Here is a 227518-nt window from a genome sequence, read left to right as displayed (position 1 = left end):
CGCCAAAGGCGCAAGTCTGACCAGCTGGTCCTTCGGACCCTCGCTTAACCTACCGATCTTCGACGGCGGCACGCTGCGCGCCAATGTCGATATCGAAAAATCCGACGCGAAGACCCAGTATCTCGCCTGGAAGGCGGCAGTGCTGAACGGCGTCGAGGAGGTCGAAAACGCTCTGTCGGCCGTTCGCCGCGACACGCAGACGTTGGAGCCGCTGCGCCGGCAGGTGCAGACGGCGCAGGAATCGCTGGCGCTTTCGACCACGAGCTACAAGGACGGCGCCTCGTCGCTACTCGATATCCTGGAGGCGCAGCGTTCGGTCTCCGATGCCGAGGCAAGCCTTGCCGGCACCGTGCAGCAGGTCGCCAAGGACTACGTCGACCTCTACGTCGCTATCGGCGCCGGTTACCTGGAGCCGCAGCAGGTCGCCACCAAACCAGCCGCAAAGTCGGGCTGATCGGCAGAGGCTATTGTCCGGCGCTCTTCAAAAGGCGGAGCGCGAGCTTGAGATGCGGCAGGTCAAGCATGCGCCCGTCAAGCTGGATGACGCCGGCGTCGGGCCTGGCGGCAAAGGCGGCCGCAACTTTCTCTGCCCAGGCGATTTCGGACGCATCCGGCGTGAAGGCGTGGTTGATCGTCTCGATCTGGCTCGGATGGATGGCCATCATGCCGGAAAAACCGTCGCGCCGGCCGCGGCCGGCATAGGCCCTCAAACCGTTGTGATCGCGGAAATCGGGATAGACGGTTTCGATCGCCGGAACGGCGGCGGCTTGCGCTGCAAATAGCATGAGCGAGCGGGCAAGCTCGTAAGGCGGCGTATAACGGCCGTCGGTCCTCCGCGCGGTCGTAGCCCCCATGGCGGCCGGCAGATCCTCGGCCCCCCAGGTCAGCCCGCAGAGGCTGGCCGAAACCTCCCGATAGCTGCCGATCTCGAAGATGGCGGACGGCGTTTCCGTCGCGATCGGCAGGATGGGAATAGCCGATGCGAGGGAGTTTGCGAGCTTCAGCACGGAAGCGGCCCCCTCGGCCTTCGGCAGCATGAGAGCGAAAGGTTGGAGGCCGGTCAGGGCGGCAAGGTCGTCTTCGAATTCAGGCGAGGCGAGGGGATTGATGCGGATCAGGAGAGCGGTTTCGCCGGAATGGTGCAGGGCGAATTCGTGCACGCTCTCGCGTGCCCTCGGCTTATTCGCAAGCGAAACCGAATCCTCCAGATCGAGAATGACGGCATCGGTGCCCGAGGCGAGGGCTTTTTCGAAGCGTTCCGGCCGGTCGCCGGGCACGAAGAGCAGCGAGCGCAGCCTCATGACGGCTTCACCTTCAGCATCGCCGTGCGCAGGCACTGACAGACGATCTCATCGCGCTGGTTGAGGGTGATGTGCCGGAAGGTGACGATGCCGGCGTCGGAGCGGGAGTTGGAGCGGCGCAGCTCCGTCACCTCGGTTTCCACCCGCAACGTATCGCCGATGAAGACCGGTTTCGGCATCGTCACCTTGTCGTAGCCGAGATTGGCGACGAGCGTGCCGAGCGTGGAGTCGCCGACCGAAAGGCCGACGGTGAGCGCAAAGGTGAAGGTGCCGTTGACGACGATCCGGCCGAATTCGGTGCCGGCCGCATATTCGGCATCGAGATGCAGCGGCTGCGGATTGTGGGAGAGCGTCGTAAACAGCAGGTTGTCGGTCTCGGTGACCGTGCGGCGGATGTCGTGGGCGATGCGGTCGCCGATTGCCCATTCGTCGAAATAGCGGCCGGCCATCACTCCTCTCCCTTCATGACGGTGACGACCAGCTGGTTTTCCGAGACCCTGGCGCCGGGGGAAACCTGCAGTTTGCCGACGATGCCGTCGAAGGGCGCCCGCAGCGTATGCTCCATCTTCATCGCTTCGACCGTCAACAGACGGTCCCCCTTGGCGACCGGATCGCCTTCGGCGATATCCACCGAAATGACAAGGCCCGGCATGGGTGAAAGAATGGCGCCGTCGCCCACGCCGTGATTTGCCTCGACCTCCCCCGCATGGGGCAGGCCGATCGACCAGGCATTGCCCGCATCGAAAAGCACCGTCGCCTCGTTCATCTCGACAGCATTCGCCTCGAGGTCGGCGCGGGCACGGCCCCAATGGAGATGACCGTCAATGCGCACGCGCACGCGGCCGTCGTTTGGCCCGGCGATGCGGAAGCCGGTCAGCGTGGACCAGGGGTCGCCATCCATGTCCTTCGAAAGTGCCGTGGCCGCTTTGTCGATGACGGTTTCATCGGGCTCGCTGGCGACGAGGTTTTCGCCGTGGCGGTCGAGGAAGCCGGTATCGATCCGCGCGGCGCGAAAATCCGGATCATTGGCGATGCGGGCGATGAGGCCGGCATTGGATCTGACCGGCCAGACCTCGATGCCGGCACAGGCGGCGGCGAGCTTCGAAAGGGCGGCCTCACGGTTCGGCCCATGCGCGATGATCTTGGCGATCATCGGATCGTAAAAGGCGGTGATCTCATCGCCCTCAACGACGCCGCTGTCGACGCGGGTCGTCATCGGCAGTTTGAGATGGTCGAGCTGGCCGATCGAGGGCAGATATCCAGCGGCGGGGTTTTCGGCATAGAGCCGGGCTTCGAAGGCCCAGCCCTTCATTGTGATCTCTTCCTGGCTTTTCGGCAGCGGCTCGCCGCTTGCGACCGTCAGCTGCCAGAGGACCAGATCTTCGCCCGTGATTGCCTCGGTGACCGGATGTTCCACCTGCAGGCGCGTGTTCATCTCCATGAACCAGATTCGGTCGGGATCGAGGCCCGAGGAGGCATCGGCGATGAATTCGATCGTGCCGGCGCCGACATAGTTGACCGCTCTTGCGGCCTTTACCGCCGCCTCGCAGATCGCCGCCCGGGTGGCGGCATCGAGGCCGGGGGCAGGGGCCTCTTCGATGACTTTCTGGTGACGGCGCTGCAGCGAGCAATCGCGTTCGAAGAGGTGGACACAATTTCCAAGCTTGTCGGCGAATACCTGCACCTCGATATGGCGCGGATTGGCGATATAGCGCTCGATCAGAACGCGGTCGTCGCCGAAGGCGGAAGCCGCTTCACGCCCGCAGGAGGCGAGACCTTCGGCGAAATCCTGCGGCCGGTCGATGCGACGCATGCCCTTGCCGCCGCCGCCGGCGACGGCCTTGATCAGCACGGGGTAGCCGATGATATCGGCTTCGGCCGCGAGCCTTGCTTCGCTCTGGTCCGAGCCGAGGTAGCCGGGGGTGACGGGCACGCCCGCCGCCTGCATCAATTGCTTGGCGGCGTCCTTCAGTCCCATGGCGCGGATGGCGGCCGGCGGCGCGCCGACCCAGATAATGCCGGCCTCTTCAACCGCTTCGGCGAATTCGGCATTTTCCGACAGGAACCCGTAACCGGGATGGATGGCGGCAGCACCTGACTTTCGGGCGGCTTCCAGGATGCGCTCCTGTGAGAGATAACTCTCTCGGGCCGGCGGCGGGCCGATGGCGATCGCCTCGTCCGCTTCCCTGACAAAAGGCAGGCCGGCATCGGCCTCGGAATAGACGGCGATGGTGCGGATGCCGAGCATCTTTGCCGTGCGGATGATGCGGCGGGCGATCTCGCCCCGGTTGGCAATGAGGAGACTTTCCATCATACCGCGCCTCACATCCTGAACAGGCCGAAGCGCGGCCCTTTCGGGATCGGCGCATTCAGGCAGGCCGAAAAGGCGAGACCCAGCACATCGCGCGTCTGGCGCGGGTCGATGATGCCGTCGTCCCAGAGACGGGCCGTGGCAAAATAGGGATTGCCCTCCGCCTCGTAGCCGGCGCGGATCGGTGCCTTGAAGGCCTCCTCCTCGGCGGCCGACCAATCCTCACCGCGCGCCTCCATCGCGTCGCGGCGGATGGTGGCGAGCACCGAGGCCGCCTGTTCGCCGCCCATGACGCTGATGCGGCTGTTCGGCCAGGTAAAGAGGAAACGCGGGCGATAGGCGCGGCCGCACATGCCGTAATTGCCGGCCCCGAAGCTGCCGCCGATGATGACGGTGACTTTCGGCACGGTGGCGGTCGCAACGGCCGTCACCAGCTTCGCCCCATCCTTGGCGATGCCGCCGGCCTCATAGCGGCCGCCGACCATGAAGCCGGAGATGTTCTGCAGAAAGAGCAGCGGCACGCGGCGCTGGCAGGCGAGCTCGATGAAGTGGGCGCCCTTCAGCGCGCTTTCGGAAAACAGCACGCCGTTATTGGCGATGACGGCGACCGGCATGCCCCAGATGCGGGCGAAGCCGCAGACGAGCGTGGTGCCGTAGAGCGGCTTGAACTCATGCAGTTCCGAGCCGTCGACGATCCGGCCGATCACCTCGCGCACGTCATAGGGCGAGCGCACATCATCCGGAATGAGGCCGATGAGATCTTCGGGATCGAGTTTCGGCGGGCGCGGCGGCGTGACGTCGATATCGACGGATTTGACGCTGTTGAGGCTGGCTGCGATATCGCGAACCAGGAGCAGCGCATGTTCGTCGTTCTCCGCGACATGATCGACGACGCCGGAGCGGCGGCCATGGGTCTCGGCGCCGCCGAGTTCTTCGGCCGAGATGATTTCGCCTGTGGCGGCTTTCACCAACGGCGGGCCGGCCAGGAAGATCGTGCCCTGATTGCGCACGATGACCGTTTCGTCCGACATGGCCGGCACATAGGCGCCGCCGGCGGTGCAGCTTCCCATCACGCAGGCGATCTGCGGAATGCCTTCGGCCGACATTTGCGCCTGATTGTAGAAGATCGCGCCGAAATGGTCGCGGTCGGGAAAGACCTCCGCCTGATGCGGAAGATTGGCGCCGCCGCTATCGACAAGATAGAGGCAGGGCAGCCGGTTCTGCAGGGCGATCTCCTGCGCCCGCAGATGTTTCTTCACCGTCAGGGGGTAATAGGCGCCGCCCTTCACGGTCGCGTCATTGGCGACGATCATCACCTCACGGCCCGAAACGCGGCCGATGCCTGATATGATGCCGGCGCCCGGCGCCTCGTCGCCATACATGCCGTTGGCAGCCAGCGTGCCGATCTCCAGGAAGGGGCTGCCGGCATCGATGAGCAACTGGATGCGGTCGCGCGGCAGGAGTTTGCCCTTGCTTGTGTGGCGCTCGCGTGCCGATTGCGATCCGCCCTCACGCGCTTTCGCCGAACGGGCGTGGAGCTCGTCGATCAGGGTTCTGTTCTTGACGGCATTGGCCTTGAAGCTGTCGCTGTCGGGATCGATCGCAGTCGAAATCACCGTCATGACGCAATGAGCTCCCGGCCGATCAGGTAGCGGCGGATCTCGTTGGTGCCGGCGCCGATATCGTAGAGCTTGGCATCGCGCAGGAAGCGTTCGACCGGCCATTCCCTGGTATAACCGGCGCCGCCGAGCGCCTGGATCGCCTCCAGCGAAACCTTCACCGCATTCTCGCTGGCAAAGAGGATCGCGGCGGCGGCGTCGGTGCGTGTCGCCCGGCCGGCGTCGCAGGCCCGGGCGACGGAATAGACATAGGCGCGGGCCGAATTCAGCGCGACATACATGTCGGCGATCTTGGCCTGCATCAGCTGGAAATCGCCGATCGGTTTGCCGAACTGCTTGCGATCGCGCACATAGGGCAGCACGACATCGAGGCAGGCCTGCATGATGCCGAGTGGACCGCCGGCAAGCACGGCGCGCTCGTAGTCGAGGCCGGACATCAGGATCTTCACGCCTTCTCCCTCCCGGCCCATCAGCGCCTCGGCCGGCACCTCGCAATCCTGGAACACCAGTTCGGCCGTGTCGCTGCCGCGCATGCCGAGCTTGGAAAGTTTTTTCGAGACGCTGAAACCAGGCAGGCCTTTTTCGATGATGAGGGCGGAAATGCCTTTCGGACCAGCCGCCGGATCGGTCTTGGCATACACGACGAGCACGTCGGCATGCGGCGCATTGGTGATCCAGAACTTGGTGCCGTTCAGGATATAGCGGTCGCCCTTTTTCTCGGCCCGTAGGCGCATCGAGACGACATCGGAACCGGCGCCAGCCTCCGACATGGCGAGCGAGCCGACATGTTCGCCCGAGATCAGCTTCGGCAGATGGCGGTGTTTCTGTTCCGGCGAGGCCCAGCGGCGGATCTGGTTGACGCAGAGATTGGAATGGGCGCCGTAACTCAAGCCCACCGAGGCCGAGGCGCGGGAGACTTCCTCCATGCCGACAACGTGTTCGAGGTAGCCGAGACCGGCGCCGCCGAATTCTTCCTCGACCGTGATTCCATGCAGGCCGACCGCCCCCATCTGGGGCCAGAGCTGGCGCGGAAACGTGTTGCTTTCGTCGATCTCCGCGGCCAGCGGAGCGATATGATCGGCCGCAAACCGCGCCGTCGTTTCACGGATCGCGTCCGCGGTGTCGCCGAGCGAAAAATCAAACATGGCACTCCTCCCGCTGAAATATGTAGCGCGGGTTGCGGAAGGTTCAAAGTGTCCTTGATTGCAATGGCCCATCCAATTGCGAGAGAGCTTCCTCCCGGCGAAAGACCTCGGGGCTCTTGCCCATCCATTTCCGAAAGGCTCGGAAGAAGGCGCTCGGCTCGGAATAGCCGAGCTGCACGGCAATCTCACCGATGGACATCGAAGTGTTCAGCAGCAGTTCGACGGCGAGATCCCGGCGGATGTCGTCCTTGATGGCGGCATAGCTTTGTCCCTCGTCGTGCAGACGGTGGCGTAGCGTGGAGGGCGGCATTCGCATATCGGCGGCAAGCTCGGTAAAGCGCGACCAGGCAGCCGGCGTGGCCAGATTCAGGCGGCGGCGGACGGCGGCGGCGATACCGGCATCATAGCGATAGCGCACCAGAATATTGGCGGGCGCGCCGCGCAGGAACTGTTTGAGCGCCTGTTCGCTGCGCGCCACCGGCAGGTCGAGCAAGGCGCTGTCGAAGCCGAGCCGGCTGATGGTTTGCGAGAAACGCACTGGCGCGCCGAAGAAGAGCCGATAGTCGGCGCCTTGTTTGGGCTCCGCGCAGCGGAAATCGACGAGCCGGATCGGAATGCGCCGGCCGACCAGCCAGCAGGTGATGCCGTGCAGGATGATCCAATAGGTGCGATAGGCGAAGGCTGAACGCGGGCCGCCGGCATCCGTGAGCTCGACCTCGGCCAGGCCGTCGCGGATGACGAGCCGTCCCCTGGGATCGTCGAGCACGACATCGAGGAAACGCAGCGCTCGGCGCAGGGCGTGGCCTAGCGTTGGCGCATGCAGCACAGAGTGGCAGAGCAGCGTGAAGCTGCCGCCGCGCATCGGTCGGCCACCCATGCCGAAGAATTCGTCGTCGAGCTCGGCGGCGATTGCCAGCCAGAGCGCGCCATAGGTCTCGGCCGACACCGGTTGATCGACCAGCGGCGGCAGTCCCACACGCGCAAGAATAGGCTCTGTCGGCTTGTCCAGCCGCCGAAGGCTGTCAAGGGCCTCCTCGACAAAGGCCGGTGCAATCATGCGTCGCTCGATTTCGGCCATCGCGCCCTCTATGGCAAAACTGTCCGAAATAATGGAGCAGTTCTGTCATCGCTTGCAATAGGTCGACGGAATAGAATCCTGTCATTCGGCTGAGCCTGGAGGAGGCGTGGCCGGCAGGAGGAACAGGTCCATGCTGATCCGAGGTGCAAGTTTCATCGTGACCGGCGGCGGCTCCGGCCTCGGCGCGGCAACAGTGCGCATGCTTGTGGAGGCGGGCGGGCGGGTGACGATCGCCGATCTCAACGCGGAAGCCGGACAGGAAATCGTCCGGGAATTCGGAAGCGATGCCCGTTTCGTCAGGGCCGACGTGACCGATGGCGAGGAAGGGGCGGCGGCGGTTGCCGCTGCCATCGAAGCCTTCGGCGGCTTGCGCGGATTGGTGAATTGCGCAGGCGTCGCTCCGGCCGAAAAGGTGATCGGCCGCGACGGGCCGCACCGGCTGGAGAGTTTTGCCCGCACGGTGAGCATCAATCTCATTGGCACATTCAACATGATCCGGCTGGCAGCGGCGGCGATCCAGACTACCGAGCCGGATGCGGAAGGCGAACGTGGCGTCATCGTCAATACGGCCTCGGTTGCCGCCTTCGACGGCCAGATCGGCCAGGCAGCTTACGCCGCCTCCAAGGGCGGGGTGGCGGCCATGACCTTGCCGATCGCCCGCGAGCTTGCTCGTCACGGCATTCGCGTGGTGTCGATCGCACCCGGCATTTTCGAGACGCCGATGATGGCTGATATGCCGGCCGAGGTTCAGGCGGCGCTCGGTAAGAGCGTGCCCTTTCCACCGCGGCTCGGTCGGCCGGCGGAATTTGCCGGGCTGGTACGCCATATCTTGGAAAACAACATGCTGAACGGCGAGGTCATCCGCCTCGATGGCGCATTGCGGATGGGCGCGCGGTGAACGCTTCGCCCCAAGGAGGAAAGATGGTTTTGCAGGATCCCATCGTCATCACCGGTGCAGCGCGCACCCCGATCGGCAGCTTTCAGGGAGAGCTGAAAGAGGCGACAGCGCCGGAGCTCGGAGCGACGGCGATCCGCGCAGCGCTGCAGCGCAGCCGCATCGCGGCCGAGGCGATTGAGGAGGTCGTCTTCGGCTGCGTGCTGCCGGCGGGGCAGGGGCAGGCGCCGGCGCGCCAGGCGGCGATCCATGCCGGTCTGCCCTTCGCGACTGCGGCGAGCACCGTCAACAAGATGTGCGGCTCAGGCATGAAGGCGGTGATGATGGCGCATGACCTGATTGCCGCCGGCAGCGCCTCAGTGGCGATTGCAGGCGGCATGGAAAGCATGACGAATGCGCCCTATCTTCTTGACAAGGCCCGTGGCGGCTACAGGCTCGGCCATGGGCGTGTCGTGGATCACATGTTCCTCGACGGGCTGGAGGATGCTTATGACAAGGGGCGCTTGATGGGCAGCTTCGCGGAGGATTGCGCCGAGGCCTATCAGTTCACGCGCGAGGCGCAGGACAGCTACGCCATCGCCTCTCTGACGCGGGCGCAGAAGGCGATCGCGGACGGGTGTTTCGAAAGCGAGATCGTGCCGGTCACGGTGAAATCGGGCAAATCAGAGCAGGTGGCGAACCGCGACGAACAGCCGGGAAAGGCCAGGCTCGACAAGATCCCGTCGCTGAAACCGGCTTTCCGCGACGGCGGCACGGTGACCGCGGCGAATTCCAGCTCGATCTCCGATGGCGCGGCAGCCCTGGTACTTATGCGCCGCTCCGAGGCGGCGCGGCGCGGCCTGACGCCGCTCGCCACGATCCTCGGCCACGCCACGCATTCGCAGGCACCCAATCTTTTCGCCACCGCGCCGATCGGCGCGCTGCAGAAGCTCTCCGACCGGACCGGCCTGGCGCTTTCCGACGTCGATCTCTTCGAAATCAACGAGGCTTTCGCCGTCGTCGCCATGGCGGCGATGCGCGATCTCGACCTGCCGCATGAAAAGGTCAACGTGCATGGCGGCGCCTGCGCGCTCGGCCATCCGATCGGCGCATCGGGGGCTCGGATTTTGGTGACACTGCTTTCGGCGCTGCAGCGATACGGACTAAAGCGCGGCATGGCCGCGCTCTGCATCGGCGGCGGCGAGGCGACGGCTGTCGCCATCGAGCGGCACTAGCGGGGGGCGAGCAGATGATCCTTTCCGACCTCCAACAGCAGATCACAGATCTCGCCCGTGATTTTGCCCGCGACCGGCTGGCGCCGGGAGCCGCTAAACGCGACCGGGAGCATCTGTTCCCGCGCGAGGAACTGAAGGAGATGGGCGAACTCGGCCTGCTCGGCATGCTGGTGCCGGAGGCCTATGGCGGCTCGGATACGGGCGTCGTTGCCTATGCCGCGGCACTCGAGGAGATTGCCGCCGGCGATGGACCTTGTTCGACGATCATGAGCGTGCACAGCTCCGTCGGCTGCGTGCCGATCCTGAAATTCGGCACCGAGGAGCAGCGGCAGCGCTTCCTGCCGAAACTGGCAAGCGGCGAATGGATCGGCGGTTTTGCGCTGACCGAGCCGCAGGCCGGTTCCGACGCCTCCAACCTGAAGACCCGGGCGCGGCGTGACGGCGATCATTATGTGCTCGACGGTGCCAAGCAGTTCATTACCTCGGGAAAAAACGGCAATGTCATCATCGTCTTTGCCGTCACCGATCCCGATGCCGGCAAGAAGGGCATCACCGCCTTCGTCGTGCCGACGGAGACGCCGGGCTACGAGGTGATCCGCGTCGAGGAAAAGCTCGGTCTACATTCCACCGATACCTGTCAGATCGCCTTCAACGCCATGCGCATTCCTGCAGAATTGAGGCTCGGGGCGGAAGGCGAGGGCTATCGCATCGCGCTCGCCAATCTCGAGGGCGGGCGGATCGGCATTGCAGCGCAGGCGGTCGGCATGGCGCGGGCGGCCTTCGAGGCGGCGCGCGATTACGCTAGGGAACGCACGGCCTTCGGCAAGCCGATTTTCGAGCACCAGGCCGTCGCCTTCCGCCTTGCCGATATGGCGGTGCGGATCGAGGCGGCGCGCCAGCTGGTCTTTCACGCGGCCGCGTTGAGGGAGGCCGAAATGCCCTGCCTGTCGGAAGCCTCGATGGCGAAACTCTTTGCCTCGGAGATGGCCGAGCGCGTCTGCTCCGACGCAATCCAGATCCATGGAGGCTACGGCTACATGGCCGATTATCCGGTCGAGCGCATCTACCGTGATGTGCGCATCTGCCAGATCTATGAGGGAACGAGCGACGTGCAGCGCATGGTAATCGCCCGCAATCTATAAGAACCATACCGGCCTGTTTCCGGGGAGGGACGCACGGCCGGCAAAGGGAGGAAAGAAAAGATATGGTGGATTCCGCTCGTTTGAGCCTGCACGTCCCCGAACCCGCCGTCCGTCCGGGCGGCCAGCCCGATTTTTCCAACGTCAAGATCGCCAAGGCCGGCTCCGTGCCGCGGCCGGAGGTGGATGTCGCCTCGGAGGAAATCCGCGACCTCGCCTATTCGATCATCCGCGTGCTGAACCGCGACGGCGAGGCGGTCGGTCCCTGGGCGGGTTCGCTCTCCGACGAGGAATTGCTGACCGGGCTACGCAACATGATGAAGCTGCGCGCCTTCGACGCCCGCATGCTGATGGCGCAGCGCCAGGGCAAGACATCTTTCTATATGCAGCATCTCGGTGAAGAGGCCGTCAGCTGCGCCTTCCGCAAAGCGCTCAACAAGGGAGATATGAACTTCCCGACCTATCGCCAGGCGGGTCTGCTGATCGCCGATGATTATCCGATGGTCGAGATGATGAACCAGATCTACTCGAACGAGAGTGATCCGCTGCGCGGCCGGCAGCTGCCGATCATGTATTCTTCCAAGCAGCACGGCTTCTTCACCATCTCGGGCAATCTCGCCACCCAATATGTCCAGGCTGTCGGCTGGGCGATGGCCTCGGCGATCAAGAACGACAGCCGCATTGCCGCCGCCTGGATCGGTGACGGATCGACGGCGGAATCGGATTTCCACTCGGCGCTCGTCTTCGCCTCGACCTACAAGGCGCCCGTCATCCTCAACATCGTCAACAATCAATGGGCGATCTCCACCTTCCAGGGCATCGCCCGCGGCGGCTCCGGCACATTCGCTGCCCGCGGCCTTGGCTTCGGCATTCCGGCGCTGCGTGTCGACGGAAACGACTATCTCGCCGTCCATGCCGTCGCCCGCTGGGCGGCGGATCGCGCGCGGCGCAATCTCGGCCCGACGCTGATCGAATATGTGACCTACCGTGTCGGCGCGCATTCGACCTCCGACGATCCGAGCGCCTATCGGCCGAAGACGGAATCGGAGGCCTGGCCGCTCGGCGATCCGGTGCTGCGACTGAAGAAACATCTGATCGTCACGGGCGCATGGTCGGAAGAGCGACATGTGCAGGCCGAAGCCGAAATCATGGACGAGGTGATCGAGGCGCAGCGCCAAGCGGAGGCTCATGGTACGCTGCATGCCGGCGGCAGGCCTTCGGTGCGCGATATTTTCGAGGGCGTCTATGCCGAGATGCCGCCGCATATCCGCCGTCAGCGGCAGAAGGCGGGGTACTGACATGACCAGGATGACGATGATCGAGGCGGTGCGCAGCGCCATGGACGTCTCGATGGCGAAGGACGACAATGTCGTGGTTTTCGGCGAGGATGTCGGCTATTTCGGCGGCGTTTTCCGTTCCACGCAAGGGCTGCAGGCAAAATACGGCCGGACGCGCTGCTTCGACACGCCGATCAGCGAATCCGGCATCGTCGGCACGGCGATCGGCATGGCGGCCTATGGGCTGAAGCCCTGTGTCGAAATCCAGTTCGCCGATTACATGTATCCCGCCTATGACCAGCTGACGCAGGAAGCCGCGCGCATCCGCTACCGCTCCAACGGCGATTTCACCTGCCCGATCGTCGTGCGTATGCCGACAGGCGGTGGCATCTTCGGCGGCCAGACGCACAGCCAGAGCCCGGAAGCGCTCTTCACCCATGTCTGCGGGCTGAAAGTGATCGTGCCGTCGAACCCCTATGACGCTAAAGGCCTGCTGATCGCCGCGATTGAGGATCCGGATCCCGTCATGTTCCTGGAGCCGAAGCGGCTCTATAACGGCCCCTTCGACGGCCATCACGAGCGGCCGGTGACGCCTTGGTCGAAGCATGAGCTCGGGGAGGTGCCCGACGGCCACTACACCATCCCGATCGGCAAAGCCGAAGTACGGCGCGTGGGATCGGCGGTGACTGTAGTCGCCTACGGCACGATGGTGCATGTGGCACTTGCCGCCGCCGAAGATGCCGGCATCGACGCCGAGGTGATCGATCTTAGAAGCCTGCTGCCGCTCGATCTCGATACGATCGTCAAATCGGTTACCAAGACCGGGCGCTGCGTCGTCGTGCATGAGGCGACCCTGACGTCGGGCTTCGGCGCCGAAGTCGTGGCGCTGGTGCAGGAGCATTGCTTCTATCATCTCGAAGCGCCTGTTGTGCGCGTCGCCGGCTGGGACACGCCCTATCCGCATGCGCAGGAGTGGGATTATTTCCCCGGTCCCGGCCGGGTTGGGCGGGCGCTTGCCGAAGTCATGGAGGCCTGAGCCATGGGCGAATTCATCATCAAGATGCCGGATGTCGGGGAAGGGGTCGCCGAGGCCGAACTTGTGGAGTGGCACGTGAAGGCAGGAGATCCGGTCCGCGAAGACATGGTGATCGCCGCCGTCATGACCGACAAGGCCACAGTCGAAATTCCCTCACCCGTCAGCGGCACCGTCATCTGGCTCGCTGGTGAGATCGGAGACCGTATCGCGGTCAAGGCGCCGCTGGTGCGGATCGAGACAGCCGGCGAGGCCGACGAGGCTCAGCCGCAGGCGCGTGTTGCAGAAACGACGAAAGTCGAGATTGCGAAGCCTGCCCCTGCGGCGCCTGCCCCTGCGGCAGCGCCAGTGCCGGCGGCGGCGGAAAAGCCGCTTGCCGCGCCCTCCGTCCGGCTCTTCGCCAGGGAAGGCGGGGTCGATCTCCGGCAAGTGCAGGGCACGGGGCCTGCCGGTCGCATCCTGCGCGAGGATGTCGAGCAGTTTCTGTCTCAGGGAGCAGCGCCCGCAACGGTAAAGAATGGTCTCGCCAGAAAGACGGCGACCGAGGAGATCAAGCTGACCGGCCTGCGCCGCCGCATCGCCGAGAAGATGGTGCTGTCCACCTCGCGCATTCCCCACATCACCTATGTGGAGGAAGTCGACATGACCGCGCTCGAAGAATTGCGCGCCACCATGAACAGCGAACGCCGCGAAGCGCACCCGAAATTGACGGTCCTGCCCTTCCTGATGCGGGCGCTGGTCAAGGCGATTTCCGAGCAGCCCGAGGTCAACGCCACCTTCGACGACGATGCCGGCATCATCACGCGCCATGGCGCCGTGCATATCGGCATCGCCACCCAGACGCCCGCGGGTCTGACCGTGCCGGTGGTGCGGCACGCAGAAGCGCGCGGCATCTGGGATTGCGCCGCCGAAATGAACCGGCTGGCGGGGGCGGCGCGGACGGGGACCGCGACGCGCGACGAACTTTCCGGCTCGACCATCACCATCAGCTCTCTGGGCGCGCTCGGCGGCATCGTCTCGACGCCTGTTATCAATCATCCCGAAGTGGCGATCATCGGCGTCAACAAGATCGCCACGCGTCCGGTCTGGGACGGAACGCAATTCGTGCCGCGCAAGATGATGAACCTCTCCTCGAGCTTCGACCATCGCATTATCGACGGCTGGGATGCGGCGACCTTCGTGCAGCGCGTCCGTACGCTCCTCGAAACCCCGGCGCTCATTTTCATCGAAGGCTGATCCATGAAAGAGATTGTCTGCAAGCTCCTCGTTATCGGCGCCGGTCCAGGCGGTTATGTCTGCGCCATCCGCGCCGGGCAGCTCGGGGTCGATACGGTGATCGTCGAAGCCGGAAAGCCGGGAGGCACCTGCCTGACGGTCGGCTGCATTCCCTCCAAGGCGCTGATCCATGCCGCCGAGGAATTCGCCGCCACGCAAAGGATGCTTGCCGGCAAGAACCCGATGGGCATCCGTGTCGAAGGCGCCTCGATCGATCTTGGCAGGACGGTCGCTTGGAAGGACGGTATTGTCGGCCGGCTGACGAACGGGGTTTCGGGCCTCTTGCAGAAGGCGCGGGTCAAGATCGTCCACGGCCGGGCCCACTTCCGTGACGGCAAGACGGTGGAGGTCGAGACGGAAACCGGCCAGCAGATCATCCGCGCCGAGACCGTGGTGATCGCCACCGGCTCCGACCCGGTGGAGCTTTCCAACCTGCCATTCGGCGGCCGCGTCATTTCCTCGACGGAGGCGCTGTCGCTAACGGAGCTGCCGAAAAAGCTGGTCGTGGTCGGCGGCGGTTATATCGGCCTGGAGCTCGGAATGGCCTTCGCCAAGATGAGATCGGAAGTGACGGTCGTCGAGGCGACGCCGCAGGTGCTGCCGCTCTACGATGCCGAACTCGTGCGGCCTGTCATGCGCAAGCTTACCGAAAGCGACATCCGGGTGCTGATAGGCGCGAAGGCGATGGGCCTTGCCGACAACGGTGAGGCGTTGCTTGTCGAAACCTCCGATGGCCGGCGAGAAAGCCTGTCGGCCGACCGCATTCTCGTGACCGTCGGTCGCCGCCCGCGGACGGCGGGATCCGGTCTCGAGGAGCTCGATCTCGATCGCGCCGGTCCCTATCTCAGGATCGATGATCGCTGCCGCACCTCGATGCGCGGCATCTATGCGATCGGCGACGTGACCGGCGAACCGATGCTAGCCCATCGGGCTATGGCGCAAGGCGAGATGGTGGCGGAGATCATCGCCGGCAAGAAGCGTGCCTGGGACAAGCGCTGCATCCCCGCCATCTGCTTTACCGATCCCGAGATCGTCAGCGCCGGTCTCTCGCCGGCCGAAGCGCAAGCGCAAGGCTATGAAATCCGCACCGGCCAGTTTCCGTTCAGCGCCAACGGCCGGGCGATGACCATGGTATCGGAAGAGGGCTTCGTGCGCGTCGTCGCCCGCGCCGACACGAACCTCGTTCTCGGCATCCAGGCGGTGGGGGCAGGCGTCTCCGAGCTTTCGGCGGCTTTTGCGCTGGCGATCGAGATGGGCGCGCGCCTGGAAGACATCGCCGGCACGATCCACGCGCATCCGACCCGCAGCGAAGCGGTCATGGAGGCGGCGCTGAAAGCGTTGGGAAGCGCTCTGCATATCTGAGGCGAAGCCCGATCAGGATTCTGACGATCCTGGAAGCCGTCGCGGCTCCTCAGGGGACATCACCTTCACGTGCAGCATTTCTCGATACAACAGCCATAAGTTGGTAAAATAGCAACATCTACCATTCCCGGGGAAGAAGTGATCGCACCGAGTATTGTGCCTTGAAACGGAAAAATTGGGATATTAAATCAAAATTATAACGATAAATCGGCAGTTCGTCAGGAGGGAAACCTGATATATTCAATTATAAATCTTGCATAAGTTGAATTATGGAACTAACGAATCCCGCTCATTTGAGATCGGAGCATGCTTTCTTCGGCATCTTTGACACAGTTTGTCCCTGATACCGCCTTTCGCTGCAATGCGGGACGCAAGACCTCCGAGCGCCTTCAGCGGCATTCAAGCCGGGGCGATCGAGAGCCGGCGTCTCAGGCCGCTGCCGAATATATTTCGAGATTCCGCCTCAGGAGATCAAGCAGCGCGTCTCGTTCGGGATCACGGACTGCTTTCATCCAGGCGACAGCTAGCGGCAGTTTCGGCGTCGTCTGCCCTGCTCCCTCCTGCACCGGCAGAAAGCGAACGCCGGCAGAGGCGAGAGAGGATGTCCACCGCGGGACGATGGCGAGGCCGAGGCCGGCGGCGACCATGCTGACGATGGTTTGCTTTTCATCCGCGACCTGGGCGATATCAGGGTGCAGGCCGGCTGCGGCAAACAGGTTCATCGTCAAATCGTAGCTGTGGGGCCGGGATCGCCTGTCCGGTACGATCAGCGGCGCATTCGCCAGATCGAGGACAGAGACGTTCTTATGGTCAGCGAGTTCATGAGAGGCCGGGACTGCGACGACGGTCGTCTCGGAAAACAGATCCTCGACCGCAAGATGACGGCTCATTCCCGGACGCGGCCTGATAAAAGCCAGATCCAACCCGCCGGCCAGCAGTTTGGGCACGAGCCGAATGGATTTGCCCTCCATCAGCTGGATTTTGACATCGGGGGCGATGGCTCGAAAGTCGTGGATCAGTGTCGGAAGGAGGCCGGCGGCGGCGCTATCGATCGCGCCAATCCGAAGGATGCGGCTGCGCCGGTGATGCCTGGCACGAAATTTTTGACCAAGTTCATCGAGCCGGGCGAGAAGCGGCCTGACCTCCTCCAGCAGCGCTACTCCATCCTCGGTCAACGAGACGCTCCGGGTCGTGCGGCTCAGCAACTGACTTCCGACCGACTCTTCCAGCAGGCGCACATGGCGCCCGAGCGATCCCGGAAGCAACCCGATCCTTTGCGCCGCCCTTCCAAAATGAAGCTCCTCGGCGACGGCAACGAAGCACCTCAACTGCTCCAGCTCCACAGGCAGCCTCCTATTATATCCATAATTTATATAATTCTTTCATCGTTGAGTAAACCGAGAGCTCGGCACTAGGCTTAAGGTAGAACGCGTAGGCCGCGTCGGGTGGACTGGCGCGGAAGAGGTTGCCGGAGCAAATCAATGCGTGAATATTCTATCGCCGCTATTCCTGCGGACGGGATCGGGCCCGAAGTCATTGCCGCCGGGCGAACGGTGCTCGCAAGTCTGGAAAAACGTCTCGGCGATGTGAGATTTGCCATCGAACACTTCGACTGGGGCTCCGACTACTACAAAAGACATGGCGTAATGATGCCTTCCGACGGGCTTGAACGGCTGAAGAAATTCGACGCGATCTATTTCGGCGCCGTCGGCGCGCCGGATGTTCCCGATCATATCACCCTCTGGGGGCTCAGACTGCCGATCTGCCAGGGCTTTGATCAATATGCCAATGTGCGGCCGACCAAGATCCTTCCGGGCATTACTCCTCCGCTGTGCAACTGCGGCGTCGGCGATCTCGATTGGGTGATCGTCCGTGAGAATTCCGAAGGAGAATATTCCGGCCATGGCGGCCGCGCCCATCGCGGCATGCCAGAGGAAGTCGGAACAGAGGTTGCCATCTTCACCCGCGTCGGCGTCACCCGCATCATGCGTTACGCCTTTAAGCTGGCGCAGGCGCGGCCGCGCAAATTGCTGACGGTCGTGACGAAATCGAATGCCCAACGGCACGGCATGGTCATGTGGGACGAGATCGCCGCCGAGGTGGCCGCAGAATTCCCTGATGTCACCTGTGACAAGATGCTGGTCGACGCCATGACGGTGCGGATGACGCTGAAACCGCAGAGCCTCGACACGATCGTCGCGACCAACCTGCATGCCGACATCCTCTCCGACCTTGCCGGCGCGCTCGCCGGCAGCATCGGAGTCGCGCCCACCGCGAATATCGACCCGCAGCGCCGGTTTCCCTCGATGTTCGAACCGATCCATGGTTCGGCCTTCGACATTGCCGGCAAGGGCATCGCCAACCCCATCGCAACCTTCTGGACCGCCGCGCAGATGCTCGACCATCTCGGCGAGCAGGAGGCTTCGGCCCGTCTCATGCGCGCCTTCGAAGCGGTGACAGGCGCGGGTATCCTCACCCCCGACGTCGGCGGTACTGCCACGACCAAAGAGGTTACCGATGCGGTTTGCGACTCGATCCATTCCTCCAATGTTTAGAACAGGGCTGCGTGATGTCACGCACCATCGCCTCGCCGGCGGGCAGCATAAAATGCTGTCGCAGGCCAGGACGTATACTATTCGTCCCGCCAGGAGCCCAAGAAACGCGATCGACTCGCGCTTTCGATGTGGTAGTGTTGGCGGTGTAGCGGCATAATATGCTGCGGCGCTGGCAGGTTCGACAGGCGGAGTGAAGCGATGAAACTCGACCGGATCGATATAAAAATTCTGCATGAGTTGCAGAAGAATGGCCGCGTCACCAATGTCGAGCTCGCCGAGCTCGTCAACCTGTCGCCGAGCCCCTGTCTGATGCGGGTGAAGAAGCTGCAGTCTGAAGGTTATATCGAGGGTTATTCCGCGCAGATCAACGTCGCCAAACTCGGCCAGACGCTGACGGTGTTCACGGAGATCACCCTGAAAAACCACCGGCAGATCGATTTCGCCCGGTTTTTGACAACGGTCGAGAAGATCGACCAGGTGATCGAATGCCATCTGGTCTCCGGCGGCTATGACTATCTCTTGAAATTCGTGACGGCCGGGATCGGCGAATACCAGACGATCATGGAGCGACTCTCCGATATGGAGATCGGCATCGACAAGTATTTCAGCTTCGTCGTCCTGAAATCGCCCATCGTCAAATCGCACATGCCGTTGACGAGCCTGTTTCCGCTTTAGTTCGATCGTCGGCCCGGCCGCGGCGGCAACAAGGTGGGAATGCGCGTGGCATCGCCCTTGTTATAACGTTGCTATGAAACCGCAGCGGGCCGCGGTCAGCCCTTCAGGGTCGCGCGGATATCGGGGTCGGTCAGGGTGTCATCAAGCGTTTTGTGCGTGCGCTCGATGATGGCGTCGATATCGGCGTCGGTGCAGCAGAGCGGCGGCGCATAACCGAGCACGCCATTGGCGAAGGCACGGATGACCAGGCCGTTTTCCCAGGCGCGGTCGAAGACGCGGCGCGCCGGATCAGCGGTCGACGGCAACGGCGTCTTTTTTTCCTTGTCGACCACCAGTTCGATGGCGGCCAGCATGCCACGGCCGCGCACGTCGCCGACAAGCGGATGGTCCTTGAGGCTTTCAAGCCCCTGCATCAGCCGTGCCCCGGCTTTCCGGCCGTTCTCCAGGAGGCCGGTTTCGTAAAGGTTCAGCACTTCGAGACCGACGGCTGCGCTGACGGGATGGGCCGAATAGGTATAACCGTGGCCGACGGCTGCGCCTCCGGCGCCATCCGCGATGGCCTGGTAGACATGATCGGCCATGAAAACCGCGCCCATCGGCACATAGCCCGAGGTCAGACCCTTTGCGGTGGTGATGAAATCAGGAACGATTCCGTCGTCCTCGCATGCAAAGAGCGGGCCGGTGCGGCCGAAAGCGGTAATTACTTCGTCGGCGACAAAGAGGATTCCGAGCTCGCCGCAGAGCGCCCGCATCGCCTTCATCCAGCCCTTCGGCGGCACCAGTACACCGCCCGAACCCTGAATGGGTTCGGCATAAAAGGCGGCGACCCGTTCGGGGCCGATTTCTTCGACCTTGCGGCGCAGTGCCGCGAGCGAGGCGTTGATGATCGCCTGCGAATCCTCACCTACCGGGTTGCGGTAGGCGTAGTGCGAGGGGATTTTATGCTGCCAGTCGAAGGGAATGCCGAAGCCGGCGTGGAACAGAGGAAGCGCCGTCAGTCCTGCCCCGACAGTCGATGAACCGTGATAGCCTTGCTCAATGGAGATGAACTGGTCGCGCTGCGGCTGGCCGCGGGCGATCCAGTAATAGCGGATGAACCGGATCGTGCTGTCGACGGCATCGGATCCGCCCAAGGTGAAGTAAACATGATTGAGATCGCCCGGCGCCCGTTCGGCCAATGCCGCGGCAAGCCGGATCGCCGGTTCCGAACCGAGACCGAAATAAGTGGTGGCATAGGGCAGTTCGCGCATCTGCCGCGCCGCCGCCTCGACGATCGATTCATGACCGTAACCGGCATTGACGCACCACAGGCCGGCAAAGCCGTCGACCAACTGCTTGCCCGAAGCATCGGTCACCGTCGCCCCTTTTGCCGAAGCGAGCACACGCACACCGAGCTTTTCATGGTTGCGGTAGGAGGCGACGGGGTGGACGAGATGGGCGCGGTCGAGTTCGACAAGGGAATTGCTGTACATAATGCTCTCCGGATCAGCCGAGTGCCTGGTTGGCGAGGGCGAAGATGGTGGCGACGGAATCGACGGCTGGGATCGATGGCTTCATCATGGCGATGCCGCCGCCGACATGGGCGAAGCCTTGTTCGGCCAGCCAGCCGGACAGGCCGGCGGCAGTCGTGGTATCGACCCTGAGGAACGCGCCGGGGCGCCGTGCGATGAAATGCGTGACGAGCGCCTTGGCGTCATCCACGTTGCCCGCAATGACGGGGCCGATGACCTCGCCCCGGCCGAAGCTGCGAAGGACCGCAAAACCGCTGACGCTTCCATTGCGGCGGCGTACCACGGCGAGTTCACCGACCTTGGCGAGATATGCGATCAGATCGGCGCGATCGGCGCCGAAGGCCTGTCGATCGAGTTCGGTGATTGCCGAGAAATCGGTCATGGCGGCGGCTGACGTTGCCGTCGGCGCGGCGTGTTCTGCTGCGATGCCTTGATGCTGCAGAATGCGGCCGGTCTGGCGGAAGCCGAGCTTCTCGTAGAGTGGAAGGCCATCGGCGGTCGCTACAAGCCGGAGCGGGCGATCGCCGGCGAGCTCCATTGCGGCATGCATTAGCTTGCGGCCAAGGCCGCGGCCGCGCATGGCTTGATCGACGATGACCATGTTGATCGTGGCGCAGTCTTGCTTGTAGGGGGTGACGAGCACGGTGCCCACCACCCGGTCGCCCTCGATGGCGACGACGCCCTCGCTCAAGGCACGCGCCATCTCCCAGTCTTCAGGCCGATGGGGCCAGCCCGCCTGCCGCGACAGCGTGAGGGCGGCACCCAGGTGTTCGCTGCCGAACGCGGCAAAGTCGATCTGGCTTGTCTGCATGACACTTCCCTTATTCTCCTGAGTGGAAGTGTGAAGGAGTGCGGGTTGGCTAATCGTCTGAAGGCTGCGCCCTGAGCGGTATCTTATCGTTTTCCCTTTGTCGCCTGCCGCATCTTATGCTGGCATGTGGGCGCCACCGGGCGGATCGCGAGCAACATTCGCTGCACGTCGGCAAGCCGGGTGAGTGAGTGCGGCGAGCCGATCAAATCAACAAGCATCATAGAGGCCGACATAGCCATCCTCGCCGTCGTTCAGCCACCGCCAGCGAGCGGGGCACCTACTACCATCTGCCAAAGCCGCCTTTCGATACGCAATAATCTGCTTCGATCGCAGCTACATTCAGGCGAGCCGCGGGGTGGGCCGCGCCTATCATGACTGCGCCCCGGTCCACGCTCCAAAGGATATGTTCATGACCCTCATGCGCCCGAAATACATCACCTTCGACTGCTACGGCACGCTGACCAATTTCCAGATGGCGGAGGCGGCCCGCGACCTTTACGGCAATCAGCTCGACGAGCCGCGCATGGCCGAGTTCGTCCGCAACTTCGCCGCCTATCGCCTCGATGAGGTTCTGGGCGACTGGAAGCCCTATGCCGAGGTCGTTCACAATTCGATCGAGCGCAGCTGCAAACGCAACGGCATCAAGTTCAGGGACGAAGACGCCCGGATGGTCTATGAGCGCGTGCCGACCTGGGGTCCGCATGCGGATGTGCCGGCTGGCCTCGCGAAGGTCGCCAAAGAGATCCCGCTGGTGATCCTGTCGAATGCGATGAATTCGCAGATCATGTCGAATGTCGAAAAGCTCGGCGCTCCGTTCCATGCGGTTTACACGGCCGAACAGGCGCAAGCCTACAAGCCGCGCCTGCAGGCCTTTGAATATATGTTCGATATGCTCGGCTGCGCGCCCGAAGATGTCGTGCACTGCTCCTCGTCATTCCGCTATGACCATATGTCGGCCAACGATATCGGCATCAAGAACAAGGTGTGGGTCAACCGCCGCCATGAACCCGCCAACCCGTTCTATGGCTATGTCGAAATCCCCGACATTTCCGGCCTGCCGGGCGTTTTCGGTCTCTGAACCGTACGAGGAAAAGCGCGGGCGTTTCCGCCCGCGCTTCTTTTGAAGTCATCGGCTGTGCTTGCGGACTGACTGAAGCCGAAGGGTTGCCAACCCTCGTGTGTTGCGGTGGTTGTAAAAAAAAATGGCGCACCCCGCGTGCGCCACATTGCTGGTTCTCGTCCCGTAATCGCTTCAGGCTCAGCTCAGTCCGCCGATATGGAAGCTCTTCATCTCGAGATATTCTTCGATGCCCGCCTGCGCGCCCTCGCGCCCGAGGCCGGATTGCTTGACGCCGCCGAACGGGGCGACTTCGGTTGAGATCGCGCCGGTGTTGAGCCCGATCATGCCGAACTCGAGCGCTTCGCCGACACGCCAGGAGCGCTTGAGGTTTTCGGTGTAGAAATAGGCAGCCAGGCCGAAGGGCGTGCCGTTGGCGATTGCGATTGCCTCGTCTTCCGTCTCGAAGCGGAAGAGCGGAGCAACCGGGCCGAAAGTTTCTTCGCTGGCAAGCAGCATGTCGGTCGTCGCCCCGGTCAGCACCATCGGTGCGGCGTACTGCGAGCCCTCCGCCACGGAGCTTCCCTGTGCGGCGATCTTGGCGCCTTTGGAGAGAGCGTCTTCGACATGGCGGGTGATCTTGTCGATCGCCGCTGCATTGATCATCGGGCCGATAACGTTGCCGGGTTCCGTGCCGGGGCCGACCTTCATGGCGTTGACGCGAGCGCCGAGTTTTTCGGCGAAGGCATCATAGACACCGGCCTGAACCAGGATGCGGTTGGCGCAGACGCAGGTCTGGCCGCCGTTGCGGAACTTGGACAGGATTGCGCCCTCGACAGCGAGATCGAGATCGGCGTCGTCGAAAACGATGAACGGCGCGTTGCCGCCGAGTTCGAGGGAGAGCCGCTTGACGCTGTCGGCAGCGCCGCGCATCAGAAGCGAGCCGATCCGGGTCGAACCGGTGAAGGAGATCTTGCGCACCGTCGCGTTTGCCATGAACTCGTTGCCGATCTCCGTCGGCATGCCGGTGACGATATTGATCACACCTGCCGGAATGCCGGCGCGCTCGGCAAGGACACCCATGGCGAGCGCCGAATAGGGGGTGAATTCTGAAGGCTTGACGACAACCGTACAGCCGGCCGCCAGGGCGGGCGCCACCTTTCGGGTGATCATGGCGATCGGGAAATTCCAGGGTGTCACGATGGCGCAGACGCCGACCGCTTCCTTGAGCACGACGATGCGGCGATCCGGCGTCGGCGAGGGAATGGTATGGCCGCCGATGCGGCGAGCTTCTTCGGCAAACCATTTGACGAAGGAAGCACCGTAACGGATTTCGGCACGCGATTCATCGAGAGGCTTGCCCTGTTCAAGAGTGATGAGCAGCGCCAGATCCTCGAGATTTTCGATCATCAGGGCATACCAGCGCTCGAGCAGAACGGCGCGTTCGGCATTCGTTTTCTTCTTCCACGAGCTGAAGGCGGCATTAGCTGCGTCGATCGCCGCCCGGGTCTCGGCTGTGCCCATGTCGGGAACGGTGCCGAGATTGTCCTGAGTGGCGGGATTGACGACGTTTACCGTCTTGCCCGACGCCGCACGCGACCAGATCCCGTCGATCAGTCCGGCCTGCTGGAAAAGGTCGTTGTCGTTCAAATCGAGCATATCGTTTCCTCTCTGACCATTGGTCGCTGGCTGCAAAAGCCAGCGTCTGGAATGAATTCCGTCTTGGTCGTTATCGCCGGCCTCGACGTGTTCCCGACCAAAGCCTACCGAAACTGAACAAGCAGCATGCATCGACAGTGGGTGCCGGGGCGGTGGAAAATAATGTTTTGAGTGATGAGACAGTCATCTTCGGCTGATGAAGGGGACGCGTTTTTTCCGCCTGGGCGGTGCGCTTTCGACGGATACCAACACCCCCTCACGCCTTTCGGCGTCATGCTAAAGCGCGTCGCGATCTTTCAGCTTCGCTCCACGCGCTTTAGGTCTTTGTTTTTACGCATGTCGTTATCACAAAACCGCTGCACACTTTTGCGCGACTTGCTTTAGAAGTAGCCAAGGATGGATTTGACCTCGAGGTATTCCAGCATGCCCTCAATGCCGAATTCGCGTCCGTTTCCAGATTGCTTAAAGCCGCCAAAAGGCGCGTGTGGATCCCAGGCTGGATAGTTGAGATGCACTTGACCGCAGCGGATCCGTGACGCGACGTCCCTGACGACGTCTGTATTTTTACCCTGCACATGTGCACCCAGACCGTAGACGGTATGGTTGGCGATGGTGATGGCTTCTTCCACCGTGTCGTAAGGAATGAGGCAGAGAACCGGGCCGAAGATTTCCTCCTGGGCGATACGCATATCCGTGCGCACGTCCGAGAAAATTGTCGGTTTGACGTAGAAGCCGGCATTCAGACCGGCGGGACGACCCTCGCCGCCGGTGACGAGCGTCGCGCCTTCCGCAATTCCGACGCCGATCATGGTTTGGATCCGATCGAACTGGGCCCGGTTGGCGATCGCGCCATGGGTGCTGGCTTCTGAAAGGGGATCACCGACAACGATCTCATCTGCGGTTCTTTTGGCGATGGACTCGCTGTTGGAGAGCATCGCGCGCGGCACGATCATACGCGTCGGCGCGCTGCATGATTGGCCGAGATTGCGGAAGGCAGCCGCTACGCCCATGGCAACGGCGCGGTCAAGATCGGCGTCCGGCAGGATCAAGTTCGGCGACTTGCCGCCAAGCTCCTGCGCGACGCGCTTGACGGTCGGCGCGGCTGCCTGGGCCACAGCGATACCGGCACGGGTAGAGCCGGTAATCGAAATCATGTCGACATCCGGATGGGACGCGAGAGCCGAACCGACGCAGGAGCCGTCACCATTGACGAGGTTGAAGACGCCGTTGGGGAAGCCGGCTTCCTCAATCGTTTCTGCAAACAGCAGCGCGCCGAGAGGCGAAAGCTCGCTGGGCTTCAGCACGACGGTGCAGCCTGCGGCGAGCGCCGGCGAAACTTTGGCGGTGATCTGGTAGAGCGGCCAGTTCCAGGGCGTAATCAGTGCGCAGACTCCGATCGGTTCCTGGGCGACGGCGGTGTGGCCGCGCTGCTTGACGAAGGGGAAGGCTTCCAGGAGATCGCGGGCGACCTTCACATGGGCGATCGCCAGCGGCACCTGAGCGATGCGCGCATATCCGATCGCCGCGCCCATTTCGAGACTCAGGCACTGCGCGAACAGTTCGCTGCGCGCTTCGAGCAGCGTCCGCAGGCGATCGAGCAGACCCGCGCGGTATTCCGGCCTGGTCCGGCTCCAGGTGGCGAAGGCCCGCCGGGCGGCGGAAACCGCCGCGTCGACATCCTCGCCGTTGCCGAGCGCAAACTGGGTCACCGTCTCTTCCGTGGCAGGATTGACTACGACGCCCTTGGCGCTGCCTTTGGGTTCGAGCCATTGACCGTCGATGAAGAACTTGCCCAGACGACCGTTGCGGGACAGATGTTCGAGAGGTGTGATCATTGCAAAGTCCTTATGCGGCAACAGGCACGGAGGATCGGCAGGGAATCAGGGGTGGCCGTCCTGCGTTAGGCCATCGGAGCCCGCGCGGGGCGCGGCGCCAGAATCGGTCAGGGCAGCAGGTCCTTCATGCGGTAATAGGTGCCGACGATGGGCAGAAACCACGGGTTTCCGGTATGCATCGGGACGGCGGGCCACGCGAAGCCGTCGAGCGGATTGGCGTCCTTGCGCCCCATCGCCATATTGGCCAGCGCGCTGCCCATGAAGGTCGATAGCTGGGCGCCGTGGCCGGAATAGCCCATGCTGTAAATCACACCCTCGGCGCTGCCTGCGCGGGGATAACGATCCTGCGTGCAGCCGACGAGGCCGCCCCAGCAATAGTCGATCTCGACGTCTGCAAGCTGCGGAAACATGCCGAGCATCTGCTGGCGCAGAAGCTGCCCGGAGCTGACGTCGGTTTTCTGGTTCGATACCGCCGAAAATCTCGCCCGCCCCCCAAACAGCATGCGGTTGTCTGGCGTCAGGCGGAAGTAGTTGGCGATGTTGAGGGAGTTGGTGAAGTTGCGGTTGCCCGGAACTGTCGCCGCGACCTCCTGCGGGGTGAGCGGGCGTGTCGCAATGATGAAGGAAGCGATCGGCATCAGCCTCCGGCGGAAATAGTTAAAGACGCTTGGCGTATAGGCATCGGTCGCCAGGATGACCTGGCGGGCGGTCAGCGAGCCGGTCGGCGTGGTTAGCCGCCATCCATTCGGGACGGGCTCGCGGGCGGTCACCGGGTTGTGTTCCCAGATCGCCGCGCCATGGCGGTGGGCCGCCTGCGCCACGCCGTTGGCGTAGCGCCCCATGTGCATCATGGCGGATTTCGGATAGAGGATCCCGCCATGGAAGGCATCCGATACCACCTCGTTGCGGAGGTCCTCGCGCGTCAGCCATTCGGCTGACGGGTCGACCTCGCGGCGGATTTCTTCGGCCATTGCCTGCAGCTTGCCGACATGAGAGGGCTTCGAGGCAAGCTTGAGCTTGCCGCCCCTGCGGAAGTCGCAGGCGATCTTTTCCTCCTCGACGATGCGTTCGATCATGTCGATCGAGTCGTCATAGGCCCGCCACAAGCGGCGCGCCCGGTCTTCCCCGAGATGCTGCCTGGCGGCGCCGAAGCTTGCGAAATGGCCGCTGTTGAGGTGCCCGCCATTGCGGCCGGACGCACCATAGCCAACGTGTTCGGCTTCCAGCAGAGCGACCTTCACACCGGATTGCGCCAACGTGCGCGCGGCGTTGAGCCCGGTGAAACCGGCGCCGATCACCGCAACGTCGAAATCTCCCGAGACGGGGTCGGCGATGCCTGCGGCGAATGGGATCGAGGTATCATGCCAGTAGGACGCAAATTTCATTGGCGCATGCCTTTATGCTCGTCTGATCCAATGCAGGAAGTATAGGCCTGCTTGCGCTGGAGAGGTGCGGCGCAGGCGGCTTTGTTTCGCAACAATTGCCTGTGTTGGGGGCAGCAAACCAAAGGATATTCTGTTTAAGCGCCAACTCCGCAGCGCGCCCCTTGAAGCCACCGATTAGGATCTATGCAGAATTCGAGCCAGTGCCTGGCAGATTAGCCCTCGGCCCATAGGCAACAGCATCAGCCTATGAATATCTCACCAAAAATGGGAGTGACGTCATGACCGGTAAAACCATTCTCCTCTTCGAGGCGAAAAGCGGATCCGCCCCTGAAGGCAAACGAAAAGCCTTGGGACCAGACGACATATTCGCGGTCGGCCGCGATATCGTCTGGAGCGCCTCGGGCGGCGTTTTCGCCGGATCGGTCCATTGGAATGGAAAAGCCTCGATCGCCGGCTTTCCCCACACGGAATGCCTGGTCGTCGTGGCAGGCCGTCTTGTCCTGCATTCGGGCGGCTCGACGTTTCATCTCACGTCCGGCGACAGCGTGGTCATCGGCCAGGGCGAGGACATTACGGCGGAAGCGGAAAACGGCACGCAGTGGATCTTCTGCGCAACGACCGCGGCGACATCAAGCGCGCAGGGCGTCGTGGCGATCGACAGGGATGTGGCGCTTGCCCCCTCCCCGCCGCCTCCGGCGCAGTTCGTGGAAGGGGACACGCCTCAGTGCCGTCTCTTCAGGGCATTTTCCGACGAAGAGGCCGGCTTTCGGGCTGGTGTCTGGGCGACGACGCCGCACATCCGGATGTCGCGCTCTCATCCCGTCCATGAATTGATGTACATCCTGGAGGGGCAGGCTGATGTGACCGATGGCGACGGGACGCAAACATCGGTTGGCCCGGGAGACGCGATCTTCGTCGGCCGGGGGACGGTGAACCGTCTTTCAATTCAGGGCAACCTCAAGAAGATCTTTGCTATCGCCGAAGGCTAATGCGTGCGCGCTTTAGAGAGTTGGCGGTTCAGCCGCCTCGTGTTTTCAGCACGTGATTGCCGGATATAAGCGGCGTGCCGTTCTTCGGGCGCGCGCCGGCGGCTTCTCAGTCGTAAACGCAGACGTAGATCTTGCGCACGGTTTCGATGGTGCGCCAGACGCCGACAAAGCCAGGCTTCATCACGAAACTGTCGCCGGCGCGATACATCTTTGTCTCGCCGTCTTTTTCGTCGATCTCAATGACACCGGAAATGATGTGGCAGAATTCGTAGACCGTGCCCTTGATGGAATGGTGCTCGCCGGGGGTTGCTTCCCAGATTCCGGTGAGCACTTTTTCGCCTTTTGAGGCATCCTGTGCCCAGGTCTTGTAGGCCGGATTTCCTGAAATCAGCCGTTCCGCATCCGGTACGGCCTGCTTTGGAGTAAAGTTCGGATTTGTGTCGATGGTCTGCAGAAGCGACATGTCATTTTCCTCGTTTAATAACCACGTGTCCGATCGACCAGGCCGATCAGGGTTTCGCCGGCGCGGTGGCGCCGGATATTTTCGATGACCGAATGCGCCGCCGTTTCCGGCTGGGTGACGGAGGCGATGTGCGGCGTGATCGCCACTTTTGGATGGTGCCAGAGCGGATGGTCTGCGGGCAGCGGCTCGGGATCGGTGACGTCGAGCATTGCGGCGGCCAAGCGGCCGCTATCGAGCGCCTCGATCAGCGCCGTCTGGTCGAGCTGCGGTCCGCGGCCCACATGCAGCAGCCTGGCACCGGCCGGCAGCTGGGAGAAGAGCTCGGCATTGAGAATGCCGCGCGTCTCATCGGTCAGCGGCAGCAGGCAGACCAGAATGTCCGTCTCGGCCAGAAAATCGGCAAGTCCATCCGGGCCATGATGGCAGGTGACACCATCGATTTGCTTTTTGCTGCGGCTCCATCCGGCGAGCGGAAATTGGAACGGCTTCAAGCGCTCGATCGCCGCCTGCGCCAAAATGCCGAGGCCGAGGAAACCTATTCTGCGCGCGGTGGCCTGCGGGGCGGCCAGCGTCTGCCACGCAGACTGTTTCTGCAGGTCCCGGTAAGCGAGCATCTCCCGGTGGAGCGTCAGGACCCCAAGAGTGACGTATTCCTGCATCATCCGGATAATGCCATCCTCGACCATACGGACGAGCGCCACATGGTCCGGCAGGCTGTCCTGTTTGAGCTGATCGACGCCGGCGCCGATACAAAACAGCACTTCCAAATTGCGGTAACGCGCGATGTCGCCGGGGACCGTCCAGGTCAGGAGATAGCGCACCTTGTCCGGATCTACCGGTTGGCCCTGTCCGACGAATTCCAGATCCGGAAGCTCGCGGGCAAAAGCTTCCTTGAAAATCGCGCCGCGTGTGGCATCGGAGTTGAAGAGAAACGCCATGGAAATCGCCTTCTTTCAGCCTTCGGCAAGGGAGGCGCCGAGTTTCTCGATCATCGTCTGGCATGCGGCGAGCTCGCCGATCTCGATATACTCGTCGGGCCGGTGCGCACGGGCGATATCCCCCGGTCCGCAAATGATCGAATCGATGCCGGCTTGCTGATAGAGCCCGGCTTCCGTGCCGTAGCTGACCGCGGCCAGCGGCTTCTGCGCCGTCAATTCCGTCAGCAGCGCTGCGAGTTCGCTGCCTTCGGGGAGCGCAAGACCTGGGTAGGCGCTCAACTCATGCCAGCCGACCTCGAATCCCTGGTCTCTGAGGGCCGTGAGCCTGGCTTTTACCGGCTCGAGCAGCGATGACGGCGAGATACCCGGCACGGCGCGAACCTCGATATCGGCGGTGCAGCGATCCGGTATGATGTTGACCGACTGGCCGCCGGCAATGACACCGACCTGCAATGACGAGTAGGGTGGCGCGAAATCGTGGTGGAAAGGGCCGCTCGTCAGGGACCTGCCGTATTCGGCGACCTCTGTGATGAGATTGGCCATGGCATGAATGGCGTTTAATCCGAGATCAGGACGAGAGGAATGACCTGATCGCCCGATCACCTCCAGCCGGACCGCTGCCTTGCCCTTATGCCCCCGCACCGCCTGCATCCGGCTCGGTTCGCCGATGATTGCACCCAGCGGGGCGTTGCACAGCTTCGGCAGCGCCGCGATCAGATGCGGCACCCCGCGGCTGCCTGCCTCCTCGTCATAGGAGAAGGCAAAGTGGATTGGCCGCTGCAAATTCATGGCGGCAAGCTTCGGCAATGCGGCCAGTGCGCAGGCGAGAAAACCTTTCATATCGGTGGCGCCGCGTCCGTAAAGCCTGTCTCCCGCCGCGCGTAGCACGAAAGGATCCGAACTCCATTCCCGTTCACCGGCCGGCACGACATCCATGTGTCCGGACAGAATGTAACCTCGGCCTTCGCGTGGTCCGACGGTCGCGAAAAGGTTGTATCGGTCACCTTCCGGGCCGGGGTGGACCGTCACCTCGGCTCCCGCCTTCCGACAATAGTTGGCTATCCAGTCGGCAATCGCGCCGTTCGTCGTTCCGACGACGGAAGGGAACGCGATCAGCCTCGCAAGAATATCTATGACGTCCATGGGTGACCAAGTTGCCTTTGGAGTGGTCGAGATGCTAACTAGCCTAAGCAAAGGCAGGAGTTTTGCCTGCTGAGTGGGGCCTCGGTTCAGCTGAAGATTTCGAATTGTTGCGGCGAACAAGCCAATCCTGCCGGCCTTGGTGTGCGATATTGTGACTCGGTTGCAATCGGCGCAGGATCAAAGACGCTGTTCACTTCCAGTGGAGTCTGGTGATCTGGCGAACGGAACGGATACCCGAAATGCAAAAATCAGTGCGGCTGAAATCGTTCGAATTGATTGCGCAGGATATCAACAGTGTCGATGTCAGCCTGCTTCACGCATTGTCGATCGGCGTCGGCTGGCCGCACCGGCCGAAGGACTGGGATATCCTGCGGCGTGCGGGCCGCGGCATCGTTGCCGTCGATGGGATCGGACGCGTGTTCGGAAGCGCGATGTGGTTTCCGCATGGGGACGATTTCGCCACGATCGGGCTGGTGATCACATCGCCGCGCACGCAGGCGCAAGGGACCGGCCGATGGCTCATGGAGCAGGTGTTCGAGCAGTGCGGCGACCGCGATCTGAGCCTGAATTCAACCCATGCGGCTTACAGACTCTATGTTTCGCTCGGCTTCACCAAGGAAGCGATTGTCTATCAATACCAGGGAGATGTCGCGCCCAAGCTCCCTCCCCTGCCGGAGCTGAACGGGCAATTGAGCGAATTGTCAAATGACAATGTCGAGGAGATCAACGCTCTCGATACGCGCGCTTTCGGCACCGATCGCGGCAAATTGCTGGCTTTACTTGCCGAAGGTGCTTCCGTTTGCACACTCCGGCGGGGTGACGAAATCGTCGGCTATTCCATGTGCCGCGAGTTCGGACGCGGCCATGTGGTCGGCCCGATCGTGGCAAGCAATGATCAGGACGCGATCCATCTTACCGCCGTGCATCTCAAGGATCTGGCTGGCCGCTTCGCGCGCGTCGATACGCGGGAAAAAGGCCTCTTCGCCGAGTTCCTTCAACAAAGCCGGCTGGCCGTCTCGGAAACCGTGACGACCATGTCCAAGGGGCGGCGTTTCCTGAACAGGAAGAATGGGGAGCCGGCGGTTTACGGCCTGGCCGGCCATGCCGTCAGCTAGAGAATGACACTGACAAATGTTGCTCGATGTCCTGTCGATGACGGTGGCTGAGAAGCCGTCCGTGGCGTCGCATCGAACAGCCCTCGACAGTTGCTCTTCAATCACGTTTAAACGCTTCGCGCCCGGATTCCAAAGCGCGTCGCATCAAACTTGATCCATGCGCCGCGCTTTGGTCCTTTGTTTTATGCATGTCGTTACCCGGAACCGCTGCACATTCCGGACGACATGCATTGAGGATCGAAGCAAGATGCCAATTCATGAACTTGCCGCGCTCGGAGCGGCAACGTGCTGGGCCTTTACGGGTTTGATCGCGGCGGGTCCATCCGGCCATCTCGGCGCGCCGGCCTTCAACAGGGTCCGCCAGGTTTTCGTCACCGGTCTTTTGGCGCTTTATGTGATTTTTACCGGATCCTGGCGCCAACTGGACGAGGCAAGCGTCGGTCCGCTGCTCTTGTCCGGACTGATCGGCATCTTCATCGGCGATACGCTGCTCTTTGCCGCCCTGAACCGGCTTGGCCCGCGTCGTGCCGGCATCCTGTTCGCCCTCAACGCTCCGATTGCCTCACTGCTCGGCTGGCTGGTGCTGGGGGAGGTTCTATCGTTTTCCGCGGTGGTGGGGATTGCTTTGACGGCCGCAGGCGTTTTTCTCGCCATCGTGTTCGGCAAGAGCCGATCGCAGATCCATCAATGGGAGAGGATCAAGGGGCCACTGTGGATCGGCGTCCTGCTTGGGCTTGGCGCCGCAACCGGCCAGGCGGTCGGTTCCATCATCGCGCGACCGGTCATGGTCAGCGGTATCGATCCATTCGTCGCGTCCCTGCTGCGTGTCGCCATGGCGGCCCTTTGCCTCAGCATCCTGATCCAGTTGCCTGTCCAGTCGGTCAAGCCGAAGGGACCGCTCACCTTCAAGGTCGCGGCATTGACCGCCCTGACCGGGATCATCGCCCTCGGCATGGGCATGACACTCCTGCTCTTTGCGCTGGCTGGCGGCAAGGTCGGTATCGTTTCGACACTGTCGGCAACATCGCCCGCGATTATTCTACCGCTGTTGTGGCTGAAAACCGGCGAACGCCCGGCCGGCGGCGCCTGGGCCGGCGCCGCTCTTGTTGTCGTCGGGATGGCTTTGATCTTTCTTCGATGACCGATAGCGACAGTTCCGTCGCTCGTCACGATGCCGCCTGCAAATGCCGCCGGCGCCAGGCGGCCGGCGCCTCGCCGGTGCGTTTGCGGAAGAAGCGAGAGAAATAGGCGGGATCGTCGAAACCGATCTCGCCGGCAATATCTTCCACCGAGCGGACGGTGAACATCAGCAGGCGTTTGGCTTCCAACAGGCGCCGCTCCAGCAGCAATTCCTTGACGGATAATCTGAAGACTTCGCGGGCGGCCTTGTCCAGCAGATGCGGCGTGGTCGCAAGCAGATCGACATAGGCTCTCACCGGCCAATCCTTTCTGTAGTGAAGATCGACGAGACGGCGCAGCGCGAGGCCGAGTGAGACAGTCGCCGAGGTCGACGGCAGGGCGACCCGGCCGCCGATGCGGCCCATCAGCGACAGCACGACCGAAATCAGGCCGCAAAGCACCTGTTCGCCGTACGCACCTCGATCGCGATAATCCTCGGAGACCATGTCGAGCAGTGTTGCGAGCTTGGTCCATACCGGATCTGCAGGCTGGCCGGTCAGGAAGGTCGGCACGTCGAGATTGAGCGCGATCTGCGGCACGATCGCCTTCAGCATGTCGTCCGAGACCGATACGACGATCGCGTCGGACTGTTCGTCGACATCGAAACCATGCACCACGTTGCTCGGCACGAAGCTCACGGCGGGAGCGGAAAAATTCCAAGTTTCGTCTTCAATCCGATAGGTTCCGCCCCCTTGAAACCAATAGGTGATCTGTCCCATCAGCGGATGTTTGTGCGGCGAGACATGGCCGAAATGCAGGTTTTTTCGCTCCATCACCGTTTCGACGTGCAGGAATCCCACATCGAGCGAGCGGCTCGGCTCGCCATAGACGAAAAAATTCGGAACATCGTTTCGTGTCGCCATAGCGGAAAAAGTACCAGCGAATTCCCTTCTTTGTCCATGGTGTGCCCGCCGCTCCCGTTTTAGCTTCTATCAATATTCCAAGGGAGGAACCTGACATGCGAGCTGAAGACCACCGCGGCGACAAGACCCGTCCGTTCACCGGCGCCGAATATCTCGCCAGCCTGCGCGACGGACGCGAGGTCTATATCAACGGTGAGCGCATCGCCGACGTCACCAGCCATCCGTCGATGCGCAATTCCGCCCGTTCGATCGCGCGGATGTATGATGCGCTGCACGCAGAGAAGACCAAGGACCGCCTGACATCGCCGACCGATACCGGCAATGGCGGCTATACGCATAAATATTTCCGGGTGGCGAAATCCTCGGCCGAGCTCGTCGCCCAGCAAGGCGCCATCGCCGATTGGGCCCGCATGTCCTATGGCTGGATGGGCCGCACCGCCGACTACAAGGCGGCTCTGATGAACACGCTCGGCGCCAATGCCGACTGGTATGGGCCGTTCAAGGACAATGCGCTCGCCTGGCACAAACGCGCCCAGGAAGCAGCGCTGTTCATGAACCATGCGATCGTCAATCCGCCGATCGACCGGCACAAGCCGGCCGATGCCGTCAAGGATGTCTTCGTTCACATCACCAAGGAAACCGATGCCGGCATCTACGTCTCGGGCGCCAAGGTGGTGGCGACTTCCTCGGCGCTGACACATTACAACTTCCTCGCCCAGAGCTCGGCGACGGTGACGGAAGATCCCTCGCTCTCGGTCATGTTCATTGTGCCGATGAATGCGCCTGGCATCAAGATGTTCTGCCGCGTCTCCTACGAGCAGACCGCCAACACGGTCGGTCAGCCTTTCGACTATCCCTTGTCGTCGCGCTTTGACGAGAACGATGCGATCCTGGTGCTCGACAACGTCTTCGTGCCCTGGGAGGACGTGCTGGTGTTGCGCGATGCGGCCAAGATCCTGTCGTTTCACCCGGCTTCCGGCTTCATGCACGGCTACTGCTTCCAGGGCTGCACGCGCTTTGCCGTCAAGCTCGACTTTATGGCGGGGCTGCTCGCCAAGGCGCTGCGCGCCACCGGCGGCGACGCCTTCCGCGGCAATCAGGCCGCACTCGGCGAGGTCATCGCGCTGCGCCACATGTTCTGGTCCTTCTCCAACGCCATGGCCCACAATCCCCAGCCATGGGCAAATGGCGCCGTGCTGCCCAACATGGAGGCAGCCCTTTCCTACCGCACCTTCATGTCGGAGGCCTATCCGCGCGTAATCGAGACGGTGCGCAAGGTCGTCGCCTCGGGGCTGATCTATCTCCCCTCCTCCGCCAAGGATTTCGGCAATCCCGAGATCGACCGCTATCTCGCCCAATATGTGCGCGGCTCCAACGACATGGGCCATATCGAGCGCATCAAGATCATGAAACTGCTGTGGGATGCCACCGGCACCGAATTCGGCGGCCGCCACGCGCTTTACGAACTCAACTATGCCGGTGCGCCTGAGGAGGTCCGGCTGCAGGTGCTGAAGGGCGCCGAGCGCGGCGGGCGGCTGAGGGAGATGGAAGCGCTCGTTGACCAATGCATGAGCGATTACGACGAAACCGGCTGGACCGGCGACACCTGGCTGCCGCCGCTCAATCAGGCATCCGCCGTCCGCAACGCGGCCGAGTGAGGAGACGGCCATGGAGGAGCAAGTCTCGAAAACCGAGTTCCGCGACGCGATGGCCAGGGTCTGTGCCCCGGTCAACGTCATCACCACCAACGGACCCGCCGGGCGCGGCGGGTTCACCGCCACCGCCATGTGCAGCGTCACCGACGAACCGCCGACGCTGCTGGTCTGCATGAACGGTCGCTCGGCCCAATGCGGCGTCTTTCTCGAAAACCACCGCTTTTGCGTCAACGTACTCGCCGATGACCATCAGGAGCTCGCCGGCTATTTCGCCGGCCGCCAGGCGGATATGGCAGCACGCTATGCCGCGGCGGAATGGGTCGACATGCCGTCGGGAAGCCAGGCGCTGGCCGGCGCCATGGTTTCCTTCGACTGCCGGCTCACCGAGGCGCGCCTGGTCGGCACACATCATATCTTCATCGGCCAGGTGATCGGCATTCGTGCGCGGGCGGATGGCAATGCACTGCTATACTTCGACCGCAACTATATCAACGTGCCGACGCAGGTGGGCAGTTTCGGGGGATAGGCGGTCGGCTTCCCCATTGCCGACCACCGATGGGAAAGCCGACTTGTTGTCGCCCCAACGGCTCTGGCCAGTGGCCTGCCCCTTACCGATCCGGGCCGAGTCACTCGTCTCGACTCGTCCTTCGGACCCCCGTAAACAGAACGAGGGGTGCTAGGCGTGAGAGAGCAACGGAGAGGTTGCGGCTATCTCCCTTCGCCCCGCTAGCGGGGCGAAGGTGTCGGCAGGCGGATCAGCGGCTGACCGGCAGTTCGGTTGGCGCCGTTCCTCTCAGAGCTGGATCCACGCGGTTTTCAGATCGACATACTTATCCAGCGCATGCAGCGATTTGTCGTGGCCGTTGCCCGATTGCTTGACGCCGCCGAGCGGCACGCTGTTGTCGGCGCCGCCATAGGTGTTGACATGCACGACGCCGGCGCGGATGCCGCGGACCATCCGATGGGCGCGCGACAGGTTTGATGTCCAGGCAGCGGACGCCAGCCCATATTCCGTGGCGTTGGCGATCTGCAGAGCTTCGGCCTCCGTCTCGAACGGAATGATCGACAGGATCGGCCCGAAGACTTCCTCGCGGGCAAGCGTCATCGATGGCGTCACGTCGAAGACCGCCGGTCGCATGTAATAGCCGCCGGTCTCCTCCAGGATGCGGGTGCCGCCGGTGCGCAGCAAAGAGCCTTCCGACACCGCCTGGGCGACATGGCCGAGGTCTTTCCGCAGCTGGATCTCGCTTGAGATTGCGCCGGCCTCGGTGGAAAGCTGCAAGGGGTCGCCGACCCTCATGGAGGCGGCGATGCCGGCGACCTTTTCCGAAAATTCCTGATGGATCGATTTTTCCACCAGCAGGCGGGAACCCGCGACGCAGACCTGACCGGAATTGCGGAAGATGCCGTAGGCGGAAATCTTGGCGGCCTGATCGAGATCCGGCGCATCGGCAAAGACGATGTTCGGCGATTTGCCGCCCAGTTCCAGATAGACACGCTTCAGGTTGGAGCGCGCCGAATATTCCAGCAGCCGGCGGCCGATCGGGCCGGAGCCGGTAAAGGCGAGCACATCGATATCCATATGCAGTCCGAGCGCTTCGCCGCTGACGGCGCCGCGGCCGGTGACGACGTTGAGCACGCCATCGGGTAATCCCGCCTCGGTGCAAAGTTCGGCGAGCCGCAGCAGGGTCAGCGATGCGCCCTCGGCCGGTTTCAGCACCACCGAATTGCCGGCCGCAAGGGCCGGCGCAATCTTCCAGGCGCCGATCATCATCGGGAAATTCCACGGCACGATGGCGGCGACCACGCCCACCGGCTCGCGGTGAACGAGGCCGAGAATGTTGTCGGCTGTCGGGGCGATCTCGCCATAGACCTTGTCGATCGCCTCGGCATAGTAGCGGAAGGTGCCGGCGGCATTGCCCGGCTCGGCCTTCAGCGCCATGGAGATTTCGGTGCCGTTGTCGCGCACGCCGAGCACGGCGAGTTCAAGCGCGTTCTTCTCGATCAGTTCGGCGATCTTCAGCAGCACCTTCTTGCGCTCGGCAGGGGCTGCCCGCGACCAGCCGCCTTTTTCGAAGGCGCGCCGCGCGGCTTTGACCGCCTGATCGACGTCTTCGGCGCCGGCATCGGCGATCGTCGTTAGCTTGGTTCCGTCGATCGGGGAGATGACGTCCATCGCCGCTCCGCTGACGGCCAGGCGCCAGGCACCGTCGATAAACAGCGATTGGGGAGGAACGGGCTGCGTCCGCAACTGATCGATCTTGTCCTGCATCTCATGCTCTCACGAAAAAGGGTGGCGGAGATGATCCGCCACCGTTGATAGGGTTCGGTCAGGCTTCCTGCCCGGCGCCAAGCCGGGCAAAACCGACGGCATCCGCAGACTTCAGGCGCGCTGCGGCTAGCAATCCGACGATCCCGGCGATCAGCACGAGACCCGGCAGGAATACGCCGAGCGCGCCATTGGCGCCGGCGATGGCGCCAAAATTCGCCGAGATATAATAGACGAGCGCAAGCAAGATCAGGCCGGTGACGACAGGCAGCACCTTGACGGCCAGCACATTCCGCTCGAGCCCCGGGTTGCGGCTGAAAAAGGCGACGATCGCAAAGGCGGTGAAGGCCATCAGCAGGATGATCGCAAGCGTCGCCACATTGGTGAGCCACGAAAACAATGCGAGCACCGGATCCTGGCCCGTCATAGCAAAGAGCGCGACGACAAGAACCGCGATGACCGTCTGGATGATGGAGCCGACATGCGGGCTCTGGAAGACCGGATGCGTAACGCCGACCGACTTCGGCAGCAGACCCTCGCGGCCGGCGACATACATGTAGCGTGCAACGCCGTTGTGGAACGCAAGGACGCCGGCAAACAGACTGGTGATGAAGAGAACGCTCATCACGACGGTGATCCAGTGGCCGACATAGCGCTCGGCAAGGCCGAAGAGGAAAGTCGTGGGATCGGCGAGGCCCTGCAGTTCGGGCACGAGCTTGTCGGCGCCGGCGCCGTTCACCATTAGCCATGACGTCAGCATGTAGAAGAGGCCGATGATCAGAACCGAGATATAGGTGGCGCGCGGCACGGTCTTGTGCGGTTCGCGGGCTTCCTCGCTGTAGATGGTCGTTGCCTCGAAGCCGATGAAGGCGGCGAAGCAAAAGAGGATGCCGATCGCCGGCGTTCCGCTCCAGAAGGCGGTGGGCGTGAAGGGGGTGGCGGACAGGCCGCTGTCACCGCCCTTGGCCAGGATCGCAGCGTCAATGACGAGGACGACGAGATATTCGAGAATGACGAGAACCATCAACACCTTGGCCGAAAGATCGACTCGCCGGTAGCCGAAGACGGCGACAAAGGCGATGCCGATATAACTCCAGACCCACCAGGGAAGGTCGAGGCCGAGCTGCTCGGCGAAAAAGCCCCTGGTCGCTGCGCCGAAGAGGCCGAGGACGCCGACCTGCATGGCGTTGTATGCGAGGATCGCGATCAGCGCCGCCGCCCCGCCCATCAGGCCGCCGAGGCCTTGAGCCGTATAAGCGTAGAAGGCGCCGGCATTGCGGATATGGCGCGCCATGGCGACATAGCCGACGGCAAACAGCAACAGAATGCCGGTGACCAGCAGGAAGGTTAGCGGAATGCCCGCTCCGTTGCCGAGCATCATCGACAGCGGCACGCCGCCGGCAACCGCCGTCAGCGGTGCGGCGGCCGAAACCACCAGGAAGGTCACGGCGCCGACGCCGAGACTGTTTTTGCGCAGCTGGTTCTCTGCGGCGCTTTGCGAATTTTGCATATTCATCTGCCTTCGTTCCCCTTGTTTAAGGACATCCGATCATCGCTGCGATGCGCGCACGCGACCTCCACCAGAACCGGACTGACAAACGGTGTTTTTGGCTTTTGTTGATTTTGCCGCCGTCAGCGCTTATGGTTCATTATTTGAACCGCAGCTTCAAATATAGACTTGCAAACAATTCCGGGCTCTGTCAAGTTAATTCGCATGTTAAGTATCTTGGGTCGCTGCTATCGTGCCGCGGTACAGGGTTTGCGGGCTGATTTGACGGATGGCGTAAAGCCGGATGCAACAAGCCCGGGACATGAACCCTACTCCCCGAGAGGAAGAACGATGAGCACGATCGGAAAGGCGCTTTCATTGCTGGACACCCTGTCACGGCTGGGCAAGGAGGTGGGTCTGACCGACATCGCCCGCCTGTGTTCGCTCGACAAGGCGACGGCACGGCGCTTTCTGGTGGAACTGGAAAAACACGGTTTCGTCGAGCAGGACCCTGACAGCCGCCGCTATCGGATCGGTTCGGCGCCAGTTCGGCTCGCCCGCATCCGCGAGGCCCGCTATCCCTTCCTGCGGGTCGCTGTGCCCTTCATCAGGACACTTGCCGAATCCTCGGCGGAGACGGTGCATCTTTCCGAATTTTCAGGCGGCCGGCTGTCGACCATCCATGTGGAAGATCCACAGCGGGCGCACCGCATCATCGTCGATGTCGGCAGCATCCTGCCCTTTCACGCCACCGCGTCCGGCCTTGCCTTCCTCGCCTTCTGCCCGTCGACGGAGATCGACGCGGCGCTGCGAAAGCCGCTCGAAAAATTCACCGACCATACCGTCGTCGACCCGCAGCTGGTCCGCGGCCTGCTCGACGAGACGGCCGCGCGCGGCTTTTCCATCAGTCATCAGGGTCTCGAGGCCGGCGTCATCAGTGCCGCCGCACCCGTGCGTGCGCCTGACGGCCGGCCGATCGGCTGCGTGGCCGTCGCCGCCCCGCTCTCGCGCACCACCAAGACCGCCATTTACGAATTCGGCGCGCAGGCGATCGCCGCTGCCGACGGAATTTCAGAAAAATACTACGGGTCGGAAAGGCTCACGGGAACCAGTCCAAAAACCAGGAGGAGAGATTGATGAGCCCTGCGGCTCCCTCGCCAAAGATACTTGTCATCGGAACCGGTGACACCAAATGCGACGAACTGCAATTCATGGCGTCGGTCATCACCGAAGCCGGCGGCCGGCCTGTTATGGTCGATGTCAGCATTCTCGGCGACCCGCCCTATATTCCCGACCATTCCAAGCACGACATCGCCAAGGCGGCCGCGACCTCGATTGCGGCGATCACCGAAAACGGCGATGAAAACAGTGCGATGGCCGCCATGGCCAGGGGCGCCGCGGCCTTGACCCGCCGGCTTTACGAGGACGGGCTTGTCGATGGCATCATCGTGCTCGGCGGCTCCATGGGTACGGATCTCGCCCTCGACGTCGCCGCCGTTCTGCCGCTCGGCGTGCCGAAATTCGTGGTCTCGACCATCGCCTATTCCCACCTGATTCCGCCGGAACGAATCGCCCCCGACCTGATGATGATCCTGTGGGCCGGCGGCCTCTACGGCCTCAACAGCATCTGCCGCTCGGTGCTGTCGCAGGCCTGCGGCGCGGTCGTCGGCGCCGCAAGGCACGGAACCAAACCCGATCGCACCCGCCCGCTGATCGGCATGACCTCGCTCGGTTCCTCCTGCCTGAAATATATGAAGTATCTGCGGCCCGAGCTGGAAAAGCGCGGTTATGACGTCGCCGTCTTTCATTCCACCGGCATGGGCGGCCGCGCCTTCGAAGCCATCGCCGCGCAATCCGGCTTTGCCGCCGTCTTCGACTTCTGCATCCAGGAGGTCAGCAATCACCACTATGGCACGGTGGTGACCTCAGGGCCGGACAGGCTCGAATGTGCCGGCCGCGCCGGCATTCCGCAGATCGTCGCCCCCGGCGCCGTCGACATGGTCGATCTTCAGGCGTGGCAGGCCCTGCCTGACATTTTCGCCGAGCGCCCCTATCATGCCCATAACCGGCTGATCGGGTCGGTGACGACCTCGCCGGAAGGCCGGCGGGAAGTGGCGCGGCTGATCGGTCAGAAGCTGGAACGGGCCGATGCGAAGGTCGCCTTCCTGCTGCCGACCGAAGGGTTGCAGGAATGGGACAAGCCGGACGAGCCGCTGCATGATCCGGAAGGCCTCGCCGCCTTCCTCGACGAAATGCGCCGCGCTGTTCCGCCCTCCGTCACCTTCCGGGAAGTCGACGCCCACATCAATTCTCCCTCCTTTTCCGCCGCAGCCCTTGCCCTTTTCGACAGCTGGGTTGCCGAAGGCATCATTCCGGAAGGACGGCCATGACAAGAGAACGCGCCCTCATCCTCGATTTCGGCGGCGTGGTCACCCGCACCCTGTTCGAGACGCATGACATCACCGAGCGGACGCTCGGCCTTCCCCAAGGCTCGCTGACCTGGCTTGGGCCGTTCGACACGGCGACCGACCCGCTCTGGGTGGCGATGCAGAACCGCGAGATCAGCGAACGCGATTATTGGCTGACGCGGGCCGGCGAGATCGGCCGAATGGTCAGAGAGAGCTGGACCGATATGCAGACTTTCGTGCGCCGCGCCCGCGGCGCCGAGCCGGAGTTGGTGCTGCGCCCTGAGGCCCGCGACGCCATCCTGCGGGCCAAGGAAGCAGGCTTGAAGCTCGCGATCCTGTCGAACGAACTCGACCTTTTCTACGGAGCCGAATTCCGCAAGCGCTTCCCGCTGATCGACCTCTTCGACGTCATCGTCGATGCCACCTACACCAAGATCCTCAAGCCCGACCCGCGCGCCTATGAGCAGGTGCTTTCCGAACTCGGCCTGGCGCGCGAGGCTTGCGTCTTTGTCGACGACCAGAAGAAAAACATCGAAGGCGCCGAAGCCGTCGGATTGCCGCATGTGCATTTCGACGTCACCCGCCCTGCCGAAAGCTATGCCCGCGCCCTTGCGATGCTGGGCCTCTGAACGAGAGGAATTGAGATGCGTGAAACCAACTTCATAATCGAAAACAATGCCCGCCACATGTGGCACCCGATGGCCCATCCGGCCGAAATGCAGGCGCAGCCGCCGCGCATCATCAACTCAGGCGAAGGCGTCGAGATCGTCGATATCCAGGGCAAGAAGGTGCTGGATGCCGTGGGCGGCCTGTGGAACGTCAATCTCGGTTATTCCTGCGAGCCGGTGAAGAAAGCGATCCGCGACCAGCTCGACGAGCTGCCCTATTATTCGACATTCCGCGGCACCACCAATTCGCCGCTGATCGAACTCTCCTACGAGCTTGCCGAATGGTTCAGGCCGGACGGATTGAGCCGTTCCTTCTTCACATCGGGCGGCTCGGATTCGGTCGAGACCTGCCTGCGGCTGGCTCGCCAGTACCACAAGATCAACGGGCAGCCGGAGCGCACCAAATTCGTCGCGCTGAAGAAGGGCTACCACGGCACGCATTTCGGCGGCGCCTCCGTCAACGGCAACCAGAATTTCCGCCGCAATTACGAACCGCTGCTGCCCGGCGTCATCCATCTGCCGGCGCCGTTCGCCTATCGCAACCCGTTCGACACCACTGATGATGCCGAGATCGCGGCCGCCATCGGCCGGCTCTTCGAGGACGAAATCGCCTTTCAGGGGGCCGACACCATCGCCGCTCTGATCGTCGAACCGGTGCTCGGCGCCGGCGGCGTCATCGTCCCGCACGAGACCTTCCTGCCGCTGATGCGCGAGATCTGCGACCGCCACGGCATTCTGCTGATCGCTGACGAGGTCATCACCGCTTTCGGCCGCACCGGCGCCTGGACGGGATCGCGCCTCTGGGGCGTCAAACCGGATCTGATGTCGACCGCAAAGGCGATCACCAACGGCTATTTCCCCTTTGGCGCCGTTATGATCTCAGACAAGGTGGCCGAGGTGTTCGAAAGCAGCAAGGGCGCATTCGGCGGCATCGGCCACGGCTATACCTATTCCGGCCATCCGACGGGTGCGGCCGCCGCGCTTGCGACCTTGAAGGAGACGATGCGGCTCAACGTCGCCGCCAATGCCGCCGTCCGCGGAGAGGAACTCATCGCCGGCCTCAGGAGGCTGCAGGACAGGTATGAACTGATCGGCGACGTGCGCGGCAAAGGCCTGATGTGCGCGCTCGAACTCGTCAGCAACCGGGAGAAGAAGAGCGCCGCATCGAAGGATGTCATGCAGAAGGTTCAGGATGCCGCCTATGAGGCCGGCGCGCTGGTGCGCACTTCCGGCGCCAACGTCATCATGTCGCCGCCGCTGATCGTCACGGCGGGCGATGTGCAGACGATCCTGACGGCGCTCGATGCCGGCCTTGCCGCCGCGGGAGCCTGATCATGTCCGACAACGCTGCCCTTATCGCGCGCCGCGAGCGGCTTCTCGGCCGCAACATGTCGCTCTTTTATGACGATCCGGTCCATCTGGTCCGCGGCGAAGGCGTCTGGCTCTGGGATGCCGACGGCCGGCGATATCTCGATTGCTACAACAATGTGCCACATGTCGGCCATTGCCATCCACGCGTGGTCGAAGCGATCACCCGGCAGGCGTCGACGCTGAACACCCACACGCGTTATCTGCACGAGGGCATTCTCGACTATGTCGAACGCCTGACGGCGACCTTCGACAGCAGCCTCGACGCCGCGATCCTGACCTGCACCGGCAGCGAGGCGAACGACGTGGCGCTGCGCATGGCCCAGGCCGTCACCGGCAGGACCGGTGTGATCGCCACCAACCATACCTATCACGGCAATACCGCCGCCGTGTCGCAGCTCTCGACCCGCATGCCGCCGGTCGGCGGCTTCGGCGGCCATGTCAGGCATGTGCCGGCGCCCGACAGCTACCGCCCGCTCGGTGGCGCAGATGGCGAGGCCTTTGCCGCGGCCTTCGCGGCCGCAGTCGAGGCGGCGATCGCCTCGCTGCAGGAAAGCCCGCATGGTTTTTCCGCACTGATCATCGATCCGTTCTTTGCTAATGAAGGCTTTCCGGATCTGCCGCGGGGCTTCCTCGACAAGGCGGTGGCGGCGGTGCGCAAGGCCGGCGGCCTCGTCATCACCGACGAGGTGCAGCCCGGTTTCGGCCGCACCGGCTCTGATATGTGGGGCCATCAGCGCGCCGGCATCGTTCCCGATATCGTGACGCTCGGCAAGCCGATGGCGAACGGCCATCCCGTCGGCGGCGTCGTTGCCAATGCCGATATGCTGAACGCCTTCCGCAAGGCCTTCCGCTATTTCAATACGTTCGGCGGCAATCCGGTCTCCTGCGCGGCCGCCATGGCGGTTCTCGACGTGATCGAGGACGAGAAACTCGTCGAGAATGCCCGCGACGTCGGCGAATATACGCGCGATGCCTTCAAGCGTCTGGCGCAAAAACACACGATCATCGGCGACGTGCGCGGCAGCGGTCTCTTCATGGGCATGGAATTCGTGGCGGACCGGGCGACGAAGGAGCCGGCCGTCGTTGAGGCGAGCCGGATCGTCAATGAAATGCGAGAGCGCGGCGTGCTGATGGGCAAAATCGGCATCCACCAATGCGCCACCAAGATCCGCCCGCCGATGCCCTTCTCCCGGGAAAATGCCGATCTGATGTTGTCGGTCTTCGACGACGTGCTGTCGGGGTTGTGAGGCTGAGATGACCGATCAATTACCGCAGACCATCCGGGATGACCTGCTGGAACGGGCGCTCGAAGCGCTCGACCATTGGGCGGTGCGGGCGGACGAACCTGTCCTGATGAAATACCGGGAAAACGCCGTCTTCCGCATCACTCTTGCTGATGGGCCGTTGGCTGCCCTGCGGCTGCATCGGCCGGGCTATCATGACGAGACGAGCCTGCGCTCGGAACTGGACCTCATGGCAGGACTGCGGCGCGGAGGTCTCGACGTGCCTGCCCCCGTAGCGACGAGCGACGGCGAGATTCTCGTCTTTCTTCCGGCCAACCGAAAGTTTCCCGAGCAATATGCCGACGTCGTCAGCTGGATCGACGGCACGGCCCTCGGGCAGACCGGCACGCCGCTACCGCAATCGGCCGAGACGCAGGCGGAAATCTTTTTCCGCACCGGCCAGGCGATGGCGACGATGCATGATCTGGCCGATGCCTGGGACCCGCCGGAACGTTTCCGCCGCCCGGCATGGGATGCCGAGGGTCTCCTCGGAGAAAGGCCTCTCTGGGGCCGCTTCTGGGATTGCCCGGGGCTTTCACGCGGCGAGGCCTCGTCGCTTTCGGCATTGCGCGACGACTTGCGGGACCGTCTTGCCAATGCGCAGCGACACGGCCTCGACTACGGCCTGATCCATGCCGATCTGGTGCGCGAGAACATCTTCCTGACGGGAAGCGAAGACGATATCGCCTTCATCGACTTCGACGATGCGGGATATGGCTTCCGCCTTTTCGATCTCGCCACGGCCCTGCTGAAGAATCGCCAAGAACCGGCCTACCCTGAAATCGAAAACGCCCTGATCGCCGGCTATCGCAACAGGCGCGGCCTTTCCGATGCGGCGCTGCAAAGCCTGCCGCTTTTCATGGCGCTGAGGAGCCTCACCTATATCAGCTGGCTTGCCGAGCGGCCCGAGATCCCGAACGCTCCCGAGCGGCTGTCGCGTTATGTCGCCGAAAGTCTGGAGCTTGCAAGAAAGCTCGATATCGACGCTTGACATCCATCACAAATTGATTAACGTGTTAAGTAACTAAGCCGTGGGAGGACGGATGCCACATCTCACCATCGAATATTCGGCCAATCTCGACGGCCGCGCCGACATTGGTGCACTCTGCGAGACGCTGCTGAACACCGTGCTCGAGACTGGGCTTTTCGAGATCGGTGCGGTGCGGGTGCGCGCCCTTCGCGCCGATCATTATGCGATCGCCGACCGGCTTGCCGAAAACTCCTTCGTCGACCTGAACTTCCGCATCGGCAAGGGCCGCACGACCGAGGAAAAGAAGCGCACCGGCGAAGCGATCCTTGCGGGTGCGGCGGAAGTCCTCGCCCCCCTCTTCGAGACGCCGCATTTCGCGCTGTCGCTGGAGATCCGCGAGATCGATGCGGAGCTGAGCTGGAAGAAGAACGCCATCCATCCGCGGCTTCGCGGCAAGTGACAAACCCCGCATCGCGGGACGAGACAACATCAGGGAAACAGACGATGTCCAAACTGCAGGAAAACATCGCAAAGGCGGAAACCTACCTTGCGCGTTTCAAGGAGCGCGGCGTCCTCAACCGCATCGGCGGCGAGGATGTGGGGGGCGGTGACGGCGCAACCTTCGAGACCCTCTCGCCGGTCGATCTGAAGCCGCTCGCCACCGTCGCCCGCGGCAATGCCGCCGATATCGACCGTGCGGCCAAGGCCGCCAAATCAGCCTTTGGCGAATGGGCCGCCATGCCCGGCGATGCGCGTAAGAAGCTCCTGCACAAGGTTGCTGATGCGATCGTCGCACGTGCCGAGGAGATCGCCTTCGTCGAATGCATGGATACCGGCCAGTCGCTGAAATTTATGGCGAAGGCGGCGCTGCGCGGTGCGGAAAATTTCCGCTTCTTCGCCGATCGCGCACCGGAGGCACGGGACGGAAAGTCACTGCGTGCCGATGGCCAGGTGAACGTGACGACGCGCGTGCCGATCGGCCCGGTCGGCATCATCACGCCGTGGAACACGCCCTTCATGCTGTCGACCTGGAAGATCGCGCCGGCCCTTGCTGCCGGCTGCACCATCGTCCACAAGCCGGCCGAATTTTCGCCGCTGACGGCCCGCCTGCTCGTCGAAATCGCCGAAGAGGCCGGCCTGCCCAAGGGCGTGTGGAACCTCGTCAACGGCTTCGGCGAGGACGCCGGCAAGGCGCTGACCGAACATCCGCTGATCAAGGCGATCGGCTTCGTCGGCGAAAGCCGCACCGGCTCGATGATCATGAAACAGGGCGCCGACACACTGAAGCGGGTGCATTTCGAACTCGGCGGCAAGAACCCGGTCGTCGTCTTTGCCGATGCCGATCTCGAGCGCGCGGCTGATGCCGCCGTCTTCATGATCTATTCGCTGAACGGCGAGCGCTGCACCTCGTCTTCGCGCCTGCTGGTCGAAGACAGCATCTATGACAGGTTCACCGCGCTCGTCGCCGAAATGGTAAGGCGCATCAAGGTCGGCCATCCCCTCGATCCCGAGACGGTCATTGGCCCGCTCATCCATCCCGTGCACGAAAAGAAGGTGCTGGAATATATCGCGATCGGACGCTCGGAAGGCGCAACGCTTGCTGCCGGCGGCGAGAAATTCGATGGTCCGGGCGGCGGCTGCTACGTCTCCCCCACCCTCTTTACCGGCGCCGACAACAAGATGCGCATCGCCCAGGAGGAAATCTTCGGGCCGGTGCTGACAGCCATCCCCTTCAAGGACGAAGCCGATGCGCTGGCGCTCGCCAACGACGTCCAGTACGGCCTGACCGGCTATCTCTGGACCTCCGACGTCACCCGCGCCTTCCGTTTCACCGACCATCTCGAAGCCGGGATGATCTGGGTGAACTCGGAAAACGTCCGCCACCTGCCGACGCCTTTCGGCGGCGTCAAGAATTCCGGTATCGGCCGCGACGGCGGCGACTGGTCCTTCGATTTCTACATGGAAACCAAGAACGTCGCCTTCGCCACCAAGCCGCACGCCATCCAGAAACTCGGCGGCTGAGCCGACCGCGCGCATAAGAGCGGGTCAGCTTTTCAAGAAAGCATGGAACCGCTCTTACATTTCGTTTTTACGCAATTCCGGACGGAAAACCGCTTCGCACTTTTCCTGGAAGTTGCTCTAAGAGGAGGAACCCATGCCCCTGCCGACACCCAATCTCTATCCGCCTTTCAACATCGTGCGTCTCAGCCATGTCGAACTCGGCGTCACCGATCTCGCCAAGTCCCGCGCCTTCTATGTCGATACGCTCGGCTTGCAGGTGACGGATGAGACCGCCGATATCATCTATCTCAGGGCGCTCGAAGAACGCGGCCATCACTGCATCGTGCTGAAGAAATCCGGCAAGGCCGAAGCCCGCGACCTCGGTTTCAAGGTCTTCGGCGACGAGGATCTCGACAAGGCCGCCCATTTCTTCAAGGATAAGGGCCTGCCGGTCGAGTGGGTCGAGCGCCCCTACCAGGCGCGCACTTTCCGCACCCGCGATCCGCACGGCATTCCGCTCGAATTCTATTCGAAGATGGATCGCCTGCCACCGATCCATCAGAAATATGCGCTCTACAAGGGCGTCAAGCCGCTCAGGATCGACCACTTCAACTGCTTCTCGCCGAATGTCGACGAGAGCGTCGCCTTCTATAACGAGCTCGGCTTCCGCGTCACCGAATATACCGAGGATGCCGAGACCGGCCGCCTCTGGGCCGCCTGGACGCACCGCAAGGGCGGCGTACACGACATCGCCTTCACCAACGGCCGCGGCCCGCGCCTACACCATACCGCCTTCTGGGTGCCGACGCCGCTCAACATCATCGACCTGCTCGACCTGATGGCGACCACCGGCTGGGTCGCCAACATCGAACGCGGCCCAGGCCGCCACGGTATCTCCAACGCCTTCTTCCTCTATATCCTCGATCCCGACGGCCACCGCATCGAGATCTACTGCTCGGATTACCAGACGGTCGATCCCGATCTGGAGCCGATCAAGTGGGACCTCAAGGATCCGCAGCGTCAGACTCTTTGGGGTGCGCCGGCTCCCAAATCCTGGTTCGAACATGGTAGCCTGTTTGCCGGTGCCGATGTGGTTGAGCCTGAGTTGAAGGCCCAGCCGATCATCGCGCCTTGAACGTTAACCTCGCGGGCGAGATCGCCCGCTTCTCAACGTTGGCGAGGATAGAGTCATGGAATTGAAGGACGCAACATTGTTCCGCCAGGCCGCATTGGTCGGCGGCGACTGGATCGAGGCCGGCGACAATGCGATCGCGGTGGACAATCCCGCGACCGGCGCGATCCTCGGTCGCGTTCCCAATCTGGGAGCAGCGGAGACGAAGGCGGCGATCGCCGCAGCCGAGATCGCGCAGAAGGAATGGGCCGGGCGCACCGCCAAGGAGCGGTCGGTCATCCTGCGCCGCTGGTTCCAGCTGATGATGGACAATCAGGACGATCTCGGCCGCATCCTGACGGCAGAACAGGGCAAACCGCTGGCCGAAGCTAAGGGTGAGATCGCCTATGGCGCGAGCTTCATCGAATGGTTTGCCGAGGAGGCGCGGCGGGTCTATGGTGACATCGTTCCCGGCCATCAGAAGGATAAGCGCATCCTGGTGATGAAGCAGCCGATCGGCGTCGTTGCCGCCATCACCCCGTGGAATTTCCCCAATGCGATGATCACCCGCAAGGCTGGACCCGCCTTTGCCGCCGGCTGCGCCATGGTGCTGAAGCCGGCCTCGCAGACGCCGTTTTCGGCGATCGCCATCGCGATCCTCGCCGAGCGCGCCGGTTTCCCCAAGGGCCTGTTCAGCGTTCTCACAGGTTCGGCCCGCGCAATCGGCGGCGAAATGACCGCAAGCCCCATCGTGCGCAAGCTGACCTTTACCGGCTCGACCGAAGTCGGCGCCGAACTCTACCGGCAGAGCGCACCGACCATCAAGAAGCTCGGGCTGGAACTCGGCGGCAATGCGCCCTTCATCGTTTTCGACGACGCCGATCTGGATGCGGCCGTGGAAGGCGCGCTGATCGCCAAATTCCGCAACAACGGCCAGACCTGCGTCTGCGCCAACCGCCTCTATGTGCAGGAGGGCGTCTATGACGCTTTTGCCGAGAAGCTCTCGAAGGCCGTCGGCGCGTTGAAGACCGGCAACGGCTTCGACGAGGGCATCAATCTCGGCCCGCTGATCGACGAGTCCGCCCTTGCCAAGGTCGAGGAGCATGTCGCCGATGCGCTGTCCAAGGGCGGCCGTGTCGTTGCCGGCGGCCACCGCCACCCACTCGGCGGGCGCTTCTATGAGGCGACTGTGCTGGCCGACGTCACCCCTGCCATGGCTGTCGCCAAGGAAGAGACGTTCGGGCCGGTGGCGCCGCTCTTCCGCTTCAACGACGAAGCCGATGTGATCGCTCAGGCCAACGACACCGAGTTCGGTCTTGCCTCCTATTTCTACGCCAAGGATCTCGCCCGGGTCTTCCGGGTCGCCGAGGCGCTGGAATACGGCATGGTCGGCGTCAATACCGGGCTGATCTCGACGGCCGAAGCCCCATTCGGCGGCGTCAAACTTTCTGGCCTCGGCCGCGAAGGCTCGAAATACGGCATCGAGGAATTCACCGAAATCAAATATGTCTGCCTCGGCGGTATCGCCTGAGGCCAAGAGAAGGCCCGAGACAAGCATGACCCATCCACGATTCCTGTCCTTTTCCAGAAACGGCCATCATGGCTATGGGCTTGCCGTCGAGAACGGCGTCATCGACCTGTCGGCTCGCCACGGCGCAAGCTGGGCGAGCCTTCGCGAAGTGATCGAGGCGGGCCGCCTCGTTCAGCTCGCCGAGGAGAGCAGATCATTAAAGCCGGATTTCGCGCTCGACGACATCCGCTTCGAAATTCCTATTCCGTCGCCGGAAAAGATTATCTGCGTCGGGGTCAACTTCCCCGACCGCAACGAGGAATATAAGGACGGTCAGGCAGCACCCTCCAACCCCTCGCTGTTCATCCGTTTTCCCCGTTCCTTCACCGGCCATGGCGAACCGCTGATCCGGCCGCCGGAAAGCCCGCAGCTCGACTATGAAGGCGAGATCGTCATCGTCATCGGCAAGGGCGGCCGGCGGATTGCCGAGGCGGACGCCTTCTCCCACATCGCCGCCCTGTCGCTCTGCAACGAGGGCACGATTCGCGACTGGGTGCGCCATGCCAAGTTCAACGTCACCCAGGGCAAGAACTTCGATCGCACCGGCGCGATCGGCCCCTGGCTGATCCCTTTCACCGATGCCGCTCAGCTCGAAGACATCAAGCTCGAAACCCGCGTCAACGGCGAGGTCCGCCAGAGCGACCGCACCAGCCGGATGATCTTCTCGTTCCGCAAGATCATCAATTATACCTCCACCTTCACCACGCTCGTTCCCGGCGACGTCATCGTTACCGGCACGCCGACAGGCGCCGGCGCCCGCTTCGATCCGCCGATCTGGCTGAAACCCGGCGATGTCGTCGAAGTCGAGGCCGACGGCCTTGGCATCCTGAAAAACACCATCGCCGACGAGGTGTTGTGATGCTGTCTGAGGATGAAATCCAGGCGGCCGCCGAAAGCCTCGACCAGGCTGAGCGCACCCGCATCCAGGCCGGCCTTCTGTCGCTGAGGCATCCCCGAATGGATATGGACGACGCCTATGCCGTACAGAGCGCCTGGATGAAAAAGAAGATCGCGGCCGGCCGCAAGCCAATCGGCTGGAAGATCGGGCTGACCTCGAAGGCGATGCAATATGCGCTCAACATCGACATCCCCGATTCCGGCGTGCTTCTCGACGACATGATGTTCGAAGACGGCGCCACCGTGCCGGCCGATCGCTTCATCCAGCCGCGAATCGAGGCGGAGATCGCCTTCGTCATGAAGGCGCCTTTGCGCGGGCCTGATATCTCGATCTTCGACGTGCTGAACGCCACCGATTATGTGACGCCGGCGCTCGAAATCCTCGACACCCGCATCCTGCGCGTCGATCCGCAGACGAAGAAGCCGCGCACCATCGTCGATACCATTTCCGACAATGCCGCCAATGCCGGCATCGTCACCGGCGGCCGCGCCGTGCGGCCCGGGGAGATCGACATGCGCTGGATGGGAGCGATCGTCAGCCGCAACGCCGAGGTCGAGGAAACAGGGCTTGGGGCGGGCGTCCTCAACCAGCCTGCTCGCGGCGTTGCCTGGCTCGCCAACCGGCTGGCGCAATATGGCGATGGCATCGAGGCTGGACAGATCGTGCTGGCTGGTTCATTCATCCGTCCGATCGAGGCACGGCACGGCGATACCATCAACGCCGATTTCGGCCCTTACGGCTCGGTCAGCCTCTATTTTGCATGAAGGAGTGAAACATGCCGGCGCCCAAAAACCTCTTCAAGCAAGCCCTGAAGGAGGGGCGGGCGCAGATCGGCCTCTGGCAGGCGCTCGCCAGTCCCTATACGGTCGAGATCTGCGCCGGCGTCGGTTATGACTGGCTGCTGCTCGATGCCGAACATGCGCCGAACGACGTGCCGCTTCTCGCCTCGCAGCTGCAGGCGATGAAGGGATCGGCAAGCCATGCGGTGATCCGCCCGCCGGTCGGCGAGACCTGGATCATCAAGCAGATGCTCGATATCGGTGCGCAGACGCTGCTCATTCCGATGGTCGACAGCAAGGAGATGGCGGAGGCCATGGTCCGCGCCGTGCGTTATCCGCCGCAGGGTGTGCGCGGCGTCGGTGCCGCCCTTGCCCGCGCCTCCGATTTCAACCGCATCCCCGATTATCTCCAGACCGCCAATGACGAGATCTGCCTGCTGCTGCAGGTCGAAAGCCGGGCGGGACTCGCAGCGCTCGACGCGATCGCGACGACCGAGGGCGTCGACGGCGTTTTCATCGGCCCGTCCGATCTCGCCGCCGACATGGGCTATCTCGGCAGACCGGGCGCGCCCGAAGTGCAGGCCGAAGTCGAAAAGGCGCTTGCCAGGATCCAGTCGCACGGCAAGGCCGCCGGCATCCTGATCGGCGATCTCGCCCTTTCCAAGCGCTATCTCGAACTCGGCGCCACCTTCGTCGCGATCGGCAACGACGTCATGCTGCTCGCCAATGCCACGGCCAAGCTGCTTGAGGATTTCCACAAGACCGAACCCGCCAGGCCGGCGGGCGACGTGAAGGTCTACTGACCTCCCGCATTCAGCATCGTTTTGCACGCTCAGTCAAAACGGACTGCACAGCTGGACAGGACGCCTCCCGGCCTTTCGACCATGATGATCGAAAGGTCCAGGAGGAAGAGATATGCGTTTCAGCAAGAAGACAGCGCTGATCACCGGCGGCGGCACGGGCATCGGCGCCGCCGTCGCGCGGCGCATCCGTAGGGAAGGCGGCAACGTCGTGCTCGTCGGACGGCGCCCCGAACCGCTTCGCGCCGTTGCCGATGAGATCGGCGCCACCGTCATCACCACCGACGCGGCCGATGGCATTGCGATGCGGAAAGCGCTCGAAACGGTCGTCGAGACTTTCGGCGGGCTCGATATCCTGATTGCCAATGCCGGCGGCCACGGCGTCGGGCCGACGATCAGCATGTCTGACGAGACCTGGGATCTCGCGGTTCGGCTCAATTTGAACACCGCCTTCGTCAGCGCCCGCGAATCCCTCCCCTATCTGATCAAGAACAAGGGCAATATCGTCGTTCTCGCCTCGATTGCCGGGCTGTTCGCCGGGCCGGATGCGGCGGGCTACGTCACCATGAAGCATGCCTGTATCGGGCTCGCAAAATCGCTGGCGCGCGACTACGGCCGCAAGGGCGTGCGCACCAACACCGTCTGCCCGGGATGGGTGACGACTGACATGGCCGACGAGCAGATGCAGATGATCGTCGAGAAGTTTAGGCTGAAAAGCATCGAAGAGGCTTATGCGCTCGTCACCAAGGACGTGCCGCTCGGTCGCCCCGCGAGTACCGAGGATGTCGCCAACGCCGTCTGCTTCCTGGCCTCCTCGGACGCCTCAATGATCAACGGCGCGATCCTGACCGTCGACGGCGGAGCCGGCACGGTCGATCTGCCGACCCTCGCCTTTGCAGAATGCTAGGAGGAGACAACGATGAACGAAAATCCGAAGGATTGGAAAACCTACGACGAATTCGCCTATGGCATCGACACGAACCGCCTGCCGGCGAGCGAAGCGCTTTCCGGCTCTTCCTATAAGATCGGCTTCGACGACGGCCGCCGGCTCGACCTTGCCTTCGGCAGAGGCGAGGCCAGATGGTCCGACGGCAAGGAAAGCGCAACCGACAAGGCTGAGGTGATCGAGGTCGCGCCGAATACCTATTTCATCGAAATCGTCTTCGCCGGCCGCCCGAGAGAAGCCGAAACGCTGATCCTCAATGTCGAGACCCGCCGAGCGTTTTCGATCTATTCGATCGTCCGCGACGCGAGGGATGCCGTCGGCGAACCGCAGGTGGCGCAGATCTTCCGGCCCGGCGTCATCGAAGGTGGCACTTCAAGCGGGCCGGCGCCGGCCGAAAGCCGTGATCTCATCGGGCTCAGGGCGCATTTCACCTATAGCCCCAACCATGTCTACGAACACACCTACCTCTCCGCTGAGCGCTACGCCTGGCAGTGCCTGGTCGGCGTCCAGCGCGGCCATGGCGATGTCGACCTGACAACCACCTACAAGTTCGACGAGAACCAGTACGTCTTTACCTTCCGGGAGTTCAAAATCGCGGTCGCCTCCACCTTCTTCTACAATTTCAATGATATGCGCTCGACCGGTAAATTCCTCGGCATTACCGGCGCCGGACGCATCCAGAACAGTCCTGCCGGCGCCTTCATCCGCAAGGCCTCGATGACCTATTACCTGCCGGGCCAGGAACCGGTGTGAGAGACAGAACCATGAAAACAGCTTTCGACATGGTGAAGGCGCATTACGACGCCAACGACCGCCGCGATATAGACGGGATGCTGGCCGACATTGCGCCCGACTGCCGCTGGACCGAGATGGACGGCTTTCCCTGCGCCGGCACCTATGTCGGCCCGCAGGAGGTCTTTAGACACGTCTTCCAGGCCCTCGGTGAGGCATTCGATGGCTACACCTTCAAGCTGGAACGTCTTCTCGACGCCGGCGACGATGTGATCGCCATCGGCGACTACAGCGGCACGCACCGGCAGACCGGTAAATCCTTCAAGGCCCGCGTCGTCCATGCCTGGCGTGCCGCGGACGGCAAGATCCGGCGCTTCGAGCAGTTTACCGATACGCTGCGCGTCGCGGAATCGATGCGATAAGAATCTGGGCGGCTCGGCGCAGACCGGGCCGCCCTACAAAAGCGCAGCCTTGCGCCATTGCGACGGCGAAACGGCGTAGCGGGCGCGGAAAGCCCGCGAAAAATGCGCGCTGGAGGAAAAGCCGAGCGCAAAGGCGATCTCGGATATCTCGCCGCTATTGCCGGCGGCTTTGCGCAGCCTAGCCGCAGCCTGCTGCAGGCGCAGGTCCCAGATATAGTCGGACGGCGTCAGCCGTGCGGTCTCGAATGCGCGATAAACGTAACGCACCGAGCAGCCCATGCGCCGCGCGATCATGGCGACGGTCAGATCCGGCCGGGCGATATTCCCGGCGATGAAATCCTTGATGCGCGCCAGCAGCAGATCGAGGGGATTGGCGACCAGTCCCTCCGGCCGCCCCTCGCCGATCATCGTGCGAACGAGATCGATCATCGTCTGGCCGACGCTCGAACGCCGCGCTTCGTCGAGATGGCCGATCTCGTGCATGGTCGTTTCCATCAGCGACAGCAGAATACCGCACATGCCGTCATACTCGGCATGCGCGGTGAAGGGTGCTGCCAGCCGCTCGACCGCGGCCTGCGGCAATGCCTGCCGCGGCAGTTGCAGCAGCAATTGGCGGACCGGCGTGCTGTTGGTCAGCACATAGGGCCGGCGCGGATCATAGATCACAAGCGCATCGGTGGAGATCGGCGCGTGCAAGCCACCCTGGGTGATCGAGGCGCTGCCTTCGGCCTGCAGGATCAGCTTGATCGCGTCGGGATCGTCAGGCCTGGCCGTCACCCGCTCGCCGAAAACCATATGCCGATCGGCTTCCAGCCGCGTCAGCCGGCAGGCTCCCAGCATAGCGGAGAGCATCGAACTCTTCTCCTCGTCGGCTGCCGTGAAATCGAGCCTGACATTGCCGAACAGCGTGCGGGCAAGCCCGGCGAACTCCTGGCCCCGAGCTGTCTCGATAGGGCGGTGATCAGCGGAAAAACGCATAACAACCTCCTCACTTCAGCTCGCCAGATAGGCGCCATGGAGGATGTCCGGCTGGGCTTTCAGCGTCGCGGCGGGACCGTCGAAGACAAGGCGGCCGCGCTCCAGCACGAGGGCCTTATCGGCGAGATCCAGCGCGAGATTGGCGAATTGCTCGATCAGCAGCACGCCGATGCCGCCGGCAGCGGCAATCTTCAGCGCCTCGGCCAGACGCTTGACGACGGCAGGCGCCAAGCCGAGCGAAAGCTCGTCGACGATCATGAAACGTGGCTTTGCGACGAAAGCCTGCGCCATCGCCACCATCTGCTTCTGACCGCCGGAGAGATCGGAAGCCGACTGACGCCGGCGCTCGGCAAGCTCGGGGAATATCTCATAGGCGCGCTCCAGCCCCTGCCGGCGGGCAGTCGCCGCAGGATCGAGCGCGGAGACGAGGATATTGTCCTCCACCGACAATTGCCCCAGCACGCGGTGCCCTTCCGGAACGAGCGCAAGGCCTGCCCGACGAATGCGGTCGGGCACAAATCCTTCGAGTGCGATGTCTCCCAGCCGCACCGCGCCGCCGCGCGGCAGAACACCTGCCATGGCCATGACCGTGCTCGATTTTCCCGCCCCATTGGCGCCGAGCAGGGTCGTCACCTCGCCGGCCGCGACCGAAAAGGAAATGTCATGGATGACGCGTTTGCCGCCGCGTTCGACGACGAGGTTTTCGACGCGGACCTCGGAATTCCCGCTCATCTCAGAACTCCCCCAGATAGGCGCGCCGCACGTTCGGATCGGCAAGCACGGTCTGCGTCGGGCCGAGGGCCAGCAGCTTTCCGTAGTCGAGCACCATGGTCTCGCTGCACATGGAGCGGATAAGATCGACGTCGTGATCGATGACCAGAATCTGCGCCCGGAATTCCGCGGGGATGCGCAGCACCAACTCGCGAAACGCCTTGCCCTCCTCCTCGGTCAGACCGGCGGCCGGCTCGTCCAGCAGGATCAGCTTCGGCTTGCCGACGACACATTTCGCCAGTTCGACCAGGCGGCGCTGGAAGAGATTGAGCGATTGCCCCAGCCGGTCGGCAGCCGCGCTGAGTCCGACGAAGGAAAGCGCCTCGTCCACGGCTTCGGAGCGATGCGGCGCGCCGACCACATGATCGGCGATCGCCGCGATATTGCCGGCGACGGTCAGGTCCCCGACCACCTGTTCGGTCTGGAACGATCGGCGCAGGCCGGCGCGTACGCGCTGCGGCGGCGTCATCGGCAACAGCGCCTGGGCGCCGAGCGACACGGTCCCCTGAACCGGCCTGATGAAACCGGAGAGCACGTTGAGCAACGTCGTCTTGCCGGCGCCATTCGGGCCGATCAGGCCCGCGACCGGTGCGGTGAGCACGGCGCTGAGCTCGTTGATCGGCTTCACACCACCGAACTGGACGACGAGATTGTCGATGGTGATCATCGTGCCCTCCCCCTTGATAGGCCGCTGTTCAGACGGGCGATCAAGCCCGCGATCTGGCCGGCTATGCCGGTCGGCGCGGTTGCCAGCGCATGGAACAGGGCGACGCCGAAAATACCGATCGTGATATAACCGTCGATGCCGAGATCGGTCAGCAGCGCCGGCACCGCGCGCAACAGAAGCCCGGCGATCAGCGCGCCGTACCAGTTGAAGACACCGCCGACGATGGCGAGCGCAAAGAGGTTGAGGCTCTCGAAGGCGCCGAAGGCGCGCCCGTCGAGCTGGCCGACATTGCCGGCCAGCAGCCCGCCGGCAAGGCCGGCGAGCAAGCCGCTGAGCGCAAAGGCCCAGGCCTTGTAGATGAGAACGTTGACGCCGCTGGCGACGGCGACAGTCTCGCCCTTGCGGATCAGCGCCCAGGCCCTGCCGGGACGCGCAAGCTTATGCCATTGCGCGATCAAAAGACCGATCGCAGCTGCCGCGCACACATAGAGGAAATAGGCAACCTCGCCGTCGGCCATGACAGGCCTCGCCAGCATTTCGCGTCCGGAGCCGTCCGCCCGACCGAGAAAGCCAGGACCGCCATCAGGGAAACCCCAAGCGCTGATGATTATCTGGAAGCCGCCGGCGAGCATTAGGGTGACGAGCGCGAGGTAGAGACCACGCAGCCGCAAGGCCGGCACGCCGAAGGCGAGCCCGACCGCGGAGGCGACGATGCCGCCGGCAAGCAGGCTGACCTCGAAGGGTGGTTGAAAGGCGTGACCGATGCGCAGCGTTACCCAGCCGCCGACGCCGACGAGGGCAAACTGGCAGAGCGAAACCAAGCCGAGCTGGCCATAGAGAATGGCAAGGCCAGCAACCGACAGCGACAGCGCGACGGCCGACGTTGCCGCCGAAAGCCAGAAGGAATTGGCGAGAAGGACGACCACGGCCGCGAAGAGCGCCGTCGTCACGGGGACATGCAGAAGCTGTTTCGGCAGGCGCATTGTCGACAGGCCTTCAGCGTTGGAGGCGATTGTTTGCGGCTGAACGCTCATCGGTCTTTCAACGCGGCCTTCGCCGTGCCTCCGAGGATCGTGACGGCGGCGAGCGCGATGATAAAGGGCGCCGCCGCCCGATAGGGCGATATCCAGGCAATCGGGGTCAGCGCCGCCTCGGCAATGCCGATCAGAATGCCGGCAGCCGCCGTCTCCCAAAGCGACCGCAACTGGCCGAGGATCGCCGCGGCAATGGCGGGAATGACCAGCAGGGTCAGGAAGGTGCCCTGCAGGCGCACGAGATCGGCCAGCAGCAGGCCGGCAAGGCCTGAGAAGATGCCGGTGATGATCCAGGCGGCGGTCTCGGTATGGAGGACGCGCACGCCGAGGACGGCACTGAGATCGCGGTCATTGGCCAGTGCGCGCATATCGAGGCCGAGCCGCGTGCGAGAGAGCAGCAAGGTGATCGCGACGACCATGGCAACGGCTAGAAGAAGGGCGATGATGCGCGTGTAGGTCAGGCGCACGGCAAAGAGCGAGACGAACATCTGGTCGGTCGGAAACTGCAGGCGGCGCGGCAGCTCGCCCCAGACGACACCCATGACGGCGATCAGAACCAGAGCCGGCGCCAGTGTGCCGACGGCGCGCACGACGGTATCGCGATGCGACAGCATGGGAGCGAAGATCCGCCCGTAGAGAAAGCTGATTGCCGTCGAGACCACGACCGCCGCAAGGATGGCGACGATGAGCGGAACCTTCCACTCGAGCAGCTGCCAGGCGCAATGCGCGCCCATCGCACCAAAAGCACCGAAAGCGAAATTGAGAACGCCGGTCGCGCGAAACAGCACGACGAGTCCGACACCCGACAGGGCATAGACGGCGCCGATTCCAAGCCCGGAAATGACGAAGGGAAGAATATTCATAACCCGATCCTCTAGCACTTGCCCGGCTCCGCGGCGTAGCAGCCGCGGAGCACGATGGCAGTCGCAGGCTCAGTTGATGCCCGCGGACTTTTCGAAGGCGCGGATGTCCTTCAGCTCGGGGTCCGGCGACGGCGCGCAGTCGGAGACGACTTTCCACCTGCCGGCTTCGCTGACGGCCATGCGCGTGGTCGAATTGGCATTGTGGCGAGTCTGGCCGTCGCCGAAGTACCAGGGGGCACAGAAAATATCGCTTTTGAAGCCCTTGATTCCTCGCACCGCAGCCGACGCCGTCTCGCGGTTGACGTTGGCGGGATCGAGCGTCATCAGTGCCGTCTCGGCGATCCGTGCCGCAAGATAGCCGGCCTGGGCGAAGGTGTCGCGCGGATCGGACTTCTGGCCGTACTGATCCATGACAGCGAGCCAGTTCTGATTATCAGGCGTCGTCGCCTCGAGATCGTTGAACTCCATGTTGACGATGAAATTGCCGTCCCAGCCGGCGCCGATCGTGCCAGGCACCGAGAGATCATAGGCGGAGGCGGCGCTCAGGAACTTGATGCTCTGGTTCAGCCCCTGTTCTTCCGCAGCGGTCAGCAGCGGCACGGTGACGCCCTTGGGCAGGCCGAGAATGATCACATCCGGCTTGGAAGCTGCCGCCTGCAGGATGGTCGATGTGGAATCGGCGGTGCCGGGATCCATCAAGATCGTCTCGGCCGTCAGGCCCTTCTCTTTGGCGAGCTGAATGATCCCGTCGCAGGACCAGGTGCCGACATTCGGGATGTTCGGCCCGATGCAAACGACCGACTTTGCCTTCAGTTGATCGAGCGCATAGCCCATTGCGCCGAGCATCGACACGCGAGGACCGGCATTGGTTGGGGCATAGTTCGCCGCGAAGAAACATTCGCGGGGAACGCCGACGCCGGCGACGACGAGAATGGCGGATTTCTTGTAGAAATCGGCATTGGCGCCGCATTCGACGAAACTCGAATTGCCGACCATCAGCACGGCCTTCTCGTCATTGACGAGCTTGGCGGCGAGCTGTGCTGCTATCTCAGGATTCCACTGGTCGTCCTCGACCAGATATTTCACCGGCCGTCCCTTGATCCCGCCGTTGGCGTTCAGGCAATCGAAATAGGCCTTGGCCGCCTTGGTGGAATTGGAAAAATCATCCGGTCCCGTCTTGCCGGTAATCGCGCCGACCACAATTGGTTCGCCGGTTGCCGGCTTACCGCTATTGTCGCCGCAGGATGCTGCAGCATTTGCGCTGAACGCCGAAACGAGCGTCAGGAAAAGGCCGATTACCAGCCCTTTTGGATTGATAGGCATTGTCTCCTCCAGTGTGTTGTCCCGCTCCCCACGGGATATTACGATCGGCGATATCAGGCTCAGCCGGAAATCGCCTTCCCTGTCATGAAGGCGGCAGCCTTTGCCGCAATCATCATCGTCGGCGCGTTGGTATTGCCCGACACCAACGTCGGCATCACCGAAGCGTCGCAGACGCGCAGCCCCTCGACGCCGCGCACCTTGAGGTCCGGTCCGACCACCGCCATGCGATCGTCGGCGCGGCCCATGCGCGCAGTTCCCGCCGGATGGAACACTGTTTTGGCTGATTGGCGGATGTAGTCGCGCAGAGCCTCCGGATCCTTTTCGATCCCAGGCTGCGGCAGCACGCGGCGCCTCACCAGCTTGGCAAGCGCCGGCGCATCGAGGATGCGGATCGCCGTTTCGACACCGCGCACCAGCGTCTCGATATCGGCGGGATCGGAAAGCAGATTGGCGTTGAAATCCGTCTGCTCCCTGGGATCGGCGCTCTTCAGCTTGATCCAGCCGCGCGACCGCGGCCGCAGATAACACGGCCCGATGCTGAGACCGTGGCCGGGCTCCGGTTCGCGGTCGACGAAGCCGATCAGCACCGGCAGGACATGGAACTGTACATCCGGCTGGCCGGTGCCTGCGGTATCGACGAAGCCGCCGCACTCGACGACGTTCGATGACAGCAGCCCGCGACGCGAGGTGAGGTAACGCAGCATGTGGCCGGCGGCACGCAGACCCTTGTCATGACCGAGGATCGAGATCGGCTCGCGCGTCTCGCCCTGCACCGGCACTTCGAGATGATCTTGATAATTGGCGCCGACACCAGGCAGGTCGGCAACGACCTGGATGCCGAGCGAGGTAAGATGCGCACCGTCGCCGATCCCCGACAATTGCAGGATCTTCGGCGTGGCGATGGCGCCTGCGGTGAGCGCGATTTCGCGCGAAGCCTTGAAGATCATTCCATCGAGCAGTTCCACGCCGGCCGCCCTCTGCCCCTCGAACAGCAGGCGCGCCACCTTGCGCTCCGTCAGAACGGTGAGATTCGGCCGCTTCTCCGCTTCGCGCAAAAAGGCCTGAGCCGAACTCCAGCGCCGGCCGCCATGGGTGGTGCTCTGATAGAAGCCGACACCCGCCTGATCGGCGCCGTTGAAATCGTCGTTCTGGGGAATGCCGATTTCAGTCGCCGCCTTGACGAAGGCCTCGCTCAGCGGGTGGCGGTGGCGCGGGTCGGAGACGTGCAACCCACCCTTCTTTCCGTGGAAATGGCCGTTCAGCCGCTCGTTCTGTTCCAGCGAGCGGAAAGCTGGAAGCACGTCGTCATAGGACCACCCCTGGCAGCCCATTTGCGACCAGGTATCGTAGTCGTTGCGATGGCCGCGAATATAGATCATCGCATTCACCGAGCTGCCGCCGCCGAGCACATTTCCCTGCGGCACGATGCACGGCCGGCCGTTCAGGCCCTTGTCGGGGTTCGATGCGTAGGGATGGATGTCGATGCCCTTGCCCAGCACCTTGAAGAAGGTCGCGGGTATATGGATCCACGGATCGGCGTCGCGGCGGCCGGACTCGATCAGCAGGACCTTATGCGCCGGATTTTCCGACAGGCGGTTCGCCAGCACGCAGCCCGAGGATCCGCCTCCGACGATGATATAATCGTAAGTCGTCATGGCTCAGCTCAACACCGTCTGGATCGTCGTGAATTCCTTCAGTCCTTCGGCGCCGAATTCGACGCCGATGCCGGATTGTTTGACGCCCCCGAAGGGTGCATTGGGTTGAATCGTGCCGTGCTTGTTGATCCAGACCGAGCCGCATTCGAGCTGCCTTGCATAGCGCTTGGCCTTCTCGACATCGGCAGACCAGACCGAACCGCCGAGACCCGCCGGATTCTGGTTGGCGCGGGCGATCACCTCGTCGAGATCACTGTAACGGATGATCGGCAGGGCCGGACCGAACTGCTCCTCATCGACCAGCCGGACACCATGATCGACATCGGCAACCAGCGTGATCGGATAGAAATAGCCGGGCCGGTCCATCGGCGCGCCGCCGGTCAGAATGCGGCCGCCTTGTGTGCGCGCATCATCGACGAGATCGCGCACCTTGTTGAACTGCATTTCGTTTTGTATCGGGCCGAGGATGCTGGCCTCATCCAGGCCGTCGCCGACAGTGATCTTGCCGGCATAATCGGCAAGTGCGCTGCAGACCTCCTCATAGATGCTGTCATGCACATAGAGGCGTTTCAGCGCCGCGCAGGTCTGGCCGTTATTGATGAAGGCGCCCCAGAACAGGCCCTCGACAATGCCTTTCGGATCGACGTCGGGCAGCACGATGCCCGCATCGTTGCCGCCGAGTTCCAGCGTCAGCCGTTTCAAGGTGGCGACGGCCGAGGCCATAATTTTCTTACCGGTCTCGGTGGAACCGGTGAAGGTCATCTTGGCAATACCGGGATGAGCGGAAAGCGCAGCCCCGATGCTGTTTTCGCCGGTGATCACATTGACGACGCCGGGGGGCAGCACCTCGTTGATGATCTCGACCAGGCGGATGGTCGAGAGCGGCGTCAGGGGCGACGGCTTGATGACGACGGTATTGCCGGCCCGCAGCGCCGGCACTATGTGCCAGCAGGCAATCATGACGGGCCAGTTCCAGGGCGTGATCGAACCGACGACGCCGATCGGCTTGCGGTGCAGCTCGACACGTCCTTCATTGTCATCCTGCAGGATTTCCACCGGCAGATCGAGTTCGGCCGTATGACGTGTCCAAGCGATCGCGCCGCCGATTTCAAACCGCGATCCTAGACCGTTGAGCGGCTTGCCCTGCTCCCGGGTTAGGATCTGCGCCAGTTCTTCGGCGTGCTCGGCGATCTTCTCGGCAAGGGCCCGGCAGGCCGCGGCGCGCTCTTCATTCGAGGTCTGCGACCAGCTTTTGAAAGCCGCGGCGGCGGCGGCAACGGCTTGGTCGAGATCGGCTTCCCCGGCAAGCGGCATATAGCCGACGATTTCGCCGTTCGATGGATTGGCAACCGGCGCATGATGGGTCGTGGCGACAGTTTCGCCACCGATGAGCAGGGTAGACTGCTTCACGATATTCTCCTCCCGTGAGATTGGGGAGGACTATGACTTTGGCTGGATAAGCCGTCTTGGGGAGAAACGCGCCTCGTCTTGGACGGAAGCGCAAATTGCGCGTCAGACCATCCGTGGCACCGCTTCGCCGGCGCGCAGCAGCTCGCTCGGCGCACAATCGAACAGTTCCTTGAAGCTGCGGTTGAAATAGGAAATGTCGTTGAAGCCGGCGGAATAGGCGACTTCGGCGATCGTTCCGGCGTGGCGCTGCTCCTTGAGCTGCTCGATCTTTTCGCGTGCAAAGCGCAGGCGCTTGTCGCGGATGACGGTGGTGCAGGTCATGCCCAGTCCCTGGAAGTCCTGCTGCAGCGTGCGGATCGAGACGCCGAGCCTCGTCGCCAGCCATTTGGCGCTGAGATCGCTCTCGCTCAGGTGTTTGTCGATCAGGATATCGACCATCTGCATGCGCCTGCCGGCACTGTCATGCAAGGAAGTCAGGCTTGCCGTCTGGATGTCGGTCGACAGAAATGCCTGGCGCGTCGTGTCGAACATCAGCTGGCGCAGATGCGGCGAGGCCGCCTCGCTTTCCGGCGTCGTCATCATCTTGGCGATCAGCGCACGCAGCATCATCGTCATCGGATCGTCGGCCGCAAGCTTGCGGGCCACGTCGAAATCCACCTTGCTGCCCGAATACATCAATTGCCGCGGCAAATGCAGGGACAGATGATTGGAGAAGTGACCGCGGAAATAGAAGGTGGTCGGCCGCGTGGAATCGACCAGAATGCATTCGCCGACATCGAGAATGTTCTGCTGGCCGGAATGCTCTACGCCGCAGGCTCCCTCGAGCTGCAGGATCAGGAACAGATGTTCGTGGGCATCGCGGCGAATGTCGTCCCAGCCGCGATGGACATAATCGAGATCGTTGGAGACGTGGGCAAATTCCATGCCGCAGACGTCGATGCGGCTTGCCGTGCCGGTCACCTTGTCGCCCCGTTGCATCGTATGCGCGTTGAAATTCCCGCAGATATTGTGAAGGTCATCCGACCATTGATCATAAGGCGTCGGCGACCAGGCGCGATCGACGAGGCTGCGGTTCTGCAACAGGTCCAACTCTGCCTCCCAACAGTGTCTACACAGCTGAAGACTGCCGCAGGCCGGACTGGCCGTCAATTAAATATTTAACACATTAATCAAGAGGCTTTGCATCGGGCGGAAAGCCGTCACTCCTCACCGCCGGTCGCGCCTTCGAGCCTCAGCGCCGTCAGCTCGTCCAGCATGTCCAGCAGTTGCTCGACCCGCTCCGCCCCGAAGCGTACGCCGATATCGGCATAGACCTTCAGGCTCTCCGGCATGACCTCGTCGACCATTGCTCGCCCGGCAGGCGTAATCCGCAGCAGCACCCGCCGACCGTCGGCCTTGTCCTTATGTTTGGTGATGAAGCCGCGCTCTTCGAGCGAGCGGATCATGCGCGTCAGGCTCGGTGCCAGGATCGAGGCCTTGTCCGCCACTTCGCTGGCATCGAGCGTACCTGCTTCGGAGAGCACACGGATCACCCGCCACTGCTGCTCGGTTACATCATGCGCCGCCAGGATCGGTCGGAAATGGCTCATCACCGCTTCGCGCGCCCGCAAAAGCCCGATCGTGAGCGACCGCTGGCGCTCTTGCGATGAACCCGGCAACGACGGCATCTCGCGTTTCTCCTGCTGTCCATTCTTCATCGGCGTCCGATCGTGCAATGATTGAATATCGATTCTTCGCCACATTGAGCCGCCGCGGAAAATCGCAAGACAGCTAGTTAACACAGCAACGACCAACCACAAGCCCATCCGCTCGATCGATCGACAAGGCTTATGAGCATCGTGACGGTCGCCGGTGTTTGCAGAGCAAACTCCGACGGCGTATCCTCGCTTCGACGATACCCCTTTCGCAAGTGCATTCAGGCGCTATGGTGTTGGAAAAACAATGGCGAGCATGAGACAAAATACAAGCCACCTCCAGGAGCGGATGACCATTGTCGGTGATCTCAAGGCTGCGTCCTTTATCCCCTGGATCCGGCGCCATGCCGCCAAGCTCGGGCTGTCGCACACCATATCCCATGCGAGTTCCATGCGGATCGAACTCGAGCTTTCAGGACCGGAGGATTTGATCGACATGATGGAGGTGGGGTGTTCACTGGGGCCAATCGACGTATGGGTCGAGTGCATAGAACGCACTGCGAGGATGGGCGAAGAGGCCTAACACCATGTGCGGTTTTTGCGATATGCATATTATTTAACCATCGTTGCCAATGCGAAAAAACTATGCAAACGTGAGGCCTTGAGCGTATCGTTTTACAAAACGTAGTGTAGTTCAGGAAGTCTAGTCATGCCATCCGATCCGACCGGCTTTTGGACGCCAGTCGCCCTCTCCCGGGATCTGCCGGCCGCAACAGTCATGCCGGCCCGGACGGCATCTGGATCGATTGCCCTCTGGCGCAGCGCTTCGGGGCGTATATCGGCATCGGCGGATCGCTGTCCGCATCGTGGCATGCGCTTGTCCCATGGCTTCGTGCGCGGCGAGGCGCTTTCCTGCATCTATCACGGCTGGAGTTATGGCCAGGCCGGAAACTGTCTGCGCATTCCTGCCCATCCGGGGCTGGCGCCGCCAGAAACCATCCGTGTCGCCACCCATGAGGTCGAGGAAGCGGGCAGCATGATCTGGGTGGCCGTGGGCACGCCCACTTCGAAGCCGCCGAGGCTTGATGGCCTCATTCCCCTGCGCTCGCTAACGGCGTTTGCAGGCACTGCCGCGATTGAAGCGGCGGCCGGCGTGAAGGCGAACCCTGACGGTCTTGTCGAGATCGACGCACCCACCGGCAGCCTCTGTCTGTTATTATCCGCCCAAGAAGACGGGCAGACGCTGATCCATGTGCTCCTGAAGGATGACCTCGGCCCAGCTGCGGCCATCGGCGCTTCGCGGGTTGCCGAAAGTCTGCGGCGCCGGGCTGAAGATCTTCAGAAAAAGGAGATCGCGCGGTGAGCATGCAGGCGATGATCGACGAATGGTATCCGGTTGGGCTTTTCAGTCAACTCGACAGCGCCGGTCGCAAAACGAGGCTGATGGGCGAGCCGATCGGCGTGGCGAGCGACGCCGATGGCAATGCGAGGGTAACGGGCGACGACGGCCGCGTTCTGCCGGTGCGCGTGCGTTACGGCCATGTCTGGTCCTCGCTCGGCGAGCCGAGGAAGGATATTTTCCCGATCCCCGAGGCCGACCAGCCCGGCCGCCGTTTCGTCGACGTCGGCGTGGTGCGCGTGCGCTGCTCGCCCCTGCGCGCCGTCGAGAACTTTCTCGACATTGCCCATTTCCCCTTCGTCCACACCGACATTCTCGGCGCAGAGCCGCACACCGAGGTTCAGAACTACAAGGTCGAGATCCGCGAGGAAGAAGATGAAGTCTGGGCAACGCAGGTGAAGTTTTACCAGCCGCAGGCCGCCAAATCGGCGAGCGGCGGGATCACGACGGAATATATGTACCGCGTGCCGGCACCGACTTGCTCCGTGCTCTACAAGACCTGCCCGCCTCGCCCGAGCGAGTGGGATGTCATCACGCTCTTCGTGCAGCCGCTGGCCGAGGACCTGTGCGACGTCTGGCCATGGATGGCGCTCTTCGACGACGAAACCGCGATGACCGACCTGATCCACTTCCAGCAGACGATCTTTCTGCAGGACCGTTCGATCCTGGAAAACCAGATCCCGCGGCTCCTGCCGCTCGACCCCGGCATGGAAATCCCGACGCGGGCCGATCTCACATCGATCGCTTACCGGCGCTGGCTGAAGCGTCACAATTATACCTATGGCGCGCAGCTGGTGGCGCAATGAAGCTCTACGACTACATTCTCTCCCCCAGCTGCTACAAGGTGCGCCTGATGGCGGCGCTGACCGGCGTCAAGCTGGAACTCCGCCCGGTGGATTTCCATCCCGGCGCCGAGCATCGCGGCCCCGAGCTTCTCGCCCTCAATCCGGCAGGTTCCATTCCAATCCTGGCGGATGGCGATCTGATCCTGACCGAGTCGTCGGCAATCCTCGTCTATCTCGCCGCCAAGGCAGCACCCGAATGGCTTGGCAATGGCAAGGCCGAAGAAGCGGCAAAGGTGCAGCAATGGCTGTCCTTTTCCGGCCGGCTGACGGCAAGCCTGGGCGGCGCGCGGCTTCACGAAATGCTGCTGCGGCCGGGCGATATCGGCGAGTTGCAGGCCCAGGGCATCGCCGCACTTCGCGAGCTTGAGGCGGGACTGGTCGAGCAGGGTGTTCGCGGCATGCGCTTCCTCGCAGCCGACCAGCCGACAATTGCCGACATCGCCTGCTTCCCCTATGTGGCGCTGGCGCCCGATGGAGGCGTGGCGCTGGATGCTTATCCCGCCATCCGGCTCTGGTCGCGGGCGCTACGTGCGCTCGATAGGTTTATCGAAATGCCCGGTATTCACCGGCTGCACGAATTGAAGCCGGAACCCCAGATCGAGCCGGGCGAGGTATGACATGACCGGCTATCTCCTGAAGAACTGCGCAGCCGTGATCGTCGACGAGGGCAAGGGGCCGGTCGTCCGTCGCCATGTCGATCTATTGACCGAGGGTCCGGCGATTATGGCGATCGGCGAAAATCTGGCTGCGGACGCGCTTCCCGCCGGCACGACCATTCAGGATGCCGCCGGCTGGTTCGTCTATCCCGGCCTCGTCAACACCCACCATCATTTTTTCCAATGCTTCGTGCGCAATCGCGTCGATCTCGACTGGACAAAGCTTTCGGTCATCGAGTGGCTGGACCGGATCTACCCGATCTTTTCGCAGCTCAATGAGGAGTGTTTTTACCACTCCTCCGTCACGGCGATGGCCGAGATGATCAAACATGGCTGCACCACGGCCTTGGATCACCAATACAATTTCCCCCGCCACGCCGGGAAGCGGCTGATCGACCGCCAGTTCGAGGCAGCCGAGCTACTCGGCATGCGCTTCCACGCCGGCCGCGGCGGCAACACCCTGCCGAAGTCGGAGGGCTCGACCATTCCCGACGCGATGCTGGAAACGACCGACGAATTTATCGCCGACTGCGCCCGGCTGATCGACACTTACCACGATGCCAACCCGTTCAGTATGCGCCAAGTCGTGTTGGCGCCCTGCCAGCCGGTGAACTGCTATCGCGAGACCTTCGTGGAATCGGTGGCATTGGCGCGCGATCGCGGCGTCATGATGCACACCCATGTCGGCGAGGGCGAAAGCCCGGTTATTCAGGCTCGTCATGGCATGCGCACGGTCGATTATCTGGAAGAACTCGGCTTTGCCGGGCCCGACGCCTTCTATGCCCATTGCTGGGAGCTGACTCACGACGAACTCAGGAAGATGGCGGCGAGCCGCACCGGCGTGGCGCACTGCCCGGAGCCGGTTTATCTGGTCGGCGCCGAGGTCACCGACATTCCCGCCATGGCTGCCTTCGGACTGCGTATCGGCCTTGGCTGCGACGGGGCCGCCTCCAACGACAATTCCAACCTGATGCACTGCCTGCACTCCGCCTATATGCTGCAGTGCCTGGTATCTTCCAGCCGCGCCCATCCCGTGCCGCCGCCCGTCGATTTCCTCGGCTACGGCACGACAGGCGGTGCGAGCCTGCTCGGCAGGCGCGACATCGGCCGGCTGGCGCCCGGCATGGCAGCCGACCTGTTTGCGATCGACACGCGTCGGATGGATTATGTCGGCACGCGGCACGATCCGTTGAGCCTGATTGCCCGCGTCGGCATCGGCATGGCGACCGATATGACGATGATCAATGGCCGCATCGTCTGGCAGAAGGGGGAATTCCCCGGTCTCGACGAGGCCAAACTGGCCGCCGACGCCGAGGCCGCCCTATCCGCCGTAGAATCTTAAAAAAGCCAAAAGAGGGAACTGAGAACATGACCAAACTGACCCGCAGAAACCTGATGACGGCCGCTGCCGCCACCGGCCTTGCCGGCGCGCTCGGCAGCCGCCTTGCTTTCGCCGCCGACCAGCCGCTCGGCATCACGCTCGTCGTCCCTTCGCCGATCGGCGATGTCGGCTGGGGGCACGCCCTTGCCGCCGGCCTCGAGCCGATCAAGGCCGCTTACGGCGACAAGGTGAAGGTCACCGTGCTTGAGAATATCGCCGAAGGCCCGGACGCCGACCGCATCATGACCAAGACCGTCGCCGACGGAAACAAGTTTCTGATCGCCGGCTCCTTCGGCTATCAGAACGGCGCGTTGCAGATCGCCCGCCGTGATCCAGGCGTGACGGTCCTGCATGCCTCCGGCTTCCAGGTTGCTCCCAATTTCTCGCCGTTCGCCGCCAAATATTTCCAGGGCACCTATCTGCTCGGCATGGCTGCCGCAGCACTTTCCAAGACCGGCAAGCTCGGCTCCGTGTCCGCCTTCGCGATTCCCGAACTCATCACTTCGATCAACGCCTTCACCCTCGGCGCCCAGGCCGTCAAGCCCGATATCGAGGTCTCGGTAGTGTGGGTGAACTCCTGGTTCGACCCGGCCAAGGAGCAGGAAGCCGCCAAAGCCTTGATCGCGCAGAAGTGCGATGTGATCTTCTCCAACGCCCAGGACACGCCGTCCGTCATCTCGGCCTGCGAGGAAGCCGGCGTCTACGCCTTCAACCTCAACTCCTCGATGAAGAAATACGCACCGAAAACCTATCTCGGATGCATCTCGACGGATTGGTCGCCGTTCTTCAAGGCATCGGTCGACGCCCATCTCGCCGGCACGTTCAAGGGCGCCAATGCGTTCCTCGGCGTCGCCGACAAGGTCGTCGAAGTGGTCGATTGGAATCCGGATGTTCCGGCAGACGTGATGGCCAAGATCAAGGAGATCGAGGCAAAGATCGCCGACGGCAGCTTCTCGCCCTTCACCGGGCCGATCACCAAGGCCGACGGCAGCGAGGGTGTCGCATCTGGCGCAACCATGGCCGACCCCGAGATCATCGCCATGAATTGGCACGTCAAGGGCGTCTCGACGCCGCTGCCGAAATAAGTCATGACCACCCCGCTCCTGTCGCTGCGCGGCATTTCGAAAAGCTACGGCCAAGTCCATGCCAATCAGGCAATCGATCTGGACGTGGCTCCGCAATCGATCCACGCGATCCTCGGAGAAAACGGGGCGGGAAAATCGACGCTGATGAAGCTGATCTACGGTGTCGAGCAGCCGGACGACGGAGATATCGTCTGGGAAGGCACACCCTTGCGCCTCGCCTCCCCCGCGGAGGCGCGGCGCAAGGGCATCGGCATGGTCTTCCAGCACTTTTCGCTGTTCGAGACCTTGACGGTCATCGAGAATATTCAGCTGGTGGTGCCGGGTCGGAAAGCCGATCTCAAGGAACGTATCCGGTCGCTTGGACGGGAGTTCGGCCTTGAAGTCGATCCGCTTGCCCATGTGCATGCGCTGTCCGTCGGCGAGCGGCAGCGGGTGGAGATCATCCGATGCCTGATGACCAATCCGAAGCTGCTGATCCTTGACGAGCCCACCTCCGTCCTTCCGCCGCAAATGGTGGAGAAGCTCTTCGACACCCTGCTTCGGCTGCGTGATGGCGGCGTTTCCATCCTGCTGATTTCCCACAAGCTCGAAGAAATTCGGGCGATCTGTGACCGCGCGACGATCCTGCGCGGCGGGCGCGTGACCGGGGATGTCGAGCCGCGCGAGCATGATGCCCATGACCTGGCCCGGATGATGATCGGCCGCGATATGCCCGCACCCATCTCCGCGCTGCCGCTGTCTGGCGGGGAAAAGCGGCTGGAGATCATCGGTTTGGACCACCAGCCCGACGATCCCTTCGCGGTGCCGCTTTCCGGCCTCAGCCTTGAGGTGCGTGCCGGCGAAATCCTCGGCATCGCCGGTGTTTCGGGCAACGGCCAAAGCGAGCTTGCTGCGCTGATTTCAGGCGAGACCATGCTGGGGCGCGAACAACGCGACCGGATTTACATGATGGGAATGGATGTCGGCAGGCTCGATGCCGCCGCGCGGCGGCAGCTCGGATTTGCCTTCGTTCCGGAAGACCGGCTCGGACGCGGCGCGGTGCCCGAAATGTCGCTCGTCCTCAACAGCCTGCTGACGGCCCATCCGCTCAAGCTTTTACGGCGTGGTCTCATCGAAAGGGCACGGGCGATGACGTTCACCACGGATTGTATCCATCAGTATGATGTCCGGACATCCGGCCCGGATGCGGAAGCCGGCACCCTGTCCGGCGGCAACCTGCAGAAGTTCATCGTCGGCCGCGAAATCATGCTGTCTCCGAAATTGCTTTTCGTGGCGCAGCCGACCTGGGGTGTTGATGTCGGCGCTGCCTCTGCTATCCGCAGCCGCCTGGTCGCATTGCGCAATCAGGGCATGGCGATCCTCGTCATTTCCGAGGAGCTGGAAGAATTGTTCGAACTCTGCGATTGCATCCAGGTGCTGCATCACGGACGGCTCAGCCCGCCGCTTGCAACCCGGGACACCAAGCCCGAGGAGATCGGCCGATACATGATCGGGGCCCATGTCTCGCCCGAGAAAGTTCAACAATGAGCGTCTGGTTTCCTGCTTCCCTTCCCACCCTGGTCCGCCGGGAGCGCGCCTCGCTGGCCGCGGCCTTGGGCGCACCCGTCATCGCGCTCGGGGGGGCGATCGCACTTAATCTCGGCCTTTACGTCTTGATGGACCGCGACCCCGTCGCGGTCGTCTATGCGATGCTTTTCGAGCCCTTCCTCTCCTGGGCTTCATTTTCGGAAGTTCTCCTAAAGGCCGGGCCTCTCCTCCTCATCGCCCAGGGGCTGGCAATCGGCTTTCGCGCCAAGGTTTTCAATATCGGCGCCGAGGGCCAGTTTATCCTTGGGGCGATCTTCGCCTCCGCCATCCCGGTCTGGTTTCCCCAGGCGTCGGGCCAGTGGATCTGGCCGGCGATGCTGCTGCTCGGCGCCATCGGCGGCGCGATTTGGGCTTCTCTCACCGCCTTCTGGCGCGTGCGCCTCAATGCCAATGAGATCCTCGTTTCGCTGATGCTGAGCCTCGTTGCCGCGCAATTGTTGAACTATCTGCTGCTCGGGCCCTGGAAGGATCCGAACGGCTTTAATTTCCCCCAGTCGGTGATGTTCCAGTATGATGCGATGGTGCCGACCCTGATTGTCGGTACTCGCGTCAATGTCTCCTTCCTCATCACCCTCGTTTTGTCGGTTGCGGCCTGGATCTTCATGCAGAAGAGCTTCATCGGCTATAAGCTGCAGGTCGGCGGCTTGGCGCCGCGGGCTGCCGGCTACGCCGGTTTCAGGGAAGGCTGGGCGATCTGGCTTTCGCTGCTGATCGGCGGTTTTGCTGCCGGTCTTGCCGGCGCCGCCGAAGTCGCCGGTCCGCTCGGCCAACTGCAGCGTTCGGTCGCGAGCGGCTACGGTTATGCGGCCATCATCGTCGCCTATCTCGGCGGCCTGCATCCAATCGGTATCGTGGTCTCGGCGCTGGTCATGGCGGTTATCTATATCGGCGGCGACAATGCCATGGTCTCGGCCAGCCTGCCGATCGCCGCCGTCCGCGTCTTCCAGGGTAGTCTGCTGCTCGCCTACCTGATCGCCGTCGCCTTCGTGCGCTACCGTCTTGAATGGCGCCGCACCGCCCAGCGGAGCCTGCCATGAACGCCATCGAGTTCATTCTTGCCGGCATGCTTGCGGCTGCGACACCGTTTCTTCTGGCGGCACTCGGCGAATTGGTGGCCGAGCGCGCCGGTGTCCTCAACCTCGGGGTCGAGGGATTGATGGCCCTTGGCGCCGTGCTCGCCTTCATCGTCGTTTATCATGGCGGCGGACATTTTCTTGGTTTCATCGTCGCAGGGCTCGGCAGCGCCGCCCTTTCACTGCTCTTTGCCTTCGTCACGCTCGGGTTCCGGGCAAACCAGGTGGCTGCCGGCCTTGCCATCGGCATTCTTGGCCAAGGCCTTTCGGCCCTCTTCGGCAAGACCTATGAAAGCCTGACGGTCAAGGGTCTTCCAAAGCTTGCTCTTCCAGCGCTGTCGGAACTGCCGGTGATAGGGGGCCTTTTCGTTCAGGACATCGTCGTGTGGATTTCGCTCGCCGCGACGCTGGCTCTTTGGGCCATACTTGCCTACACCAAGCTTGGTCTCATCGTCCGCGCCGTCGGTGAGAACCCGAAGGCCGCCCACGCCATCGGCTATTCGGTGATATCGGTCCGCATCCTCGCCATCGCCTTCGGCGGCGCGATGGCAGGTTTCGCCGGTGCCTATGCGGCGGTCGTTTACACACCACTCTGGGCTGACGGGATGATCGCCGGACGCGGCTGGATCGCCATCGCCCTCGTCGTCTTCGGGACCTGGCTCACCGGTCGCATCTTCCTTGGGGCCTGCCTTTTCGGCGCAGTCTCGTTGATGGGTCTTGCGGCCCAGGCAACCGGACTGGACGTTCCCTCGCAGCTACTGTCGAGCCTGCCCTATCTCGTCACCATCATCGTGCTCGGCATCATCTCCGCCGACCGTCGCTTACTGAAACTGAACGGTGTGGCTTCGCTCGGCGAACCATTCGAGCGATAGCGCATCGTGCGGTCTGTTGATTACCGCCGGTATGCTGGTTACCTTGATATTTCCGTCCATTCGGAAGGGTCGCAAGGAAGCATTCGAGGCAAACGAAGATTGCGGCGGGGAGGCTGACTGTCGGTAGCGGTGGCCCTCTCTCAGAAAACGAATTCGCCTGTAATCCAACGGAGCAAGCCATGAAAGTAAGCAGCCTCCAGTCCCGCCGTTCGACCCGGCTGGCGCAGGCTATGCTCTGCCTCGATGACTTCGAGCCAAAGGCAAAACGGCATCTGCCGAAGCCGCTCTATGCCTATATTTCCGGTGGAACCGAAACCAACGCATCGCTGCGAAATAATCTCGAGGCCTTTCAGGCTTATGCGTTTCGACCGCGTATTCTGCGGGATGTGTCAAAGCGAAGCACGGAGACGACCTTATTCGGTCAGACCTATGCCGCCCCATTCGGGATTGCCCCAATGGGTATCAGTGCGCTCATGGCCTATCGCGGCGACATTATTCTTGCTGCCGGTGCGGCGCAGGTCGGGATTCCGATGATCATGAGCGGATCCTCGCTCATTCGACTCGAGGAGGTTATTGCCGCCGCGCCCGCGAGCTGGTTCCAAGCCTACCTGCCCGGTGAACCCGAACGCATCGATGCGCTGGTGGACCGCGTTGCGGCGGCAGGCTTTAGCACCTTGTTGCTGACCGTCGATACCGCCACGCTCCCGAACCGGGAAAACAATATCCGGGCAGGCTTCTCGACGCCTCTGCGGCCGAGCCTTGCTTTGGCCTGGCAGGGTGTCTCGCACCCGCAATGGACTATCGGGACATTTCTGCGCACTGTCGCCCGCCACGGCATCCCGCATTTTGAAAACTCCTACGCAACCAGAGGCGCACCCATCATCGCCTCGAACGTCACGCGGGACTTCGGCCGGAGAGACCATCTGAACTGGAGCCATCTCGAGCGCATCCGCAGCCGCTGGAGCGGCAAGCTGATCGTCAAGGGCATTCTTCATCAGGACGATGCGGCGCGTGCCGTCGAGACAGGGGCTGACGGGGTGATCGTCTCCAATCACGGCGGCCGCCAGCTCGATGGCGCCATATCTCCCCTGGCGGCGCTTCCCGAGATCGTGGAGCGTCTGGGTGACACGATCCCAGTCATGATCGACGGCGGCTTTCGCCGCGGAACCGATATTATCAAGGCTTTGGCGCTCGGGGCACGTTTCGTGTTTGTCGGGCGGCCGTTTCTCTATGCGGCGGCCGTTGCCGGTCTGCCTGGTGTATTGAGGGCGGCAGACATCCTAAAGTCTGAGCTCCACAGCAATATGGCCCTGCTCGGCGTAACGACGATCGAGCAAGTTTCTCGCGGCCACCTCGTTCCGGCTTGACGAAACAGCCGTGATCTCTCACCAGCGCGGATCGTCGTCGCGAACCTTCCGGCAGCGGGCGCGCCCATCGGCATTTTTGGTCGAGGCCTCTCCGCCCTTGTCGGCAAAACCTGTGACTGGAGCGACGATTTCGGCTTGATGGCACCAGCCAGCGACCGAAATGACGCGTGTGCACTGCACAAATAGGCGCATTCACGACTGCGAGCATAGCAACAATCGCCCAATGAATCGGCATTTAGCATTAATGCCTAAAATATAATCAATAGCGGATTTGCGAAATATCTCCTGTTGATTCAGTCTGTTAACGGCCGCTTTCAGGATTGGCACGCTGATTGCAGGTTCTAAGGCGCATCGGTCAACGGCGACCGGCGCGGATAGGCGCGGTATAAGCGCCTACACAGACACCGACGTCGCAAGGTCTTTGCACTCCAGGATGCTCCCATCCCTGGACGTAAATTCCGGCGGCGTTTTTTTGCGTCCGAATTCAGCCAGCAGAGGGGAACCTGCAGATGAAAAAAATTTCGACGACTGGGATTTCAACAACCGGCATGACCCGCCGCAGCATGCTCAAGACGACCGCAGCGGCTGCCCTCATCGGCGCCGTCAAGGCTGCCTTTCCGTCCGGCGCCTTCGCAGCTGGGGCAGGGCCTGAGGTGAAAGGTGCCAAGCTCGGCTTTATCGCTCTCACGGATTCCGCACCGCTGATCATCGCCAAGGAAAAGGGCTTTTTCGACAAGCATGGCCTTCCGGAAACGGATGTGGCCAAACAGGCATCCTGGGGTGCGACCCGCGACAATCTCGTGCTGGGCGGCGCAGCAAACGGCATTGACGGTGCCCATATCCTGTCGCCGCTCCCCTATCTCATGCATACCGGCAAGGTGACGCAGAACAATAAGCCGGTGCCCATGGCAATCCTCGCCCGGCTCAACCTCGACAGCCAGGGTATTTCCGTCGCCAAGGAATATGCCGAAACCGGCGTGCAGCTGGATTCCTCCAAGCTGAAGGCGGCATTCGAGAAAAAGAAGGCTGAGGGCAAGGAGATCAAGGCCGCCATGACCTTCCCGGGCGGTACCCATGACCTCTGGATCCGCTACTGGCTCGCCGCGGGCGGCATCGATCCGAACAAGGACGTTTCGACCATCGTCGTGCCGCCGCCGCAGATGGTTGCCAACATGAAGGTCGGCAACATGGACGTCTTCTGTGTGGGCGAACCGTGGAATGAGCAGCTCGTCAACCAGGGCATCGGCTTTACCGCAGCTACCACCGGCGAGCTCTGGAAGGGGCATCCTGAAAAGGCGCTCGGACTGCGCGCGGAGTGGATCGAACAGAATCCCAATGCTGCCAAGGCCCTGCTGATGGCTGTCATGGAGGCTCAGCAGTGGTGCGAAAGCATGGACAACAAGGCGGAGATGGCTGACATTCTCGGCAAGCGCCAATGGTTCAACGTTCCGACGAAGGACGTGCTCGGCCGCCTCAAGGGCGATATCAATTATGGCAATGGCCGCGAGGTCAAGGCCACCGACCTCTATATGAAGTTCTGGAAAGACGGCGCCTCCTACCCGTTCAAGAGCCACGATACCTGGTTCATGACGGAAAACATCCGCTGGGGAAATCTCCCGGCGAGCACCGACATCAAGGCGCTGGTCAACCAGGTGAACCGCGAAGACATCTGGCGCGAGGCCGCCAAGGATCTCGGCGTCGCGGCGGCCGATATTCCCGCATCGTCTTCTCGCGGCAAGGAGACTTTCTTCGACGGCAAGGTCTTCGACCCTGAAAATCCCTCCGCCTATCTCGACAGCCTTTCGATCAAGGCTGTCTCCTGACCCGCTCCGGCGCGCGACCGGCGCGCCGGCCTTTCATTCACGTGAGGAGCACGTTGATGTCCGCCCTGGCAAATAAAGAAAATCCCTCCACGGCCGCCTCTGCCAAGCTGGCGGCAAAGGTTCTGCCATTTTCCGGCAAGCACGGATCGCGGATCGATTTTCGTCGAGCGGCACTGACCGCACTTCGCAATGTCGTTCCGCCAGTCGTCGTGCTGGCACTCATCCTGCTTGTCTGGCAGGTGCTCTGTTCGTCGGCGGATGCGTCTTTACCCTCGCCGCATCGGGTCTGGCAGGATAGTTATGACCTGATCGCCTATCCGTTTTTCAACTACGGCTCCCAGGATATCGGGCTCGGCTGGCGCGTGCTCATTTCGCTGCAGCGCGTTCTCTATGGCTTTGGCCTTGCCGCGGTCACCGGCGTCATCATCGGTGCGATCATCGGCCAGTCGATCTGGGCTATGCGTGGCCTCGATCCGATCTTCCAGGTGCTGCGTACGGTCCCGCCGCTCGCCTGGCTGCCGCTGTCGCTCGCAGCCTTCCAGGATTCCAATCCCTCGGCGATCTTCGTGATCTTCATCACGTCGATCTGGCCGGTGATCATCAACACCGCCGTCGGCGTGCGTAATATCCCGCAGGACTACCGCAATGTCGCCGAGGTGCTGCGCCTCAACCAGTTCGAGTTTTTCTGGAAGATCATGCTGCCTTCGGCAGCGCCTTACATCTTCACCGGCCTCAGGATCGGCGTCGGCCTCTCCTGGCTCGCCATCGTAGCGGCCGAAATGCTGACGGGCGGCGTCGGCATCGGTTTCTTCATCTGGGACGCATGGAACTCGTCGCGTCTTCCGGACATCATTGTCGCGCTCGCCTATATCGGCATCGTCGGCTTCGCCCTCGACAAGCTGGTGGCAGCACTGGGCAAACTCATCACCCGCGGCGCCATGGCCAACTGAGGAACGCACCTATGAACGCCTATCTGAAGCTTGATCATATCGACAAACATTTCGATCGGGGCGGCGTGCGCGCCGAGGTCCTGAAGGATATCAACCTGACGATTTCCGCGGGCGAATTCGTCTCGATCATCGGCCATTCGGGCTGCGGCAAGTCTACCCTGCTCAACCTCATCGCCGGCCTGACCCCGGTTTCGGCAGGCGCCGTGCTGCTTGAAAACCGTGAGGTCAATGGACCCGGTCCGGAGCGCGCCGTCGTCTTCCAGAACCACTCGCTGCTGCCCTGGCTGACGGTCTACGAGAACGTTAATCTCGCCGTCTCCAAACTCTTCAACCGAACGAAGACCAATGCCGAGCGGCATGACTGGGTCATGGCCAACCTCGACCTCGTGCAGATGGCGCATGCGAGGGATAAGCGGCCTTCGGAAATTTCAGGCGGCATGAAACAGCGCGTCGGCATTGCCCGCGCGCTTGCAATGGAGCCGAAGATCCTGTTGCTCGACGAGCCCTTCGGCGCGCTCGATGCGCTGACCCGCGCCCATCTTCAGGACGCGGTGATGGAAATCCACGCCCGGCTTGGCAATACGATGGTGATGATCACCCATGATGTCGACGAAGCGGTGCTGCTGTCCGATCGCATCGTGATGATGACCAACGGCCCGGCGGCCCGCATCGGCGAAGTGCTCGATGTGACCATGTCCCGTCCCCGCAATCGCATCGAACTCGCCTCTGATCGGACATATCTCAAATGCCGTGAAGCCGTGCTGAAGTTCCTCTATGAACGCCACCGCTTCATCGAAGCGGCGGAGTAGAAACCGGGAAATAACCTCGGCGTTTGCCGGCCCTGATCTTTTCGTCTTCGTATCGGGTCCGGCAGCGCCTGATTTTAGGCGTTGGGCTCTCTTTATTCCCCGGGCGTTGCAAAGACCGCGCTGGCATCGCTGACAATTTCCACATGGGAATATGCCGCCTGCCCTGCGGCCGCGGCATCCGCGCGCATGATTGCGGTCACGATCCGGCCGTGCTCCTCATAGGATTTTGCCAGGCGCCCGGGCAGACGGAACTGCGCCCGCCGAAAAGGCGCGAGCCGCGCCCGTGTCTGGGTCACCATCTCAAAGACATGATCATTATGCGCGCCGCGATAAAGCCGGGTATGGAATTCGGTGTTGTGAGCCGAATATTCCTCTTCCGCGCCGGCGTGCACGAGCCTCACCGATGCCCGATGCTCCAACTCCAGCGCGCGCCGCTCGTCGACCGTCATACGCTCGGCCGAGAGCCTGGCGCAGATCGCTTCGAGTTCGGCCATCGCTTCGAACATCGAATGCAGATAAGCCTCGGTGACATTGGTAACGACGGCACTGCGGTTCGGCTCGCGTGCAATCAATCCCATAGCGCCCAACTCACGCAGAGCCTCGCGTACCGGCGTGCGCGAAACGTCGAAACGAACCGCGAGCGATACCTCGTCCAACTTCGCGCCCGGCAGGATTTCACCTGTGACGATCATGTCGGCGATCGCCCGCACCATCTGTTCGACGGTGGTTCCGGTGCGGATCACTTCTCTGCGCCTGGTCTGCTTCACGATACGAATCTGCTCACGTCAACACTCTGCATACAGATGACGTTCGAGACTGGATAAGTCAAATCGGGCGGCGAAGATATTGTTAAATTTTCGCTTTCTCATGCCCGAGATACCTCGGCTAACTCGACTTTGTGCCAACCACGCAGTCACAATGAACAAGAAATATCTATTGATTACTTTTTGCGCAAGAATTCGATCAATCTGTATGCACTTTGCAACGCGCAAGTCTTGCGATAACGGATAAATTATAAAAAACAACAGATTAATTTCTGGCACATGCATTGCATGCACTTTCCTGTACCCGTTCACAACCGGCCCAGCGCCGCAAGGAGCATTTCCGATGACCAAACTCCTTTCCATGAACCGCCGCAATTTCCTCCAGGCTTCCGCTGCCGGTGCGCTTGCCGGCGCCATGCCGGGTCTGATCGCCTCCTCCGCCGCAGCCCAAACCGCGCTGACCGTCGGCTTCATCTATGTCGGCCCCAAGGACGACTACGGCTACAACCAGGCGCATGCCGAAGGTGCGGCCGTCATCAAGGCGCTACCAGGCGTGACGCTGGTCGAAGAAGAGAATGTACCGGAAACCGTCGACGTCCAGAAGACCATGGAATCCATGATCAACCTGGACGGCGCGACCCTGCTCTTTCCGACCTCCTTCGGCTACTTCGACCCACACATGCTGGCCGTGGCCGCCAAACATCCCGACATCCAGTTCCGGCACTGCGGCGGTCTCTGGCAGGAAGGCAAGAACCCGGCCAATACGGGCTCCTATTTCGGCTATATCTTCCAGGGCCAGTATCTGAACGGCATCGCCGCCGGTCATGCGACGAAGAGCAAGAAGATCGGCTTCGTCGCCGCCAAGCCGATCCCGCAGGTTCTGCAGAATATCAATGCCTTCCTGCTCGGCGCACGCACGGTCGATCCGGGTATCACCTGCCAGGTGATCTTCACCGGCGAATGGTCGCTTGCCGTCAAGGAGGCCGAGGCCACCAATGCGCTGGTCGACCAGGGCGCCGACGTCATCACCTGCCACGTCGACAGCCCCAAAGTGGTCGTCGAGACGGCCGCCGGCCGCGGCGCCTTCGTCTGCGGCTATCACGCCAACCAGAGCCCGCTTGCTCCCGAAAAGTACCTCACCGGCGCCGAATGGGCCTGGGGCAACGTCTACAGCGACTTCGTCAAGAAGGCGCAGGCCGGCGAAAAGCTCGGCAACTTCGTGCGTGGTGGCCTGAAGGACGGCTTCGTGAAGATGAGCGCGCTCGGCCCAGGCGTGTCCGCGGAGGGCCGCAAGGCTTTTGAGGCCACGCAGGCGGAGATGATGAAGGGCGGCTTCTCGGTCTTCAAGGGTCCGTTGAAGGACAATAAGGGCGACACTGTCGTGGCTGCCGACAAGAGCTACGCCGAAGACGCGATCGAACTCGAGAGCATGAATTATCTGGTCGAGGGCGTGGTCGGGTCCACAGCGTAAACCGCGAAGGGAGAAGCGCCATGACCATAGAGGCCAATGATCCCGCAATAGCCATCGTGGAAAAACCGGCTTCGCTGCGCCCCGTCCTCGAATGGATCGCGCGGCGAGCCGAGCCTGTTGTCATCGGCCTCGCGGCCATCCTGATCGGTCTTGCGCTCTTCTCCCTCTTCATCCTGGCGGTCGGCAAGTCGCCGGCCACCCTCTTCCAACTGATGTATACCGGCGGCTTCGGCAGCTGGTTTTCGGTGCAGAACAGCTTAAGTCGTGCCGCACCCCTTCTCCTGACGGCACTCTGCGTCGCCCTGCCCGCCCGTCTCGGCCTCGTCATCATCGGCGGGGAAGGAGCGGTCGTGCTGGGCGGCGTTGCCGCCGCAGCCATGGCTCTGCCGCTCGCCGGCACCGCGCCTGTTTTCCTCACCCTCATTCTGATGGCAATCGCTGCCATGGTGGTCGGCGGTATCTGGATCGGCCTTGCCGGTTTCCTGCGCCATTATCGCGGGGTCAACGAAACCATCTCCTCGCTGCTGCTCTCCTATATCGCCATTGCCCTGATGAACCAGTTCGTCGAAGGGGTGCTGCGCGATCCGGCGAGCCTCAACAAGCCGTCGACCAGGCCGCTGCCGGCGGAATACATGCTCGGCAATATTCCCGGCATGGACGTGCATTGGGGTCTCGTCATCGGCATCCTCGCCTGCATGCTCTCCTGGATCGTGATTGAGGCGACGTGCTACGGTTTTGCCGCCCGCATCGCCGGCGGCAACGTGCGCGCCGCGCAGATCCAGGGACTGCCGGTGGGCAGGCTGATCGCCGGATTTACCGCGCTTGCCGGCAGCTTTGCCGGTCTGGCGGGCATGATCGAAGTGGCGGCGGTGCAGGGAAGTGCCAACGCCTCGCTTGCCGCCGGCTACGGTTATACCGGTATCCTTGTCGCCTTCCTCGCCAGGCACAATCCGCTGGCGATCATTCCGGTCGCGATCCTGCTCGGTGGCATCGACGCCTCGGGTGGCCTCATCCAGCGGCGCATGGGCCTGCCGGATGCGACGGTTCTGGTGCTGCAGGGGACACTCTTCATCGTCATTCTCTTCTGCGAAACCTTCTACGGCCGCTTCAAGATCTTCAATCCCGACCTCTGGAAAAGGAGCCTCTGATGGAGGAGACAGGCATCGGCATCTGGGGCGTGCCGCTGGCGATCTTCGCCGGCGCCATCCGCGTTTCCACGCCCTTCATCTTCGTCAGCCTCGGCGAGACGATCACCGAACGCTCCGGCCGCATCAATCTTGGCCTCGAAGGCACGCTCGTCTTCGGCGCCATGACGGCCTATGCGGTGGCCGTCATGACTGGCTCCCCGACCCTCGGCGTGCTGGCCGCAATGGTGGCGGGCGCGATCTTCGGCCTCATCCACGGCTGGATCTGCAAATTCCCCAAGGTCAACGACATCGCCATCGGCATCGCCATAATGCAGTTCGGTCTCGGCATGGCGTTCTTCCTCGGCAAATCCTTCATCCAGCCGGTTGCCCCGAAACTGCCCTCGATCCCGCTCGGCGGCTGGTCGAGCACTCCGCAGGTCCAGGCGGCGCTCAATATCAACGTGCTGTTCTTCATCGGCGCGGCACTTGCCCTCTTCCTGTTCTGGGCCTTCAAGAACACGCGCATCGGCCTGATCCTGCGCGTCGTCGGCGACAGCACCGACGCAGCCCGGGCCATGGGCATCCACCCGGACCGGGTTCGCTTGCTGGCAACGGCAGTGGGCGGTTCGTTGGCGGCAATCGGCGGCGCCTATCTCTCGCTCTACTATCCGGGCTCCTGGAACGAAGGCATTTCGTCGGGCCAGGGCCTGATGGCCGTGGCCCTTGTCATCTTCGCCCGCTGGAACCCGATCGGCTGTTTCCTGGCCGCCCTGCTTTTCGGCGGTGCCGGCGCGCTCGGCCCGGCGCTGCAATCGGTCGGCGTCACACAAGGCTACTACCTTTTTTACGCCGCGCCTTACGTGCTGACCCTCATCATCCTGATCGCCACCTCCTCGCCCACCCGCTCGCTCGCGGGTGCGCCGGGTGCGCTGTCGCTCACGAAATAACGGAGCATCCCGATGAACGGACTTGGCGGTCTCAACAAATCCGAACACGGCATCGGTATCGGCCTGGTGCAGCTCCAGCTGCCGGTGACCGTCACCAAAGCGGATCTGGCAAAACAGACGCAGGTGATCGTCGATCTGGTGGCCAAAGCGCGGCGCAACCAGCCGGGCATGGACCTCGTCGTCTTTCCCGAATACGCGCTGCACGGCCTTTCCATGGACATCAATCCGGAGATCATGTGCACGCTCGACGGGCCGGAGGTCGCGGCCTTCAAGCAGGCTTGCAGAGACAACCGGATCTGGGGCTGCTTCTCGATCATGGAGCTCAACCCCGGCGGCATGCCCTACAATTCCGGTATCGTCGTCGACGATCAGGGCGAGTTGAAGCTCTATTATCGCAAGATGCATCCCTGGATCCCCGTCGAGCCGTGGGAGCCCGGCGATCTTGGCATCCCTGTCATCGAAGGCCCCCGAGGCGCCAAGCTCGCGCTGATCATCTGCCATGACGGCATGTTCCCGGAGATGGCGCGCGAATGTGCCTATAAGGGCGCCGAAATCATGATACGCACCGCCGGCTATACGGCACCGATCCGCGATGCCTGGCGCTTCACCAACCAGGCCAACGCCTTCTGCAATCTGATGATCACCGCGAATGTCTGCATGTGCGGCTCGGACGGCACGTTCGATTCCATGGGTGAAGGCATGATCTGCAATTTCGACGGTACGATCATCGCCCACGGCACCTCCGGCCGGCCCAACGAGATCATCACCGCGGAGGTGCGTCCCGACCTGGTGCGCGAGGCCCGGCTCGGCTGGGGCGTGGAGAACAATATCTATCAGTTCGGCCATCGCGGCTACGTCGCCGTCGCCGGCGGCGCGCAGGATGCGCCCTACACCTACATGCACGACCTTGCCGCCGGCAAATACCGCCTGCCGTGGGAAGACGAGATAAAGGTCAAGGACGGCACGTCCTGCGGATTTGACAAGCCGATGCGCCGTTACGGCGACCCCCTCAAACCTGCCGCGGAATAGGAGAGAGAATGATGGACGCGATGGTCGAAACCAAAGGGCATTTTATCGACGCCGATCCGTATCCGTGGCCCTATAACGGCGCGCTGAGGCCTGATAACACCGCCCTCATCATCATCGACATGCAGACGGATTTCTGCGGCAAGGGTGGCTATGTCGACCACATGGGCTACGACCTGTCGCTGGTGCAGGCGCCGATCGAACCCATCAAACGTGTGCTGGCCGCCATGCGGGCCAAGGGCTACCACATCATCCACACAAGGGAGGGCCACCGCCCGGACCTCGCCGATCTGCCGGCCAACAAACGCTGGCGCTCGCAGCGCATCGGCGCCGGCATCGGCGATCCCGGCCCCTGCGGCCGCATCCTGACCCGTGGCGAACCCGGCTGGGACATCATCCCCGAACTCTACCCGATCGAAGGCGAGACGATCATCGACAAGCCCGGCAAGGGTTCGTTCTGCGCCACCGACCTCGAACTCATCCTCAACCAGAAGCGCATCGAGAACATTATCCTCACCGGGATCACCACCGATGTCTGCGTCTCGACGACGATGCGCGAGGCGAACGACCGCGGCTACGAATGCCTGCTGCTGGAGGACTGCTGCGGTGCGACCGACTATGGAAACCACCTCGCTGCCATTAAGATGGTGAAGATGCAGGGCGGCGTCTTCGGCTCGGTCTCCAGTTCCGCGGCTCTAGTCGAGGCGCTGCCCTGATGCCGTCATTGCGTGCCCATGTCTTTCGCGTGCCGGCCGACGGCCCCGATGACGTTGCCGGCGTCGAGGCGCTCTTTGCTAGCGGCCTTCAGGCGAACAACGTTGTCGCCGTTCTCGGCAAGACGGAAGGCAACGGCTGCGTCAATGATTTTACCCGCGGTTATGCCACCCGCAGCTTCGAGACATTGTTCAGCAGATATGGCGTCGACGGCGTCTCGATCATCATGTCCGGCGGCACCGAGGGTGGGCTCTCGCCGCATTGGACGGTTTTTGCGCGTGAAACCGTAGAAACCCCGGGCGAACGGGCGCTGGCCATTGGTGTGTCGCGTACCCCCGCGCTGCCCACCGAACATCTCGGGCGCCGGGAACAGATCCTGCTCGTTGCCGAAGGCGTGAAGTCCGCGATGAGGGATGCCGGCATCGGTGATCCCGCCGATGTCCATTTCGTGCAGATCAAGTGCCCGTTGCTCACCTCGCGCCGGATTGCCGAGGCCGAGGCAGCAGGCAGGACGGTCGCAACCCACGACACGCTGAAATCCATGGGCCTCTCGCGCGGCGCTTCGGCTCTCGGCGTCGCCGTGGTCCTCGGCGAGATAGATGCGACATCGATCGGCGATGCCGACATCTGCACACGTTTCGATCTCTTTTCCCGCTGCGCCTCAACCTCGTCCGGGGTCGAACTCACCGATCACGAAATCATCGTCCTCGGCATGAGCGCAAAATGGTCCGGTCCGCTGTCGATCGACCACGCGGTCATGCGGGATGCGATCGACGCGCATTCCGTCAGGAAAGCCCGCGAACGCCTGCCGGAAAACAGCCGGCTGGCGGCGGTTCTCGCCAAGGCCGAGCCGGACCCGTCCGGCAGGATTGGCGGCAGGCGCCACACGATGCTCGATGACTCGGATATTGCAGGCACCCGCCATGCCCGTGCCTTCGTCGGCGGCGTTCTCGCCGGCATCTTCGGCATTACCGATCTCTATGTGTCCGGCGGCGCCGAACACCAGGGTCCGCCCGGCGGCGGTCCCGTCGCCATCATCGTCGAAAAGGAGCAATGAAGTGAGCACAGTCCGCGACACGCCCCTTCCGCAAGCCGGCAAGGCCGTCGGCATCGAGACGCTCGATATGACCATGCGTTTCGGCAGCTTCACCGCGCTCGACAACGTCTCGATCGCCGTTCCGGCCGGCTCTTTTCACGCGCTTCTCGGCGAAAACGGCGCCGGCAAGTCGACACTCGTCAAATGCATCATGGGCTTCTATCACGCAACCTCAGGCTCGCTGTCGGTCGACGGTCGCGAGGTGGCGGTTGCCTCACCCAAGGATGCAGCGGCCTATGGGCTCGGCATGGTCTACCAGCATTTCACACTGGTTCCCTCTCTGACCGGCGCGGAAAACCTTGTCATCAGCCGCACCGAAGTGCCCGCGGTGATCAACTGGGCCAGGGAACGCAAGGATCTGGCGGATTTCATGGAGCGCATGCCGTTCAAGATCCCGCTCGACAGGCCGGTGAGCGAGCTTGCCGCCGGCGAAAAGCAGAAGCTCGAAATCGTCAAGCAGCTCTATCTCGGCCGCTCCTTCCTCGTCCTCGACGAGCCGACTTCGGTGCTGACGCCCGCCGAAGCCGACGAGATGCTTGGCATCGTGCGCGGGATGACCGAGCGCGGCGAGCTCACCGTGCTGATGATTTCCCACAAGTTCCACGAGGTGACGAAGTTCGCTGATGCCGTCTCGATCCTGCGGCGCGGCAAGCTGGTCGGCACCGGCAAGGTCGGCGAGCTCTCCACCGCCGAGATGGCGGCGATGATGATCGGCGACGTCAAGCTCGCCGAGCTCGACAGCCGTCTGCCGGTGGCGGAAGCGGCAAGACCCGTGCTGACCGTCAGCCAGGTGAAGGCCCCGGATCGCTCCGGCCTGAAGACGATCGAGATCGACGCGCTTACGGTTCGCTCCGGCGAGATCGTCGGCATTGCCGGCATATCGGGCAACGGCCAGAAGGAGCTGACGGAAATTCTGGCCGGCCAGCGCCCGACCGATAGCGGCCAGGTCATGGTCAATGGCGAGGCTTACGGCGCCACCCGCGACGAGACCCGCAAGAACAGGGTGCGTTTCATCCCCGAAGAGCCGTTGCAGAATGCCTGTGCGCCGAAGATGACCGTGAGCGAGAACCTTGCGTTCCGCACCTTCGACTTGAAGCAGAACGGCAAGGACGCGATCTGGCTGAACAAGGGCAGCATGAAGAAGCGTGCCTCGGCGCTGATCTCCGACTTCAAGGTCAAGACGGCCTCTTCCGCCTCGCCGATCGCAGCGCTTTCGGGCGGCAACGTGCAGCGTGCCGTGCTCGCCCGCGAACTGACCGGCGATGTCGAACTGCTGATCGTCTCGAACCCCTGTTTCGGTCTCGATTTCTCGGCCGTTGCCGAAATCCGCGCCCGCATCATGAAGGCACGCAATCTGGGCGCCGCCGTGCTGCTGCTTTCCGAGGACCTCGACGAACTGCTCGAGATGTCCGACCGCATCATGGTCATTTCGGAAGGCAAGCTGGTTTACGAAACGTCGGCGCGCTCGGCCGATATCGGCGTGATCGGCGCCCACATGGCGGGACATCATTGATGGCACAGATCAAAGCCGAACCTTTCGCCTTTCCGGTGAAGCACGATGAGCTCGCCCTCATCGTCATCGACATGCAGCGCGATTTCGCCGAGCCCGGCGGCTTCGGTGCAAGCCTCGGCAATGATGTCAGCCGCATCACCAGGATCGTGCCCGATGTCAAACGCCTCATCCAGGGCTTCCGCAATGCCGGCCTGCCCGTGATCCATACGATGGAGTGCCACCGGCCGGATCTTTCCGACCTGCCGCCGGCCAAACGCAACCGCGGCAATCCTTCGCTCAGGATCGGCGACGAAGGCCCGATGGGCCGCGTCCTGATCTACGGCGAACCCGGCACCGCAATCCTGCCGGAGCTCTCTCCTGTGAAGGGCGAAGTCGTCATCGAAAAACCCGGCAAGGGCGCCTTCTACGCCACCGAACTCGGCACCGTGTTGCAAGAGAAGGGCATTCGTCAGCTCGTCTTTGCCGGTGTCACCACCGAAGTCTGCGTGCAGACGACGATGCGCGAAGCAAACGACCGCGGCTATGAATGCCTTCTCGCCGAGGAGGCGACGGAGAGCTACTTCCCCGAATTCAAAGCCGCAGCCATCGCCATGATCCGCGCCCAAGGCGCAATCGTCGGCTGGACCGCGCATGTCGACGACATTCTGGAAAGCATCGCCCATGCCTGAAACGACCCGCGAAAGCCTGACGTCAGGCGGCTGGAAGGCGCTGGAATTCGGCCCCTTCCGCGATGCCGTCACCATTCACTGGATCCGCCCCTTCGAGGGTGATCAGCCGGGCGTGGCGCTGCTGAAATATGAGCCCGGCGCCTCCGTTCCCCGCCATCGTCACGAAGGGCTCGAGACCATCCTGGTGCTCGACGGCGTTCAATCCGACGAGACGGGCGATTACATCAGCGGCAGTTATATCGTCAATGCACCCGGCAGCGAGCATTCGGTCTGGAGCGATACCGGCTGTGTCGTGCTCATCCATTGGGACCGGCCGGTGAAGATATTCGAAGAGGAATTCGCATGATGCCGTTCCTCACTTTCGAGAGTGCCTCGCGGTTTTAACTCGGCGCTGTCGCGACTTGCTCTGCAGACGGGCTGGCGATCAGCATGGCGATCTTCAATCCGACTATGCCGCGCAAATCTTCGCCGTTGCGCCGTTTCGCGTGTCCTCTACGGCTCCGATCGCCATTCCGGCGCGCCGTCCCTCATAGAAGGCATAGGGAGCCTGCCTTGGTGCCACACCATCGCCGATCTCGACGAAGGGGATAGCGAGTTCGGCCAGCTCCAAGGCGAGCCAGTTCGCGGCAACATTGGTGGTGGAGAAGACGAGGCTGTCGGCTCCGATCGTCTCTCGTTTTCCGGTCAGGTGGGAGACGAGGATTGCGGCATTGCCTTGCCAGCTCTCTATGCTGGTCTCCGATCGGAATTGAACGCCGAGCATGCTGAGTGTCCGGCGCAGGGGAACGTCGGCGGAGGTGCGCTGCAGTTCCTTTCCGATGAGTGCGTCGGGTGTGACGAGCACGACCTCGTGCCCCTGCTCGGCGAGCTTCCAGGCCGTGCCGCAGCCCTTCCAGCCGCCGGTTTCGTCCACCACGACAACACGTTTGCCGAGCCGTGCCTGGCGGGCCATGACGCTTTCGGCGGAGAAGACGTTTCCTCGTTCAATGCCGGCGAGCGACGGGTGGTTGGGCATAGCCTTCTGAAAGCCTGTCTCCTGCGGCAGCGATCCGGTCGCTAAGATCACCACGTCGGCGCCGATCTCGGCGACGTCGCTTCCCTCGATATAGCTGTTGAAGCGAACCTCGACGCCGAGTTTTTCGAAGCAGGTTTCGTACCAGCGGATGAGGTCGAGGATCTGCGCCCGCCGGGGTTGCTCGCCGGCAAGGCGGAAAGCGCCGCCCAGCCGGTCCGAGGCTTCCGCAAGAATAACCCGATGGCCTCGTTCGGCGGCCACGCGCGCCGCTTCCAATCCGGCTGGCCCTCCCCCGACGACCAGCACGAACTGGGGATTGTCGACAGGTTCGAACCGGTCACCGCCCCATTCGGCCTCGCGCCCGACGGAAGGGTTGATCAGACAGCTGATCCAATAGTCGCGCGAGCGGCGGCCCCAGCACATCTGGTTGCAGGACAGACAGCCGCGAATATCTTCAGGCGTGCCCAGGCGCGCCTTGTTGGCAAGATGCGGGTCGGCGATCTGGCCGCGGACGATCGAAACCAGATCCGCGGCCCCCTCCCCGAGCGTGATTTCCGCATTTTCGGGCGTTCGAATATGGCTTTCCGCCGTCACCAGCGCATGGTTCACGACCTGCTTGAGGCGGGCCGACAGCTCGACACCCAGTCGCTCGGGATAGAGAAAGGTCGGCATCAGGCTGCCATAGTCGAAATATCCGCCCGAGCCGCAGGTCACGTAATCGATCAGCCTCTTTTCATCGAGGCCGGCAACGATCTCGGTCAACTGATCACGATTGAGAGCCGTGGGACAGCCCGGCTCGTCGCTGACGGTCAGCCCGATGATGAAACCCGGGCCGCAGGCCTGCCGGATGCGGCTGAGAATTTCCCTGGAGAATCTCGTTCTATTTTCGAGGCTCCCGCCCCAGCGATCCTCGCGGCGGTTATAGAAGGGTGTCCAGAACTGATCGAGAAGCCCGCCATAGGCGGCCCAGACCTCGACGCCGTCAAAACCTGCCGCCCGACAGCGCAGCGCCGCCTTGACGAAGGCCTCGATGGTCTCCTCGATCTCGTCCTCCGTCATCGCATGCGAGCCGTCGCTGTCGTGATAGCTCGGTCCTCCCGAAGGCGACCAATGCGGATGAAAGGAAAGATCGGAGTCTCCGTGGCTTCCGACATGATAGAGCTGCTGGACGATGACGGCCCCATGCTGCTTGACGCTGTCGGTCAGCCTCTTGAACGCCGGGATGACGGAATCGTCCGATGTGCGGAAATTGCCGCGCGTCAGCACGGTCGCCGGATGGACCGGCATCGGCTCGACGACGATCATCGCTGCCCCGCCGATCGCCCGTTCGACATAATAGGCGGTGGTCTGATCGCCCGGCAGTCCATTCACCGACATATTTGCCGTATGGGCGCCGAACACGATCCTGTTGCGCAGCCTATGGCCTGCAAGCGTGATGTCCGAGAAGGTCTTCGGAAAGGAACTCGTCATGTTGAATCCTAGCGGGTTTCACGGTTTGCAGTGCGGACGCGCGGGCCCCGGCGGCCCGCGCGCTTATCGTTCAGAAAGCGGCGGTGATTTTCTCCGCCACATCGGCGCTCAGCCACGACTTCCAGACCTCCGGATGCTCCTTGAAAAAGTGCACCGCGCCGTCGTCACCGCCGGCCTGGGTATCGGTCATCCACGACATGACCGAACTGACGGTCTGATTGTCCCATGAGCGCTTGCGCAGATAGTCTATCACGCCGGCATTTCCGCTTTCCGCCAGTTTCTGCGACACCAGCGTCACCACATGGTCCTTCGGCCACTCGTTCTTTTTCGGATCGGGACAATCGGCAACGGTGTTGCAGCGCTTCCACTCCGCCGCATCGTTGGTGACGCCGGCTTCGAGACGCACCATGGAATATTTCCCAAGAAGGGCGGTCGGCGACCAGTAATAGCCCATCCATCCCTCTTTGTGCTCATAGGCCCGCGCCATGGCGCCGTCGAGACCGGCCTGGGTTCCGGGGTCGACGAGGTCGAAGCCCTTGGCCTCGCCGCCATACGCCTTGAAAAGCTGGGCAGTGACGACCGAGCCGCCCGATCCGGTCGGACCGTTGAAGACCGCTCCTTTCGCGGTATTCTCGGGCGCGGGGAAAAGCTCCGGATGCGCGAAGGCATCATCGACGGTCTTGATCTCGGGATGAGCGTCGACGATGAATTTCGGTATATACCAACCCTGAATGCCGCCATCGGTCAAGGCTGGTCCGATATTTACAATTCTGTGCTCGTCGACGCCGCGTCTGACGATTTCCGGAACGAGATCGACCCAGGCCTCGCCGGCAATGTCGGGCTGCCCTTTTTCCACCATCGAGGTGATCGTCGGCACGGTGTCGCCGGGCACGAACTCCACCTGACAGCCGAAACCGTGCTCGAGGATGAATTTGTCGACATGGGCGAGAAGTTCGCCGCTTTGCCAGTTCATGTTGGCGACGGTGACGGTACCGCAAGCGGCGCTGGCGTTGGATGCGATGCCGGCGATCAAAGCGACCGTCGAAATTGCGAGAAGATTCTTCATTATGTTCCCCTTTTGCGCTTTGGCATGTCTGCTTGGCGGGAGGGAATGCCGGTTTTCCGAGCCTCGGACCGCGCCTCCCAACGCAAATCGATGGTATTTGTCTTGGTTGCCGCGGTATTGTACGTTTAGGACAATTTCCATGGCCCGGAGGACCATCGTTTGCAGCGCGACTACTCCCAGCTGGGGCCGAGCAAGCCGCCACCCGAGATCACCTCTCCGCTCAGGGTGGGGATCGTCGCGACACCGAACTTCACGCTGATGCCGCTTGCCTGCTTCACGGATTTTCTCCGGCTTGCAGGCGACGAAGGTGATTTCAGCCGGCGCATCTATTGTGACTGGGATCTGCTGTCGCACAGTCTCGATCCGATACGGTCGAGCTGCGGCCTGGAATTGACACCCGGCAGGACATACGGGAATCCCAGTGATTACGACTTCATCGTCGTGCATGGAGGCATACTCCATGCCGACCACAGGATCCCGCCGGAACTCTATGACTTCGTTACTGCCGCCGTTTGCAACGGCGTGCCGGTGGCCGGCAATTGTTCAGGAAGTTTCGTGCTGGCCGAGGCGGGCCTGCTTGCCGGAAAGAAATGCGCCGTCCATTTCACGCTGGCGGGGCTGCTGCGCCAGACTTTTCCGGATATCACTCCGATCACCGACCGGCCGGTCGTGGTCGACGGAGACGTCATAACCTGTCCCGGCGGGTTGGCGTCGATAAAGCTTGCAATGTATCTGGTCTCGAATGCCTGCGGGGAATCCCGTGCGCACAAGGCGTTTCACTACCTTCTCGGCGATCACGGTTTCGACAGGCAAGGCGCGATCGAAGAGCCCGATCTCGGCATGAAGTGCGGGGATCGCCGCGTCGTGAATGCGATCGGGCTGATGCGGCAGAAGATGTACGAGCTCTGTTCGCTCGCCGACATCGCGGCGAGCGTCGGTACATCGGAACGGGAGCTTTCCCGGCTTTTCCAAAAACATCTGCAGGTCGCTCCCGGCGAATATTGGCGCCAGATGCGCCTGAAAGCCGCGAAGTGGATGGTACTTAACAGCGATCGGTCTATCGCCCAGATCGCCTATGAATGCGGCTTTACCGATTGCGCCCATCTGGTGAACTGGTTCAGGCGCACCTATCACGTCACGCCCGCAAAACTCCGACGGTCGCATCGCGAACTGGGCGTGCGCTGACGGGAACTGCTTCAGCCAACGCCTCGCAAAAATTCCTCGGTCTCCATCAGTTCGAGCTGCACGGAAAAGCGGTCGTGCAGGAGTTCCAGCGAGGCGTCGTGCGTATCGTCGGCGCCGCTGCAGACGGCGTCTTTCAGCACGATCACCCGATAGCCGAAATCGATGGCGCCGAGTGTTGTGGCAAGCACGCAGACATCGGTTTCACCGCCTGTTATCACAAGCGTATCGACCCGTTCCGACTGAAGGATCGGATGGAGGCGGCCGTCGATCCAGGGGGAATAGGTGCGTTTGTCGAAGTGCCTTGCCGGCGGAACCAGTGATGTCAGCGATGAGGCCAAATCGACGAGGTCGCGCGGAAGATGCTCGCCGGTCATCATCCACCATTTCCGGTAATAATCCCGCCATTTCCCCGGCATCTCGTCGGCATGATCGGGTGGCAGGAAGCGGGTAAAGATCGTTCGGGACGGGTGCCGCCCAGCGAGTTCCTCGATCTGCGGCGAGACCCGCGCCATCCAGGGAACATGCCAAGGCGTGTCTTCGGCAAACATCCGCTGCATGTCGACGCAAAGGTGCCGCCACTCGCCTATCTCGCCCATCCCATCCTCCGTTCTCCAGGCGTCAACCGCCGCCCGCGGCGAAAGTTCCCGTGACCTGTGGAAGATCGGAAGCCTTCAGGCGACGGCGCCTGAAGCGGTTGTCAGTAATCCGGCGGCGCTCTCAGCTTCGCGGAAACAACCGAGTTCGCGGAGAGGAACCGGTTTGGAGAAGAAATAGCCTTGGAGGTCGGTGCAGCCAAGGGCGGCCAGGAAGTCGCGTTGATATTCGGTTTCAACCCCTTCCGCCGTCGTCGAAATACCGAGGTTGCGGCTGAGCGCGACGATGGCGCCGATGATCGCTGCGCCGTTGGCTTTTGTGCCGAGCAGCGAGACGAACGATCGATCGATCTTGATGCGGTCGATGTCGAAGCGCATCAGATGGCTGAGGCATGAAAAGCCGGTTCCGAAATCGTCGAGCGAAATCTGAACACCTCGGCTGCGCAGCGACTTCAGCACAGAATAGACGTCCGAGTTGTCCTCGATGAGCGAGGACTCGGTAAGCTCGAGCTCGAGCCGCGATGGCGGCAGTCCGCTCTCTTCAAGCACGGCGAAAACTTCCTCGGCAAAATTCGGCCGTCTCAACTGGGCGGGAGACACGTTGACGGCAACAAACGTATCGTCGGGCCATTTGCAGGCGGCTTGGCAGGCTTCGCGCAGCACCCAGAAACCGAGAGCGTCGATGAGGCCGCCCTCCTCGGCGACAGGGATGAAGCTGGCGGGCGTCAGCAGACCACGCTGGCTGTGACGCCAGCGCACCAGCGCCTCCGCGCCCGACGCTGCGTATCCGCCCTCGGCGCGGTGCACCGTTTGGTAATAGACCTCGAGCGATCCGAAGTCCGGCCTGGTTGTAATAGGATCCGAAGGTGAGCCGGCGGATGAAGCCGTGCCTTTGGCGAGAACTTCGCGCAATTCGTTTTTGAGAATGTCGCGCGCGTTCCTGCCGCCGTCCATGGAGGGCGAATAGAGGCGCCATTGACCTCTGCCGCCCATCTTTGCCTCGTAAAGCGCGACGTCGGCATAGCGCATGATGTCGTCGGCATTTCGGCCGGCATCCGGCACGACGGTCACGCCGATCGAGCCGCCGACGCGGGCGACTGCCTCGCCGTGCAAAAGCGGAAAGGGCTTGCCAAGTTCGGCAACGATGGCTTCGCAGATTGCCGGCAAAACCTGATCATGATCTTTGATGTCCCGGAGAAGCAGGGCAAATTCGTCGCCTCCGAGCCGGGCAAGCGTGTCGGCTGGACGCAGTATGGCGCGGATCCGCTCCGCAGCCATCCTGATGAGTTCATCGCCGGCCGCATGGCCGAACGTGTCGTTCACGGCTTTAAAGCGGTCGAGGTCGAGAAGCGCAACGGCCGAGCGCTCGGACGAATTGCGCGTCTCGGCCAGGCACTCGTCGAACCGCATCGCGAACAATGCGCGGTTGGGAAGATCGGTCAGCACATCATGCAAGGCAAGCTGCCGCGCATGCAGCTCGCTCTTCTTCAACTCGCCGAGACTGCTTCGCAGGCGCACCAGCAGAAACGAGAACAGGACCGCGATCACCAAGGCTGCAATCGAAAGCGCCGGCATCAAACGGCCGATCACTCTCGATCCCGGAAGATCGGGCCGCCAGACGATGAAGCCGATCGGTTCGCCGTTTGCCGTCGCGTCGATCTGAAACGCAACCTCGTTCTCGTCGGCATCGGCGGTACGCGCAAAGCGCGCCCCGTTGAGCCCCTGTTGCCGGCTTAATTCATCGAGCGCCGCGCCATCGATAAACCGAACGACGACCAGGAATTGCCGTATCGGCTGCTGCCGTCCCTGATCGGCGTCGTTGATGGCGACGACCCCGACGATCGTCGGGCGGCCTTCCAACCGCATCAGATTGGCCAACGCACGGTTGGGGCGGGCGGCACTCGCAACGCGGCTTTCCATCGAGGACGGCGTTCGTTCCGACGCCGTCCCTTGTCTCACCCCCAGGCGGGCATCCTGAAGGAGAGGCGCAAAGAGGGGCTTCATCCAGCGGTATCGCTTTTCCGTCTGGGCGTCCGACAGCATGAGTAGTTGGGCCTTCTCGTCGACGACGAAAGCCTGGTCGTAACCGAAGGCGGACATTGCGGTCTGGCTGATCGCACTGCCGGCCGCCGCCGTCAGGACGGCGTCGAGGCTGGAGGAGCCTCCGTTTGACCGGGCGGCAGGATAAACGCGTGTGAGGTAGCCGTTGCCGAACTGGCCGATAACATGTGCGACCTGATCGACCTGCTCTCGCAGGCGCGCATTCACGAGCTGGCGCTGGCGATCAAGGGCGGCGGCGTCGCTCTCGGTTCCTGCCCAGAGCGCCGAAAGCACGACGAGCCCAATCGCTCCCAGCCCGCTGACGGCGATCAGAAAGAGAATCCTTCCCGAGGCGATCCAGGATTGCTGAAACGTATTGGAGCTGGAAGGAACAACGATGTGCAAGCCTAGACCCCTGAACACCACGATATGGGCGCATGCGTCGACGCTAGCAAAGAAGCGTTCACGTAGAATTAAAAGCTGGGGCGCACTATGGGCGAGATCGAATAGCCCCAAGGAGCACACGACGATGCTGCGCATATCCCTTCAGACGATGTTGCGCGCAGCGCTGATGGCGGGGGGCTTCGGTATGTTGTTGGCCGCGGCCGTGCCAATCCAGGCTGCCGCGCAAGATCGTATGCCGATGCGAATTGCCGTCGAAGGCGCATTTCCGCCCTTCAATTATCTCGATGCAAACAACAAGCTTCAGGGCTTCGACATCGATATTGCCAATGCGCTTTGCGAGGTCGGCAAGTTCGAATGCCAGTTCATCATCGAGAAATGGGACGACATAATCCCCAACCTCGTTGCCGATAAATACGACGCAATCATCTCGTCCATGTCGATGAGCCTCGAGCGGCGTCAAAAGGTTGCCTTCACGGAAAAATACTACAACAGCCCCTCCGTGTTCATCGCTCGGAAGGATTCGCCGATCAGCGATGTCAGCCCCACTGGCCTCAGCGGCAAGATTCTCGGAGTGACGTCGTCGACGGCGCAGGAATCCTACGCCAACCATCTCTATCCGGAGATGAAAAAGAAGATCTTCCGGTCTTCGCCTGAATTGTACAAGGGGTTGTCGGATGGCAGCGTCGATATCATCCTGGAGGACAAACTCGCCATCTACGACTGGATCGCCAACACCAAGGCGGGAACCTGCTGCGAGTTCAAAGGACCGGATCTGGTCGACGTCACATACTTCGGCGAAGGTGCCGGCATCGCGCTGCGCCTGGATGACAAGGAGCGTCTTACACGCTTGAACGAAGCGTTGAAGAGCATCAAGGCGGATGGGACCTACGACATGATCAACGCAAAATATTTCCCGTTCAGCATCCAGTAATTCCGCCGGCAAATTCCTGATGAATGCAGGATGGCCGGCTTGCGGCCGGCCATCCCATCGCGTCGAGTGTTCAATCGTAACCGCTAAGCGGCTTTCGCGACGTCCCCGTGCGGATCGAGGACGAATTTCGTCGCCGCTCCGTGGTCGAAGCTCTCATATCCGGCGGCGGCCTCGTCGAGCGGAATGACCTTGGCGTTGACGATATCGGCAATCGGCAGCCGGTCGTGCAGGATCGCCTGCATGAGCTGCCGATTGTACTTGAGCACCGGCGTCTGGCCGGTGTGGAAAGACTGCGCCTTGGCCCAGCCGAGGCCGAAGCGGAGCGACAGATTGCCGTGCTTGGCGGCATTGTCGACGGCACCAGGATCCTCCGTGACGTAGAGGCCGGGAATACCGATCGAACCTGCGGCGCGGGTGATCTCCATCATCTGATTGAGCACGATCGCCGGCTGTTCGCCGCCCGAATGGCCGCGCGCTTCGAAGCCGACCGCGTCGATGGCGCTGTCCACTTCATTGCTGCCGACGACCTGGGCGATCATGTCGCCGAGGCGGTCGCTCTTGGAGAGATCGATCGGTTCGAAACCGACCCTTGCCGCATGCGCCAGGCGATCCTTATTGAAATCACCGACCATGACGACGGCGGCGCCGAGGATGCGCGCCGAAGCGGCAGCCGCAAGGCCGACAGGGCCGGCGCCTGCGACGTAGACGGTCGATCCGACCCCGACGCCTGCGCGCACAGCGCCATGGAAGCCGGTTGGCAGAATATCGGAGAGCATGGTGAGATCGCGGATCTTCGCCATCGCCTTGTCCCGATCAGGGATTTTGAGCAGGTTGAAATCGGCATAGGGAATGGTGACGTAGCGCGCCTGTCCACCGATCCAGCCGCCCATGTCGACATAACCATAAGCGCCGCCGGCGCGGGCCGGATTGACCGTCAGGCAGACGCCGGTATCCTGGGACTTGCAGCAGCGGCAACGGCCGCAGGCGACATTGAACGGCACCGAGACGATATCGCCGATGTCGAGCATCTCGACGTCGACGCCTTTCTCGATGATCTCGCCGGTGATTTCATGACCGAGGACCATGCCCGGCATCGCCGTCGTGCGGCCGCGGACCATGTGCTGGTCGGAGCCGCAGATATTGGTGGAGATCACCTTCAGGATGACGCCGTGCTCGATGCGGCGGCCGTCGGGCGCTTCCAGCTTCGGGTCGTCGATGTCGCGAACTTCGACCTTGCCCGGCCGGAGATAAACGACGCCTCTATTCTTGCTCATGGATTCCTCCCATTCGTTGAATGCCTCGATCTGCAACCGATGCAATCGATGGCAATTTTTCCTCCGGCCTGCCTCCTCTGCAGCCCGGTATTCACAACGCCGCATCGGGCGATATACGAATTTCGCAAATAGGCGGGGACAGATTGGATGGAGGGGAAGAGTGAAGACGATAGGTCTGGCCTGTCGTTTCCGCTCGTCATCACCGCCGCAATCCGCCGATTTGCTGCGCAAAGAGCTGGTTTCGGACTCCAGAACCTCCTTTCGATTCATCTTGGAATCTTCGGTCGGCCTTCCAACGGTTCTGTCGCCAGTGACGAGCGCCTTGAACATCACAAGCAAACCATGCCCGGCGGAAAACAGCGCCCGAAAAAACGACATGGGCGCAACTCAAAGACGACAGTCGGAAAACTCCGATAGCATGCCGCCGGAAGCTATGAGTTGATCCCCGGAATAGGGCGGTTTTCCGAATCGGTTCAGAAGATTTGAATTGCAGATCTCCGATCAAATGGCCTGAGCAATGCAAGGTTTCTCTGCCGGTTGTCGCGCTGTGATCGCCTCTGTCCGACCAGCGGCAGATGCCGTTGCCAATCGTGATTGGACATCGGCTGCGACCTGAGCCACGCTATTTTTGGGAGCGGACCATCTATTTTTCTCGGAGATAGGAGGCCGAAATGGAACAGTATGCACTGGAGCAGTTGAAAACGATTGCGAAGGTCAGCACGACCTGCAAGCGCCTTGACTTAACGCGGCGCGAACGGATTGAACGGTGGGCCGAAAGTCTCGAACGCAGCCCCAGACCGTTTCTTAAGACGCTTCACGAAACGGAATATCAGCCGATCGCAGATCGCATAGCCATGCGGGATGACGACACGCCGATCTCGGTTGCATTCGCTGATCCCATTCTGCGGGCGGCAGGAATGGAAAATGATAGTTACGGAGAAGCCAAACGGTTCTTCGAACTCAGCGACGGGGAACTGCACGAGCTTGTCTGCTTCTGTCATTTTGGTGAACGCGTCAGCGCGGCAACAGTCGCTCGCCGCGTGCGTAAGATGGCAGATCCTCAACCAAGCGGATTTTTCGCTCAGCTTCGTGCGTTCTTCGGCTAATTGAGGCTAAAGACCCCATGACGCTGCAAAGCCGGCTCTAAAGCGCGTCGCGATCTTTCAGATTCGCTCCTTGCGCTTTAGATCTTTGCTTTTACGCATGTCGTTACGGCAAAAGCGCTTCGCGCTTTGCCTGGGAAAACCGCTGTACACTTTTGCGCGACATGCTTAGCGGTCGCGTGACTGCTGGCTGCGGTTGAAGTCGATTGCCGTGTGCCAGAACACGGCGCCGAGGATGATTGCGCCGCCGAAATAGGTGGCGACCGGCGGCTGTTCCGAAAACAGCAGCCAGACCCAGAAGGGCGTCAGCACGATTTCCATCGTGCCGATCAGCGCGGCTTCTGCCGGCGGCATCCGTTTTGCGCCGGCGAGGAAGAGCACCAGCGCTAGCGAGAAATTGGTGGCGCCGAAGGCGGCAAGGACGATCCAGTTGTGCAGGTCGAGCGAGCCGACCGAACCGAACGGCGCGAAGATGACGAGGGTCAGGAAAGCGCTGACGACGGTCGGCGGCAGGCTCGGCACGCCGGGATTGATGCGCGGAATGATGATGACGAGCGCGAAGGACGCGGTCATGCCGAGCGCTAAGAGGTCGCCCCAACCAGTGCCGCCGCCGATCGACGAGGCGACGATGACGCCGACGCCGAAGAGGGACACGGCGCCGGCGATCAGCGTCCGCCTGGCGACCCTCTCTCCGAGGATGAGCCAGCCGAACAGAGCCGCAATGAAGGGCGTCGTCGCATAGATCATCGTCACATTGGCGACGGTAGTCATGTAGAGCGCCCCGATGAAACATCCCTGACTGAAGGTCTGGCATGCGATCATCGCAAGACCGGAGGGATGGAAGACGGAACGCCATTGCCGCCGCGAGATGCCCCCTTCGAGGAAAAGGCAGGGGATCAGCAGGAACAGGCCTCCGAACAACGACCGCCAGGCGATCGCCGTCCATACGTCGGTCGTGAGCAGCCGCGAGTAAACGCCGCTCGCACTCCAGGCGAGCGTCGCGGCAACGATGAGAAGCACACCCTTCTCGTGCTCGCTGCCTGCGAGGCGCGTGGTCGGATTTTCAATGGTCACGCAGATGGTCTCAAAGAAGGAAGTCGAACGCCGCTCATTTCTGCGCCGGTAATTGACATAAGACAAACGAATAGTAGAGATAGCTCTTATCGATTTTTTCTATGGCTCTGTCATGCATGAACCAATCGAGAGCGATCTCTTGAGGACCTTCCTGGTCGTCGCCGAGACGTCGAATTTCTCTGCGGCTGCCCAACGCATCGGGCGGACGCAGTCGGCCGTCAGCACCCAGATTAAGAGGCTCGAGGCGGCGATCGGCGAGATCCTCTTCGAGCGTGGCGCCCGCGGTGTACTGCTCACCCGCCAGGGCATCCAACTGGTGCCTTATGCCCGCAGGGTGATCGACCTCCTCAACGAGGCCGCCGCGACGATCCGCAGCAAGCCGCTCGACGGGCCGGTGCGGATCGGAATTCCCGAGGAATATAGCCAGACGGTGCTGCCGGCAGCCCTTGCGGCTTTCGCCGTGCGCCATCCGGCGGTCGAGGTCACGGTGTCCTGCGACTACACGGTCCGCAACCTCGCCGCCCTGGAACGGGACGAACTCGATCTCGCCGTCGTTTTCGACTGGAGCGACCAGAACAAGGGCGAGGTCCTCTGCGTTGATCCCACAGTCTGGGTCACATCGATGGTCCACCGGCTGCATGACATCGATCCACTGCCCGTCGCGACCTATCGCAATTCCACCTGGTCACGCGATTTTGCGCTCCGCTCGCTGGAACAGATCGGCCGCAGCTACCGGATCGCCTTCATCGCCGATACCGGCTCGGGGCTGAAGAACGCGGTGACCGCAGGCCTTGCCGTCACCACGCTTTCCCGCAGCAGCATCCCGCCCGGCTGCCGGGAACTGACCGCCGAAGACGGTTTTCCGCCGGTCGATTCCTCGAAGGTCGTGCTTCGCCGCAGCACGTTCCGTTCCAGCGAGGCCGTCCGGGAACTCGCCGAAATGGTGCGCGAAGCCTTCCAGCCTATGGCGGCGCCGGCGATGGCGTGATGCGGCGGCGCAGGCGGCGACGGGTTTCGGACGGGCTCTCGGAAAAACTCGCCCGGTAGCTTCTTGCAAAGGCCGAGGCTGAATTGAAGCCGGTCGCCGCCGCGATGTCGGCGAAGGAGGCTGTTGTTTCGATCACCTTGCGGCGCGCCGCATTCAGCCGCAGCGCCAGATAATGCACATGCGGCGGCGCGCCGATACTCTGTTGGAAAAGATCCTGCAGATGCCGGGCGCTGACGCCCACCCTGCGGGCGAGCCGCGCCAAAATCAGCGGCTGCTCGATATGCTCCTCCATCAGTCGTACCGCCTGCGTCACGCGGGGATCATGCATGCGCAGTCCCGCCGAGGCCGCCGACAGCGGTTCATCGATATGAAAGGAGGGCTGCTCGTAACGGAACAGCCGGCTGACCTCGAGCGCCAGCGAATAACCCTGCCGCTGCCGGATCACCTCAAGCATCAGGTCGACGGTCGGCAGCGAACCCGATGTCGTCAACCGCTTGCCGTCGATGACGAAACGGTCTTTGACGGCCCTGACCTCAGGATAGGCCAGCGCAAAATCCTCGTAATCCTCCCAGTGGACGGTCGCCGGCAGCCCGTCGAGCAGACTTGCTTCCGCCAGCAGCCATGTGCCGGACTCGATGCCGGCAATGATCGTGCGGTGTCGGGCCGCCTGCGACAGCTGCATCTTCAGCGCCGGCGTCGCGCTGCGGCGCCAGTTGTAGCTGGCCAGCACGAAAAGCGGCGTCTCCTCGGTCGTCGCCTGGAAAGTGCCCTCAGCCGGGATGGCGATCGCGCTGGTGGTCGGGACCGGCGCTCCGTCCGGCGTCAAGAGCCGCCAGCGATAGAGTTCGCTGCCGGCGATGCGGTTGGCGCCGCGCAGCGGCTCGATGACCGACGCGATCAGGATCAGGTTCGTCTCCGGTAGGACGAGAAGGTCGATATCGAGCGGTTCCGTTGATCGCTGCAGCAAGGTCATCTCCTCTAGTTCCGATAATGTATCGATAGCTTCCGAGAATGCAAAGCATCTCCGCCGATCCTGCCGCGTAATGCCTGACAACACGGGGAGAACAAAAATCATGCCTCTTGCGATGAACCGCGATGTCTTCATCACCTGCGCCGTCACCGGCGCCGGCGATACGGTTTCCAAATCCAGCCATGTTCCCATTACTCCCAAGCAGATCGCGGACTCCGCGATCGACGCCGCCAAGGCTGGGGCGGCCGTTGTTCACTGCCATGTCCGCGATCCGGAAACGGGGGCCGCCAGCCGCCGCAACGATCTCTATAGGGAAGTCACCGACCGCATCCGCTCGGCCGATATCGATGTGGTCCTCAATCTAACCGCCGGCATGGGCGGTGATCTGGTGTTCGGCAATGTCGAAAGCCCCCTTCCCCTCAATCCGAGAGGCACTGACATGGCGGGCGCCAGCGAGCGCGTCAGCCATGTCGCCGAATGCCTGCCCGAGATCTGCACGCTCGACTGCGGCACGATGAACTTCAACCTCGGCGATTATGTCATGACCAATACGCCGGCCATGCTGCGGGCCATGGCGAGGAAGATGACGGATCTCGGCGTGCGACCGGAGATTGAGGCCTTCGACACCGGCCATCTCTGGTTCGCCAGGCAGCTTGCCGAGGAAGGCCTGATCGAAGACCCGGTGCTGATCCAGCTCTGCATGGGCATTCCATGGGGTGCGCCCGACGACCTCAACACGTTCATGGCGATGGTCAACAACCTGCCTCAGAGCTGGACCTTCTCGGCCTTTTCGATCGGCCGCAACGCCATGGCCTATCCGGCCGCGGCGGTGCTGGCCGGCGGCAATGTGCGCGTCGGCCTGGAGGATAACCTCTTCGTCGGCAAAGGCCAGCTCGCCACCAATGCGCAGCTCGTCGAAAAGGCCGTGCAGGTGGTCGAGGGCATGGGAGCGCGCATCATCGGACCGGAAGATGTGCGCAAGAAGCTGAAGCTGACGAAACGCTGAGGATATCATGACTAAGATCAGCAAGGCGGCCTGTATCGGCGGCGGCGTTATCGGTGGCGGATGGATCGCCCGTTTCCTGCTGGCCGGCATCGACGTCGATGTGTTCGACCCTCATCCGGAAGCAAGCCGCATCGTTGGCGAGGTGATCGCCAACGCCGAAAAAGCCTATGCCATGCTGACAGGCGCACCGCTGCCGCCGCGAGGCAGGCTGCGCTTCTGCCCGACGCTCGCTAAAGCCGTCACTGACGCCGACTGGATCCAGGAAAGCGTACCGGAAAGGCTCGACCTCAAGCGCCGCGTGCTGACCGAGATCGACGCCGCGGCCCGCCCGGAAGCGCTGATCGGCTCCTCTACGTCGGGGCTGCTGCCGACCGATCTGCAGCGCGACATGACGCATCCCGAACGCCTCTTCGTCGCCCACCCTTATAATCCCGTCTATCTGCTGCCGCTGGTCGAAATCGTCGGCGGGGCAAAGACCTCGCCGGCGACCATCCAGGCGGCGATGGAAAGACTGCCGCTGATCGGCATGAAGGGTGTCCACATTGCCAAGGAGATCGAAGCCTTCGTCGGCGACCGGCTGCTCGAAGCGCTCTGGCGCGAGGCCCTGTGGCTCATCCATGATGATATCTGCACCGTCGAGACGCTCGATGATGTCATCCGCTACTCCTTCGGCCTGCGCTGGGCGCAGATGGGCCTGTTCCAGACCTACCGCATCGCCGGCGGCGAGGCCGGGATGCGTCATTTCCTCGCCCAGTTCGGCCCCTGCCTTGCCTGGCCCTGGACCAAACTCACCGATGTCGTCGATCTCGACGACGCCCTGATCGAAAAGATCGGCAGACAGTCCGACGAGCAGGCGGACGGCCTGTCGATCCGTGCGCTCGAACGCATCCGCGACGAAAACCTCGTCGGCATCCTGCAGGCGCTGAAGGGCGGCGACGGCGGCAAGGGTTGGGGCGCCGGCAAGCTGCTGAAGGATTTCGAGCAATCGCTCTGGGCAGCGGGCGGCGGCGCGACGAAGTCGTTCGACCCGTCGAAGCCGCTGAGGCTCGTCGAGACGAAGGTCAGCCCGGCTTGGGTCGACTATAACGGCCATATGACCGAGCACCGCTACCTGCAGATTTTCGGCGATACATCAGATGCTTTGCTGCGCTTGATCGGCGTCGATCTCGCCTATGTCGAGGCGGGGCAGAGCTACTATACGGTGGAAAGCCACATCCGCCATCTCGGCGAGGCGAAGCTCGGCCAGGCGATCCACTCGACCTGCCGGATCCTGTCGGTCGACGAAAAGCGGCTGCATCTCTTCCATACCCTCTCCGACACGGCGACGGGCGAGCCCCTCGCAACCGCCGAGCACATGCTGCTGCATGTCGACAGCAAGGTCGGCAAGGCCGCGTCGGCGCCGGCCGCGGTGCTCGACAAGGTCAAGGCGATCGCCAGCGCCCAAGCGGCGTTGGCGCTGCCCGAAGGCGCCGGCCGCTACGTCGGCCAGAAACGGTAGGAGACAGGGCATGGATTTCGGTCTCAGCCAGGAACAGGAAATGATCGTCGAGACGGTTCGCGCCTTTGTCGAAACCGAGATCTATCCGCATGAGAACGAGGTCGAGCGGACCGGCATCGTCCCGCCGGAGCTTGGCCGCGAAATCCAGCGCAAATGCATCGATCTCGGCTTCTATGCCTGCAATTTCCCCGAGGAGATCGGCGGTGCCGGGCTCGACCATGTCACCTTCACGCTGGTCGAACGGGAGCTCGGGCGCGGTTCGCTCGGGCTGACGGTTTTCTTCGGTCGGCCCTCCGGCATCCTGATGGCCTGCGAGGGTGAGCAGCGCGAGCGTTACCTCCTGCCGGCGGTGCGCGGCGACAAGATCGACGCGCTCGCCATCACCGAACCGGATGCCGGTTCGGACATGCGCGGCATGAAATGCGCCGCCCGCCGCGATGGCGGAGACTTCGTGCTGAACGGCACGAAGCACTTCATCTCGCATGCCGATGTCGCCGATTTCGTCATCGTCTTTGCCGCGACGGGTGAGGAGGAAACGCCGAAGGGCATCAAGAAGAAGATCACCGCCTTCCTCGTCGATCGTGGCACGCCGGGCTTCGAGATCCGCAAGGGCTACGATTCCGTTTCGCATCGCGGTTACCATAACTCGACGCTCAGCTTCGAAGATTGCCGCATACCGGAAGCCCAGGTGCTGGGCGAGGTGCATCGCGGTTTCGATATCGCCAATCAATGGCTTTACGGCACGCGGTTGACGGTGGCCGCCACCTGCGTCGGCCGGGCGCGGCGCGTCTTCGAGATGGCCCTGCCCTACGCCGCCGAGCGCAAGCAGTTCGGCAAGCCGATCGGCGCCAATCAGGGCGTCTCGTTCAAGCTTGCCGACATGATCACCGAGATCGACGCGGCCGAGTGGTTGACGCTTTCAGCCGCCTGGCGGCTCGATGCCGGCCTTCCGGCAGACCGGCAGATCGCTTCTGCCAAGCTCTATGCCTCCGAAATGCTCGCCCGCGTGACGGATGAGGCGATCCAGATCTTCGGCGGCATGGGCCTGATGGACGACCTGCCGCTCGCCCGCTTCTGGCGCGATGCCCGCGTCGAGCGCATCTGGGACGGCACCTCCGAAATTCAGCGTCATATCATCAGCCGCGACCTGCTTCGGCCTTTGGGAGCTTGAGCCGATGACATCCAGCCCGCTCGACCGCCTGCTCAGACCGCAAACGATCGCCGTCTTCGGCGGCCGCGAGGCGCGCAGGGTGATCGAGCAGTGCGACCGCATGGGCTTTTCAGGCAAGATCTGGCCCGTCCATCCCAAACTCGACGAGGTGCTCGGGCGGCTGTGTTATCGCTCGGTCGCCGATCTGCCTTCCGCTCCGGACGCCGCCTTCGTCGGCGTCAACAGGACGCTCACCGTAGATATCGTGCGTAGCCTTTCTGCGGCCGGCGCCGGCGGCGCGGTCTGTTATGCATCAGGCTTCAGCGAGGCGACGGCGGAACTTGCCGATGGCGCCGACCTGCAGCAGGCGCTGCTTTCGGCGGCCGGCAACATGCCGATCCTTGGGCCCAACTGCTACGGACTGATCAACGGTCTCGACGGCGCGCTGCTCTGGCCCGACCAGCACGGCATGAAGCGCATCGAATGCGGCGTGGCGATCCTTACGCAGTCTTCCAATATCGCCATCAACCTGACCATGCAGACCCGTGGACTGCCGATCGCCTATATGGTCACGGCCGGCAACCAGGCGCAGACAACGCTTGCCGACGTCGCCTGCGCCTTGATCGAGGATCCGCGTGTCACGGCGGTCGGCCTTCATGTCGAAGGTTTCGGCGATCTCTCCGGCCTCGAACGCCTTGCTGCCATTGCCCGCCGGTCCAAGAAGCCGGTCGTCGTGCTGAAGGTCGGCCGATCCGAGCAGGCAAAACAGGCGGCAGTGTCGCACACCGCTTCGCTTGCCGGCAGTGATGCCGTGGCGGATGCCGTGCTTGCCCGCCTCGGCATCGGCCGTGTCCAGAGCCTGCCGGCGCTGCTCGAAACCCTGAAGCTGCTGCATGTCGCCGGCCCTCTGCCAAGCCGGTCGATCTCGTCGATGAGCTGCTCGGGCGGCGAGGCTTCGCTGATCGCGGATGCCGCCGTCGGCCGCAATATCGAATTCCCTGCGCTGCACCCGCAACAATTGCCGCGTCTGCGGCGGGTGCTGGGCGAGATGGTGACGCTCTCCAATCCGCTCGACTACCACACCTTCGTGTGGGGTGATTTCGCCAGCCAGACCGAAGCCTTCAGCGCCATGTTCAAAGGCGGCTATGCCCTCAATCTGGTCGTCCTCGACTTCCCGCGGCGCGACCGCTGCGATGCGTCCGAATGGGCAATGACGGCAGATGCGGTCATCACTGCTGCCTCTGCGACAGGTGCGCTGGCCGGCCTTCTCGCGACGCTTCCGGAGAATATGCCCGAACCTGTCGCCGATCGGCTGATGGCCAATGGCATCGTCGCCTTCTCAGGCATCGACGAAACCATGGCTGCAGCTGAGGTCGCAGCCGGCATTGGCCAAGCTTGGCAAGCCCCGCCTCCCCTGCCGCTGCTCGACGTGCCGTCCATGGATGGTGAGATCGAGACGCTGACCGAAGCTGATGCGAAGGCGGAGCTTGCTGCCTGTGGCCTCCCCGTTCCCCGGGGGCTGCAGGCTTTTTCTCCCCATGAGGCCGTCGAGCAGGCCGAACGGCTCGGTTTCCCCGTCGTGTTGAAGGGTGTCGGCATCGCACACAAGACCGAAGCCGGCGCCGTCGCGCTCAACCTCCGGGATAGCCAGGCGGTCTCGACCGCCGCGGCGGCAATGCCGCCGAATGCCGGTTACCTGGTCGAGAAGATGATTGATCCGCCGGTCGCCGAGCTCATCGTCGGCGCCATTCGCGATCCCGCCTTCGGTTTGTCGCTCACCTTGGGAGCGGGCGGAATCTTTGTCGAATTGCTCGAGGATTCCGTCATCCTGCCGCTTCCGACGACGAAAACCGAGATTCATGCGGCGATTTTGCGCCTCAAACTGGCAAAATTGATCTATGGCTATCGCGGACGGCCGAAAGGCGATCTCGACGCCGCGGTGGCCGCTATCGCAGCAGCGGCAGATTATGTCGTAAAGAACGTGGCACGCCTGGAGGAACTGGACATTAATCCATTGATGGTTCTTCCCGAAGGGCGCGGTGTTGCTGCAGTCGATGCCCTCATACGGCGTAGGAGGTAGCATAGGTTGAGCGAATGCATTCGCACACGACATGACGGCGGGGTGCTCGAAGTCGTCATCGACCGGCCGAAGGCGAACGCCATCGACCTTGCGACCAGCCGTGCCTTGGGATTGATCTTCCAGAATTTTCGCGACGATCCGGAATTGCGCGTCGCCATCGTGACGGGTGGGGGCGAAAAGTTCTTTTGCGCTGGATGGGACCTCAAGGCGGCAGCATCCGGTGATGCGGTCGACGGTGACTACGGTGTCGGTGGCTTCGGCGGGCTGCAGGAGCTGCGCGACCTCAACAAGCCGGTTATTGCAGCGGTCAACGGCATCTGTTGCGGCGGCGGATTGGAGCTCGCCCTTTCGGCCGACCTGATCGTCGCCGCCGAACATGCGAGTTTCGCCCTGCCGGAAATCCGCTCGGGCACGGTTGCCGATGCGGCGTCGATCAAGCTGCCGAAGCGCATCCCCTATCACATCGCCATGGACATGCTTTTGACGGGACGCTGGCTCGACGTTCACGAGGCGCATCGCTGGGGTTTCGTCAACGAGGTCCTGCCGGCCGGCCGGCTGATGGAGAGAGCTTGGGAGCTTGCTCGCCTGCTCGCAAGCGGGCCGCCGCTCGTCTATGCGGCCATCAAGGAAATCGTGCGCGAAGCGGAGGGTTCGACGTTCCAGACTGCCATGAACAAGATCACCAAGCGGCAGTTTGCGACCGTCGACAGGCTCTATTCGAGCGAAGACCAATTGGAAGGCGCACGGGCCTTCGCCGAGAAGCGAAGCCCTATCTGGAAAGGACAATAACGAGGCGGCAGCAACCGCAATGTTTCCCGCATGATGCGGGCACCGGAGGTGGAGAGGAAACCGCCTGCGATCCTGCCCGGAAGTTCTGTCAACGCACCACAAAGAAGGAACTGGGGAATGAACGACTATAGCAAATATCTCGCAGGCCGCGTCACCGCGGGCGGGCTCAGCCGCCGCGAATTCATGGGACGCGCCATGGCGGCGGGCATCACACTTGCCGTCGCCGACAAGCTCTTCACCGAAAGTGCCGAAGCCGCCGAACCGAAACGCGGCGGCCACCTGAAGCTCGGCCTCGAAGGAGGTGCAGCCACCGATTCCAAGGATCCGGCGAAGTTCCTGTCACAGGTCATGTTCTGCATCGGCCGCTGCTGGGGCGACATGCTGGTCGAGTCCGATCCGCTGACGGGTGCCGCCGTGCCCTCGCTTGCCGAATCCTGGGAGCCATCGAAAGACGCTGTCACCTGGACCTTCAAGATCCGCAAGGGCGTCAAGTTCCACGATGGCAAGGAACTGACGATTGACGACGTTGTTGCGACGCTGAAGCGCCACACCGATGCTAAGTCGGAATCCGGTGCGCTGGGTGTTCTCGGCTCGATCAAGGAGATCAAGGCTGACGGCGGCAATCTGGTGCTGACGCTCAGCGAAGGCAATGCCGACATGCCGTTGCTGTTGTCGGACTACCATCTGGTCATCCAGCCGAACGGCGGCGTCGATGATCCGCTGGCCTCGATCGGCACCGGCCCCTACAAGATGACGAGTTTCGAGCCCGGCGTCCGTGCCACCTTCGAAAGGAACAAGGACGACTGGCGCACCGACCGGGGCTATGTCGATTCGATCGAAATCATCGGCATGAACGATGCGACCGCCCGCATCGCAGCGCTGTCGTCCGGCCAGGTGCACTACATCAACCGCGTCGACCCGAAGACCGTCAACTTGCTGAAGCGCGCCCCGAACGTCGAGATCCTCTCGACTGCCGGCCGCGGCCATTACGTCTTCATCATGCATTGCGACAAGGCGCCGTTCGACAACAACGACCTGCGGCTGGCCCTCAAATACGCCATGGACCGCGAGACCATGGTGCAGAAGATCCTCGGCGGTTACGGCAAGGTCGGCAACGACTTCCCGATCAACAGCACCTATGCGCTGTTCCCGGAGGGCATCGAGCAGCGCGTCTACGATCCCGACAAGGCCGCCTTCCACTATAAGAAGTCGGGCCATAGCGGCTCGGTCCTTCTGCGCACCTCAGAAGTCGCCTTCCCCGGCGGTGTCGATGCAGCCGTCCTCTATCAGGAAAGCTGCAAGAAGGCCGGCATCGAGATCGAAGTCAAGCGCGAACCGGGCGACGGCTACTGGACCAACGTCTGGAACGTCCAGCCCTTCTCGACCTCCTATTGGGGTGGCCGGCCGACACAGGACCAGATGTATTCCACCGCCTATCTCTCGACGGCGGACTGGAACGACACCAAGTTCAAGCGTCCTGACTTCGACAAGCTGCTGTTGCAGGCCCGATCCGAACTTGATGAAGCCAAGCGCAAGGATTTGTATCGCGCCATGGCGATGATGGTGCGCGACGAGGGCGGTGTGATCCTGCCGATGTTCAACGACTTCGTGAACGCCTCCACCAAGCAGGTGAAGGGTTATGTCCACGATATCGGCAACGACATGTCGAACGGCTACGTCGCGACGCGCGTCTGGCTGGACGCCTGATGGCAAGGGGGCGCTTGCCCCTCCGATCTCCAACGAAGCCGGGACCGTGGGACGAAACCCCGCGGTCCTCCCGACGTTTTAGCGCGAGGTCCTCGCCATGACCAATCCTGCCCCAAGCATCTTGCCCGGCCTCGGGTTCCGGCAGCGTTTTCCGCTGCTTGCCCTTATCCTCGAGCGCTTCGTGCTCAGCCTGGTCCTGCTTTTTGCCGTCTCCATCCTGATCTTCGGTGGTCTGGAAGCCCTGCCCGGCGATTTTGCCACAACCTATCTCGGTCAGTCGGCGACACCGCAGGCCGTTGCCAATATTCGACAGGATCTCGGGCTGAACCGGCCGGTCACGACGCGCTATGTCGAGTGGCTCGGCAATGCCGTCCAGGGTGACTTCGGCACTTCCTGGGCCAGCAAGAATTCAGTGAGTGAACAGATCGGCAAACGTCTCGGCAATTCGCTCTTCCTGGCGGGTTTCGCAGCGGTGATATCAGTGCCGCTCGCCGTCGGCCTCGGCATGCTGTCGGTGCATTTCCGCAACCGCCTGCCGGATAAGATCATCAACATTATCTCGCTCGCGGCTATCTCACTGCCGGAGTTCTTCATCGGCTACTTGCTGATCCTGTTCTTCGCGGTGAAGCTCGGCATGGCGACCTTTCCAGCGACCGTCTACGACAGCATGGGTCTCGTCGAGCGATTGAAGGCGATCGCGCTGCCGACGGCGACGCTGGTGCTCGTCGTGCTTGCGCACATGATGCGCATGACGCGGGCGGCGATCCTCTCCGTCATGTCGTCGGCCTATATGGAAACCGCCGAACTGAAGGGCCTCAGCGCCTTCCGCGCGATCGTCAAGCATGCCGCCCCCAACGCGCTCGCGCCGATCATCAATGTCATCGCGCTGAACCTTGCCTATCTCGTGGTCGGGGTCGTCGTTGTCGAAGTGGTCTTCGTCTATCCCGGCATGGGGCAATATATGGTCGATGCGGTCACCGTGCGCGACATGCCTGTGGTACAGGCCTGCGGCCTGATTTTCGCGGCTGTCTACATTTTCCTCAATATGACGGCCGATATCCTCGCGATTATCGCCAATCCCCGGCTGAGGCATCCGCGATGAGATTGAGAGACATTCCCATCACCGCCTGGATCGGCATGGCCGGCATCGCCATCGCCTTCATCTTTGCGATCTTCGCCCCCTGGCTCGCTCCCTATGGCGAGACGCAGGTTGTCGGCGACGTCTGGCAGCTGCCGGATAATCAATACATCTTCGGCCTCGACAATCTCGGCCGCGACATCCTCTCGCGCCTGATCTATGGCGCGCGTACGACGCTGCTGGTCTCGTCCGCCGCCACCGTCATCTCCTTCTCGCTCGGCATCATCCTGAGCTTCACCGCTGCCGTCTCGCGCGGCATCATCGACACGGTCTTTTCGCGTTTCAACGATCTGATGATGTCGATCCCGACGCTGATCTTCGCGCTGGTGGTTCTTGCGGTCCTGCCGCAGAATATCGTCGTCCTGATCCTTGTCATGGCGATCCTCGATTCCACCCGCGTCTACCGTCTTGGCCGCGCCGTGGCGCTCGATGTCGCGGTGATGGAATTCGTCGAGGCGGCAACACTGCGCGGCGAAGGCAAGCTCTGGATCATCTTCCGCGAAATCCTGCCGAACACCCTGTCGCCGCTGCTGGCCGAATTCGGGCTGCGCTTCGCCTTCTCGATCCTGTTCCTCTCGACGCTTTCCTTCCTCGGCCTCGGCATTCAGCCGCCAGCGGCCGATTGGGGCGGCATGGTCAAGGACAACAAGGACGGCATCATCTTCGGTATATCGGCAGCACTGGTGCCGGGCACGGCGATTGCCGTGCTTGCCGTCTGCGTCAACCTCGTCGTCGACTGGCTCCTGAAACGCACATCCAGCCTCAAGGGAGGGCGCGGCGATGCCTGAGCTTCTTTCCGTTCGCAATCTGAAGATCGAAGCAACCAGCTATCCGCCGGGCGAACCGCCGAAGCGGGTGACGATCGTCGACGGCGTTTCTTTCGATTTGCAGAAGGGCAAGGTTCTCGGCCTGATCGGCGAATCGGGCGCCGGCAAGTCGACGATCGGCCTTTCGGCGCTTGCCTATGGCCGAGGCGGCGCCGAAATCACCGGCGGCGAGGTGCGGCTCGACGGCGCCGATATCCTGGTGCTTGGCAAGAACGGCATCCGGAAAATCCGCGGCGCCCGGGTCTGCTACGTCGCGCAATCGGCGGCGGCCGCCTTCAATCCGGCGCACAGACTCGGCGATCAGGTGATCGAAGCTTCGGTTAAACATGGTTTGATGAGCAAGGACGAGGCGCGCAAGCGTGCGCTTTATCTGTTCGGTGTTCTCGGCCTGCCCAATCCCGAAACCTTCGGTGAGCGCTTTCCCCACCAGGTCTCCGGCGGCCAGTTGCAGCGGGCGATGACGGCGATGGCGCTCTGCTCCAATCCCGAACTGATCGTCTTTGACGAGCCGACGACAGCGCTTGACGTCACCACGCAGATCGACGTGCTGGCGGCGATCAAGCATGCCATCGAGGAAACGCACACCGCCGCCCTCTATATCACCCATGATCTCGCCGTCGTCGCCCAGATTTCGGACGACATCATGGTCCTGCGTTATGGCAAGCAAGTCGAATACGGCAGCGTCCAGCAGATCATCGAGGCACCGCGGGAGGACTATACGCGCGCCCTCGTTAATGTCAGGCAGGCCTACCGCGAGGAAGCCGCCGACCAGTCTGCAGCACTTCTCAAAGTGGAGAATGTCAGCGCCGAATATTCCAACGGCTTCAAGGTGCTGCACGATGTCTCGCTGCACGTGCCGAAGGGGCAGACGCTCGCCGTCGTCGGCGAATCCGGTTCAGGCAAATCGACCCTGGCGCGCGTCATCACCGGCCTGTTGCCGCCGAGCAACGGACGCATTGTCTTTGATGGAAAGCCGCTGTTGCCTGGCCTCAAAAGCCGGCCGAATGACGACTTGAGGCGCATCCAGCTGATCTACCAGATGGCCGATACGGCGATGAACCCGCGGCAGACGGTCCGCGACATCATCGGCCGCCCGCTGACCTTCTATTATGGTCTGAGAGGTGCCGAGAAAACCGCGCGGGTAAAGGAACTGCTCGACCAGATCGAAATGGGCAACGGTTTCGTCGATCGTTATCCGGCCGAACTGTCCGGCGGCCAGAAGCAGCGCGTGGCGATCGCGAGAGCCCTTGCCGCCAAGCCCGAACTTATCCTCTGCGACGAGCCGACCTCGGCCCTCGATCCGCTGGTTGCCGAAGGCATTCTGAAACTGCTGCTGAAGCTGCAGGAAGAGGAACATCTCTCCTACGTGTTCATCACCCATGACATCGCTATCGTGCGCGCCATTGCCGACAGCGTCGCGGTGATGCATCGCGGCAAGCTCGTCCGCTTCGGTCCCAAATCCCAAGCGCTATCGCCGCCCTTCGACGACTACACCGACCTGTTGCTGAAATCCGTACCGGAGATGGAGATCGGCTGGCTGGAGCGGGTGCTAACGACGCGGAAGATGGCAAGCGCCGGGAATTGAAGGCTCGAAATCTTCCGGCACTCATCCGGATGGCTTCGTTGAAAATCGGTGTCTTCAATACTCTGCCGGCACCGCATACACTTCCGCGGATGGATCTGCGAGGAACGAGCGCACCGTCGGTGGCAGCTGGCGTGAAGACAGCGGCAGCGGTCCGCAACGCGACAGAAGCTCGCGCAGGTTGGGCTCGGCGCCGACATGCCGCCAGATCATCCGCGACGCATACGGGAGATTTTCCCGTCGCCACGAAACTCCCATTGTCGTCCCGCGCAGATAGACGCGCTGGTACTCATCGAATGGCAGGAGGATCGTCTGTGAAAGTATCGGATTCGGGCCGACGACTCGCTCCGTAATGAAGATCCGGTTTCGATAGAAGGCCGCAAGGCCGACATATTTCGAAAATTGCTGGATGCCGTTTCCAGCGTCCCGCAGACGCTCCATTGATTTGACATGCACAAGCCCACCCTTCTCCACAAAGCGGCTGCACGAACACACAACCATTCCCGGCCAGGACGGGGAGCGATGATAGGTCTGGAAATAGCCGATATGGCGCCGGAGCGCGGTCAGATCGCCTGGGAACGCCTTTAATAGTTCGGAACTTTGATTGAGGTCTAGAGTCGGTTTGCGAAGCCGCTCGCGAAAGAGGCTGGGAACGAGACCAAAGTCGGCTGCGTCGAGATCGAAATACTTGGCTATGCGAGCGAGATTATGGGCAGACGGCCTCGTCTGGCCGTTGATGTATCGATTGAATTGCTGCCGATTGATATCGATCGCGCGGCAAAGATGCGAAATGGAACGCTGCGTGGCACAGGCGATCTTGAGGTTCTCGACTAGGTGAGGCATCGGCGGTTCCGTCTTAATGATAGTAGCGTAAACTCGCTCAAAAATGCGTCAAGTCGCGAAATTGCGTGAAGCAGCCTGATCTCTACGTTCCCTTCTAAGAACGTTGAAAAGGGAACTGAAATGACACGTGAAAAGGATCAATCTTCGCCTTTGAGTATCGGCCGTCGTCACTTCGTTGGCGGTGCCGTCGCGCTGGGTGCTTTGCCAGTCCTCACCTCCCGACTCTTGATGCCGCGCGATGCCCGCGCGCAGGAAGCGAAGCGCGGGGGTCATCTGAAACTCGGTCTCAAGGGCGGCGCCACCAGTGATGCGCTCGACCCCGCGACCTATAGCGCCTCCGTGTTGTTCGTGATTGGCCGTCTCTGGGGCGACACACTTGTCGAATCCGACCCTAAGACCGGTACGCCCTTGCCGTCGCTGGCGACTTCCTGGACGCCATCGGCGGACGCATCCGTCTGGACTTTCAAAATTAGGAACGACGTGCAGTTTCACGACGGCAGCAAGATGACCGTCGCGGACATCGTCGCGACACTGAAGCGACACGCGGACAAGAATTCGCAGTCGGGCGCTCTGGGGCTCATGGCCTCGATCACCGGTATCGAAGAAAAAGCGGGCGACCTTGTCCTCACACTTTCGGAAGGCAATGCGGACCTGCCTTTGCTTTTGACCGACTATCACCTGATCATCCAACCGAAGGGCGGCCTCGACAAGCCTGCGGCGGCCATCGGTACAGGTCCTTACATTCTGAAAAGCTTCGAACCGGGCGTTCACGCAACCTTCGAGAAAAACCCGAAGGATTGGCGCTCCGACCGCGGCTTTGTCGACAGTGTCGAGATCCTCGTCATCAACGACAACACCGCCCGCGTTGCCGCACTTGCCTCCGGCCAAGTCCATTTCGTCAACAATGTCGACCCCAAGACAGTCCCGATGCTGCAGCGAGCACCGACCGTCGAAATCCTCCGGAATGCAGGCAAGGGCTTCTATTGTTTCCTGATGCATTGCGACACGGCTCCCTTCGACAACACCGATCTTCGGCTTGCGCTGAAATATGCCATTGATCGTCAGGCGATCCTCGACAAGGTTCTGGGCGGCTACGGAGTCATCGGCAACGACTATCCGGTCAATTCCAACTACGCTCTCGCCCCGACCGATATCGAGCAGCGCCCTTATGATCCAGACAAGGCCGCCTTCCACTTCAAGAAAGCGGGCCTCGACCGCTCCATTCAGCTGCTCACGTCAGACGCAGCCTTTCCTGGCGCTGTGGATGCGGCGATCCTGTTCCAGCAAAGCGCGCGCAAGGCCGGCATCACGATCGACGTCAAGCGCGAACCGGAAGACGGCTACTGGACCAATGTCTGGAACAAGCAGCCCTTCTGCGCCTCGTTCTGGGGCGGTCGTCCGACCCAGGATTCGCGCTATTCCACCTCTTACTTGTCGACCGCAGAATGGAACGACACGCGTTTCAAGCGCCCTGACTTCGACAAATTGGTTCTGCAAGCAAGGTCAGAACTCGATGAGGCCAAGCGCAAGGTGCTTTATCGGCAATTGGCCCTGATGGTGCGAGACGATGGCGGTCTGATCCTGCCCGTCTTCAACGATTACATCATGGCCTCTTCGAAAATGCTGAAGGGATATGTCGACGATATCGGCAACGATATGTCCAACGGCTACATCGGCAGCCGCGTGTGGCTTAATGCCTAAAGCTCTCCGGGATATATGACAATGTCAGACCGCAGCTTCACAACCATCGAAAATCAGTGGATCACCTTGAAGGATGGGACGCGGCTGGCGGCACGCATCTGGATGCCCGACGGCGCGGAGGAGGATCCCGTGCCGTCGGTCTTCGAGTTCCTCCCCTATCGCAAGCGCGACGGGACGAGCCTCAGGGACGAGTCGACCTATCCGGTCTTCGCCGCCGCCGGCATTGCCGGCGTGCGCGTCGATATCCGCGGATCGGGAGAATCCGACGGCGTCATCGATGGCGAATATACCGAACGGGAGCTTGCCGATGCCTGTGAGCTGATCGCCTGGATTGCCGCGCAGCCTTGGTCGAACGGCGCGGTCGGCATGATGGGCATCTCCTGGGGCGGCTTCAACAGCCTGCAGGTTGCAGCCCTGCGCCCGCCGGCGCTGAAGGCCGTCATCTCGATCGCCTCGACCGTCGACCGCTACAATGACGACATCCACTACAAGAACGGCTGCCATCTCTCCGCCCAGCTTTCGTGGGCGGCGACGATGCTCGGCTATCAGTCGCGCCCGCCCGATCCCGCACTGGCCGGCGAGCGCTGGAAGGCGCTGTGGCTGGAGCGCCTGGCGGGCGAACCCTTTTTCATGGAGGAGTGGCTGAGCCATCAGCGGCGCGACGATTTCTGGCGTCACGGCTCGATCGCAGAGGATTTTTCCAGCGTCGAGATTCCCGCGCTGGTCATTGCCGGCTGGGCCGACGGTTACCGCAATACGCCGCTGATGGCGGTCGAAGGCCTCGGCGATAAAGCCAAGGCGCTGATCGGTCCCTGGGTGCACAAATATCCGCACTTCGCCTGGCCGAAACCGCGCGCCGATTTCCATGGCGAAGCGATCGCCTGGTGGAACAAGTGGCTGCGTGGCGAGGACAACGGGATCGACGGACTGCCGCAGACCCGTGCCTATATTCTCGATGCCATCCGCCCTGCCCCACGCCGCGACAGCGATCCTGGTTTCTGGATCGCCAGGGATGTCTGGACGCCGCCGCGCATGCAGTGTTTTTACGTCGAGCAATTCGGCAGGCTGACGGAAGGCATGCCGATCCCGCACGCGCCCGAACATCCCGTTTATCTCCATTCTCCGCTCGATACCGGCACGGCATCCGGTGAATATTTCACGCTGAAGCCCGACGCCGAAATGGCGATCGATCAGCGCTCGGACGATGCCGGCTCGCTGGTCTTCGATACCATGCCGCTTTCCGGCGATTGCGACTATCTCGGCCAGCCCGTGCTGACGCTTGCGCTGCGCTCCCGGACGTCGGGCGGCAATCTCTGCGCCCGGCTGATCGATGTTCATCCCGATGGTACGGCAATGCGGGTCGCCTTCGGCGTCGTCAATCTCACCCACCGCGACGGCAATGCCGATCCGAAACCGCTGATCCCGGGCGAGACGGTGTCGATCCGTCTCGTGCTCGACGCCTGCGGCTATCGCTTCCGCAAGGGAAATCGCATCCGCCTTTCGCTTTCCACCGCCTATTGGCCGATGATCCTTCCTCCGCCTGAGGATGAGGGAATCGAAATCGACATGGCATCGCTCGGCTTGGGGTTGCCGGTGCTCGGCGACCATCGCCGCATCGAAATCAAGGAGCCGGCCAATCCCGATCCCCTGCCTCGATATATCGAGCATGCCGCGGCGGCGACGGAGCGCCAGGTCGTTCGCAACCTCTCGGGCAACCGGACGGACTATCGCATCCACGAGGATAACGGGCTCTACGAACATCCTGAGACGGGCCTGTCGACCCGGCAATTGCGCGAGGAAGTCTGGTCGATTTCACCCGATGATCCGCTGTCGATGACCGGTGTGTCGACCTGGACCTGCGATATGCGCCGCCCCGGCTGGTTCGTGCGCACCGTGGCAACCGCGCGGATTGCCTGCACCGCCACCGATTGGATCATCAGTGCCGTCGTCACCGCTTTCGAGGACGACGTGCAGATCTTCGAAAAGATCTTTGCGGAAAAGCGGATCCCACGCGATCTGATGTGATCGTCAGGACACCGCGAAATGCCGGACAGCCTCGCAGACGGCATGGAAGCCATCGCGGGCGCCATCGCTCATATGCCGGGCGCGCAGCCAAGCATGCACCATCTGGGGCTCCTCACGGAACCAGACCTCTCCGCCCGCTTCAGTGAGCCGGGCGGCATAGTGCCGGCCGTCGTCTCTCAAGGGGTCGAAATGCGCGACCGTGATGAAGGCCGGCGGCAGCCCGGCAAGCGAAGACGCCTGGAGTGGCTCGGCGATCTCATTTCCTTCAGGCGCCTGCAGAATCTCGCGATAATAGGCGACATCGGCCGTCGTCAGGCCGGGTGCGGCGGCCATTTCGAGATAGGAACCTGCGTCGGGATTGCCGCCGAGCGCGGGGTAGATTAGCACCTGGCCGACGATGCCGGAGAGTTCCTCGTCGCGCGCCCGCAAGGCAAGCCCTGCCGCAAGGTTGCCGCCGGCGCTGTCGCCGATCAGCACGACCTTATTGCCGGCGGCAAGCAGATGTTTGAGCACGGCGAAGCCGTCATCCGTCTGTGCCGGCCAGCGATATTCAGGGGCCAGCCGGTAATCGACGGAAACGAGTTCGGCACCGGCAAAATCAGCGATCTCGGCGCAGATGGCGTGATGGCTCTCAAGCGAACCGACGACGAAGCCGCCGCCATGGAGATAGAGCAGAACAGTCCGGGTGATGATTTTCCGCGGACGGTAGCGCCGGATCGGTATGCGCTGGACCATGCCGTCCGCAAAGATCAAATCCGGGGGCAGCGGGCGGTCGAAGCGGGCGCAAAGCGCATCGTACCAATACCGTTGCTGCTCGACCGACGCTTCGACGGCCTCAGTGGGATAGACGCTATCGCAAATCTGGAGAAACTGCAGAATGCCTTTTTCGGTGGGGACAGGGGATGGAGCGGACATGCAGGTCCTTTCGATTTGGGACTGCGGAGACGTCCCTGGCCGATTCTCACCCCATCATGCGCCTTTGCGGCGGAGGCAATCTGTCTGGCCGCGACCCATGGATGTCGCGATGCTTCCTTATTTTGATCCGGCATTTCAAGGCTTTGCCGCTTTTTCAAAAAATTCCGATATTTTTTTCGTCGTCGACCCAAGGAAAGGCACTGGAGAAACGTCTCAATCCGGAAATAGCATCTTGCTTTATAGCTTGGGGGTAGGTGCGCATTGGATGCGGAGCTCATAGAACGAGCGCAGGGCGGCGACCGGGAGGCCTTCGGGCAACTGGTCTCGCGCCATTATGATTTCGTCCACGCGACGGCATGGCGATGGTCGGGCAGTTCCGCCGACGCCGACGACATCGCCCAGGAGGTCTGCGTCAAGCTCGGCGCGGCCATCCGCGGCTTTCACGGCGCCAGCCGCTTCAGGACATGGCTCTATACGCTGACGCTCAATGCCGCCCGCGACCATAGACGCAAACTTGTACGGGAAGAGCAGGCATTCCGCGCTTACGCCGCCGAACCGCAGCCGGATGCACCGGGCGGGAACGACGACGAGCTGTCGAGCGAATTATGGGCGGCCGTGCGCGCTTTGCCGGAACGCCAATGCGACGCCGTGCTGCTCGTCTATGGCGAAGGCCTCAGCCATTCGGCTGCCGCCGATGTCATGGGCTGCTCGGAAACGACCGTGTCCTGGCAGGTCCACGAGGCGCGCAAGCGGCTGAAGGCCATGCTCGGCAAGGAAGAGGTATAATGGACAAGGAACTCGAGAAGCTCTCCCGCCTCACCCCGCCGGCAACCGATCCGGAGGCGCGTGCACGCGCCCTTGCCGCGGCAATGCAGGCCTTCGACAACGCAGAAAATAATGCCGCAGCAGCCCAAGGAATTACGAAAGGCTGGCGTCCAAGCTCCATCATCAACTGGATATGGAGCTCTGCTGTGAATAAGAAATTCCTCGCCGGTTCAGCCCTTGCAACGCTGCTCGTCATTCCCGCCGCCGGCTATCTCACCCTCGAGCTGGCCCGCAACCAACCGATCGTCAACCAGGAAAAGATCGCCGGCACCGTTTCCAAAAATGACATGCCGAAACCGGCCGAACCTCGGCTTTCCGAAGCGCCAGCCGAAGAGAATCGGCCGGCTCAATCGTCGGCGGCTGATAGCACTCAAGTCTTGCGGGACAAGGAACCTCAGGCCGCAAAGTCCGCTGCGGAGCTGCGCGCTGAATTCGATGCCGGCGAGATCGCCACTCTTAAGAACAAGTCGGAGGTTTCCGCCGCGGCACTTGGCATGGCAAAACGTGCTGCGCCGGCGGCTCCCGGCGTGGTTGCTCAGGGCCAGCTGTCGGCAGAACCAATGGCCGCGGCCCCCTCGCCTGTCCCGCCGGCGGAAGGGAATGTCCAGGTTCAGCTCGATCCCAGCCGCGAACGCTTTGCCAATGCCGCGGCAAATCCGATCAAGAGTGTCGCGACCGATCCGGTCTCGACCTTCTCGGCCGATGTCGACAGTGCCTCCTATTCCTTCGTCCGCCGGTCGTTGGCCGGCGGGGCGATGCCGGATCCGCAATCGGTTCGCGTCGAGGAGATGATCAATTATTTCCCCTATGACTGGCCGGGTCCCGAGAAGGCCGATCAACCTTTCAAGGCGACCGTGACGGTGATGCCGACACCGTGGAATCACGATACGGAACTGATGCACGTGGCGATCAAGGGCTATGACATTGCGCCGGCGACCGCGCCGCATGCCAATCTCGTCTTCCTCATCGACGTCTCGGGCTCGATGGACGAGCCGGACAAGCTGCCGCTGCTGAAGAGCGCCTTCCGTCTTCTGGTCAGCAAGCTGAAGGCCGACGATACCGTCTCGATCGTCACCTATGCCGGCAATGCCGGCACGGTGCTCGAGCCGACGCGGGTAGCGGAGAAATCGAAGATCTTCGTGGCAATCGACAGGCTGGAGGCTGGAGGCTCGACCGGCGGCGCCGAAGGCATCGAGGCGGCCTACGATCTTGCCAAACAGGCCTTCGTCAAGGACGGCGTCAACCGGGTGATGCTGGCGACGGACGGCGACTTCAATGTCGGCCCGTCGAGCGACGAGGATCTGAAGCGCATCATCGAGGAGAAACGCAAGGACGGCATCTTCCTGACCGTTCTCGGCTTCGGCCGCGGCAATCTCAACGATTCCCTGATGCAGACGCTGGCCCAGAACGGCAATGGCAGCGCCGCCTATATCGACACGCTCGCGGAGGCGCAAAAGACCTTGGTCGAAGAAGCCGGGTCGACGCTGTTTCCGATTGCGAAGGACGTCAAGTTCCAGGTCGAGTTCAACCCGGAACGGATCGCCGAATACCGGCTGATCGGCTACGAGACACGCGCCCTCAACCGCGAGGACTTCAACAACGACCGCGTCGATGCCGGCGATATCGGCTCCGGCCACAGCGTCACGGCGATCTATGAGATCACCCCCAAGGGAAGTCCCGCGGTCATGAATGACGACCTGAGGTATGGCGCAGCCGACAAGGTGCCGGCCGCGGCATCGGACGGCACGCATCACGGCGAGCTTGCCTTCGTCAAGATGCGCTATAAGCGGCCGGGGGAGGACAAGAGCGCGCTGATCACCACCCCTGTCGGTGACGGCAACGCGGTCGCCACCATCGACGCCGCGCCGCAGGACGTTCGCTTCTCCGTGGCCGTCGCCGCCTTCGGCCAGAAACTGAGCCGCACCAGCGCCCTCGACACCTATCCCTATCAGGCGATTGCCGATCTCGCTGCGGCATCGCGCGGGGCGGATCCCTTCGGCTACAGGTCGGACTTCCTCGGCCTCATCAGGTTGGCTGACGGCCTCAGCCAACGCTGAATTGAGGAATACCGCAGAGCAGAGACCGCCGGGGAAGCGGCCTCTGCTTCTGAGCGTTTGGAACGAGGAGTTCCCTGTTCACTGATAATCGATATGGTTAAATCAGCCCACAGTATGAAACGGAAACCCATTAATACAGGTCGCGAGCTGATTTATTGTTGGAAGATAGGGCGCTCTATCCCAGTCTTGAGCCGTTGGCCGTGAGATAGACCGCATAGAGCGACGTGGTTGCCGTAATGAAGAGGCGGTTCAATCTCTCGCCGCCGAAAGCGACGTTGGAGACAATCTCGGGAATATGGATCTTGCCGATCAGTGTGCCATCTGGATCATAGCAGTGCACACCGTCGCCGGCGCTCGTCCAGATCCTTCCCTTTCGATCGACGCGAAAACCATCGAAAAAGCCTGCGGTGCATTCGGCAAAAATGCCGAGATCGCTCAGCTTGCCGTCATCGGACACGGCGAGCTTTCTGATATGGCGCGGACCGCCGGACAGGTGCGATGCCCCGGTATCGGCGATATAAAGCAGCGTTTCGTCCGGGGAGAAAGCCAGCCCGTTCGGCTTGACGAAATCCGATGTCATCTGGTCGGTGGCGCCTGTTGCCGGGTCGTGCCGGTAGACGTGGCATCCGCCGATTTCCGCCTCGCCATAGTCGCCCTCATAATCGTGGAGGATGCCGTAGCTCGGGTCGGTGAACCAGATGGTCCCGTCGGATTTGACGGTGACATCGTTGGGAGAATTGAGCCGCTTGCCGGCAATGCGATCGGCCAGCACGCTGATCCCGCCGTCGAAATCGGTTCGCGTGACACGGCGCGCCAGATGCTCGCAGGTGATCAGCCGTCCCTGATTGTCGACCGTGTTGCCGTTCGAGTTGTTGCTGGGTGAGCGGAAGACCGATGTCTGCCCGCTGGTATCATCGTAGCGCATCATGCGATTGTTGGGGATATCCGAGAAGACCAGATAGCGCCCGGCGGCAAACCAGGCCGGTCCTTCCAGCCAGCGCCCGCCCGTCCAAAGCCGCTCGACGCGGGCATGGCCGACGAAACAGTTTTCAAAGCGCGGATCGAGAACCTCGAACCCAGTCCCCTCGATTTCTCCGAACATGATACTCCCTCATCTCAAATTGTTATCGATACCATAATGCTTTGTTTTTCGCTCTTCGTACAGATATCGGCGAACTGCGGAACGCGGCATTCCTGCAATAATATCGATTGTGCGATGATAGCGATAACTTTATCGTGTGTTGAGTTGCCCAACTCGGAAGCTGTTTTGAAAGCGGAGCCAGTGAAAAACGAGGATGAGCCAAAAGACAAGCGTCTCAAGGGAGGCGACGCCCAAAAACTGACGATGGCTGAAGTCGCCAAATATGTCGGCGTATCTGCCATGACCGTTTCGCGCGCTTTTCGGCAGGATGCGAGCGTTTCCGAAGAGACGCGCAAGCGCATCATGGAAGCCGTCGATGCGCTCGGCTACGTGCTCGACTTGTCGGCCGGCAGTCTTTCCTCTCGGCGCAGCGGCTTCATCGCGGCGCTGGTACCCTCGATCAACAATTCGAATTTTTCCGACACCGCCCGCGGCATCACCGATGCCTTGGAAGATACCGGCCTTCAGCTTCTTCTCGGCTATACCGACTATTCCGCCGAGAAAGAAGAAAAGCTGATCGAGGCAATGCTGCGCCGCCGCCCCGAAGGCATCATCCTGACAGGCGGTTCGCATACCGACCGGGCGCGGCGCATGCTTGATAAGGCCGGCATTCCGGTGGTTGAAACCTGGGAAATTCCGGAAGAGCCGATCAATCATGTCGTCGGCTTTTCCAACAGCGAGGCGATGTCCCTGTTGGTGCGAGCGCTTGCGAGCCAGGGTTATCGCAGGTTCGGCTATATCGGCGGTACGACAGCGCGCGATACGCGCGGCAGCCAGCGACGAAGCGGTTTTCTGAGGACCGTCGAGGAACTGGGTTTGGGACCGGGGCGGGCGATTTCCTTCGGCGTGCCGCCGATCAGCATGGAACAGGGCGGCCAGGCGATCGTCAGCCTGTTGGAGCGTTGGCCGGATACCGAAGTCGTTCTCTGCGTCTCCGACCTGTCCGCCTTCGGCGCGATCATGGAATGCAAACGCCGGGGAATGCGCGTGCCGGGGGATATCGCCATTGCCGGCTTCGGCGATTACGAGATCTCATCGATCTGTCATCCCAGCATCACCACCATCAATGTCGACTGTTACGGCATCGGCCGCCAGGCCGCCGCCCGCCTTCTCGATGCCTTGCAGGGCAGCGGCGAGACGACCGGCGACGAGATCACATTGACAGGCTACAGGGTCGTGCTGCGCGAAAGCACGGATCGCAGCGCCCAATAATGGGCGCCGATATCAGAAGGCGATCTGCACCTTCATCGACTTGCTACGGTCGCTGGCCAATTCGAAGGCGGCGACGGCCTCTTCGATGGCAAAAACACCTGTCAGCAGCGGTTTCAGATCGACGCGGCGCGTATTGATCAGTTCGACCGCAAGCGCAAATTCCTCGTGAAAGCGGAATGTCCCGCGCATCTCGATTTCCTTGGCGACGATCATGTTCTGCGGGATGGAGACATCGCCGCCGAGGCCCAGCTGTACGAGCACGGCGCGAGGCTTCAGCGCCTCCAGGCCGGCGCGCACCGCCCGCTCATTGCCCGACGCCTCGAACATGACGTCGAAATATCCCTTGTCGGCGCCGTAAGCGGCGAGGTCGGCGGCATGCGTGGCAACATTGATCGTTCGATCCGCGCCGCTGGTGCGGGCGATCGCCAGAACGCTGTCGGTCACATCGGTCGCGACGATTTCTCGAGCGCCGAGAACACGCGCCGCAACGATCGCCAGCATCCCGATCGGGCCGCAGCCGGTGACGAGCACCCGTTTGCCCAGCAGCGATCCGGCGCGGCTGGCCGCATGCAGCGTCACGGCAAAGGGTTCGGCGAAGGCGGCCTCGTGAATGGAAATGCCCTCCGCGACCTTGTGGCATTGCCAGCGCTCCGCCACCAGCCGCTGGCGAAAGCCGCCCTGAATGTGCGGCATCGGCATGGCGCTGCCGTAAAACCGCATGTTGAGGCAGTGGTTCTGCTGCCCCTTCAGGCAATATTGGCAATGATTGCACGGCCGGCTCGGAGAAACTGCAACGCGGTCTCCGACGGCAAGGTCGCTCACACCGGCACCCAGCGCCTTGACTGTGCCGGCGATCTCGTGGCCGAGGATCATCGGCTCGCGCAGGCGAACGGTGCCGAAGCCGCCATGATTGTAATAATGCAGGTCGGATCCGCAAATGCCGCCGGCTTCGATGGCGATTTCCACCTGCCCCTCGCCCGCAACCTCCGGCTCGCGCTCCTCGATCCTGAGATCCTTGGCGGCATGAATGACGATGGCTTTCATATCGAAACCCTCACACGACGGGAGTTGGAAGTGCTGCGCCGGCGAAATGCGCGGCGAGATTGTCTCTGACCAGCTGGCCCATGGCCTTGCGGGTTTCGACGGTACCGGAGCCGTGATGGGGCTGCAACACCACGTTCTGGAGTGTCAGGAACCGCGCATCGATCTTCGGTTCGTTCAAAAAGACGTCGAGGCCGGCGGCCTGGATGGTGCCGTCCTGTAGGGCTGCGATCAGCGCCTCTTCATCGACGGTGGTTCCGCGAGAAACATTGATCAACATGCCGTTCGGACCGAGCGCTTTCAGCACCTCGGCATTGATGATCTTCATGGTCGCCTGCCCGCCGGGGACGATGACGATCAGAAAATCGGCCCAATCGGCAAGTGCGACCAGGTCCGGCTGGTAGGCATAATCAACATCCGTGTGCTCATTGCGGGCGAAATAGGAGATGTCGCAGCCGAAAGCGGCAGCCCGCTTGGCGATCGCCTTGCCGATCCGCCCCATGCCGGCCAGTCCGACCTTCTTGCCGGCGACCCGCGTCACCAGCGGCATGGCGACATTGCCCCACTGGCCCGCGCGGACGAAAACATCGGCCTGCGGGATCTGCCGCGCCGTGGCAAGCAGCAGTCCGATGGCGATATCGGCGACATCTTCGGTCAGCACATCAGGCGTGTTGGTGACGCGAATGCCGTTGGCGCGGGCATAGGCGAGGTCGATGGCGTCGGTGCCGACGCCGTAACAGGAGACGATCTCCAGCTTCGGCAATTGCTTCATCAGCTCGGCGGAGGCGCCGAGTTCACCACGCGTCGCGATGGCGCGAATATCCTTGCCGACCCTTGCAATCAGTTCCTGCCGGTCTGCCGCTTCCCACAGGCGGTGAACGCGATACTTCGCCTCCAGATCGACCATATCCCATTCCGGATAAGCTCCGGTCATCAAGATCTCTACGTCAGGCATTCCGTCTCCGTCCCGCATTTTGGCAGTTGATTATGTTATCGATAACATATAATCCAGAGAAGCGATGTCAAGTGAGTTTCACCTGAAGTGGCGGTATAAGCCGTCATTCGCAGCGACACCGGAGGAGTTATTTGCATGAAGAACCTGTTTGATCTGACCGGGCAGCTTGCCTTGATCACCGGCTCGAGCCAGGGGATCGGTTATGCGCTGGCCGAGGGCCTGGCGCAGCACGGCGCCGAGGTCATCATCAACGGCCGCACGCCCGAAAGCGTCAAACGCGCAGTGGAAAGTCTCAAGGCTCAAGGCCTGTCTGCCCATGCCGCTATCTTCGACGTGACCAGCAAGGATGCCGCCAAAGCGGGCATCGATGCGATCGAGGCCGATATCGGCCCGCTCGACATCCTGATCAACAATGCCGGCATGCAGTTTCGCACGCCGCTGGAAGATTTCCCGGCGGACAAATGGGAGCTGCTGCTGACCACCAATATTTCGAGCGTGTTTTACGTCGGCCAGGCAGCCGCCAAAGCCATGATAGCCCGCGGTCAGGGCAAGATCATCAACATTGCTTCGGTTCAGAGCGAGCTGGCCCGCCCGGGCATCGCTCCCTATACGGCGACCAAGGGTGCGGTGCGCAACCTGACGCGCGGCATGTGCGCCGACTGGGCCAAGCACGGCCTGCAGATCAACGCGATTGCGCCCGGCTATTTCAAGACGCCGCTCAACCAGGCGCTCGTCGACAATCCTGAATTCTCGTCTTGGCTGGAGAAGCGGACGCCGGCCGGGCGCTGGGGCAATGTCGAAGAATTGGTCGGCGCCGCCGTTTTCCTGGCGGGCCGCGGGTCGTCCTTCATCAACGGCCACACGCTGTACGTCGACGGCGGCATCACGACCTGCCTCTGACAGAGACGCGACGATGGAACTCGAAAAAGAAACGCTGCCTCTGGCCGTTGTCGTCATGGGCGTGAGCGGTTGCGGCAAGTCCTCGGTTGGAGCGGGCATCGCGGCTCGAAACGGCATGCGTTTTGTGGAAGGCGACCAACTCCACCCGGCTCGCAATGTCGAGAAGATGGCGAAAGGCATACCGCTCACCGACGCCGACAGGCTGCCCTGGCTCGACCGGATCGGCGAGGAGATTAACACCGCGCAAAAGGCGTCGCAGGGATTGGTAATTTCCTGTTCGGCGCTGAAGAAAACCTATCGGGACAGGCTGCGTCAGGCGGCGGGCGGACGCTTGGCCTTTGTTTTTCTGGAGGGGACGCGCGATCTGTTGCTGTCGCGGATGCAGGCCCGTCAGGGCCACTTCATGCCGGCGTCGCTGCTTGACAGCCAGTTGCAGACGCTGGAGCCGCCGACCGGTGAAGCCGGGGTGGTGACGGTGGCGGTCGAGAATGCGTTGGAGGATATTATGGCGCTGGCTTGCAAAGGGCTGAGCGGCGTGGCGGTCAAGGGAGGAGATAATCATGCAGGATGACTATAGAGCAGACGTCGCCGTCATCGGCGCGGGTATCATGGGAACGGCGATCGTCACGCGACTGATCGAAACCGGGCACAAAGTATCGGTCTTCGATCTCGATGCCGAAAAGGTCGCGGCACTCACGGCCAAGGGTGCCCACGCGGCGAGTTCCGTGGAGAATGCGGTCTCGGCGTCGGAATTCTGCGTGCTCAGCCTCAATCACGCCAACATCGTGCGTGCCGTCGTCTTCGGCGAGAAGGGGGTAGCGGCGGCGGCAAGCGCCGACAAGCTGCTGATTGATATGTCCTCCATCGATCCCGCCGAGACGGTCGACATGGCGAAGCGGCTGCGTGCGGAAACGGGCATGGCATGGGTGGATTGCCCGTTGTCCGGCGGCGTGCCCGGCGCGCTTGGCGGAAAGCTGACGATCATGGCCGGCGGCAGCCCTGAGGATTTCGAACGGGCCCGCGTGGTGATGCGGCATCTTGCCGCCAATTATACGCTGATGGGCCAATCCGGCGCCGGGCAGACCACCAAGCTGATCAATCAGCTGTTTTGCGCCGTGCTGTTCCAAGCCGTCGCTGAAGCCGTCAAGCTCGCTGAAGCCGGCGGCGTCGATCCCTCAGCCATTCCGGCAGCCCTTGCCGGCGGCAGGGCGGACAGCCGGATATTGCAGGAATTCATGGCAAAATTCTCCGCCCGCGATTTCTCTCCGACGGGAAGAATCGACAACATGCTGAAGGACCTGGATTCGCTTCAGGCTTTCGCGCTGAAGACGAAGACGCCATTGCCGATGACCGGGGCGGTGGTCGAAATTCACCGACTGCTCTGTGCGGCCGGGCTTGGGCCGAAGGACTCGGCCGAGATGATGCGCCTTCTCGACGGGCTTCAGGCCGGCTGACGGCAATCTTCATTCGAAATTCGAGATTGTCATCTTTCCGCTTGACCATACATGAATGTTATCGATAACATACAGCCAATGACAACCGCAGCTTTGGGAGGAGCCACAGTGGAAGCCAAGAGACTGCTGGAGTTCCAATCGATCACCAAAAGCTTCGGCGGCACGCAGGCGTTGCGTGACGTCTCGATCGATCTGCGCGAGGGCGAAATCCTGGCGCTGCTGGGCGAAAACGGCGCCGGCAAATCGACGCTGATCAAGACGCTCGCCGGCATTTACAGGCCGGATAATGGCGACATCCTTTTCCGCGGCCAGAGCTACCATCATCGTCCGCCGAAGCCGAACGAGCGCCAACCGGTCGCCTTCATCCACCAGGATCTCGGTCTGATCGAGTGGATGACGGTCGGCGAGAATATGGGCCTGTCACAGGGTTTCTCGATGCGTCGCGGCGTGATCGATTGGAACAGGACACAGGCGCGCGCCAAGGAGGCCCTGAAACTGGTCGGCTGCGACTTCGATCCGACAACGCGGGTCTCGGCCCTGTCGCGCACCGAAAAATCGCTTGTCGCCATTGCCCGCGCGCTTGCCGTCGAGGCCGACGTTCTGGTGCTCGACGAGCCGACCGCGAGCCTTCCCGCCGACGAAGTCGACCGGCTGTTCAATGCGATCCGCCCCCTGAAGGAGCGGGGCGTCGGCATGATCTACGTTTCCCACAGGCTGGACGAGATTTTCCGCATTGCCGATCGCGTCGCCGTGCTGCGCGACGGATGCATGGTGGGACAGAAGCCGGTCAGCGAGACCACCCCCGACGAACTGGTGACGATGATCATCGGCCGCAGCAGTGACAGCCTCTTTTCCAAGGCCGAGATCAAGCCCGGCAAGGCGATCGTCGAGGTTCGCGATCTCGTCTGCACCGGCACGAGCCCGATATCCTTCGATATCCGCGAGGGTGAGCTGCTCGGGCTGGTTGGATTGCGCGGCGCCGGTCAGGAACGCATCGGCCGGGCATTGTTCGGCTGCGAACCCTTCAACGGCTCGGTTCTGCTGCGTGGCGAGGCGCCGGATCTTTCCAGCCCGCGGCAGGCGATGGCGTCGGGCATCGGTCTGATCGCCCGTGACCGGACGGAGGAATCCGTCGCGCTCTCGCTGTCCATTCGGGAAAATACCTATCTCAATCCGGGCGCCGTCGGACGCGGGATTTTCTCCTTCCTGTCGCCGCGTGGCGAAGCCGATCTTGCCCATGCGATCGGCCATTCCGTCGGACTCAGGCCGAACGATCCGGATCTGCCGGTGGAGGCGCTGTCGGGCGGCAACCAGCAGAAGGTGGTCGTCGGCCGCTGGCTGGCGACTGGCCGCAAGCTGCTGGTCGCGGAAGACCCGACCGCCGGCGTCGACATCGGCGCGCGCGCGGAAATCTACCGCCTGATCACCCAGGCGCTGGAAGCCGGTCTCGCGGTCGTCGTCGTCTCGACGGATTTCGAGGAAATCGCCCATATCTGCCACCGCGCGCTGGTTTTCTCGCGCGGAAAAATCGTCAGCGAACTGAGTGCAAGCGCTCTGACCACGGAGGCGGTCATCACGGCTGCCTCGGCATCGGAAGCCGCTTGAGCCATCGGGAGAACAGCCATGCAATCCATTGAATCCACCGCGCTGGAGCCGACCAAGAGCGAAATGGCCGGCCTGTCCACCGGCCAGAAGATCGGCCGCCTGATCCCGGTTTACGGGCTGGTGATCCTGACCGTCGGCCTGATCGTAATCTTCTCGATCCTTCTGCCGGATACGTTCCCGACCGTGCTGAACGTTCGCTCGATCGTCTCCGACAAGGCGATCATCGCGCTTCTGTCGCTGGCCGCAATGATCCCGATGGCATCGGGCCGCATCGATCTGACTGTCGGCTACGGCATCGTGCTCTGGCACATTCTCGCCATCAGCCTGCAGACGGCCTACGGCCTGCCCTGGCCGGTCGCCGTCCTCATCGTACTCGCGCTCGGCGTCCTCACCGGTTTCATCAACGGCCTGCTGGTCGAGGTCGCCAAGATCGACAGCTTCATCGCCACGCTCGGTACCGGCACGGTTCTTTACGCGCTTGCCCTTTGGCACACCGGCGGGCGGCAGGTGGTCGGTGTACTGCCTGAAGGTTTTTATGCGCTGAACGGCACCATGCTGTTCGGCCTGCCGATCACCGGCTTTTATGTGCTCTTGATCGCCATCTGCATGTGGGTCGTGCTTGAATACCTGCCGATCGGCCGGTACCTTTACGCGATCGGCGCCAATCCCAAGGCTGCGGCCCTCAATGGCATTCCGGTCCGCAAGTTCGTGATCGGCGCATTCGTGACCTCCGGCCTGCTGGCTGCTCTGACCGGGGTCCTTCTCGCCTCGAAGCTTCGCATCGGCCAGGCAAGCGTCGGTCTTGAATATCTGCTGCCGGCGCTGGTCGGCGCATTTCTCGGATCGACGACGATCAAGCCAGGCCGGGTGAACGTCTGGGGCACTTTGATCGGCGTCATCATCCTGGCAGTCGGGATATCAGGAATTCAGCAATTCGGCGGCTCGTTCTTCGTCGAACCGCTGTTCAACGGCGTGACCCTGCTGATTGCCATCGGCATTGCAGGTTATGCCCAGCGCAAGCGCGGAGCTGTGAGGAGGATCACACCCGCATCCAAATGAGGATGCCGGCTCACCGGCATTCCACAACAAACAAAATGGAGGAGTGAACATGAAGCGCAGGACTTTATTGCAGGCAACGGTCGCAACCGTCGCCGTTATGCTCAGCATGCCGGCAATGGCCGATTCCATGGCCGACGCCAAGGCCGTGGTCGACAAGTATGCTTCCAAGGTGAGCGCATGGGATGGCCCGACGAGCGGCCCCAAGGCTGCTAGCGGAAAGAACATCGTCATTCTTGCTGGCGATATGAAGAACGGCGGCATTCTCGGCGTGGTCAACGGCGTTCAGGAAGCGGCAGGCGCCCTGGGCTGGACGGTCAAGGCGCTTGACGGCGCCGGCTCGATCGGCGGACGGACGGCTGCCTTCGGCCAGGCCATGGCGCTGAAGCCCGACGGCATCATCATCAACGGCTTCGACGCGGTCGAGCAGAAGCCGGCGATGGAAGCGGCAAAGGCGGCCGGCATTCCGATGGTTTCCTGGCATGCCGCCTCGGCCGTCGGTCCGGTTCCCGAAGTCGGCGTTTTCGCCAACGTCACCACCGATGCGATGGAAGTCTCGAAGTCGGCGGCGGATTGGGCCTTCGTCGACGCCGGCGGCAAACCGGGCGTCATCATCTTCACCGACTCGACCTATGCAATTGCAATTGCCAAGGCCGACCGCATGAAGAAAGAGATCGAGGATCTCGGCGGTACCGTGCTGGAATATGTGGACACGCCGATCGCCGAAACCTCCCAGCGCATGCCGCAGCTGACCACGTCGCTGCTGCAGAAGTACGGCGCCAAGTGGACGCATTCTCTGGCGATCAACGACCTCTACTACGACTTCATGGGACCGTCGCTTGCCTCAGCCGGCATCGCCGGCGACGGGAAGCCGGTAAACGTTGCAGCCGGCGACGGTTCGGAGAGCGCCTATCAGCGTATCCGCGCCAAGCAGTTCCAGGCCGTCACGGTCGCCGAACCGCTCAACCTCCAGGGCTGGCAGCTCGTCGATGAGCTGAACCGCGCTTTCGCCGGCGCCCCGTGGTCGGGCTATGTGTCGCCGCTGCATGTGGTGACCAGCGCGAACGTCGAGTTCGACGGCGGACCGAAGAATAGCTTCGATCCCGATAACGGCTATCGCGATCAGTATAAGAAAATCTGGGGCAAATAAGCCTCCAATCAGGGCGTATCGATCGATACGCCCTCACTTTCCCCCATCATATCGATCCGGCTCCGGCGAGTTTTGGAAAAGAGAACCTATGATCATCCGTTATGCTTTGTTTGAAGGCGAAATCCATCCCGGCAGAGAAGAGGAATTCCGCGCTTTTGTCAGGGAGCGGCTCGTTCCTCTATGGACGAAATTTCCAGGCGCCGAGGAAGTTCGGGTCTTGGACGGGATGGAGCGCGATGAAGGCGCCCCGGTCTATGCCATGGCCTTGGCGATCCGTTATCCCGATATGGATGCGGTGAGCGCAGCGCTAAGTTCCGATGTGCGCTTCGAGAGCCGTGAAGTTACCGGCGAACTCCTGCAACTCTTCACCGGCAAGGTGCATCATCACGTATTCCAGGCCAACGAATACCCGCCGGCCGCTGCCTGACGTCAGCGATTGACATCTGCCGGCTTCAAGACACAGTCGAAGACTGGAGTGACCACAAGGCGCCTGCGGCATATGTCTCAGGCGCCTTTTTTCGTCTGGGCATCGGCAATCCTCGGGGGCGCCCAATCGGGCCAGCGACCCGAGCTTTGGCACAATTTTTTATCAGCGACGTGATTATTGAATTAAATAGTCTATAGATTTAGTGGATAATGTTCCATCTTACCGTGCATCGTTCCTGCAATCAGCAATCCGAAACGGGAAGATCGACGATGACATTGGCAAAAGCATTCAAAATCGCGTTGTTCAGTCTGCTTGGCTTCGGCGCCATTCACAATCCGGCCGCAGCCCAGGCCGACGCGCCCCTCCTTGCTAAAGTGCCGCCGGGCACCGCGCTGACGATCGGCGACCCGGTCACGCAGAAGGCTCTCGAAGTGTCTGGCCTCGACAAGGAGCTCACTTTCGAAGTGAAATGGGCCAATATCAGCGGCGGACCGCAGACATCGGAAGCCTTCCGCGCCCATGCGCTCGACGTCGGCTCGGTGGCCGAGATCCCCTCGATCTTCGCCAACTGGAACAACCTGCCGGTCCGCAACATCGCCTATCGCGAACGCCGCGACCCGATCGCCAATCCGATCTACCGCTTCGGCATCGCGCCTGGCGCCGACGTCAAGACGCTCTCTGATTTCCGCGGCAAGCGCATCGCGTTTAGCCCCGGTCAGGCCCAGGGCACTCTCGTCCTGCGCGCGCTTCACACCGCCGGCCTGAAGAGCAGCGACGTCACTCTCGTGGAATTGCCAAGCACCGGCGATGTCTATCCGAAGGCCTTGGCGGGCAAACAGGTCGACATCGCGCCGCTCGGCAGCGTCTATATCAGGCGCTACATCACGCAATACGGGCCGGATGGCGCGACTCTCCTCGAACATGGGCTGCGCGATGATCCCGGCCATCTTTATGCTCCGCAATGGGTTCTGGATGATCCCGCCAAGGCGGCTGCCCTCGCTGAATATGTCGGCCTGTGGGCGCGCGCCACCGAATGGGTGAACCGCAACCCGGACCTCTGGATCAAGGAATATTACGTCGGTCAGCAGGGCCTCAGCCAGGACGACGGGGAATATCTCGTCAAGATGACCGGGGAGCAGATCGTTCCCTCCGATTGGAGCGAGGTGAAGAAGCGTCATCAGGAAACGATCAACCTGCTAGCGGACGAGCTCGGTTACAAGCCGTTCGACGTGGAGCAGATTTTCGACAATCGCTTCGAAAAGCTGGGTGCGGCGGCTTTGGCCAAGGGCCTTTAACGTTCCCCATTCCATTCAGGAGGAGATTTCAAGCATGGCAACCATTTGGGATGCAGATGAAGCGAACCTGTCCCTGAGGTCAGGCGGCAGAATTGCGCCGGCGGGTTTACGCGCGGCAAGGCCGGTTGGTCTTCCCGGCTCTGCCGGCGCGCGCGCCCGGCGCAGGCTGGGTCCCGGCCCGGCGATACCTTTCGGGCTGCAGATCGGACCGGCATTGCTTGTCTTGGCCTGGGTCGCCGGCTCGGCGCTCGGATGGATCGACCCGCGTATCCTGTCGGCACCGTGGACGGTCGTCGAGGCTTTCGCGCGGCTTTTGGAACAGGGCCGCCTGCAGGACAATTTCGTGACGTCAGCGACGCGCGCTCTGCTCGGCCTCGGCATCGGTTTGCTGATCGGAACGATCCTGGCCGTCATCGCCGGTCTTTCCCGGATCGGCGAGGCGCTGATCGACGGACCGGTTCAGATCAAGCGGGCGATACCCACGCTCGCCTTGATCCCCTTGCTCATCCTGTGGTTCGGCATCGGCGAGAGCATGAAGGTTACGACGATCGTGCTTGCCGTCATCGTGCCGATCTACATCCACACCCACAATGCGCTGCGCAGCATCGATAGTCGCTATGTCGAACTGGCCGAGACGCTGCGCATGAGCCAGAAGGACTTCATCCTCCAAGTGGTGCTGCCGGGCGCTTTGCCCGGTTTCCTGCTGGGGCTGCGCTTTGCCGTCACCCTCTGCTGGGTTTCCCTTGTCGTCGTCGAGCAGATCAACGCCACCAGCGGGCTCGGCTACATGATCGATCTCGCCCGCAATTACGGGCAGACCGATGTCATCCTCGTCGGCCTGGTGGTCTATGTGCTCCTGGGTCTCGTCTCGGACGGCCTCGTCCGCCTCATCGAACGGAGGGCTCTCTCATGGCGCCGCACCCTGGCAAACTGAAGCCGGCGGCCACGGCCGTCCATGTGCGAAACCTCGTCCGCCGGTTTGCAGCGAAGACGATCCTCGACGGTGTCGATCTCGATATCGAAGAAGGCGAATTCGTTGCCCTGCTCGGCCGCAGCGGCTCCGGCAAGAGCACATTCCTCAGGGCCCTTGCCGGTCTCGATCACGGTGTGGAGGGAAGCGGCACGCTTGAGACGCCGGAAAGGCTTTCCGTGGTCTTCCAGGATGCCCGCCTGCTGCCCTGGCGCAGCGCCATCCAGAACGTCACGCTCGGCCTGCCCCGCGCCACCGGCCAGGAAGGCGGCAGGAAGGCTTTGGCGGAAGTGGGACTCGCGGGGCGGGAAACGGCATGGCCGAACCAGCTTTCCGGCGGCGAGCAGCAGAGGGTCGCGCTTGCCCGTTCCCTGGTGCGCGAGCCGGCCTTGCTTCTCGCCGACGAACCCTTCGGCGCGCTCGACGCGCTGACCCGGCTGAAGATGCACGATCTGCTGCGGGAATTATGTGCAAGGCACCGTCCCGCCGTGCTGCTCGTCACCCATGACGTCGACGAGGCAATCTCGCTGGCCGACCGGATTCTGGTTCTCGACGAAGGCCGGCTCATCGAGGATCTCAGGATCGATCTGCCGGCGCCGCGCGATCACAGCGATCCGCGTTTTGCAAAGTTCCGAAGCCATCTTCTCGGCCGGCTCGGGGTCAGCGTCCCCGGCCGCAGAGCAGCCTGATATAGCGGAGAAGCAAGCCAATGAGCACATCGAAACGGCAAATGCGGCTCGGCGCCTTTATCATGGCGACCGGCCATCATATCGCCGCCTGGCGCCATCCGGATGCGCAGGCCGATGCCGGCCTCAATATCGATCACTACCGGGACCTGGCGCAGACCGCCGAACGCGGGAAGTTCGATCTCGTCTTCGTCGCCGACAGCCCGGCGGGATGGGAGCGGGCCGCGGATCCGGAAGCGTTTCGCCGCATTGCCCAGGGCGCTCATTTCGAGCCGCTGACACTCTGGGCCGCCCTCTCCCAGGCGACCAGTCATATCGGCTTCGTCGCCACGGCATCGACGACCTACGAGGACCCCTACCTTCTCGCCCGCAGATTCGCGTCGCTGGATTATATCTCCAAGGGCCGTGCCGCATGGAACGTCGTCACGACGGGCGCCGACGTGTCGAAGAACTTTTCGATCGCAGGCCATCCCGCCCATGCCGATCGTTATGAGCGGGCCGAGGAATTCGTCGACCTGGTGAAGGGATTGTGGGATTCCTACGAGGACGATGCCTTTATCCGCGACAAGCAAAGCGGGGTCTATCTCGATCCCGACAAGGTGCATCTCGTCAATCACAAGGGCAAGTTCTTCTCGGTGGCGGGTCCGCTCAATGTCGGCCGTCCGGTGCAGGGCTATCCCGTCATCGTGCAGGCTGGCGCATCGGAACCCGGACGCGAGCTTGCCGCACGCACCGCCGAGATGATCTTTACCGCCAACCAAACGATCGAGGATGCCCAGGAATTCTATTCCGACGTCAAGGGGCGGCTTGCCCGTTACGGGCGGCGGCCGGACGACCTCCTGATCAGTCCCGGCATATTCCCTGTTCTCGGCGGTACGGAGGCGGAAGCTCAAGCGAATTATGAGTATATCCAATCGCTGGTGCATCCCGCTATCGCCTGGAATATCCTTGCCCGCCACTATAGGGGCGTCGATCTTTCCGGCTATTCGCTTGATGATCCCGCCCCTCCCCTGCCTGACAATACCGAACTCAACAAAAGCCGCCTCAAGCTGGTTTCCGACCTGGTCTCGCGCAATCATCTGACGCTGCGCCAATTCTATCTGGCGGTCGCCACCGCGCGCGGCCATCGCACTGTCGTCGGAACGCCCGAGCAGATTGCCGATGCGATGCAGATCTGGTTCGAGAATGGTGCCGCCGACGCCTTCAACATCATGCCGCCGATCCTGCCCACGGCTCTCACCGATTTCGTCGATCAGGTCGTGCCGATCCTGCGCAAACGCGGCCTGTTCCGGCATGAATATGAAGGCACGACGCTGCGGGAGAACCTCGGTCTCGGGCGCCCGCCGAACGGTTTTGCGCTTCGGGGGCAGGACGTGCAGGCAGCCGTATGATCTTCCCGGTCCTTCCTTGGCCTCCTTCTTCCAATCCCGAATAAACCGGCATCGCATGAGCAAGCATTCCGAATTTCTCTGGTATATTCCCAACGACGTCAGACCAAGTCATCGCGGAGATTCCGCCGTCGACAACCACAACAGCCTCGACACGCTGACCAGCCACGCGAAGGCGCTGGAAGAGCATGGCTGGAAGGGCGCGCTCATCGGCACCGGCTGGGGCCGTCCCGACACGTTCACCGTCGCGGCCTCGCTCGCCGCGCGCACCACCAGCTTCGAGCCGCTGATTGCGATCCGGCCGGGTTATTGGCGGCCGGCGAACTTCGCTTCCGCGGCGGCAACGCTCGACCATCTGACTGGCGGCCGGGTGCGGATCAACATCGTCTCGGGCAAGGACAATCTGGCCGCCTATGGCGACAGCGAGGGCGACCAGGCGCATCGCTATGCCAGGACCAAGGAATTCATGCGGCTGGTCCGCAGGCTGTGGACCGAAGAAAACGTCACCTCGGCAGGCGACCATTTCCGGGTCGCCGAATCCACCGTGGTGCCGCGCATCGAGGTTCGCGGCAACCGCCGGCATCCGAAATTCTATTTTGGCGGCGCCTCGGAAGCGGCCGAACGGGTGGCGGCCACCGAGGCTGATGTCCAGCTTTTCTGGGGCGAGCCGCTCGAGGGCGTCCGGGATCGGATCGGACGGCTCAAGGGGCTGAGCCGGGCTCTCGACCGCGACCTCCCGCCGCTGGAATTCGGGCTACGGATAACGACGCTGGTCCGTGATACGACGGATGAGGCCTGGGCCGACGCCGAAGCGAAGGTCGCCGAGATGGCAAGAAGCAAGGGCGCCGGCTGGCACGATCACCAGCGCGTGCTCGCCGTCGGCCAGCAGCGGCTGCTTGCTCTCCATGAACGCAGCGACGTCCTCGACGACAATCTCTATACCGCGCCGGGCAGGTTCGGCGGCGGCGGTGCCGGCACCACCTGGCTGGTCGGTTCACCGGCAGACGTCGCCCGCTCGCTGCGCAAATACCAGGATCTCGGGATCACGCATTTCGTGCTGTCCGACACGCCCTATCTCTCCGAGATCAAGCGGCAAGGCGATCAGCTCTTGCCGCTACTGCGCGACTGAAGCAGGAGGCGACAGCTCGCCATCGACACGTATCGTTTGCGGCCGGTATTCTTGGCGGCGCAGAAATTGGCGTCGGCCACCTGCAGCGCCGCCTCCAAGTATTGGCCAAGGACCGACAGTTAGGCCGATCGAACAGGTGACTTCGAGCCATGGGGTCACCTCCGACCATTCGTGGTTGTGCAGCAAATACGACGAAATATACAAAAATCGCAGCATAATGACGCCCTGTAGGCTTCGTTTACACTCTCTAAAATATCTCCTCTTATTTTTAAGCATATCGGAGCGACGTTCTGAGGATCGTCACCTACGCCATGATGGCCGGCCAGGTATCCCGAAATCCCGCATGAAATCGACGTTGGTACCCTGACGCGCGCCCGCTTTGGAGGCGACGCGTGTAGTGGTGGCCGGCGGAGGCGTTCGGGGACAGATCCTGGTCACAGACACCTTTAAACCTCGCCGACACGATGGAGCGCGCGAATGAACAGCATTAAGAGTTTCGGGATCGCGATGCGTCTCGCCCTTGGTTTCAGCTTTCTGATCGTGCTGATGGCCGGCCTCAGCATCTACTCGGCGGTGCAGGTCGCGGAGATCAACAACAATCTCGGAACGATCAACGACGTCAACAGCGTCAAGCAGCGCTTTGCCATCAACTATCGCGGCAGCGTGCACGATCGGGCGATCGCCATTCGCGATGTGACCCTGGTGACGTCCGCCGATGAACGCAAGGCGGCCGAGGCATTGATCGAAAAGCTCGCGGCCTCCTACGCCGAAAACGAAAAACGCATGGCGGAGATGGTTGCATCGCCGGCGGGTGCGACGGATCAGGAAAAGACCATTCTGAGCGAGATCGCCGACATCCAGGCGAAAACCAATCCCCTGGTCGCCCAGATCATTGCGCTGCAGGAAAAGGGTGATGGCGAGGCTGCCCGCAAGATCCTGCTCGAACAGGCAAGACCGGCCTTCGTTGCCTGGCTCGGCGCCATCAACAAATTCATCGACTACCAGGAAGCATTTAACAAATCGATCGGCGGTGAGGTCCGCAGCACGGCGAGCGGCTTCAAGCCGATGGTCCTGACGGCGCTCGGCATCGCAGCTCTTCTTTCGATCGTTGCGGCTGCGATTACCGCGCGTACGATCGTTGGCCCGCTGGCAAAACTGCAGCTTTCGCTGAAGGCGATGGCGGAAGGCAATCTCGATGGCGATCGCCGCCTCGAAGCGCGCGGCGATGAGATCGGCACGCTTGCGCGCGCCGTCGCCGGCCTGCGCGATGCCATTTCGGCAAAGGCTGAGCGGGAAGCCGACACGGAAGCCAAGCGGGCGGTCGCGGAACGGCATCGACTCGAACAGGATGCCGATGAACGCCGCACCCTTGCCGAGCAGACGGACCAAGCGGTCGGCCAGCTTGGTACTGCATTGCAGGCGCTGGCCGATGGCGATCTCACGCAGCAGATCGGCACGCCGTTCATTCCGTCCCTCGAAAAGCTCAGAGCCGACTTCAATGCCGCCGTCGAAAAGCTGCGCGCCGCCATGCAGAAGGTTTCCCAGAACGCCAGCGCCATCGCAGCCGGCGCGCAAGAGATCCGCTCCGCTTCGGACGATCTCGCCAAACGGACCGAACAGCAGGCCGCCTCCGTCGAAGAAACCGCCGCTGCCCTTGAAGAGATCACCACCACCGTCGCCGACTCGAGCAACAAGGCTCAGGAAGCAGGCCAGTTGGTTCGCAAGACCAAGGACAATGCGGAACGCTCGGGCAGCGTCGTGCGGGATGCGGTCGACGCCATGGGCAAGATCGAATCCTCCGCCACCGAAATCGGCAGCATCATTGGCGTCATCGACGAGATCGCCTTCCAGACCAACCTCTTGGCGCTGAATGCCGGCGTCGAAGCCGCCCGCGCCGGTGAAGCCGGCAAGGGCTTTGCCGTCGTTGCCCAGGAAGTGCGTGAATTGGCGCAGCGTTCCGCCAAGGCGGCAAAGGAAATCAAGGAACTGATCAACGCTTCGAACGGCCACGTGAAAAACGGCGTCGCCCTGGTTGGCGAGACCGGAAAGGCCCTGCAGGAGATTGCGGCGCAGGTGCAGCAGGTCGACGGCAATGTCGGCGCGATCGTCGGCGCTTCGCAAGAGCAGGCGACAGGACTGAAAGAGATCAATACCGCCGTCAACAGGATGGACCAGGGCACGCAGCAGAACGCCGCCATGGTGGAAGAAGCGACAGCCGCCTCTCATAACCTCGCCAAGGAAGCCGATGCATTGTTCCAGTTGCTCAGCCAGTTCAACATTGGCGGAGTAGCAGCACCGAAGCGCGTATCGCAGCCGGCGGCCCCGGCACAGCATGCTCAACCCGTGGCCTCGCCGGCACGCCAGATGATCGCCAAGGTGGGCAGGTCGTTCCAGGGGAATGCGACCCAGGGCAATGCGGCATTGGTTGGCGATTGGGAGGAGTTTTGATCGCCCAACCTCTCCTCAGCTTCTGCTGAAAAATAAAAGGACGAAGGGCAGCGTTTGCTGCCCTTCGTATTTTTGTCTTACGCCCGAGCCGGAACCTTGGCCGGAAGCAGGGCATTGATCACCACCGCGACGGCGATGTTTGCCGCCAGCGCCAGCAGCCCGGTATAGACGGTGAAGGGTTCACCGCCGAGGCTGATCATATGCAGGGGCTTCCAGCCGGCATCCCAGACGAGGAAGGTACCGCCGCAGAAGCCGACGAACCAGCCGGCCAGCAGGGCGGGTGCACGGAACCAGTTGGTGTAGAGGCCGAAAACCAGGGCCGGAAGCGTCTGCAGGATCCAGATGCCGCCGAGCAGTTGCAGGTCGAGTGCGAACTGCGTCGGCAGGAAGATGATGACAAGCAGTGCCCCGACCTTCACCACCAGCGACGTCACCTTCGCGACCTTGGCCTCGCCCGCGTCGCTGACCTTGGGGTCGACATAGGCCTTCCAGAAATTGCGGGTGAAGAGGTTGGCCGCACCAATGCTCATTACCGCCGCCGGCACCAGTGCGCCGATGGCGATCGCCGCGAAGGCGAAGCCGGAGAACCAGCCTGAAAACAGCGTCTTGAACAGGGTCGGAACGACATCATTGGCGCTGTCGAGCTTCAGGTTGGCGGCATGGCCCATATAGCCGAGCAGTGCCAGCAGGCCGAGCAGCAGCGTATAGGCGGGCAGCATGATCGCGTTCTTGCGGATAGTCTTGCCGCTGTTGGATGCAAAGATGCCCGTCAGCGTATGCGGATACATGAAGGCTGCGAGCGCCGAACCGAGAGCGAGCGTGGCATAGGCGACATACTGGTTACCGCCGAGCAGCAGGTTGCCGGAGCCCTTGGCCTGGAAGGCCGCATCGGCAGAGGCGAAGACATTGGCGTAGCCGCCGAGCTTCGACGGGATCAGTGCGACGGCTGCGATAACCACGATATAGATCATGATGTCCTTGACGAAGGCGATCAGCGCCGGTGCGCGCAGGCCCGCCGAATAGGTATAGAGCGCCAGCACGATGAAGGCGATCGCCAGCGGCAGTTCGCCATGCAGCCCGAGCGCCTTCAGGACCGCCGTCATGCCGACGAGCTGGAGGGCGATGTAAGGCATGGTGGCGATGACGCCGGTTGCAGCGACGGCGAGTTCGAGGCCGCGCGATCCGTATTGGCCGTGGACGACGTCGGCGGCCGTCACATAGCCGAAATCCTTGGCGCGTTTCCACAGAACCGGCATGACCATGAAGACGAAGGGATAGACGACAATGGTATAGGGCAGCGCGAAGAAACCGTAGGCGCCGACCGTATAGACTAGTGCCGGGACAGCGATCACAGTGTAGGCGGTGTAGAAATCGCCGCCGACGAGGAACCAGGTGATCCAGGTGCCGAAGTTGCGGCCGCCGAGACCCCATTCATCGATGTGGGCGAGCGTCTCGGGCTTGCGCCAGCGGCTGGCGACGAAGCCCATGACCGTGACGAGGACGAAAAAGAAGATGAAGACGGCAAGCGCCGTGCCATTGATGTCAGTCGTCATGGCGCACGCTCCGATAAGCGATCCAGGTCAGCGTCGCTGTGATCGGCACCCAGAGAAGCTGATACCAGTAGAAAAAGGGAAAGCCGAAAAGCGACGGCTCGCGGAGATTGTAAAATGATGGCCAGAGCAGACCTATGTAAGGGATGATCAGCAGCCAGAGTGCTGCCTTGCTACGTGGTTTTTCCATGTCGGAATACCTTTCAGGCGCCGCGCGGCGGCGGTCGCCATGTTCCAGTTGTCGGCGTGGAAGGCAGGTCTTTCAGCCAGCGGCGGCAGCAGGCCCGTTTCGGGTCGCTCGAGCTTTTCCGGCGGATCGGAAGCTGATGTAACGCATGTGAATTCCTCCCAACGGCTTGGCACTTGGCCAGCCGTGACTGGAGTCCTAGGGCGTTGGTTTTATCCCCACAAGATGGGCGCAGAGGCGAAATACCGGGGCCTACCCAGAAGTGGGTAGGCGCGGATTTCCTTCGCTTTTCGAGGCGATGCCACGGTCGAGCGCATAGCGGATGAGGCCTGCCGTGGTGGCGATGCCGAGCTTTTTCTTGAGGTTCTTGCGGTGGGTTTCCGCCGTGGCGGCGCTTATCCCGAGCGCTTCGGCGATCTCGCGGTTGCTCCTGCCGGCAACGATCAGCCCGAGCGTGTCGCGCTCGCGCGGCGTCAGGGGATCGCTCCCTTCTTCTACGCGCTCACCCATCAGCGCGTCGAAGACGCCGGAGGAGAAATAAGTACCGCCGCCAGCCACTGTCTCGATGGCCGCGACGATCTCGTCGGTCGACACGTCTTTCAGCACATAACCGGCGGCGCCATGCAGGACCGACGAGGAAATATACTCGCGGCTGTCATGCATGGAAAGCATCACGACGCGGGTTTGCGGAAGCTCGTTCCGGAACAATTCGATCGCATCGATGCCGCTGAGCTTCGGCATGTTGATGTCCATCAGCACCACCTGCGGCTGGACCTGCCGGGCGATATCAAGCCCGGTTTGGGCCAGTCCGGCAGTGCCCGCTACTTCGATATGGTCGAAGGTTTCGAGCACTGCTTTCAGCCCGTCCAGCACCAGCGGATGGTTGTCGATCAGGAGCACCTTGATTTTCGGGCGTTCGTTCATGCGGCTTCCGCCTGCTTGCCGGCGGGCAGATTGGCCGATCTCGGCATCATCGCCGTCAAAGTCGTGCCGGCCTCGCCGCTCTCGATCAGTAGCAGGCCCCGGAAGTGTGCCATCCGCTCCTGCATGTTGCGCAGGCCCAGACCCGAGCTGCCGGAAGCGCCATCCCTGGCGCCAGCGAACCCGGTGCCGTTGTCGGAGATGGTCATGCGGGCGCGGCCGCCGTCGCTCCAGAGTTTGACCGTAAGCCGGGAGGCGCCCGCGTGTCGCTCGACATTGTTGAAGGCCTCCTGGGCGACGCGGTAAAGCGCGGTGTTGGCTTCCGCCTTCAGCATGCCGGTAAAGCCCAAGGCGTCTATCTCCGTCTCGATCCCCGTCCGTTCGGCAAAGTGATGACAGAGCGCCTCCAGCGCCGCCGTCAGGCCGAGATCGTCGAGCACGCGCGGGCGCAGATCATGCGAGAGCAGCCGTATTTCCTTTATGGCGCCGTTCAGCGCCTCGACGCCGCGCTCGATGGTCAGCGCGGCCTCGTCGACATTGGTCCTGACCTTGCGGCCGGCGAGATCCATTGCATAACGCACGCCGAGAAGGGTCTGGGAGATGCCGTCATGCAGCTCGCGCGCCAGCCGTGTGCGCTCTTCTTCCTGGGTGTCGATGACCCGCTGCGTCAGTTCCTTCAGCCGGCTGTCGGCCATGCGGCGCTCATGGAAGGTCAGCAGCATGCAGGTGGTGAACACGACCAGCACCGAAGGCACGGCGATCAGCGCGACGATGACGAAGGTCCGTCTGATGTTGGCGCGCGTCACTGCATTGGCGGCGGCACTCTGGGCAAAGACGTCATCCAGATAGACGCCGGTGCCGACGACCCAGTTCCATTTGTCGAGGCTGACGACGAAGGAGAGCTTGTCGGCGATCTGCCCGGTCGACGGTTTCTGCCATTTGTACTGATGAAGGCCGCCGCCTGCCTTGGCCGTGGCGATCAGTTCGGCGATGACCTTGTCGCCATCCGGGTCGGTAAGGTCGAGCCAATTGTGGCCATGCCGGAAACTCTGGCGCGGATGGACGATATTGTTGCCGGCGTAGTCGTAAACGAAGAAATACCCGTCCTTGCCGTAGTCGAGCGAGGTCAGAATTTCAGCCACCTGCTGCTTGGCGGCTTCGTCGTCGGCCCCGGCTTTGTCATAGATTGTCTGGATGGCGGAGAGGGCAAGATTGGTCAGGTTGAGGATCTCGGCTTCCTTGGTCTTCAGCATGTTCTGCTCGAACGTGTCGATGCTGTTCTTGGCGAGGTTTGCCGATTGCCAGGTGATGAAGGTGGTGATCGCAAGGATCGAAATGACGAGCGGGACGATCGCCAATGCGATGATCTGGTGTCGTAACGTCAAGGCTCGTTCCTCCCGAGAATTTGCGCCCGGAATTATGCCCTTTGCCGATTGCGAGTCCAGGGGCTTATCCGGCGCTATTCCAGGGGCACGAACAGGCCGAGCTTGACGTCGCGCAGCACGACATTGGTGTGCATGCGGCGGATCTGTGGATTGTCAGCCATGATCAGGGCGGCGATATCGTCATAGTGCTCGACGTCGCGGGCGGTGACGATGGCGATCAGATCGACGGCGCCGGTGACGTAATAGACCTGCTGGATATGATCCTGCTTCTCCGCCCAGACGCGGAACTTCGCCAGCGCGTCGTAATTGTCCCGCTCGATTTCCATGCCGACGATGAACACCATCGATGTTCCCGTCGCTTTCCGATCGACGACGGCGACCTCCGCCTTGATGATCCCCTCCTCGCGCAGCCGCTTCAACCGCCGTTGCACGGCCGAGACAGACAGGCCGACCCGTTCGGCGATCGTTTCGGCCTTCAGTTGGCAGTCGCGCTGAACGATATCGAGAATGTCACGGTCAAAACGATCCAGCTGTTCCATTGTCCAGTCCAATTCCAGTTATGGCATTTCATAGATTTCGCCGCATTCGATGCGTGAGGAAGATTATTTTGCGCATAATATGCAAAAGAGGTGATAATTGCGCGAAAAAACCGCGTTGTTTTATCATTATCCTTCGCAAACTCAGTTCAGCCGGACCCCTGCATGTCGGATCAACCCTTTCCTGCTCTTCGCGTCGAAGATCTCCATAAAAGCTTCGGCTCGCAACAGGTTCTCAAGGGTATCTCGACGGAGGCCTACAAGTCCGATGTGATTTCGATCATCGGCTCGTCGGGCTCCGGCAAGAGCACTTTTCTCAGGTGCATCAATTTCCTGGAAACACCGGATCGCGGGCGCATTGCGGTGAACGGCGAGGAAGTCGTGCTGAAAGCCGGTCGCGGCGGGCGGCTGCAGCCGCAGAGCTGGCGGCAGATCGAGCGGTTGCGGACGGGGCTCGGCATGGTCTTTCAAAGTTTCAATCTCTGGGCCCATCGCACCGTGCTGGAAAACGTCATCGAGGCGCCGGTGAATGTCATGGGCATATCCAAGCGCGAGGCGATCGAAAAGGCGGAAGCCCTGCTCCACAAGGTTGGGCTTTTTGATAAGCGCGACACGTATCCCGCCTTCCTCTCCGGAGGCCAGCAGCAGCGCGCGGCGATTGCCAGGGCGCTCTGCGTCGATCCCGCCGTCATGCTGTTCGACGAGCCGACATCGGCGCTCGATCCGGAACTGGTCGGCGAGGTCCTGAAAGTCATCCGCGATCTCGCGGAAGAAGGCCGGACCATGCTGATCGTCACCCATGAAATGCGCTTCGCCCGGGATGTTTCGAGCCGTGTCCTCTTCCTGCATCAGGGACGGATCGAGGAGGAAGGGCCGCCGGAACAGGTCTTCGGAGCGCCGGTCAGCGCCCGCTGCCGGGAATTCACTCGTCTCAGCGCCCATTGATCCACACCAGCCGTCATCGACACCCACGAACCAGGAGAATCCTGCGAATGAAACTGCTCCCCATGCTTTTTGCCGGCGCCGCACTTGCGCTTTCCGCGGTCACCGCGCAGGCCGAAGTCCGCTTCGGCGTCATGAACGAATCCTATCCGCCCTTCTTTGCCAAGGACGCCTCGGGTGAGTGGCACGGATGGGAAATCGACTTCATGAACGCCGTCTGCACGGAGATGAAGGAGAAATGCTCGATCGTCGACATTTCCTGGGATGGTCTCATTCCGGCTCTCCAGAGCAAGAAGTTCGACGTGATCTGGTCGTCGATGTCGAACACGGCGGAACGCTCGAAGGTGATCGATTTCACCGACAAATATTACAACACGCCGAGCACCCTGATCGGTCCCAAGGACCAGAAGCCGGGCGCCACGGCCGAAGACGTGAAGGGCAAGACCATCGGCATCCAGGTGTCGACGATTCAGTCTGAATATTACAAGAAGTATTTTGCCAATGCTGCCGAGGAGAAAACCTACCAGACGCTCGACGAGGCTTTCCAGGATCTGGCCTCCGGCCGCATCGACTACGTCTTCGGCGATTCCCTGGCACTCGACGCCTTCCTGAAGAGCGACGGCGGCAAGGATTGCTGCGCCAAGATGGGAGATGTCGCCGACGACAAGGAAATTCTCGGCGCCGGCGTTTCGGGCGGTCTGCGGAAAGAAGACACCGAGCTGAAAGCCAAGCTGAATGCGGCGATCGCTGCAGTTCGCGCCAACGGCCAGTACGACGCGATCACCAAGAAATACTTCGACTTCGACATCTACGGCGCGAAGTAAGCGATCCAAGAGATGGCGACCGCTCAACAAGGCATTCTGGATCTGCTGTCTCCCTATCCTCCGGGATGGGGCGGCGTTCTTTTGACAGGTGCTGTCTCCACGGTCGCCATCTCGGCTTGCGCCTTCGCCATTGGCCTGCTGCTCGGCACCGGCGGCGCGCTCGGAAAGCTTTCCGGCAATCGAGCACTGCGCCTGGTGCTCGATCTCTACACCACGCTCATCCGCGCCGTTCCCGAACTGATCCTCATCGTCGGCCTCTATTATGCCGGCACCGACGGCCTCAACTGGCTGCTGGCGGCACTCGACCTGCCGCCGGTCAATGTGAACGGCTTCGTCGCCGCCGTCGCGGTGCTCGGCTTCGTGCAGGGCGCCTATATGACCGAAGTGCTGCGCGGCGCGATCCTCGCCATTCCCACCGGTCAGATCGAGGCGGCCAAGGCCTTTGGCATGGGGCCGATGCTGCGGTTCCGCCGCGTGTTGCTGCCGGCGCTTTTGCCGAACGCGCTGCCAGGGCTGGCCAATCTCTGGATGTCGGTCACCAAGGACAGTGCGCTCGTCGCGGTCGTCGGCTACCAGGAACTGGCGCTCGCCACCCGGCTTGCCGGGGCAAGCACCAAACACTATTTCGTGTTTTTCCTCGCTTCGGCCTTTCTCTACCTCGCCATCACCCTTGTTTCCAACGTCGCCTTCAAGCTGATTGAAGGGCGGGTGCGGCGCGGACAGCCGCGTCTCGCCTGAGGAAGCCGCGCCCATGAGTTTCACCTGGATTTCCTCCTATTGGCCGCTGCTTCTGACCGGCGCCTGGCAGACCGTGGCGCTGCTGGTCATCTCAGTCGTGTTCGGTTTCATCATCGCCATCGGACTCGCCTTCGCGCAGGTCAGCGGCGGCAGGCTGACGCGGCTGCTGGCCCGCGGTTACTGCACCTTCTTCCGCGGCACACCGCTGCTGATCCAGCTCTGGCTGCTCTACTATGGGGTCGGCTCGCTGCTGCCGATGATCCCCGGTATCCGCCAGAGCCTATTCTGGCCGATCCTGCGCGAGGGCTTCTTCTTTGCCGCCGTCAGCTTCACGCTGAATTATGCGGCCTATGAGGCGGAGGTTTTGCGCGGCGCGCTGCTTGCCGTTCCCAAGGGCGAACTTGAAGCCGGGCGGGCCTTTGGCCTGTCACCCTGGAAGCTGACCCGCCGCATCTGGCTGCCGCGCGCCATCCGCATCGCCCTGCCGACCATTGCCGGAGAGATCGTCATGCAGCTGAAGGCGACGCCGCTCGCCTTCACGGTGACGGTGATGGATCTCTATGCCGTGGCCAACAAGGTCCGTCAGGATACGCTGCTGGTCTATGAGCCGCTGCTCGTCGTCACTCTCTTCTATCTCGCCCTGACCGCAGTGATTGCCCGCGTCTTTCGAGGTCTCGAAGCGCAAGTGCCGGTTCGTCGTTAGCCGATCGGAAGAGCCCGCTATGAAACCCCGCCGCCTGTCGGAGCGAACAACACTCACTCACTATTTTGTAAATGAAAAGCACGCCCGCCGGTGACGGTGCGGCGGCCCGAATGGAGACCCTTCATGAGCAGGACACGAATCCTCGATGGCGGCATGAGCCGCGAGCTGCTGCGGCTCGGCGCCGAATTGAAACAGCCGGAATGGTCGGCCCTGGCGCTGATCAATTCGCCGGATATCGTCCGCGAGGTGCATAAGGAATTCATCGCCGCCGGCTCTGAGGTAATTACGACCAACAGCTATGCGCTGGTGCCCTTCCATATCGGCGAGGACCGGTTCCAGAAGGAGGGTGCGGCGCTGATCCGTCTTGCCGGCCGCCTGGCGCGCGAGGCGGCCGATTCCACCACCGATCGCAAGGTGCTGGTCGCAGGTTCGCTGCCGCCGATCTTCGGCTCCTACGAGCCGCAGAATTTTCAGCCTGAGCGGGTGCAGGGTTATCTCGAGGTGCTGGTCGAAAACCTCGCCCCCTTCGTCGACATATGGCTCGGCGAGACGCTGAGCCTGATCGCCGAGGGCGAGGCCGTCCGTCAGGCGGTGGCGGGATCGGGTAAATCGTTCTGGATTTCCTTCACGCTGGCCGATGACGAAGCGGATATCGAAAGCAGCGAGCCGAAGCTTCGCTCCGGCGAAAGCGTCGAGGATGCGGCGTCCTGGGCGGCGTCATCGGGCGCCGAAGCCTTCCTGTTTAACTGCAGCAAGCCCGAGGTCATGCGAGAAGCGGTCGAGACGGCCGCCGAGACGTTCCGCAAGATGGACGCCCAGATCGAAATTGGCGTTTATGCCAACGCCTTCGAAGGGGAACAGGGCGCCTCGGCCGCCAATGAAGGCCTGCACGATACCCGCGACGATCTGAACGACGATGCCTATTCGCGTTTTGCCTGCTCCTGGGCCGAAGCCGGTGCGACGATCATTGGCGGCTGCTGCGGAATCGGCGCCGCTCATATCCATCGTCTCGGCAAGACGCTTTCACGATAAGCCGCAGCGCGGCTTCGTTCACTCCACTTTCGGCGCCGTCTTTTGAAGCTCGAGCAGAAGTTCGATCAGCTTCGGCGCCATCACCCTGATTTCCGAAAGGTGGACGGCGCTCAGCCTCGTCAGAAGCTCGTCGGCCTTCTCGGTCAGGAGGAGTGTCTGACGGCGCCTGTCGACCGGATCGGCATGTCGTTCGACCAGCCCGGCATCCGACAGCCGCCCGACGAGCTCGGTCGCCGTATGCGGCGCGATGATCAGCCGCTCGGCGAGCATGCCGATGGTCATGGTTTCGCAGCTGCGTTGTCCCTTGATCGCCAGCAGCGCCTGATGCTGCTGCACGGGCAGCCCTTCCGATTGTGCGGCCGACGCACTGAAGTCCATGAACTGGCGAAGCGCGAATCTGAGGTCGGCGAGCGCCTCGTAATCCTCCTGTCTCAGCGGCGGCGGGATTTTCTTCACACTCATTCTCCTTTGCCGCTTGGTTCGCAGGAGGCGATCCATGCGCGCGCTATTGCCGATCTCGAATAGATGGGCAGCCGCCGGCCGGTCAAGTGAAGCATCTTCCGAGAGATTTTCGCCTTCTTGCTTTCGTCCATTGATTTATATCGTATCACGATATAATGACGCCACTCAAGCAGACCCATTTTCGCGTAGCAGAGGCTTCCATGGCGCAGCATCAACCGAGCAACCGCCCGCATGATTTTACCGGCGGTCTTTCCCGACGCGAGGCCGGCGATTTCACTACCGACCGGCGGGTTCTCCTGCTGGTCGGGATGTCCATCATCGTCGGCACGGCGGGCGCCTTTGCGGCCTGGTGTCTCGTCAGCCTGATCGCGCTGGTGACCAATGTCATCTGGTTCGGAGAGATCGGCACTCAGCCTAACTCTCTGGCTTCAGTGCCGCGCTCGCTATGGGTGGTGCTGGTGCCGCCGCTCGGCGGACTGGTCATCGGCCTGATGGCCCGCTTCGGGTCGGAAAAAATCCGCGGCCACGGCATTCCGGAGGCAATCGAAGCCATCCTGATCGGCGGCAGCCGGATGTCGCCGAAGGTCGCGGTCCTGAAGCCGCTGTCCTCGGCAATCTCGATCGGAACCGGCGGCCCGTTCGGCGCCGAAGGACCGATCATCATGACGGGCGGGGCGATCGGATCGCTCTTTGCCCAGTTCTTCCACATGAGCGCGGCCGAGCGGAAGACGCTGCTCGTCGCCGGTGCCGCCGCGGGCATGACGGCGATCTTCGGCTCGCCGATCGCCGCGGTCATGCTGGCGGTCGAACTCCTATTGTTCGAATGGAAGCCGCGCAGCTTCATTCCCGTCGCCGTTGCCGCCTGCGTGTCGATCTGCTGGCGTCCGCTACTCTTCGGCACCGGACCGCTGTTCCTAACCCATTTCCAGGTTGATTTGCCCTGGTGGGGGATTTTTGCCTGTGCGGCGATGGGCATCATATCGGGGCTGCAATCGGGATTGCTGACGACGCTGCTCTACCGGATCGAGGACCTGTTCGAGGCGCTGCCGATCCATTGGATGTGGTGGCCGATGCTCGGCGGTCTCGTCATCGGCCTCGGCGGCCTGATCGAGCCGCGGGCGATGGGTGTCGGCTACGACATTATCGATGGCCTGCTCAACAATCGGCTGCTCGCGCCGGCGGTTCTGTCGATCCTCTTGGTGAAGACGATCATCTGGCTATTTGCCCTGTCGTCGGGCACCTCGGGTGGCGTGCTCGCGCCGCTTCTCATCTTCGGCGGCACGCTCGGATGGCTGGTCGGCCTCGTCTTGCCTGGCTACGATCCCGGCTTCTGGGCGCTGCTCGGCATGGCGGCGATGATGGGCGGAACCATGCGCGCGCCGCTGACCGGCACCTTCTTTGCGATGGAGATTACCGGCGACGTCAGCACGCTCGTTCCCCTGCTCGCCGCAACAGTGGTGGCCTATGCGGTCACGGTGCTGCTGTTGCGCCGCTCGATCCTCACCGAGAAGATCGCGCGCCGTGGGCAGCACATCACCCGCGAATATGGCGTTGATCCCTTCGAACTCTCCCGGGCAAGGGAGATCATGATCGCCGATGTCGACACGCTTCCCGTTACGATGACAATCGGCGAGGCCTGCGATTTCTTCGCCTCTCAGCAGAAAACCCATCGGATCTACCCGGTGGTGGACGCGGAAGGCAGATTGGCCGGCATCGTCTCGCGCGCCGATGTCCTGCTCTGGCAGGGGAAGGCGGATCTGGTCCTACAGACGCTTTCCGAAAACGTCACGGACGATTCCGTCCCCGTCGGGCATCCGGATGATACCGTTGCCTTCATCGCCGACCTGATGCTGTCGACCGGCGATGGGCGTATTCCGATCGTCGATCCGGCGTCCGGCAAACTCTGCGGCCTGATCGCCCGCAAGGATCTGTTACGGCTGCGCAGCTCCTACCGGTCGGCGGAACTGGATCGGCGGCCTTATCTGACTGCCGGAGCGAAGAGCAAGTCTTGATAGCCGCCTCCGGTTTCTTCAGCGCAATGCGGGGCCGAGACGCGCAACCCTAGGGATTTCGAGGGCTTTGGGATCGAACTGATCGATCCCTGGATCGTATATTCTTGGCGAAGGCTGCAGCGGCAGCCTTCAATGCAGCCCGAACAGGTTCAGCAGCTGCTCGCGATGCCGGACGAATTCCGGTGCGCTGCGGTCGCGCGGGCGCGGCAGATCGATGTCGATCAGGCGCGGTTCGGCCCCCTTTTCCCGCGGCAGGATCAGGATCCGGTCGGCGAGATAGATCGCCTCCTCGAGATCGTGGGTGACGAGAATGGTCGTCACATCCTCATCGCGCCAGATCCGGGCGAGTTCCTGCTGCATGCCGATCTTGGTCATCGCATCGAGCGCGCCGAGCGGTTCGTCGAGCAGCAGGATTTCCGGCTGGACGGCAAGCGCTCGGGCGATGCCGACGCGCTGTGCCATGCCGCCGGAGAGTTGCCGGGGATAGGCCGCCTCGAACTGCTGCAGACCGACGAGCTTGACGTAGTGACGCGCCCGCGCCCTCGCCTGCTCGCGGGGGAGGCCTCTCGTTTCCAGCCCGAAGGCGACGTTGCCGAGGACATCGAGCCAGGGAAGAAGGCGCGGCTCCTGGAAGATGACGGCGCGTTCCGCGCCGACGCCGCGGATCGCCTTGCCGTCGACAAGCACCTCACCAGTGTCGGCCTCTTCGAGGCCGGCGAGAACCCGGAGCAGGGTCGTCTTGCCCGAACCGCTGGCGCCGACGATTGCAAGGCTTTCGCCGGAGCGGATGTGGAGATTGATATCTTTCAGAACCTGCAGATGGCTGCCGTTCAGCTTGTAGGATTTGGAGAGGTGACGGATTGTCACCTCTCCGCGGCGAATGTCCTGGGCGAGGCTCATCACTCTTCCTCAGTTGCTTACCGGCTTGGCATCGGCCGCGTAGATGATGTCCTTGGCCGCCAGCTGGCCCTGCTTCAGCTTGCCTTCGCGGACCAGCACGTCGATCCAGAACTGGATGTCGCGCTCGACCGGCAGGCCACCGGCGCGCACGCCGTAACCGCGGAAATACTGTGCGATGTCAGGGTTCTCGCCACGTTCGCTGAGTGCCTTTGCCAGGATCTTCTTGGTTTCCTCGGGATGTTCACGGGCATAGTCGAGGGCGCGGGCCGACTGCTCGACGAAGATCTTCGAGGCTTCGGGATGCTGCTGAATGAAATCGCGGCGCAGGACCACGAAACCACCGGCAATGTCGCCGAGCACGTCGGTATCGTCGAAGACCGCACGCAGGCCGCCGTTCTTCAGCGCAGCACCCTCGAAGGTCGTCTGCCAGTAGCCGAAGGCGGCGATATCGACCTGCTTGGAGCGCAGCACCTGCTCGAGCTGCGGCCCAGGAACGACGACCTGATTGGCGGAGTCGCTTGGCAGGCCGACGGAATGCAGGGCTTCGCGGATGGTGTAATCGAGATGGGCGCCGAGCGTATTGACGGCGATGCTCTTGCCGGCAATGTCCTTGATGCTTTTGATCGGGCTGTCTTCCAGCACGTAGAAGGTCGACTGCACCTCGTCATTGATGCCGTTCGATGGGTAGGCGGCGACGAAATCATTGCCACCGATGATCGAATTCAAGACGGCTGAGGAGGCGGCGCTGCCGATCTCCACATCCCCGGATGCAAGAGCGATGAGAGAGGCCGGGCCACCCTGGGCATAGCCGACATTCTCAAACGTGATGCCGGTATCTTTGAAGTAGCCGAGTGCGTCGGCGAGTTCATGGGCGGCAAGGCCGCCTTGGCTCGCGAGATAGCGCAGCTTGACCGTATCGGTGGCGGCGGCCGGCGTGGCGAGACCGAGAGCGATCGCGGCCGGCAGGAGAAGGTTGCGGGGATGGAAAGTCATGACGTGTCCTTTCGGAGGAGGAAAATCGGTGGAAGCGGTCAGGCGTTCGGCTGAGACCAGCGGCAGAGGCGGCGCTGCAGCAGAACGAGCAAGGCATTGGCGGCAAGGCCGAGAAAGGCGAGCAGCAGGATCGCCGCAAACATCAGCGGGATCTGGAAATTGTACTGAGCGTTCATGACCTGGAAGCCGATGCCCTTGTTGGCGCCGATCATCTCGGCGGCGATCAGCAGCAGAAGTGCCGTCGTCGCCGAGAGGCGCAGGCCGACGAAGATTGCGGGGACGGAGGCCGGCAGGATGACGCGGCGGAAAACGGTCAGCGATCCGGCGCCGTAAGTTCGCGCCATCTCGATGAGCTTCTGGTCCACCTCCTTGACGCCGCTGATCGTGGCGAGCAGCACAGGAAACAGCGTCGCCCAGAAGATCACGAAGATCTTCGATGTTTCGCCGAGGCCGAGCAGCAGGATGAAGACCGGATAGAGCGCCAGCGCCGAGGTCTGGCGGAAGAGCTGCAGGATCGGATCGAGCGCCTGCTCGACCGCGCGAAACTGGCCCATGAACAGGCCGAGCGGAATGCCGACCACGACGGCAAAGGCAAAGGCTGTTCCCGATCGCTGCAGGCTGATGGCGATGTCATCAAGCAGCGCGCCATTGGCAAGGTTGGTCCAGAGGGCCGACAGGATCACGTTCAGGGGCGGGAAAATGGTCGGATTGATCCAGCCCCTGGTGCTCGAAACCTGCCAGAGTGCGAGGAAGGCGATCAGCAGGCCGTAGCGCGGCAGAAGCGATGCGAGCGCATGGCGCACATGCGACGCGAAAGTGGGCCTATTGCTTTCGCTGCTCTTCAAGCGGCCGAAGCTTCTTGGGAGGACCTGATTGATTTCATAAGCCATGGATCGCTCCTCACTCTGCTGCCTGGAGAGCTGCGCGCCCCGCAGCCCATCGGTTGGTCGGGAAAGGCAGGCCGAGGTTTTCCCGCAGCGTCTTGCCTTCATAGGCGGTGCGGAACAGGCCGCGGCGCTGCAGTTCCGGGATGACCAGATCGACGAAGTCATCGAGCGCGGTGGGAAGCCAGGGCGGCAGAATGTTGAAGCCGTCGGCGGCTTCGTTCTCGAACCATTGCTGCAGCGTGTCGGCGATCTGCTCGGCGGTGCCGACGATGGTGTAGTGGCCGCGGGCCGATGCGATCCACTGATAGAGCTGGCGGATGGTGAAGTTGTTTTCGTCGGCGATCTGGCGGATGAGGGCCTGGCGGCTCTTCATGCCTTCGGTCGGCGGCGCCGGCGGCAGCGGCCCGTCGAGATCATAGCCGTGCAGGTCGAGCGTGCCGCCGGTCAGGCCGTTGAGGAGGCCGATCCCATCCTCTTCGACGATGAGCGAGGTTAGGCGATCATACTTCTCCCGCGCCTCGGCTTCGGTCCTGCCGACGAAAGCGGAGACGCCGGGCATGACCAGGATGTGATCGGGATTGCGGCCGAGGCCGCGGGCGCGTGCCTTGATATCCCGGTAGAATTCCTGGGCGGTTTCGATGTGCTGATGGGCGGTGAAGATGACCTCGGCCGTTGCCGCGGCAAGCCCGCGCCCGTCGTCCGACTGCCCGGCCTGGACGATAACAGGATGTCCCTGGGGCGAGCGCGAGACGTTGAGCGGACCGCGCACGCTGAAATGCTCGCCGCGATGGTCGGTATCGTGCAGCTTCGCCGGATCGAAGAACACGCCGCTCTCCTTGTCGCGGATGAAGGCGTCGTCCTCGAAGCTCTCCCAGAGTTTGCGGACGACGTCGACATGTTCGGCAGCACGGCGATAGCGCTCGGCATGCGGAAGCTGGGTGTCGCGATTGAAATTCTGCGCCGTGAGGTCGCCCGTCGTGGTGACGACATTCCAGCCGGCGCGGCCCTCCGAAATCAGATCGAGCGAAGCGAATTTGCGGGCGGTCGTATAAGGTTCCTCATAGGTGGTCGAGGAGGTGGCGATAAAGCCGAGATGGGTGGTCAGAGGCGCGAGTGCGGAAAACAAGGTGACGGGCTCGAAGCCGGCGACACGGGCATTGCCGCCTTCGCGTGCGCCACCAAAACCGACGGCCAGCCCATCGGCCAGGAAGTAGGCATCGAAGAGGCCGCGCTCAGCCGTCAGGGCGAGTTGCTTGTGAAACTCGAAACTGGTGGCGCCGTCAGCCGGCTGGTCGGGATGGCGCCACGAGGCGACGTGCTGACCGCCACCGGGGAGAAATGCTCCAAGCCTGATTTTCCGTGTCATTTCGCGTCCTCTCCGTTTGCCGTTGATCGCCCGGTCTTATTCAAGGCCAAGGCATAGATCGGCTGTCAGGACGCTAAATTACGTTTTCCATAAATTTTATAGAGAAACTACATTTCATAATTTCGGAGGAAGCGTGAATAGTTTTGCGGGATCGGCTTGAATCTGGAAATCGACGATCGCGGCGGCCAACAAGAGATATCTCTTGCGGCGGTCTTTTATCTTTCCAGGTCGACGAGCGGCGTCCTGCCGTAGCGTGACATGATTTGGCGTCAGCCTCGTTTTGGCCGGGCCGGGGCATGCTCCAGGCCGGCGGCAGCCTTCTTCAGGCAGTCGAGATAGCGGTCCCGGTTGGCGATGCCGTCGTCGCGCGGGGTGACGAGACAGAGCGTTGCGGCGGCATGGCCTTCCTCGCCGCGCACCGGCACGGCAAAACAATGGGTAAAGCTGTCGACGATGCTGTTGAAGGTGAAGAGGCCTTCGCGCTCGGCCTGGCGCACCTCGGCGATGAAGGTCTGGGGCTCGAGCCATTCGCCGCCCGGTAGGCGGAAATCCTGCGGCGGAATGAAATTCAGAATGTCCTGATCCGAAAGATGCGCAACCAGCAGCCGTCCCGACGCCGTCCACGGGATCGGCACCGACTGGCCGACATCGGTCGAAATGCGGAACGGCCGCGCGCCTTCGCGCATGCGCACCACCGTATACCGGTTGCCATCCAGCATGCAGAACTGCGCCGTCTCCCGTGTCTCGTCGGCAAGCCGTTCCAGCGTCGCCTCGCATTCGCGGGTGAAATCGAAATGATTTTCATAGGCGGCGCCGAGGAAATAGAGTTTGCGGCCGAGATAGACCCGTCCCTCGCCGCCGGTGAATTCGAGAATGCCGTTGCTCAGCAGCAGGTTGACGAGCTCGTAGACCGAAGAGCGCGGCGCGCCGATCTGCGCTGCGATTTCGTTCGGCTTCAGCGCCTGCCGTTTCTGGCGCAGGAAATCGAGGATTTCGAAGGCGCGGTCGAGCCCGCGGGCGCGTTTGCCGGCTGCTTCGTCCTGAACTGCATCCATTGCTGTCGATCCCAATTTCTGTTCGGCCAAGCTTTTCAAATCCTCCGCCGCATCTGTCAACCGACCTCCGTGATTTCACAGCAGACGAAAATTTTTTTCACCCCTCTTGCGAGGTAGAAAAATCGGCATAAGATCGCCTCGTCCGGTATAAAGATCATATGTACAATATATTGGACATTGATGGCAGGCCGTCAAGGCTGCCGCACAAAAAAGGGGATCGACATGAAGAATTTTGAAAACAGCATTTCCGCTTCACTGCGCCGCCGCCTTCTCGCCGGTGCTGCCGCTGCCGCGGCCCTCCTCGTCTTTTCCACGGGCACGGCCTCGGCCGCCGCCAATTGCATCAAGGGCGATAGGAAAGCGCCCTATACGATCGGCTGGGCGAACATCTATTCGGTGCCGACCTGGATGAAGCAGACCGAAGGCACCATCACGGCCGAGGTGGAGGAACTGAAGAAGGCGGGTCTCGTCAAGGACCTGATGATCACCGACGCGCAGGGCAACGCCCAGACGCAGATCCAGCATATCCAGTCGATGATCGACGCCAATGTCGACGCCATCGTCGTCATCGCCGGCTCCTCCAACGCGCTCGACCGCGTCATTTCGGATGCCTGCGAGAAGGGCATCGCCGTCGTCAATTTCGACAGCCTTGTGAACACCGACAAGGTGACGGCGAAGATCAACACCGATTCCAACGAATGGGGTGCGACCGCTGCCAAGTGGATGGTCAGCCAGCTCGGCGGCAAGGGCAAGATCATCATCATGAACGGCCCGGCCGGCATTTCGGTCAGCGATGATCGCCGCAAGGGCGCCCAGCCGGTGCTCGACGCCAATCCGGGTCTGCAGGTGATTACCGAGACCAATACCGAATATAACGTTGCGCCCGCACAGGAAGCGATGACCAGCCTGCTCTTCGCCAATCCCGAGATCGACGGCGTGCTGTCGCTCGGCGGCGCGCTGTCGGCCGGTTCCGTCCTCGCCTTCGAGCGCCAGGGCCGCGACCAGGTGCCGACGACGGGCGAAAACGCCCGGCAGTTTCTGGAGCTGTGGAAGGAGAAGGGCCTGAAGGGCTGGGCGACCATGCAGCCGAACTGGCTCGGTGCGCTTTCCGTCTATACCGCCGTGCAGGCGCTGCAAGGCAAGGACGTGCCCGCTTTCGTCAAGGTGCCGCTTCCCGTCATCGACGACAGCACCATCGGCAGCTACCTCGCCCAGGCCGACAAGTTTCCGGCCGACGGCTATATCTACTCGGATTACGACCAGGCGCTCTTCGACAAGCTGCTGGCCAAGTAATCCCGAGCTGAGGACACCGTCATGACGGAAGAACGGCCCCTGCTGGAAGCCCGGCAGGTGTTCAAGGGATTTTTCGGCAATCCCGTTTTGAAGGGCGTCGACGTCGCCCTTCTGCCGGGCAGGGTTCACGCCCTGCTCGGTGAAAACGGCGCCGGCAAGTCGACGCTGATCAATCTCCTGTCCGGCGCCCTTCAGCCGGACAGCGGCTCCATCCTCATCGACGGCAAGCCTGTCGGGCGTTTCAGCCCGGCGGCGGCGCGCGCGGCCGGCATCGCCGTGGTTCAGCAGGAGCTGAGCCTGACGGCCAGCCTGTCGATTGCCGAAAACATCGGAACCGGCGCCTTTCCGCGCCGGTTCGGCCTGATCGACTATCGAGCGCTGCATCGCGGCGTACGAGAGGTCTGCGACATGGTCGGGCTCACCGAACCGCTCGACATGCCGGTCGCCGATCTGGCCCTTGGCCGCCGTCAGGTGGTCGAGATCGCCAAGGCGCTGTTCCGCAAGCCGCGCGTGCTCATTCTGGACGAGCCGACCTCATCGCTCTCCGCCCATGAAGCCGGCATCCTTGCCCGTCTCATCGAAACGCTCAAGGGTCGCGGCACCGCCCTTCTCTATATTTCCCACCGGCTCAACGAGGTGCAGGCGCTCTGCTCGCATGTCACGGTGCTGAAGGACGGCGGCGTCACGGCCGACCAGTCGCTCTCCGGCATCGACGGCGAGGGGCTGGTCCGCCTGATGGTCGGCCGCGAGACCGGTGACCTGTTCCCGCCGCGTGTCGCCGCCAAGCCCGGCGCGACGCGCATCAGCGTCGAGGATTTTTCCGCCGGCATGGTGCGCCATATCGGCTTCTCCGCCCGCGCTGGCGAGATCGTCGGTATCGGCGGGCTGGTGGGACAAGGCCAGGAAGACCTGCTGCTCGGCCTCTATGGCGCGATTCCCGCATCCGTCGCCCGGGCGGAGGTGTCAGGCAGATCCGACGTGCCCGCAAATGTTGGTGCGGCGAATGCAGCCGGCATCGTCTATGTGCCGGCCGACCGCAAACATGAGGGATTGGTGCTACCCCACTCCATCGCCGCCAATCTCATCCTGCCCTCGCTCGGACGGCTCGCCCGCAAGGGGCTGCGCGACCTGACGGCGGAAAGCGGCCTGGTCGCCGATCTTGCCCGGCGCCTGACGATCAAGGGCGATACGGCCCGCCTGGTGCAGGCGCTTTCCGGCGGCAACCAGCAGAAAGTGGCGCTCGCCAAATGGCTGCCGCTCGATCCTTCCATTCTGCTCCTCAACGATCCGACCCGCGGTGTCGACATCGAGACCAAGCGGGAAATCTACCTGATGCTGCGCGCCTTCGCCGCCGAGGGGCGGCTCGTCATTCTCGTCAGTTCCGATACGCCGGAGCTCGTCCATCTCTGTGACCGCGTCGTGGTTCTGCGCGAGGGGCGCGTTGCCGCGACGCTCTCGGGCGATGCGATCAGCGAAGGCGCGATCGTCGGTGCGGCCATGGGTATTGCGGCTGCGACGCAGGGAGAGGCGGCATGAGCACGATTGCGTCCTCCCGGCTCTACGGTTCGATCCAGCTCCGCCGCAACCGCGGCCTCGCCGGCCTCTATCTCGTCGTTGCCGGCTTTCTCATCCTCTATGCGGTGCTCTTTCCCGGCATCCTGTCCGTCGGCGGTTTCTCCAAATTCACGCAGAACTGGTTTCCGCTGGCGCTCGTCACCATGGCGCAGGCGCTGCTGATGCTGAACGGCGGCATCACCCTGGCGATCGGCCCACTCGTCAGCCTCGGAGCGGTGATCGCGGCGACGACGATGCAAGGGGTGCTCGGCGTGCCGGGCGGCATTCTGGCTGTCGCGCTCGCCGGCCTTTCGATCGGCGCCGTCATCGGCGCCATCGTGACGCATCTGAGGCTGCCGGCAATCATCGTCACGCTGGCCGGTTCCTTCATCATCGGCGGCGTCGCGCTGATCCTGCTGCCGCGGCCGGGCGGGTTCATTCCCGATTGGCTGTCGACGGCGCTTGCCGGCCACACGCCCATCGCCTTCCTGCTGCTGGTCGTCATCCTCACGCTCTGGAAAGCCTTTCTGGCAACGCCGCTCGGCCTCGGCATCTATGCGGCCGGCGACAACCCGGTCGGCGCATTCCGCTCCGGTGTCCCGGTCGAACGGGTGAAGGTCGCTGCCTTCGCGCTCTCCGGCCTGCTTGCGGCGCTGACCGGCCTCTTCGTCGCGGCGCAGACCGGCTCGGGCGATCCCGTGATCGGCACACCCTTCACGCTGAATTCGATCGCCGCGGCCGTGCTCGGCGGTGTCGGCTTCCTTGGCGGCAAGGGCACGATGCGCGGCGCGATCTGCGGCAGCCTGCTGCTCTCGGTGATGATCAACGTGATGTTCTTCCTCGGCTTTCCGCCGGTCGCGCAATATGTCGCGCAAGGATTGATCATCGTCGGCGCGGTCGCCGTGCCGGAACTTGTTAAGGGTTGGAGGGCAAGGCGATGAACATCATCCGGTCCGCATTTCGCAATCCGCCGCTGCTTACCTTCCTTCTGGTCGCGCTCGTCTGGATCGTCGCAAGCGTCACCTTGCGCGGTTTCGGCGCCTACGGCCATCTGCGCTACCTCCTCGAACTCGCCGCGGTGATCGGCATCGTCGCGGCCGGCCAGACGCTCGTCATCCTGATGGGCGGCATCGATCTTTCGGTCGGCGCTGTTATCACAGTCACGGCGATCCTATTGCCGCTGATCTCGCCGGCCTGGGATCCGACCGGCCTTGCCGGCATCGCGGTGGGCCTTGCCATCGCCACCGGCATCGGCCTGATGAACGGTGCGGGCGCTGCCTATCTGCGCGTGCCGCCAATCATCATGACGCTTGCCATGGCGACTTTCCTGCAGGGCCTGCTGGTCATCGTCGCCGGCGGCAGCGCCGTCACCGTCAGCAATCCGGCCGTCATCCTGCTCGGGCAGGCGCGGCCGCTCGGCATCCCCTCGGGCATCTTGCTGTGGCTCGCCGTATCGATCGTCGTCCTGCTGCTCGTCCACCGCATGCCGATCGGCGCCCGGTTCCTGGCGCTCGGGGCAAACCCGCTCGCCGCCCGGCTTTCCGGCGTCAGCATCACCCGTAACACGCTGATCGTCCATACCCTGTCCGGCTTCTTCGCCGGGCTTGCGGGCATTCTCGTGCTGGGCATGAACCGGCAGGGTTATGTCGGCATCGGCGACCCCTATCTGCTGACCTCGATCGCCGCCGTCGTGCTCGGCGGCACCTCCATCCTCGGCGGCCGCGGCACCTATGCCGGCACTATCCCGGGGGCGATCCTGCTTGTCACCACGACGGCGCTGATCACCGTCGTCAATGCCTCGCCCGGCTGGCGCTCGATCATGTTCGGCACGCTGATCCTCGCCCTGCTGCTCGTTTCCGGCCGCGAGGCGCGCCGATGACGAAGTGCTATGACGGGCCGGTGATCGACCCGCACCACCATCTCTGGGACCTCAGCCTGCAGCGCCACCCCTGGCTTGAGAAGGCGCGGGCTTCCGGCGAGGAAATGGTGGTGGGAAACCTCGGACCGATCCTGCGTGATTACGGCATCGACGATTATCGCGCCGATGCTGCGCGACAGAACGTCATTGCGACGGTGCATGTGGAGGCCGGCTGGTCGGTTGCCTACCCGCTGGAAGAGAGCCGCTGGCTTGAGGGTCTCGACCGCAGTTCCGGCGTGGCCCGCCGTTATGTCGCCCGCGTTCCCCTCGACGGTCCGGATGCCGCGCGCCTGCTCGAGGCGGAAGCGGAAAACCCCAACGTCGTCGGCATCCGCGATATTCTGAGTTGGCATCCCGATGTGGCGAAGCGTTTTGCATCGCGTCCGGATCGCATGGCCGATCCCGCCTGGCGCGCGGGGCTTGCCCATGCCACGCGGCTCGGGCTGGTCTGCGACCTGATGCTCTATCCCTGGCAGATGGCTGAGGCGCTCGATCTGGTGCAGGCTTTTCCCGACACGCTTTTCGTGCTCAACCACGGCGGCAGCCCTGCCGACCGGACGAAGGACGGCATGGCGCTCTGGTATCGCGGCCTGCGGGCGCTCGGCGGCGCGCCCAACGTGCGCGTGAAGATTTCCGACCTTGTCGCCTATGACCATGCGTGGACGCTCGACAGCCTGCGACCGGTGATCGAACATTGCCTCGATTGTTTCGGTCCGGCGCGGTCGATGTTTGCCAGCGACTTCCCGGTCGCGGGTCTGCATGCTTCTTTCGACGAGGTCTATCAGACTTTTCGCACGGTTGCCGCTGAGCTCTCTCTCGACGAGCAGCGCGCCTTGTTCTTTGCCACAGCCAACGATAGCTATCGCCTAGGCTTGGACGATCCGGCCGGGATCGGCAGAGGCCGCCATGTCTGATCTTCATGCTGCGATGGACGATATGGTGCTCGATGAGCGGGTGCGAGGCTTTCCGCCGGGCCATCCGCAGTTGCCGCTTGCGGCAGTGGGAGCGCAGGGATGGAAACCTTATGACGGTAGGATGGCGCTGCCGCTGATCTCGCTCGACCGGCAGGCCTTCGCCAGTAATGTCGACTTGATGATGGCCTATGTGAAGAGCTATGGCGCCGAAATCGCGCCGCACGCCAAGACGCCGATGTCGACGGCGCTGGCAGCGGCGCTTCTGGCCGCGGGCGCCTGGGGCACGACCGTCGCCGATATCCGCCAGGCCGCCGTCATGCTCAAGGCGGGACAGCGACGGCTGATCCTTGCCAACGAGATCGGCGGGATCGCCGCCGCCCGCCGGCTTGCGGCCCTGCTCGGCCATTATCCCGATGCGAAATTGCATGTTTTCGTGGATTCGACGCCGCTCGTCGCGGCACTCCGGTCCGCATGGCAGGAGCGCGCGGATCTGCCGCCTCTCGGCCTGCTGGTGGAGTTCGGCGCCGGCCGCGCCGGTCTGCGCAGCACCGACGCCGCGGCGGCAGTTCTCGACGCGATCCTGGCGGTGGAGACGCCGGCCTTCCGGCTGACCGGTATCGCCGCCTATGAGGGTGCGGCCGCGACCGCCAATGCGGAAGAGACGATGCTTCGTATCGACGCGCTGATGGCGATGATACCCGATTTCCTGCCGAAGATACGGGCCCGCATCGGCAAGGAACGGCCGCTGCTTCTGACATCAGGCGGCTCGGTGTTTTTCGATGTCGTGGTGGCGCGGCTTTCAGCGGCCGTCGCGGCCGATCCCGCCTGCCGGCTCGTGCTGCGCAGCGGCGCGATCTTCTTTCACGATCACGGCATCTACGAACGCGGCCTTGCCGGCCTCGATGCACGCGGCGGTCTGCGCATTGGCGACAAGACGGTTTCCGCGGCGGCGGGTTTCCGTCCGGCGCTCAGGGTCTGGGCCGAAGTCCTCTCGCGGCCGGAGCCACAGCTTGCGATTTCAGGCATGGGCATGCGCGACGTGGCGATGGACCAGGGCCTGCCGCGGCCTTTGGCGCTCTATCGCAATGGCGCATATCTCTGCAATTTCGAAAGCGCCGAGGTTTTCCGCCTCAACGATCAGCATGCCTTCCTGACTCTTGCCGAGGATAGCGACGTCTCGGTCGGCGACGTCGTCGAGTTCGGCATTTCGCATCCCTGCACCTGCCTCGACCGGCATGCAATCCTCTATGGCCTCGATCCGGATCATTCGGTGACGGCCGCCTATCTCACAAGCTTCGGCTGAATTCTCCCTGCAAAAACCAAGAAAAGGAAAAGCTGCATGATCCAGCGTTATCAGAAGGGCCCGCGTATGAGCCAGGCCGTCAGCTACGGAGGTCTCGTCTATATTGCCGGCCAGGTCGCGGAAAATCGCAAGGCCGGCATCGAGGAGCAGACCCGCGATGTGCTCGGCAAGATCGACGCCCTTTTGAAGGAAGCCGGCACCGATCGCTCGCATCTCCTCGCGGTCAACGTCTTCCTGCCGGCGATTACCGATTTCGAGGCGATGAACGGCGTTTATGACAGCTGGATCGACATCGAAAACCCGCCGGCGCGTGCCTGCACCGAAGCGCGCTTGGCCGACCCGGACCTGCGCGTCGAAATGACCGCGGTCGCGGCGCTGTAACTGCGCGGCAACCGCCCCGCACTGGAGGGACCATGCATAGCGGCCTCGTCAATCCGATCGACTTTTCGCGTGAGGGCCGGCAGGCCGGCCATCTCGCCATTCCCTATTCGATCGACCGTTCGCCCTATTATCAGATCCGCGTTCCGATCCTTTGCCTGAGAAATGGCGAGGGGCCGTCTTTGCTACTGATGGCCGGCAATCACGGCGACGAATATGAGGGCGAACTGCAGCTCGGCCGGCTGATGCGCCTGCTTGACGTCACCGCAATCCGCGGCGCCGTCACCATCCTGCCGATGGCGAACCTGCCGGCGGTGATGGCGGCCAAACGTTGCTCGCCCTTCGACGGCGGCAACCTCAACCGGGCTTTTCCCGGCGATCCCGCGGGGGCGCCAACGGCGCGCCTGGCGCATTTCCTCGAACACGAACTCTTCCCGCGCCATGACGTCATGTTCGACCTGCATTCGGGCGGCACGTCGATGGCGCACCTGCCCTGCACGCTGATCGAGCGGCAGGCCGACGCCATCCGCTTCGAGCGGTCGGTCGCGCTGATGCGGGCGATGGGCGCGTCGCATGCCTTCATCGCCGACAATGGCCCGGCGGCGCCGACATCGATGGGGGCTGCGGCCAGGGCCGGTATCGTCGGTCTTTCCGGCGAGTTCGGCGGCGGCGGAACGGTGACGCCTGCGACGATGGCCTTCACGGCGGCAGCGATCGACCGACTGCTTGTAACCCTCGGCATTGTCGGGCGTCCGGTTCTCTCCCGCACGCCGCTTGCCGAACCGGGGCCGCTGCAACTCCTCTCGCTATCCCGGCACAGCCAGGGAATCTACGCCGATCGCAGAGGCTGGTTCGAGCCGGCCGCTGCCCTTGGCGCCACGGTTTCGGCCGGCGATCTGGCCGGATGGTATCATGACTTGGAATGCCTGGAGCAGTCGGAGGAAGAGCTGCGCTTTGCCGAGGACGGTATGGTCATTTCCCACCGTCTGCATTGCGACAGCCAGGCCGGTGACTGCCTGATCCAGGTCGCCGAACCGATTTCCGCTTAGAGAAGCCCGTCGACCGCCGCCTTGACCCAATCGAGACGTTTGGCCGGGATCAGGCCGTAATTGTAGAAGTTGACGCCATTAGCGCCAGCGTCGACGGCAGCTTTGGCGCGAGCCGCCAGCACCGCGGCTTCACCGACCTCGGGATAGAAGACGCGCAGGCCGACACCGAGGAATTTCTCCGATCCAAGTGCTGCCCGGCCGGCGCGGATGACATCACCGACGGCATCCGGCGTCATGTCGTAGCAGCAGAGGATCGCCCCGTCGCAGAGCTTGCCGACAGCTGAGAGATCGACGCCGCCGAGCCAGCCGTCCTTCAGGTCGATCAGCACGATCCGGCTCGCCGGATCGGCCGCCGCCTTGATCTCGCCGATCAGGCTGGTCACCGGTTCGCTGCGCCAGGCGAGATAGGCGTGTAAGTCCGGATGGTCGCGGAAGGCATCGATGCCGGCCGCCGGAAAATCCGGGAACTGGCATTCCGGGATATCACGTTCGCAGAGTTCGGCGATGAAACGCGCAACAGTTCGGCGCGCACCTTCGGCCGGCACGCCGGCCTTTGCGGCGCGCGCCGCGCAATGATCGCAGAAGCAGAGCGACAGCAGAAAATCGTCTTCGGCGTTGAGGCCGACGCCGTCTTTCTCGTGATGGTATTCATGCGCGAAGCCCATGAAGTTCGGGCTTTCGAGCTCCACCATATCCGGCTGGTAATTCACGGTGATGTCGCGGACAAGGGTGACGGCATAGGCGCGCGCCGCCGGGCTGGAAGGGCAGAGATTGTAATAGTTGGGATTGCCGAAGGCGTTGCGCGTCACGTGATCAGGATGCAGCATGCCGAGACGGCTGTTGTGGAGGCAGACCGTCCAGCAGGAGACCTTGAGACCGGTCGCGTCGCGTCCCCTGGCCAGCGCCTCCAGCATGTCGCCGCGCTCGGTGACATTCCCCGCCATCAGCGGCCGGATCAGCTTGTCCTGCCACAGGCTCTCGTCCGGCCGGAAGTAGACCGTCCCGTCCTCGGGAAAATAGGCCTTCTGCCGCGGGCTGCGCGGCTGGAGAAAGCGGCCGGCATGATAGGAGGTCGCCATGCTGATCGTGTTGAGGCCTGCCCGGTTGCGAAGCTCTCCGGCAATCGCATCGAGCCCCTGGTCTTGGATATCCCAGGGGTAAGTCCACATGGAAAGGTGCATGGCGCGCTCCGGTTCAACTCTGTCCGCTTTATAGAACATGTGTCCATAATAGTGTCCAGGCTCGTTTGAACGCGGAGGGCGGCGCGAAAGCCGCCCACCCTGCCCTGTCAGCGGCTGATCGTTGCCTGCAGCGCCTCGATGGAGGATTGGATGCCGGCCTCGGTCGACATGGTGAAGTCTTCCATCTCGAGGCTGACCCAGCCGTCGTAGCCGACCATCCTGACCACCGAGAAGAATTCCTTCCACCACTGCAGGTCATGGCCGGCGCCGACGGCGACGTAATTCCAGGTGCGGTTGGCGACGTCGGTCACGTCCTTCAGCTCCAGAAAACCATTGATGTCGGCAAGGCCCCGCTCGATACGCGTGTCCTTGCCGTGGCAATGATGGATTGCGCTTCCGAGCGCGCGTGCCGCGGCAATCGGATCGGCGCCCTTCCAGAACAGATGGCTCGGATCGAGGTTCATGCCGACCGCCGGACCGACCTCGTTGCGCAGACGGAACAGGGTTTCCGGGTTCCAGACGAGCATCGCCGAGAAGTTTTCCAGCGCGTATCGCTCGACCCCGACTTCCCGCGCGAGCTTGACCAGATCATGCCAGAGCGGGAAGGCGCGATCTTCCCACTGGTAGCGGTCGCGTTCCGGCATCTCGTCCGGCCAGCTTTTGGTATAGACGAGCCAGTTCGGCACGCTGTCTCCGCGGGCGGCTTCCGGCAGGCCGGACATGGTGACGATCGTCTTGATGCCGATTTCGCCGGCAAGACGGATCGTCTGTTCCATTTCCTTGCGGTGGCGCTTGCCCATCTCGCCGGGATCGAGCGGGTTAGCCGAGCAGTTCAGTGCCGCGATTTCAAGGCCGCGGGCCTCGATTTCCTGAAGCTTGATTTTCAAAAGCCCCTTGTCTTCAAGCAGTTCGTCGGCGCGGAAATGTGGGGCACGCGACCAGCCGCCGCCAGTCATTTCGATGCCCTCGACGCCGAGTTCAACACATTTGTCGAGCATGTCGGTAAATGACAGGTTGCCCATAACGTCGGTGCAAATGGAGAGTTTCATCGTCTCGATCTTTCCTATGGAAATTGAGGGCGCGCCTTTGTGAGAGGGTGGAGGAGATCCCGGCGCGCCCTTGGAGGGAGCTATTTGAAGTCAATCCAGGCCGCGCCCGCATCAGCCGAGCGGACGCAGTTTTCCAGCCAGCGCACGCCTTCGGTGCCGGCTTCGATGCCGGGATAATGGTGGCTCCTGAGGAAGGCTTCGTCGCCGCGGCGTTTGGCATCGATCGCCTGGGCGATCCAGAGGTAGATGTTCGCCCAGCTGTCGCCGAGGCCTTCGGTGTGCAGCGCGCCCATGCGGTCAGCCGCCAGGCTTTCCTCTTCGAGATAGGGCATGCCGTGATGCAGAGTGCGGTTCGGCTCGCCCTGCACTTCATAGATCAGTTGGTCGGGATGGGCGTCCGACCATTCGATCGAGGCCTTGGAGCCGACGAAACGGTAGCGTTGCGAGCCCATGTTGCCGGCATTGACCGAGGATACCCAGAGACGGCCGCGGGCGCCGTTGTCGTAATGCATGAGAACGGTCGCATGGTCTTCGAGCGGCGCGCGGGTCGGAATGAAGGCCTTGCGGTCGCAGAGCAGCTTTTCGATCTTCAGATGCGGCAGCACCACTTCGGAGAGGTAATAGAGGTGGGTGCCGATATCGCCGAGAACGAAGGTCGGGCCGGCGGTTTTCGGATTGGTGCGCCATTTCACCGCCTCGCCGGCGCCGACATCGTCGCCCGCATTGAAGCCGTGGGTATATTGCATGTCGACGATGCGGATCTCGCCGAGCATGCCCTTCTTGACCATCGCCGCCATCTGATGCACCAGCGGATGGCCGGTGAAGCCATAGGTGACGCCGACGATCAGGCCCTTCTCTTCGGCGAGCTTGGCGATCTCGTCGCATTCGGCGACGGTGAAGAATAGCGGCTTTTCGCAGATCACGTGCAGCCCGGCTTCCAGGCACGCCTTGGTGATCTCGTAATGGGTGAAGTTCGGCGTGGCGATCGAGACGACCTCGACGCCGTCCTCGCGCCCGGCCTCCCCGGCGATCAACTCCTTATGGTCGCCGTAGCAGCGGTCGGCGGCGACGCCGATCTTCGTGCCGAAGTCGCGTCCGCGCGCCGCGTCGAGGTCGAAGGCGCCGCAGACGAGCCGGTAGGTGCCGTCCCGCTGGGCGCCGGTTCTATGCTTGTAGCCCACCTGCCCGGTGCGGCCGCCGCCGACCATGCCCCAACGCAAGGGGCGCTCGATGGATCTTTCTCCGTTGATCATCTGATCATTGCTCCTGAAATGGCCCGCCGCGTCATTCCGCCGCCATGGCGGTCGGCAGTGCGTAAAGCTTGGGTTTCGGTATCATGTTGACCGGTTCGAGGCCGCCGCTGGACACGGCCCTGAGAGCGGCATCGGCGACCAGCGTCGCCGCATATCCATCCCAGGTGGAAGGTCCGCCGGCCGTTCCTTTAGAGGCGGCGGCGATCCATTCACGGAATTCCTGGTCGTAGGCTTCGATGAAGCGCTCGCGCCAATCCTCGGGGATCGCCTGGCGAATGCCGTTCAAATCCGAGATCACGGTCGCCGGGCGGTTTGGAAGGGCAGCGACACCCGCCTCGCAGCTGATTTCGCCGCGGATGTCATAGCCATAGGCGACATTTACCGAAATCTCGACATCGACAAGCGCTCCCGAGGCCATGTGCAGGAGCACGAACACCGGATCGCGCAACTCGCCGCCGCGCGAGGACCGGCGTGGCACACGCACCTCCACGCCGGTGATTTCGTCGGAGAGGAGCCAGCGGGAAATGTCCGCGTCATGGACCAGCGTGTCGTTCAGCGGCATCTCCGAGGTGTAGAGCCCTTCGGGAACAGAAGCGTTGCGATGCACGGAGTGGAAGAGCAGCGGCGCGCCGAGTCTGCCGCCATCGATGACAGCCTTCAGGCGGCGATAATCGGCATCGAAACGACGCATGAAACCCACCTGCACCAGCCGCCGGCCGAACGCCACTTCCGCCTCCAAGACGCGGAGTGCGGCCGCCTCCGAGGTCACCAGCGGCTTTTCACAAAAGACCGGCTTGCCGGCGGCAATCGAGGCAAGCAGCTGCTCCTCATGCGCCGGCCCCCAGGAGCAGATGATCACGGCCTGCACCTTTTCCGAAGAAATCAGCGCCGAAGGGGTGGCGAAGACCTCCGCTCCCGCCTGGGCGGCAGCGGCGGCGCGGGCCTGGTCGATATCGGTGACACCGACGATTTCGACGCCGGAAACGACGTTCGTCAGCCGGCGGATATGATCCCGACCGATCATGCCCGTGCCGATGACGCCAACCTGGAGGGTCATTTTTCCCCCCAGTGCTTATCGATGTAACGCTGCATTTCCGCGCGCATGAAGGTGCCGCTCTGGTCCGCTTTGTCCTCCCATGCGAAGACGCAGGCGGTCATGATGCCGTCGAAGCCGATCTCGGCGAGCGTGCCGAAGAACGCGTCCCAGGGAACCTCGCCCTGACCGATATTGAGGTGCTGGTGCACCCGGGCGTTGGTGCCGGGCGGATTGAGGATATATCTGAGGCCCGACGAAGCCTTGTGGTTGAAGGTGTCGCCGACATGGACATGCGCCAGCACGTCCTTCGCCTCGCGCAGCATCGCCTTGGTATCGTCGCCGAAATAGAAGGTGTGCGGGGCGCAATAGAGGAACTTGACGCTCTTCGAATTGACCGTGCGGATGATGTCGAGCGCCGGCTGCAGCGTCTCGCACCAGTCTTCCGGATGGGGTTCGACATTGATCTGGATGCCCTCGCGCTCGAAGATCGGCACCAGTTCTTCCATCGAGCGCCACCAGGCATCTTCGCAGGCCTCGATCATCGAGCCTGTGTGGCAGCAGTAGCACGATCCCTTGTCCGGGTGCGGGCCGCGGCCGAACTCGGAATTCATGGTGTCGACTTCCAACTCGACCGCGATTTCGATGGCGCGTTTCCAGTGCTTGACGGCGGCCTGGCGTTCGGTCTCGTCATTGGAAGCCCAGCGATACATCGGCAGCAGCGAGGCAATGCCGACGTCCGCCTCTTTCAGGGCCCTCTTGAAACTTCTGATCCGCTCGGGAAAGACACGTGGCGCCTTGAACCATTCGAGGAAATCGCCGCGTGGGGATAGTTCGATCCAGTCGTAGCCGAGTTCCTTGACCTTTCTGGGCAATTCCTCAAGTGAGAGATGCCGATGCATGAACGGGTCGATTGCGATCTTCATTTTGACCTCCGGATTCCAGACATGATTTTCCTTCCCCGGCGGCGGTCTATTCTGCCGCTGCCGGACGCTGTGTGTTTTGCGCTGTGTCGTTTGAGTGCCGTCAGCGGTTACTCAGCCGGCGGCGAATGGCTCTCATGACTTGCAATGTAAGTATCGATTTGGGCTTCGAGATCCGCCATGGTTTCCCCGCCGGCCATCAGGTCGGTAATCTCCTCGCGCGTCTTCTCGCCCCGACGGAAATCGGCGGCGATCGCGCCGCGGATGAGAACGGCGAAGTGATCGCCCACCGCCATCGCATGCATGACCTGGTGGGTGATGAAGATCACCGCCAGACCCCGCCGCTTGGCTTCGTTGACGATCCGCAGCACATGCGCTGCCTGCTTCACGCCGAGAGCGGCCGTCGGTTCGTCAAGGATCAGCACGCGCGCGCCGAAATGCACGGCCCGGGCAATGGCGAGCGACTGGCGTTCGCCGCCTGAAAGCCCGCCGACAAGGCGGTCGCCATCATCAATCCGGGTGATGCCGAAATCCTGCACGGCTTTGACGGCAATCTCATTGGCCTTCCTGCGGTCATAGACCTTGAAAGGACCCCAGCCCTTGGTCGGCTCGACGCCGACGAAGAAGGAGCGGCCGATCGACATCAGTGGAAATGTGCCGCCGAATTGATGCACTGCCGAGATGCCTTTTTCCTGCGCATCGCGCGGCCCGCTGAATTCGACCGGATTGCCGTCCATCAGGATGGCGCCGCGCGACGGTCTGTGGACACCCGCAAGCGTCTTGATCAGCGTCGATTTGCCGGCGCCGTTATCACCGAGCAGGCAGAGCACCTCGCCCGCACGGACCTTGAGCGAGATGTCGTGCAGCACGTCGATCGGGCCGAAGCTCTTGTCGACATTCTGGAGTTCAAGGATCGGAATATTGTCGGACATGGTTGACACTCACTTCTTTTTCTTCGGCACGAAGCTTAACGCCATCTGCCGGAACGTGTTGTTCATCAGAACGGCGGCCATCAGCATCACGCCGATAATCAGATTGGACCAATTGCGGTCGATGTCGGTGAAGTAGATGCCTTGGCTGACGACGGCGAAGGTCAACGCGCCGAGGAAGATTCCGGCGACCGAACCGAAGCCGCCCGTGAGCAGCACGCCGCCCACCACGATCGAGACGATCGTATTGAAGATGTAGTTCATGCCGCCCGAGACCTGCGCGGAATTGAACAGGATGGCGCCGCACATTCCGACGAAAGATGCGGCCGTGCTCGATAGAACGAAAAGGACGATCTTCAGCCGGTCGGTCGGGATGCCGGCATTGCGGGCGCTGACCTCGTCGCCGCCCATGGCGACGATCCAGTTGCCATAGCGGGTCGCGTGCAGCACGAAACCAAAGACCACCGTCAGTGCCAGCCACCACAGGATGATCACCTGGAATTTGCCGTGGATGAGGTCGCCGAACACCGTCTTGGCCCAGGCGGGGGCGTTGAGCGGAACCGAAGCGGCCCCGGTCAGGATGACGGATCCGGCCAGCACGAGCCCCTGCACCGCCACCAGCGTGCCGAGGGTGATGATCAGCGAGGGCACGCTGGTGCGCACCGCCAGGAGACCGTTGACCAGCCCGACGAGGACGCCGATGGCGAGCACGCCGAGCATGCCGATGACGATTGGCAACTCGTAATAGCCCGAGAGAATGGCGATCGTCATCGAGCCCGCCGGGATCATTGCACCGATCGAGATATCGAGCTCGCCTGATATCATCAGAAGGCCGACAGGCAGGGCGACGATACCGAGATTGGCGGCGAAATTGACCCAGCTTGCCGCGCCGAAGAGCGTACCGAGGCTGACGCCGCCAAAGGCGACATAGAAGACGATCACCGCGACGAAGCTCAACACGGCGCCGAATTCCGGGCGGCGTACGAAGTGTCCAATGGAAAAGCCGTTCATCTCTTCGCCCTCACTTCTTCTTTTTCGCGGCGTAGGACATCGCCATCAGCCGGAACTTGTCGTTCATCATCACGGCGAGCAGCAGAAGCGCCCCGATGATGACGCTGCCGAGATTCGGATCTATGCCGGTGAAATAAATGCCCTGATTGACGATCGCGAAGGTGAGCGTGCCAAAGACGATGCCCACCACCGATCCGGCGCCGCCGGTCAGAAGCACGCCGCCGATGACCACGCACATGATTGAATTGAAAATGAAGGATTGCCCGCCGAGCACCTGCGCGCTTTGATAGACTAGCACCTGGCTGACGCCGACGAAGGCGGCGGAAAAGCCCGACAGCATATAGAGGGCGATGGTCAGTTTGTCGGTCGGAATACCGGCGTTGCGGGCCGAGACCTTGTCGCCGCCGAGAGCAAAGATCCAGTTGCCCACAGGCGAGATGTGCAGCAGGCAGAAGAACGCCACCGCAAACAGGATCCACCAAAAGATCGTCACCTGGAACATGCCGCCGATGAAATCGCCGAGGATCGCTTTGACGGTCGGGCTTGGCACCAGCGATACGCCGGTACTGCCGGCGATCAGCACGGTGAAGCCGAGCGTCAGGCCCATGACGGCGAACATCGAGCCGATGGTGACGATCAAGGACGGGACTCGGGTGCGGTTGACGAGATAACCGTTGAAAAACCCGACGAGGAGCCCGACGCTGAGGCCGGCGGAAATCCCGACGATTTCGGGCAAGCCGTAATGGCCTGATATGATTGCCACCGTCAGTGATGATGCCGGGATCACCGCGCCGATCGAGAGGTCCATTTCGCCTGCGATCATCAGGAGCCCGATCGGCAGCGCAACGATGCCGATCTCGGCGGCAACGTTGAGCCAGCTCGCATAGCCCGCAGCGGACAGGAAGACCTTGCCGCCCAGCAGGGCGAAGAAGGCGAACACCGCAATCAAGCCCAGCAACGACCCGGCTTCAGGGCGCCGGGAAAGCTGACCGATGGTCGCTTTGGCATGGCCGCCCGAAGCAGCCGACGGGGCGAGGACATCGTTTCTCGCGTTCATTTGACACCACCAATAAAGCCGCATGACCGGTAAGGGTCGGCGCTTCTGAAAGAATGGAAGCTGCCCGCGTGAGGGGCAGGCAGCTTCACCACGTTCGGCCGATCCCTTACCGGGCGCCAGCCTTCACGCCTGCCAAGGTGGCGTCGACGTTGGACGCGTCGATGACGCCGGGGCCGGTCAGGATCTCCCGGGTCGGGACGGTGAGTCCGTAATTGACGTTGCCGTTCAGGATCGAAACCGCCAGATAGCCCTGCAGGTAACCCTGCTGGTCGATGGCACAAAGCTGGCTGCCGCTCTTGATGTTATTCAGAACGGTTTCATCCATGTTCATGCCGCAGACCTTCACCTGTCCGGCTTTGCCGGCCTGCGTCACGCCGTTGACCGCCGAATTGGTATCGACATTGCCGATCGCGAAGACCGCCTTGATCTCCGGATGCTGCAACAGATGCGCCTTCAGCGCCTGTGCCACGGCAGTTGCCGAACCGAATGACGTGGCGGGCAGCGGCAACGACGAACCGGTGCCGCCCCCTTCGGTCACGCCGTCGGTCATACCTTTGCAGAAAGCTTCGATGTTTGCCGCACCTGGAAGCGTGTTGAGGCAGACGGCGTTCTTCAGGTCATGCTTGGCGAAGTAGCTGCCCGCAGCCTTGCCGGAGAGATAGTCGTTAGAGCCGACATAGTTCATTGCACCGAGGCGATCGGCGGCTTCGATGCCGCCGGCATTATAGATGATCAGCGGAATTTTCTTGTCGACGACCGCTTTGAAGGCGGGGTCCATTGCCTCCGGCACCCAGTCCGGGCCGACGATCGCATCGGCGCCCTGGTCGATGGCCTGACGGATCAGCTCGGCCGCATCGACGCCGAGATTGTCGTAGTTCTGCGGCCCGAGCCAGACGACCTTGCCGCCCTGGGCTTCCGCGACCTTGCCGGCATCCTCGGCGCCACGCTTGACGATCGACCAGAACGGATCGTCCGGCTTGCCGCCCACAACGAAGATGTTGGCGGCCATAACGGCCGTGGCAGTGCAGGTCACGATGGCGGCGGCCGACACGGTTGCCGCGAAGCGGCGAAATTTAGTCATCTCAATCTTCCTCCCATGGCCCGCCTCCCTGGCTTGCCGTGAAGAGAAACATATCACCGCTTGAAATTCGCGAAATGTGAAATCATACTAAACATGCATAAAGTATCACAGAGTATCAGTCATAATGATACGAACGCTCTGACGATGGAGGGAATGATCATGCGGCGGCCGACCATCTCGGATCTTGCCAAGGAGGCCGATGTCTCCATTGCGACCGTCAATCGGATCCTGGCCGGCACCGCCTCCGTCAAAGGCACGACCGTGCAGCGCGTCCAGGCGGCCGCGGAGCGGATCGGCTTCTACGGCGCCGGGGCAATCGAGGATAGGCTGCGCAAATCGGTGCCAAAATACCGGCTTGGCTTTCTGCTGCAGCAATCCAGCCGTGAGCTTTACCAGCTGTTCGGCAAGAAGATCGTCGAGGCATGCCGCGCCAGGCGCGATGAGGTCATCGACCCGGTGGTCGATTTTGTCGATCTCCTGACGCCGGAGAATATTGCCGGCCGGCTCAAGGCGCTCGGCGCAAATTGTGACGCCGTCGCCGTGGTCGCCGCCGATCACCCGGTGATCGCCCAGGCCATCCGCGAGCTGCACGAGAAAGGCAAGCCGGTCATTGCCTATATTACCGACCAATCCGCCCGCGAACGGGCCGCTTATGTCGGCGCCGACAATTGGAAAATGGGGCGGACGGCGGCATGGCTGATCTCGAACATGACCCACGGACCGGGGCGGATCGCCGTCTTCATCGGCAACCATCGTTACCAATGTCAGGACGTCTCCGATGCCAGCTTCCGCTCCTATGTGCGCGAACATGCGCCGCATCTGACCATCGAGGAAAGCCGCCCCACGCATGAGGAGCCGAACGAGGCCTACCGGATGGTCAAGGAACTTTTGGCGGCGACGGATGACCTCACCGGCATCCTGATTGTCGGCGGCGGCATCTCCGGGGTCTTGCGGGCGCTGAGGGAAGTGCCGCAGAGGCGGCGCCGAAGCATCCGCCTCGTCTGCCGGGACATCGGCCCGGAGACGCGAAAAGGCCTGTCAGAGGGGATGATTACCGCGGCTCTCTGTCATCCGCTGGAACGGACGTCCACGGCGCTGGTCGAAACGATGATCGAAACGATCACGCAGGGTGCCTCGGGCGGCACGATTCAGCGGACCATTACCTTCGAAATCGTGACGCCGGAGAATATCTGAGATGACAGCCGCGGCGTTCGCCGCGACTGGAAAGCCGGCCCGGGCTTATCAAGGGCCGATCCGCGTGTCGGCTCAAATGTCGACGACAAGGCCCTTGGCTTTCAGCACCGCTTCCAGATTGCTGACCTCGATGACCGATTTTCCCGCCTTGTAGGCTGCGATGTAACCGGCTTCGGCATCTTCGCGCGCCTGCGACAGCCTCGCTGCTTCCTGCGCTTCCTGTCTGCGCACGACCACCAGGCCGTCGGCATCGCCGACGATGATGTCGCCGGGATTGATGGTTTCGCCGCCGACGATGATCGGGTCGTTCACCGCCGCAATGGTTTCCTTCACCGTGCCCTTGATGCAGACGCTGAGCGAGAAGACGGGGAAACCAAGTTCTCTGAGCTGCAGCGTGTCGCGTACGCCGGTGTCGGTGACGAGACCGCCGATGCCTTTGGCAAGGCAGGCATTGGCGAGTACATCGCCGAAGGATCCCGCTTCCTCGTACTCGCCCGCCGAGACAACGATGATATCGCCGGGCTTCGCGTAGTTGATGGCGAGCTGCAGCATGATGTTGTCGCGCGGCGCGCATTTGACCGTAAAGGCCGGACCGCACAGTTTCATGCGGTAGTCGACGGGCTTGAGGCGCGAGGAAAGCGCGCCGCGGCGTCCCTGGGCCTCGTGGATCGTCGCCGGCGAAAATTTCGAAACGGCCTCGATGTCAGCTTTGCTGGGCCGTTCAGCGATGTCTTTTATATGAATCATGGGTGCCTCACATCGTTGGTAGACGGCGGGCAAATCCCGCCGTCTTATCTCGGTTGAATGTCTTCGGGAGGTTCCGAGACCGGTCGGTCTACGGGATCGGGTCGAATTTCAGCTGCGCGAGCGGCACGACTTTGTCGGTGCGGGTCATCTTGTACTCGGTGTTCGGGCCGAGCCACTTGTCCCAGATTTTGTTGATTTCACCGGACTCGTCGAGCTTGTGCAGGATTTCGTTGATCTTGGCCGTCAGCTTCGGCTGATCCTTGGCCATGCCGATGCCGATCGGTTGATAGAGCATCGGCTCCTCGATCATCCGCATTTGCTTGCCCTTGCTCTTCGATTCATTGACGAACTTGGTCGTCGTCATGGTGTTGGCGACCATGCCGCGGGCCTTGCCCTGCTGGACGGCGAGATAGGCAGAGGCGGTATCCTGGAAGGTGAGCGGGTCGGATTTGTTCAGCTTGATCGACATCTCAGATGTCGAGCCCTTGGTCGAAGCCAGGCGCTGGCCGGCGTAATCGGCCTTCGTCTTGCCGGCATCGTCGGCCGGCACGATCAGCATCTCCTTGGCGAGATAATAGGGATCGCTGAACTGGATCTGCTCGGCGCGGCTCAGCGTATAGGCAAGGTTGGCAACGGTGATGTCGACGCGGCCGAGCTTGACCTCCGGCACGCGGGCTTCGACCGAAACCGGCTTGATCTCGGCCTTGACGCCCAATTCCTTGGCGATGGCGCCGCAGAGATCGACGTCGAAGCCGGCCATTTCGCGGGTCTTCGGATCCGGCGAAGCGAAGGGAGGAACGTCGGCGAACGTCGCGCAGCGCAGGGTCTTGGCCGACATGATGGTGTCGAGCTGATCGGCTTTCGCGGGCAAGGCGGCTGCCATGCCGGCGAATGCGACGGTGAGGCTTAGGTATTTCCACTTCATTGCTGTTCTCCTTTGTTTTTAATGGTTAGGTATCAATGCCTGAGATCAGCGAGGAACCGCTGAGCCCGGGGATGGGTCGGATTGCTGAAGAAGTCCTCGGGGCTCGCCGTTTCGATGATCTGGCCGGCATCGATGAACCAGATCCGGTCGGCGACATCGCGGGCGAAACCCATTTCGTGGGTGACGCAGAGCATGGTCATGCCTTCAGACGCCAGGCTCTTCATGACCGCGAGCACTTCGCCGACCATTTCGGGATCGAGCGCGCTGGTCGGTTCGTCGAACAGCATCACCGGCGGTTCCATGGCCAGAGCCCGGGCGATCGCCACCCGCTGCTGCTGGCCGCCCGACAGTTGACCGGGATAAGCGCGGGCCTTGTCGGCGAGGCCGACCCGGTCGAGAAGCTTGAGCGCCTTTTCGTGCGCGACATCGGCCGTTACGCCCTTCACCCGGATCGGCGACATCGAGACGTTTTCGGCGACGGAGAGATGCGGAAACAGGTTGAAATTCTGAAAGACGAAGCCAATCCGGCTGCGCATCGCGTTGAGTGCCTTTGCCCGCATGGAGGCGTGAATGTTCTGCCCGTCGAGCGTGATCGATCCGCTGTTGATCTCCTCGAGGCGATTGATCGTGCGGATCAGCGTGGATTTCCCCGAACCGGACGGTCCGCAGATGACCACGACTTCGCCGCGCGCCACCTCAGCGTCGATGTCCTTCAAAACCGGATAGTCGCCATAGCTCTTGCAGACCTGCGAAAGCCGGATCATCTGCGATTCCTGCGTTGAAACGGACATGGTCATAGCTGCTCCGATACGATTTTCGACGGCGTGACCACGGCGGCGGAGACGTTGAGAAGTCCCGCACGCCGCCGCGTGATGCGCCGCTCGAGGCGATTTGCGAAGTAGGTCAGCGTCCAGCAGATGGCGAAGTAGACGATCGCCAGGATGAGGAAGACCTGGAAGGGCTGCGTCAGCAGCTGATTGTTGACCTGGCTTGCGGCAAAGGTCAGGTCCGGCACGTTGATCACGTAACCGAGCGTCGTATCCTTGATCGTCGAGACGAAGGTGGAGAGGATGCTCGGGATCATGTTGTAGAGCGCCTGCGGCAGGATGATGTAGCGTATCGCGCCGATATAGCTGTGGCCAAGCGCCCGTGCCGCATCCATCTGGCCAGGCCCGAGCGCGACGATGCCGGCACGGACGACTTCGCTCAAAAACGCGCTCTGATAGACCACGAGCGTCGTCAGCATGGTGACGAAGCTCGGTACGTCGGCGCCGGTCAGCAGCGGCACCAGGAAATAGCTCCACAGGATGAGCATCAAGAGAGGCACGCCCCTGGTGAAATAGACAAGGGCGGTAACCGGCCAGCGCAGCAGCGGCGATTTGGAGAGCCTCGCTGTTGCAAACAGGATACTGATCGGAAAGGCGAGAGCGATGCTGAGCGCCGACAGGATCAGCGTATTGGCGAGCCCGCCGAGCGGTCCGTTCGGATATTGGCCGATCAGGAGCAGCAGCCAGTAGTCGCGGACGATGGCGATCATGTCGTGGATCATGCGCGCGCACTCCTGGCAGGATCGGCGCGCATCGACAGATAGGCGCCGATGCTCATGATCACGAGCGAGAAGAAGAGATAGAGAACCGTGCCGATCAGGTAGATCTCGAAGGTGCGGAAGCTGAGGTTCTCGATTTCCTTGACCGCATGGGTCAGTTCCGACGCGCCGATGACGACGGCGAGGCTGCTGTTCTTGAACAGGGAAACACTGTGATTGATGAGCGGCGGCAGCGCGTTACGCACGCCCTGCGGCATGATGACGAACCGCATCGCCGAGACATAACCGTGGCCGAGAGCGCGGGCTGCCTCCATCTGGCCGGGACCGACCGAGCGCACGCCCGAACGAAGATCTTCGCTGAAATAGGCTGCCTGGCAGAGCCCGAGCCCGATCACTGCGAATATCGCCTCGGCATTGTGGCTTGCAAGCCATGTCGCCACCCCGTTCGGCATCAGGGTGAATATCCCGAAATACCACAGCATCAGCTGAACAAGGGTGGGCACGTTGCGATGGTAGGATACGTAAGCGGCGACTAACGGATCGCCGAAGCGAAAGGGCGACAGGCGCACAGCCAGCAGCAGCAGTGCGAGCGCCATCGCCAGCGTCCAGGACCCGGCATAGATGATGAAGGTCATCTCGATGCCATGCAGCAGCATGGCGGCATATTCGGGATTCCCCAGGATTGCCGAAAGGTCGAAGCCGCTCACGAGCCTGGCTCCCCGGATGGATCCGTCTTCGGGTGCGGCCTTGCGGTCTGCAGGCCGCCCATGACCTGCAGCGTCGGTGTGATCTCCATATGTCCGATGTTGACGGCAACGGGAGCCGCGATGGCGAAGGCGATCGCGTCGGCGATATCGGTCGCTTCAGGCAATTCGAAACCGTCGATGAACTTTTCCCGGATGCTCGGATCATTGCCATGAACGTGATTGAAAATATCCGTGGCGACCCGGCCGGGGCAGATTTCGGTGACCCGCACCCGCTTGCCGAAAGCGTCGATGCGCAGCTGGTTGGACAGCATGCTCACGCCGGCCTTGGTGGCGTGATAGGAGGAGTTGCCTCCGAAATTATAGGCGCCGGCAATCGACGAAATGTTGATGACATGGCCGCGGTCGCGCGCCACCATGCCCGGCACCACCAGGCGGCAGATGTGCAGAACCGCGCGGAGATTGACGTCGACGAGGAGGTCGATATCGCTCTCGTCGGCTTCCAGGAACTTCTTCGGCCGGTCGACGCCGGCATTGTTGACGAGAATGTCGAACTCCACCCGGCCGGCGAGCTCGGCGATTGCCGGACGGTCGGTCACATCGATGGCATGGGCAATACAGCCCGTACGCTCGGCCAGCTGCTGCAGCGCTTCAGTGCTGCGGGCAACGGCATGGACCTCGATATTCTCCCGGCGAAGCCGCTCAACCACGGCTGCGCCGATCCCGGAGGATGCGCCGGTCACCAGTGCGGTCTTGTAGTCGGAGAATGGCATTGTCGTTCCCTTGTGGTTGATTGAGACAGTAGCGAAGCTTTAACCCCTTGCCTAAGACCGATTATCTCTGGAGCAATAAGCAACGGTTATGGAGCCGGCGCGGTCTGCCGAAGAAGAGAAAGCGGCGATGCCGGTATTCTCTCGCGGCCCCGCTTCAGGCTGCGCCGCGTTGCAAAAGCAAGGCGCCTCTGCAAACATGCCATCCGCAGATCAGAATGGTACCCCGATCCCCATGGACATCAGACGCCTCAAATCCTTCATCGTGATCGTCGACAGCGGCAGCATCACACGAGCGGCGGATCTTTTGCATATCGCCCAGCCGGCTCTGAGCCAGCAGCTCGCGGCGCTGGAAGAGCATTTCGGCCACAAGCTGCTGATCCGCAGCCAGCAGGGCGTCAGCATGACCGATGCCGGACACGCGGTATATCGCCATGCCCAGATCATCCTTCGGCAAATGGAGCAGGCGCAGGCCGATGCATCGGCGGCGGGCAATTCGCTTGCCGGGCGCGTGTCGGTCGGCCTGGTGCCGTTCAGCAGTGCGGCGACGCTCTCCGTCGATCTGCTGGCGGAAACCCGGAAACGGCATCCCGGTATTCTGCTGCACCTGACCGAAAGCGTCGGCCAGACCTATAGCCAGATGATCATGAACGGCCGGCTGGAGATGGCGCTTCTGCATGGAACCGGACCGATCAAAGGCGTGCGCTTCGAACCGATCCTCAGCGAAGAGTTTTTTCTGGTCGCCCATCGCGACTTTGCCATCGAAGCGGATACGAAACCCGTTGCGGTCAACGCTCTCGACGGCATACCGTTGCTCCTGCCGCCGGCCTATAACTTCGTCCGCCGCGCGGTCGACACTGCCTTCACCCGCACACGCACCAATTTGAAGGTCGTGGCGGAGGTCGAGATCGTGCGCACGCTCGCCCGCGCGGTCGGCAGCGGTCTCGGCGCGACGATCATGCCGAAGGCGATTGCCGATCGCATCGTCTCGGAATCGAGCGAGCCGCTGATCTGCCGGCTGGTCTCGCCGCGGATCGAGGAAACGCTGTCGCTTTGCGTTTCCGATCAGAATCCCCTGTCGGAGCCGGCGCTTGCCGTCAGCGACATTCTTCTCGAGCTGACGGCGCGGCTGAAAGCCTGAGGTGGCTGCCGGCTAGCGCATATCCTTGCAGAACTGGGCGATCCGCGCGCAGCCCTCGCCCAGTTTTTCCAGACTTGTCGCGTAGGAAATACGGAAGAAGGGGCTCATTCCGTAAGCCGCGCCTTGCACGGTCGCGACATAATGCTCCTCCACCAGACCGATGACGAAATCGACGTCGCTCTCGATCTTGCGCCCGCCCTTGCTGGTCTTGCCGATCAGCTCCGAAATGTTGGGATAGATATAAAAGGCGCCCTCGGGCCGGTGGCAGCGCAGCCCTTCCACTTCGGATAATTTGTCGAGAACGAAGTCGCGTCGCGTCTTGTAGATAGCGGCGCGCTCCTTCAGCAGGTCTTGGGGCCCGTCCAGCGCCGCGGTTGCCGCCGCCTGGGTCAGCGTCGCAATGCCGCCGCCATTCTGGCCGTTGACGTTGCTAATCGCCGAGATCAGCTCTTTCGATCCGGCGCAGAATCCGAGGCGCCAGCCGGTCATCGCGTAAGCCTTGGAGACGCCGTTCATCGTCAGGACGCGATTGTACAGTCTCGGCTCGACCTCCGCGATCGTGCAGAACTGGAAGTCGTCATAGACTAGATGTTCGTAAATATCGTCGGTCATGATCCAGACGTTTGGATGGCGCAGCATGACCTCGGCGATGGCGGCCATCTCAGCCCGAGAGCAGGCGGCTCCGGTCGGATTGTTCGGGAAATTCAGGAAGAGCCATTTGGTGCGCGGCGTGATCGCAGCCTCCAGATCTTCCGCGCGCAGCTTGAAGCCGGTCTGCTCATGGCAGGGGACCGGAACCGGTACGCCGCCGGCGAATTTGACGATGTCGGCATAGCTGACCCAGGAGGGCGTGGGGATGACGACCTCGTCGCCCGGATTGCAGGTCGCCAGCATGGCGTTGAAGATCACCTGCTTGCCGCCGCCCGAGACGACGATCTGGGTGGCGTCGTAGTCGAGATTGTTGTCGCGCTTGAACTTCCGGATGATGGCGGATTTGAGCGCCGGCGTGCCGTCCATCGGCGGATATTTCGTATCGCCGGCGAGCGCTGCCGCGTGGGCCGCCTCGATCGCATGTGCTGGGGTGGGGAAATCCGGCTCGCCGGAGGAGAGGCTGACGACTTTGATCCCCTTGGCAGCCAATTCCCGGGCGCGCTGGGTCATGGCGGCGGATGCTGAAATGGAGACGTTTTTCAGGCGGTCGGCGATAATGGACATCGACATGATCCTTCGATGAGGAATTGAAAACGAGAGACCGCCCGCAGGCGATCGGGATTGCGTTATTCGGCGAGTTCGGCGGCAGGTGCGAGGGTCGCGCCCGTGGCTTCGATCTCGGCGCGCACGATGCCAGCAAGCTCAAGGGCGCCCGGCGTGTCGCTGTGGACGAGGATGGAGCGCGCCGGCATGGCGATCACACCGCCGTCGCTGGTCTCGACGCTGCCGTCGAGGAGGAATTTTCGCACACGGGCGCGCACGGCGGCTTCGTCCTTGATGACGGCGCCCGGCAGCCCGCGCGCAACAAGCCTGCCGCCGCCGTCATAGGCCCGGTCCGCAAGGAAAAGCACCAGCGTTTTCAGGCGCGCGCGTTTGGCCGCCTGCTCGATTTCGCTGCCTGACGTGACGAAGACGACGAGATTGGCGTCGACAGTTGCGATCGCATCCATCATCAGGTCGGCGAGAACAGGATCGCGGTTGACCATATTGCCCATGGCCGCATGAAAGCTGAGATGGGAGACGGTGACGCGCTCGGCTCTGGCGATCGCCATCAGCGCGCCGAGCTGGTAGAGCATCTGCTGGCGAAGCTCGTCTGCCTGAAAGGGTATTTCACGCCGGCCGAAGCCCGGCCGGTCGGGCAGGCCGGGATGGGCGCCGATGCCGACGCCATTCTGCTTTGCCAGCCGCACCATCCGCCCCATCGTATCGGGGTCGCCGCCGTGGAAACCGCAGGCGATATTGGCCGAAGAGACGATCTTCATCATCGCTTCGTCGTCGCACAGCCGGTAGGGACCAAATCCTTCGCCCATGTCGGAATTCAGATCGATCTTCATCAGTTCCTCCTTTCGCCTCGCTTAAGCCATCGCCTTCAGGGCACGCTTGACCATCCCGGATGTCAGCCTGACATCCTCGACATAACGGGCGACGGCCTGTTCGACCGCACGCGCTTCCGCATGCGTCGAGCGGACGAATTTCAGGCGGGCGCCGATGCGGGCCTGACCGAGCCGCCAGAGGTCGCATTCGATCACGCCGGCGATCTTCGGATAGCCGCCGGCGGTATTCGCATCGCTCATCTGCACGATCGGTTCGCCGCCGGGTGGAACCTGGATGACGCCGGGCACGACGCCGTGAGAGCGCATTTCGATGGAGGCAGTCGGCGTGATCGGCTCGCCGGACAGGCGGTAGCCCGTGCGGTCGCTGCGCGAGGAAATCCGCCAGGTCTGGCCCCAAAAGGCTTCGCCGTCTCCGGCGAAAAGACCATGCTCGCCGGCAGGCAGAGCGCGGATCGGCAGCGCGCCGTCGACGGGAGCTGGGAAGACGTCGCGCAGTGCCACGCCCGGCTCGACGACGGCGAGGCCAGTGGCCGGCAGCATGGCGATCTCCGCATCCTCGCCGACCGCGATCCGATCATCCTTCGCCAGCGGCCTGCCGGCATTGCCGCCAAAGCCGCCCCGCAGCGACGTGCTGCGCGACCCCATGACAACTGGAATATCCAGCCCGCCGCCGAACGAAATATAGGCGCGCGCCAGCCGCGGGGGCTGCTTCAGTTCGAGAACCTGTCCGGGCTCTGCCATATAGGCGCACCAGGGAATGAGCTCCGATCCGTCGAGGTGAGGATGACCGTCGGCGCCGGTCACGGCAAAGACGGCGCGCCGCTCGAAACGCAGGCTGAACGGGAAGGTCTGCACCTCGATCACCGCCGCATTTTCGTCATTGCCGACGAGACTATTGCCGATCCTGACCGCAAGCGGATCCATCGCGCCGCTCGCCGACACGCCGATGTCGCGGTAGCCGGGGCGTCCGAGATCCTGCACCGTGTTGAACGGGCCGCTTTCCAAGATCTCGATCATAGCTCGATCCTTGCCGGCAGGAACCGCACCGTATCTCCAGGCGCCATCATGGCGGGGTTCTGGGCGGTCGGGTCGAACATCTCGAGTGTCGCAAAGCCGATGGAGTTCCAGCCATTGGGGCCGGTCAGCATGGCGACACCGGTTTGCATTCCGCCGATCGTCACGCAGCCCTTCGGCATCTTCAGCGACGGCACGGTCTTTCGCGGCATGTAGATGCGCGGATCGAGGCCATGCAGATAGCCGAAACCCGGCGCGCTGCCCAAGGCGAAGACCCGATAGGTCGCTTCATGATGGATGCGAACGACCTCGCGGTCGCTTAAGCCCGAGAAATCGCAAAGGGCCGCAAGATCGCTCGCATGTTCGCCGCCGTACTGGACGGGAATCTCGATGGTCTTGCCGTTGAGATCGATGCTCTGCGCATGCTCCCATGCCTCCAGCAGCCGGGCGACCACCGCATCTGGATCCTCGGGCGTCTCCTTGAAGATAACCAGCAGGTTGGTCATTCCGGGAATATTTTCGGCAAGGTCCGCCCAGCTTCTCACCGTCTGAGACAGGGCCCAGATCCGCCGCTGCGCGATCAGATCGAAATCGCCCGGCGCCTCGAGCAGGAAGGATCTGGCCCCGATCGAGGAAACCCGCGCCCGGCTCTGGGTAGCCGGAACGATTTCACGTTGCGAGGCATGTCTGTTCGTCGTGGCGATCATGATGGCAGCTCGATTTCGAACAGAGGGTCACCGAAGCCGACCAGGGCGTCAGGCTCGGCGAGCAGCCTAGTCAAGACACCGGAACGGCCGGCGCGAAGGGGAAGCAGCACATGCCCTACCCTGACGAAGCCGAGGACATCTGCATCGGATACGAAGCGCGGCAGAGTTTGGGGCGTGACAGCGGCGGCCGGATGTTCGGCGCAGAAATGCCCCGCCAGCGGCGCCTTCACAACGACAGGTGCAGAGTTCGAAGCGCGGGGTGTGGCTGCCGGCACGCTGATGCGGGCGTCGCCCTCCTCCGAAACGACGATGCGAAGTTGCCCGTCCGGCCGGGAGATTTCGAGACCCTTCACGCCGGCGGCCGTCAGCGCCTCGGTGAGGAATGCGATGGTTGCGGGATCGCTGAAGTCGATGGCGCTCATGCCGCCCTCCTCCGCAGCTTCAGCCAGTGCTCGAGATAGTGGATATCGGTCTCACCGCGTGCGAATGCGTGGTCCTCGAACAGGGCGCGCAGGAAGGGGATATTGGTGGCAATGCCCTCGATCTCGGTTCCGGCAAGCGCCTCGCACATTCTGGCCATCGCTTTCGCCCGCGTCGGCGCGTGGACGATCAGCTTGGCGATCAGCGAGTCATAATAGGGCGAGACCCTGTAGCCGGCATGAATATGCGTATCGACCCGGATGCCCTGCCCCTGCGGCAAAGTCAGATGAGTGACGACACCGGCCGACGGCAGGAAAGTGTCGGGATCCTCGGCGTTGATGCGGCATTCGAAAGAATGGCCTTCGCAGGTGACCTCGCTCTGGGCGAGATCCAGAACCTCGCCCTGGGCCGCTTTTATCTGCGCCTGGACGATATCGATGCCGCTCGTCAGTTCGGTGACGGGATGTTCGACCTGAAGCCGTGTGTTCATCTCGATGAAGTAGAAAGCACCGTCCTCATAAAGGAATTCGAAGGTGCCGACGCCGCGGTAGCCGATCTGGCAGCACGCCTGGACGCAGGCCATGCCGACCGGCTGGATGATCTCAGGCGCGATCCCGGGCGCCGGCGCCTCTTCCACCACTTTCTGATGGCGCCGCTGCATCGAGCAATCCCGATGTCCAAGCCAAACGGCATTGCCATGATCGTCGCAAAGAACCTGGATCTCGATATGGCGCGGATGCTCCAGGAATTTCTCCATGTAGAGGGCGGGCGAGCCGAAGGCCTTGCGCGCCTCTTCCCGGGTCAGTGCAATTGCCTCATGCAACTGATCGGCTTTCGGGACGACGCGCATGCCGCGGCCGCCGCCGCCGCCGGACGCCTTGACGATGACGGGATAACCGATCTCCAGCGCAATGCGCTCGATTGTGGCCGGGTCGTCAGGCAGCGCGCTGTCGGGACCGGGAACGCAGGGTACGCCAGCCGCCATCATCGCCCGCTTCGCCGCGATCTTGTCGCCCATGGTCGCGATCGACGAAGCGGTCGGACCGATGAAAGTCAGCTCGGCCTTTTCGACGGCGTCGGCGAATGCGGCATTTTCCGACAGAAAACCGTAACCGGGATGAATGGCGCCGGCGCCGGTCAGGCGTGCGGCGAGAAGGATGGCATCCTGATTGAGATAGCTCCTGCCCGCACCCGACGGGCCGATGCAGAGAAAATGGTCTGCGGTCGTGACGTAGGGCGCTTGCCGGTCCGCTTCGGAGCAGATGGCGACCGTCTTCAGGCCGAGTTCGCGGCAGGCGCGCTGAACCCGGGCGGCGATCTCGCCGCGATTGGCGATGAGGACGGTATCGAAGCGGCGTTCTGAAGCAGCGGATTGTTCCGAGGTTTTCGGCATCAGACGATCTCCGCCAGCAGGTCGCCGGTCTCGACCTCGCCATTGTCGATATCGGTCACGTGCGTGATGCGCCCGGATCGCGGTGCGGCGATCGTATTGAAGACTTTCATCGCCTCGATGATGAAAAGGGTCTGCCCCTCCTCCACCGCGTCGCCGATCGCGACAAATGGCGGCTCGCCGGGCGCCGGCGCCCGGTGCAGAACGCCAAAGACGGGCGCCTTCACCGCATGGGAGGTTTTCACGACGCTCAAAGGCGCATCGGAGACGAGGTTTATCGTCGATTCCGGCTTTTGCGAGGGCTCGGCAACGCCTGCCTCTGCCGGCGACGTGCGAAAGATCCGAACCGTCACGTCCTTTTCCGTCACGGTCAGCTCGGTAATATTCGATCGTCCGACAAAGTCGATCAGCGTCTTGATCTTCGAGAGGTCCATATGCGTGCTCGGAATTTCAAATTCCACCGCGCAGACCTGAAGTCTCACGTCGCCCGGTGTCGTGATTTTCGTAGCACGACGTATGGGCTGATGGGGTCAGACGAAGTTTTGATGGAGCGCAAACGGCGCTTATGGGGAGATGTCGCCGAATGCCCTTGATGGCAGCCGGCGCCGGCGAGGCGAACCGAATCCAGGAAAAAGCAAGCGGCTCGCGTGTCGATCGGTGCGGCCGGCCGGACGCGCGCCCGGCGACTGCGCTCAGGGTCGGTGGATCCCTTAACCCGCCCTCTACAAAGCGACCTGGGCGTCAGACAAGTTTGAAAGTTTTCCTTGCCGCTTCAAACTTCCCATTCCTATCTTCGAGTTTGATAGCAATCCAGAACTCTGTTGTTTCATCGAATGGGCCGGCGTCAAGCTCCGGTTTAACAACCAACGATAAAACTTTATCCGTGCTCGTGGCCGAATCGTCAGTGTCTATTTTAATTTTGTATTTTTCTTTCTCGTCGCTTCCATTTGGATTTGAAACGTCGTCACTTCCGTTTGATTGAGTGGATATATATATGTATATTTTACTGTTGAAGCCGGATCCTATAATTTTAAACGGTGTTCGAACAAGTAACGGAGCAACTACAATCTCCGGCTCAAGCCGATCAATTTCCACTCTGGGGTTTACGGTACCCATATTATCCTCCTCATTGGTTTCTTTTGTTCGGATTAGTCGTTATCGCTCGATCTGCGAGGGATGAACCCGCCTGATCTTGACATCACGCCACCAGAACGGGACAGGGCGCCGCCCGAGCGGGACATTGCGCCGCTGGTCATTCCTCTAGGATCGGTTGAAACCTCGGCCGACAGCAGGATTTGCTCAAGGGTCCCTGTTTCGGCATCAAGCCTCATTGAGACATCGCCTTTGTCATAAATCCACACCCTCATGTCCTTAGCGAGTGCCCCGAATTGGGAACCAAGGCCGGTTCGTGCACTCGAACCAGGGGATCGATACAATCTGTCATACTCGATATCACCGGCCACGTTCCTCGGGGGTGGATCGTCTGGATCGGCCCCAGGGCCGTGGACAACGAAGATGGCTGGCCGACCAAGTTCAATGAATGCTCCCTCGAAGGAGAAAGCAAAGATACGCGCCAGAACCGCGTCGGCTGCACCGAGCTGGTCTCTCAGGAAATTATTTCTTCCTGCAATCGGTACGCTTAGGTTCTGATAAATCGGTCCACCTCTGAGAATCAGATCACTCAGTGGGCGCCCGAACAGATGTATCGCTGATAGGCCTAGTAAGGTTTCATTGTCTGCCACTTCTCCCTCCATCTACCGGATTATTGACTGCTCATTGATCTCGACAGCAAAACTTTCTCGCGAAAGGTCATCTTCGGGAGCTCCAGATAATCTATCGGCAGCAACGTCCGAGCAGAGTTGATGTGACTGTGATGCTCGCCGCCTTTGAGGTGCGGGCCAGCGTGCATTTCACCAATCGCCCGTCGCCTGAAGTTCCTACTGATGATCCGTGCGAACTGACCGCCACTTTCGTCCCGATCAATCGCAAGCATCGTTCTCGCGACGTCGCCGTAATCGAGGAAGTCGGGAGCGAGAGCCCACAAGGTTTCCGCCAGATATGTCCCGACGATATCGCGGGCGTCGAGCAATGCTTCGACAAACCCATCCGAATTCCACGCGAAAGCACGGTCGAAAGCATACTGCACGGGCGCCTCGGCGGCTGGATCGAACTCGGCAACATCTGCCAGATCTTCAACCGCATGGGAGATCAGGCCGCGCGCCACTAGGCTCTCATGAAAAATGTCGACGAGGATGTCGAATATCGCACCGGTCAGCGGCTGCGAAAGCTCGTGCTCGTCCTTCCACCCACGACGCGCAAACTCGGCCATCGTTCGTTTGTTGTTTGCCGACCGTATCTGGCGATGCGGCGAAAATTCCGAAAAGCGTGACAGGCGGTTTGCCCGGTAGAGGTTCCCGCGCGTCTCCGCGAGAACATTGTCGATTACCGACGGAAAATGCATGGCCGCGATCAGCGACACGCAGTCGGAGAAGGCCTCCTGAAAACCAAGATATTCGGGATACTCAGCTTCGGGGTGCGGCACGCCCAAAACGCTGAAGATGATCGCGTGCCCCACCTCATGCGCGACGACGTCGAAATCCAGGCTGAAGGGAAGGACGCGCCCGTCGCTCTCGAACTGGCTGCCGACTTCGAGGAAACCATAGCCATATTGTGCATTGTCCCAGCGCCGCAGGATCGAGATCTCCAGACGGTCATAATGAACACGAAAATGCCAGGTGAGCCGTTGGCCGAGATAGCGCTCCCACACATCCAGTGTGAACCGCACGCATCCAAAAACATGCGCGGCTTCGAAGCCAGCCATCGAAGGTCGGAGATAGTCGAAATTGCCGCACGCGTCGGGGGTGGCGGGCTCAAGGATTTTCCCGGTCCAGGGCGGCAGATACATGTATGGCGTACCGAGCGGCCCGCGGTTCACGCCGTAAGGACCGGTCTTGCCGACCGGCTCCACAACGAACATGCGATCGTCGGCCGGGCCGGCTGTCACGCTACCCAACGGAGACGAAACTTCGACGATCTCGGGACGAGACCGAGGATCTTCAAATGGAGGCTGTACAAAAAGTCTGAACCGGGTGCCCATCCGCTCCCCCCTCAAAAGACTTTTATGCTGCCAGTTTAAGTTGACGATCGGCGCTCGCAAGCATTTTAGCAAGTAGTAAAATAGAATTAGAGCCAGCCTGCAAAAATGTACCGGGGCGTTATTCTGACAGTTCAACCAACCCTAAATAGCGGGGGTGACTGCGAATCGGATCGAGGTCGGAATCGTTCTTGAACCACAGCCGCATCTCGATGCCGACCTGAGGCATCCAGACCTCGAGCAAGTCTATCGCTCGCTCGATTTCGCCAAGCAGTGCATAAGTGCAAGCAGCATTGTACTGAATATTGATATCGTCTGGATCCGTCGCCAGCGAACGGGCCAACCACTCCAGAGCCTGATCGCGGACACCGAGAAAGGCCAGCGCCGTCGCTCCCAGGCAGGCAACATTGGCATTCTCCGGATGTAGCCGCAGTTCTTCCTCCGCCTTTTTCAAGGCGATCCGCGCATAGCTGCTGGCCTTGTCTATTTGCCCGAGCGAACGAAGGACGTTCACAAGCATGATCGGCGCACCATAATCGGCAGGCTTGATTTCCATCGCACGCTGGAAGTGCGTAGCTGCGAGTTCGAATTGACCTTCGGTGACGCAGAATTCGGCATAGTACCGATTTGCCTCGTGGCAATTGGCGTCGAGCGACAAAGCCTGCTCGAATGCAGAAACTGCCTCGGTGCGATTGCCGGCCACCGCCAAAGCAAATCCCTTCGCCGCATGGGCCTCCGCCAGATTGGGATCGATAACGAGCGCCATCGTCGTATTCGCCAGAATGTCCTCTACCGGAATCCCGGTGCCGAACTGGGATCGCAAACGCGCATCGCAAACCGCGATTCCCGCATAGGCGCGGGCATAATTCGGATCCAATTCGATGGCTCGGGCGAAGCTCTGCCTGGCCATCAGATGGTTCGAGCGCGAGGCAATATGGTAGTATTCCCGCCCTCTGAGGAAATGCGTATAGGCTTCGACACTCTCTGTCGGCGCTTGCTCGATTGCCTCCTTTTCCTCCGGGAGCAGCTTGACCCTTAGTTGCTCGACAATTGCCTTCGTGATCTCGTCCTGAACCTCGAAGATATCGGTGAGGTCGCGGTCGTAACGTGCGGCCCAGACGTGACCGTCGCTAGCTGCGTCGATCAATTCGGCATTGATCCTCAGATGGTTGCCGGCTTTGCGGACACTGCCCTCTACGACGTAAGCAACGCCAAGCTCCCTCGCGATGCGCTGCAGGTTCTCGCTGCGGCCTTTCCATGTGAAGACGGTGTTGCGGCTCAGGACAAAGAGGCCTGAAACATTCGATAGATCAGTGATGATGTCCTCGGTGATGCCGTCGCTGAAAAACTCCTGGGCGGGATCGTCGCTGATGTTGGCAAATGGCAGGATTGCTACGGATGGCTTGTTGACGGGTGCCTGCGTGTGGCCGTTTGTGGCAAGCGGCATGCCTTCACCGGAGGCGACATTGCCCCAATCGGCAAAATAGACGTGCACCGGACGGGAGATGTTCTTGACGGTCTTTTCACCCTGGTCTGCGAAATCGAGGCCGAGCTTGTTTGCGACTTCGTGGCGCACTGCCGCCGAACAGGCGATACCACCAGGCGCCGCAAGGGCTTGCAGCCGGACTGCCACATTAATGCCGTCCCCATGAAAATCGTCCTCGTCGAAGACGATGTCACCCAGATTCAAGCCTATTCGGAACGCAAAGTGCCTGTCCGCAGGAATTCCGATGTTGCGCTCCAGCATGCCGCGCTGGATTTCGACCGCACAACGTGCAGCACTCAGCACGCTGCCGAACTCGACAAGGAAACCGTCCCCCATTATCTTGATGATATGCCCGCCATGGGTTTCGACGGCAGGATCGAAGAGCTCCCGGCGATGTAGACGAAGGGCGTTGAGCGTCTCCTCTTCGTTTGCCTCCAGAAGACGGCTGTAGCCCACCACATCGGCAGCCAAGATAGCCGCCAGCCGACGTTCAAGAAGCTCTGCACACATGCCCGTCTCCCCAACGTGCTGGTGGCAATACTATGCAATTCTAGAAGCTAGCCGGTAATGTTGCCGGACGATTGTATTACTGACAACTAAAATCTCCCTCCCGGCCGAAAGAACTCCCAAAGTTGCAAGCTCACGGCAAGATCGGCATGCCACGGGCCCTGCTTAGTCAGAGATATGGCTGATATTGTCGACGAATGAATTCAACGACGACACAATGCTTGTTCTGACGGCCGGCAATGTTATATGTAGGTAAATACCTACATGAGGCATGCCATGACCGTTACCACGCTTTCCAGCCGCGAGCTCAATCACGATGTCAGCAGTGCGAAGAAAGCTGCAAAAAAGGGGCCCGTCATTATAACGGACCGCGGCAAGCCGTCCCATGTGCTTCTGACATATGAAGAATTTCAACGTCTTTCCGGCAGCCGCCAAAGCCTGGTCGATGGGCTTTCCATGCCGGGCTTATCGGAAATCGACTTCATGCCAACGCGGGTCGAGATCAAAACCCGCGGAGTTGACCTGTCTTGAGCTATCTGCTGGATACGAATGTCATCTCGGAGCTGCGCAAGGTTGGTGATGGCAAGGCTGATCCTCAAGTCGTGGCGTGGATCGAAACCGCGAACGCTTCAGACTTTTATCTCTCTGCAATCTCCATTCTCGAATTGGAACGAGGCGTGCTTGCGATCCAGCGACGAGATGCGCGCCAAGGCTCACGCCTGCGCACATGGCTGGACGACCATGTGCGCCCGGAATTCGTTGGCCGGATCCTGCCGATCGACGATGCCATTGCAACGCGTTGCGCGCATCTGCATATTCCCGACCGGCGCAACGAGGCCGATGCGTTGATTGCTGCGACCGCACTCGTTCACAATCTTACCGTGGTGACGCGAAACGTGAGAGATTTCGACGGCACCGGTGTCGTCATTGTCGATCCTTGGCAAGGTTGAGCAGCAGAGCTGCTTGCATGGATCAGATCGCGGCGTCAGAGATACACAGCCGGTGTTGCCGCGTCAGCTCTTCGGAGGGGCGATGCTTTCCCGCAGGATAAGCTTGCTGCGGATGATGGTGCGCACCGAGACCGGGTTTTGCTTTTGGCCAATGGCGTCGAGCAGGAGTTCCACCGCGGCGCGGCCCATCTCTTCCACCGGCTGCTCGATCGTCGAGAGCGGCGGCGCGGAGAATTCGCAGACCGGGGAGCCGTCGAAGGAGACGACGGATAGATCGTCGGGAATGCTCAAACCTGCGCGCTTGATGCAGCTGACGAATGAAATGGCCATGTCGTCGCTGGTGGCGATGACCGCCGTCGGTTTTTCAGCCAACTCCGCGAAATCGTCTGCCGCCTGCACGCCGATATCGAAACCGTGCTGATAATCGAGGCGACCACCCGAGCGATGCACGGACTCCTTCGGTAAGCCGGCTGCCTCAAGCGCCTCGAGCACCCCGCCATAGCGCTCGACGTCGTGATAATTGCCTTCAGGTCCTGCAAGATAGAAAAACCGCCGATGGCCCAGCCGGATCAGTTCGGCCGTGACATCGCGCACAGCTTCGCGGTCATTGGTCACGACGCTCTGCAGGCCCGCATCGCTCATGTCGAGCAGCATCGACACGATCGGCAGGCCGGAATTTGCCAGCGAGCGCCCGTCGACCTCGGGAAGCTTCGACGACAGAATGATGGCGCCGCGGACGCTGCCGCCGAAGGCGAGATCGAGAATGTGCCGCTCGGAAATCTCATCACGATCGAGGTTGGCGATCATCAGATTGTAGCCACCTTGGATCAGCGATTTGTTGATGCTCTGCAGGACCTGCGGAATGATCTGTGAGACGCCGTAATAAAGCGATCCGGGCAGAATGATCATGATGATGTTGGATTTGCCGACCCTGAGGCCGCGCGCCATCGCATTCGGCGTATAGCCGAGTTGCTTGGCCGCGGCGTTGATCTTGGCGCGGGTCTTTTCGTTAACCCGCCCCGGCTTGGCGAGCGCACGGCTGACCGTCGATATCGCAACGCCGGCGAGCCGCGCGACATCGGCCATCAATGCGCCCGATTGATCCTCGCTGACCACATCCTTGTTTTTATTCACGTTTATTTCTTTCTCTCGGATGCTTCGATTTGCAACTTTAAGACAGGCTATGGTCGATAGCAAACGTTTGCCAAAAATCGCTTGCCAAAAAGATCAGCTTGGCTATCATCCTCAAATGGCAAACGATTGCCATTTCTTAATGCGTTGAAAACCCATCACTTATTGGATGCGGGACTGCTGTTCCGCACGCCGATGAGTCGTGCCTCGAGAATGGACAAATTATGGCGACTGGCGACAGGCTGCACTTCGGCGTCGATCTCGTGACGTTCTTTCATCCCGGCTTCTGGGGCGTCGATAGCGATGATGCGATCGTCGCCTATGCGCGCGCCGAACCGCGCCCCTTCTGGAACAAGATCCTCGACAGCGTCCAGGCCTCCGGCGTCACCGGGGTCGAACTCACTTTTTCTCCCTTCAACTGGCAGGATGCGATCAAGACCTATGGTTCGGTCGACGCTTTCGCGGCCGAGCTGGAAAAACGCGGCTTGACGCTCTGCAGCGGCTTCTTCGCGGAATTGGAGGCGGCGGGTGATTTTGCCGACCCCGCGGCTCAGCGCGCGCTGATCGACAAGGCGGAACGCTATGCCGACTTCCTGAAAGCCTGCGGCAGCGACATCATGGTGATCGGCGCGCCCTTACGCCAGACGCTCGGTGCCCAACCTGTACAGTTTCATGATTTCGACCGCGCCAAGTTGATTGCCGATTTTCTGAACCGGCTCGGAGCTATCCTCTACGCCAGGGGCGTGCGGCTGGCGCTGCATACCGAGGCGCATTCGATCTTTGCCGCCGCGCGTGACGTCGACCTGATGATGCTTCTGACCGACTCGGCCTATGTGCATATGTGCCCGGACACGGCCCATATCATCGTTGCCGGTGCCGATCTCGTTCAACTCGTCGATCGCCATCACGAGCGGATGATCATCGCCCATTGGAAGGATGCGATCGGCCCCATGCCCGCCGACACGCCGATCGACAAGCATATCCACGATCGCCACCGTCCCTATTTCTGCGACTTCGGCCTCGGTCGGGTCGACTGGCCGGCCTGGATCCGACTGCTGCGCGACCGGGCCTATGAAGGTTGGGCGATCCTCGAACTCGATGCCGCGCCGGATCCGGTCCGCGACATCGCCAATGGGCTAACGCTCGTCCGGCAGGCGCTCCTGCCGATCTATCGCTGACAAGACAATCCTGAAGACAACGAACGCCCCGCAAAGAGGGCATTTTCAAGAGGTGGAACAATGAAGACCATGATGAAGCTTTTTCTTGCCGGTGTGGTATTCGCCGATCTCTTCGCTTCGGCGCATGCTGAGGACAAGCCAACAATCGAGATCATGTCGTCCTGGACGTCGGGCGGCGAAGCGGCAGCCCTCAACGTCATCAAGACCGAATTCGAAAAGCGCGGCGGCGTCTGGAAGGATTCCTCGATCGCCGGCTTCGGCGCCGCCGATGCGGCGTTCCAGAACCGTATTGTCGCCGGTGACGCACCCGGCGCCAAGCAGGGTGTCATCGGTCTCGCCGCTGCGGATTTCGTCGGCCAGGGACTGTTCAACCCGATCGACGATGTCGCCGCTGCCGGCAAATGGACCGATGTCCTGCCGAAATCGATCCATGATCTCATCTCTTACGACGGCAAGGTCTATCTCGCGCCGACCGGCGCCCACGGCGAGAGCTGGGTCTTTTATTCAAAGGAAGCCTTCGGCAAGGCCGGCATCGCCGAGGAGCCCAAAACCTGGGACGAGTTCTTCGACGACTTCGACAAGCTGAAGGCTGCCGGCATCGTTCCCGTTGCCTGGGGCGGCCAGCCCTGGCAGCAGACCAAGGTCTTCAACATGATCCTGCTCTCGCAGGTCGGGATCGACGGCTTCCTGAAGATCTATGTCGACAAGGACAAAAGCCAGGCCTCCATTGACGGCGTCAAGAAGACCCTCGAAATTCTCGGCAAGCTGCGCGGCTATGTCGATGCCGGGGCTGCCGGCCGCAACTGGAACGACGCAACAGCCATGCTGATCACCGCCAAGGCCGGCGTCCAGTTCATGGGCGACTGGGCAAAGGGCGAATTCACCGTTGCCGGCAAGGAACCGGGCAAAGATTACGGCTGCATGATCGTGCCGGAGTCCAAGGGCATGGTGTATATCGCCGATTCCCTCTGGTTCCCGAAGACCGGCAATGCCGCGACCGACAAGGCGCAGAAACTTCTCGCCGAAGTCGTCATGGATCCCGCCGTCCAGGTCCAGTTCGCTTTGAAGAAGGGCTCGGTTCCAATGCGCACCGATGTCGACAAGTCGAAGCTTGATGTCTGCGCCCAGAAGGGTGTCGAGCTCATGGCTTCCGGCGCGATCGTCCCGGATCAGGCAATCGTGCTGACACCTCAGCAGGTCGGCGCGCTCGACGATTTCGTCGACGAATACTGGAGCGGTGGCTCGAACGATGCGGCCTCTGCGGCTGAGAATTTCTTCGCCGTCTTCGAGTAGAATAGTGCTGGCGGCGTCGGCCTGATCCCGGCGCCGCGGCCGCCACCCCTGCCTCGCGCGGTGTGCCCCGCTTTCCGTCAACGAGCTGGCCGATGTCCATCAAACGCAAACTCAATCTCTCCGCCACGATCGCCCTGCTGCCGACTTGGTTCGCCGCGGTCGCGGTCTTCATTGGCACCATGGCCTGGTCGATCCGCCTGTCCTTCACCAACTCGACGCTTTTTCCATCCTCGACCTATGTCGGATTTGCCCAGTATTCGAAGCTGTTCTCTTCCGCCAAGTGGCTAGCATCGCTGCAAAACGTGTTGATCTTCGGCGTGCTCTACGTCGCAGGCTGCCTGTTGCTCGGCTTTCTGCTGGCCGCGGCGCTGGATCGAAAGATCCGCTTCGAAAGCGCCTTCAGAACCATATTTCTATATCCCTATGCCATGTCCTTCGTGGTGACCGGGCTGATCTGGCAATGGATGCTCAATCCGACGCTCGGCATCCAGGCGAGCGTGCGGTCGCTCGGTTGGGAAAGCTTCGTCCTCGACTGGGTGGTCAATCGCGACATGGCGATCTATGCGCTCGTGCTTGCCGGCGTATGGCAGGGTGCGGGGCTGGTGATGGTCATCGCGCTTGCCGGCATGCGCAGCATCGAGGCCGAGCAATGGAAGGCGGCGCGCATCGACGGCATTCCCGTCTGGCGCATCTACACCTCGATCATCCTGCCGCAGCTCGGGCCGGCGCTGGCCGCTGCCGGCATGCTGCTCGCCATGGGCGTAATCAAGACCTACGACATCGTCGTCGCAATGACGAATGGCGGTCCCGGCAATGCGACGGAAGTGCCGGCAAAATTCATTATGGACAATCTGTTCGGGCGCCAGAATCTCGGCCTCGCCACAGCCGGCGCAACAGTACTTGTCCTCGGCGTCATCATCGCCGTCGCTCCGTTCCGCTACGCGATACATATGCGCGCCAGAGCAAAGGGAGCCGCGTGATGGCCGGTCCCCATCCGAACGGCCCGAAACCGGCGCGCCTGACGGCCGGGCGCATCGGCCTCTATGCCTTCCTGGTCGTTGCCGCACTTTTCTTCCTTCTGCCGCTCTATACGATGGTCGTCACCTCGCTGAAATCGATGGACGAAATCCGGCTCGGTCAGATCTTTGCCCTGCCGGCGACGCTCGATTTCTCCGCCTGGGCGACCGCCTGGTCGGGCGCCTGCATGGGAACCGTCTGCGTCGGCATTCGAAGCGGCTTCTGGAATTCGGTGGCGATCACCATTCCCGCAGTCGCACTCTCGGTCTTTATCGGCGCCGTCAACGGCTATGCGCTGTCGCTCTGGCGGCCGCGCGGGGCAAACCTGCTCTTCGGTCTGCTGATGGCCGGCGGTCTCATCCCCTATCAGATCTTCCTCTACCCGATGGTCCGGGTGATGGCGAATATCGATCTCTACAATTCGCTCGCCGGCATCATTCTCGTGCATGTCATCTTCGGTCTGCCGCTGGTGACGCTGCTTTTCCGCAATTATTTCGTCAGCGTGCCGGAGGAACTCTGCAAGGCGGCGCGCGTGGATGGCGCCGGCTTCTGGCGCATCTTTTTCGAGATCATGCTGCCGATCGCCGTGCCGATGGTGGTTGTTGTCTCCATGCTGCAGTTCACCGGCATCTGGAACGACTTCCTGCTCGGTCTGGTTTTTGCCGGGCGTGACAACCTGCCGATGACGGTGCAGCTCAACAATATCGTCAATACCACGATGGGCGAGCGGACCTACAACGTGAACATGGCGGCGACGATCCTCACCGCCATCGTTCCGCTCGCCATCTATTTCCTATCCGGCCGCTGGTTCGTGCGCGGCATCGCCGCTGGCGCAGTCAAGGGGTAACGTTTCCATGCAATCTGCCGTTTCCGTCAAGGACCTGAAGATCGCCTATGGCGACCATACGGTCATCGAGAAGCTATCGATCGATATCGCCCCGCAGGAATTCCTGGTGCTGCTAGGCCCTTCCGGCTGCGGCAAGTCAACGCTTCTGAGCGCAATTGCCGGCCTCCAGGACATTACATCAGGCGAGGTGTGGATCTCAGGCAAGAACGTCAGCTGGGAAGAACCGAAGGACCGCGGCATCGGCATGGTCTTTCAGTCCTATGCGCTTTACCCGCGCATGTCGGTCCGCAAGAACCTCTCCTTCGGCCTTCGTGTCGCCGGTCTGCCGAAAGCCGAGATCGAAGCCCGTGTCGCCCGAACGGCCGCCCTCCTCCATCTCCAAGCGCTGCTCGACAGGCGCCCAGCGGAGCTGTCCGGCGGCCAGCGCCAGCGTGTCGCCATCGGCCGGGCGCTGGTGCGGGAAGTCGATGTCTTCCTCTTCGACGAACCGCTGTCGAACCTCGACGCCAAGCTGCGCAACGAATTGCGCGTCGAGATCAAGAAGCTGCATCAGCGCCTCGGCAACACCATGATCTACGTGACCCATGACCAGGTGGAGGCGCTGACGCTTGCCGACCGCATCGCCATCATGCGCGACGGTCTGATCCAACAGCTCGCTTCGCCGGCCGAGATCTATCGCCGTCCGGCCAATCTCTTCGTCGCCGGCTTCATCGGCGCGCCGGCGATGAATTTCGTCGAAGGCCGGATCGAGCGCAGCGGCGCCTCGCCGCTCTTCCGGAGCAAAGGGCTCGCCGTCGAGCTCTCCGGCTATGCCTTTAGCGCGGGGGCGGCGGAAGGACCGGCAACACTCGGCTTTCGCCCCGAACACCTCGTGCTCGACGGGGCGACAAGCCGCCTGCCCACCATTCCCGGCCGCGTTTCCGTCGTCGAGCCGATGGGGTCGGATGCGGTCGTCTGGTTCGACTGGGCCGATCAAAGCCTCTCGCTGAGACTCATCGGCGACGTGGATCTGCAGCCGGGCGACGCCGTGGCTCCCGGGCTCGATATCGCCAAGGCGTCGCTCTTCGGCGCCGATGGATCGCGGCTCTGATGCGCCGCGCCTTTGTTTTCTCGCAATTGCCGGCGCGCTGCGCGCCGATTTGAGCAATTGCTCCAGGACAGGATTTGGAAAGACATGTCTGAGATCGTCTATGATGCGCTGGTGATCGGCTCCGGCGCGGCGGGTTCTTTCGCGGTCAAGGAACTGACGGCGCAAGGACTATCCGTGCTCCTTCTGGAGGCAGGTCCTGCCGTCGGGCCTCAAGATTTCGACCCTGCACGCAAGAAGGCGCCCGCCAGCAGCATCAATATCTGGGAGCGCGCCCGCGCCACGATCAAGGGCCAACCGATCCAGGCGCGGGCGGCTTTTTTTACCGAGCGCTTCAGCCATTTCTTCGTCAACGACCGCAAGAATCCCTATACGACGCCGAAGGGCGAGCCTTTCCTGTGGATCCGCGGCCGCCAGGGCGGCGGGCGTCTTCACAGTTTCGGCCGCGTGCTGCTGCGCTGGACCGACGACGATTTCAAGATCCGGTCGCGCTCTGGAAAGGGTGTGGACTGGCCGGTCTCCTATGACGAGCTCACGCCTTTTTACGACGAGGTGGAAACCTATCTCGGGCTTTACGGCAACAAGGATGATGTGCCGAGCCTGCCGGATGGCATCTATGCCAAACCGGCAGGCCTGACGCCCGCCGAGCAGATCTTCAAGCAGGCGGTCGAAAGCCGCTGGCCGGAGAGGCACGTCGTCTCCTGGCGCTACATTGCGCCGGACGCCGAACGCATGCCGCGACCGCTCAGGGACGCCAAGGCCACCGGCCGGCTGACCGTCCGCTACGACGCCGTCGTTCGCCGCATCACCACCGACGAGAAAACCGGCCGCGCCACCGGCGCGGAATTCATCGATCGCAATACGGGTCATGTTTCGACTGCCCGTGCCGCAACGGTGGTTCTTTCCGCATCGCCGATCGAGAGCGTGCGGCTGCTGCTCAATTCGGTTTCGGCAAGACATCCTGACGGGCTCGGAAACAGCTCGGGCGTCCTCGGCCGCTATTTCATGGACCAGCTTCCCTGCCTCGCCTTCGGCACCTTTTCGAAGGCGAAGGGCTGGGCGCAGGATGAATCCGCTCCGGCCGACCCGTTCTACAATCCATCGGGCGGGATCTTCATCCCCCGCTTCGGCGAGGGTGATGCCGCCCGCGGCGATTTCGACTACCAGGGCAGCGTCGGCCGGGCGCCGGTTTCGGGAGATGCCGATGCGCGTCTCGCCTTCTTCGGCTTCGGCCGAATGCTGCCCCATGCCGACAATCGCATCACCCTCGATGGCAGGCGCAAGGACGCCTGGAACATTCCCGTGCCGCATATCCGCTGCGTCATGCAGGCGGAGGAGCAGGCGCTGCTTCGCCTGCAGGAGGAGACGCTGATCGCCATGGTGAGCGAGGTCGGCGGAGAACTCGAATTCATCGGCTCGCCAACCGGCCTCAAGGAAATGGGCAAGGGCGCTTTCCCCGACGCCGATGCTTTCAGCCGCTTCATGTTTCGCACATGGTTTCGCAAGACCATGTGCATGGGTGCGGCAATCCACGAAACCGGCGGTGCCCGCATGGGCGAAAGCCCGGACGTGTCGGTGCTCAACCCTTTCAACCAGGTCTGGGATGCCCCGAACCTCATCGTCACCGACGCCAGCGCCTTTCCCGGCAGTGGCATCGCCGGCACGACGCTCACCGTCATGGCCCTGACGATCCGCGCCTGCCGAAACCTGGCCGACCGGTACCGGGCGGAGCAGCATTAAGGCGCGCTTGGAACGAGAGGCGGGGGTAACCGTTTCAGCTCGATCAGTGGTCGTCATATCACCTTCGCACTGACATGCTCCTGTCAACAAAAGCAGGAAGGGAAAAACCATGTCGCAATCACATCAGGACCAGCTCAGCCGGATAAAGGCCGAAATCGCCGACAGCTTCGATGAGGAGCTGGAAATGCAGATGGAGGAGGACCGGCTGGACGATCTGGTCGCCGAGGGAATGTCGGAACCGGCCGAGCAGACGCTCGAGCGAAAGATCTATTTCCGCGAACTCTTCCGGCTGCAGCACGAACTGGTGCGGCTGCAGGATTGGGTGCAGCACAAGAAGCTGAAGGTCGTCGTGCTTTTCGAGGGCCGGGATTCGGCCGGCAAGGGCGGCGCGATCAAGCGCGTCACCCAGAGGCTCAATCCGCGCGTCTGCCGCACCGTCGCGCTGCCCGCCCCGACCGAGCGGGAGCGCCATCAATGGTATTTCCAGCGTTACGTCCCGCATCTCCCAACCGCTGGCGAGATCGTGCTCTTCGACCGCAGCTGGTACAATCGCGCCGGCGTCGAGCGCGTCATGGGGTTCTGCACCCCGGAAGAACTCGAGGAGTTCTTCCGCTCGGTGCCTGAATTCGAACGGATGCTGGTCCGCTCCGGCATCGTGCTGATCAAATACTGGTTTTCGATCACCGATGAGGAGCAGGAATTCCGCTTCAAGATGCGCATCCACGATCCGCTGAAGCAGTGGAAACTTTCACCGATGGATATGGAAAGCCGTGTCCACTGGGAGGAATATACCAAGGCCAAGGAAGAAATGCTGGCGCGCACCCACAGCAAGGATGCACCCTGGTGGGTGGTGCAGGCGGTGGACAAAAAACGGGCGCGATTGAACTGCATCGCCCATCTGCTCGAACAGATCCCTTACGAGGATGTTCCGAAACCGGATATCGAGCTGCCGGATCGTATCCGCCACGCCGACTATAACAGGGCGCCGGTTCCGCCTGAAATGCACGTGCCGGAGCGATATTGAGGCATAACTCTACCGGCCTTCACGGTCGCAGATGACGAGCGGACTCCAGCTTCGCCGAAGTTTCGGCTATCGCTATCCCACGTGTGAGCGTGGTGCAGCGATAGTGCGCGGCCTTAGAAGATCAGGCGGCGATGTTTCCGATTTGGTTGAGTTCGTCGATAGTCTCATCCGGCAGAACGAGCGCGGCAGCGGCGAGGTTCTCCCTCAGATGGCCAACGGACGAGGTGCCGGGAATCAGCAGGATGTGCGGCGCGCGGCGTAGCAGCCAGGCGAGTGCCACTTGCATGGGCGTGGCATCAAGGCGTGCGGCGACATCGGACAGGGTGGACGACTGCAGCGGGGTGAAGCCGCCGAGCGGGAAGAAGGGCACATAAGCGGTGCCATCGCGGGCGAGTTCGTCGATCAGGCGATCGTCGGCCCGATGCGCAAGATTGTACTGGTTCTGCACGCAGACAATCTCGGTGATCCCGCGCCCTTCGGCGATCTGCTTCGATGTGGCGTTGCTTAAGCCCACGTGACGGACCAAGCCCTGCCGCTGGAGATCGGCAAGCACCGTCAGGGGTGCTTCTATCGAGCCTTCCGCGGGGCCATGAACGTCGAACATGATTCTGAGGTTGACGACGTCAAGCACCTCAAGCCCTAAATTACGAAGATTGTCGTGGACCGCCGCCGTCAGTTCTTCCGGCGAAAAGGCAGGGTTCCATGATCCATCCGTGCCGCGTCGTGCGCCGAGCTTGGTGACGATGACAAGGTCGTCACGATAAGGATGGAGCGCTTCACGGATGATCTGGTTGGTGACGTGCGGACCATAAAAATCGCTGGTGTCGATGTGGTCTACGCCGCTCTCAACCGCCTCGCGCAACACGGCCAAGGCCGCGCCATGATCCCTGGGCGGGCCAAAGACGCCTGGCCCGGCAAGCTGCATGGCTCCGTAGCCGAGCCGCTTCACGTTGCGGTCGCCGAGTTTGAAGGTTCCGGATTGATCGATGATGGACATGACCTCACTCCTTTCAAGAGATGACGCCAAGATAGGCGTTGTCGGCGCGCCTGATAATTCGCTACAATCCGCACAGGCTGTGCGGAGTGGCGAACAGTGAAAGTCGATTTGGGCGATCTCAATGCCTTCGTTGCGGTGGCGCGGGCCGGTGGTTTTCGCGAGGGCGCGCGTGTAAGCGGCGGCAGTGCTTCCTTCCTCAGCGAGGCGGTGCGTCGGCTGGAGGCCGAGCTCGGCGTCAGGCTCTTCAACCGCACGACACGCAGCGTCGTTCCGACCGAAGCGGGTAGAGGCTTGCTGGAGCGGCTCGGCCCTGCGCTGACCGAGGTGGAGTCTGCGCTCGACGTGGTCAACGGATTTCGCGACCGGCCGGCCGGCTCGCTGCGGCTCAATGTACCGGTCAGCGCGGCGCGGCTGGTGCTGCCCGCCATCGTTCCGCCGTTCCTCGAAGCCTATCCCGACATTCGCCTTGAGGTGATCACCGAGGAGAGTTTCGTCGATGTGCTCGCTGCCGGGTGCGATGCCGGCATCCGCTACGACGAACGGCTGGAGCAGGATATGATCGCCGTGCCGATCGGGCCGCGTGTCCAGCGCTTCGCCACCGCAGCTTCGCCTGTCTATCTCGACCGCCATGGCCGGCCGCAGCATCCGAGCGAACTGCTCGGCCATGCCTGCCTGCTGGGCCGTTTTGCCAGCGGCGCGCTGACGACGCCATGGGAGTTCGAGCGAGACGGTGAGGTGGTGCGGGTCGAACCGTCAGGACCGTTGATCGTCAGGGTCGGCGGGGCGACCGATCTGACCGTCGACGCAGCGATCTCGGGCACCGGAATCATTTGCGTATTCGAGGACTGGCTGCGCCCACACCTCGACACCGGCGCCCTCGAGCCCATCCTGGAACCCTGGTGGCAGCGCTTTTCCGGGCCGTTTCTCTATTACCCCGGACGGCGACTGGTGCCGGCGCCGCTCAGGGCATTTATCGATTTCGTCAAGGCCTCGAACAGGCAGGCTTGAACAGCGCTGGATCCGTCAAAGCTGGACCTCGGCATTGTCGCCCATATCGGGCTTGCTGTTCGAGACCGCTGCGGCGGCCATCTTGATATAGCTGATGATCGTGCCTGGACTGTCCCAGTATTCGGCCGAAGACGGGATCATCTTGAGGATGCGGATGGAAGGATCGTCGGGATTGTCCCACCACGCCTTGGCCGGCGTCGCCCATAATTCCCTGATCTTTTCGCGGTCGTTCTGCACCTCGGCCGTGCCCGACAGAGAAACGTATTTCTGCCCCTTGGTATCGGCAAAGGCGAGGCACACATTTGGCCAGCGGGCGATCTCATCGTCCTTGTGGCTGGCCACATCGGTCAGAAAATAGACCGCGTTCTCGAGCTGCGCGCTATAGGCGGACATCGGGCGGGCACGCAGATCGTCACCGCTGCGGGTCGTCAGCATGCAAAACCCTATTCTGTCGATCAGTTCCCATACCCGCGTCGCATCGTTATGCTCGGCCATCGTCATCTCCATTTGGCAAGAGGAGACGAAGTAACCATTTGCCGTGGCCAATGTTCCGCAAACTCGACCACTGCCACCGTCCCTGCGCTTGTTTCTCAGTGCACGCTTGGGGTTTCCATGACCAATGCGAAGTCTTCAGCGACCAGTTCGCTGACGGCGATGAGAATTTCCTCGCGGGAAAAGCCTGAGATCAGTGCGCGTTGGATGAGATCCTGCAGATCCGGCTCCACGACATCGCGGCAATCCTCGAGGCGTTCTTCTGAAACGGTGAGGCTATTCAATTCGTCCATTGTCTGTCCTTTCCAGGGAATGCAACCGTCGAAGCTCGGCAAGCCGGTCGTACGCTCTTTGGCTGGAATTGCTCTAACGGGCGGCCGTCCGCCTCGGCTTGGCGATCAGGCCTTCGCGCTGCAGCTGCTTGCGTGCCGCCTTACGCTGCCGGCTGATCGCCTGCGCCTTTTCCCTGACGCGCCGTTCGGAAGGTTTCTCATAGGCGCGCCGTTCCTTCATTTCGCGGAACAGGCCTTCGCGCTGCATTTTCTTTTTCAAGACCCTGAGGGCCTGATCGACATTGTTGTCTCTGACAACTACCTGCATTTCGAATTCTCCGATGTAAGGGACGCTTAACCGAGCTGCTCGGCGATGAGCGCCTGCAATTCACGGCGGGTGAGAAGGCATGGAAATGGCCTCCAAGTCTTGGCAGCGCGGCGAACGGTCTCGTCACCCTCACGCGAGTTCACCGCCGCAATCGCGGTGGCTGTATTGGTATTGATCAAAAAGAAATCCTTTACCGGCCATTGCCGGCTTCATCGATTGTTTTGGATTTGACCACCGCGCTGCCTCAAGGGCGTGCGCCGATTCAGCCGATGTACAAGCGTCCCGTTCCTAAGCCCGCGACGGCTTCGAGTTCCACTTTGGCCCTAAAATAGTTGGCGTGGCGTGCAATTGCAACAGCTGAGCCGGATCGTTCGGTTTCAGGGCCTGGAATCACCCTTAGATATATTCGTTGCCGATGTTCAAGTTAGCCGGGTATAGATTCGCTCGAATTTTCTTCAATTTGGCGTGAAAACGAAATTATTCGCCCAGAAATTAAGCAACGCCTGTATCGGTGATGACATTAACCTTTCATTAAATAACCTATTGACTTGCAGTATTAATAGGTTGTTAAAGGGGCCGCTTGCTGAGGTCAAAACTGACCCGCCATAATAATTTAAGGAGAGAGCGATGGCTTCGCCGATACACGCAACCGATGATAGTGCAACATTTCTAGAAACTGACGTAATTTCCGGGAATCTGCTTTCCAACGATTCATCCGATAACGGCCACCTGTTCCTGCGCGCCTTCGACGGCGAGACCGTTGGCGCCAAGAGCGGCAACAGCCAGATCACCGAGATCCATGGCGACTACGGCACGTTCTTCGTCAAGCCGGACGGTAGCTACACCTATGTCCTGAGCGATGCTGCCAAGATCGGCTTCGCCAACGGCGAATCGTACCAGGAAAAGGTTTCCTACAAGATCTCCGACGGCAGCGGTCATACCGACGTCGGCCTGTTCACCTTGAACATTCAGGGCGTAACCCAGGTCAAGCCGATCGCGGTTGATGATGTCTACAACTTCACCGAAGGCCATGCCATTGGTGGCAACGTTCTGGATAACGACATTGCCGGCGACAACGGCAAGATGTTCCTCCGCCAGTTCCTGACCACCAAGGTAGACGGCACTGCCGACGCTGTAACCGACGTTGCCGGGACCTACGGCACGTTCCATGTCAAGTCGGACGGCACGTTCACCTACGACCTGAACACGGATCTGAATGACGGTCAGACCTACACGGAAGTTCTCCGTTACTACAAGATCTCCGACGGCGAAGGCCACACGGACACTGCCAAGGTGACGCTCAACATCACCGGCACCGACGCTCATATCGCCTGATCAGTTGCGATAGTCTTGTGACATGACGCCCGCCGTGCAATCGGCGGGCGTTTTCGTATACTTGGCCTATTCGGCTGGGCCTAACTCTTTTTAGCTAGTTCTTATAAATGCCGTGGAAGCGTAGTCTCGAAGTTCGGAGGACACGCCCTTGACCGAACACATCGAACCCAAGCAAATTGAGACCGATGATCTGACGAAAGTCTGGTCGGTAACCGAGTTCTGCGCTCGCCATCGGATAGACGCCGAGGAACAGGCGCTGTTGCTCAAACTTTTCGGGCCATTCGCGACAGCCTGCGAACTGCTTCACAATGCCAAGCGCGCACCACGGTTCAGATGAGCCTTGTCTATTCCCTTTCATCTTCTGGCACAGCTAACTCGTCGGCGAACGAGGCTGTCAGACATTGCGTGACGGGGTAACGCCCGCGACTCCGCATGCTGAAAAGGCACGGCGCCATCCCACGCGGATGGGCAGCGCCTGCCGACAAGCGCGAATGACAAGGCGTCTTCACGATCGGCCGTGAGCCTTTCCGTATCTTCACGTCCCCGAAGATTCCTGAATTGCTCCTCACCCTCTGCACAAAATCTGCAATCCGGCGCGGGATGTTTCCGCCATGAGCACGAACGACATCCAGCCGGGCGACCCATCCCCAGCTTTGCCGGAACGCCTGCGCAATGACGGGTGGTGGCTTGCACAGGAGCCTCAAGACTCGCCTGCCGCGGCGAGGTTGGGAAGCAGGCTCATCGTGATCGAAACGCAGCATCCGCAAGAGGAACAGCAATGGATACAGCCAATACTTTGACAGAACCGATGCCAACCAGACGCGGCAGCGGCCGAACTGTCGCGCTGCTTGCGCTGGTGGGATTTGCGGATTTTCTGATTTTTGGCCGGGAACTCGGGATAAACCTTTTCCTTTTCGCGCTCGCCGTCTTCGCGGGCATTCTGCTTTCGGCCAGGAGGAGACCTCGGCTTTCGATGGCGGCGTTCCTGCTCAGCTTTTCGATTCTGGCGTCGGCGCCCCTAGTGGAATCGCCTTCGCTGACTGGTGTTGCCCTTTGCCTCGGCGCGCTAATGTCGGTTGCGCTCATCAGCGCCAGGCTCCTCCCCCGCCGCCTGCCCGCCCTGCCCCTCGTATTCTTCCGTTTCGCCCTCGTCATTCCCCTGCGGCTTGCCGAAGATATCAGGAAGTCTCTTGCGACACCGGGAAAACGTTTCTCTTTCACCATGGTCCGACAGGGCGTCGGCCTCTGGATCATGCCGCTCATCCTCGCGGCGGTCTTCGTATCCCTCTTTGCAACTGCGAACCCGCTTATTGAAATCGCGCTACGCAGTATTGATTTTGCCGTTCTGCTGCAGTTTTTCGATCTTTGGCGGATCGGCTTCTGGATGATAACAGCCGTTGTCGTCTGGGCGATGTTGCGGCCGCGCCTGGAGCGTCGCGCCAAGAGGCCGCCGGCCGGCCGGCCGTTCATGATCGTGCCCACCAGGAATGCGCCGTTCGGTCATGCTTCGCTGCTGCGGTCGCTCATCCTGTTCAACGCGATCTTTGCCGTGCAGACGCTTCTCGATCTCGTCTATCTCTGGGGCGGCGCAGATCTGCCCGAGCACATGAGCCATGCCGAATATGCCCATCGCGGCGCCTATCCGCTGATTGCCACAGCACTTCTTGCCGCAGCTTTCGTCCTCGTCGCCATGCGGCGCGGCGGGCCCGGTGATCATAGCGCGCTGATCCGCGGCCTCGTTCAAGCCTGGATCGGCCAGAATGTCCTGCTCTGCCTGTCTTCGATGCTGCGGCTTGGACTTTATGTCGAGGTCTATTCGCTGACAGAACTGCGTGTCGCCGCCGGTCTCTGGATGGGTATCGTCGCCATCGGCCTTGTCTTAATCCTGCTGCGCATTCTGCTCAACCGATCCAATGAGTGGCTGGTCGCTGCGAATCTTGCCTCCCTGCTTTTGGTTCTCTACATCAGTTCCTTCGTCGATTTTTCGGCATTCATCGCCCGTTTCAATGTCGCCCACAGCCAGGAGATCAGCCAGGAAGGTCTGCCGCTCGACCTCTCTTATCTCTCCTCGCTCGGTCCCTCCGTCATTCCGGCGCTCGATCTCTATCTCCAGAAGCTGCCGAGCCACCTGATCGACCAAAGAAGCAAAGCGGTGACCGCTCGCTTTTACCTCGTCAGGCATTTTGAGATGCAGCCGCGCGACTGGCGGAGCTGGACCTTTCGGTCTGCACGGCTGGAGACCTATCTTCTATCTCCTGCAGCCATTGCAAGAGAGAACGAGAACGATGACAACAAGCAGGACAAACCAACACAGGACCGCTGATGGCGCCCCGCATTCTTGTCGTCGATGACGAACCTCACATCCGCGATGTGATCTGTTTCGCTCTTGAGCGTGCCGGTCTGATATCGACGGCCGTTCGCAACGGCACCGAGGCGATGGCGGCCTTCCGCCGCGGCAGCATCGATCTGATCATTCTCGATATCGGCATGCCGGATATGGATGGTCTTGAGGTCTGCCGCCAGATCCGCAAGACATCGGGATTGCCGATCCTGTTTCTTTCCGCGCGCGACGAGGAGATCGACAGAGTGCTGGGTTTGGAAATCGGCGGTGACGACTACGTCACCAAGCCGTTCAGCCCGCGCGAACTCGTTGCCAGGGTCAAGGCGATCTTGAAGCGCAGCGGCAACGAAGCGGAGCCTGAGAGGCGCCGCGCCATCTTTGTCGCCGGCGAGCTCAGCCTGGATCGCCTAGGCAGGACGGTCATGTTCGGGGACAGCGCCATTTCGATGACGGTGCTCGAATTCGCCATCCTGGACGCATTGTTGTCACGCCCCGACATGGTCTTTAGCCGCGAACGACTGATGGAGGCGGCCTATGGCGCCGGAACCTACGTCGCCGACCGCACGATCGACAGCCATATCCGCAACATCAGGGCCAAGTTCCTGGCGGCGGGCGGCCAGGGGATCATCGCGACGGTTCACGGCATCGGCTTCAAACTCGGCAGTGAAAGCGGGAGGAAGGCCTGATGCCGGCACCGAAAGTCAGGACGAAATGGCGCCCGACGCTGGCGCTGATCGTCTATGTCGTACTTCTCGCCGTCATGGCGTTGCCGATCCTAATCGTCATCTGGTTTCGCGCGGTCGAGGCGAGTTCGAACCGGATGGCGCCGGCGGAAATCGTCGCTCTCGCGGTTGTCGCCATGCTGACGCTCGCTATTGCCTATGTGCTGACGCGCACCATCACCGGCCCGATCGACGCCTTGATCGCCCGCACGGAAGAGATTGCCCGCGGCGGCAAGGGAGCAATCCGGCCGCTCGAAAGCTACGGAACGCGCGAGATCGCAGTGTTGTCGCAAAGCTTCCTCGATCTCGCCGGAAAACTGGTCGATCGCACCGAATATGTCGGCTCATTCGCGGCACATGTCTCCCACGAACTGAAATCGCCGCTGACGGCCATTCGCGGTGCAGCGGAGCTTTTGCGCGACGACGATGCCGAAAGGCCGATGACGAAAGCGCAGCGTTTACACTTTCTCGATAATATCGTCGCCGATGCAGCCCGGCTCGATGCGCTGTTGCAGCGGCTGAGAGAACTTGCGCAAGCGGAAACCCCGGTAGCCGAGGGCGAAAGCAACATCTCGGATATCCTGCCCGCACTGCGCGGGCAATTCCCCGCCCTTTATATTTCCGGGAAAGGCGATACGGAGACATCGGTTGCTCTTCCCCGGGAAGCAGCCGGTATCGTCTTTGCCAATCTCGCCGAGAATGCCCTTCAGCAAGGCGCCACGCTGTTGGAACTGAGCGTGTCGGCGGATGCCCGGGCAACCGTTATCTTAGTCCGTGACGACGGCGGCGGTGTTTCCGAGGCAAATCGCCAACGTATCTTTCAGCCGTTCTTTTCAACCCGCCGCGAACAAGGCGGCACCGGCATGGGTCTCGGCATCGTTCGCGCCATGCTGAGCGCCCATGGCGGTACGATCCGCCTGCTGCAGACGGCCGGCGCAGGCGCCGAGTTCGAAATCACCATACCCGTGTAATTCCCTTATGATTGGGAAGAGGTTCACTTGTGCCTGAAGATTGTTCCCACGTTGACCTTCTGGACCTGATGCCGACCGCAGGCTCGTAAGTAGGCGGATCAGTTGTGCGGTTTTATTGCCGTCAACGCCGCCTGCGCGATGATATCTGCAATGCGTTCGGACAGCGCCGGGTCGGAAACGGCGCGCGCAAGGGTGACACCGCCGCTCAGCGTGGCGAGAAGCAGGATCGCCTGATCTTCCCGGCTTGTTTCGGATCCGCCCTCCATCTTGTGCTCCGGCAGGCCGGCGGCAACTTCTTCGACGAGGCGTTTGATCTCCGCCGTATAGGCGCTTCGCGTTTCATCATCCGCGCGCATCACGTCGGGCGAAAGGCTCGGCAGAGCACAGCTCTCGCCCAAATCGCATGTTCTTTTATAACCGAGATAGTAGCTGACGAATGTCGGCAGCCAGTCTTTCGGCTGATTGGTCTTCAGCGCGGCGATTCCCTGCCGCAGATCTTGGAGCCCCTCCAGCACGGCCGTGCGAAAGGCTTCGGCCTTCGATTTGAAATGTCCGTAGAAGGCGCCGTTCGTCACGCCGGCGGCCTTCGTCAGCGCGTCGATTCCGGCGCCGCCATAACCGTCCTTGCGGAAGACCTGGCCCGCGGCTGTGATGACGCGGGCCCGGGTTTCCAGTTTGTGTTCGGCGCTGTAACGCATGAAAACCTCATTTAGAGAGCAATCTCTCTTTATTGCTTGCTAAGAGAGTGACCGGTGTGTATGTATAAAGAGTGATCGGTATATCAGAAACGGTCACGATTCAAAGAGGGAGATATCGGATGCCTATCACACTCACCGTGCCGGAGGGCCTGCTCTCGCCGGAGGCTCAGGCGCAAGCCTTTGCCGGATTGACGGACGCTTTGCTTGATGTCGCCGGTTTGACCGGCAACGCCTTCATGACCGCCAATGTCATCGGCACCATCAACGTGCTGCCGCGCGAGCACGTGCTGGCGGCGGGAAAGCCGATCGCCGCAGCATTCGTCGAACTTAAATTGCCGGAGGTCGCGCTGGCGAGCGCTGAAGCGAAGCAGGCCTTTATCGAAAAAGCGGCCGATGTCGTCGAGCAGGCCGCCGAAGGCCGGCTCAAGCGAGAGCATATATGGTCGAACATCGTCTATGCTCCCGAGGGAGCGTGGGGAATTGCCGGCGACAGCTATAGCAATGCCGACTTCGTCGGCGCCATCCAGCAAGCGGCCGCCGCGTCGTAACGTTGGCGGCGGATGTGCGAAACCTCAAACCTGACACAGCAATGCGCCGCCATCCGGCGGCGCGACGGAGCCAACCCATGCAGCTTGCCAACTATCTGTTCTTTTCCACCGGCTGCGAGGAGGCGCTCGCCTTTTATGCCGAATGCGGGCTTGGCCGGGTCACGCAATTGAAACGTCAGGGCGCAAATGGAATGCCCGTTGCCAGCGAAGCCATGAGGGGCAAGCTGATGCATGCGCGTTTCGAAGGACCCGGCATTCTGTTCTTCGCCTCCGACAATCACGATGCCGAGCCGATGCGAGGCTCCGCCCATATGCTGATCATGGATGACCGCGACAGGACCGAGGAGCTCTTCGCCCAGTTGGCCGAAGGCGGCAGGATAACGACGCCGCTGGCGGTCCAGCCATGGGGGAGCTATTACGGCAAGCTCACCGATCGTTTTGGCGTCCAGTGGATGCTCGATTGTCTCGTTTGAGCATATGCAGCGGCGGGCGCCCTCCCGCCTCGTGTCCGCTCATCACCGCGTGGTATAGCCGCCATCGATGACAAGCACTTCGCCGGTCACATAGCTTGCCGCCGCCGAGCAGAGAAACAGGGCAGCGCCCGCAACCTCCTCCGGCTGCCCGACTCGTCCCATCGGGGTCATGTTGCGCCAGGTCGGGAACCAGTCGGGGTTGTCGATCCCGCCGCGCGACAGATCGGTCTCGATATAGCCAGGCGCGATGGCGTTGACGCGGATATTCTCGGCGGCGACTTCGCTCGCCAGGCTCTTGGTCATCATATGAACCGCCGCCTTGGAGGCGTTGTAGGCGACCTGGTTCTGAGGAATGTTGGAGACGATGCCCGAAATCGAGCCGATATTGAGGATGGCGCCGCCGCCCTGGCGGCGCATGGGAGCGAGTGCCGCGCGGCAGGCGCGGAAGACAGCGTCGACATTGACGGTCATGATCTCGCGCCAAATGGCATCGGCGAATTCGCCGCTGTCGCCATGAATGGCGATGCCGGCATTATTGACGAGGATGTCGAGCCGGCCCGCCCGTGACAGCGTCTCCGTGACGAGCGCGTCGGCAGCATCGTCTTTCATCAGGTCGGCGACGATGAAATCGCAATCGACACCGGCCTTGGCGAGCCGATCTACCGCCGCCGCATTGCGGGCCCTTCCCGTGATGACAACTTTGGCGCCGGCCTCGCCGAGGGCCTCGGCGATCGCAAGCCCGATGCCGCGCGTGCCGCCGGTTACCAGCGCCACCTGCCCGTCCAGGCGAAATCTATCGAAGATCATGGTGGTCCCTTTCTGGTTTTGGGAAAGCGACGAGCGTTCATCAGATGTCGGTACTCTGCGGCAGGATGACGAGATCGCGGATTGTGACGTTGCGCGGGCGCGTCAGCATGAAGAGCACCGCTTCGGCCACTTCCTTCGGCTCCATCAAGCCGCCGGCGGCAAGTGCCTCATCCAGCTTCTCCTGCGGCCAATCGCTCAAAAGAGCGGTGACCACGGGGCCTGGCGCGACCGCCCCGACGCGCAGGCCATGCTTCGCCACCTGCCGCCGCAGCGTATGGACGAAGGCCTGCACCGCATGTTTGGAGGCTGTGTAGATCGGCTCCCATACCACGGGAACCAGACCGGCGACGGAGCTCGTTAGGATGATATCCCCGGTCTTGCGCTCGACCATATGCGGCAAGACGGCATGCACCGAACGGAATGCGGCGTTGATGTTCAGATTGAGCATCCGGTCCCAGGCGTCGGGATCGCCGCCAAGCACCTCGCCGCCGATATAGGAGCCGGCATTGGCGTGGAAAATATCCAGTTGGCCCGCCTTCGTCAGGATCTCAGGCATCATCCGCGCCACACCTTCCGGGTCGGTGAGATCGATGACCAGCGGAACTGCATTGGCGCCAAGCGCAGAGCAGATTTCCTTTAAGGCCTCCTCATTGCGATCGACCAGCACGACCCGAGCGCCGGCGACAAGCAAGGCCTTGGCGCATTCCAGGCCGATGCCCGATGCCGCTCCGGTGACGGCCGCGACTTTTCCAGACAGATCCTGTCCCATTTTCTTCCTCTGTTTTCTCAAGTGGTTAAGCGCGGCCGTGCGAAATTCGCGATCGGCGGGCTAGCGAGTCGACGATGACGGCGACGGCGAGGACGGCGCCGGTGATCATGTATCGAAGCGATGACGACAGATCGAGGAGCGTCAGCCCGCTGGCGATCGACTGGATGACGATGATGCCGAGAAGCGCCGAATAGGCGCTGCCCCGTCCGCCGAACAGGCTGGTGCCGCCGATGACCGCTGCGGCAATGGCGTTGAGATTGACGTCGCCGGTGCCGGCCTGCTGGCTTGCGGTCGCCAGCCGCGCCGCCGAAAGCACGCCGCCGGTCGCCGCAAGCAGGGCGCAGGTGACGAAGGCGCTCGCATAAATGCGCGACACATTGATGCCCGAGCGGCGGGCGGCCTCTCTGTTGCCGCCGACGGCTTGCATGGAGCGTCCCCATTTGGTGCGCGTCAGCGCATAGTTCATGGCGGCGACGAGCCCAACGAAGAGGTCGAACATCCAGGGAATGCCGCGCGACTGGTTGAGGTAGAAAGCAACCGCTTCCAGGGCGACGGTGATGACGACGGCGCGCAGCAACAATCCGCCGGTCGATTTCGCCGACAGGCCGGCTGCCCGGCGGCGCGCCGACGTGCGGTAGCTCGCAAAAAAGAAGGCGATGCCGGCAAGCGCCACCAGCAGATAGGCGACAGGGTCCGGCATGACCATGATCTGCCCGAAATTCACCAGCCAGGAGCCATAGGGGAGATTGATCGAGCCGGTCGCTCCCAGAATATAGAGCTGCAGGCCGAGAACCGCGAGCAGGCCCGATAGGGTGGAGACGAAGCTCGGCATGCCGAAACGGTTGAACAGGAAGGCGTAGAGCGAGCCGATCAGGGCGCCGACGATCATCGCGGCGAGGACCGCGAGCACCACCGGCCAGCCCTGATTGACCCAGAAGACGCCGACCAGCGCCGAGGCGAAGCCGCTGACCGAGCCGACCGAAAGATCGATCTCGCCCACCATCAGGATGCAGACGATGCCGAGCGAGATGACGCCGACCGTCGAGCAGTCGAACAGCATGTTGACGAGATTGGCGCTGGAGAGAAACACCGGATTGAGCGCCTGGAATACCGTCCAGATGATCGCCAGGCCGACAATGACCGGCAGCGAGCCGAGGTCGCCGGAGCGGATGCGATCCCAAAAGGCGCGGATCGAGCCGGCAAGACTATCGTCATGGCGCACTCTTTCGTCGCGCCGGTCGAGAAGTGCGGGTGCCGCCGGTTCATTCTGCAAGGTCTTCATCATGCCCTGCCCTCCTCGTTCTCTCGGCTTTGCGCCTTGCGGCGCGTGGCGCGGCGGGAGACGGAATTGTTGGATGCGCCGGTGATCGCGCTGACGAGCTCTTCATTGGAGGCATCCGGCATGAAGGTGCCGTTGTTGCGTCCGAGCCGAAGGACAACGATGCGGTCGGCGACCGCGCGCACATCCTCCATATTGTGGCTGATCATGATGACGGCGAGGCCGCGTTCACGCACGCGCTCGATCAGGTCCAGCACTTCGGCGGTCTGGGCGACACCAAGTGCTGCCGTGGGTTCGTCGAGCATGATCAGTTTCGGCTCGAGCAGCAGCGACCGCGCAATTGCCACCGTCTGGCGCTGTCCGCCGGAGAGCGAGGCGACGGGCTCGCGCACGCTGGGGATTCGGGCCGAAAGCTCGTTCAGAAGCTTCCAGGCGCGGATCTCCATGGCAACCTCGTCGAGCTGGAAGGGATTGAGCTCCTTGCCGAGAAAGATATTGGCGACGACGTCGAGATTTTCGCACAGCGCCAAATCCTGGAAGACGGTGGCAATACCGAGGTCGAGGGCAGCACTCGGGCTCGACAGATTTGCCTGTTTTCCCTCGAACAGGATCGTGCCCGAGCTCGGCTGATGCACGCCGGCCAGGATCTTGACCAGTGTCGATTTGCCGGCGCCATTGTCGCCGACGAGCGCCACGACCTCGCCGGCATGCACGTCGAGTTCGATATCGGTGAGCGCCGACACGGCCCCGAAGTGTTTCGATATTCCGCGCAGGCTGAGAACAGGCTGGCGGGAGCCGTCAGGAATATGAGAGGTTTCAGACATCGCCTGGCCTTTCCGAAGTGAAAACCGGAAGCGCGGCCGGCGTCCGGCCGCGCTTCCCCTTTGGTGCGATTACTTGGTGATGCCGAGCTTCTTGCAGCCGTCGGCATAGCGGCCGGTGCAGAGTTCCTCGGCGGTGTTGATCTTCTTGTCGATGATCTCGGCCTTGAGGTTTTCGGCGGTGACGACGGCAGGGACGAAGAGCTGCGCCGGCGTGTCGTAAAGCGTCATTTCGGCCTTGATCGTTTCTCCTGCCAAAAGCTTGACGGCGACGTCTGCCGCAGCCGCGGCGACGATTTCACTCGGCTTGGAGATCGTGTTGTACTGATCCCCCGATATGATCAGCTGCAGCGCGGCGATAGTCGCGTCATTGCCGGTCACCGGCGGCACGGGATCGACGCCGGCTGCCTTGAAGGCGGCGATGGCGCCGCCGCCGGTGCCGTCATTGGCGGCGACGACGCCGACGATCTGCTTGCCGAAGCGGGTGATCTGGCCGGCCGCCCATTGCTGCGCGTTCGCCGGCTGCCAGTTCGGCGTGTCGAATTCGGCAAGCGTCTTGTAGCCGCCGCTGGCAAGACCCTCGTGAATGCCGTCCTTGATCAGCCCGGCGGCCGCATCGGTGGGTGAACCATTTATCTGCAGGATGCCGCCGCCATCGGTCGGCACATTCTTCGCCTTCAGATGCTGGACGAGCGATTCCGCGATTGCCTTGCCGATCGCCTTGTTGTCGAAGGAGACGTAGAAATCGGCCTTGCCCTTCGGGATCGGGCGGTCATAGGCGATGACCTTGACGCCCTGGCTTTGGGCGAGCTGAACGAGAGAGGCGGCCGCTGCCGAATCCACCGGGTCGAGCACGATGACCTTGGCGCCCTGCGTGATGGCCGAGTTGAACTGCTGCTGCTGCTTGGCGATATCGGCATCGGCATTCTGATAGAGAACCTTGCAGGATGCGCAGAGCTTTTTCATTTCCGCGACGAATCCCGGATGGTCATGCTCTTCGTATCGGGTCGAGCCCTGGTCGGGCATGAGGAATGCGACCGTTGCATCCGCAACGGCGTTTTGCGCAAAGGCGGACGTCCCGCCAAGCAGGGAAAGGGCAAGTGCCGCGGCGCCTGCCGCTTTTGTCGAGTATTTCATCATTTCCGTCTCCTCCCATTGGAAAAATTGTGTAGCTTCGTCGTTGCAGTGTCTGTAGCTGCCGTTCGGTTGAACGACCCACCACGCTTGTCCCGGCGGTTTGCTGTTTTCTGAGGACAAGCGTCTCCTCTCGCGAACCGCGCGTTGCGCGCTCGCGTTCAAATCAGCGTCGGTTTTGGTTCCTCCTCCTCGTCCTCCCTATCGCCGTCTTCGGCGGATCGTTGCTTTCTACTCCCTGGAACCGTGCCTGTGCGGCTTCCTCAAGCCGCCTTCGCCACGTTGATATTGTCACCCAGCAACCGCCGGAAACGGGAAGGCGTCATGCCCTTTTCCGCGAGAAATTGACGGTTGAAGTTGGACAGGTTGTTGAAGCCGACCTCGAAGCAGATATCGGTGATCGACGCGTGGTCGTCGCTCATCAGGATCTGACAGGCGAGATTGATGCGCAGGCGTTTCACATATTGCACGAGCGACATGCCGGTATGCCGGCGGAAGGCGCGTGAAAAGGCGCCTGTGGACTGTTCGGCAATGCCGGCGAGATCGGCTTCGTCGAAGGATTTCGTCAGGTTCTCCCGGATATAGGCGAGTGCCTTGTTGATGCCGGCCGACATGTAGCCGGACGGATCGGGCAGATAGCTTGGGCTGGCGAGAAGCTGGGCATCCTGCGCCCGGCTGAGCAGGCCGACGATCATCATGAAGAGCTCGATGCGGCGCACGCCCTGCGCCTGCTGCACCTCGTTCATCAGCGGCGCCACCTGTCGGCTGGTGTCAGTGCCGAAGAGCACGCCGCGGCGCGACGCTTCGAGCACCGGCTCGAAGGGGCCAAGCTCGGCCAGCACCTTCATCGTGTCGCTGATAAAATTCTCGCTAAACTGGATGAGCTGGCATCGAAGCGGAATGCTCGACCCCTTCGGGACGTCGCTGATCCAGTTGTGGGGAAGATTGGGGCCGGCAAGCACAAGATTGCCCGGTTCGAACTCGCCGATGAAGTCACCGACGAAATAGCGTCCGGTTGTCGCCACCACGAGATGCAGTTCGTATTCCGGATGAAAATGCCAGCGAACCGTATGGTAGGGATAGCCATGCGCCTTCGTTGCGAAGGATTCGCCCGGCCTGATCTGAACGACTTCCAAGTCAGGTTCCATTGTTTCCTCCTCCGAGGACGGGTTCCAAGCCCGCACGCCAAATTCCCTTTTGGCTTTATTGTTGAAGGCGAGTGTAGTGGGCTCGTTTCAAGCCCGCCACCACGATTCCCGGTCAAAACTGATACTTTTTTGATGATTGATGCTGCGCAGTCGATGCAAAAGACAACCGCAACCCGCATTGGGTATCGTTCAAGTCGGATCAGGCAGCCAAAGCGGCAATAACGTTTCTGACCAATGCCGCCGAAGACAGCCGGCTCGTTGCGCAGCTCGGGGCACCGATCGCCCCGACACGCACCGACACGCCACCGCGCGCATTGGCGATCGCAAACATCGATTCGTCGGTCAGATCATCGCCGATGGTGATCGGGCAGCGGTCCTTGAATGGGTCGGACTGAAAAAACCGTTCCAGCGCATCGCCCTTGCTTGAGCGCGCCGGCCGCAGCTCGAAGACCATCTTGCCGAGTTGCAGCGCCCAGTTCGGCCCGGCGACCTTGGCATAGTGATGCATGCGCTCTTCGAGCACTTTTTCATATTCGGGCGCGAGCCGATAATGGGCGGCAACGGCCGCGCCCTTGTCCTCGATCAGCACACCTGGATAGTGTTCGGCTTCCTCGGTCAGGGCGTGCTTCAGCGCCTGAAATTCGGGACTGGCCTCGAGCGTGTGCATCCCGGCGGCACTTCTGATTTCCGCGCCGTGAAGGCCTGCCGTCGGAAATGCAAAGGGTTTGAACAGCGCGTCCGCATAGGCAAGCGATCGTCCGGTGACCAGCGCCAAGGCGCCGCCGAGCTTGTTCGACAGGCGGTGAAGCTGTGCGGGAAGAGCCTCCGGTACTTCGATCGCATCCGGCGTGGGCGCGAGATTGAGCAGCGTTCCGTCGATGTCGAGAAACATCGCCCAGCGTTCCGGTTCTTCCAAGACCAGTGAAAGCATTTCCTGGGTAGCGGCGTCGTCCTGCACGGCATTCTCCAAACTCTGCAATGATTGAAGCTAGGTCACGGGTCGACGAGGACAAGGTGAGGTTTCGGACGCCGGAACATCCGGGGCTAGTCCGCGTTGTATCTCACCGCCCGTTCGAGCCCTCGCCACGCAGAAGGTATTTTGATGGCCAAAAGCAGTTCCGAGCCCCGTGATGAGGTCAATGCCCCGTTGGCACATGGCGCGTTAACCCTGCCATTGGTGACGATCGACGATTACAACAACGAACTGCGTGACAAGGATGGTTTCGTTGGCGACAACGCCAACAAGAAGACTTTTCAAATGAAGCTCGACGACTGGAGAAAACGTGTCCGCAAAGTCGGGGACGACCCGATCGGCAAGACTGCGACGGCGAAGCTTTCCAAGAAAAAGATCGATGCCTTTCTGAAGGGCGACGATATGGAGGCAGCGGCATTGGTCATGGGGGCGGTGGAGGACTTCGCTCAGGATTTTGCCGATGTGATTGGGAAGTTCCTGAAGGATAAGCGCTGGGTGAAGACCGAACGGATCGTCGTCGGCGGTGGCTTCCGGCAGAGCCATTTTGGCGAGCTGACGATCGCCAGGACCATGGTCATCCTCAAGGCGGCCGGTATCGACGTCGAGGTCGTACCGATCGTTCATCACCCTGACGAGGCCGGACTGATCGGCGCGGTCCACCTGATGCCGCGCTGGATGTTCAAAGGTCACGAGGCGATCCTGGCCGTCGATATCGGCGGCACCAATGTTCGCGCCGGCGTCGTTAAATTCGGAAAGGATGACGTGCCGAACTTCGCGGATGCGAGCGTCTGGGAATCAGCGATCTGGCGTCACGCCGACGACGAGCCAAGTCGCACCGCAACCATCGAGAGGCTGGCCGCGATGTTGGAGGATCTGATCGGCAAAGCCGAGAAGGCCAATCTCAAGCCCGCGCCGATCATCGGGATCGCCTGCCCCGGCATCATCAAAGCCGATGGTTCCATCGAACGCGGCGGGCAGAACCTGCCGGGGGGAAACTGGGAGAGCGACAGCTTCAACCTTCCCGCCGCGCTGATGAAGGCCATTCCTGAAATCGGCGACGACAGCACATTCGTGATGATGCACAACGACGCCGTCGTGCAGGGATTGTCGCAAATCCCTTTTATGACTGACGTGTCGCGATGGGCCGTGCTGACAATCGGTACGGGCCTGGGCAATGCGCATTTTACCAATCGCGAGACAACGAAGGCGCGATAAGTCTCAGCGTCTACCTCCACGCTACGCCGCCAATCATAGGCTCGGTCGGCGTTGTCGCGCGTTATGGTAAATAACAGGTAAACAACGAGGATTTCCGCAGACGGAAGCAAATCCACCCATACGTTCCGTCAGGAAGGTTTGGCTTTTCGAATATGGAAATCAAATCGGGTTGGGCTGGCAGCAGATCTGCACATCGCAACGGTGCGAACGCTGTCGAGGATACCCGCCGAGATGTGATTCGCCTAGCCTGTCCCGTGGGATCTGCATGTTATCGTGACCGGCACGGCGTCGCCTCGCGCTCAACGCCGACATGTCAGGCTGACATATGATCCGAGACCTTCAGCGTGCTTCGGATGCCGCATGCGGGGCGGCGGCAGAAGGATGGAGCCCCCTCCCCCTTTCTCCTTCACGTCGGAAAAGATGGTGATAACGCCGGCGGGTTGTTCTCGGCGGGTTCAAATTGCGCTTATCTCTGCAGCGTTAAACAAGCCATGCGCAGACGAAAGATGGATTATGAACTTCAAGGGAATAAGCGCTCCGCTCAACGCCGGTCGTCTCGAACAAATGCTCGGCCTTGCCCCGTCACGCCGCGATCCTGAAACCCAGGATGCAAACGACAAGTCTTCCGGCAATGGACCCGTGCGCGGGCCGGAAACCGAAAACCTGTACCATGCGTCCGCCTATAAATGAGAGACTGATTGCTAATCCGCCTGCGCTCAGTGACAGAAATCCGTCTTCGGTGAGTCGGCGCCGATGCCGACTCGCATCGAGTATGTCGCGATATTTTGAAGGCTGGCTTCCGCGGATGTGGAGACGGCCGCTGTTGTCAGCTGACAACAGCGCTAAGATTCCGGAATTGCACATGATTTTTCTGTCGAATCCGGTTTGTTATCCATTCGCTAACCAAGAAATCGCTTGACGTCATTGCCAGACTCACGATCATTTGCGCAAAATTACCCGATTTATCAGGATTTGCGTGAATGCCGACCAAGGCCGCGATTGTTGAGAAAGCCAGGAGAGCGAGTCAAGTCTCGATCGACGAGACGATTGCCCAGGATTCGACGATGCTCAGCAGCCAGCTCCAAGTGCTGTTCGAGCGGTTGTTTTCGCCCGACGCCCGCAAATCGCTGCGGCGCTTCAGCAGTACCGAGGCCGCCAAGCTGCTCGGCGTCACCGACAGCTATGTTCGCCACCTCGCCGCCCAGTTGGAAACCATCAATCCCGAAAAGACGGCATCCGGCCGCCGGGTGTTCTCGCTTGAGGAAATCCATGCGATGCGCCAGCATCTCGGGCGCACCAAACCTTCCTACCTGCCGATGCGCCGGCCGGGTGATCATCTGCAGGTGATCGCTGTCACCAATTTCAAGGGCGGCTCCGGCAAGACGACGACATCCATCCATCTGGCGCAGTTCCTGGCGCTGCGCGGCTATCGCGTGCTTGCCGTCGATCTCGACCCGCAGGCGTCGATGTCGGCAATGCTCGGCTATCAGCCGGAATTCGACGTCGGTGAAAACGAGACGCTCTATGGCGCCATCAAATATGACGAGACACGCCGTGACGTCGCCGACATTGTCCGCCAGACCTATTTCCCCGGTCTCGATCTCATTCCCGGCAATCTCGAACTGCACGAGTTCGAACACGATACTCCAAAGGCCCTGGCCGACACCAAACGCGACGACAAGGACATGTTCTTCATGCGGGTCGGCAATGCGCTGCATTCGCTGGAAGAGAGCTACGACGTCGTCATCATCGATTGCCCGCCTACCCTCGGCTTCCTGACGCTGTCTGCTCTCTGCGCCGCCACGGCCGTGCTTATTACCGTTCATCCGCAGATGCTCGACGTCGCGTCGATGAACCAGTTCCTGACGATGACCTCCGACCTTCTGTCCGTGGTCAAGGAGGCCGGCGGCAATCTCGATTACGACTGGATGCGCTATCTCGTCACCCGCTATGAGGCCAATGATGGCCCACAGGCGCAGATTGTCGCCTTCCTGCGCAGCCTGTTCGGTGAGCGTGTGCTGACCTCGATGATGGTCAAGTCGACGGCGGTTTCGGATGCGGGCCTGTCCAAGCAGACGATTTACGAGGCGGGACGCGAGACGATGCATCGCCAGACCTACGACCGCGGCGTCGAATCCGTCGACAACGTCAATGCCGAGGTCGAGCAACTCATTCGCAGTGCATGGAGCAGGACATGAGCCCAAAAGGTCGCGATATCCTGAAAAGCATGGTCGGCGCCGTGGAGCCGGCACGGCCGGATGCGCAGAGCGCGCCGCTGCCGCATCGGCCCTCGGGCGCGGTCAAGGCGATGAACCTGTCGCTCGGACGATTGGGTGAGGAAGCGGCGGCCGCCAAGGCGCTGCGCGAATCGCTCGCCTCCGGCGACAAGGTGCTGGAGATCGATCCGGCTGCCGTGGAAATGTCCTTTATCCGCGACCGCATCCCGGTCGACCAGGATCCCGAGTTCGAGCGGCTGAAGCAGTCGATCCAGGAAAGCGGGCAGCAGGTTCCGATCCTGGTGCGGCCGGACCCTGTCAAGGCCGGGCATTACCAGGCCGCCTACGGCCACAGGCGTCTGCGTGCGGCGGCGGAAATCGGGGTTCCGATCAAAGCTGTGGTGCGCAAGCTGACGGATGAAGAACTGATCCTCGCACAGGGTCAGGAAAACGGCCCGCGGGTCGACTTGAGCTTCATCGAACGGGCGCTGTTTGCCCGACGCATGGATGAACATGGCTTCAACCGCGACATGATTGCCCAGGCGCTGGCGACGGATAAGCCGGAAACGTCAAGGCTGCTGCAGGTGGCGCAGACGATCGACCCCGAGATCATTCTGGCCATCGGTCCGGCGCCCAAGGTCGGGCGGCCGCGCTGGTTGGCCTTTGCCGAGAAATTCAGGGAGGCCGGCGGGCAGAAGAAGGCGCAGGCCGCAATCGGCGCCGCAGCTTTCCAAACCCTGGAGAGCAATAGCCGCTTCGACGCCATCTGGAAGGCGCTTGAAGAAAAGAGCGCGCCGCAGCGGGACGAGCAGACGCTTCGGACCCAAGGCGGCACGCAGCTTGCTTCGGTGACCCGCTCCGGGAAGACCTTTCGCATCTCCGTCAAATCGGCGGCGTTTTCAGAATTCCTGGCTCAGCGGTTGGTTGGCCTCGCCGCTGAGTTCGAAGAGGAAAATGAGGGAAAATGAGGCAGTTAGACCGATTGTCAGCTGACAATTCGGATAGGAGATAACGCGCAAAAGAAAAAAGCCCCCGAACGTCACCGTCACGGAAGCTTTCCTCGTAGTCTTGAACACCTCCGAGAATCGCACTTCCGAGAATCGCTGTCAAGAGTTTTTGGCGCCGTTTTGGCGAGCGGATTTCTTTTGCCTCGTTGAGGTGGAAGAGATGGAAACCGGAAGTATAACGACGCCCTTCGGGCGGCGGTCGATGACGCTTGGCATGCTCGCAAGCCAGGTCATGGCAGGTGAGATCAAGCCTGACCAGTCGGTCGATAAATGGAAACTGTTTCGTGCGCTGTGCGAAGCAAAGCCGCTGCTCTGCATCAGCGATCGGGCGCTTGCCGTGCTCAATGCGCTATTGAGCTTTTATCCCAAGAACGAGCTGGCGCAGGAAAACGGCTTGATCGTCTTCCCGTCGAACATCCAGCTTTCGCTGAGGACGCATGGCATGGCCGAACAGACCGTCCGGCGGCATCTTGCGGCACTCGTCGAGGCAGGGCTTCTGCTGCGCAAGGACAGCCCCAACGGCAAGCGGTATGTCCGCAGGGACAGGGCAGGGGAAGTCAATGAGGCCTTCGGCTTCTCGCTGGCGCCGCTGCTTGCCCGCGCCGAAGAGATCGAGCGGCTGGCGGCTGAAGTAATGGCCGAACGGCTGCATGTCCAGCGGCTGCGCGAACGCATCACGCTTTGCCGCCGCGATATCGCCAAGCTGATCGAGGCCGCCGTCGAAGAAGACGTTCAAGGGGATTGGCAGCGCCTCTACCTGGAATTTCGGGATCTAGTCGAGGGGCTGCCCCGGTCGCCGACGACCGCACAGCTTGAACTTTTGCTGGATGAGTTGACCGCGCTTCGGGCAGAGATCCTTAAGCAGCTGGAAATTCGAATGAAATCTGCAAAACAGCGCGGCAATGGCGGTTATATCGAGCGTCACATACAGAATTCAAACTCCGAATCTACCTCTGAACTTGAACCAAGCTTCGAAACGAAGCAGGGCGCAACGCCGGAGCAAGACAATGGGCGAGGGGCCGTGACGCTGGAAGAGGGGAGGGGCGAAATTGCCCATCCGAGCAGGCAGAAAGTGAGGCAAGGTCGACGGCTCGGAGCGCGCGATGATGCCGGCGGGCTGAAATCCTTCCCGCTCGGCCTGGTTCTGCAGGCCTGCCCTGAAATCCTTGCCTACGGGGCGAATGGCGAAATTCGCAACTGGCGAGACCTGATGGCCGCAGCCGTGACCGTTCGATCGATGCTCGGCGTCAGTCCGTCAGCCTACGAGGAGGCGGCAAATGCAATGGGGCCGGAAAATGCCGCGACGGTGATGGCATGCATCCTGGAGCGCGGCGGCCATATCAATTCGGCCGGTGGTTATCTCCGCAACCTGACGCGGCGAAGCGAAAAGGGAGAGTTCGCGATTGGCCCGATGCTCATGGCACTCCTGCGGGCAAACGCGCCGGCCGGCCGAAAAGCTGGATAAGGAGCGAGGGTTGGGAGACGCTGAATGTCGATATGTCGAATGTCAGCGGATCAATCTTCGCTCCAGGAAAGCCTGCATGTCGCGGCGTCCATCGACGACGCAGTAGACGATGACGTCAGTGCCGATGATGCGATAGATCATGCGCCAGGGCTTGTGATGCAGCTCCCGATATTCGGTAATGCCGATACTCGTGAGCTCTTTCGGAATATTGCCACGGGCAGGGAACTCTGCGAGATCGGCACATGCGCTTTCGATTTCCGCCAGAATACGCTCGGCTGTCTCGGCGCCGTCGCGACGGACGA

General features: G+C 62.1%; 220 protein-coding genes (2 of these 220 only partly in view). 125 read left to right on the top strand and 95 right to left on the bottom strand.

Annotated features, from left to right (window positions below):
- On the top strand, window positions 1-454 hold the final stretch of the coding sequence (locus tag OS035_RS21250; RefSeq protein ID WP_183780238.1) for an efflux transporter outer membrane subunit. Its footprint begins 998 nt before the window's first position; the window shows 454 of its 1452 coding nt (coding positions 999-1452); its start codon lies beyond the left edge, outside the window; the stop codon is at window positions 452-454.
- A 10-nt stretch (window positions 455-464) separates the two neighbouring features.
- Here the strand turns inward: OS035_RS21250 and OS035_RS21245 are convergent, their stop codons facing one another.
- The 6 genes from OS035_RS21245 to OS035_RS21220 are packed head-to-tail and all read right to left on the bottom strand — an operon-like array spanning window position 465 to window position 7454.
- Window positions 465-1301 carry an HpcH/HpaI aldolase/citrate lyase family protein gene (locus OS035_RS21245; RefSeq protein ID WP_331814047.1) on the bottom strand — a complete coding sequence of 279 codons (837 nt, stop codon included), beginning with the start codon at window positions 1299-1301 and terminating at the stop codon, window positions 465-467.
- Window positions 1298-1750, bottom strand: a complete 453-nt coding sequence (locus OS035_RS21240) for a MaoC family dehydratase (protein WP_183780233.1) — start codon at window positions 1748-1750, stop codon at window positions 1298-1300. The genes OS035_RS21245 and OS035_RS21240 overlap by 4 nt, the downstream gene beginning before the upstream one ends.
- Window positions 1750-3615, bottom strand: coding sequence for an ATP-binding protein (locus tag OS035_RS21235; protein ID WP_183780231.1), 1866 nt, complete (start codon window positions 3613-3615; stop codon window positions 1750-1752). The genes OS035_RS21240 and OS035_RS21235 overlap by 1 nt, the downstream gene beginning before the upstream one ends.
- An 8-nt stretch (window positions 3616-3623) precedes the next feature.
- Window positions 3624-5234, bottom strand: coding sequence for a carboxyl transferase domain-containing protein (locus OS035_RS21230; RefSeq protein WP_183780229.1), 1611 nt, complete (start codon window positions 5232-5234; stop codon window positions 3624-3626).
- Window positions 5231-6376 (bottom strand): isovaleryl-CoA dehydrogenase, encoded by a 1146-nt coding sequence (locus OS035_RS21225; RefSeq protein ID WP_183780227.1) that lies wholly within the window; start codon window positions 6374-6376, stop codon window positions 5231-5233. Before OS035_RS21225 ends, OS035_RS21230 begins: the two co-directional genes overlap by 4 nt.
- Window positions 6377-6419: 43 nt before the next feature.
- The gene (locus OS035_RS21220) at window positions 6420-7454 is read right to left on the bottom strand and encodes an AraC family transcriptional regulator (protein ID WP_097626265.1); all 1035 of its coding nucleotides are present in this window, start codon (window positions 7452-7454) and stop codon (window positions 6420-6422) included.
- 130 nt (window positions 7455-7584) lie between these two features.
- Here OS035_RS21220 and OS035_RS21215 point away from each other — a divergent pair, with 130 nt between their 5' ends.
- The 7 genes from OS035_RS21215 to lpdA all read left to right on the top strand — a co-directional run bounded on the left by OS035_RS21215 (window position 7585) and on the right by lpdA (window position 15649).
- The gene (locus OS035_RS21215) at window positions 7585-8352 is read left to right on the top strand and encodes a 3-hydroxyacyl-CoA dehydrogenase (protein WP_018246760.1); all 768 of its coding nucleotides are present in this window, start codon (window positions 7585-7587) and stop codon (window positions 8350-8352) included.
- A gap of 23 nt (window positions 8353-8375) precedes the next feature.
- Window positions 8376-9563 (top strand): acetyl-CoA C-acyltransferase, encoded by a 1188-nt coding sequence (locus tag OS035_RS21210; RefSeq protein ID WP_183780225.1) that lies wholly within the window; start codon window positions 8376-8378, stop codon window positions 9561-9563.
- Between the two features lie 14 nt (window positions 9564-9577).
- The gene (locus tag OS035_RS21205) at window positions 9578-10705 is read left to right on the top strand and encodes an acyl-CoA dehydrogenase family protein (RefSeq protein WP_097626263.1); all 1128 of its coding nucleotides are present in this window, start codon (window positions 9578-9580) and stop codon (window positions 10703-10705) included.
- A gap of 62 nt (window positions 10706-10767) precedes the next feature.
- A complete protein-coding gene (locus tag OS035_RS21200; RefSeq protein WP_097626262.1) occupies window positions 10768-12000 on the top strand; it encodes a 3-methyl-2-oxobutanoate dehydrogenase (2-methylpropanoyl-transferring) subunit alpha in 1233 nt (410 codons plus the stop codon).
- A gap of 1 nt (window position 12001) precedes the next feature.
- Window positions 12002-13015, top strand: coding sequence for an alpha-ketoacid dehydrogenase subunit beta (locus OS035_RS21195; protein WP_131711263.1), 1014 nt, complete (start codon window positions 12002-12004; stop codon window positions 13013-13015).
- 3 nt (window positions 13016-13018) lie between these two features.
- Window positions 13019-14248 carry a dihydrolipoamide acetyltransferase family protein gene (locus OS035_RS21190; RefSeq protein ID WP_331814046.1) on the top strand — a complete coding sequence of 410 codons (1230 nt, stop codon included), beginning with the start codon at window positions 13019-13021 and terminating at the stop codon, window positions 14246-14248.
- Window positions 14249-14251: 3 nt separating this feature from the next.
- Entirely contained in the window at window positions 14252-15649 is a 1398-nt protein-coding gene (gene lpdA, locus OS035_RS21185; RefSeq protein WP_097626259.1) for a dihydrolipoyl dehydrogenase, read from the top strand.
- A gap of 428 nt (window positions 15650-16077) precedes the next feature.
- Here the strand turns inward: lpdA and OS035_RS21180 are convergent, their stop codons facing one another.
- A complete protein-coding gene (locus OS035_RS21180; protein WP_097626258.1) occupies window positions 16078-16992 on the bottom strand; it encodes a LysR family transcriptional regulator in 915 nt (304 codons plus the stop codon).
- A gap of 138 nt (window positions 16993-17130) precedes the next feature.
- Here OS035_RS21180 and OS035_RS21175 point away from each other — a divergent pair, with 138 nt between their 5' ends.
- On the top strand, window positions 17131-18204 hold the full coding sequence (locus OS035_RS21175; protein WP_310806231.1) for a tartrate dehydrogenase: 1074 nt from the start codon (window positions 17131-17133) through the stop codon (window positions 18202-18204).
- 198 nt (window positions 18205-18402) lie between these two features.
- Window positions 18403-18879, top strand: a complete 477-nt coding sequence (locus tag OS035_RS21170; protein WP_003577877.1) for an Lrp/AsnC family transcriptional regulator — start codon at window positions 18403-18405, stop codon at window positions 18877-18879.
- 95 nt (window positions 18880-18974) lie between these two features.
- Here OS035_RS21170 and OS035_RS21165 read toward each other — a convergent pair whose 3' ends face one another.
- Window positions 18975-20351 carry an aspartate aminotransferase family protein gene (locus OS035_RS21165; protein WP_310806230.1) on the bottom strand — a complete coding sequence of 459 codons (1377 nt, stop codon included), beginning with the start codon at window positions 20349-20351 and terminating at the stop codon, window positions 18975-18977.
- Window positions 20352-20364: 13 nt separating this feature from the next.
- On the bottom strand, window positions 20365-21201 hold the full coding sequence (locus tag OS035_RS21160) for a GNAT family N-acetyltransferase (RefSeq protein WP_310806229.1): 837 nt from the start codon (window positions 21199-21201) through the stop codon (window positions 20365-20367).
- Between the two features lie 409 nt (window positions 21202-21610).
- Between OS035_RS21160 and OS035_RS21155 the strand changes: the two genes are divergently transcribed.
- On the top strand, window positions 21611-22279 hold the full coding sequence (locus tag OS035_RS21155; protein WP_097626254.1) for a haloacid dehalogenase type II: 669 nt from the start codon (window positions 21611-21613) through the stop codon (window positions 22277-22279).
- 180 nt (window positions 22280-22459) lie between these two features.
- Here OS035_RS21155 and OS035_RS21150 read toward each other — a convergent pair whose 3' ends face one another.
- The 3 genes from OS035_RS21150 to OS035_RS21140 form a co-directional block, all read right to left on the bottom strand.
- On the bottom strand, window positions 22460-23917 hold the full coding sequence (locus OS035_RS21150) for an NAD-dependent succinate-semialdehyde dehydrogenase (RefSeq protein ID WP_183780200.1): 1458 nt from the start codon (window positions 23915-23917) through the stop codon (window positions 22460-22462).
- Between the two features lie 380 nt (window positions 23918-24297).
- Complete coding sequence (locus OS035_RS21145; protein ID WP_331814045.1) at window positions 24298-25752, bottom strand: aldehyde dehydrogenase family protein; 1455 nt, start codon at window positions 25750-25752, stop codon at window positions 24298-24300.
- A 107-nt stretch (window positions 25753-25859) separates the two neighbouring features.
- Window positions 25860-27137 carry an NAD(P)/FAD-dependent oxidoreductase gene (locus OS035_RS21140; protein WP_097626251.1) on the bottom strand — a complete coding sequence of 426 codons (1278 nt, stop codon included), beginning with the start codon at window positions 27135-27137 and terminating at the stop codon, window positions 25860-25862.
- Between the two features lie 278 nt (window positions 27138-27415).
- On the opposite strand from OS035_RS21140, the gene OS035_RS21135 reads away from it, so the two are divergent.
- Window positions 27416-28126, top strand: a complete 711-nt coding sequence (locus tag OS035_RS21135) for a cupin domain-containing protein (protein ID WP_131711255.1) — start codon at window positions 27416-27418, stop codon at window positions 28124-28126.
- Between the two features lie 106 nt (window positions 28127-28232).
- On the opposite strand, the gene OS035_RS21130 is transcribed toward OS035_RS21135, so the two are convergent.
- Genes OS035_RS21130 through argE form a run of 3 tightly spaced genes read right to left on the bottom strand, consistent with a single transcriptional unit; the run spans window position 28233 to window position 30670 of the window.
- Window positions 28233-28589 (bottom strand): cupin domain-containing protein, encoded by a 357-nt coding sequence (locus OS035_RS21130; protein ID WP_097626250.1) that lies wholly within the window; start codon window positions 28587-28589, stop codon window positions 28233-28235.
- 14 nt (window positions 28590-28603) lie between these two features.
- Window positions 28604-29527 carry a 2-hydroxyacid dehydrogenase gene (locus OS035_RS21125; RefSeq protein ID WP_097626249.1) on the bottom strand — a complete coding sequence of 308 codons (924 nt, stop codon included), beginning with the start codon at window positions 29525-29527 and terminating at the stop codon, window positions 28604-28606.
- Window positions 29528-29542: 15 nt separating this feature from the next.
- Window positions 29543-30670, bottom strand: coding sequence for an acetylornithine deacetylase (gene argE / locus OS035_RS21120; RefSeq protein ID WP_331814044.1), 1128 nt, complete (start codon window positions 30668-30670; stop codon window positions 29543-29545).
- A 239-nt stretch (window positions 30671-30909) separates the two neighbouring features.
- Here argE and OS035_RS21115 point away from each other — a divergent pair, with 239 nt between their 5' ends.
- Together OS035_RS21115 and OS035_RS21110 are read left to right on the top strand one after the other, a co-directional pair.
- Window positions 30910-31785, top strand: coding sequence for a GNAT family N-acetyltransferase (locus tag OS035_RS21115; RefSeq protein ID WP_183780191.1), 876 nt, complete (start codon window positions 30910-30912; stop codon window positions 31783-31785).
- 247 nt (window positions 31786-32032) lie between these two features.
- A complete protein-coding gene (locus tag OS035_RS21110; RefSeq protein ID WP_097626246.1) occupies window positions 32033-32926 on the top strand; it encodes a DMT family transporter in 894 nt (297 codons plus the stop codon).
- Between the two features lie 25 nt (window positions 32927-32951).
- Here the strand turns inward: OS035_RS21110 and OS035_RS21105 are convergent, their stop codons facing one another.
- Window positions 32952-33827: a helix-turn-helix domain-containing protein gene (locus tag OS035_RS21105; protein ID WP_097626245.1), complete on the bottom strand. Its 876-nt coding sequence runs from the start codon at window positions 33825-33827 to the stop codon at window positions 32952-32954.
- Window positions 33828-33922: 95 nt separating this feature from the next.
- On the opposite strand from OS035_RS21105, the gene OS035_RS21100 reads away from it, so the two are divergent.
- Both OS035_RS21100 and OS035_RS21095 read left to right on the top strand, forming a co-directional pair.
- On the top strand, window positions 33923-35485 hold the full coding sequence (locus tag OS035_RS21100; protein ID WP_331814043.1) for a 4-hydroxyphenylacetate 3-hydroxylase N-terminal domain-containing protein: 1563 nt from the start codon (window positions 33923-33925) through the stop codon (window positions 35483-35485).
- 10 nt (window positions 35486-35495) lie between these two features.
- Complete coding sequence (locus OS035_RS21095; protein ID WP_064841598.1) at window positions 35496-36008, top strand: flavin reductase; 513 nt, start codon at window positions 35496-35498, stop codon at window positions 36006-36008.
- 267 nt (window positions 36009-36275) lie between these two features.
- Here the strand turns inward: OS035_RS21095 and OS035_RS21090 are convergent, their stop codons facing one another.
- A complete protein-coding gene (locus OS035_RS21090) occupies window positions 36276-37754 on the bottom strand; it encodes an aldehyde dehydrogenase (protein WP_097626243.1) in 1479 nt (492 codons plus the stop codon).
- Between the two features lie 58 nt (window positions 37755-37812).
- Window positions 37813-39267 (bottom strand): APC family permease, encoded by a 1455-nt coding sequence (locus tag OS035_RS21085; protein ID WP_183780185.1) that lies wholly within the window; start codon window positions 39265-39267, stop codon window positions 37813-37815.
- Between the two features lie 324 nt (window positions 39268-39591).
- Between OS035_RS21085 and OS035_RS21080 the strand changes: the two genes are divergently transcribed.
- The 16 genes from OS035_RS21080 (at window position 39592) to OS035_RS21005 (ending at window position 55199) form a co-directional block, all read left to right on the top strand.
- Window positions 39592-40377 carry an IclR family transcriptional regulator gene (locus OS035_RS21080; protein ID WP_183780182.1) on the top strand — a complete coding sequence of 262 codons (786 nt, stop codon included), beginning with the start codon at window positions 39592-39594 and terminating at the stop codon, window positions 40375-40377.
- Window positions 40377-41630 carry a Tm-1-like ATP-binding domain-containing protein gene (locus tag OS035_RS21075; protein ID WP_331814042.1) on the top strand — a complete coding sequence of 418 codons (1254 nt, stop codon included), beginning with the start codon at window positions 40377-40379 and terminating at the stop codon, window positions 41628-41630. The genes OS035_RS21080 and OS035_RS21075 overlap by 1 nt, the downstream gene beginning before the upstream one ends.
- The gene (locus OS035_RS21070) at window positions 41627-42277 is read left to right on the top strand and encodes an HAD family hydrolase (RefSeq protein WP_331814041.1); all 651 of its coding nucleotides are present in this window, start codon (window positions 41627-41629) and stop codon (window positions 42275-42277) included. Before OS035_RS21075 ends, OS035_RS21070 begins: the two co-directional genes overlap by 4 nt.
- 15 nt (window positions 42278-42292) lie before the next feature.
- Window positions 42293-43648 (top strand): aspartate aminotransferase family protein, encoded by a 1356-nt coding sequence (locus OS035_RS21065; protein ID WP_331814040.1) that lies wholly within the window; start codon window positions 42293-42295, stop codon window positions 43646-43648.
- A gap of 2 nt (window positions 43649-43650) precedes the next feature.
- Window positions 43651-44934, top strand: a complete 1284-nt coding sequence (locus OS035_RS21060; protein ID WP_331814039.1) for an aspartate aminotransferase family protein — start codon at window positions 43651-43653, stop codon at window positions 44932-44934.
- 7 nt (window positions 44935-44941) lie between these two features.
- Window positions 44942-45961 (top strand): phosphotransferase, encoded by a 1020-nt coding sequence (locus OS035_RS21055; protein ID WP_183780170.1) that lies wholly within the window; start codon window positions 44942-44944, stop codon window positions 45959-45961.
- 52 nt (window positions 45962-46013) lie between these two features.
- The gene (locus tag OS035_RS21050) at window positions 46014-46400 is read left to right on the top strand and encodes a 5-carboxymethyl-2-hydroxymuconate Delta-isomerase (RefSeq protein ID WP_331814038.1); all 387 of its coding nucleotides are present in this window, start codon (window positions 46014-46016) and stop codon (window positions 46398-46400) included.
- Between the two features lie 44 nt (window positions 46401-46444).
- Entirely contained in the window at window positions 46445-47962 is a 1518-nt protein-coding gene (gene hpaE / locus OS035_RS21045) for a 5-carboxymethyl-2-hydroxymuconate semialdehyde dehydrogenase (protein WP_183780164.1), read from the top strand.
- Between the two features lie 133 nt (window positions 47963-48095).
- On the top strand, window positions 48096-49076 hold the full coding sequence (gene hpaD, locus OS035_RS21040; protein WP_331814037.1) for a 3,4-dihydroxyphenylacetate 2,3-dioxygenase: 981 nt from the start codon (window positions 48096-48098) through the stop codon (window positions 49074-49076).
- Window positions 49077-49131: 55 nt separating this feature from the next.
- A complete protein-coding gene (gabD, locus tag OS035_RS21035) occupies window positions 49132-50583 on the top strand; it encodes an NADP-dependent succinate-semialdehyde dehydrogenase (protein ID WP_331814036.1) in 1452 nt (483 codons plus the stop codon).
- A 25-nt stretch (window positions 50584-50608) separates the two neighbouring features.
- On the top strand, window positions 50609-51481 hold the full coding sequence (locus OS035_RS21030) for a fumarylacetoacetate hydrolase family protein (protein WP_097626333.1): 873 nt from the start codon (window positions 50609-50611) through the stop codon (window positions 51479-51481).
- Window positions 51481-52284 carry a 2-oxo-hept-4-ene-1,7-dioate hydratase gene (gene hpaH, locus OS035_RS21025; protein ID WP_131711242.1) on the top strand — a complete coding sequence of 268 codons (804 nt, stop codon included), beginning with the start codon at window positions 51481-51483 and terminating at the stop codon, window positions 52282-52284. Before OS035_RS21030 ends, hpaH begins: the two co-directional genes overlap by 1 nt.
- 11 nt (window positions 52285-52295) lie before the next feature.
- Complete coding sequence (gene hpaI / locus OS035_RS21020; protein ID WP_097626230.1) at window positions 52296-53102, top strand: 4-hydroxy-2-oxoheptanedioate aldolase; 807 nt, start codon at window positions 52296-52298, stop codon at window positions 53100-53102.
- 112 nt (window positions 53103-53214) lie between these two features.
- Complete coding sequence (locus OS035_RS21015; protein WP_097626229.1) at window positions 53215-54006, top strand: SDR family NAD(P)-dependent oxidoreductase; 792 nt, start codon at window positions 53215-53217, stop codon at window positions 54004-54006.
- 12 nt (window positions 54007-54018) lie between these two features.
- Entirely contained in the window at window positions 54019-54798 is a 780-nt protein-coding gene (locus OS035_RS21010) for a MoaF C-terminal domain-containing protein (RefSeq protein ID WP_310806216.1), read from the top strand.
- Between the two features lie 11 nt (window positions 54799-54809).
- Window positions 54810-55199: a nuclear transport factor 2 family protein gene (locus tag OS035_RS21005; RefSeq protein ID WP_097626227.1), complete on the top strand. Its 390-nt coding sequence runs from the start codon at window positions 54810-54812 to the stop codon at window positions 55197-55199.
- Window positions 55200-55232: 33 nt separating this feature from the next.
- On the opposite strand, the gene OS035_RS21000 is transcribed toward OS035_RS21005, so the two are convergent.
- The 10 genes from OS035_RS21000 to hpaR form a co-directional block, all read right to left on the bottom strand.
- On the bottom strand, window positions 55233-56177 hold the full coding sequence (locus OS035_RS21000; protein ID WP_331814035.1) for a helix-turn-helix domain-containing protein: 945 nt from the start codon (window positions 56175-56177) through the stop codon (window positions 55233-55235).
- A gap of 15 nt (window positions 56178-56192) precedes the next feature.
- On the bottom strand, window positions 56193-56909 hold the full coding sequence (locus OS035_RS20995) for an ABC transporter ATP-binding protein (protein WP_310806215.1): 717 nt from the start codon (window positions 56907-56909) through the stop codon (window positions 56193-56195).
- Between the two features lies 1 nt (window position 56910).
- Window positions 56911-57615: an ABC transporter ATP-binding protein gene (locus tag OS035_RS20990; RefSeq protein ID WP_331814034.1), complete on the bottom strand. Its 705-nt coding sequence runs from the start codon at window positions 57613-57615 to the stop codon at window positions 56911-56913.
- Entirely contained in the window at window positions 57612-58649 is a 1038-nt protein-coding gene (locus OS035_RS20985) for a branched-chain amino acid ABC transporter permease (RefSeq protein WP_331814033.1), read from the bottom strand. Before OS035_RS20985 ends, OS035_RS20990 begins: the two co-directional genes overlap by 4 nt.
- A complete protein-coding gene (locus OS035_RS20980; protein ID WP_097626222.1) occupies window positions 58646-59512 on the bottom strand; it encodes a branched-chain amino acid ABC transporter permease in 867 nt (288 codons plus the stop codon). The genes OS035_RS20985 and OS035_RS20980 overlap by 4 nt, the downstream gene beginning before the upstream one ends.
- A gap of 69 nt (window positions 59513-59581) precedes the next feature.
- Entirely contained in the window at window positions 59582-60835 is a 1254-nt protein-coding gene (locus OS035_RS20975) for an ABC transporter substrate-binding protein (protein ID WP_331814032.1), read from the bottom strand.
- A 59-nt stretch (window positions 60836-60894) separates the two neighbouring features.
- A complete protein-coding gene (locus OS035_RS20970; protein WP_331814031.1) occupies window positions 60895-62490 on the bottom strand; it encodes a GMC family oxidoreductase in 1596 nt (531 codons plus the stop codon).
- 3 nt (window positions 62491-62493) lie between these two features.
- The gene (locus OS035_RS20965) at window positions 62494-63900 is read right to left on the bottom strand and encodes an aldehyde dehydrogenase family protein (RefSeq protein WP_097626219.1); all 1407 of its coding nucleotides are present in this window, start codon (window positions 63898-63900) and stop codon (window positions 62494-62496) included.
- A gap of 102 nt (window positions 63901-64002) precedes the next feature.
- Entirely contained in the window at window positions 64003-64989 is a 987-nt protein-coding gene (locus OS035_RS20960) for a helix-turn-helix domain-containing protein (RefSeq protein ID WP_331814030.1), read from the bottom strand.
- 110 nt (window positions 64990-65099) lie between these two features.
- Complete coding sequence (gene hpaR / locus OS035_RS20955; RefSeq protein WP_442967706.1) at window positions 65100-65615, bottom strand: homoprotocatechuate degradation operon regulator HpaR; 516 nt, start codon at window positions 65613-65615, stop codon at window positions 65100-65102.
- Between the two features lie 235 nt (window positions 65616-65850).
- Between hpaR and OS035_RS20950 the strand changes: the two genes are divergently transcribed.
- The 10 genes from OS035_RS20950 (at window position 65851) to OS035_RS20905 (ending at window position 75799) form a co-directional block, all read left to right on the top strand.
- Window positions 65851-66117, top strand: a complete 267-nt coding sequence (locus OS035_RS20950) for an acylphosphatase (RefSeq protein WP_331814056.1) — start codon at window positions 65851-65853, stop codon at window positions 66115-66117.
- 126 nt (window positions 66118-66243) lie between these two features.
- The gene (locus OS035_RS20945; protein WP_097626215.1) at window positions 66244-66897 is read left to right on the top strand and encodes a Rieske (2Fe-2S) protein; all 654 of its coding nucleotides are present in this window, start codon (window positions 66244-66246) and stop codon (window positions 66895-66897) included.
- On the top strand, window positions 66894-67739 hold the full coding sequence (locus OS035_RS20940; protein WP_239621385.1) for an aromatic ring-hydroxylating oxygenase subunit alpha: 846 nt from the start codon (window positions 66894-66896) through the stop codon (window positions 67737-67739). The genes OS035_RS20945 and OS035_RS20940 overlap by 4 nt, the downstream gene beginning before the upstream one ends.
- Window positions 67736-68395 (top strand): glutathione S-transferase family protein, encoded by a 660-nt coding sequence (locus OS035_RS20935; protein WP_131711233.1) that lies wholly within the window; start codon window positions 67736-67738, stop codon window positions 68393-68395. Before OS035_RS20940 ends, OS035_RS20935 begins: the two co-directional genes overlap by 4 nt.
- A 1-nt stretch (window position 68396) precedes the next feature.
- Window positions 68397-69776, top strand: a complete 1380-nt coding sequence (locus OS035_RS20930; protein ID WP_097626212.1) for an amidohydrolase — start codon at window positions 68397-68399, stop codon at window positions 69774-69776.
- A 26-nt stretch (window positions 69777-69802) separates the two neighbouring features.
- Window positions 69803-70900, top strand: coding sequence for a BMP family ABC transporter substrate-binding protein (locus tag OS035_RS20925; RefSeq protein WP_097626211.1), 1098 nt, complete (start codon window positions 69803-69805; stop codon window positions 70898-70900).
- 3 nt (window positions 70901-70903) lie between these two features.
- Window positions 70904-72427, top strand: coding sequence for an ABC transporter ATP-binding protein (locus OS035_RS20920; RefSeq protein WP_183780151.1), 1524 nt, complete (start codon window positions 70904-70906; stop codon window positions 72425-72427).
- Entirely contained in the window at window positions 72424-73524 is a 1101-nt protein-coding gene (locus OS035_RS20915) for an ABC transporter permease (protein ID WP_183780149.1), read from the top strand. Before OS035_RS20920 ends, OS035_RS20915 begins: the two co-directional genes overlap by 4 nt.
- On the top strand, window positions 73521-74432 hold the full coding sequence (locus tag OS035_RS20910) for an ABC transporter permease (RefSeq protein ID WP_054183546.1): 912 nt from the start codon (window positions 73521-73523) through the stop codon (window positions 74430-74432). Before OS035_RS20915 ends, OS035_RS20910 begins: the two co-directional genes overlap by 4 nt.
- 179 nt (window positions 74433-74611) lie before the next feature.
- Window positions 74612-75799, top strand: a complete 1188-nt coding sequence (locus tag OS035_RS20905) for an alpha-hydroxy acid oxidase (RefSeq protein WP_183780147.1) — start codon at window positions 74612-74614, stop codon at window positions 75797-75799.
- An 18-nt stretch (window positions 75800-75817) separates the two neighbouring features.
- On the opposite strand, the gene OS035_RS20900 is transcribed toward OS035_RS20905, so the two are convergent.
- Complete coding sequence (locus OS035_RS20900) at window positions 75818-75991, bottom strand: hypothetical protein (protein WP_165503924.1); 174 nt, start codon at window positions 75989-75991, stop codon at window positions 75818-75820.
- Window positions 75992-76308: 317 nt separating this feature from the next.
- Here OS035_RS20900 and OS035_RS20895 point away from each other — a divergent pair, with 317 nt between their 5' ends.
- Genes OS035_RS20895 through OS035_RS20885 form a run of 3 tightly spaced genes read left to right on the top strand, consistent with a single transcriptional unit; the run spans window position 76309 to window position 79381 of the window.
- Window positions 76309-77622 carry a CmpA/NrtA family ABC transporter substrate-binding protein gene (locus OS035_RS20895; RefSeq protein ID WP_097626207.1) on the top strand — a complete coding sequence of 438 codons (1314 nt, stop codon included), beginning with the start codon at window positions 76309-76311 and terminating at the stop codon, window positions 77620-77622.
- A gap of 56 nt (window positions 77623-77678) precedes the next feature.
- Window positions 77679-78572 carry a nitrate ABC transporter permease gene (gene ntrB, locus OS035_RS20890; RefSeq protein WP_064654446.1) on the top strand — a complete coding sequence of 298 codons (894 nt, stop codon included), beginning with the start codon at window positions 77679-77681 and terminating at the stop codon, window positions 78570-78572.
- Between the two features lie 11 nt (window positions 78573-78583).
- Window positions 78584-79381, top strand: coding sequence for an ABC transporter ATP-binding protein (locus tag OS035_RS20885; RefSeq protein WP_183780141.1), 798 nt, complete (start codon window positions 78584-78586; stop codon window positions 79379-79381).
- 92 nt (window positions 79382-79473) lie between these two features.
- Here the strand turns inward: OS035_RS20885 and OS035_RS20880 are convergent, their stop codons facing one another.
- The gene (locus OS035_RS20880) at window positions 79474-80148 is read right to left on the bottom strand and encodes a GntR family transcriptional regulator (protein WP_027683086.1); all 675 of its coding nucleotides are present in this window, start codon (window positions 80146-80148) and stop codon (window positions 79474-79476) included.
- Between the two features lie 340 nt (window positions 80149-80488).
- Here OS035_RS20880 and OS035_RS20875 point away from each other — a divergent pair, with 340 nt between their 5' ends.
- From OS035_RS20875 to OS035_RS20835, 9 genes are read left to right on the top strand one after another with little or no spacing between them, the layout of a single operon-like run.
- Window positions 80489-81616, top strand: coding sequence for a BMP family ABC transporter substrate-binding protein (locus OS035_RS20875; protein WP_097626204.1), 1128 nt, complete (start codon window positions 80489-80491; stop codon window positions 81614-81616).
- A gap of 20 nt (window positions 81617-81636) precedes the next feature.
- Window positions 81637-82764: an ABC transporter permease gene (locus tag OS035_RS20870; protein ID WP_183780138.1), complete on the top strand. Its 1128-nt coding sequence runs from the start codon at window positions 81637-81639 to the stop codon at window positions 82762-82764.
- Window positions 82764-83690, top strand: coding sequence for an ABC transporter permease (locus tag OS035_RS20865; protein WP_183780135.1), 927 nt, complete (start codon window positions 82764-82766; stop codon window positions 83688-83690). The genes OS035_RS20870 and OS035_RS20865 overlap by 1 nt, the downstream gene beginning before the upstream one ends.
- Window positions 83691-83702: 12 nt before the next feature.
- A complete protein-coding gene (locus tag OS035_RS20860) occupies window positions 83703-84719 on the top strand; it encodes a formamidase (protein WP_183780132.1) in 1017 nt (338 codons plus the stop codon).
- An 11-nt stretch (window positions 84720-84730) separates the two neighbouring features.
- Entirely contained in the window at window positions 84731-85432 is a 702-nt protein-coding gene (gene biuH, locus OS035_RS20855; protein ID WP_131711313.1) for a biuret amidohydrolase, read from the top strand.
- Entirely contained in the window at window positions 85432-86487 is a 1056-nt protein-coding gene (atzD, locus tag OS035_RS20850) for a cyanuric acid amidohydrolase (RefSeq protein WP_131711222.1), read from the top strand. Before biuH ends, atzD begins: the two co-directional genes overlap by 1 nt.
- 1 nt (window position 86488) lies before the next feature.
- Window positions 86489-88039 carry an ABC transporter ATP-binding protein gene (locus OS035_RS20845; protein WP_183780129.1) on the top strand — a complete coding sequence of 517 codons (1551 nt, stop codon included), beginning with the start codon at window positions 86489-86491 and terminating at the stop codon, window positions 88037-88039.
- Window positions 88039-88707, top strand: a complete 669-nt coding sequence (locus tag OS035_RS20840) for a cysteine hydrolase family protein (RefSeq protein WP_183780127.1) — start codon at window positions 88039-88041, stop codon at window positions 88705-88707. Before OS035_RS20845 ends, OS035_RS20840 begins: the two co-directional genes overlap by 1 nt.
- A complete protein-coding gene (locus tag OS035_RS20835) occupies window positions 88700-89053 on the top strand; it encodes a cupin domain-containing protein (RefSeq protein WP_183780124.1) in 354 nt (117 codons plus the stop codon). The genes OS035_RS20840 and OS035_RS20835 overlap by 8 nt, the downstream gene beginning before the upstream one ends.
- 102 nt (window positions 89054-89155) lie before the next feature.
- Here OS035_RS20835 and OS035_RS20830 read toward each other — a convergent pair whose 3' ends face one another.
- Together OS035_RS20830 and OS035_RS20825 are read right to left on the bottom strand one after the other, a co-directional pair.
- Window positions 89156-91192 carry an oxidoreductase gene (locus OS035_RS20830; RefSeq protein WP_183780123.1) on the bottom strand — a complete coding sequence of 679 codons (2037 nt, stop codon included), beginning with the start codon at window positions 91190-91192 and terminating at the stop codon, window positions 89156-89158.
- Between the two features lie 70 nt (window positions 91193-91262).
- Window positions 91263-92258 carry a glycine betaine ABC transporter substrate-binding protein gene (locus OS035_RS20825; RefSeq protein ID WP_097626196.1) on the bottom strand — a complete coding sequence of 332 codons (996 nt, stop codon included), beginning with the start codon at window positions 92256-92258 and terminating at the stop codon, window positions 91263-91265.
- A gap of 159 nt (window positions 92259-92417) precedes the next feature.
- Here OS035_RS20825 and OS035_RS20820 point away from each other — a divergent pair, with 159 nt between their 5' ends.
- A complete protein-coding gene (locus tag OS035_RS20820; protein WP_097626195.1) occupies window positions 92418-93443 on the top strand; it encodes a GlxA family transcriptional regulator in 1026 nt (341 codons plus the stop codon).
- A gap of 11 nt (window positions 93444-93454) precedes the next feature.
- On the opposite strand, the gene OS035_RS20815 is transcribed toward OS035_RS20820, so the two are convergent.
- A complete protein-coding gene (locus OS035_RS20815) occupies window positions 93455-94039 on the bottom strand; it encodes a cysteine hydrolase family protein (protein WP_097626194.1) in 585 nt (194 codons plus the stop codon).
- Between the two features lie 75 nt (window positions 94040-94114).
- Window positions 94115-96502 (bottom strand): putative bifunctional diguanylate cyclase/phosphodiesterase, encoded by a 2388-nt coding sequence (locus OS035_RS20810; protein ID WP_331814028.1) that lies wholly within the window; start codon window positions 96500-96502, stop codon window positions 94115-94117.
- Window positions 96503-96605: 103 nt separating this feature from the next.
- On the opposite strand from OS035_RS20810, the gene OS035_RS20805 reads away from it, so the two are divergent.
- Complete coding sequence (locus OS035_RS20805; protein WP_183780120.1) at window positions 96606-97412, top strand: transporter substrate-binding domain-containing protein; 807 nt, start codon at window positions 96606-96608, stop codon at window positions 97410-97412.
- An 83-nt stretch (window positions 97413-97495) separates the two neighbouring features.
- Here OS035_RS20805 and fdhA read toward each other — a convergent pair whose 3' ends face one another.
- Window positions 97496-98686, bottom strand: coding sequence for a formaldehyde dehydrogenase, glutathione-independent (fdhA, locus tag OS035_RS20800; protein ID WP_331814027.1), 1191 nt, complete (start codon window positions 98684-98686; stop codon window positions 97496-97498).
- Between the two features lie 160 nt (window positions 98687-98846).
- Here fdhA and OS035_RS20795 point away from each other — a divergent pair, with 160 nt between their 5' ends.
- On the top strand, window positions 98847-99128 hold the full coding sequence (locus OS035_RS20795; protein ID WP_131711207.1) for a hypothetical protein: 282 nt from the start codon (window positions 98847-98849) through the stop codon (window positions 99126-99128).
- A gap of 229 nt (window positions 99129-99357) precedes the next feature.
- A complete protein-coding gene (locus tag OS035_RS20790; RefSeq protein WP_097626191.1) occupies window positions 99358-99792 on the top strand; it encodes a hypothetical protein in 435 nt (144 codons plus the stop codon).
- A gap of 165 nt (window positions 99793-99957) precedes the next feature.
- Here the strand turns inward: OS035_RS20790 and OS035_RS20785 are convergent, their stop codons facing one another.
- Complete coding sequence (locus OS035_RS20785; RefSeq protein ID WP_183780117.1) at window positions 99958-100863, bottom strand: DMT family transporter; 906 nt, start codon at window positions 100861-100863, stop codon at window positions 99958-99960.
- Window positions 100864-100975: 112 nt separating this feature from the next.
- On the opposite strand from OS035_RS20785, the gene OS035_RS20780 reads away from it, so the two are divergent.
- Window positions 100976-101851: a LysR substrate-binding domain-containing protein gene (locus OS035_RS20780; protein ID WP_310806206.1), complete on the top strand. Its 876-nt coding sequence runs from the start codon at window positions 100976-100978 to the stop codon at window positions 101849-101851.
- Here the strand turns inward: OS035_RS20780 and OS035_RS20775 are convergent.
- Window positions 101826-102818: a GlxA family transcriptional regulator gene (locus OS035_RS20775; protein ID WP_375166343.1), complete on the bottom strand. Its 993-nt coding sequence runs from the start codon at window positions 102816-102818 to the stop codon at window positions 101826-101828. The two genes, OS035_RS20780 and OS035_RS20775, sit on opposite strands and share 26 nt — an antisense overlap.
- Before the next feature lie 106 nt (window positions 102819-102924).
- On the opposite strand from OS035_RS20775, the gene OS035_RS20770 reads away from it, so the two are divergent.
- The 9 genes from OS035_RS20770 (at window position 102925) to OS035_RS20730 (ending at window position 114601) form a co-directional block, all read left to right on the top strand.
- Window positions 102925-103827 carry a 3-keto-5-aminohexanoate cleavage protein gene (locus OS035_RS20770; RefSeq protein ID WP_131711204.1) on the top strand — a complete coding sequence of 301 codons (903 nt, stop codon included), beginning with the start codon at window positions 102925-102927 and terminating at the stop codon, window positions 103825-103827.
- A 7-nt stretch (window positions 103828-103834) separates the two neighbouring features.
- Entirely contained in the window at window positions 103835-105325 is a 1491-nt protein-coding gene (locus OS035_RS20765; RefSeq protein WP_097626187.1) for a carnitine 3-dehydrogenase, read from the top strand.
- Between the two features lie 10 nt (window positions 105326-105335).
- Window positions 105336-106496, top strand: coding sequence for an acyl-CoA dehydrogenase family protein (locus tag OS035_RS20760; protein ID WP_097626186.1), 1161 nt, complete (start codon window positions 105336-105338; stop codon window positions 106494-106496).
- A 4-nt stretch (window positions 106497-106500) separates the two neighbouring features.
- Window positions 106501-108555, top strand: coding sequence for an acetate--CoA ligase family protein (locus OS035_RS20755; protein ID WP_183780110.1), 2055 nt, complete (start codon window positions 106501-106503; stop codon window positions 108553-108555).
- Between the two features lie 6 nt (window positions 108556-108561).
- The gene (locus OS035_RS20750) at window positions 108562-109344 is read left to right on the top strand and encodes a carnitinyl-CoA dehydratase (protein ID WP_131711202.1); all 783 of its coding nucleotides are present in this window, start codon (window positions 108562-108564) and stop codon (window positions 109342-109344) included.
- A gap of 117 nt (window positions 109345-109461) precedes the next feature.
- Complete coding sequence (locus OS035_RS20745; protein WP_131711201.1) at window positions 109462-111051, top strand: ABC transporter substrate-binding protein; 1590 nt, start codon at window positions 109462-109464, stop codon at window positions 111049-111051.
- Between the two features lie 97 nt (window positions 111052-111148).
- Window positions 111149-112153 (top strand): ABC transporter permease, encoded by a 1005-nt coding sequence (locus OS035_RS20740; RefSeq protein WP_097626182.1) that lies wholly within the window; start codon window positions 111149-111151, stop codon window positions 112151-112153.
- Window positions 112150-112977, top strand: a complete 828-nt coding sequence (locus tag OS035_RS20735) for an ABC transporter permease (protein ID WP_097626181.1) — start codon at window positions 112150-112152, stop codon at window positions 112975-112977. Before OS035_RS20740 ends, OS035_RS20735 begins: the two co-directional genes overlap by 4 nt.
- The gene (locus OS035_RS20730) at window positions 112970-114601 is read left to right on the top strand and encodes an ABC transporter ATP-binding protein (RefSeq protein ID WP_183780107.1); all 1632 of its coding nucleotides are present in this window, start codon (window positions 112970-112972) and stop codon (window positions 114599-114601) included. The genes OS035_RS20735 and OS035_RS20730 overlap by 8 nt, the downstream gene beginning before the upstream one ends.
- Window positions 114602-114655: 54 nt before the next feature.
- Here OS035_RS20730 and OS035_RS20725 read toward each other — a convergent pair whose 3' ends face one another.
- The gene (locus OS035_RS20725; protein WP_131711199.1) at window positions 114656-115441 is read right to left on the bottom strand and encodes a helix-turn-helix domain-containing protein; all 786 of its coding nucleotides are present in this window, start codon (window positions 115439-115441) and stop codon (window positions 114656-114658) included.
- Between the two features lie 120 nt (window positions 115442-115561).
- On the opposite strand from OS035_RS20725, the gene OS035_RS20720 reads away from it, so the two are divergent.
- Together OS035_RS20720 and OS035_RS20715 are read left to right on the top strand one after the other, a co-directional pair.
- A complete protein-coding gene (locus OS035_RS20720) occupies window positions 115562-117142 on the top strand; it encodes an ABC transporter substrate-binding protein (RefSeq protein WP_131711198.1) in 1581 nt (526 codons plus the stop codon).
- A 21-nt stretch (window positions 117143-117163) separates the two neighbouring features.
- On the top strand, window positions 117164-119167 hold the full coding sequence (locus OS035_RS20715; RefSeq protein WP_331814026.1) for a CocE/NonD family hydrolase: 2004 nt from the start codon (window positions 117164-117166) through the stop codon (window positions 119165-119167).
- 3 nt (window positions 119168-119170) lie between these two features.
- Here OS035_RS20715 and OS035_RS20710 read toward each other — a convergent pair whose 3' ends face one another.
- Window positions 119171-120082 (bottom strand): alpha/beta hydrolase, encoded by a 912-nt coding sequence (locus tag OS035_RS20710; RefSeq protein ID WP_331814025.1) that lies wholly within the window; start codon window positions 120080-120082, stop codon window positions 119171-119173.
- A gap of 261 nt (window positions 120083-120343) precedes the next feature.
- On the opposite strand from OS035_RS20710, the gene OS035_RS20705 reads away from it, so the two are divergent.
- Window positions 120344-120868, top strand: a complete 525-nt coding sequence (locus tag OS035_RS20705; protein WP_310808159.1) for an RNA polymerase sigma factor — start codon at window positions 120344-120346, stop codon at window positions 120866-120868.
- The gene (locus OS035_RS20700) at window positions 120868-122964 is read left to right on the top strand and encodes a vWA domain-containing protein (protein ID WP_331814024.1); all 2097 of its coding nucleotides are present in this window, start codon (window positions 120868-120870) and stop codon (window positions 122962-122964) included. The genes OS035_RS20705 and OS035_RS20700 overlap by 1 nt, the downstream gene beginning before the upstream one ends.
- 175 nt (window positions 122965-123139) lie before the next feature.
- Here the strand turns inward: OS035_RS20700 and OS035_RS20695 are convergent, their stop codons facing one another.
- Window positions 123140-124066 carry an SMP-30/gluconolactonase/LRE family protein gene (locus tag OS035_RS20695; protein WP_222134950.1) on the bottom strand — a complete coding sequence of 309 codons (927 nt, stop codon included), beginning with the start codon at window positions 124064-124066 and terminating at the stop codon, window positions 123140-123142.
- A 14-nt stretch (window positions 124067-124080) separates the two neighbouring features.
- Window positions 124081-124347 (bottom strand): hypothetical protein, encoded by a 267-nt coding sequence (locus tag OS035_RS20690; protein WP_183855946.1) that lies wholly within the window; start codon window positions 124345-124347, stop codon window positions 124081-124083.
- On the opposite strand from OS035_RS20690, the gene OS035_RS20685 reads away from it, so the two are divergent.
- Entirely contained in the window at window positions 124247-125317 is a 1071-nt protein-coding gene (locus OS035_RS20685) for a LacI family DNA-binding transcriptional regulator (protein ID WP_131711192.1), read from the top strand. The two genes, OS035_RS20690 and OS035_RS20685, sit on opposite strands and share 101 nt — an antisense overlap.
- Window positions 125318-125329: 12 nt before the next feature.
- On the opposite strand, the gene OS035_RS20680 is transcribed toward OS035_RS20685, so the two are convergent.
- Together OS035_RS20680 and OS035_RS20675 are read right to left on the bottom strand one after the other, a co-directional pair.
- Complete coding sequence (locus tag OS035_RS20680) at window positions 125330-126361, bottom strand: L-idonate 5-dehydrogenase (protein WP_097626172.1); 1032 nt, start codon at window positions 126359-126361, stop codon at window positions 125330-125332.
- Between the two features lie 10 nt (window positions 126362-126371).
- On the bottom strand, window positions 126372-127313 hold the full coding sequence (locus tag OS035_RS20675) for a 2-hydroxyacid dehydrogenase (RefSeq protein WP_097626171.1): 942 nt from the start codon (window positions 127311-127313) through the stop codon (window positions 126372-126374).
- A 135-nt stretch (window positions 127314-127448) separates the two neighbouring features.
- Here OS035_RS20675 and OS035_RS20670 point away from each other — a divergent pair, with 135 nt between their 5' ends.
- The 13 genes from OS035_RS20670 to OS035_RS20610 all read left to right on the top strand — a co-directional run bounded on the left by OS035_RS20670 (window position 127449) and on the right by OS035_RS20610 (window position 141821).
- The gene (locus OS035_RS20670) at window positions 127449-128213 is read left to right on the top strand and encodes an SDR family oxidoreductase (RefSeq protein ID WP_097626170.1); all 765 of its coding nucleotides are present in this window, start codon (window positions 127449-127451) and stop codon (window positions 128211-128213) included.
- Window positions 128214-128226: 13 nt separating this feature from the next.
- On the top strand, window positions 128227-128784 hold the full coding sequence (locus OS035_RS20665; RefSeq protein WP_310808163.1) for a gluconokinase: 558 nt from the start codon (window positions 128227-128229) through the stop codon (window positions 128782-128784).
- The gene (locus tag OS035_RS20660) at window positions 128774-129667 is read left to right on the top strand and encodes an NAD(P)-dependent oxidoreductase (protein WP_183780089.1); all 894 of its coding nucleotides are present in this window, start codon (window positions 128774-128776) and stop codon (window positions 129665-129667) included. Before OS035_RS20665 ends, OS035_RS20660 begins: the two co-directional genes overlap by 11 nt.
- Window positions 129668-129775: 108 nt before the next feature.
- On the top strand, window positions 129776-131272 hold the full coding sequence (locus tag OS035_RS20655) for a sugar ABC transporter ATP-binding protein (protein ID WP_331814023.1): 1497 nt from the start codon (window positions 129776-129778) through the stop codon (window positions 131270-131272).
- Between the two features lie 18 nt (window positions 131273-131290).
- Window positions 131291-132331 carry an ABC transporter permease gene (locus OS035_RS20650; RefSeq protein WP_131711187.1) on the top strand — a complete coding sequence of 347 codons (1041 nt, stop codon included), beginning with the start codon at window positions 131291-131293 and terminating at the stop codon, window positions 132329-132331.
- Between the two features lie 49 nt (window positions 132332-132380).
- The gene (locus OS035_RS20645; RefSeq protein ID WP_310808165.1) at window positions 132381-133478 is read left to right on the top strand and encodes an ABC transporter substrate-binding protein; all 1098 of its coding nucleotides are present in this window, start codon (window positions 132381-132383) and stop codon (window positions 133476-133478) included.
- An 88-nt stretch (window positions 133479-133566) separates the two neighbouring features.
- A complete protein-coding gene (locus tag OS035_RS20640) occupies window positions 133567-133905 on the top strand; it encodes a hypothetical protein (protein ID WP_012555586.1) in 339 nt (112 codons plus the stop codon).
- A gap of 269 nt (window positions 133906-134174) precedes the next feature.
- Entirely contained in the window at window positions 134175-135200 is a 1026-nt protein-coding gene (locus OS035_RS20635; protein WP_275617528.1) for an ABC transporter substrate-binding protein, read from the top strand.
- Window positions 135201-135234: 34 nt separating this feature from the next.
- Window positions 135235-136134 (top strand): ABC transporter permease, encoded by a 900-nt coding sequence (locus tag OS035_RS20630; protein ID WP_183780077.1) that lies wholly within the window; start codon window positions 135235-135237, stop codon window positions 136132-136134.
- Window positions 136110-136859 carry an ABC transporter ATP-binding protein gene (locus OS035_RS20625; protein ID WP_331814022.1) on the top strand — a complete coding sequence of 250 codons (750 nt, stop codon included), beginning with the start codon at window positions 136110-136112 and terminating at the stop codon, window positions 136857-136859. Before OS035_RS20630 ends, OS035_RS20625 begins: the two co-directional genes overlap by 25 nt.
- 20 nt (window positions 136860-136879) lie before the next feature.
- A complete protein-coding gene (locus OS035_RS20620) occupies window positions 136880-138247 on the top strand; it encodes an LLM class flavin-dependent oxidoreductase (protein ID WP_097626162.1) in 1368 nt (455 codons plus the stop codon).
- Window positions 138248-138302: 55 nt separating this feature from the next.
- Complete coding sequence (locus tag OS035_RS20615; RefSeq protein ID WP_331814021.1) at window positions 138303-139373, top strand: LLM class flavin-dependent oxidoreductase; 1071 nt, start codon at window positions 138303-138305, stop codon at window positions 139371-139373.
- Window positions 139374-139850: 477 nt separating this feature from the next.
- Window positions 139851-141821: a HAMP domain-containing methyl-accepting chemotaxis protein gene (locus OS035_RS20610; RefSeq protein ID WP_097626161.1), complete on the top strand. Its 1971-nt coding sequence runs from the start codon at window positions 139851-139853 to the stop codon at window positions 141819-141821.
- 77 nt (window positions 141822-141898) lie between these two features.
- Here OS035_RS20610 and mctP read toward each other — a convergent pair whose 3' ends face one another.
- The 5 genes from mctP to OS035_RS20585 all read right to left on the bottom strand — a co-directional run bounded on the left by mctP (window position 141899) and on the right by OS035_RS20585 (window position 146403).
- Entirely contained in the window at window positions 141899-143374 is a 1476-nt protein-coding gene (mctP, locus tag OS035_RS20605) for a sodium:solute symporter family monocarboxylate transporter (RefSeq protein WP_088939141.1), read from the bottom strand.
- Entirely contained in the window at window positions 143364-143561 is a 198-nt protein-coding gene (locus OS035_RS20600) for a DUF3311 domain-containing protein (protein ID WP_097626160.1), read from the bottom strand. Before OS035_RS20600 ends, mctP begins: the two co-directional genes overlap by 11 nt.
- A 249-nt stretch (window positions 143562-143810) precedes the next feature.
- Window positions 143811-144482, bottom strand: coding sequence for a response regulator transcription factor (locus OS035_RS20595; protein WP_131711180.1), 672 nt, complete (start codon window positions 144480-144482; stop codon window positions 143811-143813).
- Complete coding sequence (locus OS035_RS20590; protein ID WP_331814020.1) at window positions 144479-145864, bottom strand: cache domain-containing protein; 1386 nt, start codon at window positions 145862-145864, stop codon at window positions 144479-144481. Before OS035_RS20590 ends, OS035_RS20595 begins: the two co-directional genes overlap by 4 nt.
- Window positions 145865-145938: 74 nt before the next feature.
- Window positions 145939-146403, bottom strand: a complete 465-nt coding sequence (locus OS035_RS20585) for an Lrp/AsnC family transcriptional regulator (RefSeq protein WP_003577754.1) — start codon at window positions 146401-146403, stop codon at window positions 145939-145941.
- Window positions 146404-146565: 162 nt separating this feature from the next.
- On the opposite strand from OS035_RS20585, the gene OS035_RS20580 reads away from it, so the two are divergent.
- From OS035_RS20580 to OS035_RS20560, 5 genes are all read left to right on the top strand, one after another.
- Window positions 146566-147345 (top strand): ABC transporter ATP-binding protein, encoded by a 780-nt coding sequence (locus OS035_RS20580; protein WP_097626157.1) that lies wholly within the window; start codon window positions 146566-146568, stop codon window positions 147343-147345.
- Window positions 147346-147392: 47 nt separating this feature from the next.
- Window positions 147393-148166, top strand: coding sequence for a transporter substrate-binding domain-containing protein (locus tag OS035_RS20575; RefSeq protein ID WP_097626156.1), 774 nt, complete (start codon window positions 147393-147395; stop codon window positions 148164-148166).
- A 12-nt stretch (window positions 148167-148178) separates the two neighbouring features.
- A complete protein-coding gene (locus tag OS035_RS20570; protein ID WP_331814019.1) occupies window positions 148179-148904 on the top strand; it encodes an ABC transporter permease in 726 nt (241 codons plus the stop codon).
- A gap of 13 nt (window positions 148905-148917) precedes the next feature.
- Window positions 148918-149607 carry an ABC transporter permease gene (locus tag OS035_RS20565; protein ID WP_064832009.1) on the top strand — a complete coding sequence of 230 codons (690 nt, stop codon included), beginning with the start codon at window positions 148918-148920 and terminating at the stop codon, window positions 149605-149607.
- A gap of 123 nt (window positions 149608-149730) precedes the next feature.
- Entirely contained in the window at window positions 149731-150639 is a 909-nt protein-coding gene (locus OS035_RS20560; RefSeq protein WP_310806188.1) for a homocysteine S-methyltransferase family protein, read from the top strand.
- A gap of 18 nt (window positions 150640-150657) precedes the next feature.
- Here the strand turns inward: OS035_RS20560 and OS035_RS20555 are convergent, their stop codons facing one another.
- The gene (locus tag OS035_RS20555) at window positions 150658-151095 is read right to left on the bottom strand and encodes a MarR family winged helix-turn-helix transcriptional regulator (RefSeq protein ID WP_331814018.1); all 438 of its coding nucleotides are present in this window, start codon (window positions 151093-151095) and stop codon (window positions 150658-150660) included.
- 206 nt (window positions 151096-151301) lie between these two features.
- Between OS035_RS20555 and OS035_RS20550 the strand changes: the two genes are divergently transcribed.
- Window positions 151302-153113, top strand: a complete 1812-nt coding sequence (locus OS035_RS20550; protein ID WP_331814017.1) for a chloride channel protein — start codon at window positions 151302-151304, stop codon at window positions 153111-153113.
- 129 nt (window positions 153114-153242) lie between these two features.
- Here OS035_RS20550 and OS035_RS20545 read toward each other — a convergent pair whose 3' ends face one another.
- The 5 genes from OS035_RS20545 to OS035_RS20525 all read right to left on the bottom strand — a co-directional run bounded on the left by OS035_RS20545 (window position 153243) and on the right by OS035_RS20525 (window position 158314).
- On the bottom strand, window positions 153243-154013 hold the full coding sequence (locus tag OS035_RS20545; RefSeq protein WP_097626151.1) for an ABC transporter ATP-binding protein: 771 nt from the start codon (window positions 154011-154013) through the stop codon (window positions 153243-153245).
- Window positions 154014-154022: 9 nt separating this feature from the next.
- Entirely contained in the window at window positions 154023-155006 is a 984-nt protein-coding gene (locus tag OS035_RS20540) for an ABC transporter substrate-binding protein (protein ID WP_331814016.1), read from the bottom strand.
- 38 nt (window positions 155007-155044) lie between these two features.
- Entirely contained in the window at window positions 155045-155896 is an 852-nt protein-coding gene (locus OS035_RS20535; RefSeq protein ID WP_331814015.1) for an ABC transporter permease, read from the bottom strand.
- A 10-nt stretch (window positions 155897-155906) separates the two neighbouring features.
- The gene (locus OS035_RS20530) at window positions 155907-157259 is read right to left on the bottom strand and encodes an LLM class flavin-dependent oxidoreductase (RefSeq protein WP_097626148.1); all 1353 of its coding nucleotides are present in this window, start codon (window positions 157257-157259) and stop codon (window positions 155907-155909) included.
- A 269-nt stretch (window positions 157260-157528) separates the two neighbouring features.
- Window positions 157529-158314, bottom strand: coding sequence for an IclR family transcriptional regulator (locus tag OS035_RS20525; RefSeq protein ID WP_097620086.1), 786 nt, complete (start codon window positions 158312-158314; stop codon window positions 157529-157531).
- 222 nt (window positions 158315-158536) lie between these two features.
- Between OS035_RS20525 and OS035_RS20520 the strand changes: the two genes are divergently transcribed.
- The 8 genes from OS035_RS20520 to OS035_RS20485 are packed head-to-tail and all read left to right on the top strand — an operon-like array spanning window position 158537 to window position 166723.
- Window positions 158537-159607, top strand: a complete 1071-nt coding sequence (locus OS035_RS20520) for an ABC transporter substrate-binding protein (RefSeq protein WP_331814014.1) — start codon at window positions 158537-158539, stop codon at window positions 159605-159607.
- Window positions 159608-159628: 21 nt separating this feature from the next.
- Window positions 159629-161143 carry a sugar ABC transporter ATP-binding protein gene (locus OS035_RS20515; protein ID WP_331814013.1) on the top strand — a complete coding sequence of 505 codons (1515 nt, stop codon included), beginning with the start codon at window positions 159629-159631 and terminating at the stop codon, window positions 161141-161143.
- Complete coding sequence (locus tag OS035_RS20510) at window positions 161140-162102, top strand: ABC transporter permease (protein ID WP_331814012.1); 963 nt, start codon at window positions 161140-161142, stop codon at window positions 162100-162102. The genes OS035_RS20515 and OS035_RS20510 overlap by 4 nt, the downstream gene beginning before the upstream one ends.
- A complete protein-coding gene (locus OS035_RS20505; protein WP_183780041.1) occupies window positions 162099-163040 on the top strand; it encodes an ABC transporter permease in 942 nt (313 codons plus the stop codon). Before OS035_RS20510 ends, OS035_RS20505 begins: the two co-directional genes overlap by 4 nt.
- Window positions 163037-163993, top strand: a complete 957-nt coding sequence (locus OS035_RS20500; protein WP_183780038.1) for an amidohydrolase family protein — start codon at window positions 163037-163039, stop codon at window positions 163991-163993. Before OS035_RS20505 ends, OS035_RS20500 begins: the two co-directional genes overlap by 4 nt.
- Entirely contained in the window at window positions 163986-165296 is a 1311-nt protein-coding gene (locus tag OS035_RS20495) for an alanine racemase (protein WP_183780035.1), read from the top strand. The genes OS035_RS20500 and OS035_RS20495 overlap by 8 nt, the downstream gene beginning before the upstream one ends.
- A gap of 36 nt (window positions 165297-165332) precedes the next feature.
- A complete protein-coding gene (locus OS035_RS20490) occupies window positions 165333-165677 on the top strand; it encodes a RidA family protein (protein WP_097626142.1) in 345 nt (114 codons plus the stop codon).
- A gap of 32 nt (window positions 165678-165709) precedes the next feature.
- Complete coding sequence (locus OS035_RS20485; protein WP_183780032.1) at window positions 165710-166723, top strand: succinylglutamate desuccinylase/aspartoacylase family protein; 1014 nt, start codon at window positions 165710-165712, stop codon at window positions 166721-166723.
- Here the strand turns inward: OS035_RS20485 and OS035_RS20480 are convergent.
- From OS035_RS20480 to OS035_RS20440, 9 genes are all read right to left on the bottom strand, one after another.
- Window positions 166720-167904 carry a hypothetical protein gene (locus tag OS035_RS20480; protein ID WP_183780029.1) on the bottom strand — a complete coding sequence of 395 codons (1185 nt, stop codon included), beginning with the start codon at window positions 167902-167904 and terminating at the stop codon, window positions 166720-166722. The genes OS035_RS20485 and OS035_RS20480 overlap by 4 nt on opposite strands.
- A gap of 107 nt (window positions 167905-168011) precedes the next feature.
- Entirely contained in the window at window positions 168012-168953 is a 942-nt protein-coding gene (locus OS035_RS20475) for a sugar phosphate isomerase/epimerase family protein (protein ID WP_183780026.1), read from the bottom strand.
- Window positions 168954-169033: 80 nt separating this feature from the next.
- Window positions 169034-170206, bottom strand: a complete 1173-nt coding sequence (locus OS035_RS20470) for a Gfo/Idh/MocA family protein (RefSeq protein ID WP_310808174.1) — start codon at window positions 170204-170206, stop codon at window positions 169034-169036.
- A gap of 31 nt (window positions 170207-170237) precedes the next feature.
- Complete coding sequence (locus OS035_RS20465) at window positions 170238-171263, bottom strand: Gfo/Idh/MocA family oxidoreductase (RefSeq protein WP_331814011.1); 1026 nt, start codon at window positions 171261-171263, stop codon at window positions 170238-170240.
- The gene (locus tag OS035_RS20460) at window positions 171260-172165 is read right to left on the bottom strand and encodes a sugar phosphate isomerase/epimerase family protein (protein ID WP_331814010.1); all 906 of its coding nucleotides are present in this window, start codon (window positions 172163-172165) and stop codon (window positions 171260-171262) included. Before OS035_RS20460 ends, OS035_RS20465 begins: the two co-directional genes overlap by 4 nt.
- 107 nt (window positions 172166-172272) lie before the next feature.
- Window positions 172273-173094, bottom strand: a complete 822-nt coding sequence (locus OS035_RS20455; RefSeq protein WP_331814009.1) for an ATP-binding cassette domain-containing protein — start codon at window positions 173092-173094, stop codon at window positions 172273-172275.
- Between the two features lie 9 nt (window positions 173095-173103).
- Window positions 173104-174102, bottom strand: coding sequence for an ABC transporter permease (locus tag OS035_RS20450; protein ID WP_183855780.1), 999 nt, complete (start codon window positions 174100-174102; stop codon window positions 173104-173106).
- A gap of 10 nt (window positions 174103-174112) precedes the next feature.
- Window positions 174113-175159: an ABC transporter permease gene (locus tag OS035_RS20445; RefSeq protein WP_331814008.1), complete on the bottom strand. Its 1047-nt coding sequence runs from the start codon at window positions 175157-175159 to the stop codon at window positions 174113-174115.
- Window positions 175160-175265: 106 nt separating this feature from the next.
- Window positions 175266-176240 (bottom strand): sugar ABC transporter substrate-binding protein, encoded by a 975-nt coding sequence (locus OS035_RS20440; protein ID WP_179867128.1) that lies wholly within the window; start codon window positions 176238-176240, stop codon window positions 175266-175268.
- Window positions 176241-176399: 159 nt separating this feature from the next.
- On the opposite strand from OS035_RS20440, the gene OS035_RS20435 reads away from it, so the two are divergent.
- Window positions 176400-177434, top strand: a complete 1035-nt coding sequence (locus tag OS035_RS20435; protein WP_331814007.1) for a LacI family DNA-binding transcriptional regulator — start codon at window positions 176400-176402, stop codon at window positions 177432-177434.
- 72 nt (window positions 177435-177506) lie between these two features.
- Here the strand turns inward: OS035_RS20435 and OS035_RS20430 are convergent, their stop codons facing one another.
- The 6 genes from OS035_RS20430 to OS035_RS20405 form a co-directional block, all read right to left on the bottom strand.
- Window positions 177507-178181, bottom strand: coding sequence for a 4-carboxy-4-hydroxy-2-oxoadipate aldolase/oxaloacetate decarboxylase (locus OS035_RS20430; protein WP_064841711.1), 675 nt, complete (start codon window positions 178179-178181; stop codon window positions 177507-177509).
- A gap of 88 nt (window positions 178182-178269) precedes the next feature.
- Window positions 178270-179106 (bottom strand): ABC transporter substrate-binding protein, encoded by an 837-nt coding sequence (locus OS035_RS20425; protein WP_097626134.1) that lies wholly within the window; start codon window positions 179104-179106, stop codon window positions 178270-178272.
- A gap of 32 nt (window positions 179107-179138) precedes the next feature.
- A complete protein-coding gene (locus OS035_RS20420; RefSeq protein WP_097626133.1) occupies window positions 179139-179903 on the bottom strand; it encodes an amino acid ABC transporter ATP-binding protein in 765 nt (254 codons plus the stop codon).
- Window positions 179900-180655 (bottom strand): amino acid ABC transporter permease, encoded by a 756-nt coding sequence (locus OS035_RS20415; RefSeq protein ID WP_331814006.1) that lies wholly within the window; start codon window positions 180653-180655, stop codon window positions 179900-179902. Before OS035_RS20415 ends, OS035_RS20420 begins: the two co-directional genes overlap by 4 nt.
- Window positions 180652-181359, bottom strand: coding sequence for an amino acid ABC transporter permease (locus OS035_RS20410; protein WP_183780020.1), 708 nt, complete (start codon window positions 181357-181359; stop codon window positions 180652-180654). Before OS035_RS20410 ends, OS035_RS20415 begins: the two co-directional genes overlap by 4 nt.
- Window positions 181356-182129 carry an SDR family oxidoreductase gene (locus tag OS035_RS20405; RefSeq protein WP_331814005.1) on the bottom strand — a complete coding sequence of 258 codons (774 nt, stop codon included), beginning with the start codon at window positions 182127-182129 and terminating at the stop codon, window positions 181356-181358. The genes OS035_RS20410 and OS035_RS20405 overlap by 4 nt, the downstream gene beginning before the upstream one ends.
- A gap of 232 nt (window positions 182130-182361) precedes the next feature.
- Here OS035_RS20405 and nac point away from each other — a divergent pair, with 232 nt between their 5' ends.
- On the top strand, window positions 182362-183267 hold the full coding sequence (nac, locus tag OS035_RS20400) for a nitrogen assimilation transcriptional regulator NAC (RefSeq protein ID WP_183780016.1): 906 nt from the start codon (window positions 182362-182364) through the stop codon (window positions 183265-183267).
- A gap of 12 nt (window positions 183268-183279) precedes the next feature.
- Here nac and OS035_RS20395 read toward each other — a convergent pair whose 3' ends face one another.
- The 11 genes from OS035_RS20395 to OS035_RS20345 all read right to left on the bottom strand — a co-directional run bounded on the left by OS035_RS20395 (window position 183280) and on the right by OS035_RS20345 (window position 193933).
- Window positions 183280-184482, bottom strand: a complete 1203-nt coding sequence (locus OS035_RS20395) for a pyridoxal phosphate-dependent aminotransferase (RefSeq protein WP_183780014.1) — start codon at window positions 184480-184482, stop codon at window positions 183280-183282.
- Window positions 184483-184544: 62 nt separating this feature from the next.
- Window positions 184545-185312, bottom strand: a complete 768-nt coding sequence (locus OS035_RS20390; protein WP_183780012.1) for a 5-oxoprolinase subunit PxpA — start codon at window positions 185310-185312, stop codon at window positions 184545-184547.
- A 21-nt stretch (window positions 185313-185333) separates the two neighbouring features.
- On the bottom strand, window positions 185334-186329 hold the full coding sequence (locus OS035_RS20385; protein ID WP_183855771.1) for a biotin-dependent carboxyltransferase family protein: 996 nt from the start codon (window positions 186327-186329) through the stop codon (window positions 185334-185336).
- Window positions 186326-187033: a 5-oxoprolinase subunit PxpB gene (pxpB, locus tag OS035_RS20380; RefSeq protein ID WP_183780008.1), complete on the bottom strand. Its 708-nt coding sequence runs from the start codon at window positions 187031-187033 to the stop codon at window positions 186326-186328. The genes OS035_RS20385 and pxpB overlap by 4 nt, the downstream gene beginning before the upstream one ends.
- Window positions 187030-187455 (bottom strand): acetyl-CoA carboxylase, encoded by a 426-nt coding sequence (locus OS035_RS20375; RefSeq protein ID WP_097626126.1) that lies wholly within the window; start codon window positions 187453-187455, stop codon window positions 187030-187032. The genes pxpB and OS035_RS20375 overlap by 4 nt, the downstream gene beginning before the upstream one ends.
- Window positions 187452-188846, bottom strand: a complete 1395-nt coding sequence (gene accC / locus OS035_RS20370; protein ID WP_183779993.1) for an acetyl-CoA carboxylase biotin carboxylase subunit — start codon at window positions 188844-188846, stop codon at window positions 187452-187454. Before accC ends, OS035_RS20375 begins: the two co-directional genes overlap by 4 nt.
- Window positions 188846-189277: an acetyl-CoA carboxylase biotin carboxyl carrier protein gene (locus OS035_RS20365; protein WP_183780323.1), complete on the bottom strand. Its 432-nt coding sequence runs from the start codon at window positions 189275-189277 to the stop codon at window positions 188846-188848. Before OS035_RS20365 ends, accC begins: the two co-directional genes overlap by 1 nt.
- Before the next feature lie 307 nt (window positions 189278-189584).
- A complete protein-coding gene (locus tag OS035_RS20360; protein ID WP_183779990.1) occupies window positions 189585-189959 on the bottom strand; it encodes a hypothetical protein in 375 nt (124 codons plus the stop codon).
- A gap of 32 nt (window positions 189960-189991) precedes the next feature.
- A complete protein-coding gene (locus tag OS035_RS20355; protein ID WP_183779987.1) occupies window positions 189992-190597 on the bottom strand; it encodes a hypothetical protein in 606 nt (201 codons plus the stop codon).
- Window positions 190598-190605: 8 nt separating this feature from the next.
- Entirely contained in the window at window positions 190606-191940 is a 1335-nt protein-coding gene (locus tag OS035_RS20350) for a hypothetical protein (protein ID WP_183779984.1), read from the bottom strand.
- Between the two features lie 118 nt (window positions 191941-192058).
- Window positions 192059-193933, bottom strand: a complete 1875-nt coding sequence (locus OS035_RS20345; RefSeq protein WP_183779981.1) for an adenylate/guanylate cyclase domain-containing protein — start codon at window positions 193931-193933, stop codon at window positions 192059-192061.
- A gap of 273 nt (window positions 193934-194206) precedes the next feature.
- On the opposite strand from OS035_RS20345, the gene OS035_RS20340 reads away from it, so the two are divergent.
- Complete coding sequence (locus OS035_RS20340; RefSeq protein ID WP_037093691.1) at window positions 194207-194461, top strand: type II toxin-antitoxin system Phd/YefM family antitoxin; 255 nt, start codon at window positions 194207-194209, stop codon at window positions 194459-194461.
- Window positions 194458-194880 (top strand): type II toxin-antitoxin system VapC family toxin, encoded by a 423-nt coding sequence (locus tag OS035_RS20335; RefSeq protein ID WP_097626124.1) that lies wholly within the window; start codon window positions 194458-194460, stop codon window positions 194878-194880. The genes OS035_RS20340 and OS035_RS20335 overlap by 4 nt, the downstream gene beginning before the upstream one ends.
- Before the next feature lie 63 nt (window positions 194881-194943).
- On the opposite strand, the gene OS035_RS20330 is transcribed toward OS035_RS20335, so the two are convergent.
- Complete coding sequence (locus OS035_RS20330) at window positions 194944-196014, bottom strand: LacI family DNA-binding transcriptional regulator (protein WP_331814004.1); 1071 nt, start codon at window positions 196012-196014, stop codon at window positions 194944-194946.
- Between the two features lie 221 nt (window positions 196015-196235).
- Here OS035_RS20330 and OS035_RS20325 point away from each other — a divergent pair, with 221 nt between their 5' ends.
- The 7 genes from OS035_RS20325 to ppk2 all read left to right on the top strand — a co-directional run bounded on the left by OS035_RS20325 (window position 196236) and on the right by ppk2 (window position 204197).
- On the top strand, window positions 196236-197189 hold the full coding sequence (locus OS035_RS20325; protein WP_331814003.1) for a sugar phosphate isomerase/epimerase family protein: 954 nt from the start codon (window positions 196236-196238) through the stop codon (window positions 197187-197189).
- A gap of 60 nt (window positions 197190-197249) precedes the next feature.
- Entirely contained in the window at window positions 197250-198482 is a 1233-nt protein-coding gene (locus OS035_RS20320; RefSeq protein WP_331814002.1) for an ABC transporter substrate-binding protein, read from the top strand.
- Window positions 198483-198574: 92 nt separating this feature from the next.
- Window positions 198575-199462, top strand: a complete 888-nt coding sequence (locus OS035_RS20315; RefSeq protein ID WP_131711150.1) for a carbohydrate ABC transporter permease — start codon at window positions 198575-198577, stop codon at window positions 199460-199462.
- A complete protein-coding gene (locus OS035_RS20310) occupies window positions 199462-200346 on the top strand; it encodes a carbohydrate ABC transporter permease (RefSeq protein ID WP_331814001.1) in 885 nt (294 codons plus the stop codon). Before OS035_RS20315 ends, OS035_RS20310 begins: the two co-directional genes overlap by 1 nt.
- A 7-nt stretch (window positions 200347-200353) precedes the next feature.
- The gene (locus tag OS035_RS20305; RefSeq protein WP_331814000.1) at window positions 200354-201436 is read left to right on the top strand and encodes an ABC transporter ATP-binding protein; all 1083 of its coding nucleotides are present in this window, start codon (window positions 200354-200356) and stop codon (window positions 201434-201436) included.
- 84 nt (window positions 201437-201520) lie between these two features.
- Complete coding sequence (locus OS035_RS20300) at window positions 201521-203173, top strand: GMC family oxidoreductase (protein ID WP_331813999.1); 1653 nt, start codon at window positions 201521-201523, stop codon at window positions 203171-203173.
- A 109-nt stretch (window positions 203174-203282) separates the two neighbouring features.
- Window positions 203283-204197: a polyphosphate kinase 2 gene (ppk2, locus tag OS035_RS20295; protein WP_097626116.1), complete on the top strand. Its 915-nt coding sequence runs from the start codon at window positions 203283-203285 to the stop codon at window positions 204195-204197.
- A 121-nt stretch (window positions 204198-204318) separates the two neighbouring features.
- Here the strand turns inward: ppk2 and OS035_RS20290 are convergent, their stop codons facing one another.
- The gene (locus tag OS035_RS20290) at window positions 204319-205194 is read right to left on the bottom strand and encodes an aldo/keto reductase family oxidoreductase (protein ID WP_183779962.1); all 876 of its coding nucleotides are present in this window, start codon (window positions 205192-205194) and stop codon (window positions 204319-204321) included.
- A gap of 96 nt (window positions 205195-205290) precedes the next feature.
- On the opposite strand from OS035_RS20290, the gene OS035_RS20285 reads away from it, so the two are divergent.
- Window positions 205291-206202 (top strand): LysR family transcriptional regulator, encoded by a 912-nt coding sequence (locus OS035_RS20285; protein ID WP_097626114.1) that lies wholly within the window; start codon window positions 205291-205293, stop codon window positions 206200-206202.
- Window positions 206203-206217: 15 nt separating this feature from the next.
- Here OS035_RS20285 and OS035_RS20280 read toward each other — a convergent pair whose 3' ends face one another.
- The 4 genes from OS035_RS20280 to OS035_RS20265 form a co-directional block, all read right to left on the bottom strand.
- On the bottom strand, window positions 206218-206697 hold the full coding sequence (locus OS035_RS20280; protein WP_310806171.1) for a pyridoxamine 5'-phosphate oxidase family protein: 480 nt from the start codon (window positions 206695-206697) through the stop codon (window positions 206218-206220).
- A gap of 95 nt (window positions 206698-206792) precedes the next feature.
- Window positions 206793-206987 (bottom strand): hypothetical protein, encoded by a 195-nt coding sequence (locus OS035_RS20275; RefSeq protein WP_310806170.1) that lies wholly within the window; start codon window positions 206985-206987, stop codon window positions 206793-206795.
- Between the two features lie 73 nt (window positions 206988-207060).
- Complete coding sequence (gene rpsU / locus OS035_RS20270) at window positions 207061-207294, bottom strand: 30S ribosomal protein S21 (RefSeq protein ID WP_310806169.1); 234 nt, start codon at window positions 207292-207294, stop codon at window positions 207061-207063.
- A 26-nt stretch (window positions 207295-207320) separates the two neighbouring features.
- Window positions 207321-207473 carry a hypothetical protein gene (locus tag OS035_RS20265; protein WP_183855741.1) on the bottom strand — a complete coding sequence of 51 codons (153 nt, stop codon included), beginning with the start codon at window positions 207471-207473 and terminating at the stop codon, window positions 207321-207323.
- Between the two features lie 448 nt (window positions 207474-207921).
- Here OS035_RS20265 and OS035_RS20260 point away from each other — a divergent pair, with 448 nt between their 5' ends.
- The 6 genes from OS035_RS20260 (at window position 207922) to OS035_RS20235 (ending at window position 212663) form a co-directional block, all read left to right on the top strand.
- The gene (locus tag OS035_RS20260; RefSeq protein ID WP_097626111.1) at window positions 207922-208629 is read left to right on the top strand and encodes an Ig-like domain-containing protein; all 708 of its coding nucleotides are present in this window, start codon (window positions 207922-207924) and stop codon (window positions 208627-208629) included.
- A 148-nt stretch (window positions 208630-208777) separates the two neighbouring features.
- A complete protein-coding gene (locus OS035_RS20255) occupies window positions 208778-208966 on the top strand; it encodes a hypothetical protein (protein WP_064841742.1) in 189 nt (62 codons plus the stop codon).
- A gap of 274 nt (window positions 208967-209240) precedes the next feature.
- A complete protein-coding gene (locus tag OS035_RS20250; RefSeq protein ID WP_097626110.1) occupies window positions 209241-209429 on the top strand; it encodes a hypothetical protein in 189 nt (62 codons plus the stop codon).
- Window positions 209408-210952, top strand: a complete 1545-nt coding sequence (locus OS035_RS20245) for a DUF4153 domain-containing protein (protein WP_310806168.1) — start codon at window positions 209408-209410, stop codon at window positions 210950-210952. Before OS035_RS20250 ends, OS035_RS20245 begins: the two co-directional genes overlap by 22 nt.
- Window positions 210952-211656, top strand: a complete 705-nt coding sequence (locus OS035_RS20240) for a response regulator (RefSeq protein ID WP_183779949.1) — start codon at window positions 210952-210954, stop codon at window positions 211654-211656. Before OS035_RS20245 ends, OS035_RS20240 begins: the two co-directional genes overlap by 1 nt.
- Window positions 211656-212663: a sensor histidine kinase gene (locus tag OS035_RS20235; RefSeq protein WP_183779947.1), complete on the top strand. Its 1008-nt coding sequence runs from the start codon at window positions 211656-211658 to the stop codon at window positions 212661-212663. Before OS035_RS20240 ends, OS035_RS20235 begins: the two co-directional genes overlap by 1 nt.
- Window positions 212664-212761: 98 nt before the next feature.
- Here the strand turns inward: OS035_RS20235 and OS035_RS20230 are convergent, their stop codons facing one another.
- Window positions 212762-213361, bottom strand: a complete 600-nt coding sequence (locus OS035_RS20230) for a TetR/AcrR family transcriptional regulator (RefSeq protein ID WP_097626106.1) — start codon at window positions 213359-213361, stop codon at window positions 212762-212764.
- 119 nt (window positions 213362-213480) lie between these two features.
- On the opposite strand from OS035_RS20230, the gene OS035_RS20225 reads away from it, so the two are divergent.
- Together OS035_RS20225 and OS035_RS20220 are read left to right on the top strand one after the other, a co-directional pair.
- Window positions 213481-213909 (top strand): tautomerase family protein, encoded by a 429-nt coding sequence (locus tag OS035_RS20225; protein ID WP_183779944.1) that lies wholly within the window; start codon window positions 213481-213483, stop codon window positions 213907-213909.
- 77 nt (window positions 213910-213986) lie between these two features.
- A complete protein-coding gene (locus tag OS035_RS20220; RefSeq protein WP_183855735.1) occupies window positions 213987-214382 on the top strand; it encodes a VOC family protein in 396 nt (131 codons plus the stop codon).
- Window positions 214383-214424: 42 nt separating this feature from the next.
- Here OS035_RS20220 and OS035_RS20215 read toward each other — a convergent pair whose 3' ends face one another.
- From OS035_RS20215 to otsB, 7 genes are all read right to left on the bottom strand, one after another.
- Window positions 214425-215189, bottom strand: a complete 765-nt coding sequence (locus OS035_RS20215; RefSeq protein ID WP_183779938.1) for an SDR family NAD(P)-dependent oxidoreductase — start codon at window positions 215187-215189, stop codon at window positions 214425-214427.
- Between the two features lie 40 nt (window positions 215190-215229).
- Window positions 215230-215958, bottom strand: coding sequence for an SDR family oxidoreductase (locus OS035_RS20210; RefSeq protein ID WP_183779935.1), 729 nt, complete (start codon window positions 215956-215958; stop codon window positions 215230-215232).
- A gap of 25 nt (window positions 215959-215983) precedes the next feature.
- Window positions 215984-217243: a sugar ABC transporter permease gene (locus OS035_RS20205; protein ID WP_331813998.1), complete on the bottom strand. Its 1260-nt coding sequence runs from the start codon at window positions 217241-217243 to the stop codon at window positions 215984-215986.
- On the bottom strand, window positions 217240-218061 hold the full coding sequence (locus tag OS035_RS20200) for an ATP-binding cassette domain-containing protein (protein WP_183779929.1): 822 nt from the start codon (window positions 218059-218061) through the stop codon (window positions 217240-217242). Before OS035_RS20200 ends, OS035_RS20205 begins: the two co-directional genes overlap by 4 nt.
- 69 nt (window positions 218062-218130) lie before the next feature.
- Complete coding sequence (locus OS035_RS20195) at window positions 218131-219195, bottom strand: ABC transporter substrate-binding protein (RefSeq protein ID WP_183780321.1); 1065 nt, start codon at window positions 219193-219195, stop codon at window positions 218131-218133.
- A 260-nt stretch (window positions 219196-219455) separates the two neighbouring features.
- Window positions 219456-220340 carry a helix-turn-helix domain-containing protein gene (locus OS035_RS20190; protein WP_131711086.1) on the bottom strand — a complete coding sequence of 295 codons (885 nt, stop codon included), beginning with the start codon at window positions 220338-220340 and terminating at the stop codon, window positions 219456-219458.
- Window positions 220341-220539: 199 nt separating this feature from the next.
- Window positions 220540-221319, bottom strand: a complete 780-nt coding sequence (otsB, locus tag OS035_RS20185; RefSeq protein ID WP_183779926.1) for a trehalose-phosphatase — start codon at window positions 221317-221319, stop codon at window positions 220540-220542.
- 123 nt (window positions 221320-221442) lie between these two features.
- Between otsB and OS035_RS20180 the strand changes: the two genes are divergently transcribed.
- From OS035_RS20180 to repC, 5 genes are all read left to right on the top strand, one after another.
- Entirely contained in the window at window positions 221443-222528 is a 1086-nt protein-coding gene (locus OS035_RS20180; RefSeq protein WP_183780318.1) for an ROK family protein, read from the top strand.
- 513 nt (window positions 222529-223041) lie between these two features.
- Window positions 223042-223218, top strand: a complete 177-nt coding sequence (locus OS035_RS20175) for a hypothetical protein (RefSeq protein ID WP_183779910.1) — start codon at window positions 223042-223044, stop codon at window positions 223216-223218.
- 290 nt (window positions 223219-223508) lie between these two features.
- Window positions 223509-224726, top strand: a complete 1218-nt coding sequence (repA, locus tag OS035_RS20170; protein WP_183779908.1) for a plasmid partitioning protein RepA — start codon at window positions 223509-223511, stop codon at window positions 224724-224726.
- A complete protein-coding gene (repB, locus tag OS035_RS20165) occupies window positions 224723-225712 on the top strand; it encodes a plasmid partitioning protein RepB (RefSeq protein WP_183779906.1) in 990 nt (329 codons plus the stop codon). The genes repA and repB overlap by 4 nt, the downstream gene beginning before the upstream one ends.
- Window positions 225713-225911: 199 nt before the next feature.
- Complete coding sequence (repC, locus tag OS035_RS20160; protein WP_183779904.1) at window positions 225912-227216, top strand: plasmid replication protein RepC; 1305 nt, start codon at window positions 225912-225914, stop codon at window positions 227214-227216.
- A gap of 42 nt (window positions 227217-227258) precedes the next feature.
- Here the strand turns inward: repC and OS035_RS20155 are convergent, their stop codons facing one another.
- On the bottom strand, window positions 227259-227518 hold the 3' portion of the coding sequence (locus OS035_RS20155) for a type II toxin-antitoxin system RelE/ParE family toxin (RefSeq protein ID WP_183779902.1). It continues 64 nt past the right edge of the window; the window shows 260 of its 324 coding nt (coding positions 65-324); the start codon falls outside the window, past its right edge; its stop codon occupies window positions 227259-227261.

This window comes from Rhizobium sp. 268, assembly GCF_036571585.1.
GTDB lineage: Bacteria > Pseudomonadota > Alphaproteobacteria > Rhizobiales > Rhizobiaceae > Rhizobium > Rhizobium redzepovicii.
The sequence above is the reverse complement of the archived record's forward strand: the minus strand, read 5'-3'. Positions and strand labels throughout refer to the sequence as shown.

What these genes read in the sequence shown, in the direction of transcription:
- OS035_RS21245 (WP_331814047.1), bottom strand. Translation starts at nt 1,301, where the DNA reads ATGAGGCTGCGCTCGCTGCTCTTCGTGCCCGGCGACCGGCCGGAACGC.
- OS035_RS21240 (WP_183780233.1), bottom strand. Translation starts at nt 1,750, where the DNA reads ATGGCCGGCCGCTATTTCGACGAATGGGCAATCGGCGACCGCATCGCC.
- OS035_RS21235 (WP_183780231.1), bottom strand. Translation starts at nt 3,615, where the DNA reads ATGATGGAAAGTCTCCTCATTGCCAACCGGGGCGAGATCGCCCGCCGC.
- OS035_RS21230 (WP_183780229.1), bottom strand. Translation starts at nt 5,234, where the DNA reads ATGACGGTGATTTCGACTGCGATCGATCCCGACAGCGACAGCTTCAAG.
- OS035_RS21225 (WP_183780227.1), bottom strand. Translation starts at nt 6,376, where the DNA reads ATGTTTGATTTTTCGCTCGGCGACACCGCGGACGCGATCCGTGAAACG.
- OS035_RS21220 (WP_097626265.1), bottom strand. Translation starts at nt 7,454, where the DNA reads ATGGCCGAAATCGAGCGACGCATGATTGCACCGGCCTTTGTCGAGGAG.
- OS035_RS21215 (WP_018246760.1), top strand. Translation starts at nt 7,585, where the DNA reads ATGCTGATCCGAGGTGCAAGTTTCATCGTGACCGGCGGCGGCTCCGGC.
- OS035_RS21210 (WP_183780225.1), top strand. Translation starts at nt 8,376, where the DNA reads ATGGTTTTGCAGGATCCCATCGTCATCACCGGTGCAGCGCGCACCCCG.
- OS035_RS21205 (WP_097626263.1), top strand. Translation starts at nt 9,578, where the DNA reads ATGATCCTTTCCGACCTCCAACAGCAGATCACAGATCTCGCCCGTGAT.
- OS035_RS21200 (WP_097626262.1), top strand. Translation starts at nt 10,768, where the DNA reads ATGGTGGATTCCGCTCGTTTGAGCCTGCACGTCCCCGAACCCGCCGTC.
- OS035_RS21195 (WP_131711263.1), top strand. Translation starts at nt 12,002, where the DNA reads ATGACCAGGATGACGATGATCGAGGCGGTGCGCAGCGCCATGGACGTC.
- OS035_RS21190 (WP_331814046.1), top strand. Translation starts at nt 13,019, where the DNA reads ATGGGCGAATTCATCATCAAGATGCCGGATGTCGGGGAAGGGGTCGCC.
- lpdA (WP_097626259.1), top strand. Translation starts at nt 14,252, where the DNA reads ATGAAAGAGATTGTCTGCAAGCTCCTCGTTATCGGCGCCGGTCCAGGC.
- OS035_RS21175 (WP_310806231.1), top strand. Translation starts at nt 17,131, where the DNA reads ATGCGTGAATATTCTATCGCCGCTATTCCTGCGGACGGGATCGGGCCC.
- OS035_RS21170 (WP_003577877.1), top strand. Translation starts at nt 18,403, where the DNA reads ATGAAACTCGACCGGATCGATATAAAAATTCTGCATGAGTTGCAGAAG.
- OS035_RS21165 (WP_310806230.1), bottom strand. Translation starts at nt 20,351, where the DNA reads ATGTACAGCAATTCCCTTGTCGAACTCGACCGCGCCCATCTCGTCCAC.
- OS035_RS21160 (WP_310806229.1), bottom strand. Translation starts at nt 21,201, where the DNA reads ATGCAGACAAGCCAGATCGACTTTGCCGCGTTCGGCAGCGAACACCTG.
- OS035_RS21155 (WP_097626254.1), top strand. Translation starts at nt 21,611, where the DNA reads ATGACCCTCATGCGCCCGAAATACATCACCTTCGACTGCTACGGCACG.
- OS035_RS21150 (WP_183780200.1), bottom strand. Translation starts at nt 23,917, where the DNA reads ATGCTCGATTTGAACGACAACGACCTTTTCCAGCAGGCCGGACTGATC.
- OS035_RS21145 (WP_331814045.1), bottom strand. Translation starts at nt 25,752, where the DNA reads ATGATCACACCTCTCGAACATCTGTCCCGCAACGGTCGTCTGGGCAAG.
- OS035_RS21140 (WP_097626251.1), bottom strand. Translation starts at nt 27,137, where the DNA reads ATGAAATTTGCGTCCTACTGGCATGATACCTCGATCCCATTCGCCGCA.
- OS035_RS21135 (WP_131711255.1), top strand. Translation starts at nt 27,416, where the DNA reads ATGACCGGTAAAACCATTCTCCTCTTCGAGGCGAAAAGCGGATCCGCC.
- OS035_RS21130 (WP_097626250.1), bottom strand. Translation starts at nt 28,589, where the DNA reads ATGTCGCTTCTGCAGACCATCGACACAAATCCGAACTTTACTCCAAAG.
- OS035_RS21125 (WP_097626249.1), bottom strand. Translation starts at nt 29,527, where the DNA reads ATGGCGTTTCTCTTCAACTCCGATGCCACACGCGGCGCGATTTTCAAG.
- argE (WP_331814044.1), bottom strand. Translation starts at nt 30,670, where the DNA reads ATGGACGTCATAGATATTCTTGCGAGGCTGATCGCGTTCCCTTCCGTC.
- OS035_RS21115 (WP_183780191.1), top strand. Translation starts at nt 30,910, where the DNA reads ATGCAAAAATCAGTGCGGCTGAAATCGTTCGAATTGATTGCGCAGGAT.
- OS035_RS21110 (WP_097626246.1), top strand. Translation starts at nt 32,033, where the DNA reads ATGCCAATTCATGAACTTGCCGCGCTCGGAGCGGCAACGTGCTGGGCC.
- OS035_RS21105 (WP_097626245.1), bottom strand. Translation starts at nt 33,827, where the DNA reads ATGGCGACACGAAACGATGTTCCGAATTTTTTCGTCTATGGCGAGCCG.
- OS035_RS21100 (WP_331814043.1), top strand. Translation starts at nt 33,923, where the DNA reads ATGCGAGCTGAAGACCACCGCGGCGACAAGACCCGTCCGTTCACCGGC.
- OS035_RS21095 (WP_064841598.1), top strand. Translation starts at nt 35,496, where the DNA reads ATGGAGGAGCAAGTCTCGAAAACCGAGTTCCGCGACGCGATGGCCAGG.
- OS035_RS21090 (WP_097626243.1), bottom strand. Translation starts at nt 37,754, where the DNA reads ATGCAGGACAAGATCGATCAGTTGCGGACGCAGCCCGTTCCTCCCCAA.
- OS035_RS21085 (WP_183780185.1), bottom strand. Translation starts at nt 39,267, where the DNA reads ATGAATATGCAAAATTCGCAAAGCGCCGCAGAGAACCAGCTGCGCAAA.
- OS035_RS21080 (WP_183780182.1), top strand. Translation starts at nt 39,592, where the DNA reads ATGAGCACGATCGGAAAGGCGCTTTCATTGCTGGACACCCTGTCACGG.
- OS035_RS21075 (WP_331814042.1), top strand. Translation starts at nt 40,377, where the DNA reads ATGAGCCCTGCGGCTCCCTCGCCAAAGATACTTGTCATCGGAACCGGT.
- OS035_RS21070 (WP_331814041.1), top strand. Translation starts at nt 41,627, where the DNA reads ATGACAAGAGAACGCGCCCTCATCCTCGATTTCGGCGGCGTGGTCACC.
- OS035_RS21065 (WP_331814040.1), top strand. Translation starts at nt 42,293, where the DNA reads ATGCGTGAAACCAACTTCATAATCGAAAACAATGCCCGCCACATGTGG.
- OS035_RS21060 (WP_331814039.1), top strand. Translation starts at nt 43,651, where the DNA reads ATGTCCGACAACGCTGCCCTTATCGCGCGCCGCGAGCGGCTTCTCGGC.
- OS035_RS21055 (WP_183780170.1), top strand. Translation starts at nt 44,942, where the DNA reads ATGACCGATCAATTACCGCAGACCATCCGGGATGACCTGCTGGAACGG.
- OS035_RS21050 (WP_331814038.1), top strand. Translation starts at nt 46,014, where the DNA reads ATGCCACATCTCACCATCGAATATTCGGCCAATCTCGACGGCCGCGCC.
- hpaE (WP_183780164.1), top strand. Translation starts at nt 46,445, where the DNA reads ATGTCCAAACTGCAGGAAAACATCGCAAAGGCGGAAACCTACCTTGCG.
- hpaD (WP_331814037.1), top strand. Translation starts at nt 48,096, where the DNA reads ATGCCCCTGCCGACACCCAATCTCTATCCGCCTTTCAACATCGTGCGT.
- gabD (WP_331814036.1), top strand. Translation starts at nt 49,132, where the DNA reads ATGGAATTGAAGGACGCAACATTGTTCCGCCAGGCCGCATTGGTCGGC.
- OS035_RS21030 (WP_097626333.1), top strand. Translation starts at nt 50,609, where the DNA reads ATGACCCATCCACGATTCCTGTCCTTTTCCAGAAACGGCCATCATGGC.
- hpaH (WP_131711242.1), top strand. Translation starts at nt 51,481, where the DNA reads ATGCTGTCTGAGGATGAAATCCAGGCGGCCGCCGAAAGCCTCGACCAG.
- hpaI (WP_097626230.1), top strand. Translation starts at nt 52,296, where the DNA reads ATGCCGGCGCCCAAAAACCTCTTCAAGCAAGCCCTGAAGGAGGGGCGG.
- OS035_RS21015 (WP_097626229.1), top strand. Translation starts at nt 53,215, where the DNA reads ATGCGTTTCAGCAAGAAGACAGCGCTGATCACCGGCGGCGGCACGGGC.
- OS035_RS21010 (WP_310806216.1), top strand. Translation starts at nt 54,019, where the DNA reads ATGAACGAAAATCCGAAGGATTGGAAAACCTACGACGAATTCGCCTAT.
- OS035_RS21005 (WP_097626227.1), top strand. Translation starts at nt 54,810, where the DNA reads ATGAAAACAGCTTTCGACATGGTGAAGGCGCATTACGACGCCAACGAC.
- OS035_RS21000 (WP_331814035.1), bottom strand. Translation starts at nt 56,177, where the DNA reads ATGCGTTTTTCCGCTGATCACCGCCCTATCGAGACAGCTCGGGGCCAG.
- OS035_RS20995 (WP_310806215.1), bottom strand. Translation starts at nt 56,909, where the DNA reads ATGAGCGGGAATTCCGAGGTCCGCGTCGAAAACCTCGTCGTCGAACGC.
- OS035_RS20990 (WP_331814034.1), bottom strand. Translation starts at nt 57,615, where the DNA reads ATGATCACCATCGACAATCTCGTCGTCCAGTTCGGTGGTGTGAAGCCG.
- OS035_RS20985 (WP_331814033.1), bottom strand. Translation starts at nt 58,649, where the DNA reads ATGAGCGTTCAGCCGCAAACAATCGCCTCCAACGCTGAAGGCCTGTCG.
- OS035_RS20980 (WP_097626222.1), bottom strand. Translation starts at nt 59,512, where the DNA reads ATGAATATTCTTCCCTTCGTCATTTCCGGGCTTGGAATCGGCGCCGTC.
- OS035_RS20975 (WP_331814032.1), bottom strand. Translation starts at nt 60,835, where the DNA reads ATGCCTATCAATCCAAAAGGGCTGGTAATCGGCCTTTTCCTGACGCTC.
- OS035_RS20970 (WP_331814031.1), bottom strand. Translation starts at nt 62,490, where the DNA reads ATGACGACTTACGATTATATCATCGTCGGAGGCGGATCCTCGGGCTGC.
- OS035_RS20950 (WP_331814056.1), top strand. Translation starts at nt 65,851, where the DNA reads ATGAGACAAAATACAAGCCACCTCCAGGAGCGGATGACCATTGTCGGT.
- OS035_RS20945 (WP_097626215.1), top strand. Translation starts at nt 66,244, where the DNA reads ATGCCATCCGATCCGACCGGCTTTTGGACGCCAGTCGCCCTCTCCCGG.
- OS035_RS20935 (WP_131711233.1), top strand. Translation starts at nt 67,736, where the DNA reads ATGAAGCTCTACGACTACATTCTCTCCCCCAGCTGCTACAAGGTGCGC.
- OS035_RS20930 (WP_097626212.1), top strand. Translation starts at nt 68,397, where the DNA reads ATGACCGGCTATCTCCTGAAGAACTGCGCAGCCGTGATCGTCGACGAG.
- OS035_RS20925 (WP_097626211.1), top strand. Translation starts at nt 69,803, where the DNA reads ATGACCAAACTGACCCGCAGAAACCTGATGACGGCCGCTGCCGCCACC.
- OS035_RS20920 (WP_183780151.1), top strand. Translation starts at nt 70,904, where the DNA reads ATGACCACCCCGCTCCTGTCGCTGCGCGGCATTTCGAAAAGCTACGGC.
- OS035_RS20915 (WP_183780149.1), top strand. Translation starts at nt 72,424, where the DNA reads ATGAGCGTCTGGTTTCCTGCTTCCCTTCCCACCCTGGTCCGCCGGGAG.
- OS035_RS20910 (WP_054183546.1), top strand. Translation starts at nt 73,521, where the DNA reads ATGAACGCCATCGAGTTCATTCTTGCCGGCATGCTTGCGGCTGCGACA.
- OS035_RS20905 (WP_183780147.1), top strand. Translation starts at nt 74,612, where the DNA reads ATGAAAGTAAGCAGCCTCCAGTCCCGCCGTTCGACCCGGCTGGCGCAG.
- OS035_RS20900 (WP_165503924.1), bottom strand. Translation starts at nt 75,991, where the DNA reads ATGCGCCTATTTGTGCAGTGCACACGCGTCATTTCGGTCGCTGGCTGG.
- OS035_RS20895 (WP_097626207.1), top strand. Translation starts at nt 76,309, where the DNA reads ATGAAAAAAATTTCGACGACTGGGATTTCAACAACCGGCATGACCCGC.
- ntrB (WP_064654446.1), top strand. Translation starts at nt 77,679, where the DNA reads ATGTCCGCCCTGGCAAATAAAGAAAATCCCTCCACGGCCGCCTCTGCC.
- OS035_RS20885 (WP_183780141.1), top strand. Translation starts at nt 78,584, where the DNA reads ATGAACGCCTATCTGAAGCTTGATCATATCGACAAACATTTCGATCGG.
- OS035_RS20875 (WP_097626204.1), top strand. Translation starts at nt 80,489, where the DNA reads ATGACCAAACTCCTTTCCATGAACCGCCGCAATTTCCTCCAGGCTTCC.
- OS035_RS20870 (WP_183780138.1), top strand. Translation starts at nt 81,637, where the DNA reads ATGACCATAGAGGCCAATGATCCCGCAATAGCCATCGTGGAAAAACCG.
- OS035_RS20865 (WP_183780135.1), top strand. Translation starts at nt 82,764, where the DNA reads ATGGAGGAGACAGGCATCGGCATCTGGGGCGTGCCGCTGGCGATCTTC.
- OS035_RS20860 (WP_183780132.1), top strand. Translation starts at nt 83,703, where the DNA reads ATGAACGGACTTGGCGGTCTCAACAAATCCGAACACGGCATCGGTATC.
- biuH (WP_131711313.1), top strand. Translation starts at nt 84,731, where the DNA reads ATGGACGCGATGGTCGAAACCAAAGGGCATTTTATCGACGCCGATCCG.
- atzD (WP_131711222.1), top strand. Translation starts at nt 85,432, where the DNA reads ATGCCGTCATTGCGTGCCCATGTCTTTCGCGTGCCGGCCGACGGCCCC.
- OS035_RS20840 (WP_183780127.1), top strand. Translation starts at nt 88,039, where the DNA reads ATGGCACAGATCAAAGCCGAACCTTTCGCCTTTCCGGTGAAGCACGAT.
- OS035_RS20835 (WP_183780124.1), top strand. Translation starts at nt 88,700, where the DNA reads ATGCCTGAAACGACCCGCGAAAGCCTGACGTCAGGCGGCTGGAAGGCG.
- OS035_RS20830 (WP_183780123.1), bottom strand. Translation starts at nt 91,192, where the DNA reads ATGACGAGTTCCTTTCCGAAGACCTTCTCGGACATCACGCTTGCAGGC.
- OS035_RS20825 (WP_097626196.1), bottom strand. Translation starts at nt 92,258, where the DNA reads ATGAAGAATCTTCTCGCAATTTCGACGGTCGCTTTGATCGCCGGCATC.
- OS035_RS20815 (WP_097626194.1), bottom strand. Translation starts at nt 94,039, where the DNA reads ATGGGCGAGATAGGCGAGTGGCGGCACCTTTGCGTCGACATGCAGCGG.
- OS035_RS20805 (WP_183780120.1), top strand. Translation starts at nt 96,606, where the DNA reads ATGCTGCGCATATCCCTTCAGACGATGTTGCGCGCAGCGCTGATGGCG.
- fdhA (WP_331814027.1), bottom strand. Translation starts at nt 98,686, where the DNA reads ATGAGCAAGAATAGAGGCGTCGTTTATCTCCGGCCGGGCAAGGTCGAA.
- OS035_RS20790 (WP_097626191.1), top strand. Translation starts at nt 99,358, where the DNA reads ATGGAACAGTATGCACTGGAGCAGTTGAAAACGATTGCGAAGGTCAGC.
- OS035_RS20780 (WP_310806206.1), top strand. Translation starts at nt 100,976, where the DNA reads ATGCATGAACCAATCGAGAGCGATCTCTTGAGGACCTTCCTGGTCGTC.
- OS035_RS20770 (WP_131711204.1), top strand. Translation starts at nt 102,925, where the DNA reads ATGCCTCTTGCGATGAACCGCGATGTCTTCATCACCTGCGCCGTCACC.
- OS035_RS20765 (WP_097626187.1), top strand. Translation starts at nt 103,835, where the DNA reads ATGACTAAGATCAGCAAGGCGGCCTGTATCGGCGGCGGCGTTATCGGT.
- OS035_RS20760 (WP_097626186.1), top strand. Translation starts at nt 105,336, where the DNA reads ATGGATTTCGGTCTCAGCCAGGAACAGGAAATGATCGTCGAGACGGTT.
- OS035_RS20755 (WP_183780110.1), top strand. Translation starts at nt 106,501, where the DNA reads ATGACATCCAGCCCGCTCGACCGCCTGCTCAGACCGCAAACGATCGCC.
- OS035_RS20745 (WP_131711201.1), top strand. Translation starts at nt 109,462, where the DNA reads ATGAACGACTATAGCAAATATCTCGCAGGCCGCGTCACCGCGGGCGGG.
- OS035_RS20740 (WP_097626182.1), top strand. Translation starts at nt 111,149, where the DNA reads ATGACCAATCCTGCCCCAAGCATCTTGCCCGGCCTCGGGTTCCGGCAG.
- OS035_RS20735 (WP_097626181.1), top strand. Translation starts at nt 112,150, where the DNA reads ATGAGATTGAGAGACATTCCCATCACCGCCTGGATCGGCATGGCCGGC.
- OS035_RS20730 (WP_183780107.1), top strand. Translation starts at nt 112,970, where the DNA reads ATGCCTGAGCTTCTTTCCGTTCGCAATCTGAAGATCGAAGCAACCAGC.
- OS035_RS20725 (WP_131711199.1), bottom strand. Translation starts at nt 115,441, where the DNA reads ATGCCTCACCTAGTCGAGAACCTCAAGATCGCCTGTGCCACGCAGCGT.
- OS035_RS20720 (WP_131711198.1), top strand. Translation starts at nt 115,562, where the DNA reads ATGACACGTGAAAAGGATCAATCTTCGCCTTTGAGTATCGGCCGTCGT.
- OS035_RS20715 (WP_331814026.1), top strand. Translation starts at nt 117,164, where the DNA reads ATGTCAGACCGCAGCTTCACAACCATCGAAAATCAGTGGATCACCTTG.
- OS035_RS20710 (WP_331814025.1), bottom strand. Translation starts at nt 120,082, where the DNA reads ATGTCCGCTCCATCCCCTGTCCCCACCGAAAAAGGCATTCTGCAGTTT.
- OS035_RS20700 (WP_331814024.1), top strand. Translation starts at nt 120,868, where the DNA reads ATGGACAAGGAACTCGAGAAGCTCTCCCGCCTCACCCCGCCGGCAACC.
- OS035_RS20695 (WP_222134950.1), bottom strand. Translation starts at nt 124,066, where the DNA reads ATGTTCGGAGAAATCGAGGGGACTGGGTTCGAGGTTCTCGATCCGCGC.
- OS035_RS20690 (WP_183855946.1), bottom strand. Translation starts at nt 124,347, where the DNA reads ATGGCAGATACGCCGACATATTTGGCGACTTCAGCCATCGTCAGTTTT.
- OS035_RS20680 (WP_097626172.1), bottom strand. Translation starts at nt 126,361, where the DNA reads ATGAAAGCCATCGTCATTCATGCCGCCAAGGATCTCAGGATCGAGGAG.
- OS035_RS20675 (WP_097626171.1), bottom strand. Translation starts at nt 127,313, where the DNA reads ATGCCTGACGTAGAGATCTTGATGACCGGAGCTTATCCGGAATGGGAT.
- OS035_RS20670 (WP_097626170.1), top strand. Translation starts at nt 127,449, where the DNA reads ATGAAGAACCTGTTTGATCTGACCGGGCAGCTTGCCTTGATCACCGGC.
- OS035_RS20665 (WP_310808163.1), top strand. Translation starts at nt 128,227, where the DNA reads ATGGAACTCGAAAAAGAAACGCTGCCTCTGGCCGTTGTCGTCATGGGC.
- OS035_RS20660 (WP_183780089.1), top strand. Translation starts at nt 128,774, where the DNA reads ATGCAGGATGACTATAGAGCAGACGTCGCCGTCATCGGCGCGGGTATC.
- OS035_RS20650 (WP_131711187.1), top strand. Translation starts at nt 131,291, where the DNA reads ATGCAATCCATTGAATCCACCGCGCTGGAGCCGACCAAGAGCGAAATG.
- OS035_RS20645 (WP_310808165.1), top strand. Translation starts at nt 132,381, where the DNA reads ATGAAGCGCAGGACTTTATTGCAGGCAACGGTCGCAACCGTCGCCGTT.
- OS035_RS20640 (WP_012555586.1), top strand. Translation starts at nt 133,567, where the DNA reads ATGATCATCCGTTATGCTTTGTTTGAAGGCGAAATCCATCCCGGCAGA.
- OS035_RS20635 (WP_275617528.1), top strand. Translation starts at nt 134,175, where the DNA reads ATGACATTGGCAAAAGCATTCAAAATCGCGTTGTTCAGTCTGCTTGGC.
- OS035_RS20630 (WP_183780077.1), top strand. Translation starts at nt 135,235, where the DNA reads ATGGCAACCATTTGGGATGCAGATGAAGCGAACCTGTCCCTGAGGTCA.
- OS035_RS20625 (WP_331814022.1), top strand. Translation starts at nt 136,110, where the DNA reads ATGGCGCCGCACCCTGGCAAACTGAAGCCGGCGGCCACGGCCGTCCAT.
- OS035_RS20620 (WP_097626162.1), top strand. Translation starts at nt 136,880, where the DNA reads ATGAGCACATCGAAACGGCAAATGCGGCTCGGCGCCTTTATCATGGCG.
- OS035_RS20615 (WP_331814021.1), top strand. Translation starts at nt 138,303, where the DNA reads ATGAGCAAGCATTCCGAATTTCTCTGGTATATTCCCAACGACGTCAGA.
- OS035_RS20610 (WP_097626161.1), top strand. Translation starts at nt 139,851, where the DNA reads ATGAACAGCATTAAGAGTTTCGGGATCGCGATGCGTCTCGCCCTTGGT.
- mctP (WP_088939141.1), bottom strand. Translation starts at nt 143,374, where the DNA reads ATGACGACTGACATCAATGGCACGGCGCTTGCCGTCTTCATCTTCTTT.
- OS035_RS20600 (WP_097626160.1), bottom strand. Translation starts at nt 143,561, where the DNA reads ATGGAAAAACCACGTAGCAAGGCAGCACTCTGGCTGCTGATCATCCCT.
- OS035_RS20595 (WP_131711180.1), bottom strand. Translation starts at nt 144,482, where the DNA reads ATGAACGAACGCCCGAAAATCAAGGTGCTCCTGATCGACAACCATCCG.
- OS035_RS20585 (WP_003577754.1), bottom strand. Translation starts at nt 146,403, where the DNA reads ATGGAACAGCTGGATCGTTTTGACCGTGACATTCTCGATATCGTTCAG.
- OS035_RS20580 (WP_097626157.1), top strand. Translation starts at nt 146,566, where the DNA reads ATGTCGGATCAACCCTTTCCTGCTCTTCGCGTCGAAGATCTCCATAAA.
- OS035_RS20575 (WP_097626156.1), top strand. Translation starts at nt 147,393, where the DNA reads ATGAAACTGCTCCCCATGCTTTTTGCCGGCGCCGCACTTGCGCTTTCC.
- OS035_RS20570 (WP_331814019.1), top strand. Translation starts at nt 148,179, where the DNA reads ATGGCGACCGCTCAACAAGGCATTCTGGATCTGCTGTCTCCCTATCCT.
- OS035_RS20565 (WP_064832009.1), top strand. Translation starts at nt 148,918, where the DNA reads ATGAGTTTCACCTGGATTTCCTCCTATTGGCCGCTGCTTCTGACCGGC.
- OS035_RS20560 (WP_310806188.1), top strand. Translation starts at nt 149,731, where the DNA reads ATGAGCAGGACACGAATCCTCGATGGCGGCATGAGCCGCGAGCTGCTG.
- OS035_RS20550 (WP_331814017.1), top strand. Translation starts at nt 151,302, where the DNA reads ATGGCGCAGCATCAACCGAGCAACCGCCCGCATGATTTTACCGGCGGT.
- OS035_RS20545 (WP_097626151.1), bottom strand. Translation starts at nt 154,013, where the DNA reads ATGAGCCTCGCCCAGGACATTCGCCGCGGAGAGGTGACAATCCGTCAC.
- OS035_RS20540 (WP_331814016.1), bottom strand. Translation starts at nt 155,006, where the DNA reads ATGACTTTCCATCCCCGCAACCTTCTCCTGCCGGCCGCGATCGCTCTC.
- OS035_RS20535 (WP_331814015.1), bottom strand. Translation starts at nt 155,896, where the DNA reads ATGGCTTATGAAATCAATCAGGTCCTCCCAAGAAGCTTCGGCCGCTTG.
- OS035_RS20530 (WP_097626148.1), bottom strand. Translation starts at nt 157,259, where the DNA reads ATGACACGGAAAATCAGGCTTGGAGCATTTCTCCCCGGTGGCGGTCAG.
- OS035_RS20525 (WP_097620086.1), bottom strand. Translation starts at nt 158,314, where the DNA reads ATGGATGCAGTTCAGGACGAAGCAGCCGGCAAACGCGCCCGCGGGCTC.
- OS035_RS20520 (WP_331814014.1), top strand. Translation starts at nt 158,537, where the DNA reads ATGAAGAATTTTGAAAACAGCATTTCCGCTTCACTGCGCCGCCGCCTT.
- OS035_RS20515 (WP_331814013.1), top strand. Translation starts at nt 159,629, where the DNA reads ATGACGGAAGAACGGCCCCTGCTGGAAGCCCGGCAGGTGTTCAAGGGA.
- OS035_RS20510 (WP_331814012.1), top strand. Translation starts at nt 161,140, where the DNA reads ATGAGCACGATTGCGTCCTCCCGGCTCTACGGTTCGATCCAGCTCCGC.
- OS035_RS20505 (WP_183780041.1), top strand. Translation starts at nt 162,099, where the DNA reads ATGAACATCATCCGGTCCGCATTTCGCAATCCGCCGCTGCTTACCTTC.
- OS035_RS20500 (WP_183780038.1), top strand. Translation starts at nt 163,037, where the DNA reads ATGACGAAGTGCTATGACGGGCCGGTGATCGACCCGCACCACCATCTC.
- OS035_RS20495 (WP_183780035.1), top strand. Translation starts at nt 163,986, where the DNA reads ATGTCTGATCTTCATGCTGCGATGGACGATATGGTGCTCGATGAGCGG.
- OS035_RS20490 (WP_097626142.1), top strand. Translation starts at nt 165,333, where the DNA reads ATGATCCAGCGTTATCAGAAGGGCCCGCGTATGAGCCAGGCCGTCAGC.
- OS035_RS20485 (WP_183780032.1), top strand. Translation starts at nt 165,710, where the DNA reads ATGCATAGCGGCCTCGTCAATCCGATCGACTTTTCGCGTGAGGGCCGG.
- OS035_RS20480 (WP_183780029.1), bottom strand. Translation starts at nt 167,904, where the DNA reads ATGCACCTTTCCATGTGGACTTACCCCTGGGATATCCAAGACCAGGGG.
- OS035_RS20475 (WP_183780026.1), bottom strand. Translation starts at nt 168,953, where the DNA reads ATGAAACTCTCCATTTGCACCGACGTTATGGGCAACCTGTCATTTACC.
- OS035_RS20470 (WP_310808174.1), bottom strand. Translation starts at nt 170,206, where the DNA reads ATGATCAACGGAGAAAGATCCATCGAGCGCCCCTTGCGTTGGGGCATG.
- OS035_RS20465 (WP_331814011.1), bottom strand. Translation starts at nt 171,263, where the DNA reads ATGACCCTCCAGGTTGGCGTCATCGGCACGGGCATGATCGGTCGGGAT.
- OS035_RS20460 (WP_331814010.1), bottom strand. Translation starts at nt 172,165, where the DNA reads ATGAAGATCGCAATCGACCCGTTCATGCATCGGCATCTCTCACTTGAG.
- OS035_RS20455 (WP_331814009.1), bottom strand. Translation starts at nt 173,094, where the DNA reads ATGTCCGACAATATTCCGATCCTTGAACTCCAGAATGTCGACAAGAGC.
- OS035_RS20450 (WP_183855780.1), bottom strand. Translation starts at nt 174,102, where the DNA reads ATGAACGGCTTTTCCATTGGACACTTCGTACGCCGCCCGGAATTCGGC.
- OS035_RS20445 (WP_331814008.1), bottom strand. Translation starts at nt 175,159, where the DNA reads ATGAACGCGAGAAACGATGTCCTCGCCCCGTCGGCTGCTTCGGGCGGC.
- OS035_RS20440 (WP_179867128.1), bottom strand. Translation starts at nt 176,240, where the DNA reads ATGACTAAATTTCGCCGCTTCGCGGCAACCGTGTCGGCCGCCGCCATC.
- OS035_RS20435 (WP_331814007.1), top strand. Translation starts at nt 176,400, where the DNA reads ATGCGGCGGCCGACCATCTCGGATCTTGCCAAGGAGGCCGATGTCTCC.
- OS035_RS20430 (WP_064841711.1), bottom strand. Translation starts at nt 178,181, where the DNA reads ATGATTCATATAAAAGACATCGCTGAACGGCCCAGCAAAGCTGACATC.
- OS035_RS20425 (WP_097626134.1), bottom strand. Translation starts at nt 179,106, where the DNA reads ATGAAGTGGAAATACCTAAGCCTCACCGTCGCATTCGCCGGCATGGCA.
- OS035_RS20420 (WP_097626133.1), bottom strand. Translation starts at nt 179,903, where the DNA reads ATGACCATGTCCGTTTCAACGCAGGAATCGCAGATGATCCGGCTTTCG.
- OS035_RS20415 (WP_331814006.1), bottom strand. Translation starts at nt 180,655, where the DNA reads ATGATCCACGACATGATCGCCATCGTCCGCGACTACTGGCTGCTGCTC.
- OS035_RS20405 (WP_331814005.1), bottom strand. Translation starts at nt 182,129, where the DNA reads ATGCCATTCTCCGACTACAAGACCGCACTGGTGACCGGCGCATCCTCC.
- nac (WP_183780016.1), top strand. Translation starts at nt 182,362, where the DNA reads ATGGACATCAGACGCCTCAAATCCTTCATCGTGATCGTCGACAGCGGC.
- OS035_RS20395 (WP_183780014.1), bottom strand. Translation starts at nt 184,482, where the DNA reads ATGTCCATTATCGCCGACCGCCTGAAAAACGTCTCCATTTCAGCATCC.
- OS035_RS20390 (WP_183780012.1), bottom strand. Translation starts at nt 185,312, where the DNA reads ATGAAGATCGATCTGAATTCCGACATGGGCGAAGGATTTGGTCCCTAC.
- OS035_RS20385 (WP_183855771.1), bottom strand. Translation starts at nt 186,329, where the DNA reads ATGATCGAGATCTTGGAAAGCGGCCCGTTCAACACGGTGCAGGATCTC.
- pxpB (WP_183780008.1), bottom strand. Translation starts at nt 187,033, where the DNA reads ATGATCGCCACGACGAACAGACATGCCTCGCAACGTGAAATCGTTCCG.
- OS035_RS20375 (WP_097626126.1), bottom strand. Translation starts at nt 187,455, where the DNA reads ATGAGCGCCATCGACTTCAGCGATCCCGCAACCATCGCATTCCTCACC.
- accC (WP_183779993.1), bottom strand. Translation starts at nt 188,846, where the DNA reads ATGCCGAAAACCTCGGAACAATCCGCTGCTTCAGAACGCCGCTTCGAT.
- OS035_RS20365 (WP_183780323.1), bottom strand. Translation starts at nt 189,277, where the DNA reads ATGGACCTCTCGAAGATCAAGACGCTGATCGACTTTGTCGGACGATCG.
- OS035_RS20360 (WP_183779990.1), bottom strand. Translation starts at nt 189,959, where the DNA reads ATGGGTACCGTAAACCCCAGAGTGGAAATTGATCGGCTTGAGCCGGAG.
- OS035_RS20355 (WP_183779987.1), bottom strand. Translation starts at nt 190,597, where the DNA reads ATGGAGGGAGAAGTGGCAGACAATGAAACCTTACTAGGCCTATCAGCG.
- OS035_RS20350 (WP_183779984.1), bottom strand. Translation starts at nt 191,940, where the DNA reads ATGGGCACCCGGTTCAGACTTTTTGTACAGCCTCCATTTGAAGATCCT.
- OS035_RS20345 (WP_183779981.1), bottom strand. Translation starts at nt 193,933, where the DNA reads ATGTGTGCAGAGCTTCTTGAACGTCGGCTGGCGGCTATCTTGGCTGCC.
- OS035_RS20340 (WP_037093691.1), top strand. Translation starts at nt 194,207, where the DNA reads ATGACCGTTACCACGCTTTCCAGCCGCGAGCTCAATCACGATGTCAGC.
- OS035_RS20325 (WP_331814003.1), top strand. Translation starts at nt 196,236, where the DNA reads ATGGCGACTGGCGACAGGCTGCACTTCGGCGTCGATCTCGTGACGTTC.
- OS035_RS20320 (WP_331814002.1), top strand. Translation starts at nt 197,250, where the DNA reads ATGAAGACCATGATGAAGCTTTTTCTTGCCGGTGTGGTATTCGCCGAT.
- OS035_RS20315 (WP_131711150.1), top strand. Translation starts at nt 198,575, where the DNA reads ATGTCCATCAAACGCAAACTCAATCTCTCCGCCACGATCGCCCTGCTG.
- OS035_RS20310 (WP_331814001.1), top strand. Translation starts at nt 199,462, where the DNA reads ATGGCCGGTCCCCATCCGAACGGCCCGAAACCGGCGCGCCTGACGGCC.
- OS035_RS20305 (WP_331814000.1), top strand. Translation starts at nt 200,354, where the DNA reads ATGCAATCTGCCGTTTCCGTCAAGGACCTGAAGATCGCCTATGGCGAC.
- OS035_RS20300 (WP_331813999.1), top strand. Translation starts at nt 201,521, where the DNA reads ATGTCTGAGATCGTCTATGATGCGCTGGTGATCGGCTCCGGCGCGGCG.
- ppk2 (WP_097626116.1), top strand. Translation starts at nt 203,283, where the DNA reads ATGTCGCAATCACATCAGGACCAGCTCAGCCGGATAAAGGCCGAAATC.
- OS035_RS20290 (WP_183779962.1), bottom strand. Translation starts at nt 205,194, where the DNA reads ATGTCCATCATCGATCAATCCGGAACCTTCAAACTCGGCGACCGCAAC.
- OS035_RS20280 (WP_310806171.1), bottom strand. Translation starts at nt 206,697, where the DNA reads ATGGCCGAGCATAACGATGCGACGCGGGTATGGGAACTGATCGACAGA.
- OS035_RS20275 (WP_310806170.1), bottom strand. Translation starts at nt 206,987, where the DNA reads ATGGACGAATTGAATAGCCTCACCGTTTCAGAAGAACGCCTCGAGGAT.
- rpsU (WP_310806169.1), bottom strand. Translation starts at nt 207,294, where the DNA reads ATGCAGGTAGTTGTCAGAGACAACAATGTCGATCAGGCCCTCAGGGTC.
- OS035_RS20260 (WP_097626111.1), top strand. Translation starts at nt 207,922, where the DNA reads ATGGCTTCGCCGATACACGCAACCGATGATAGTGCAACATTTCTAGAA.
- OS035_RS20250 (WP_097626110.1), top strand. Translation starts at nt 209,241, where the DNA reads ATGAGCACGAACGACATCCAGCCGGGCGACCCATCCCCAGCTTTGCCG.
- OS035_RS20245 (WP_310806168.1), top strand. Translation starts at nt 209,408, where the DNA reads ATGGATACAGCCAATACTTTGACAGAACCGATGCCAACCAGACGCGGC.
- OS035_RS20240 (WP_183779949.1), top strand. Translation starts at nt 210,952, where the DNA reads ATGGCGCCCCGCATTCTTGTCGTCGATGACGAACCTCACATCCGCGAT.
- OS035_RS20235 (WP_183779947.1), top strand. Translation starts at nt 211,656, where the DNA reads ATGCCGGCACCGAAAGTCAGGACGAAATGGCGCCCGACGCTGGCGCTG.
- OS035_RS20230 (WP_097626106.1), bottom strand. Translation starts at nt 213,361, where the DNA reads ATGCGTTACAGCGCCGAACACAAACTGGAAACCCGGGCCCGCGTCATC.
- OS035_RS20225 (WP_183779944.1), top strand. Translation starts at nt 213,481, where the DNA reads ATGCCTATCACACTCACCGTGCCGGAGGGCCTGCTCTCGCCGGAGGCT.
- OS035_RS20220 (WP_183855735.1), top strand. Translation starts at nt 213,987, where the DNA reads ATGCAGCTTGCCAACTATCTGTTCTTTTCCACCGGCTGCGAGGAGGCG.
- OS035_RS20215 (WP_183779938.1), bottom strand. Translation starts at nt 215,189, where the DNA reads ATGATCTTCGATAGATTTCGCCTGGACGGGCAGGTGGCGCTGGTAACC.
- OS035_RS20210 (WP_183779935.1), bottom strand. Translation starts at nt 215,958, where the DNA reads ATGGGACAGGATCTGTCTGGAAAAGTCGCGGCCGTCACCGGAGCGGCA.
- OS035_RS20205 (WP_331813998.1), bottom strand. Translation starts at nt 217,243, where the DNA reads ATGATGAAGACCTTGCAGAATGAACCGGCGGCACCCGCACTTCTCGAC.
- OS035_RS20200 (WP_183779929.1), bottom strand. Translation starts at nt 218,061, where the DNA reads ATGTCTGAAACCTCTCATATTCCTGACGGCTCCCGCCAGCCTGTTCTC.
- OS035_RS20195 (WP_183780321.1), bottom strand. Translation starts at nt 219,195, where the DNA reads ATGAAATACTCGACAAAAGCGGCAGGCGCCGCGGCACTTGCCCTTTCC.
- OS035_RS20190 (WP_131711086.1), bottom strand. Translation starts at nt 220,340, where the DNA reads ATGGAACCTGACTTGGAAGTCGTTCAGATCAGGCCGGGCGAATCCTTC.
- OS035_RS20180 (WP_183780318.1), top strand. Translation starts at nt 221,443, where the DNA reads ATGGCCAAAAGCAGTTCCGAGCCCCGTGATGAGGTCAATGCCCCGTTG.
- OS035_RS20175 (WP_183779910.1), top strand. Translation starts at nt 223,042, where the DNA reads ATGAACTTCAAGGGAATAAGCGCTCCGCTCAACGCCGGTCGTCTCGAA.
- repA (WP_183779908.1), top strand. Translation starts at nt 223,509, where the DNA reads ATGCCGACCAAGGCCGCGATTGTTGAGAAAGCCAGGAGAGCGAGTCAA.
- repB (WP_183779906.1), top strand. Translation starts at nt 224,723, where the DNA reads ATGAGCCCAAAAGGTCGCGATATCCTGAAAAGCATGGTCGGCGCCGTG.
- repC (WP_183779904.1), top strand. Translation starts at nt 225,912, where the DNA reads ATGGAAACCGGAAGTATAACGACGCCCTTCGGGCGGCGGTCGATGACG.